Below are 230,686 nucleotides of genomic sequence, written 5' to 3' on the forward strand. Positions count from 1 at the left end.
AATAACCAATGTGGCTAAAATGGAACATTATGTCGATGTCTCACCTAAATTTGAACATAGTTTAAGTGTTTATATTGAAGGAATTGGTACTCGAGATTTAGAAAAAGACAGCACGGTGGGTTATGCCTTTGGCACGCAAAGTACCGGGGTGAAAAAAAAGGTTGAAAAAGGGATTACTAAAACACTAGTGAAGATTACAAAAGCAATCGATGGGAAAGAAGTGGTAATTGATAAACTGGAGATTGATGTTTTTGGCTTTAGTCGCGGCGCGGCGGCGGCGCGTTATTATATTTATCAAGCGGTGGTGGTTAAAAAGCTGTTACATCGGCTAAGAGCCGAAAGTTACCAAATTGCTACCGCTAATTTAAGTGTTGCCTTTGTGGGATTATACGATACGGTGGCCTCCGAAGGCTTGTCACATGCCAATGACACGCGTTCATTAAAGCTCGATGCCATTAGCCATGTGGCGGTAAAAAAGGTGATACATCTGGTGGCGGCCGATGAGCACCGCGCTAATTTTTCCCTCACCAATATAAAAAGTGCGGGTAGTCGCGGCAAAGAGATATTTTTGCCCGGCGTGCATTCGGATATTGGTGGCAGTTATGCCCCCAGCAGTGATGAAGTTGAATTAGAAATTAATCACGCATATAGTCACTCTGCGCTAGAGCAAGATCGCGCTCAACTCATTGATGAAGGCTGGTATTATCCCAATGAAATCGCTATCAGCTCGCCGCCCCAATATAATCTGTCACCAATGAGTTATCATCAAGGGATCCCGCCGCCGCCTGCTAAAAATAAGCTGCTGGTGACACGCCGCCACATCCGCCATGACTATGATAAAATTCCACTGCATATTATGGCCGAATTTGCTAAAGCAGCGGGCATGGTGTTTTTATCAAGTATACAAGAAGAGTCAATTCCCTCTCGTTTAATGCCTGTGTATGATTCGCTATTAAGTTATGCGCAAAATAATCATTCTTGCTTAAGTCACTGGTTTCAGCGGAATAATCCCGACTGGCTGCGCTGGCTGCGCCATGATTATTGTCATTATTCGGCACACTATACGCTGGTTGGCGGATTAATTGCGGCAAATAAGCCCAATATAAAAAGTAGTAAGCGAGGGCGAAAGATATATGCGGGTTAGGCAAGTGATAGCGTTAGGCATGACTTTATTGCTAAAAGAAAATCAACAACCGGCTTATGGAATCCGGTGTATTGGCTGGCTGGCGCGACATTACAGGCGTTGGGTGGGGGTTATTTTACTTATTTTAATGGGTTGTGGAGAAACACCAATGAAAAAAACAAAATTTGACTGGCTGGCCTCAGACAGCGGACCGGAAGGGTTTCCGATGCAAATTATTAAAGGAGACTTTGAACTGGTAGATGGCAGTTCGTTGTATATTCCAGATCGCCGTGTATTAAGAAGAGGCTGGGGCCCAGGTCAATCAACCCATGTGGTTGGTGCCGATTATAAAGCTTTGCCCACGCATGTGTCGGTGCGTTTTTACTCTTATACGGAAGATGCATTTTATCAGGGGCGCTTTGCGCTGCCCTATGATGAAATACTGGCTTATTTTCAAGCGGGTTTTTATAGTGTAAAAGGTCAGCGGCAAGAAACCTATAACGCAATTACTATGGGTGTGGCTCCTGGTGGTGAAGTCGCTGTATGGTTAGAAGGTGTCAATAAAATTACCCAGGTATTTTTTGGTCAGGCTGACAAGGTTAATTTGCCTTGGTCGGCACTGTCAAAAACGGATGAGAGTGGCCGTTTAGACTATATTAATAACATCATTGAGGAAACTACCAACGAAGCACAACGCGACTATTTAAAACACTATGGCGTTCCACTGGGTTTATGGTCACGTTATCAGCGACGTTATCATTGGCAGCCGCGTTTTATTACACCCAATCGAGTTCCCAAGTTAATTGATAGTATCCGTTATTTTAATGGTGAAAAGGACTATCTGTTTTATCCGTTATCGACAGAAATCGCCGAGCAAACGCGTGCGATTCCGGTGATGTTCAGTTATACATGGCTGCCGCCTTATGGCGAACCGGCATTGCACGAAGTGTTTTTGGAATCGAATGAAATTATTCCACTCTTTGAGCAACTACATGCGCAAGCACCTGCCACCGCCAATAATCCGATTTGGTTAAACATTACCATTGATGAGGCACCCGATGAGCGCCAGGTATTATTAAGCTTGCAGCATGGCGAGACGGTTTTACCCTTAAAGCAAGCAAAGGTACATCAGTATATTTCTAATGTATCACTAGATGATAAAGATTATTTTTATCAGGATAAGGAAAAGTAGCGGGATAATTCAATTGTGGTTTGGAAAAGGGAGCAAGGGTTAAAGGTTATTGCGATAATGGGATTACTGGCTTTTATGATGGGGTGTCGTGAAACACCAATGAAAAAAACAAAATTTAACTGGCTGGCCTCAGACAGCGGACCGGAAGGGTTTCCGATGCAAATTATTAAAGGAGACTTTGAACTGGTAGATGGTAGCTCATTGTTTATTCCCGATCGGCGAGTTTTATTTGGTGGTTGGGGGATGGGGGATTCTACTTATGTGGTTGGTGCCGATTATAAAGCTTTACCCACGCATGTGTCGGTGCGTTTTTACTCTTATACGGAAGATGCGTTTTATCAGGGGCGCTTTGCGCTGCCTTATGATGAAATACTGGCTTATTTTCAAGCGGGTTTTTATAGTTTAAAAGGTCAGCGACAAGAAACCTATCGAAAGATTAATTTAGGGGTTGCTCCTGGTGGAGAGGTTGCTGTTTGGTTACAGGGGGCTGATAAAATTACCCAGGTATTTTTTGGTCAGGCTGACAAGGTTGATTTGCCTTGGTCGGCACTGTCAAAAACGGATGAGAGTGGCCGTTTAGACTATATTAATAACATCATTGAGGAAACTACCAACGAAGCACAACGCGACTATTTAAAACACTATGGCGTTCCACTGGGTTTATGGTCACGTTATCAGCGACGTTATCATTGGCAGCCGCGTTTTATTACGCCCAATCGGGTCCCCAAGTTGATGAACTCGATTGAGTATTTTAATGGAGAAATGGATTATTTTTTCTACCCTTTATCGACAGAAATCGCCGAGCAAACGCGTGCGGTTCCGGTGACGTTTCGTTACACATGGATGCCGCCTTATGGCGAACCGGCATTGCACGAAGTGTTTTTGGAATCGAATGAAATTATTCCACTCTTTGAGCAACTACATGCGCAAGCACCTGCCACCGCCAATAATCCGATTTGGTTAAACATTACCATTGATGAGGCACCCGATGAGCGCCAGGTATTATTAAGCCTGCAACATGGCGAGACGGTTTTACCCTTAAAGCAAGCAAAGGTACATCAGTATATTTCTAATGCCTCATTAGATAAAAAAGATTATTTTTATCAGGATAAGGAAAAGTAGCGGGATAATTCAATTGTCGAGGTAATTCCCGTATGGTGTTCTCGATTCCTTTTCTGGAATTTTTTCTTGTTTAATATTTCTTTCACATATCATTTTCAAAAAATAAAAAAAGGAAAAAGTGATGGCAATTCAAAAAAAATGTATTGCGTTATTAACCGGTTTAACAGTACTTGGTGGAACCCTTGTTCAAGCAGATGACTTTGATTTAACCATAGCACTTGGTGAAGTTGAAGGAAACCAAAATAAATCGCGTGTTGAACCGGGAAGTTATCATCGCATTGATACTTACTTAACCAACAATGGTCCTGATGCTGCACCTGGTCGAATTTTGGTTACTGGTGAAGTATTACCCGAATGTCCGTATTTAGTTGGTTGGTATTTGTCAGAAGATGCGACCATCACAACCGATGATATTCAAATTGGTGGTTTTTGTCCCAATGGTTTGCAGGCTGGTCAAACACTGCGCTTTTGGGCAGATGTGTATGTGCCCGTTAACATTACCGGCGGCTTTTATTATTGGGGAGCAATTGTTGATTATAATCAAGCGGTGGTTGAAACGGATGAGTCAAATAATGCTGCGTTAGGCGATCAGGTTTTAGTGCGTTAACTAAATCTATTTTTTAATGATGAACAATAGCCAATATAAATTGCTATAAAGAAAAAAGCTCCTGCACGTTAAACCTGACAGGAGCAATATATCACTAAGCTGCATTTAAATAAAAATTAATTACTAGCGATTCCAACATCAAGTCGCTCAAACCAGTCGAGAAAAACCTGCACCATTTCTCCCTTAAAAATTGCACCGTGTTGTGGCGCCATAAGTTCGATATCTAACTTTCTGACTCGATTAATCCATTGATCCTTGGCTTTATTTGAAGGCATCCAGCGTCGATGAAAAAATTCCATGGTTGGAATATGCGCTTCAAAATCTTCAACAAAAAAGGGTGCATCGGGTTGGATTAATCCAGCACCAATATCGCCGCTCATTAGAATTTTGGCCTCTTTATCATAAACGTTAAAGTTGCCCGATGAATGCAAATAATGTGCGGGAATAAAGTCGAGTGTTATATTTCCTAAGGCCAACTCTCCACCTTCATCAGCAATTGGCTCATATTCAATATTGTTCATACCAAAGTGACGAATAAAAGACTCCCAGATCCAGGGAGAGTGGAGTTTAGTGTTTTTTAAACACTGATCCCAAAGCCCCAAAGAAGAAATAATATCGGGATCCTGATGAGAGGCAAAAATGGCTTTAATATTATCGAGTGTCGTATAGCGTAGTACTGAGGTTAACATTTGTGAGAATAGTTCAATACCGCCCGGATCAAGAATTACACTTTGATCATTATTCATAATCATATATTGGTTGGTATCAATAATTCTTTCGTCTTTGTCGGGGTCACGCCCAAAACAAAGCCACTGATGACTGCCTTTTTGGTAGAGTGAAATCGCTTTCATGCTGATTCCTTTTTTCGGTTTTCGATTATTGTCGTTTAAATGAAAAAACTTTTACTGAGTTTTATCCGCGCTAAATAAAATCCTGTCTACTTCAAAAAAGATTTTTACTACAAAGAAAGTTGCTCAACAGCAAATAAAAAGTGTCAATTTAGTATTGTAAATAAGCCAAATGTCTTCGCGCATTTTCTAAATGCTTGTTAATGCGTTGTCCTGCACTAGAAACCTTGTCGGCCACGGAGTTCAGTGAGTTTTGAAAGTCTTCGTGTGCACGCGAAGCTTCAACTCGAGAAACCACTGATACGACTTGTGTTGCTCGAAGCTCCATTTTGGTTTCATCAAGTCGATCAACCAGCTCGCGTAAGCCAGAACTGATACTTTTATCGAGCTCCGTACGCTTATGATTCACTTCGGAATAAATTGGCAACAACTGATTAACCTTATCCGCCGATGAATTACGTACGACATCAAGCCGCGAAATAAACCCTTGTGAACGAAACAGATCGGATGCAATTTTCGTTTGTGATATGGCAATAATATTGACTTTTCTAGCCGCATCGATAGTCAGTTTTGATAAGCCTTCAATAAAACGGGTAATTTCATTAAAGCCCGCAGCGGTTGAACCCGCTCTGACTGCAAGTGCCCTGGCATTTTTAGAGGTTATTGATAGTTCCTCGGCAATTGATTGGGCTCTAAATAATTCAGAAGCAACATGTGCAACCGAAATAAAGGTTTCGGCCGCTTTATTTGAACTCGCCATCTCTATCACCTATTGATTTTTATAAGATAATAAATAGGTGATTTATAGGGATTTTGCCAGTATGAATGTTTTAAAAGTGGATTTTAGTGATAAAACGCTGCTTCTGATATTTGAAATGAGATATTACGCCATTGAAACGCACACTTTTGTCGACCTTAAGTGATTCGCTTCAATGTAGTCACTTTCTTGATAAATAGCCAAGCGCCAAAATCTGGCCAAATAAGCTACTTGTTAGCCTTTTGCTTAAAGCGTTGTTCAGGTCTTTAGCTGAAATGATAAAAACGCAGGGTAGCATCCATATTTCATTGAATTAACCGCAAGATTTAAAGATAAACAGACATATTACCAGGAGTTCGATCAAGGCATCGACTTTGAACGCGCTATCCATTAATATACGCGGTTTTCTGAGAGGTTTGAACCTCTACTGGCGACCACTTCTGGTCAAAATATAACTGGGTCAGATAAATTTAGGAAATTACTTATGCGCAGCCATTATTGTCGCGAACTGCTATCGGTTACTGCTGGAGAATCGGTACAAATTGCAGGATGGGTCCATCGTCGCCGAGACTTGGGCGGGTTAATCTTTCTGCAAATTAGAGATCGTAGCGGAATTGTTCAAGTGGTGATTGAACCCGACCAAAAGGCGTTATTTGCTCAAGCAGAAGGTTTACGCAGTGAGTTTGTCGTTACTATTTGCGGAACACTGCGTAACCGACCGGAAAATATGGTCAACCGTGATATGGAAACTGGCACGATTGAAATTTTGGCGAGCGAATTAAATGTACTTAATACGGCTGCCACACCGCCCATTATGATTGACGAGCATGAAGAAGTCTCAGAAGAGCTGCGCCTGAAATATCGTTATTTGGATTTGCGTCGTCCAGAAATGCAACAAAAGCTGTTATTTCGCAATAAAATTGTAAAAAAACTGCGTGATTTTCTTGAAAATGAAAACTTTGTTGATATTGAAACCCCTATACTGACTAAAGCAACACCTGAAGGTGCGCGTGATTATTTAGTCCCTAGCCGTACCAATAAAGGCGCATTTTTTGCACTGCCTCAATCACCACAGCTTTTTAAACAGCTATTAATGATGAGCGGATTTGACCGCTATTATCAGGTTGTTCGTTGTTTTCGTGATGAAGACTTACGTGCCGATCGTCAGCCCGAATTTACCCAGCTAGATATTGAAACATCGTTTATGGACGAAGAAGCCATTATGGGATTGATGGAATCAATGATTCGGCAAATATTTAGTGAATGCCTCGATGTCGATTTGGGAGATTTTCCTCGCATGCCTTATGCCGAAGCAATGCGACGATTTGGTAGTGACAAACCTGATTTACGTGTAGCGATTGAACTGGTTGATGTTGCCGATTTACTCAAAACTGTCGAGTTTAAAGTCTTTTCGGGACCTGCCAATGACGAAAACGGACGAGTCGCAGTCATTTGCATACCGGGTGGAGCAGAGCTCAGTCGAAAACAGATTAGTGATTATGAAGCTTACGCTGGACGATATGGCGCTAAAGGTCTGGCGTGGATTAAAGTTAATGAACCAGGTAAAGGGCTTGAAGGTATTCAATCACCGGTTGGTAAGTTTTTAACTGATGAACTGGTGAACCAGATTATTGAACGCACTGCTGCAAATGCGGGTGATATATTACTATTTGGTGCCGATACTGCCAAAGTGGTCACCGATGCATTAGGCGCGCTCCGTTTGAAAGTTGCCGAAGATCGAGGCCTGGTAGCGCAGTGTTGGAAGCCTCTGTGGGTAGTTGACTTTCCCATGTTTGAAATGGAAAACGGTCAGTTACATGCATTACATCATCCATTTACTGCACCCAAAGAAAATGACGCTGAACGCTTGAGAGCTGAACCAACAAAAACACTTTCTCGGGCCTACGATATGGTGCTCAATGGCTGTGAAGTAGGTGGTGGCTCTGTACGTATTCATAACCAGTCAATTCAAGCGGCGGTATTTGACATTTTGGGTATTGAAAAGCAAGAAGCTGAAGAAAAATTTGGCTTTTTACTTGAAGCGCTTAAATTTGGCTGTCCTCCACATGGTGGAATTGCCTTCGGTCTGGACCGGCTGGTGATGTTAATGGTTGGCGCATCATCGATTCGCGATGTCATTGCGTTTCCTAAAACAACGACGGCAAGTTGTCCGTTAACATCGGCACCTTCGGTCGTTTCAAAGAGTCAGCTCGATGAGCTGTCGATTGCTTCTACAGCAAAAAATAAAGATTCAGAATAAACAACGAACTTAATCAAAGAATTAGCGTAATTAGAGATAACATATAGCGTAATTAACCATCGATTTATTGGAGTTTCACAATGGCAGGTCATAGTAAATGGGCGAACATAAAACACCGCAAAGCCGCACAAGATGCAAAGCGTGGCAAAATATTTACTAAAATAATTCGTGAAATTGTCGTTGCAGCCAAAACTGGCGGCCCTAACCCCGAAGATAATCCATCATTACGAGCGGTTATTGACAAAGCGTTAGGTGCAAATATGAAGCGCGACACTATTGATAAAGCGATTGCTCGCGGCGCAGGTAACAGCGATACCGATAACTATGAAAATCTGGTATACGAAGGCTATGGGCCTGGTGGTGTAGCGATTTTGGTTGATTGTTTGACCGATAATAAGAACCGTACGGTTGCAGAAGTTCGTCATGCGTTTACCAAGGCTGGCTGTGAACTAGGGACATCCGGATCGGTGGCTTATTTATTTGAGCGCAAAGGTCAGTTGGTATTTTCATCGGAAATTGAAGAGGACACTCTAATGGAAGAGGCTCTTGAAGCAGGAGCCGAAGACATTGTGACTCACGATGATGGTTCTTTTGAGGTGTTAACTGCTCCAGAAGAGTTTATGACGGTTAAAGATGCTTTGGTTGCCAGTTCGCTGGTGCCTGAACAAAGTGAAATTACCATGTTACCTTCAACCCAGACTGAACTTGATGTCGATACCGCAGTTAAAGTTATCAAGTTGATTGACCGACTTGAAGATTTAGATGATACGCAAAATGTCTATAGTAACGCTGATATCCCCTCTGAAGCTTATGAGCAGCTTGATTAAAAAATACCAGCGTTAGCTGGTATTTTTTTATTGCCTGTTATTGGTATTGCGTTTGTTAAATACGAGTTTTCAAGTTTGGGAAACAAAAATTTTTTTGCCGTGTGTGGCTAGTTAATCTATTTGTTAATTCAGTCTTTTTTTATTTTGACTATACTTAGATAAATTCCTCTGATTATTATTCGCTTATGCTATTTTTTGTTGATCAGTTTGATTTATCGGTCGAAGCATTTTCGACACCGGAAAAGCTGGCAAAACATGTTTTAAGTAAACTGGGTATTACCTATGAACTGGGTTCTGATCCTGTTAAGTTAGCACAAAAAAGTCTGGGTAATCGTGGCAAAGTTGTTGGTTATGTTGGTGCATTTAAAATGATTGCTGCCAGCGATGATAATAAAGCACAAGAGCTGGCAAACAAATTTAAGGAAGCGATTGAAAGGTTAAAAAAGTGAAAAGTTAAAAGTTAAAGGAATGAAAAGGGTAAGTTGTTTGATTAAAAATTTAAAAAATTAGAGCATTCGCTTATCTTTGCTCAGTTGGCGATTTGTAAAATGAAAAAGAAATTTGGCTGGTTATTGACTTCGGTAATATCCAATGATTTTTGGGGGGAATGAGATTATCGTTTCCTAATGTTAAGCTTGGAAATTGAAAAGAAAAATGAATGCCTGATAAAGAAGTTGAATAGCTCTTTCTTGTTGAAAATATTGCGCCTCCTTGGGTGAACCCAAGGAGACTAGGCCATTTTTTGGTTGTTTTGATGATCATTCTAACTTAACTGAACTCATAACAAAGTCGATAATTTGGATGGCTTCATTAAACCAGCGATATTGGGTTTCTTGAAAGTCACTAGACAATTTTGCTAAATTTATAATTAAATAATTATCATTTAGTGAAGTGATATGAAAATATATTGGATCAGAGTTATCAACACTAAAACTAACCCAGTTAACATTGTGAATGTTCTTCATTTTAAAATTATCAGGTATCTTTTTAGATTTTCTTTGAACCATTTCCGCTATTTCATCTTTGTAGTGTTCCGCGGGGTAACTGCCATTTTTAACATAGAAGTCATAACAGTGTTTCCTGATTTCTTCATTGATACCATTTTTACCTTCATATAAATCATAAATATATGCTTTTAAATAGGCTAGTACGCTTTGAGAATCGTTTATTTCAATGTTGTACTTTGGATCAATTTTTGAAACTTGCCATTCCATTCGAATATTACCAATAGGTTCAAACAAGCTTTTAAAGAAATTTCCCCAGTACCACCATGTATTTCTAGATATTCTAAATGCTTTAAAAAATTGTGTTGCACTCTTTTCACCTTCTTCCCAGTCAATAGATGCTAACTCAAGATTTTCTGGTGGTAAGATAAGGCTATATTCCCCTAAAACTGATTCAGGTAGTTGATAGCTCAAATTTATTCCTGACAAGCTCGTTGAATAAGAGCTTAATTTATCAAACTTTGCACCTCCTTGTGTTATACCTAGTATGCTAGGCCATTTTTTAGCTGTTTTTAAAATCAATATATTTTAACCTATAATTTGTATATCGTTTTTGTTCATGTAGTTTCTTACCCAAGAAGCTCTATTATTTTTGCCTGATTCTTTTAAATGCCGGTAGTAAGTCTGAATCCCCATAAACGGTAAAGTATGTGGACTAATACCAGAGTCGTTGCCAAATAAACTAGGAAGGAACCGTAAACTTCTATCAATAGATCCTAAGCTTAAATCATTCGCACCAGCAATATTTGGAACAAGATCAAAAGGGTTGCTATTATATCCATTTATCTTTAAGCCGACTTTATTAGCCCATTTTTGAGTTTCAATTAAGTTACTTCCAATTGAATGGAGAGAAGCTTGCTGATGTGATAGCTTATATTTGTTCTTTCATTAATTACTTTTAACGCTCTTAACAAGATTATTCCACCTTGACTGTGTGCAACCCACTTAATAGGAATTCCAACTTTAGCTGCTTTTACCATAATAGCTGATAAATGATTAGCATTTAAGCTAGTGAAAGATTTATCCCATCCACACTCCCACAAATCATGAATTGTATCTTCAGAAGGATTGTGCACTAAATAATAACTATCAAATTGGTGATTTTGATAAGCCCAATCTAAATGAACACCCATTAGCCACATAGCTTTTTTTAAACTATTATTCATCCCATTAACTGCAGCAAAATTTCCCGAAATATTTGTAACCGGCTCGACATGCTCAGTATTCCAACCTTCATGCAAAGATTCAAGCTCTTTGTAATGCAAATCCTTATGAATTCTCTTTGATTTATTAGCCCTTCTAACTAAATAAATGGCAGTTCTTTCTAATCTTGATGGATTTTTATGACCAAGATATTTTTCATCAACAACAAAATCATCAATCACCACCTTATTCCCCTCGGTCAACAAATACCGAATCTTATAATGATAATTGCCAAAACCATACTGACTTTTAATAAATCGAAGATAGGGAATATAACGATTTTTTCTAGATTTAGGGTTTTGCGGATTTTTAGATAATGCTTTACAGTCTTTCAGCACCATCATTCGGTCAAACTCATTTAAGGCACTTAAGGTATCTACTGCTTGTCGGGTAAATTTGATGTTATTGAGTTGTTGACCATATTGATTGGCGGTTTCAGTTAATTTTCGGTCAAGGCTAGAAAGGTGTTGCTTGGTTTGCTCCCAAGTCAGTGTTTGCCAAGCACGTTGTTGCGTGTCAGATGGATTAGAAACCATACGGTTGTAGCTCATTAACTTATTTCCTTTTCCTTGTTTATTTTTTGCTACAGTCTAACAGGTAGGTCTAGTGGGGCTATTAATAAATTGAGATATTGTTTGGTTTTTAATTATGATGTGATTTATTTCACAAATAAAAAACAGAGGGGGTATGGCGATAAATCTGATCACTTAATAGCATGAAAGTTTTATATATTATTGTGTTTTAATTAAATACTTTTGTGTTTCTAAGCTGCCTGTGCGGCAGTGAACATTGTTATCTGTGAGGGGCATATCAGAAGACTTTTCTAAGCTGCCTGTGCGGCAGTGAACTTTTAGGTTCTTGGGGCTTAGGTCTCGCTTTTTTTCTAAGCTGCCTGTGCGGCAGTGAACGCTGATGAGTTTGAAGACTTACCGAGCATGGATTTCTAAGCTGCCTGTGCGGCAGTGAACACTCGGCAAGTGGGCAACAACCTGGTTAACCATTTCTAAGCTGCCTGTGCGGCAGTGAACATGAACTATGTTGGTTGCTCGCCTGACGGTTTTTTCTAAGCTGCCTGTGCGGCAGTGAACTGCTTAAATCATAAATGTAAAAATGAGTCTCTTTTCTAAGCTGCCTGTGCGGCAGTGAACTAATATTAATGTTATATCAAGCAGGGTTTCAATTTCTAAGCTGCCTGTGCGGCAGTGAACCTTGCTCTGTTAAAGCTGTAGTTGTTTCTGTGTTTCTAAGCTGCCTGTGCGGCAGTGAACGTACAAGCAAGTTAAGCCAAACAGATATCAATTTTCTAAGCTGCCTGTGCGGCAGTGAACTTAAAAGTGAATTTTTTCGGCTCGTAATAAATTTTCTAAGCTGCCTGTGCGGCAGTGAACGAGGAGGGTAGCAAATGCCATTACCTGCAGTTTTTCTAAGCTGCCTGTGCGGCAGTGAACAGGGGCAATGGTCGAACCCAATCCGGTTTAAATTTCTAAGCTGCCTGTGCGGCAGTGAACAAAGCCCTCGGCCAATGATTGCAACAAGTGATTTTCTAAGCTGCCTGTGCGGCAGTGAACGCTAGAAAAAGGCTCTGAAGAGGTTTTAATTATTTCTAAGCTGCCTGTGCGGCAGTGAACGCTGATGAGTTAGCAATGATTGAAGCATACAAATTTCTAAGCTGCCTGTGCGGCAGTGAACTTCGCAGAGCTGAACTGATGACGAGAATAAGATTTCTAAGCTGCCTGTGCGGCAGTGAACTAGCAGTTGGTGATTGCTGAACTTTTGGTTTTTTTCTAAGCTGCCTGTGCGGCAGTGAACAAGGTAGGTTTTCTTCATTAACCCACAAGAAATTTCTAAGCTGCCTGTGCGGCAGTGAACACGCCATCATGCCCTTTCTGCTGTGCTGCCACTTTCTAAGCTGCCTGTGCGGCAGTGAACGGATAGTATGCGCCTGCTATTTCGTTACATTTTTTCTAAGCTGCCTGTGCGGCAGTGAACTAGTTTAGGGTTACTCAGTCTTTTTATTTTATTTTCTAAGCTGCCTGTGCGGCAGTGAACGAAATGTTTGCGGAGACTTAGCAGCATCAAATTTTCTAAGCTGCCTGTGCGGCAGTGAACATTGACAACAAGCACTATTCTGTTTTTTGCCATTTCTAAGCTGCCTGTGCGGCAGTGAACAAAAAAAGGCACTGAGCATTTAATACGCAATTTTTCTAAGCTGCCTGTGCGGCAGTGAACGTCTGAATAAAGGGGATTTATACAGCTTTGTTTTTCTAAGCTGCCTGTGCGGCAGTGAACTTATGCTCCAACTTTTAGCCAGCTACGCCGCTTTTCTAAGCTGCCTGTGCGGCAGTGAACTTTAATGGCGCTGTTAACTTAGACTCATCAACTTTCTAAGCTGCCTGTGCGGCAGTGAACCGGTCACTGTGAAACTTGGAGTGTTTCTACTTTTTCTAAGCTGCCTGTGCGGCAGTGAACTATCAACAATAGAGAAAATTGCGAGAACTTTTTTTCTAAGCTGCCTGTGCGGCAGTGAACAAGCAAATGTTTTACGACCTTTTTCAATGTTTTTTCTAAGCTGCCTGTGCGGCAGTGAACTACACAAAAAAATGAATAAGCTTAGCAAAATCAGTAGGATAGATGGATTTTTGTAAAAATACCAAATAAATTTGCTTGTTGCTAAGTGATTGATTTATATAGTAGCTTTTTAAAGAGCGAAAAAAAAGGTCAAAATAACCTTTGCGCCATTATAAAAGAGAACAGCAAAAAACAAATGATTAATTGCATAAAAATCATACTATGAGATAAGTGGAATACATTACGGTGAACAAAAATGCTAAGTGAATTTTTAGCTTTGCCATAACCAGGCTGCACCACGCACACCGCTGCTATCACCAAATTTTGCAGGCTTCAATTGGGTAAGCACCTCATCGTTAAAAATATGCGGCTGCCAATAGCGTGGAACTTGCTCATACAGACTTTTTATATTTGAAACTCCACCGCCTAAAACAATGACGGAGGGATCAAAAACATTAACCACTTGCGCTAAGGCAAACGCTAACTGCTTAAAATAAATCGTTAAGCATTTGTTGGCTAGTGAGTCACCTTGTTCTGCTTTTGCTGCTATGGCTGATGCGCTCAAATTGGTACCGCCTAATTCTCGAAAAGTAAAAGCTAACCCCGGACCTGATAAAAAAGTTTCAACACAGTTGGTTCGCCCACAATAACAAGCGCGTGACTGTTGTTGATTGATGGCGGGGGCGGGCATCAAATTGTGTCCCCACTCGCCCGCAATCTGGTTTACCCCTAAATGTAAGCGCCCATTAATCACCAGACCGCCGCCAACACCGGTTCCCAAAATAACACCAAATACACTGTCGGCATTGGTGCCAGCGCCATCGGTAGCTTCACTAAGGGCAAAGCAATTGGCATCGTTCGCTAAACGGATAGAGCGACCTAACATTTTTTGTAAATCTTGTTGCAGTGGTTTTCCATTCAAGCAGGTGGAATTGCAGTTTTTCATTAAGTGAGTTTGTTGTGATGGACTGCCGGGCGTGCCAATACCGATAGTGCCTTGACCACCTAACTGAGTTTCCAGCATGTGAATTAAACGAACAATTGATTGAAGCGTTAAAGCATAATTGTTTTGCGGAGTGTCGATACGCTTTTTAAAAAGCAGTTGTCCTTTTGCATCTAAAGCGACGATTTCAATTTTAGTACCGCCTAAGTCAATGCCAATGTGATAGGTTGTCTTTTTCATTTTATCTGGGCTAACGGGTTAGGGTTTATTCATTAACGGTAATTAACTGATTAAACGGTTAATGCGTTGCTTTAATAATCGTTGATTCGCCAATTGCAACCTCAGGACGTTTACGATCGACAGGCGTAACTTTTAAATCAAAACGAATTTTAGGCGTTAATGTTGATTGCCAATAATTGATGTCACTAAAACTTGAATCAAGCCATGGGGTTATTTCATCTTCTGTGAGCATGAGCGGAAACGATTTAGCATGAATATGGCTGAATTCAGCGATACTGGGCAAGGTTATAATTGAGCAGGAATAGTGAAGCGCGCTCGTTTTTTCATTTGAATTTTTATTGGCGCTTTCATTGAAGAGACTTGTTTGATGAGAAAAGCTGACTTCATTATTCGCCATATCTGAAAGCAAATCGAGTTGCTTTGGCGTTGCTTGAGTGATTGGCCAGGTTTTATATAAACCGCCAAATGCAATGGCAGTATCCAGTGGTTCTATTTTGTAGCGGTGGTTATTCCATTCATAAAAGCAACTAGCCGGAATGATACAGCGCTGAGTTTGAAAATCTTGCTTGCGGTTAGTTAATAGTTTTTCTTGGCGAGTGTTAAAGCTCTTATAGTTTTTATTGTAGGTGTAGCCGTTGGCGGTAGCCGATTGAAATAACCACCAGCTTGCTTGTACGCCAGTAACTTGCTCATTTGACATAATCGCAATTGGCACGGTCATGGTAGGTCGAATATCATATTCATTAATTAAATGAAAATCGATGTTAAGCGTTTTTAATAATGACTCAACAAATGGATTATCAAAAACTCTACCAATTGCGCCGCACATATTATGTCCTGTCTGTTATATCCTGTTTGATGATTACTGATTTAATATTGTTCAAATGTTGTTTAGCTGATTATATTGGCATTATCTAATGTCCAAGATAAATTAAAAAGTGTAGATTCACTATTTTTCTCTATTGTAACCGATTTATGTGAAGGATATAAATTAACTTGTAAAAATTATTGGTCTGTCGACTCTGCTTGTTATTAAAAATTTTCACAGTGGTTTTATTTGTTTTTAATTGAGTTTATGGGGATTTATGATATCTAAAAAAAGATAATTCGCATTTGGCTTCTATTGATTGATGAGAAGAGGGCGTCTACTATAAGATAAATACCAACTTATCAAGGAATGGTTATGACTACCAATAATTCTAATAATACTGATACAACAAATAATTCAAATGCTTCAAGTCAACCGCAGTTAACCAATACTAATCAGTCGGCTGAGCCTTTATCTGAATTGATGAAATCAACAGAAAAAGATGCGCTTTTAAATAATATTGATGAAAGCCAAAAATATTTTCAGTCAAAGTTTCTTATGCAGCCTCCGGTTATGCGGTCAGCATTTAGTGATCGACAAGCTTGGTTGATGGCAGAGCTTTCACGGCTATGTTATTTTCCTTTTGAAGGAGGTCATCAGATAGATAAATTTTTAGATATTGCCAAAACAATTGTCGATAATCCGGCACTATTTAATAAGTTAAAGTTGGTTGCTGATGCGGTTTTATGTGGACATCGAATTGGTGAACATGTCGCAAGAAATGCATTTGAAAAAATCTTGGTTGCTCACGGATTTAAACTGCTGGCAACTTTTAATGAAAATGAAACGCAGGCTTTTTTAGCAACTCGTGGTTTGGATGCTTATTTAATTTATCGGGGGACTGAAAGTTTTGGTGATGTGAAAGCCGATATATCGGCACGTTTAATTGATGTTGATTTACTTGGTATAAAAACACAGGTCCACCAGGGGTTCTGGAATCAGTTTATGGATGTTCATCCTAAGGTGATGCAGGCATTAGAGCAGGTAAAAAATTTAAAACTACATATCGGTGGGCATAGTTTGGGAGGGGCATTAGCACATATTGCCACACGTTTTTATGCCAGCGACACCGGGGGTAGCACTTATACTTTTGGTGCGCCAGCGGTTGGACTGCCGAGTTTTCAAGATCATATTAAAACACCAATTTATCGTATTGTGAATGCTCGTGACCCAGTGCCTTTGCTCCCTAATCCGGCAATGGTTCATGCATTAGGATTTATTTGGCATTATTTTTCGCGATTACTTGGTTTTATTGGGACTAAACGACAAAAAGCGGTTGCAGACTTATTACGCGACATGGCAAAAATGGATCAAATTGGTTACCCCAGCCGTATTATCTATGATAGCGGGCAACCAAAGTTGCGATACAGCTTTAGTGTTTATCAGCGCTTTATGTTGTGGTTAGATGAACCTTGGTTTAATTTTTCTTTAGAAAACCGTTTTATCAGCCATCATAAAATTTCTCATTACACTAAAGCATTAAGACAATGGGGCGAACATCGAGTCACTTTAAAATAGGCATAGAGCTTAAAATTTAAAACTTAGAACTTAGAACCTACTGTGAGCTTCTAAAAGTAATATTATACCGATAACGTTGAGCTGGATTATTGGGGTTGGCTTTGATTGTTTTAACCGCATGATACATCATGCGCGATTGACCACCCCAAACCATGACATCACCGTCATATAGATTGATTTCAACCGCCTTACCACTGCGCCGGTGACCAAATATTTGAAAGGTGGCGGGCAATCCAATCGAAACCGAGACGATGGGCTGGGTAAAGTCTCTTTCATTTTTATCTTGATGCGATCCCAGTTTCGAGCCAATTTTGTATTGATTGATTAAGCAAGCATCGGCCGAAAAATTATTAAAGCCCACTGCAGCAGCAGCACTATTTGCCAATTGATAAAAATAGTCAGGCATTGTTGGCCACGGATGGCCGGTTAAAGGATCGGTCTCGCTATAGCGATAACCTTGTTCATCAGACACCCATCCCCAGTCGCCACAGTTTGTTAGTGGAATATTGGTGTAGTGGCCGTTAGGTGTCGCCATTTTGCGAAAAGGGGCTTGTTTAATAATAGTCACGATGAGTTGGCGCAGCATTTTTGTTTGGGTAAAGCTGGGTAGCAAAAATGTTTGCGGATAGACTTCGGTCGTTGAACGCAATCCCGAAAATAAATCACTCATAATAAAAAATTTGCACCTGACATCTTATTTTTAAACTTTATCCTGATTTTAATCTTGGCTTTTGATAATAAGCCGTAAAACTTTTGTTGATTGTAGCAAAAAATAGGCCCGACTGAATATTAATGTCTATTTTGACCTTTGTTATTTTGTTTGAAAATTAACATGAATACAATCGCAAAAGTCAATGGCAATGTCGTTAGAATTAACGACTGAAATATTTTTGTCATAAATCCGTCAAACCTGCGTCATGTAAACCAGCGAAAATTTCTATTTTTGAGATGGGAAGGTTTTCCGCCTATGCCTGTCTAACTTGACCAACAACAGAGTAGATAAAATGAAGTACCTGAACAAACAAAAATTACTCATTCCTGCACTGGTTTCTGCCATTTTGGCTGCCGGCTGCGTTGATGATGGTAAAGATGGAACTGACGGCACTAATGGTAACAATGGCACTAACGGAAATGATGGCTTAAACAGCTTAATTGTCCAGACTAAACTGTCGGCTGGTCATAGCCAATGTTTCAAAGGTGGTGTTCAAGTTGATTCTGGCCTAGATGCTAATGGCAACAACATGTTAGAAGCCAGCGAAATTAGTCAGACAACTTTCATGTGTGCGCAAACACAATTAAATAATAGCCAAAACTTTGTTCGTGTTGCTTCATTTCCGGTCTGTCAACAGCTTGAAGTTGATTGTAATGTTGATGACGAAACTGCTGCTGAAATTGTCGCAGCCAACAGCGATGGTAGTATTTTAATTTATAGTGATAGCCCTGGCGAAAAATTAGGTTTTGTTGATATTAACAATCCTGAAAGCCCAGTTGGTCTGGGGACGCTCGATTTAGATGGCGAACCAACGTCAGTTGGCGTTAACGGTAACTTTGCGCTGGTAGCAATCAATACTTCGGCGGATTATATTGATGTGAGCGGTCAACTGGATGTGATTGACATTGCAACGCAAACCAAAGTGGCTTCACTTGATTTGGGAGGACAGCCTGATTCGGTAGCCATTAGCCCGGATGGCAACTATGCCGTTGTTGTGATTGAAAATGAGCGTGATGAAGATTTAGGTGACGGTGAACCTCCTCAAGCACCTGCCGGATATTTAGTAATTGTTAACACCAGTGATGCTGACCCAACTAAGTGGACAACCTCAAATGTAGAATTGACTGGCGTGGCTGATTTGTATGCTGACGACCCAGAGCCTGAATATGTTGATATCAATTCAGCTAATCAAGCGGTCGTTACTTTGCAAGAAAACAATCATATTGTCATTGTTGACCTGACTGATGGGAGTATCATCAATGATTTTTCTGCTGGCAGTGTTGATTTGACTCAAATTGATGCAACCGAAGGTAAACCGCTAAAAATTAGTCAAACAGAATCACAAGCCGATGTTGCTCGTGAACCTGATGGTGTTAGTTGGATTAATGACGATTATTTTGCTACCGCCGATGAAGGTGATTTAAATGGTGGTAGTCGTGGTTTTACCATCTTTAACAAGCAGGGTGAAGTGGTTTGGAATTCAGGGGTAACACTGGATCACATGGCCGCTCAATTTGGTCACTACCCCGATAAACGTTCTGGCAATAAAGGTAACGAACCTGAAAATGTTGAAATGGGAATTTATGGCAATGACCGTTACTTGTTCGTTAACTCAGAGCGTTCAAGTCTGGTTTTTGTTTATGATGTCGCCAATCCAAAAGCGCCTGTGTTTAAACAAGTATTACCTGCGGCTTCGGGTCCTGAAGGTGGATTAGCGATTCCTTCGCGTAACTTATTAGTGGTAGCCAGTGAAGTTGATGCTCGTGATGACAAATTGCGTTCAACACTCAATGTTTATCGCTATGATTATGCTGCCTCGGCTTATCCAACGATCGAATCGGTATATCGTAACGATAATACGCCAATTGCGTGGGGCGCTTTGTCTGGATTATCTTCTGATCCAATGATGGCCGGTCGCTTGTATGCAGTAGAAGATAGTTTTTATGCTTCGAACCGAATTTTTGCAATTGACGCCAATCAAACTCCGGCAAAATTAATTGAAGAAATTACAATTAAAGATACTAATGATGTGTTTGCTGCAACTAACGTTGTTGACTTGGCTGATAATACGGTTGATGCTGATGATGCGACCCGAGTTGATGTTTTTGATGAAGCTGATTTAGCCGCAATGATCAATGAAGACAAATCAATAAACATTGACCCCGAAGGTATTGCTAAATCGGCTGATGGTGGTTTCTGGGTAGCATCTGAAGGAAATGGCACAAAAGGAGATAGCTCACGTCCAATTAATTCATTGAATATGATTTTTAAAACCGATAAAAATGGTGTAATTGAACAAGTTGTGCGTTTACCTGAAAGTGTTAACGACTTGCAGTTACGTTTTGGTTTTGAAGGCGTGGCTGAATATGGTGATAACATCTATGTGGCATTTCAACGGGCATGGGGCGGCGAAGCTAATCCGCGTCTTGGTATTTATGACACAGTCAACGCAAGTTGGTCATTTGTTTTTTATCCGTTAGATACGGTTGAATCACAAAATGGTGGTTGGGTTGGTTTATCAGATATTACATCAGTTGGTGATGGCACATTCTTAATTGTTGAACGTGATAATCAAGGTGGACCTGATGCGGCGATTAAACGTATTTATCAGGTTAATCTGGCTGGTGTTGTTGGCGGATCAACGGTGAGCAAGACATTAGTCAAAGATTTAATGAACGATTTAAAAATGTCTGGTGGTCTGGTTGCTGAAAAAATTGAAGGTTCTGCATTAATGTCTAACGGCGATGTTTACATCGTAAATGACAATGACGGAATTGATGATAACAGCGGTGAGACACAGTTAATTAATCTCGGTAAAATTGTAAACTAGTCGGTTTCAACTAGTCTTTAACGAATATAAAATTCTATAAAGCTAATGTTAGATTGAGGCTCAATGTTGAGCCTCTTTTTTTTACCTGTTTTTTTGGGTGTCATTAGGCCAGCCGGCCAGCCTGGTAATCGGCAAATGCTTGATTAATCTGTTCTCGAGTATTCATTACAAAAGGGCCCGCTCTTTCCACTGGCTCATTTAAGGGTTGTGCTGAAATAAATAAAAAGCGACTCCCTGCATGAGTCGATTTTTTTGCTCGTACCGTTAACTTGTCACCTTCACCTAAAACTGCCATTTGTTTGGCTGATACTGGTTTTTGCTGTGCACCAACTAAAACTTCTCCTTCAATAACATAAATGAAACTGTTGTGATTTGCTGGCACTGGCCAATGGAAATCAAATGATTCTGTGAGATTTACATCCCAATAAAATGGTTTGACAAAATCATTTTTAACGGCTCCTTTAATACCTGATCCAGTGTCACCTGCGATAACTTTTATCGTACCAGTAGACTTGCCTGTATGTGGATTGTTGATAACTTCAAGTGGAATTTTATCTGCTGAAAATTCCTGATAATTGGGTGGCGTCATTTTTTGCTCGGCAGGTAAATTTACCCACAACTGAAAACCTGCTAACAGCCCTTCGGTTTGTTCAGGCATTTCAGAATGAATGATGCCCCTTCCAGCGGTCATCCATTGGACGCCGCCTGTCTCAATTACACCTGCTCGACCAGTACTATCTTTATGACGCATTTTTCCAGCCAACATATAAGTGACGGTTTCAAAACCACGATGTGGATGTGGAGGAAATCCACCAATATATTCTTGTGGCTGATCAGAGCCAAATGCATCAAACAATAAAAACGGATCAAGCTGATTTAAGTCAGGTGAACCAATAATGCGAGTCAATTGCACACCGTCGCCATCGGCTGCAGGTATTCCTTGAATAACGCGAACGACTTCTTTAGCCACCACTTCTGGTTTTGTTGTGTCTGAGTTTAGTTTTACAATTGTCATGATTTCACCTCGTTGGTAGCTAAAATTTCTTTTAACTGATGGGTTAGTTGACTTGGTTCACTAATATCCAGCGTGCTGCAATCGATGAGTGTTACATTATGAATGCCAACAAAACCTAACGCATGAGTTAAATAAGTGGAAGCATAATCCTGTTCACTGCCAATGGCTAAACCGCCAGAAGCCATAACCAGATAGGCTGGCCTATCATTCAGCAGACCACTGGGACCATTTTCAGTAAAATGAAATGTCAGTCTTGCTCTTACCACTAAATCTATCCAGGCTTTTAGCACTGCGGGAATGCTTAAGTTATAAACGGGGGCAGCGATTACAAGTTGTTCGGCTTGTTGTAATTCTGCTACTAATAAATCAGAAAAACTCAACACTCGATGATGATCGGCCTTGCGTTCTTCATAAGGGGTAAAGTTAGCTGATATCCACTGTTCGTCAATAAATGGTAGTCCCGTCGCCAGATCTCTGCGATGTAGATTGAGTTCGGGATGTTGGCATAATAATTCTCGAGACAGATACTCAGATACCACTCGAGTTACTGAATCTGTTTTCCGGCCACTAGAGTTAATATGTAAAATTGTTGAATGGCTCATGCTTGAAATCCTGATGAAAGTATTTGTTAACCATCATATCGTTAGTTGATAAAAAATAAATATTCATATTACGAAATTACTGTTCTTGAAATTAGAACAATACTATAATGATTTGCACTATAGATGAGTGACTCAGTGTTAGACGAGCACTGCAATGATAGTGGACCCATTGCCTCATTAGTTATTGCTTAGAGAGAACAAAATGAATCAATTTGAAGACATGCAAACCTTTGTCAGAATTGTAGAGTCTGGCAGTATTACCAAAGCAGCTGAGCAATTAAATACAGCAAAGTCTGCGGTTAGTAAAAGATTGGCTGCACTCGAAGAGCGATTAGGCGTTACGCTACTAAATCGAACCACTCGTCGTCTGAAACTGACTGATTCGGGCACGAGTTATTACCAGCAAAGTTTACGCATTTTAGATGATATTGCCGAGGTTGAGTCATCTTTGCGCAATGATAATTGCGCACTTTCGGGACGCATAAAAATTGCCGCGCCACTGTCTTTTGGTCTTAGTCATTTAGGGCGCGCCTTACTTGATTTTAATGAGCAAAACCCCGAAGTCATTTTGGACATTGATTTTAATGATCGCAAAATTGACCTCATTGAAGAAGGATTTGATTTGGCGATCAGAATAGGCGAGCTGACTGACTCTACACTGATTGCCAGACGCTTAACCAGTATTCATTTACTGGTATGTGCCAGCCCCGATTACCTCGCTCGTTATGGAAACCCAACTTCACCACAAGAGTTAAATAATGGTCATGTGAAATTGCAATACACTGGAGCAAAGGAATTGCTTTCATTCTCGATGATTAACGGAACCAAAATTAATATTAAATTACCCGCAGTCATGCATTCGAATAATGGAAAATTTTTATGTCAAACTGCAATTGAAGGAAAAGGAATCTTAATTTCACCCGATTTTATTTGTTATAAAGCAATAAAGTCTGGTCAACTGGTTCCCATTTTAACTGACTATTTTGATAATCCCGATATTGGCGCGCATGCGTTGTATCCGCAAAATCGACACTTGTCTAAGCGGGTGCGTAGTTTAGTAAATTACTTGCAACAACACTTTGGCGAAAAGCCTTATTGGCATATTGATTGTTGAGCGCGTTAACCGTCAATTCTTTTCGTAAGATTACTACAATGCAGTCAATAAAGAATTGATGGTTGTGTCGATTTTAACTTGGCTATTAAGCTGAGAATAACCAGTCGTTAATTCGAGATACAATTGCGTCGGGTTTTTTTGCCCAACTAAAGTGACTAACTCTCTCTAGTGACAAATCGGCCGGTGACAAATGAATACTGGTAACTGGCGCTTTAACCAATTTTGAAAATAAATTTTCAGTTGCGCGTTGTGGTGCTAATTTATCTCCCTCGAATGAGAAATTAAGAACGGGAATTTTTAACTCGGCTAATAAGTTTTCAAAATCAAATGGTGACTTTATATTTTTATAATGCCCGGTTAGACCGGTTGCACTCCAATCTAAAAATAATTGTTTGGCTTCATTTCCGGCAAACTTAAACCACGGACCAGGAAAGTAACCTTTTAAACGCACCACCGCTTTAGCTAAAATAAGTTGGCTGGCGATAAGGTATCGATGAGGAAAAGACCAGCCTCGATAATAATTTGAGCATGAAGCAATACAAATAAGTCCTGAAACATGATCATCTTTTAATTGGCTGCTGGCATATAAAGCTGAAAGAATACCGCCCAGACTATGGCCTGCTAATAGATAACGCGAAGCCGGAAAACGAATTTTAGCCGCATTAATAATACATGGAAAGTCATACTGAATAATATCAAAAATTCCAAAGTCATCACCTTGGGTAACATCAATGCCGGTACCGCCATTGCCACGTATACTGGCACATACTACATTGAGCCCTTGATTATTTAAATGTGCGATGAAAGTGGTGTAAAAACTGTTTTTAACGCCCATCGCCGGAAATAAAATCAGCGTTGGTGATTGCTGTGAGCGGTTTTTGGTTGCTGTAAAATACTTGAGTGGTAATGGGACATTATCTTCAGCATAAACTGTTTCAACTTCATAGGCGAGTCTGGGTTCTGATTGTTGTTTAGACATTATTAACCACCTGATAATGATGAATAGACATAACTCCACAAGAATAATCTGTCGATAATTCTTGTGGCATTTTTTCCTGATGATAGCTGTGCTTGGTGTTACCTTTTATTTCTTAAACTGTTGTTTCGTCAATACTGCTTTTTACTAAATAATCTTTAACAAGAATCTTTTCAACTATTGTTGCACTGATGCACGTAGTTGATCGTAGTCGATGCCTTGACTTTTATAAAATTCATAAAGCCTTGGGTGCATTATCTTTCGCCATAGTGGTGGAATGAAAGCGACTAATGCCATACCAAAATATGAACCTGGTAAGTGAGGATTGTCGCGATGAAAAATTAACGACTGATACGGAACTGCTGGTGCTTCGTGATGATCTCCATGACGTTGAGCATTTATCAACAGTGCGTTAATTAAAAATGAATTATGATCCCAGGCATGCATTCGTGTAGCTGGTTCATATTTACCATTTGGTAACTTTTGACGCAATAGCCCATAATGTGTTGTGTAGTTAACTGCTTCTAAAATAAATGCGCCAACTAACCCTTGAAAGAAAATGAATATTACACCTGAAATACCAAAATATAAATAAGCCGAAACTACAAACAGCGCACATAAAACTAACCAGCCTACCATTTCATTTAAAAGCCACCAAAGTGGGGCGCCTGTTTTTTTCTTACGATATGCAGCTAATGTCCAAGCGGTTGGAATACTGGTTAAATATACTGAAGCAATAAACTGGTAGGTTGTTTGATTGAATCGTGATGTACCGGGATCGTCGGCTGTACCTACATGTGGATGATGTTGTCTGGCATGACGAATTTTTACACCAGGATAAAGAATAACACTATATATTAAGCCACCCAAAAAGCGTCCAAATTTTTCGCGTCGGTGCATTAATTCATGTGCAATGTTAACCGCAAATATTGTACCTGCGGAACCTGTTGATAGAATCCAGCCAATTTGTCCAGCAGTTGAAAACTCTTCAAAGACACTACACGCCCAGATCACAGTAACAATTTGTACTAACGGTGAAAGGTAAATAATAAAATCATAAAATAAACCATGTTCGTGCCAGTCATGTGAGCCAGTTTCTTTATCTTCGCCGATCATTAAATCAAGTAAAGGAAAAAAGACAAAAGCAAATGCCACCAGTAAATAGGCCATGATATTGAGTAAGTCAAATTGCATACCAATAAGGTAGCTGGCATAAAGCATGGGGGCGGGTGCTAAAGCAAAAAAGAATGCGTACTTCTTGAATTGTTGAGACAATTCCTTCTTTGTGTGGGATGGGGTGTTCATTTTTTTCTCCCTACTAAAATTCAAAACAAGATGTTTTATTGTTGTTTAATGATTATGTTTAATGATTTTACTTGATGATATTGAGTTAAATGTTTTTAATCTGGTTTAGTTTGCTTTTTATTTTTATCGACTAACTCAATGTCAACTGAACTCTCATTGTTAAACGGCTCAATATTGTTGTAGCGTTTATTACTTATTACTTATTACTTATTACTTATTACTTATTAACTAACAACATAATTTAAATGCGATTCAAAAATAAAAATGTGCACAGGATTAGTGCATTAGTTTAAATCGGCTTATGTTGATTTTGTATTAAAATGCGATTAATTAAAAATTAAATTTTTCTGAGATGTGATGTATTTAAAATTATTATACTGACAATCGAATGAAATGAATATAGATAAAGTATTTAATTTCGAAGGTATTGATCGTTGTCAATACCTTCGAAAAATAGGGGTTACTCAATAAATTTTATTAAGAGTCTCAAGTTAATGAGCTATTGTATTTTATTTGCTAATTAATATTTTAAAAGTAAAAAATAATTAATTAGACTGTTTCAAGTTGTAATGAACGTAATACTCGTCGTGAGTAGTATTCAAAACCAGCTTGAGAACGTTTGTCATGTAGAATCCAGTCATGAGCTTCTTTTCCAAGCTCTGGTTCGATATCTTTGATCTCACCAGCACTTTGGGCAAGTAACTGTAAACGGGCTGCGCGCTCAATTTGAATTGCCAACATACATGACTCTTCAATTGATTTACCTGCGATAATTAAACCGTGGTGAGCAAGTAAAGCTGCTCGTTTATTTCCTAATACTTCAGCAATTATTTCCCCTTCTTCGTTGCCAACCGGAACACCAGGCCATTTATCCAAGAATGCAACATCATCATATAACATGCACGCATCCATGTGAGAAATTTTTAGTGGTATTTCCAACATTGATAACGCAGAAATATGAGGGGGATGACTGTGAATAATACACTGAACATCTGGGCGGGCACGATAAACCCAAGTATGAAAACGGTTTGCCGGATTAGGCATACCACTTCCTTCAAGCACCTCTAGATCCTGATTAACTTTGATCAGGTTTTCTGTGGTGATTTCATCGAAGCCGTGTCCAAATGGCTGTGTATAGTATTCTTCTTGATTTTCTGCTCTTGCAGTAATTTGTCCTGTTAAACCTGAGTCATGTCCATGAGCGAACAGGATCCGACAGGTTAAAGCCAATTTTTGTTGTTTACTACGTTCTGATATTACCAGTTTGTCTTTCATTTCAGACTGGCTTTTAGTCATCAACGATTGTTTATCCATTAGTAACGTATTGGTCATTATTATTTCCTATTGGATTTTGATTGAAGTAAGTTATTTAAGTTATGCGACTTCGGACTGAAACTCTTCTTCAATTGCGGTAAAGAAGTCTAATCTTGCCTGAATTAGAGCCTCTCCTGCTTTAAACATATTTTCTAACTGACCGCTCTCTTGTTCAGCAATTTCCCGCATAATATCGTTAAGAGTTTCTGCATGGCCATCGTCACATTCGATGTGTAGCAGGAAGAACTCGATTTGCTTGTTGTCAATTCCGTGACTTTGGAATCCTTTAACAATGCTGCTGTACAATGAAGGAACGACTGCTTCTGCACCTAAACATAAAGCGCCAAGGCCAAATGCTGGGTTAGGGTTTTTGCAGTATTCAAACATAGTATCGATTAATTTTTGAGTGCTATCATTGATTTTGTTGAAATCAAACTCAATTGAAAAGCTCTCTAGCATTTCACGATACATAACTGAATGAGGCTTAGGGCTACCTGGCTCAAGACCTAATTCTTCAAACAGGTTTTCTGCCAATTCCAAAACGTAATGGTTGTTTGGCAAGTTTGCCATCATAGCACAAAGGTAACGAGTAAAGAAGTTACTGTATAAACCTTGTTGTAACATGAAGGACTTCAGCTCATCTAAAGAAATTGAGCCATCTCTGCATCGAGCTAAAAAGGGATGTTCATCAAGATCAGCCGCTAGTTGTTTTATTTTGGACTCAAGTTGAACAGTAGTTGTGGTCATTTTTTTACTCCGTTGTAATTCCATTATCTCAAAATGAAATTTATTTTTGTCAAAAAAAGTTTAAATTGATGATCCGTTTTTTTCCTTGTTCTGAAATCAAAATCATCGGCACTATAATTAACACGATCAATATTTAAATTCAGTTACTTTTTATAAAAAATATAAAATTAGTATAGGGTTTTTCTTGTTTTGTGATTGAGTTGTCGCCGTGTTCCCTCTGTCTGAATTTGTAGTTTTAATTTTCCGCCAAAAGTTGAAGTTGGCGTCGAGCTTATATTGCGGAATTTGTTTGTTAAATTCAATTAAAAAATATTGAAATTCATATTCAAGGCTAAAAGAAATTGAGATATTTTTAAAAGTAATTTTATTTTTTTGCCATTGATTGTTAAATGTAGATAAATTGATTTTGACAAAAAATAAATTTATAACTGAAATGATAATTGGCTTTTGGCAGTATTTTAGTAGTAGTTTTGTGTTGTTTTAAGGTGTTCTTTGAGTTACTGGGGTGACCGCTTCTTTGGCAGAATAATATGATCTCATTGCTTTGGGTTTTTGATGAAGCGCTAATATGATTTTAGTCGTTGTCTTGGGTTGTTGCTTTTTTAAAAGTTATCAATCCATGGTAATTTATAATGTGATAATTCTACTGTGAAATGAACTTGTATGGAGTAAAGCTGGTTGGCATATTTTTTATTAATCTTTTCTTACAGATCTTACAGAATCAATTTAATCTTTATTCGATTCAATATTGCTTTTGTAAAAGTGATTAATAAAATAATCGCTGGCAGAAAAGATGTTTATAGAAAATGTAAGGATCTGTAATTGCGTTTTTGTTTTAAAGTCTTGGTTTGCTCTCTGAATTTAATTGTGTTGTCTGTTAAGGTGATGTTTTTAAAAGTTCTTTACCTAAAAGCATGGCTCGGTAACGTAGCAACAAATTCAAACCTCTGTTTTTATTTTAAAAAATGAGAAGTAATCGACTTGTTTTGTTGGGAATTATTCGATTAATATAATTTAACAGTTAAAGTAAAAATTGAAATGCGCAAAATTGTTCTGGTTGTTTAATGTGGTTGTTGATGTTGCTCGATTAAGCTCGCCGACTGTCATTAACCAGACATAATTTAGATTCATTCAGTGATCTAAATCAAAAGGGTGTAATTGAATACAACAACGATTAAATCATAAATCTTTTTTTTATAAATTAGATTTTACTTAAGAATTAATCGTTTTGAATTGTGGCTTTGTAAAGCTTTCAAGTGAGTGTAAATGAATACGAAATATAATAATAATCTACTGGTACGCTACACGACATCGGTTACTAATAATCCCAAACCTTATTTGATTTTACTGGCAATCGTCAGCTTGTTGGCTTGTGTTGGCATGTTGAGAGTCTTTATTAATGCCACCATATATTTTATTCCTAAAGACTACCCTTCACGTGTTACCGAGCAACAGGTTAAGCAAATCTTTGATGCTAGTGGCGAACAGGCCGTTGTTGCAATAGAAACTGCAAAGCAAGATGTTTTCAATTTATCCACATTAAAGACTATTGCCGATTTAACTTTAAAGTTCGAATCGATATCATTTGTTAAGGACGAAGATGCTGAATCATTACGTCGGTTACAAGTATCAGCCGATAATCAATCCATAATAAATGCTCTATTAAAAGATGGTTTAGACCAAAAAGATTATGGTCGGTTAAAGTTATTAGAGAATAAACTTGATGGCGATGCAAAGAATGCATTGCAGAAAATTATTTTAAACCTCAAGCCCGTAAAAAAAGTTCGTAGTCTGATGACTGCCGAAGATATTCGTGAAATTGATGACACACTTTATACTGGCAAGCTTTTAGAATCGGTCCCACAAAGTGATGATGATATCGTCGCACTAAAAAAAGCCGTACTGGATAATCCGCTTTATCGTGGTTTGTTGATTGCTTCTGGTGAACCAGTTAAGGCAACCTCCATCATGATTGAGCTAAATATTGCCGAAGATGATGCCCCATCGATGGTAAAGGCGCATGATGCCATTACTCAAATTATTAATTCTCAACAAACGGATGATCGACTCTACCTGGGCGGCGGCCCGATGTTAGCAGTGCAAATTGACCAATCTGTCCAAATGGATAATCTAAAGTATTTTCCCTTTGTAATCATTACAATATCGATTCTATTATTTGTATTTTTCCGTAGAAAGCAGGCGGTGTATTTACCCGTATCGATTGCAACTATCACTATTTTGTGGTCTATGGGGGCGATGGTTGGTGTTGGTATTTCAGTCAATATTATTACCTCAGTTTTGCCCGTATTTGTCATGACTATTGCGGTGGCTGATGCGGTTCATTATTTAAGTAAATATTATGAGCTGCGAGAGACAATGGATGCCAAGTCTGCCGTATTAGAAACTAACCAGCGCTTGTTAACACCTATGCTATTAACAAGTATTACGACAATTGCTGGATTTTTAGCCTTAGGTTATAGTTTGTTCAGTCAGGTACAGCACTTTAGTATTTTTACCGCGCTGGGCGTGTTATTCGCCTTTTTTATTACCATTACTTTACTACCTGCGCTGTTACCTAAGTTGGCCGCAAAAGAGCAGCCCGTAAATTCTGCCGATGAGCATTCTGCAAAAAATATACAGTGGCCGGTAACGTTGGGTAAAAAGTTTGATGCACTGGTGGCTAAATCAACGCTGACAATTTCAATTGTCGTATTATTAGTGATTGCAGGATTGGTGCCCTATATTTTTAATCTTCAGGCTGATAATCATAATATGGCGGCCTTTTCGGAAAATACTCGTTTACGTCAAGATGATAAAGTATTAAATCATTATTTCGGTGGTACTATTCCATTAAATATTTGGTTTAAAGGAGAGCAAGAAAATAGTATTGCAACGCCCGAAGCAATGGTTGCTATTGAAAAAATAAACCAACGACTATTACAACATGCTGAAGTGGGATACACCGCGACAACAGCCAACATGATTAAGCGATTACATCAAGTGTTTAATCCGGAACATCCCTATGCGATGCCTGATGAGCTTTCCTCTCAACTAATTGCTCAATACTTACTGCTTTTAGAAAATGGAGAAGGACAAGATATACGCATCACTTTAGATCAAGCACATAAAAATAGCCGTATATTTGTACTTGGACATACTGATCAAGCTTCTGTTTGGGAAGGTATTATCGAAGATACTCGTCAATATGCGAAAACTGTTTTACCTCAAGGAATTAGTATTCATTTTAGTGGTTTTGCTGATGTCATGGTTAAAAATACGCATGAAGTAGTTAATGGACAAATTATCAGTATAAGTATTGCTGTTGTTGTTATATTGTTCATTGTCACCTTGTTGTTTAAAAATCTGCTAATGGGCATGATTACTATCATTCCTCTGATTTTTACTTTGTTACTGAATTTTGCTGCTATGGTTTTTACCGGCGTTTTCCTCGACATTGGCACTTCATTAATTATTGCAATCGTATTTGGTGTTGGTGTAGATTACGCAATTCATTACTTGTCAATATTAGTGGATAAATGTCAGCAAGGCATTGACCCCGAAACAGCATTAAAAGAAACGGCAGCATTTATTTCTCGTCCTGTTATTATTAATTCTATTGTTGTTGCGTCGGGATTTCTTGCTCTGACTATGTCTGACTATGCAGTTGTAGCAAAGTTAGGACTGCTAGTTTCAAGTACAATTTTCTTTTGTGGTTTTTTTACCCTGTTACTTGCTCCTTTATTAATTCGAGTTTTTAAACCCGGACTGATTTATCGGGTGAGTAAAAAAAATCAACTGGCTTCTGAAACCAATTAATACGGGCTATTAGCAAATCACACTACACACTATATGCCTGCTGCGAAGTTTAATGTGCGTTCAATAATACAAAGATTTTATTGATTTGTATTCAAATTGTCATTTTAGCGCAGAAATTTACTGTTGTAATAGAGATACAAAAACTGAAATATCAAGAAAGTAAAAAGTAGTATAGAAAAGTACGATTTTTGTCGTATTTAAAGTCAAACAAATAAGAGGTTAGTGGAGCATGTACGCTGTAACCGAAGAAAAAAGTAAAAAGCCTTTAAAACCAAATAAAAAAGAAGTTGGGTTTCCAGCAATAATTAGTTCAATCGTTAATGCAACCCCGGGAAATCGATTAGAAGATGCAATAAATAATATTGTTTCGCTTGAAGGACGTCAGTCGATTGCCTTTGGTTTAAAAGCGCTCACTGAATTCGAATTTTATTTGTTTGAAAAGGCAGCTGGATTAGAAGTTTTTGCTGTTGATGAATTACAAGAGCGACTAGAGTGGAATAGTGGTAATAAAATCTTTGTAGGAATTTATGATTATGGGCGACCTTATATAGGTTATGCGACTGATAATCAAATCCCTGATAAAGCATTTTTACATATTGCCGGTGTTTGTCTGGTGCCTGAAAAGCTTAAAGAAGTGATTGAGCAATATGAACATCATACCGATAAAGCATTGGATGATGATATGTATGGTTTTCTAAATGCGTGTTCGCCCGATGAGCTGGAAGAAGTCGTCAATGTTGCTTTTCATGCTGTTGATCATGTCGATCCTGCAATTATTTTTGTTCATGATGATACGTTTACCAATTTTGGCAATTACAACAATATTCTTAATCGTAATGATCCTGCAAAGAGTGGATATGTATTTGGTGACTGGAATAAACGAGACTTATCCTCTTGGCATTACAATCAAACCGTTTATGCATTTGGGTATAACTGTTTAATTCGATCGGGCTATCGTGGAGAAGAGTTTAGTGGTAATCAGTTAACACTAAAAACATTAAATCAATTTTTAGATAAAAAAATAGAAGAGCTGGTCTTTATTAATAATGATATTGAGCTAACAGTTGAAAAGCCAAACACACTTATTGAAAAGGCTGACTTGGTTGGGCGTCTAAAAAAGCAAGTCAGAAAAGATTATTTTGCCTATCGTTTTGTTAACGGTCTTAACTTTAATAAAAAGCTCATGTATAGCGAGCGAAAAAGAAATATTTTATCGATTGCTGATGTTCCCCTAGAAATTGCTGAGTACTTAAAAGACAACTGCGAGACTGATATTGCACAATTTGATACGATCGATGCTTTATTTAATCATGCCGCAGAAAATCTGGTTGCGGCTGGAAATGAAGTTGATGCCTCGTTACAGGTAACTCCTGTAGAGCAATTACTTGAAGCTGTGGTACGTAGTGCAACTTATCATACACAGTCTGAAATAGGAATGACTCGCGGGCCAAGAAATTTACGCGAATGGGTCAGACTGCTAACACAAGGTAATTATGAGGAATTGAGCAATCAGCAAGGAACTGATTACTATTGTGCTGTTTGGGCAACCCCTGAAACAGAAGAGATTTTAGCTGGTCAAGGCAAGTTATCAAAAATTCTTTATGCCATTTCAGGTCGTATGTGCTTTAACAGTTGGCATTATACGCCTGGACATTTTCCAAAAGATAAAATACCTGAGGGGCGACATTATTATTATCCGCCGACCATGTCTGACACAGCTGTATGGTCTGATCAGCATCATGCGGGTCATACACTGGCTCGAGTGCGCTACAGTATTCGTTCTCCGGCAGGTTTAATACTGGATGATAAAAAGTATTATGGATTAGTTGATATGCGCGTAATGCGTACCGATAGCAAACCTTATTCTCATCAGGATTTAAGAATCGCTCGTCAATTTACTGCTTATTTACGTGCGATTTATCAAGGCGTCTATGCCAGCGCTCAACGACATGGTCGAGACGTTCCGGTTCAGGCTTTCAGTAAAAGGTGGTATGAAAATACTTACAGGACCGAATAATGAATCACTCTGAAAATTCCAGTAATCTGTTAAGTCGACAGCTCTCGGACAGGTTAACGAATCGTCAAATTCCGGTAGAGGTCAAGTGGCCACTTTCGGCGGTTCCGGCTGAACAACTGTTTCTGGTAGAAACACAGTCAGATAAAACGCTTCAATATGCGCAAATACTGTTACTTATTCAACAGTTTAATGCTTTGTTTTCAAAAAAATTACAACTACAGTCTAAATTGGGACAATTACTGTCAAAGACTTTTGTTCAAGACGCTGAACAATCGATACCACAGCATAAGTGTGTTATTTCGGTGTTAGTCAAAGATCGTTTTGAGTTGGCAATTATAACGTTACTAGGATTGTTTTCACCGGTAATTGTTAATTCGATTAACCCTGAGTTAAGAGCAGATGAAATTGAAACACTACTGACGCATGCTGAACCAACTTTAATTATCAGCGATGATGATATTGAATTTAATTATTCATCTTCGATTATGCGATTGTCTGCCAGCGAAATTTTTGAGCAGATTAAGCAAGTTGAAATAGCATCTGATGTGGTAAAAAAATCGGTTAAGATTAAAGGTGATTTACTGATTTATACATCAGGTACAACTGGCCAGCCAAAGGGTGTGCATTTATTGGCCGCGAACATACTGCATAATGTGCATACAGCCTGCAAGCATTTACCTTTTTTTGAAGGGATTTGCACCATGTCGATATTGCCACTGTTTCATACTTTTACCGTAATTAGTGACTTGCTAACGGCTTTTTACTGTGGGGGACGCTGTATTATTAATCCTGTGTTTAACATGCAAACGATAAAAGTGATTGCGGATAGCACTCATCAGTGGCAGGTTAATTCATTTAGTGCAGTGCCTGTCATTTTTGAAACGTTGAGCTTACTTAAAGCCGATTTGGCCGATGATATACAGTTTGTCGTCTCTGGTGCCGCGCCATTGACAGAAGCGGTTAGAAGTCATTATCAGCAGCAGTTTAAACATTATTTAATTCCTTGTTATGGCATGAGTGAAGCAGTTTGTTTTATTACGATTACGCCTTATCAGCAAATATTACCAGGCTCACCCGGCAAACCTGCCGGACTTAATTTGCAAATTTTAGATGATCAACAAAAGCCGGTTGCCATTAATCAGCGTGGTGAAATTGCCATTAAAGGTGGCTCTGTTATTCGCCAGTATTTTAAAGCCAATAGTGAACAACAAAAATTGTTTACCGATGATGGCTGGCTATTGACTGGTGATATTGGCTACTTAAATGAGCAAGGTTATCTAACGATTACCGGACGTAAGAAAAATATGGTGATTCGTGGTGGAGAAAAAGTTTATTTAGAAGATGTCGAAAGATGTCTGATGAAAGATAAACTAGTTCGTGATGTCAGTTCATTTTGTATAACCGATAAACGTGGCATTGATAAAGCTGTTATATTTGCTGTTGCACAAAGTGAGCAGATAACGCTTGAAATACTAAAATCGACAATTAAAAGTTCACTTGGGAATCATCATATACCTGAGCATATTGTTTTTGTTGATGAAATTCCTCGAACGCCTACAGGAAAACCCTACCGTAAACGGATGAATGAAATATTAGTGGAGCAAAATTTATTATGATATTTGACTGTCATGCACACGTTGCATCCAATAAAGTATTACCCGATCGCTTTTTTGATGGTTGGGTTGATAATATTGTTGCAGCGATGCCCGGTAAAGCAACTGACTTTCAGATTGCTGCTATTCAAAGAATGTTTCGTGAATTAAATGCCGATCACGACTGTTCTAAATTTGTTGCGGAAATGGATGATGCCGGAATTGATAAAGCAATTTTACTGATTATTGATTTCGGATTTGTGTATCAAGGGGAAGCTGATCCTATTGAAGATATTTATGCGATTCACCGAGACATCCATAAAAAGTATCCTGGACGATTTGAAATATTTACGGGTGTTGATCCACGGCGTGGGCGAGAGGGGGTTGACACTTTCGAAAAATCAGTTCGCGATTGGGGATTTAAAGGTTTGAAGCTTTACCCACCTTGTGGTTTTTCGCCAAGTGATGAAAGATTGTTTGATTATTATGAAGTTTGTTCAAAATATAATTTACCTGTACTGACGCATGTTGGACCGACAACACCTAATTTATCTTTTAAGCATACTGGACCGAACGAAATAGATGAAGCTGCTATGCGGTTTCCCAAAGTTAATTTTATTTTAGGTCACGCTGGTACGGTGAGGTTTGAAGAGGCAGCATTAATCGCTGAATTTAGACCCAATGTTTTTCTCGATATGTCGGGTTTTCAAACAGAACTGCGTCGAGACGGATTTGCTGACATTATGCGTTGGCATAAAAAGCGTGGATTAATTAGAAAGCTGCTATTTGGGACAGATTGGCCGATTCACCGTTTTTATGGCAGTCAAAAAAAATGGGTTGAAGCATTTGATGACTTGCGAGATAGCGATGTCATCAATCAACAGGAATATGAAAGTATCATGTATAAAAATACACAGGGGTTATTCGATGAATGAAGAACAACAGATTGTTGCGGGCATTATGTGTGAGCAAATGGAGCCACCCATTGCGGTTGAGCAATTAAATAGAGAAGCGACGTTAGCCGATTTAGGGCTGAACTCTTTGAAGTTTATGCTGGTGATTATTGAAATAGAGCATCGCTTGGAGAAGTCCATTTTTAAAGTAGAGCTAATGCCCGAACTAAAAACTGTTGGTGATGTGCTGGATTTAGTTGCTTAGTCACTATGGCGCTAAAAATTTAAAATTAAAAAAAGTGAATAAAGAATTTAGAAATTAAGGAAAAATTATGTCAACTATTGATTTAGCGACAAATGAACAACAAATTGCCGATACTTTTGAAGTTATGTTGGAACTTCGTCCTGGCTATACGCTAGATAGTTATTTGGCTCAAGTAAAAAAACAAATGGATATCGCTGATTATCAACTCGCTGCATTAACCCATGAAAATCAGGTTTGCTGTGTTGCAGGATTTAGAATAACTGAATCCTTAGCTTGGGGTAAGTTTATGTATGTTGATGATTTAGTTACCAGCAGCCAGGTTCGTTCTGCCAATTTTGGTAAGCAAATGATCGATTGGCTTATTCAACAAGCTGAATCACAAGGTTGTCGAGAATTTCATCTAGATTCAGGTGTACAGCGGCACGGTGCTCATCGCTTCTACTTACGTGAGCGAATGGACATTACCTGTTATCACTTTATGCGCAAACTAACGGATTAATGCAGTAAGGTTGGTATTGATAAATAAAGTTGGTCTTTATAAACGTGAGTAAACGGTAAGTTAAAAATTATATAAGACTATCAATTGCATAACTGGATTGACGCGTAATTCAATCCGATTTATTTAAAAAGCATTGATGGTCTTTGATGAATTGATGTTTACAAAAGATATTTACAAAAGACATTTACAAAAAATATTTACAAAAGAGATAACACCCATTAACAAACGATATCATTTTAGGGAAAATGTTATGAAAAGTATTCTGGTCACTGGCGCAACGGGGTTTATCGGTAGCCATTTTATCGTTGAATCACTGTTGCAAACTGATGCAGTAATTTATTGCTTGGCTCGCGATACCCGCATGGCAAAAGCTGCCGATCGTGTCAGCGATGCCATTTATGCGGCAGCTAAAAACAGTGATTATGCAATCGAACAATTTACTGCATTAATAGCGCAGCGGGTTGTCGTGTTAAATGGTGATGTTACCTGTAAAAATCTTGGATTGGACGATGACTTCATTCAAAAAGTTAAACTGGATGAAATCTGGCATTGTGCAGCATTACTTAAATTTAATAAGCGCCTGAAAAACGTTATTCACCATAATACGGTTGGTGGTGCTCGCGAAGTTGTTATGCTGGCACGCTACTGGCCAAATGTTACTTTGAACTATTTAAGCACCGCTTATGTGGCTGGTAATAAAACGGGCAGTATTCCGCAGGCACTCAGCGACGAAGCATTTTCGCCTAATAATGCCTATGAAGAAGCGAAACGTGAAGCAGAAAAGTTAATCGTTGAAGCCCACCAAAAATATGGTGTTAACTATCGTATATTTCGGCCTTCAATGGTTGTTGGCCACTCGAAAACATTTTGTGGTAAAACGGATACAGGATTTTATGGATTAATCACCATTGCTACTCGACTAGGTAATGAAGTTGAAAGCAAATTGAAAGGTTATTTTCATCGCTTCCCCATTAAGTTGCTGGCTGATGCAGCTATCGGAGTTAACTTAATTTATATTGATGATGTCATTAATATTATGCGAACGGTTGCTCAGAGTGATAGCATCAACCAAATTTATCATGTAGCAAACACTGAACAGGTTAAAGTTGATACCTTGCTAGATGCTATTTCAACCGTAACAAATATACCAATGGATATTTGTGCCGAATTAAAACAGCTAGGGCCCTTAGATAATCTGGTGCGCAAACAGGTTGGTGATTTTGAACAATATTTTAAACAAGAATATCGATTTGAAATGCAGGCTGAGTTTGCAACGGCGAGAGCTATCAGTAATGAAGATGTAATGGGATTGGCGCAGGCGTATTATGACCGCTTTGTTCGCGAGGACAAACGCAGTAGCTTGTTTGAGTCGGTACTGGATATCATGCAACCTAAGACTGTTGAAGCACCAGAAGGCACATTAAATTACTATGCAGGCGGTCAAGGTGACGAATATGTGATGATTATTAATGCTTACGGACAAAGTCTGCATTTTTGGAATGATGTTATTCGCACAATATTACCTTTTTATCGAGTGATTGTGTGGGAAATCCGGGGAACTTCGGTATTAGTGGGCGGAATGGATAATGTTTACTCGATTGAAGAGCATGTACAAGATGCGATTCAAATTCTGGATAATGAAAATATTGCAACAACACACGCGCTAGCTTGGTGTACCGGTCCTAAACTGGCAACCATATTAGCTTCGCGTTATCCTGAGCGTTTTAAATCATTGACCTTTGTTACGCCGTGTTTCAAAGGACAAAAAGGCTTTGAGCCAATGGATACCGATTATGAAGCCAATATGCTGCCTTTGTGTCGAGCCGTGGCAAGAGTACCGACCGCCGCTAAATCAATTATTAATTCTATGAGTTCTTTTTTGGCTGACGAAGAGCACGATTTGGATAAATATGAAGTCACCGATGAAAAATCACATGAAAATATTACCAGCGTATTAGGATTAATTGATAAAAACTTAAGACCCTTATTGTTTGCGCCCTTTGTAACTGAAAAAAGTATTCTAAATTACAGCAAGCAGCTAACTGATTTTTGGACACTGGATGTTTCGCAAGAAATTAATCAGGTTAATCAACCCGTCATGTTATTAACGGGTAGTGAAGATAACATTACTTCGCCTGAACTCGGTGTTAAAGTGGGTAAAACTTATCAAAATATTGTGGGCTTTCAAATTGATGGCGGAAGCCATTATATTCATGCCGATCAACACGCACTGGTTTCTGAATTAGTTTTAGACTTTTTGAAAAAAGGAACCCAGGTAGTGCCAATGAATGAAAGAATTGATATTACTATCAATGCAGATAGTAATCTAAATAACTCAGTCTCCAGCAATACAACTGCTGAAGAGTTTGCTTAAAAGGGAGCGAAAAAATGAATGCCTCAAATAATCTGCAAGCAGTCAATAAAGATTACATTCAACAAATTCAGTTTAGCAAAGCTACTGAGTTGTTTGAGTCTGAAAGTATTATTCATGTGATGCAACATCATGTTGAAAATCGAGGAGATAAAACTGCGTTTACTTTGTTATATAACGCCAATAAAGATGACTATGAATTAAGCTTCAATGATATCGATCGTCGAGCAAGGTCATTAGCGGTTACCCTTGGTAAAACGATTAACCCAGGCGATCGAGTAATTCTTGTTCAACCTGATAGTGAAGAGTTTATTGTTTCATTGCTGGGGTGTATTTATGCCAAAATTATTGCCGTTCCGGTTCCTCGTCCAGCATCGAACAAAGATTGGGGAAAAATAAAAACCATATTAGATGATTGTGAAGCTAAAGTCATTGCCTTGGCAAGTGAAGATGCTGAAATTGTTGAAAGCTGGTTAAGTGATCATTATCCGACAGGGCATGTGAGTGTATTAGCGACAGATAAAGTCGGAGATGAACATTGTGATGAATGGAAAATGCCGAGTGTCTCACGTGAGGATATTGCTTTTTTACAATACACCTCAGGATCGACCGGAAATCCCAAAGGCGTGATGATTACTCATGGTAATATTTTGCATAATGAAATGGTGATTCAGGATTTGACGCGTTGTGATGAAAACTCGGCACTAGTTTGTTGGTTGCCACTATTTCATGATATGGGGCTGGTCAGTTTTTTATTTTTAACAATTTACTCTGGTGCAAATTGTGTGCTAATGCCAACCGCAGCGTTTGTACGACAACCATTTCGCTGGTTAAAAGCAATCTCTGACTATCGCGCTTGTTATAGTGGTGGGCCAAATTTTGCTTATGACTTATTGAGTAAGCGTAAACCGAACCAAAAACAGCGTGAATCACTTGATTTGTCTTGTTGGACAGTTGCCGCAAATGGTTCAGAGCCGGTTAGAGCTGAAACGCTAGAAAATTTTTCGGCTGTTTATGAATCTTTAGGCTTTCCTGAAACAGCATTTTGTAATTGTTATGGTTCTGCAGAATGTACTTTGTATATATCATCTGGTGGACATGATAGTGCACCACTCATTGAAGCATTTGATGCTGATTACTTACAAAAGAATCAAATTAAATTGGCTGATGATATGGGCGAGTCTTCAAATAGTTCTATAAAACTGGTGAGCTGTGGGCAAGTTGTTAGCGGCCAGCGAGCGATTATTGTCGACACCGAAAAACAGCAAAAGTGTGCGGATGAGACAATTGGCGAAATCTGGCTGCAAGGTGAAAAGGTTAGCATTTCGCAAGGATATTGGGGAAAGAAAGACGCTACCGCTGAAACCTTTGAAGCCACTTTAGATGGAGAAAGTGGAACGTTTTTTAGAACCGGCGATTTGGGATTTATTCGTAATAATGAATTGTTTATTACTGGACGAGAAAAAGATTTAATTATTATTAGTGGAATGAATCACTACCCGCAAGATATCGAGCAAACCCTGGATAGTATTGGTGGACCTTTGCGGCCTGGTGGTGTTGCTGCGTTTTCAGTACCAACTGCAGCAGGAGAAGTATTGGTTATTGTTCAGGAAGTCAAAAATGCTAATTTGTCTCAGGAAGAAGCCGATGAAATTATTAGTCAGATTAAATTTGAAATTTTTAAGCACCATCAATTGCCGGTAAATGCTGTTTGCCTTATTCGTTCAAAAACAATTGATAAGACTTCGAGTGGTAAAATTCAACGTCGATTAACTCGTCAAAAATGGCTAGATAGACAGTTAGATGTGATATCGGAAATGACAGATGAAAAAGTGAATGCTGAATACGCTCAGCAATTTGAAAAGAATCTTGAAAAAAAACAAGATAGTGCCACGTCTGAATCAGACGCTAAGTCAGCAGCGGTTATCAGTGAATGGTTTATTAACTGGATTCAAACACAACTTAGTGTCTCACGCAATGCGATTGATCCTAAGAAGCCGTTTTCGGATTTTGGTATGGACTCAATGGATGCAACTGTTGCCGCTGAACAATTAACCCAGTGGCTAGGTGGTGCAAAAATTGAGCCTTCAATGTTTTGGGAGTTTCCTGATATTGAGTCGTTATCTAAGTTTCTTGCGGAAGATTCAAAATAATTAATGTGTTATTTAATTGAATGTCAGTGCCAATAAAGGGCGCTGATAAGCAGGGAACTACATAAAAATGAATAATCAAAAAAATAAACCTTGGCTCGACTATTATCCTGAAAAAGTTTCATCATTATTTGAGTTGGATGAGAAGAGTATTGTTGAACAGCTCGCTATAGTTGGTGATAAGCAAAAAAATAATATTGCTTATACTTATTTGGGGGAGGATATTACTTATGAGTATTTTATTCGCCGAGTTGATTTTTTATCACAGTATTTGGAAAAGATAGGTTTAGCCCAAGGCGAGAAGGTTTTTATTTGTTTGCCAAATATTCCAGCGTGTCCATCAATTATTTTTGCTGCTTTACAAATAGGGGCGACAATTATTTTATCAAATCCGCTATCCTCAGAAGACGAACACTTATATCAAGTTCAAGATTGTGGTGCCAAAATGGCTTTTGTGGTGGATGGATTACAACAACGTTTTGAGAAAATTGCACAAGAAACACAACTTGAACACCTGTTTTTTGCTGAAGTTGAGGCGTTGTTTTCAGAACAGTTAAGCAATGAAAATTTGTCTTCGCTACAGCAACCCGTATTAGAAAATAAAAAAGCATATTCATTTAACGATTTAAATGGCTGTTGTACGTTAGCAAGTGGTAAGTACAGCGGTAAAAACAAGTTGAGCCTTATTCGAGATTTGGTGGCGCTCGATAATATTGCGCTCATGCTTTATACCGGTGGTACAACAGGTAAGCCCAAAGCCGTGCAAATTTCTCATCGAAATATAGCGGCAAATGTTCAGCAAGCGCTTGCTTGGCTACCTCATTTAAGTGAAGCTGATAGGGGACTGGCACTATTTCCGTTTTTCTCTGGTGCAGGCTTTACTTCAATTTTGTGTATGTTGATGCAACTTGGCGCCAGTCTGGTCTTAATTGCCCGACCAACGCCTGAATCAATAATGCAGATACTGCAAACAGATAAAATTAGTATTTTTCCTGGTGTACCAACAATCTATAAAGCAATATTAAATGCCAATATTGACCCCCCCCATATATTGGATAATCTCAACTTTTGTGCCTCGGGCGCGGCGCCTTTACCTGCGGCAATTCGCGATGCGTGGAAGGCTAAAACAGGACAAGATATTGTTGAATTTTATGGCATGACAGAAGCAACGGCAATGATGTGCGGTAATCCTTATACCGGGGCAACTAAAGATGTGTGTGTGGGAATGCCTATTCCGGGGACCAATTGTAAAATAGTTGCTGCTGATGACTATCAACAAACTTTGGCCATAGGACAAATTGGTGAAATTTGTATTCAAGGGCCACAAGTTGCGGTGGGTTATTACAATCGTCCCAAAGCGACTTTGGAAACATTTATTGATGGTTGGTTATTGACTGGCGATTTGGGATATATGGATGCTGAAGGCTCTGTTTTTATTGTTGATCGAAAAAAAGAAATGATTATTTCTTCCGGATTTAATGTCTATCCACGTGAAATTGATGAAGTCTTAATTGCACATACCGATGTGGTAGACGTCGCAACGGTTGGCTTTAGTGATGATTATCGGGGGGAATCGATACGGGCTTATATCGTTGCCAAAAATCAACAATTAACCGCTGAAATACTAGAGCGATATTGTCGAGAAAAATTAGCCGTTTATAAAGTACCTAAGCAGTTTGTCTTTGTTGATTCGTTGCCGAAGAATCCTTTGGGTAAAGTGGTTAAACGTTTACTTCCGGCTGTTTAACTTTATCTCTTGTGGAAAGTAACTAACAATTAAAAAAACGATAAAAAGGAATACTTATGTTAACTGAAAATTATGCCGTCCGGGAAAACGAAAGCCTGTTTAAAGGTTATCCTCGTCAACCTCACCCGTTTATGTTGGGTAAGCAGGGTGAACATGAATTTCTTTTCCCGACTTATTTTTATAAGTCGCGATTAATGAGTGCTGGTTTTTTATGTGATTTCGATGTGGCAAAAAAAATGTTACCGCCAGGATTAAGACCACTAAAAGTTTTACCAGGAAAAGCGGTAGTTGGTTTTACCTGTTATCAACATGTACAAATTGCCGAAATGGAACCGTATAACGAAGCGGTAATTTCAATACCTTCTGTCAGGCAAAATGGTACAAAAATTCCTTTTTTACCTCTTTTAATGGAGGAGAAATTTCGTAGCTTTGGACATTATGTTTACCATATGCCAGTTAACTCTCAATTGAATCAGGCTCGCGGTGAATATATTTGGGGGTTACCTAAGGTTGTTGCCGAAGTCAATTTCTTATCGGAAAATGGCATGTCGATATGTGAAGTTAAACAGCATGAACAGCTTGTTTTTAGATTGCGTGTGCCTATGCAAGGTAAAGCAACCAAGTTTGATAGAGCTATGCAGGTGTTTTCTGTTTTAGATGAAAAGTTGCTTTCTACTGAGTCTCGGGTTAATGCCTTAATGCAAATTAACAAGTCGCCGTTTAAGCCTGATTTTGCCCAAGTTGAGTTGGGTGATCATATGGTTGCACAACGCATTGCAGAATTGGGTGAGCTTACACGCTGTATGGAATCACGATACACAGATGATTTGCGCAGCATATTAAGTTTGCCCAATACATTGGTATAGCTGACGAATTGAATAGTTACCATTTTCCTGTTGTAACTGACTTAATTTTACCGAGTTTATTATATTGATTTTTTACCAATAATTTAAACGCGGTGTTATTAACAAATGATATTAATATATTGAGTTTTAACTAGTGATTTTTAGCTAGAGATTTATAGCTAGAGATATGAATTAAACTGTCTTGGCTAAATATATTGCTAAGGCAGAGAGCCTATAACAATAAATTTATTGAGTGGAGAATAGCGATGGGTAAAAGCGCAAAAAGTTTGTTTGTTTTTAGTGTTTATTTATTATTGCTAGGAATAGCTTTAACAATATTGCCAAATCCAATTATTCAATTGTTTAACTTTCCTGCAACCTCTGAGCCTTGGATTCGAACAACTGGTATGTTGCTTATTATTATTACACCCTATTACTTTTATGCAATAAAACATAATTGGTTAGGTTTTTTTCAAGTGACCGTCTATACTCGCGCTTCGGTGATTTGTTTCTTTATTGTGTTTGTTAGTTTAGGTTGGGCAAGGCCAGAACTCATTTTGTTTAGCATTATTGATTTGGCCGGTGCGACTTGGACACAGTTATGTTTAAATGCTGAGCGAAAAAAAGTGTTTGCTTAGTGATTGGGCTTAAATAGAACTATCGCAAACACATTAACTTGAACAGAATTAGAACAGTTTGAAAGGAATATAAAATGCAGTGGCAATGTATCATTTGTGGGTTTATTTATGATGAAGAAGATGGTTATCCCGAAGATGGAATCTCTCCCGGCACCAACTGGGATGATGTTGCCGAAAACTGGTGTTGTCCAGATTGTGGCGCGGGAAAATCTGATTTTGAAATGGCTTAGCAAATATCGCAGTTTAATACTTGCAAATAATTAACTTTGTGTTTAACTAATAATATTGTGTTTTTATTTACTATCAGTTATTGCAAATACTGAATGTGAAAAACTTTTATGTATCTGACATTGCTTGATGTCGGTGCATCACATACCGAGTTATTCCAGCGTAACATAAGAGAGGGACCTCTTTCCTAAACGTTATTCAATATTTGAACCGATATTGAATAATTGATACTGAATAATTGATACTGAATAATTAAGGTACGACTAACCACTTTGTAAATAAGAAATAACTTGGTCCAACCATGATATTTTTATCTATTCAAGTGTTTTTCCAATCTTCTGGCGCTATCTGAATATTTCATCGATAATTAAATAATTTGTATTCTAAACTTATATGAGAGTATCGATTTTTATTCATTCAGTCGACTGAGTAATTTGACGACTAATCGATAAGTGAAGTTAATAAATGAAATCAATAAGTGCAGTCAAACAAAGCGTATTTGATGTCGTTTGAGAGAGACCTATGCAAGATATATATGTTGAAAGTTGGATAGACTTACAAAGAGTGCTGTATGATATACCGATGAATCAGAATAGCCATATGCGGCATCGTTCAGATTTTGCCTATCGTGGCGTTGCAGATCGAAGCTGGCGATTAGAAACCAGTTTATACCGATTAGGTGGTGATTTTACCAAAGTTGAAGGGCCGCTTTTGCGCAGCTTTAAAAAGTATGCGGATGCCGGAACGATTAAAGATGACTCTTTGTGGTCGTTACTGTCAATTGCACAGCACCACGGTTTACCTACGCGTGTACTTGACTGGACGGTTGCCCCTAAAGTTGCTGTGCATTTTGCGACTGTCGAGTATCAACATTTTGACAAGGATGCCGCTATTTGGCGATTAAATATTGCAGAGTCGCGCAAGGTTTTGCCTGATTTCTTACGCGATGTATTGCGGGAAGAACATGCTTTTTTATTTTCAGTTGAAATGCTCAATAAGCATATTGCAACACTCAAAGAGTTTGATACTATTCGCCCAGACGATCCGTTTGTGCTGTTTTTCGAACCACCATCTCTTGATGCCAGAATTATTAATCAATGGGCGTTATTAACAGCAATGCCTAATCCCAGTTTAACTTTGAGTGATTTTTTAGCTGCACATCCTTCTTTATATGACCGAGTCATTATTCCCAAAGAGCTGAAACAAGAAGTTCGAGATAAGCTTGACCAAGATAATGTTACAGAACGTATGCTTTTTCCTGGTTTAGATGGACTATCTCAATGGCTTAAGCGATATTATGGACCTATGTTTTAGTAAGCGAGTATTGAGATAAAAGTTGTCTCAATCAAGGGTTTTTTTGCAGACTGATTTGTCAGTCGATATTGATTAAAATAAATCATCTTCCTAGCGAGGTTAGTATGAAGTTTTCACAATATCCAAAACAGAATCTTGGCTTTTTCCCTACGCCAGTGAGTCATTTGGCTCGATTGAGTTGTGTTTTAGGTGGCCCCGAAATTTTAATGAAGCGTGATGATTTAACCGGATTAGCATTAGGTGGTAATAAAACTCGGAAACTGGAATATATTCTAGGAGATGCAATTGCAATTGGTTGCGATACCATCATCACTGCTGGTGCCAGTCAATCTAATCATTGCCGACAAACGGCCGCTGCCGCAGCAAGTTTAGGATTAGAATGTCATTTGATTTTAGGGGGCGAAGCACCCGCACAAATGAATGGTAATCTATTACTTGATAAGTTATTTAACGCCAATATCCACTGGGGAGGAAAACACCGCAAAGGTGAAGATATTCCGCATTTATTTGCACGGCTACAAGCAACTGGAAAACGCCCTTATGTAGTACCATATGGCGGCTCTAACGAGTTAGGTGCACTTGCATTTGTTAATGCATTGCAAGAATTAGCACAACAAATCGAAGATGACTCTGTCAGTCATATTGTATTTGCGTCGAGTTCAGGTGGTACTCATGGTGGCTTGATGGCCGGTCAATCTTTAACTCGAAAACGCTACCAATTGATTGGTATTAATATTGATAAAGACGAAAATGCAGAAAAACCTTTTCGTGAAGTCATTTGTGAAATAGCCAATCAAGCGGCAACAATTTGTCAAAGTCACGCTCTCTTTTCGGTTAACGATGTCATCTTGCTTGATGACTATGTGGGAAGTGGATATGGTGTGATGAATGATGCAGAAAGAGAAGCGATCGAACTGACGGCACGGTATGAAGGGATTTTACTTGACCCTGTATATACGGGGCGTGCGATGGCAGGATTGATTGATTTAATTCGGCAAAAGCAAATTGGTAAAAATGATAAAGTCTTATTTTGGCATACAGGTGGAGCACCAGCTTTATTTGCTTATGCAGAGCAATTAGGACAATCAAAATAAGTGTAAAGCAGGTCGCTTAATACGCTTTTGGTTAAAAGACAAAGTACAAAAAGCGTATCACTTTACTTAACAGAGGAAAATTAAGCGCTTAACTATTTTTCAGCAGCGATAATCGACACTTCAACCAACAATGAGTCTCTAGCCATTTTTGCTTCAACACAAGCTCGTGCTGGCGCGTGACCTTCGGGTACCCAGGCATCCCAAACTGCATTCATTTCAGCAAAGTAGTCCATGCTTTTAATATAAATCGTTGCAGATAAAATATGGTTTTTATCACTACCTGCTTTTTCTAGTAAACTTTCTACCTTATTTAGCATGGTCTGTGTTTGTTCTGTAATGCCTTTTTCAGCATCTTCACAAACTTGACCGCAAAGATAAATTGTTCCGTTGTGCTTAACAATGCGGCTCATACGAGCGCCTGTTTCAATTCGTTCAATCATTTGTATTCCTGATGAGTTAATCAATAGTTGTTATTTAATTGGTTTTTCGGCGGTAAGTCTATTTTTTATTAAGCTAATTAACTGTACCGCTGAGTATTTGGTGAGTGACCGGTGTGTTTAATCCGATTTTTTCTAGTCGACTTAAGTCAAATGCTGTTGTCTGCAAATGATTTCGCGCTTCTAAAATTCGATAAGGATTATTGACATAATAAAGTAGTCGCCAAGTGACCGCATGATCGCCATTATCGATAACACAGACCTTAGGTTGAGTATCTTTGTTAAGACCAATCTCTTGTTCAATAGCTTTAGTCCAGACTGATAACAAAAATGTTTCAACTTGTTCTGGTGATTGGTCATATCCTATTTTAAAGTCGAGATAATCTTTAAATCCTTTTTTTGAACTGTTAGATATAGTCTCAATAATTGCATTACGTAATTTGCTGTTTGAAATACTGATTTCGTGTTTTTGTACCAGATCTCGAATTTTGGTTTGTGTTAAGGTAATTTGAATAACAACGCCCAGAATATCAAATTGTTTAACACGAATTACTGCGCCGGCTTCGATGGAATCATTATAATGCATAATGAGTCCATTAATCATATCACCTAAAAAATACTCCCGCGCAGCAAATAGAATCAACAGTATTCCCCCTAAGACAGAGGTGGTTTGTAACCAGCTGTTCAAGTTCCAGATATTTATTATGATTAATAGCGCGATTGAACCAACTAAAATTAACCCAATCAGTCCAATAATTTCACTGGCGTAAGACTCACTATGATAAATTTCGCCATCAATTTCTTTATTTTTTCCAAAGCGTTTTATGATGCTGCTTTGCAAGTAATGATAAATAATGTAAGCGACCAGAATGGTTAATCCGGTTTGAGAAATCTGTTGAAGATGCGATATTTCGATTGAAAATACCAGTTCCACCAAACCTGTAACCGCGTAAATTAAGAATAAAACCAGATTAATCGCTCTAAGACCGGTCATTCGATGGTGGTTATTATTTCGGTTTTTGACTCTTTGATTTTTGTTCAGAATATATCCGGCAAATAAAAATACCAGCAAGTTCATACCAATAACTAAATAGTCGAGTAATGAAAAGGGGAGTGAAACCAGTGCTGAGGTTAAACTTTCAAACATGAGATTTCCTGGTAATTTTTTAATTTGCAGGGTTATTTTAAGTTGTTCTTAAAAATAATCAATTCAATTTGCTAAGTTGAATGATACCTTATTTAAGATGTAAACCGCTAATGGTTAGCAAATAATCATTTCTCCTGCTAAGCAGAAAGATTTCATGAACAAGGAATTAATTTAATCAGTATCTTTTGTGACTCTATGACCTGTTGATGATGTCATTTTAAATGCTCAATATTGCCATTAATTCTTGTTTGAGAGTTAAGTATACTCATTGGCGATTGTTTAGAAAACTGTTTGTTAGTTCTCTGCAATCTTATACAAAATTAATTTGAGAAATGTTGGCAAATAACAAAAATCGCTATGAGTCTGCCTTTAAAATATATTTTTAAAAATGTGTTTTCAGTGATGGTGTTAATGAATATTGTAATGACTTATTTTTCACAATAATGCTTGAGTCTCGGCGTTTTGCTTTTTATTAATGTTGTATCACTGTGGTAAATGTTTGGCTAAGTAAATTGGACTTATTTGCTGTAAACTTATACAAGGATACCTAAAAAATGAAAAAACAACCTAAACTAACATTACAACGTTACCAATGTTCATTGGCACGGCTTTTTCGGCTGGTGATTTTTAGTTTGTCAGTTATTTCCCTGCAAAGTATGGCTAGTGTGCCGTTTGAACTTGCATCAGCAGAATATGTCAATCAACCGCCGGAGGTGGATGCTGGCGAGGATATTGTCGTTGGTGTTTCCTGTTTTGTCGATCCCTATGAACTATCGTTAAATGGAAGTGTTTCTGATCCGGAGAATGATAAGGTATCAGTAATGTGGACCGTTGAGAATGGTCCAACGGATGTGGTTTTTACTAACCCTAATTCTGTGGCGACTAAAGCCATTTTAGACTCTTACTTAAACGGTCCATTTCAATTTAAACTGACTGCAACTGATGGTGAGCATTCGGTATCAGATTTAATCACTATTGAAATGCTGCCGACACCAGGAGCGCCGCCACAAGTTTCTGCCGGCGGCAATCATACGGTAATCGTTGATGAAGTATTCGATTTAAATGGACAAGTTTTTGTACCTTGTGAACCGCAAATAGAATGGACTGGCCCTGATGAAGCACAATTTACCAATCGAAGAGAGGCGAATACCCAAGTTACTTTTAGTGCACCAGGGGTTTATCGTCTTACTTTGAGGGAACATAAGTCGGGTGAATATGACATTGCAGAAATTACGGTTAATCCAAAACCGATTGAAGTAACGCCGTTAGAAAATGGCGTGTCGGTTATGGGGATATCTGCTGCCGCTGATGAACCATTATATTATTCGTTAGAAGTAACAGAAGGAGCCTTTGATGTCTGGTTTATGTTGTATGGTGGTTATGGAAATGCTGATTTATATGTTAAGCGAGATGAGCTGCCTGTAACGGATAACTATGACTGCCGGTCAGTACAAATCTATATGAACTATGAGTGGTGTCATATTCAAAGTGATTACTATTCGCCGCTGGTGCCTGGTATTTATCAAGTCATGGTTTATCCAAAAACAGCAATTCGTGATTGGATCTTAAGCCCGAATTCTTACTAATCCATTTTACTTGTTATTGATGTTGTCACTTTAATCATGCAATTCAGAGTCAGTAAGGGTTAACTGGCTTATTTTTGCATGATTTTGCATGACTCTGCCAACTGGCTCATTCGATTTAGTTGGCAGGTTCTAGCGTTTGGGCTCGCGACCCCATTTTGCCCCACCACCAAATGTGATAATCGTTTTCTGACATAAAATGAACTTTTTTAGATAGCATGACGTCTTTTAAATTAACAATAATAGATGTCTGTTATATTTATTTTGATATTGGCTTTTCTGATTAACTTTATTAAAAACCGGTAAAAGTGATTGATATACGAAGAGATTTAAACCAATCTCAAATAGTCGTTTACTTATTCAACACCGTTTTTTGTAAATAGGCGGTCTGTGATCAATATTTTGCTCTTTATTTCAGGGTATTTTAATAGTCACTATAATCAGAAATTGAATTTCTTAGTCAGCGAAAAATCAAGAAATAGAAAGTCAAAAGAAACAAAAAACGGTAATTAGAAAAAATAACAGTAATGATATGGTCCGATAAATGACGCATGATGCCAAGCAAAGTCTCACCCAAAATTTCAGTGAATTGACTAATTCAGTTAATAAAGCCGAGACCACTTATAGTTTTAAAACGCAAAGGCTTAAAAAGATTTATCTATCTGGTGAAACCCAGGTACAGGCATTGAGAGGGGTTGATATTGAAATACCCAGTGGAGAACTGGTCGTAATGCTCGGCCCCTCTGGCAGTGGCAAGTCAACTTTTTTAAATATTATTGGTGGATTAGATCAGGCATCTTCGGGTCATGTTTATTTTAAGGGAAAAGACCTGGCAACATTGACCAGTCGTGAATTGACTTATTATCGACGGGAAAATATTGGGTTTGTGTTTCAGGCCTATAATCTTGTTCCCAGTTTAACTGCGCTGGAAAATGTAGCGTTGGTTACTGAAATTTCACCAAACCCTATGGATCCACTTGAGGCTTTATCGATTGTTGGATTAAAAGAAAGAGCATGTCATTTTCCCTCGCAAATGTCTGGCGGAGAGCAACAGCGAGTGGCGATAGCGCGCGCATTGGCTAAACAACCTGAAGTGATGCTGTGTGATGAACCTACCGGAGCGCTTGATAGTGAAACAGGTATCGTAGTGTTAAAAGCGCTGATGGCCGTGAATGAAAAATATGCAACAACCTGCATAATTATTACCCACAATGCGTCAATTGCACAGCTTGCCCATCGAGTTATTCATTTTGCCGATGGAGAGGTGAGTAAAGTGGTGGTCAATCAACAACGAAAGCAACCTGATGATATTGATTGGTAGCTTTTAATATTTTATAGAGTCGATTTTATATGATTGGTGCACTTAACCAAAAATTACTCAGAGATATTTGGCATATTAAAGGTCAAGTGGCTGCGATTTCCTTGGTTATGGCCGCCGGAATCGCTGTATTTATTATCATGTTTGGTGTGTTAGATAGTTTAAAGTTAACACGAGATACCTACTACGATCGCTACCATTTTGCCGATGTATTTGCATCCCTTAAGCGTGCGCCAGAGGCGATAAAAACTCGAATACAAGAAATTCCCGGCGTTTCGGTTGCGGAAACTCGCGTTATATTTGGGGTAACGCTACAAATGTCACAAATGAGTGAACCTGCTAGTGGGCGCATTATTTCGTTACCTGATGGGCAGGCGCCGCTGCTAAATAAATTATATTTACGCGCCGGTAGAATGCTTCACCCTAATGAAAAAAATGCCATTTTGGTTGATGAAAGTTTTTTCAAAGCACACGAATTAAATCTTGGTGATTTTGTCGCCATGATTATGAATGGTCATCGCCGGCAGTTGAAAATTGTGGGCGTCGTGTTATCACCTGAATATGTTTACAGTATTGCGCCGGGAGCATTAATGCCTGATGGCAAGCGCTTTGGAGTATTTTGGATGAGTCGCCGATCACTTGAAGCAGCGGTGAATATGAAAGGCGCTTTTAATGATGTTGTGATTAAAACAGAGCGACATGCCAATCAGCAGGTATTAAAAAAATCTTTGGATACTATTCTTAAACCTTATGGTGGTTTAATTGCTTACGGTCGAGATGAACAACTGTCGAATTTTTTTGTAGAAAACGAACTCGCTCAACTAAACAGTATGGGAATGTTAGCTCCCATTATCTTTTTAAGTGTTGCCGCTTTTTTAATCAATGTCGTGATGTCTCGCCAAATTGCAACACAGCGTGAGCAGATTGGAATGCTTAAGGCTGTAGGTTATACCAACTGGGAAATTTCTCAGCATTATTTGAAAATGGTGTTGGTGGTGACTTCTTGTGGTTCATTATTGGGGCTTGCCTTGGGAGCATGGATGGGGGCAGGAATGATAAAAATGTATACCGAGTTTTTTCACTTTCCAATTTTGCAATACAGTTTCTCAGTGGAAGTGATGATTTTTGCTGTCTTTTTTTGTGTAATTGCTGCGGTTGTCGGCACTTTATTTGCAATTCGTGGAGCGGCAAATCTACCACCTGCGGAAGCCATGAGACCAGAGAGTCCCATGACATTTAAAGCAACAATTTTGGAAAAATTCGGCGTTGATCAAAATCTTTCGTTTTTAAGCCGGATTATTTTACGTCAACTGGAGAGAAGACCGGTGCGTGCACTATTTTCTGCAATAGGTATGGCATTGGCGTTGGCCATTTTAATCTTCAGTTTTTTTATGGAAGATTCGATGACTTATCTGGTTGATGTGCAGTATGAATTTAATCAGCGTGAAGATGTAAATTTATCATTTGTTGAAGCCAAGCCCCTCAATGCTATTGAAGAAATTCAAGCGATGCCAGGTGTTTTAGCTGTCGAACCATTGCGGCATGTTGCAGCATATTTTAAGTTTGGTCATTTTAAAAAGCGTGGTGCAATTACCGGGTTAATTCACTCGCCAGATCTGCGACGTATTGTTAATCAGCAGCTGGAGCCGGTTTTAATGCCGTCTAACGGATTAATCATTAATGAGAAGCTTGCACAAATACTTCATGTGAATGTAGGCGACTTACTCACGGTGGAAGTCTTGGAAGAGCGCCGTCCGGTGTTACAGATTCCGATTGTCGGTGTTACATCAGAATTTATTGGCATGGGTGTCTATATGGATTTATACGAATTAAATCGTTTGCTAGATTCTGCGCCTAAAATTACCGGTGTTTCGGTGATGGTCGATCCATTACATGGAGCTGTGTTATATAAAAAATTAAAAGAAATTCCCGCAATTATGGGATTAAACATTGTTTCGATATTACGGCAAATTTTTGATGATGTGATGGCTGAGAATTTATTAAAAATGGTCTCGACCAATATTCTATTTGCCAGCTTTATCAGTTTTGGTGTGATTTATAATACCGCTCGAATTGCACTTTCAGAACGTGGTCGTGAGCTTGCCAGTTTACGTGTGCTAGGGTTAACTCGTCGTGAGGTCGCTTATATTTTATTTGGCGAATTAGGCGTTATTACACTCGGCGCAATTCCACTTGGTATTTGGTTTGGTCAATTTTTATCAATGGGTATGACTACATCAATGGAAAGTGAGTTGTTTCGTATTCCATTTATTATTAACAACAGCACTTATGGTTATTCTGTCTTAATAACCTTGATTAGTGCAATTATTTCTTTTTATCTGGTTTGGCGACAAGTGGATCAAATCGATTTGGTTAGCGCGCAAAAAGGGGTTGAATAGTGGCAGTGAAAACAATAAAACGTCTGGTGAAAATTTTGTTGGCAATTGTTGTCGTTGGACTATTGGTATTTGCTTTTATACCTGAGCCAATGAAAGTGGATATTGCGACCGTAGAAAAGGGAGATTTATTAATTACACTTGAAGGCGAAGGTAAGACCCGAATTCATGACATTTATACGGTTTCAACACCGATCGATGGCAGAATCACGCGTATTGAAAGTGAGCCGGGTGATTTTGTTGAAGCGGGTAAAACGGTAATAGCTAATATGTATCCGGCAAATCCCCAGTTTTTGGATAAGCGCTCTGAAACTCAGGCGAAGGCCGATGTAGAAGGAGCCAGAGCAGCATTAAGTCTGGCTGATGCGCGCGTTAAACAGGCTAAAGCACAATTGGAATTTGATGAGTTGGATTATCAGCGTACAACAGAACTTTATGCGAAAAATAGTGTCTCTAAAGCTTCACTTGAACGCGCCGAGTTGCGTTTAAAAACTTTACGTGCCGAGTTGGAAACTGCTATTTCAAATAAAAATGTCATGCAGTCCAGATTAGAAGCGGCCAAAGCAAGATTGTTGCAACCCAAAGAAGATACATCGTCAGTGGATAAAAAATTGGCGAATAAAAAGTTGGCGAATAAAAAATCTTCAAACTCAGTTGAACCGGTTAATAATTGTCATATTTGCATTCATTCACCCGTGGATGGACGAGTGTTACGAATTTTACATAAAAGTGAAAGTATTATTCCTGTAGGCACCGCATTGGTTGAAATTGGCAATCCGCAAGATCTTGAAGTGAATATTGAAATGCTTTCGACTAACGCCGTAAAAGTAAAGCCAGGACATGATGCGCTAATTAAACGTTGGGGAGGCAATGAGGATATTAACGCTCGGGTCAGGGTTGTTGAGCCTTCTGGATTTACTAAAATTTCGGCGCTTGGTGTTGAAGAGCAGCGAGTCAATGTGATTTTAAATTTTACCGATCCCATTGAAAAATGGGCTGCGCTGGGGGATGCATTTCGGGTTGAAGCCGCAATTATTATTGATAAGGCGGTGGATGTTGTTAAAGTGCCTTTATCTGCTTTATTTCGTCAAAATGAAATTTGGTCAGTGTTTAAAGTGGTTGATGGTAGAGCGACATTGCAGAATGTAAAAGTAGGTAAACGTAATGAACAATTTGCTGAAATTATCGAAGGCTTGATGCCGGATGAAAAAATTATTATTCATCCAGGAAATAATATTGAGGATGGTGTATCTGTTATCGCCAGATAATTAGTTGTTATCGCTAGATTAGCGAGATTGATTCTGACAGAAAACGACGACTTAGTGCGGGTATAAAAATGTAAACAATAAGTAAACTTTTGCCTGTTAACATTTACTAAATGGTGTCTAATTCATTCAAGTTTTTTCTAATAAAATTGGTTCATCGATTAATTATATCTTTATTCAAATGCAGGTGAACACGATGAACTTTAATGAAAGTAAAACGAAAAAACGTCGAGTTGGTTCAATATCACTAATTTCTGCAGGCTTGCTGATGGGGGGCGGAGTGGTATTGACTACGCCATTTTTATCGAGCTACTTCTTTGATAGCTTTTTCGCTTCTAATACGCCTGTCGTGTTAAACAGTGCTGAACAGGTTCATTTACCTACGCTGGGGTCAAAAACACAATCGTCAATTGTTCCGTTTGTTCGACCTAAAATTCAGTTGGCAATTTTACTTGATACCAGTAATAGCATGGATGGATTAATTGATCAGACCCGTAATCAGATTTGGCAAGTTATCAATGAGTTTTCAAATGTTGCTAAAAATGGTGTTCAACCGGTTCTAGAAGTTGCACTGTTTGAATACGGTAATGATAATAACCCAAAAAGTTTAGGTTATGTACGCCAGATTAGTGGGTTTACACGAGAACTTGATCGTATCTCGGAAGGATTATTTTCATTAACAACCAGCGGTGGCAGTGAATACTGCGGTATGGCAATTAAAACTGCCGTGAACACATTACAATGGAGTCACTCCGCGCAAGATATTAAAACGATTTTTATTGCTGGAAATGAACCATTTAGCCAGGGACCGGTAAAATATCAACAAGCACTGACACTGGCAAATAAATATGGAATCACGGTAAATACTATTTTTGCTGGCGATCATCAAAGTGGTATTAGTATTGGTTGGCAAAGTGGCGCACTCGCTGCTGGTGGAGAATATATGAGTATTAATGCTGACATACCTATTGAACATATTGAAACACCTCATGATAAACAAATTGCGGTATTAAATGATCAGCTCAATGACACTTATATTCCTTTTGGACAAGAAGGTATAGCGGGATTACGCCGACAAAATGTGGAAGATAAAAAAAGTAGAAATATTTCGGCTGGACTACTAGCAAGTCGAGCGAAATCGAAAGCCTCAACATTTTATGATAATGCTCAATGGGATTTGGTTGATGCCGTGAGTAATGGCCAAGTTGCGGAACATGATTTAGCGGAAATGGAAGACGCGGGTTTACCAGAGCCCATGCGCGAAATGACCGCAACCGCGCGGCAGGAATATGTTGCAAAAAAAGCGGCAGAAAGAAAAGAAATTAAGCAAAAAATCGTTGAGTTTTCGACTAAGCGAGAGGCTTATCTGGCGCAACAAAAGTCAAATGCTGTACAGTCGTCGCAACCGGCGACTATGAGTGATGCGCTAGTCAAAGCGATTAAAAAGCAAGTAGCAGAGAAAAATTTTGAATTGACTCAAGAAGTGCAACAAAAGCCATTACAAAAAATTGATTCTCAGGTTAATGAGAAAACTCAGGTTACAAAGTCTCCAAATGCACAGCAAGCCTCGCAACAAATTGAAATGTCGCAGCCAACATTAATGGTTAAAAGTGAAGCAAAGTCGAGTCGGTGATATTTTTATTAGCTAAGTCGTATCAAGTTGATTTGATACGATTTATTTTGATAAGTAAATATTATCAATAAACAAGGTTGTTGTCGTTTTGGGACTATCTAAAAACAGACTGACAACGGCAACATGTTGCATTTCCATTGGACGCTTTTTAGGGGCATTGGCAATTTCTGTTAAGCTTTGCTGAAAATGAGTCCATCCGGGAGGTAACTGGAGGATTCGGTTAAAGCGATCACTATATTGATAATGGTTTTGTTGATGTAATTTGTCATAGACTTTTAAGGTCATTGAAACAGTTTGGTTTTGTGGGTTGTATATGCTCAAATTAAGTTGTTGGTAGTTTAACCAGTTACTGATAAAATGGCGGAGTGTGACATGCGGATATTTAGCGGGTAAAAATTCTACTTTCATTGATGATAAGCCTTGCGCTTTAAACTTTTGAGAAAGTGAAATATTCGCATCCTGTCTGTACCAACGATTCAATTCGTGAGTCGATTCAAATTGTGCGATATGTGGGAAAATCTTTTCAATTTCCCATTGATCATTTAACGCGCTGAGTAGTGGTAACAATCCCCAGATAGAAAGTAATAGACAAATACTGAACAAACCAAAATTAACTTTGAGCGGGTTGCTACGGCGTAAATAACTAAAACTTAAACCGATGTAACCGCCAATGATGTCGTTAACAATATCTTTTAGTTCAAAGTTACGTCCGACTAGTTGTTGAAGTAATTCGGTAATCAGTCCAAAAATACTGCAAAATAAAATAACAAATAAAAGTTGTTGTGGAATGTTAAGTCTATTATAACGCGCGTGATGGCTGATAAGATAAATCAGTCCGGCAAATAAAAATAAATGGCCTGACTCCCAGACTTCACGGTAAATACGGCTGGAATGCGCCGCGGGGTTACCAATAAAAAGTAGTCCCAATAAAATCAAGACAACTAATAGCAGCCATTTGTTTGTTGGTTTAATCACGTCAAATTAACTTATTATTTTATCTTTGCTCAGCCTATTGCAAGCCAAGCATTTTATCTTTCAGACGATTGTCTTAAATTTTATACCGATATCAATGTAAACTGATTTGCATTTGAATCGCGTTTAATAAAACCAATTATAAATTCAATCAGCGATAATTTCATAGCATCATAAACATAAATAATTAGTGCAAACTCAAATCCATTGGGTTAGTCCAGATCGAATAAAAACTTGCGCATTCGCCACATCCAAAGGCCAATATAGCCGGGAATTGCATAAAGTATGGCAATGAGTAGCGCTGTACTAAGTAAATAAAATAGCCACTGAATTTCCCAGTCACTTGATAGTATCAGTAAAATCAGGCAAACAAATGAGCATATTGTGCCAATTAACAGTCTTTTCAATTGGCTTTTAGGTGTTTTTGCCATCTGAATAAAATGCTTTTTTATGGCTGCGCTATTTAGCATACTCATGTTTATTGCAAGTCATTAGTACCAAAAGAAATTCTATCAGACAAAATGTCGCTAAAGAAATATCGCTAGACAAGTTATTTAGTCAATCAGAGATATATATTATTGAAACTGCCGGTAAAGTACCAGTAAGAAAGTTGTCATTTAGGTGCTAATATTGATTGAGCGACTAAATTTGTGAGGTAGTCAGCGCAATAAGCAGTGCGCTGACTGATACAGACTATTTAAATCAATGTGAATTGATAATTTGAAATTTGGAATAGAAAATTAATAATAAGGATTTTCACCCGTTTCGTGTTCTGTAATATCTTTAACGCCACTAACTTCCGGAATTTTTGCTAATAGCGTTTTTTCGATACCTTCTTTTAGCGTGACATCTGCCATGCCACACCCATGACAACCATCATGAAACTGTAAAACGACGATTCCTTCATCTGTAAATTCAGACATGGTAACTCGTCCACCGTGACTGGCTAATTGTGGGTTGATTTCAGCTTCAAGTATATATCTGATACGATCAATGGCTGGTGCATCATCTGGGACTTTACGAACTTTTGCATTTGGTGCGCGAAGTGTTAATTGTCCACCCATGTCATCGGTCTGAAAATCAATTTCAGCTTCTTCTAGGTAAGGTTCACTTTCTTCGTCGATATAAGCTGAAAATGCTTCAAATTCTAACTTGAGATCGTCTTTTTCAACCGCATCAGGTGGGCAGTAAGAGACACCACATTCTGCATGAGGTGAACCAGGATTCACAACAAAAACACGAATACCGGTTCCTTCATCCTGGGTTGCGAGCAGTTTTTGAAAATGTTGCTGCGCTGCGGGTGTTATATTAATCATAGATTTTTAATCGACTTAAATGCTTGATTGTGAAGTGTCGGCTATTTTAGCAGAATTCATTCAGTAAAAATCCATATACTTTATGTGGAGTTTAAAATTTTTTTGTCTAAGTCATAGATTGAATCTATTAATAATTGTCGGTTCGAAGTAGGATATTATTTCTCAATCACACTAAAACGTAACAATTGGTTTAAAAACTGTTGATATATAAAGTTTTTTTTCCTATTCTCGGGCATGTCAAAATGCATTGAATGAGTTTGCTTAACGGCTTAGAACGAGTGCCTTTTGACTGTCTTAATATAACTAATGAATAAAATTTAAATAAAACTGGCTGGTGCTGGCGGCAAAATTATCACTCAAGTGGCCAATCCCAGCGGATTCAAGGGGTGTTTACAGGGTGAAAAAGCTAATACGATTCAACTGGCGAAGCTATGGTTTGCTACTACTGAGTATTTTACAGATACAACAACTACAAGCAGTTGAACTGATTGACTATTTGCCCGATTCACCTACCTACAACCAGCAAATTCCTACGCCAGCAAAAATCCTCAACTTTGAAGTTGGTGAATGGCACGTACGGCCAGAGCAGATTTATCAATATATGCAACAGTTGGCGGCCAATTCCGATAGAGTCAAGCTCGAAGTGATCGGTTACACCCATGAAAAACGACCATTGATTCTCGTTTACATCTCTGCCCCCGAAAATATCGCGAGGCTAGCGCAAATTCGTCAACAGCATTTACAGCAACAAACGGATAATACTCCGTTGATTACATGGATGGGCTATAGCGTTCACGGTAATGAGGCAAGTGGCAGTAATGCCTCACTCTTATTGGCCTATCATCTGGCGAGCGCCAATGACAAACAAACTCTCGCACAATTGCGGGAGCAGGTTATCATTATTGACCCCATGTTAAACCCTGACGGTTTAGCCCGATTCGCACATTGGGTGAATTCAACTCAGAGCTACACCAAAAATTTGGACTCTCGCGATATTGAACATCACGAAGCCTGGCCCTCAGGCCGTACTAATCATTATTGGTTTGACTTAAATCGCGATTGGCTGTTGTTGCAACACCCTGAATCTCAAGCGCGAGTCGCCCAATTTCATCGCTGGCGTCCACAGATTTTGACTGACTTTCACGAAATGGGCACTGATAGTACCTATTTTTTTCAACCGGGAGAACACGCCAGACATAATCCACTGATTGCCGATAGTAATTATGTCATGACGCAAAAGATCGCCAACTACCATGCGAAAGCTCTAGATAAAATCGGTGCTTTATATTACTCGCGCGAAAGGTTTGATGACTTTTATTTTGGTAAAGGTTCTACCTATCCAGATGCTCATGGCAGTGTAGGTATCTTATTTGAACAGGCCAGTGCTCGTGGCCATTATCAACAGTCGGAATATGGTCCTTTAAGTTTTGCTAAAGCGATCCGTCATCATTTGGCAACTTCGTTTTCAACAATTGAAGCGGCGCAGGAAAATCGGCAAGCGTTAAAACAAATGCGTAAGCATTTTATCACTGAAACCAAAGCATTGGCTAAGGATGATAAAAATCGGGCAGTGGTTATTGCTTCACAAGATAAGTATCGTATGCACGAACTGCTGAATATTTTACAGCAACATCAAATACAGTATTATCCACTGGCTAAAAAAGTGTCGGTTAACAAACAAGCCTATTTACCCGACAATAGCTATATCATTCCATTGCAGCAACCTCAGTATCGTTTAATCACCTCGCTGTTTGAGTCGCGTAAATCCTTTAAAGATACTATATTTTATGATGTATCTAGTTGGAACTTTGGCTTGGCTTTTGATGTGGATTATGCCTTTGTTAGTCGTTCAGATTTCAGTCAGTCATTATTAGCAAATGCTTCTTCCACAAATCGACAAGACCTTGAAGGCCCAATTGAGATTAGCGATGAGGTGATTGCACTTGGTTTTGATTGGCGTGATTTCTCCAGTGTGCAAATGATTCAGTTATTACAGCAAAAAGGCCTGCGTCTGTTGTCGAGTATGCAAGAAGTTTCTTATCATCAGCCTAAACTTGCAAGTCAACAAAATACCCGTGGACAGGACAAAAGTCGACAAAATAAAGGACAGGCTGCCTCACTTGCGCCGGGGAGTGTGATTTTAACACTGAATGATCAATCTATATCTCGTGAAGAAGTTATCAATTGGGTAGTGGATGAGCTAGCAAAACGGACTTATCAGCCGAAACTAATTACTTCAGGGCTGGCGCTTCATGGCGTTGATTTAGGTAGCCCTGATATGCCAGTACTAAAGCCTGTCAAACCGTTATTGATTATTGGTGATGGCGTTTCTGGATATGATGCAGGTGAAGCCTGGCATTTTATTGATCAACGCTTAGGGTTGCCATTAACCCGAGTGACCAGCGCGCAATTGAAAGGCGTCACGCTCAGTAACTACACCCATTTGTTGTTGGTACATGGTCGCTATCAATTTAATGACACGACAAAGCAAAAGATTATTGATTGGATTCAGCAGGGAGGACATTTAATTGCGCATTCTGGTGGTGCTCGCTGGGCAACTGAACAGGGTTTGACTTCGAGTCAAGTCAAACCTTTTGAGGCGCAAGAGGAAACCGAAGTCAAAAGGGGAATTCCGTATGCTGAACGTCAGCATTATGAAGCTAAACACTATGTTGGTGGTGCGATAGCACAGGTTGAAATTGATACCACCCATCCTATTGGGTTTGGATTGGACAACTCACAAATTGCGATCTTTAAGCGGCGCACACAAGCATTTGAATTACCGAATGAGGCATTTTCTGCTATTGCCCGCTTTACTGATAAACCTCATGTGGCTGGTTATATGTCTGCAAAAGTAAGTGAGCATATTAAAGGACAAACCGCCATAATGGTGCAAAAGTTGGGGGCTGGAAATGTTATTTTATTCTCGGATAACCCATTGTTTCGCGGGATTTGGCTGGGTTCGAGTCGATTATTTGCTAACGCACTATTTTTTGCTCAGCATATTGATGCACCAGCGAAATCAGAACCAAAAACTAAACAAGCACCAAACAAGGTCGATGAGTCGATGGCTGACTAGTTTAAAAAGTCAGCCATTCATAATAACGAACCTATTAAGAAGACAGCGATGAGTAACATACCGAAATTATTTGAGTACCAGCCAGAGGAGCCTATCACCATTCCGGTGTTAGTCGGTGAAAAGCTTGTGTTAAGGCCCTGTGTTGCGGCTGACTTGCCTGCGGTGATGGCTTATCGTACCGATCCCGCCAATAGTCAGTATATTGGTAATGTTGATGATAAAGAGCGAGTTCAGCAAATTGTCGCACAGCATTCTTCTCCTTGGCGATTGGAGTCCGGACGTTGGAATGGCATAATTATGTGTGAAAAGTCAGTTAATGCTGCATCTGTGTCAGAGCTTGACTGGCAACAAACTAAGCTAGTCGTCTCTAATGAATCTACGGTCGACTCTACGCTGCATTTATATGGTGACTTGGTTGGTGAAATTGTATTTAGAATTGATGACTGGGAAAACCAACGAGCAGAAATTGGCTATCGCTTAAGCCCCAAATATACCGGTAATGGCTATTGTACTGAAGCCGTTAAACTGTTGGTTAGCTATTTATTTAAACATTTTGAACTGCATAAAGTGATCGCTCGTTGTGATCCAAGAAATATTGCTTCTTATCGAGTGATGGAAAAAGTCGGTATGGTCAGAGAGGCACATTTTCATCAGCATTTTTTAGTGCGAGGTGAATGGACGGATCAATTAGACTATAGTGTAATACGGGAAAACTGGCGATATTGAATCAAATGCAAAATAGGCATTGTGCATGAAATGTGGCTACAGAAATATGTGAACGGTTGGGTGAGTCATTAAAATCAAGTGCGTCACGACTTGATTTTAGTGTGAGTAGAAAATTAATATTGTCGTTCTGCTAAACAATACAAAATGGTTATTTAAGCGATTAAACTTAAATCTTAATAATATAATAATGACACGTTCTTAAAAATCGATTAAGTTTAATTTAAACCGCTTGGTTTATCATAAATGACAGGCTATAAGGATCAAATTATGAATAAAATGTTAATCTATCTTGGGTGTTTTATTGTGGCGCTTATTTTGAGCAGCGAGACAAATGCCAAGAGTTTAGCGGCCCTTGAAAAGTTATATAGTCTCGATAATGGATTTGTCAGTGTTATTCATGATAAAGGTGAAGATAAGCTTTATCTAAAGATAGAAAATATTGGTGAAGAGTTTATTTATCAAACCAGTCTGCCTAATGGATTAGGTTCAAATGATATTGGTCTCGATAGAGGTCAACTTGGCGATACGCGATTAGTGACATTTGAACGACATGGCAACAAAGTTTTTCTCAAGCAGATTCCCACTGCGTTTCGAGCAGTAACCGACAATGAACAAGAAGCCAGTGCTGTTGAAGAAGCATTTGCACCGGCAGTGCTCTGGGGATTTAAAATTGTTGATACTGGTAAAGGTTGGGTGCTGGTTGATGCGAGCGACTTTATTTTACAAGATATACATGGTGTAGGCCGAACCTTAGAGCGCCAGCAACAGGGGAGTGGATTTCGCGTTGATCCTTCTCGCTCGTCTGTTTATATGCCAAGAACAACTGCATTTCAGGATAATACTGAGCTAGAAGCGATTATCACATTGACCGGCAATAAACCGGGTAAATATTTAGCTCAAGTTGCTGCCGATCCTTATGCCATTACCTTAAAAATGCATCATAGCTTTATTCGCTTGCCAGACGCTGGTTATAAACCAAGAGCTTACCATCCACAAAGCGGGTATTGGTCAGTACAATTTATGGATTATGCTCAGCCTATCAACTCACACATTACACAGCGTTTTATCGCCAGACATCGACTGGAAAAGAAGAATCCGACGGCGAAAGTAAGTGAGCCAGTGAACCCCATTGTTTATTACCTTGATCCTGGTGTACCAGAGCCGGTTAAATCGGCATTGATTGATGGGGCAATGTGGTGGAATGAAGCCTTTACTGCAATCGGTTATAAAAACGCCTTTCAAGTAAAAATGCTACCTGATAATGCTGATCCAATGGATGTTCGATATAACGTTATTCAATGGGTGCATCGGGCAACTCGTGGCTGGTCATATGGGTCAAGCGTGGTGGATCCGCGAACGGGTGAAATCATTAAAGGACATGTGACGCTGGGATCTTTGCGTGTGCGTCAAGATTACTTAATTGCACAGGCGCTTATGGGGCCATTTACTAAAGATGAAGAAGACAAGGCCTTGCTCGATATGGCACTTGCCAGAATTCGTCAATTATCGGCACACGAAGTGGGTCACACCTTAGGCATTAAGCATAACTTTGCAGCCAGTAATTATGGCCGTGAATCGGTGATGGATTATCCGCACCCTCAATTTACTGTGAATGCTAATAAGGTTGGCGTACCAAATGCCTATGCGGTTGGTATGGGAAAATGGGATAAAGCGGTTATTGCTTATGGTTATCAGCAATTTGAAGCAGACAAAGAGCAACCGGGACTCGATAAAATTATTGCCGATAGTGAAAAAGCCGGATTATTATTTATTACTGATAGCGATGCGCGCAGTCCAGGTAGCCCTCATGCTTATGCCAGTTTATGGGATAACGGCAATGATGCAGTCGTAGAACTTGAAAATATGTATAAGGTGCGCGAAGTTGCGCTCAACAATTTTGGTGCGAGAAATCTTAAGTGGGGACGACCCTGGTCAGATTTACAGGAGATATTAGTACCGGCTTACTACTTTCATCGTTACCAGATTACAGCAGCCGCGAAATGGTTGGGTGGAATGAACTTTGATTATTCGGTTAAGCGCGGTAATCGACTCCCGCAATCGAGTATGGTTACTGGAGAGCAACAAAGCAAAGCGTTGCAATCAATATTAAAATCACTACAGCCGGAGTTTCTCAGTTTAAAACCAGAACTGGCCAATTTATTACTCCCTAAAGCGACTGGATTTCAACGTACTCGCGAATCAGTACAAGGAGAAACCGGCACGGCATTTGACCAAATCAGTTTGGCGGCGGCTTCGGCACAACACACTTTAAGCTTGATTTTACATCCACAGCGTTTGGCGCGTATTATTGAGCAAAGTGCTGTTGACGCAAATATTCCATCAATTGAAAGTATTGCTACTGAATTAAAGCAACAAGTAATTGAGCAAAACTACGATGGTATTCAATCTGCAATCCACCAAACCGTGGTTGACTTGATTTATTCAAATTACCTTAACCTGTTACATGATGACCGTGTTTCACGTCAGGTTCGAATGCAAATTTTTGGTGTATTACTGAAAGAAAAAGATTATTTATTACGTAAGCTGACAGCAGTGCGTAAAACCTCTAGTTACTATGGCTTTTATGCTTACCAGTCAAAACGGCTAGAAGAACTCTCTATTGATAAACAAAAAGATTTAATTGAGCTACCTAAAATGCCGCCCGGTGCACCAATTTAAAAGTATTGTTTATCTTGTGTTTAATTGATAAAAGAGTCACTTAATGTGGCTCTTTTTTTGGGTAGTAACATTTCATTCGGTCATTGATACGAATGATTTCTCTAATTTCAGTCATTTAAATACTGACTCGTTGATAAAAGTCGATTAATTGGTTAAATAAGCAAATGTAACAGTCAGTTATTTGTTTTTATAGAATATTATTATTTGCTATCACAGACGTTTTCTTCTACTAAAATTTTTATCATAGCAATAAATTTTAATCGTACAGGTATCGCTTTAGATTAATTCATTTTTAATTGAAAAAAGCGTGCATTTTTATGCAATCTGTTGGCATTAAAGCGACTAAAATTATCTAAAGTTTTTGATATTTTTGTCCGATAAACTTAAATCTAGGATAAAAAGTATTAACTAAAATGTGAATGCTATAACAGTTTTACATTTAAAAACTTAAAAAATACCGAGAGATTGCATCGTTATCTCTTTGTTAATTTTGGAAAAAAGGCTATCTGGTATGAAAAGCCAGATTCGCAAAACTACCGGTCTAAGGGTGAATCTTTACCTAAGATAGCGGGGTCGCCCAAAAATAATGTTTAAATAAATAACATCATTTTGGTCAATCGATTGCTTGTCTTTGTGTGGTAATAGAGACACCTGTTCAGGTTAAACTTATAACAGGACTTGTTTTTATGAAAAACAGATGTAGTCGGTTAACGTTCACCTCTTCATTGCTTCTTTTCATTGTATTGTGTTTTGGATTTTTCCAATCGTTACAGGCTGCTCAGTTAAGTGGAACAATTAAAGATCATCTTGGTAATCCTATTCCCAACGCTTATGTCAGTTTGTATAAGGTTGTTGGTGGAAATAATCAACTCGTTCAAGCGGCTACCCAGGTCGGAGAAACAGGCAGCTATTCATGGACAGTTGATAATGGAGATTACATCCTTTTTACCAACTTTTACGCGAGTGATACTAATTTAAATCATGCACCATATTCTGCAACTTTCATCTCGTCAGATTTTAATGTCGCTGGCGATTTGGTTAAGGATCAAGTTTTCAATTTTTTAATTCTTACCGGAAAAACTGTCGATGCGAATAATGTTCCTATTGCGGGGGTTGAAGTTAAAACTAATAAAGATTGGTCCGGACCAGAGCAGGGAACTCAGGGAAAACTCTCTCGGTATAGTGTCGTTGTTGATAATGGGAGCAGTATATCTGATGCCAATGGTGATTTTACACTGCTACTTTTTTCGACAGACAGTTGTATTGCATCTAATTACTATGCAGATAGTAATGACTGTCTTTATGATATGACATTTATACCGCCGCAAGATAGTGGTTTTAATCAAGCACTGCAAAGTGATTATTCAATTAATGCAAATCAAACGTTAACTCAAGTCCTAACCTTTGATGATCAAACTGCAACTCAAATTATCGATGGTCCACATATTCAAAATATTTCAGATAGCTCGGCAACAATCGTCTGGCAAACAGATGAACCAGCCACCAGTCGGGTGAGTATTGTTGGTGGAAGTGTGTTTAGCGACAATCAATTAACAACAGCGCATAGCGTCACATTAACTGGCTTATCGGCCAATACCGCATATTCGATTAATGTCACCTCTAGCGATGCTCAAGGGAATACTTCGGTGGTAAAGTCACGTTTATTTACCACCGCTGCTCAAGCTGATACAACTGCACCGCAATTTACCGTTATGCCTTATGCTGCCGTAATCGATAATGATCAAATACTCGTTACCTTTTGTGCAAACGAAGCCATTTTGGGAAAACTTACCGTCGATGGTGTAGATCAGTTTTTTAATAATGCTAGTCAATGTCAGCAAGTTAAAGTGGATAATTTAATGGCAGATACAAATTATCAAATGACTGTGAGTATCAATGATGTTGCCGGTAATGGTCCAACGGTCAGTAATACACTGCAGATCACCACAAATGCGGCGGCAGATTCAGATTTACCGGTATTTACCAATCAACCGATTGTAATTGATGTGACTGACGATAGTGCGATTATCGTATGGACAACCAATGAACCAGCAACCAGTAATTTAAGTTATTCTTACGGCCAAAACTATGGTGTATACACTGATGAACGACTGGTAACTTTTCACAATGTTTTATTAACCGGACTTAATCCAGGAACCACTTACTTATTAACGGCCTCATCGGTTGATGCAAAAAATAATGGTCCCAGTACTTCTGAAAGTATCCAGTTGACAACAGCTGCACTGCCCGATACTAGTGCGCCTTTAATTATTGGTCGTCCGCTGGCTGAAGAAATGACAAATAGTCGAGCCACTGTACGCTGGCAAACCGATGAGTCTTCGACCACGTTAATGCGTTTTGGTACAACACAAAATAATTTGGATCAGAATATTTCAATTTCGGGTATGACAACCGATCATCAATTAACTTTGTACAGCTTGGCCGCTCATACGACTTACTATTATCAAGTTGAATCACAAGACCTGTCTGGTAACTTAACCACAAGTAGTACGTTCTCTTTTACCACACAAGCAAATTTACCAACCAATCATCTACGAATTTTCTCTGGACCTGTGATTGAAAATATAACCGCCAATAGTATCACGGTTAGCTGGCGAACCGATGTAAAAGCCAATAGCCGAATGGTTTGTGAAGCGATCGGTGGTATCAAAGAAGTTAATAAGTTTGACTATGTTAAAAATCATCGACTGACATTAACTGGACTCACTTTAAATACAGGTTATCGTTGTGCGGTTTACTCGACAGATATTGCCGGTAATACCGCACTTGAAACCGTTGCAATACGAACGGAGAAAGTGATTGATGTAACGTTACCCGAATGCTTGCAAGCTCCACAAATTCAAGGTTATGCAACGTTTGCCAATTTGTCTTGGCAAGCAACTGAACCCGTTTATGCCACGATTAATTATCGACAAGTAGGAACTGATGAGTGGCGTCAGCGTGGTGAGAAAAATCCCGCGCAGTCAGGTACTATTATGTTAACGGATTTACTTGCTGATACAAGTTACGAACAACAAATCAGCTTAACGGACCTTGCTGGTAATAGAAATAGTTGTGTTCAAGCTGAATTTAATTCTGGCACGACAGATAATATTCCGTTGCCTGAATTTGATATTGTTCCTTACCTCAGTGATATTACTCAAAGCAGTGCGATTGTAAATTGGACTACACAAGATTTGGCCAGTGCGCAAGTACGTTATGGATTAGCCAACAATAATTTAAATTTAACCCGCTCAGTCAGCGAGTTTAAATTAGCTCATTCACTTAACCTTACCGATCTACAACCAGAGACAACCTATTATTTGGTGGTTGATGTATTTAATGTTTCCGCACAAATAAACAGTAGTCATGTTATCGATTTTACAACACTACCACTACCTGATATTGAGGTGTCATTACCCAAAATCATTGCTGGTCCATATGTAATTAATATTACGGATAGCACGGCTGTTATTGAGTGGGAAACGGATAAACCGGCAACATCGAAAGTAACAATTGGTGCAACAGAAGTTGCACAAAATGACTTGGTTACTCAACACAGTATCGTATTAAGTGGGTTAGCACCGAATACCGAATATAATGTTCAAGTTGATTCTGTCGATGAAAAAGGCAATGCATGTTTACCAGGTAACACTCGCTTTAAAACACTGGCAATCGCTGATACAAAATTGCCGCAATTTACCGAAGGTCCACAAATCAGTGCTATCGATTTTGATCAATTTAATGTGTCATTTTGTATGAATGAACCTGTTACCGGTAAAATTACAGTAAGCGGTGTTGACTTTATTTTAAGCAACAGCAGTAAGTGTCATCAATTGACAGTCAACGATAGAGAACCTGCGACAACCTATACGGTGACTTGCAGTGGTAGCGACCTGGCTGGCAATGGTCCGGTTATCAGTAAACCAGTCCAAGTGACAACACGTGAAGAAATTGATATTAATAGCCCGCTGATTTTATCGGGACCAATCGTCGTTGATATTACTCAAACCACCGCACTGGTAAAATGGACGAGCGATGAAGTTGCAGACAGTGGTGTCAGCTATTCGATTAAAACCGGTGGCCCTAAAAACCAGTTAACCGACAAACAGTTGGTGACTGAGCATGAAATTTTATTGACAGAGTTATTGCCAGAAACAACTTATCAATTAACCGTTTCATCTACAGATGCTGTTGGTAATAGTCCGGTTGTTTCTTCTCCAGTAGAATTTACTACACAGGCATTACCCGATAACCAAGCACCTAAAATTATAACTGGACCCAATGTTGAAAATATTACGCAAAACAGCGCTTTTATATTGTGGCAAACTGATGAGCCTGCGACTAGCGAAGTTTTGTTAGGTCTTATGGCAAACGAATTAAATCAAATATTTACTTCTAATGGATTAGATACAGCACATGGTGTGCCGGTTAGCGCACTTGAGCCTGACACACTGTACTATTTTATTGTTCGCTCAAGTGATAGTACTAACAATACGGTTGCCAGTAGTGTTCACTCTTTTAAAACTCTGGCAATAACGCAAACGCCTGATACGCTGTTAATTGTCGCGGGTCCCACAATTGAATCTATTTCGCAGGATGCGCTATCTATTAGCTGGCAGACCAATATTAATGCCGATAGTCATTTGCAATGTCAGGGTGATCGTCTTAATGATCAAACCAGCGCGACAGACTTTGCTACTAAGCATTTACTAACGCTGACAGAATTGCCTGCAATGACTAGTTTACGTTGTACGATTACTTCGACGGATTTGTCTGGTCAAAGCGTCAGTGCGCAATTGGTTTTGACCACGGATGATTTACCTGATACGACTGCGCCCAGTTGTTCTCGTCAGCCACAGATTTCAGGGTTTGGTGAAACTGCCGATTTGACCTGGCAGGCTGACGAAGTTGCCAGTGCTATTTTTGAATATCGAATTGTAGGTTCAAGTAGTTGGCAGCAATGCGGAGAAGTTAATCTGGTTACTCAAGGTGCACTTGTGATCAATGATTTGACACCGCAATCCAGCTATGAATATCAATTGACACTTACTGATCAAGCGGGGAACACAAATACATGCGAAGCTTCACAATTTGAGTCGGGGCAAGTTGCCGATATGGTTGAACCAACCATTAGTGTACAACCCACAATTAGTGAAATTGGAGAACATCAAGCTACCGTTAATTGGCAAACTGAAACTCTAACTTGGGCAAAAATTAATTACGGTTTAGATCGAAATTCACTGGATAAAAATGTTTCGGTGAGTGAGCTGGCGCCGAGTCATAGCCGAACGTTGACCGACCTGCTGGAAAGTTCTGTTTATTATGTTCAGGTTGAAATTTATAACCAACAAGGTGAACTGACACTCAGCGAAATGGTTAATTTTATGACCAATCATCCAGTGACCGATTTCGATGAAGACGGCATTATTAATGAACAAGATAGTTGTCCATTTTCGCCAGACAGTGAACAAACCGATAGTGATAATGATGGTCTGGGAGATGCCTGTGATACCACAGATAATACTGATCCAAATAATGAGAGTGATCCAGGAACAGAAGTCGTTGTTCCCCCTGTATCGACTGGCGTAAATTTACGCGGTATCGTTACTGGAGAAGGTGCGCCAATTGAAGGCGCACGGGTTGCCTTATTTAATTCACAGCAGCAATTGCTTGGTTCCACCTCTACCACCGCAGATGGTGCTTATATATTTCAATTTTTAACGGCGGGAAATTATTTCATTAGTGCAACTCCGCCCATAGCCAGTGGTTTTGCAGCAACACCGATCCAGCCGATTACCATTGCTGAGCGTGATGTGATTCATTGGATCAGTTTAATCGGTGATGCGCTCAAACTCTCTGGTTATTTAAAAGATGCGCAAGGTCGAGTCATTGATAATGTACAAGTGAGTCTGCATCGACAAACGACAGGTAATCAGGTCGGTAATCCGGTTACCACTAACAACGAAGGGTACTTTGAATTTCCGGTTGCCCCTGATCGATATAAAATTCGCCCTGTTATTGACATTTATAGTGAAGTAACTAATCGGGTAATACCAGCGTACCCCGTGCCGGATTTTGCGGCGGTTTATTATGCTAGCGAAAATATTCAAATGCAGACAGATACGCAACTTGATGTAACTGTGCCATTTGCCATTTTATCGGGTGAAACCCAAGATAGTGGCGGTAACCCGGTAGCCGGTGTTGCTTTAATGATTGAACATCAACAGCAAAGCGAAACATTTAACTACTATTTAAAAAACTATGGTCGCGCCGCAGGCAGTTATGCGAAATCAGATGAAAATGGCCGTTTCAGCTTTGCAATATTTACTAATCAGGTAACGGATATTATTTTAGTACCTCCCTCTGATAGAAGTGATTTGGCGGCAACGACGATTAGTCAATATTCCATGACAGCCGATAGCAGCGAAACTTTTACTCTGGTCAATGGGGTGATGTTAACCGGTATTCTGCGAGATAGTGTTGGCCGCATAATTGACAATGTCGCACTCACTTTACATGAGCAAGATTCTGATCAGCAAATTGGTCGAGCCGTTTACACCGACAGCAATGGCGCATATCAATTTAGTGTTGCTCCAGGCACCTACAAAATCAAACCGCAAATCAGTCCATTAGGTAATAATGTTGGACAACCTGTTTATCCGGTTCCTGATTTTGCAGCGGTATTATTTGCACAAGATAATATCGTTGTTACTGGTAACACGACGCAGGATATAAGCCTGCCTTTGGCCTGGCTAAATGCAAACGTACAAGATACAAATGGTAATCCGGTTGCTGATACACAGTTAAAAATTAGTCATATCTTACATGACAATGCGAGAAGCTATTATTTAGAAAGCGAAGGAAAATCACTGCAAACCCACGCCAAAACCGATAATAACGGACAACTGCGAGTAGCGTTGTTTATCGATCAACCTATGAATTTAACTTTTCAGCCGCCACTTAATAATCGTCAACTGGCAACAACGCAATATAAGCAGTACACGATAAGTGGTGATACTACTGATACTTTTGTATTGTCACCCGCATTTACTCTGTCAGGACAATTAACCGACAGTGACGGTAATGTGGTTGATAATACCTTGCTCAGCATTCACGATGAAGTGACCAACCAACCGGTCGATGTTGCGGTAATAACCGATACTGATGGCAACTTCACATTTAAAGTAGCAGCAGGGCATTATAAAATTCGTCCCTATTTAAAATGGCTGTCACCCGAGCAAATCAACCAAAATGGTGATGCTCGCCAAAATCCGCTTTATCCCGTTCCTGATTTTGCGGCGGTTTATTACTTACCTGATAATATTTCGCTATCGTCCGACAGCTCACTGAATATTCAATTACCGATGTCGTTGCTGACCGGCCGCACCCTAGATGCAAACGGCGTCGCGGTACCCGATGTTAAACTAAGAATTGATCATGCCTATGCTGAGAATAAAAAAAGTTACTATTTAGAAAATCAAGGTGACTTAGCAGACAGTCATGGTATATCGAATAACAATGGGAATTTTTCTTTTGCATTGTTTAATAATCAGCAAATCGATATTGCTGTACTGCCTCCTGATAATTCAGGATTTGCGATCACCAATATTTCGCATCAAATTGACCAACCTACCAGCGAACATATTTTTCTGATGCATCAGAATACGCCGCCTAAAATTATTAGTGGACCGATAATTACCAGAATTAGTGATCGTTCAGCTATTGTTGTTTGGGAAACGGATAAACCTGCGCGTGGTGTCGTTGAGGTTTCAAATGGATTGCGTTTTGAGTCAACTCGGTTAACCACTTATAACTGCATTGTGCTATGGGAACTGACGCCTGCAACAAACTATGATGTCACAGTGTATTCATTAGACAAAGATAATCAAACTTCGGATCAAGGAACAACTGATTTTACTACATTAACTAATCCGTATACGCAACCACCGTTGTTTGTCTCTGGGCCTGATGTCTCTCAAATTACCCAAACCTCATTTGAAATTTCATTTTGTGCAGATGGTCCAGTCGTTGGCACAATAACGGTTGATGGTGTGCCGTATACTCTCGATAATCTTGATGTTTGTCATCAGCTGTTGATTGAAAGTCGTGATCCTAATACGGCTTATGAAGTCAGTGTTGCAATAACTGATGAATTAAATAACGGGCCTACTGTTAGTGATCCATTTACGGTAACAACGTTACCAGTTCCAGATATTGAGCCGCCACAAATTTTGCTAATGCCAATTGTCATTAATATTTCTGACACTGAAGCGACTGTGTTATGGAATACTGACGAGCCTGCAACCAGCGGCGTTTCATATAATGATGGAGAGCAATATCATGTTGTTACCGAAGATACATTGGTAACCGAACATGTAATGCATTTAACTGATTTAACACCAAATACGACATATACCTTAACGGCCTCTTCAACTGATGCTGCGGGTAATGGGCCGACGTTAAGTGCGCCAATCAGTTTTACGACGTTAGCCAATGATGATACCGCCGCGCCGATAATTTTAGGTGTCCCGTTAATTCAAAATATTACTCATCAAAGTGTGGTGATTCGCTGGCAAACTGATGAGTCTGCAACGACTATGGCGTTAATAGGATTATCGCCTGATACGCTTAATCAAGTTGAAACCAAGAGCGGGCTGCGAACCTTGCATAATTTACCGATTACTGGATTACTATCAGATACGCTGTACTATTTTCAAGTGCAAACACAGGATGCGGCTGGTAATACTCTAAGCAGTGAAATATTTTCTTTCCGTACTAAAGTTGTTGGGCACCAAGGTGATCCGCACTTTATGCAACAACCACAAATTGAGCAATTAACCGATAGTAGTATAACCGTCAGTTGGGAAACCGATGTCAATGCTGACGGTCGACTGGTGTGTGTAAATAGTGCTGAAACTCGACAAGTCAGTCACCAAAAGCGAACCAAAGATCATTTATTAACCTTAACCGGATTAACCAGTAACACAGTATATGATTGTACCGCTTACTCGACGGATCAAAAGGGATATACCGCTAGTCAACCGTTAGATACGCAAATTCAGCCTGCAACTAATTTTTCTGCCAACGCTTTATTTAACAAGCAACAGCGAGCGTCGGGATTTATTTCTCGTTTAGTGACAGATAATTCGGCGCCAAATCTGATAGGTTCTCCAACGCTTCATGGGTACGGCGATTTAGCATCGGTGGTGTTAAACACTGATGAATTAACCGGTGTATTAATTTATTTTAGACAAGCAGGGCAAACTATCTGGCAACAAATGGGGACACTACAAACCAGTAAAACCCATTTTATTGTATTAAGTGGTTTAACGACAGCTACTTCCTATGAGTGGTACTATGAACTAGCCGACCTTGCAGGTAATCGAATGCAAAGTAGCTTGATGTCTTTTAATTCGGGCAGTCGCAGTAATCTCGTGCTACCACAATTTTCAATTGCTCCTAATTTAATTGAGGTAACTCAAAATGCTGCAACATTGAGTTGGCAAAGTAATGATTTTGTTTTTGCTCAAGTTAGTTACAGTACCAACGCAAATCAATTAGTTGAGCGTGAAGCAAAAGCCAATGCGCTCACTAATGCTACAGTGCGATTGGTTCGACTAAATTCGGCGACCAATTATTTTGCTCAGGTGACATTATTTAATATTGCTGGACAGCAAGTGTCGAGTGAGCTGATTCAATTGACGACATTAGCCGCTAATGACACGGTTGATAGTGATGGTGATGGCATGACGGATAGTTGGGAGGTCGAATATCAGCTCAATGCACAAGATGCCAGTGATGCTGCATTAGATAATGATAATGATGGACTCAGTAATTTGCAGGAGTTTACCGCAGGTACTGATCCTAATAATGCGGATACCGATGGTGATAGTGTGGTTGATAGTGAGGATGTTTTTCCGACAGATCCGACAGAGTGGCTCGATACCGACAATGATGGTATCGGAGATAATAGTGATCCGGGGGAGTTTAATGTTGAATTTGAAAGTTATCAGGTGAATGAGAACTCTGCGAGTGTCACGCTAAAAATAACACGTAGCGCGGGAGCGCATGGTAATGTCACTGTAGATTATTACTTGCAGGATGACTCGGCGACCGCCAATGTGGATTATCAATTTAAAACCGGACAGTTACAATTTGCTGATTTACAAACAGAACACTCTATTAGTTTGAATATTATTGATGACAATATCTATGAAGGCAACGAACGTTTCAATTTCATCTTAAATAATCCTAAGCAAAATAGTTCGGTAGGTGAAAAATCTGCTGCCCAAATTAATATTGTTGAAGATGATGCTATCCCTGTGGGTGGGCTACTATCGTTTTCTGCTGAAAGTTATTTGGTTAATGAAAATCAATCGTCTGTTACGATAACTGTAAATCGAACTCAAGGTGATGCAGGTGAAGTCAGTGTTGATTACTATACGCTTGATAGACTTGCGACTGCTAGTCAAGATTATCAAGCGGCTATTGGCACCTTAATATTTGCTGCAGGCGAAACTAGTAAAACGTTTATTGTACAACTGTTTGATGATGATTTGTATGAAGGACATGAGAACTTTGATGTTTATTTAGCACAGTTTAATGGTGCTAGTGCTGGTGATAACATTCGCACGCAAGTCAGAATTAGTGAAAATGATAGTGCACCTTTAGGTGGACAACTTGAGTTTGCCGAAGTGCACTATGAAAAACGAGAAGATGCAGGAATTGTCAATGTATTAGTACGGCGTATTAATGGCAGTGAAGGTGCTATTCAGGTTGACTGGCAAACCGAAAACGAATATGCAACGGCGGGCGATGATTTTAATGCGGCTAATGGAACACTTTATTTTGCTGATGGTGAAACCGAAAAATACATTAGCGTGGCGTTACGGGATGACTTGACATATGAAGGTGATGAGTTCTTTAGTATTTTACTCAGTAATCCGCAAGGCGATACCGTACTTACTGCCAACCGTAAATCGAGCATTGTGATTAAAGAAAATGAGCTACCGCCTATTGCTGGAAGTTTTTTATTGAGCGGTAGTGAGTTTTTTGTTAATGAAAATGCTGCAAGTTTTATGGTAACTGTTGCGCGTATCAATGGATCTACGGGCGCAGCGAGTGTTCGCTTGGTTGGTGAAAATATCTCTGCACTAGCCGGTATTGATTATGTTACCGTTGATCAGGTATTAAATTTTGCTGATGGTGAAACTATCCAAATGGTAACTGTTGAAGTGATTGATAACAGTGAGTTTAATAACAATAAGCGCTTCAATTTGCACTTGCAGGATGCTACTAATGACAGTGTGGTCATACATCCGAAAAAAGCAACGGTGAGCATTATGGAAAATGACGCCACGCCTGCTGCAGGTAATTTTCAATTGAGCGGAAACAATTATAGCGCACTAGAAAATACTAATAGTACGCCGATTACCATTAATCGTGTTAGCGGTAGTTATGGACAGGCGACGGTTATATTACAGTCGATTGCTGAAACGGCGCAAAGTGATATCGATTTTACCGCCTTAAATGAGCAGTTAATCTTTGCTAATGGTGAAACGACTAAAACGGTTAATGTAAATCTAATCGATGACAATAACTTTGAAGGTAATGAAACTTTTATATTGCAGTTAGTTGAACCGTCAGGTGCAAGCGTAATTGTTGATCCTGCTCAAGCAATATTCACCATTTTGGAAAATGAAGCCTCACCTCCCTCTGGTGAATTAAGTTTTATTCAAACTGGCGAACTCACCCTGTCAGAATCTGTTGGTCGCTTTAGTGTTACGGTACAGCGTAATAATGGTGACTATGGTGAATGTCGAGTTAGCGTAGCAATTTCACATGGAACAACCAATGCCAGTGATTTTTCTGGTGAACTATCAACTGAAATTGATTTTGCCAATGGTGAAACAACGCAGTCGATTAGTTTTTCCATTACTGATGATATCATTGATGAAAATAATGAGCGCTTTAATATTACCTTGGCGAGTGTGCAAAATTGTATGCTTGGTACAGTTAACCAGATTACAGCAATAATTACTGATAACGATGAAACGGCTGTTAGCGAACCGAATACCAGCGACTCCTCATCTGGTGGCGGTGGTGGTGCGATAAGTGGTTGGTTGATACTCTGGTTTTTATTCTCGATTTTAACCTTAAGATATTTTGAAGTTAGACAATATCGACGATACTAAAACATAAATTTAAAAGAGTTCAATGTCGTTAATATCTTCTTGTGGCGAATCTTCTTTTTGATTGAGTTTCTTGCGAGCCAACATACTTTTAACATGGTTAGATTGGTTTTGTATCATGGACTCCAAGGAATTCATAATCAAATCAAAAGAGGATTTTATATCATCAATGTTATCCCCATAATCAAGCATGGCGTGAACTGAATTTTCAATTGAATCCATTAAAAATTTTTCCTGGTCATCATCAAGTCCCATGTTTGGTAGTGCAGCATTTAAACCATACATTAATAATCGGGCAATCTCACTGGCTTCGTTTTGTCCTGCAATCAACGAACTAGTTAAATCGGTCAATGTCGATTTAATGGTATCAAAAGACTGGATCATATATTCTGTTTGTTTTTTTAATTGAATTTCTGACTCAATTTCATTAATTTTATTGTCGACACTGCTAATGATAAATGGAAGAAGATCTTTTAGTTGACCATAAAATTCTCGATTTTGCAGCGGCATATTTTTTATTAAAACAGAAATATTAGGGTAGTTAATTTGCGTGCGACAACCAAAATCAAAAAAGCGAGGTTGTTTAAGTAACAGTTTCATTAACTCTTTTTCTAATGGCTTAATATTATGCTTATGTGAGAAAAACTCATACACCTCTTGAAAGCGATACATGACACAATATTTCAACCCCATTAAAGAAAGAAATTCTCCCAAATGAATAAGTAATTCCTCAATATCGCCGATCTTTATGCATGAATCAACAAAGTGTATTGCTTGCCCCAATCCACTGTTATCAGTCAAAGCTTGCATAGCAGTCACTTCTGCTAACTCAACACGACCTTGCAGTGATTTTTCAAGGCGACGATGGCGTATTAAGATATCCATTTTGGCGAGCAACTCTTCTTTTGACCAAGGTTTTACCAAGTAGTCGTCTGCTCCACTTTCAAAACCTTGCAGGCGAGAGCGCAAATTAGATAATGAAGATAAAAAAATGATTGGTGTAGATTTGGTTTCATCAATTTGACGAAACTGATCGCAGGTTTCGTAACCATTTTGCCCCGGCATATCTACATCTAAAAGAATGATGTCAGGCATGTTTTCGACGGCTTTCTCTATCCCTTGAATGCCATTAGCTGCCTGTATTATTTCAAATTCTGGTGCTTTTAATGCTTGAGTTACGGCCTTGCGTGCAGTAGCGTCATCGTCAATTACCAATACTTTTACAGGGTCTTCGACTTCTGATACGGACATCGCGGATTCAAAATTTTCCTTTTTACATAACTGATATCAATATTAATAGACCATCCGTTATAAAATTGCGAACTCTAGTTAGTTGCACGAATGAATCTATTATTAATCTATAACGCAATTGAACGATAAAAATAAATTAACTTAATGTTTATTTGATACTAAAAAATCAATCTCAAATTTTAATATATGAATCCGCTATAAATGATTTTTTGTTTATACTTTTTATCTTTATAAATGCTTTATTTGTTATATGAATTTTAAGTTTATAGAATCAAATGAATTAATTGTTCAGACTTTCTCGACAAGCAAAGGATCGTTTTCTTTTTTTGCGTAAAATCCAATGTGCCTGTCTTCGTTCAAGGTGTTTTGCGATAAGAGTTAAATTATATTTATAATATTTTGAGATTTGCAAAAATCTGACATGTAAAAAAACTCACAAAATATAGCGATACCATATTATCGAATGATTAATGTCGGATACATTTTATCCCGCAAGAGGACTACGACAACCATAAGCTATTAGACAAGGATAACAGGATTTAGTGAATGATCTAATAGCACTCTTCATAGACAACCAATCTTCCAGGTTTAGCTAACTATTGCTTTAACACAAAGCGGCTTCGTTGTGCGTCATATATTTGATGGTGTGTTTTGCATTGAATAGTAAGTTTGAGTCGTAGCGACACCTTAAGCCGATAGGCCATCTAATCACAGGAAGATTAAAGTTGAATCATTGGTTTTCTTAATCACTTTTTTTGGTTAAGAAAAAAGAACATATTTAACTCAACCGTTTAAGGAAGTTAAGGAGCAAGCATGTCTCAATCACTATTGTTAATCCGCGCTTTATAAAACTCGGCCGATTAAAATTGCCAGTGGTCGAATGGTGACATTTAATCTATCAGGTTATCACATTGCCTTTAAAGATAGCATCATTAAAAATCCTGTTTCTTATAAAAACTTTGGACCTAATGTTAATATTTATTCTGACGCTGTGTTTGAGCGTTATTATTCCTTTCTTTACGCCAACCGTTGGTGAACAGAACGTTACATCGGAAAAAATAAAGAGGTAGGAAGTGTTAAAGTTATTGTTAGAACTTATTGGAGACCATATAAAGATTTAACACTCAATTTCACTAGAATTAATCAGTTTCTTGATGAAATAATTGAGCATAATTATAAATTAAAAATGAAAATCAAGCTTTATAAGGTAAAAAAAACACCACTAAAAGTGGTGTTTTTTAGTGAGATTAATAGGTATTAAAACTCATACTTCACGCCGACAGAATAAGTACGACCGATTGCATCATAAATATTTGATCCCATTTGCATACCAGGTAACTTTTGTGGTCCTTTATTACCTAGATTATTAATGCCTGCATAAATCTCTGCATTATCATTGATCAAGTATGCGCCACGTAAATTAATGTAGGTGACTGAGTCAATATGATTTTCAGGATAAAGTTTATCACCACTGTCAGATGGTAAGCCAATTCGGCTGCTGCCGATATAATTAAATATTAAACTGGCATTCCATTCTTCTTGACGATAAGTTGTTCCAAAGTAAGCACGGGTTTTGGGGCTACCTTGAACATTAACACCTTCGAGTATTTCATCAGGTTTTTTCTCATTCAATACTTGATCACGCTGGCCGTAGTAACTACCAACGAAATTGAATAATACCGAACCCGCGCTTAAATCGAGAGTGTAGTTCATCTCTAAATCAAATCCATTAGCGTTCAGTTTAGCAACATTCACTTGCTGATTAATCAATTTTGAAATCTCATGTGTTGTCGCATCACGTTCAAATAGTGCACAGAAAGGATTTTCAGCCATATCGGCAAAATCATAACAACTATTTAAAATTTCATTGTTGCTTGGCGTTGATATGGCGTTATCAATCACAATATCCCAATAGTCTAAACCAATCGAGAAGTTTGGCGATGGCGTAAATACAACACCTGCGCTACTGGTCGTTGATTCTTCGGCTTCTAGATCTGGATTACCCGAGGTGTAAGTTGGGGCTTCACCACCATCATGGAATGATACCCAGTCCGTTGGAATATTTTCTGATGCACAGTTAGCCTTACGTTGATCGGTGTTTGGACCGGAATTGATATAGGTTAATGAGCAAGGATCGTTAATTTTAACTGGGCCAATAATTAGTGGTTGAAATAACTCACCAATATTGGGCGCACGAATAGCCAACCCAGATGTAGCTCTGAATCGGAATTGGTCGTTGATTACCCAGTTAAGTCCAAGCTTATAGGCTGTTTGTCCACCAACCGTACTATAGTCTGAGTAACGTGCTGCTGCTTCAAGCGTTAATTCTTGCGCATATTTTGCGTCTGATAAAATGGGAATTAATATTTCACCAAAAACTTCTGAAACATCATATTCACCTGATTGACCAATTAACCCTCCGCCATAGTAGGTATTAAATAAAATACCTTTACCATTACTGTCTTCACGAGTTAAATCTTCATCGTGAGTCGTTTTACTTTCTTCTTTACGATACTCAAGACCCGCAACAAATTGAACGGTGCCAGCATCGAGATCGAACAAGTCGCCATTAATGCTAAAGTTTGCGACTGACTGAGTTAATTCACCGCGAGTGGCATTGTCATCATTTAACCAGGCTGCGGCTTCGGGTGATACCGATTTGTATCCAAATGGATTAATTGGCACACAACCGTTACTGGTATCAGCACACACAATATTGCCGCTACCATCTGTCACCGTGTTAATACCTTGGAAGAAACGATCAAGATAAGCAGAGTGTGTGCGTAATTCAACATCGGTTTGACCAAATTGCATACTGAAATCGTAATCAATCGTATCTGTTAACTGGCCCGATGAACCTAACACAATTTGAAAGCTATCAAATTTATTTTCGATGGTGTTATCAAAACCATTATATGCTTTATTGACAAGCACGCTGGTAATGCCCGCATCGTCCATTGCTGCAGTAATGTCAGGATATTGTGCGAGATAAGGGTTATCTCTTAATATTCGGGCTTGTGGTCCATAAAATCCATCAGACAATCCACCTTGATATTTACTGTTACCAACAGTTTGCGAATATTTTAATTGGGCAAATAATTCATGTCCGTCAGCATCATAATTGGTCACTATGCTGGTTAACATGCGTTCTGTTGGTACGCTTAAGTAGTCATAATCATGCGTTTTAAAAGAGTCGCCACCTTCACAAACAATCCCTTGACAATTTCCAACGATAAAGTCTCTGTTAGTGCCATCAGGATTAAATGTTTGGGTTGGTAATGCGCCAATATTCGTGGTATACCAGCCATACTGTGAAACGTAACCTTCACGGCTCAAAGGACTAAATCCCAGATCGTAACCAATACGCAACATGGGAACATTATACCCAGGCACATAACCTTCAGCATTAACCCAGCCAAGTTCAACATCAGACCAAGAGCGATCAATCGCCATAACGCCTTTGCGATCGGTGTAATCCAACGAGAACATAACATTGCCTTTGTCTTGGGCAAATGAAGTACCGGTTAAAAGACTGAGTGTAGAGGTTTCTCCATCGCCTTCAGCGGCTTCGCTGTATCTGACGTCGGCTTTAAAACCGTTATAAGATTTTTTTAAAATAAAGTTCACCACACCAGATACTGCGTCGGCCCCGTAAACTGCACCTGCTGCACCAGTGATGACTTCAACACGCTCGATCATTTGTACCGGAATACTGCCTACATCGACCGAAGTATTGCTGAGTGAACTACCAACATGACGACGTCCATCAACTAGTACCAGCGTTCTTTCTGTCCCCAGACCACGCAGGTTAGCCAGCTCAAGTCCTGCACTGGGATCGCCTGTTCCGCTTGAACCACTGCGTGCGCCAACACTGCCGGCAATAGCCGGTAAGCTATTTAAAATGTCGCCGGTATTCGTAAAACCTAATTGTTCAATCTGTGAAGCACTAACCACCGTTGTTGGTACTGGTGCCGCAGCCGTTGAACGTTGTAATCTTGAACCGGTAATTTGAATTACCTGTTGTTCAGATTCACTATTATCAACTTCTTCCGCGATTGCTGGTAAAGCTGATATGCTGGCTAATATAGCCAAGCTGATTTTTGAAAATTTAAAACTCATATTGTCCCCTACAAAGTGTTCATAGATAAGGTTGGTATCGCTTTTATTTATTGTTTTTTTAAAACGCTAATTCTAAAAAAGTAAAAATAAAAAAATAAAATTAAATTTTTATTGATGCTGATGTCAAACGAGAGCTTTATTAAGTTACATCCCAAAAGCAAATATCGAAGATACCTAGCGGATTTTTTTTAATCAAACTCAAATAACTGATGGATTGTTTGCAGAAATTAGAATAATTTTTGGGTATAAGAATTCAATGAAATTTCAACGTTAATCAAATTTTTTATCATGATTTTTCACATTGGGAAAATCATGTCAATCAAAAAAATGAATGTATTTTTAACAACAAAACAAATTTAAAGAAAATTATCTTGGCGATAAACTTGTCCGTTTAAATCTGAAAAAATTAAATTGCTTAAAATTATTGATCGTTCCAAGTACCTGATAAGTTACAAAAATCATGAAGGATATTAGTGACGCACAAAATATCTTTAATGTTGCTGGCGATAAATGTCTATGATGTGAAATCTGCAGTTATATTAGTTCAAGTATTTAAATCAACTGGACAAATGCGCTTGCTAGAAAATGACAAAGTAATACAACAGTTTCAAGTTGCTCTGGGTTCAAATTCTCAAGGACATAAACAACGAGAAGGCGATCAAAAAACACCCGAAGGTCGTTATATTTTAGATTATAAAAAAAGAAGATTCATCCGCAGTCGGAAGTAACTTCCAAATTCTTTTACTATTGATTTGGGTTATTTGTGTCCTCTCTGTATAACTGAAGTTGTTATTTCGATTTTTCTACGGTAAATGGTGTACTTCAGCTCAATCAAGCCGAAACTTTAATTACAGAAAGATTAAGTGATCAGATTAAAGTTTCTAGTTTAAGTCAATATGTTGCTGACGAAAAACGACAAAAAGCCATATTTGACTTTTCTACTAAACCGACACTAAAACATAACGATGAATTAACTTTACTGTTGGCGCCGGTAGATTTTTGCGCCATACATGATGTGATTGTTGAGTATCGTATTGATGGCGGTGACTGGTTAACCGTGAATAACTGGCGTTTAAATCTAAAGCAAAGTCAATTTTTGAATAATAGCGCACTGGTTGAGCTGCGCAGCAAAAACAAACAAGCTACAAAATTTCACAGTCAAAACAAGATTGATGGGATAAATCAGCTATATAAATATGATGTTAAATTTACTGTTCAAAGTGTCATTAAGGCAGGAGTGATTAATGTTTGGTTAGTGTTGTTTTTATTGCTAGGTACCACAGTGATTATTAGTTTGGCGTTTATGACCTACAAAAAAAGCCATAATAAGCCAGAGCAAGATAAGGGCGATTTTAAAATAAAAGAGTTGGCTTTACAGCAGCAAAGCTTTATCACTAAAGAAATAAGTTCAGAAACTTGTTTGTTTTATTTACATCTTCAATCCTATATAGCGTTTAATCCTGCATATAGCCAGGTTCGGTTGCAGGTTGGTCAGTTGGTTAAATTGTTAGCTGATATGACGAATGAGCTGGCCCAATATAGAAATTTGGAAAAAGAAATTGAAATAAGTGAAATAGTTAAAGATTATATTCATCAATATCTTGCTGAGTACTTACAAATCCTACCGCAAGATTCTTGGTTAGAAATTGAAGAGGTATCTTCAAGAGTATCTTGTGTGCTTATTGAGCATCATTTTGCTTTGGTTAATGTACTCTTTAGTTTGGTTAAGCTCGAATCATCAAGCATCGCCTTGAAAAAAATAAGTCCTCGTAAAGCACAACTTAGCTTTGTTTCTAAATATACACTAGATGAAGCGGTCGACGCTGTGGTTTTTTTCGAGCTTTTTAAAATACTAGCACGTTTGCTTGTTAATATTGGTAATGAAACGGGGGTTAGTAGCGAGTTTACTTTTTCAAATAAAATACTGAGTTGGAAAATAGCTTTTTCTGCTATACAACGGTGGCGGCATCATTTGACTGCGTCACCCAATAATGTCAGTCAGAAAAAGATTGAATTGACACCGCTTGATGAATCTAATAAGAACAATAGTAAATTAATATTTATTAACCTGACACAAAATCACTTTGCCAATAACGAATTGAAGAAGTTATTTGAGCTGTATGAGTTTAAGACGGTACTGGATTATCATCATGACAATCGGAAAAAGAAATATGAGTTATCACAATTTCCATTTGTTATCGCTGTTTTTGAAGTGACTCAGGAGAGCTGGCAAGAAATAGAAGTTATTGCAAATGCCTCAAAATTTCCAGTCATTGTTTGCTATACTCGGTTTGAAGCCGGTTTGAATTTAAGCAAGTTAGATAATGAACATGTATTATTATTAACATTATCACCAGACTCTTCCGTATTAAACGCCATCGTACAATTTAATTTTTTGCGTTACCGTTCAAAACAAAAAACTGAGAGTGTAACGAATTTAAACGCAGATGAATATTACCTATCTAATCAGCGGAGCCGCCATGAATGTAATTATCAAGAAAAGACTTTTGATAATGAGCGAGGAAATATAAGAACGGCTTCAATGGAAATGTTGCTGGTTCGACTTGATGATTATCTAGAGCAGCATTATGCAGATGAAACGTTGGATGTTGAAAAGATTGCATTTGCATTACAATTGAGCTCACGACAGTTGGGGCGAAAACTCAAGCAAAACCTAAATCTTACAACTGCAGAATATGTACGCCAATTTAGATTAAATCGTTCACTAGATTTACTGAGAGAAGGTTATTCAATAAATCAGGTATTTAAAATGACTGGTTTTTCTACAAGAAGTTATTTTTCAACTTGTTTTAAAAAATACTTTAAGGTGTCTCCCGCACAATTTAATTTGATTAAAAATAAAACGATGCTTTCTTAGTAGATAGAATTCAACTTAATTTGTGTGCCAATTTCATTTCATAAAAATTGTCGTTACATACAAAATAAAATCTAAAAAATATAAAGTCATCTGTTATTCTAATTTTTTCAAAAATTAGTTAATTGATTTTTTGTAGTCAAAAAGTGATTTGCCTGAATTGTTAATATTTACATTTTAAAAATGATAAAATTTAAATTGGTTTTCTAGATATTTTGTCGCAATTCTGAATATTTATAAAAATTTCGGACATGTTATCGCATTTCTTCATTGTTATTGTCACCTTGACTTGATTTTAACTGTGTGTGACTGAAAATTTGTATCAAATTGATAAAAATAGACACCGAGCGACATACTTTATGTTCGCTTTTTGTTAGCTAAAAAAATGATATAGAACAAACAATAACTTATTTGAGGAAAAATGAATGAGCACAAGTAATTTTAAACAGTGGAGAATTTTGCCTGCTGTTATTGGTGTTGCCGGAATCTTGGGATCTGGTGCACTATTGGCTAAAGCACCTTTGTACAATGCTGAGTCAGCGAATAAAATCCCTAATCGTTATATTGTTGTATTAAATGATAGTGGACTGACTTCTGCGGGTTCTGCTGCACAATATGTCACATCTTTTGCTAACAATGTACAAAAAAATCTTGGCGTAAAAGTACAACGTGAATATAAAGCGGCTTTTAAAGGTATCAGTATAAATGCAACGGAAGCGCAGGTAGAGCAACTTCGAAATAATCCCGATGTTGCTTTTGTTGAAGCTGACGAAATAGTGACTATTTCTGCTAGTCAGTACAATCCGCCTTCATGGGGATTAGATCGGATTGATCAACCCAATTTACCATTGAATGACACTTATAACTATTCTCAAGATGGAACAGGTGTACATGCCTATGTTCTAGACACTGGTATATATGCTTCACATCCTGACTTTTCAAATAGAATTGGTAATGGCGCTGACTATATTGACAATGACTCGACGCCTCAAGACTGCCACGGTCATGGAACTCATGTTGCAGGTACCGTTGCTGGAACCAGTTATGGTGTTGCAAAAAAAGCAACCATTCATGCAGTCAGAGTACTTGATTGTCAAGGCAGTGGTGCATGGTCAGCGATTGCTAGTGGCGTTGATTGGGTTGCACAAAATGCGCAACATCCAGCGGTTGCCAACATGAGTATTGGGGGCGGTTCATCACAAACTTTAGATACAGCGGTAAATAATCTGATTAGTGATGGTGTGGTAACGGTAGTCGCAGCAGGAAATAATGGTCAAAATGCCTGTAACTATTCACCTGCAAGAGTTGGTGCAGCGATTACTGTTGGTGCGACAACTGATGATGATTACCGTGTTGATCATTCGTGGGAATCAAACTATGGTAACTGCGTTGATATCTTTGCCCCAGGTGACAACATTGTTTCTGCATCACACACCGGTAGTGGTTCGCGTACCATGAGTGGTACTTCAATGGCATCACCTCATGTTGCCGGTGCCGCTGCACTATATTTACAATCGAATCAAAATTCTACCCCCTCACAAACCTGGAACGCGTTAAAAGCAGCAGCAACTGCTGACAAAATACCTAATCCTAATGGTTCGCCTAATTTATTGTTATATGTTGGTGGTGATGTACCACCACCCCCACCTTCTGGAGTACTAAAAAATGGTGAGCCGGTGACCAACTTGTCTGCCGCTAAAGGTGAAGTTCGCCAGTTCACGTTTGAAGTGCCTGCGAACTCCAGCAATATTGAAGTTGCAATTTCAGGTGGTTCAGGTGATGCCGACCTTTATGTTCGTAAGGACAGTTGGCCAACTAATAGCGAATATGATTGCCGCCCTTACAAAAATGGTAACAATGAAAGTTGTCCATTGAGTTCCGCGGGTAAATATTATATTAACGTTGTGGCCTACACTGCATTTTCATCAGTAACATTAACTGGTAACTATGATGGTTCGAATAACAACAACGTATTAGAAAACAACCAACCTCGTGATATTAGTGGCGACTTAGGTAGTAAAACCTATTTTGAATTCACTGTGCCTGCGGGTAGCACTGGCCAAATTAAAACTTATGGGGGTACTGGCGACTTAGATTTATACGTTAGCAAAGGAAGCGTACCTACAACCACTAGTTATGAATGCCGTCCTTATAATAATGGTAATACTGAAACCTGCAATTTAAATAGTGCCGGTACTTACCATATTATGCTACACGGATATTCAAGCTACTCTGGTGCTCAAATAGTTGGCGTGTACTAACTCAATATAAAAAATATTTTTTAGAGATGTTTAACTCATAAAATATTTGACAGCCTTCGGGCTGTCTTTTTTATATTGTTTTTTGCCAAAGAAATACAGCGAATCATAAAGTGAAAAGCGCAAGAATCGGGTCGATTACAACGCAGCGTATTGGATAAGATTAAAGTATTGAAATTGGTCAAACGAAAAGGTGTGACAATGAATATACTTGCCAACAAAACTGCAATCATTACGGGAGCAAGCTCTGGAATAGGACGAGCAATGGCCAAACTTTTTGCACAAAATGGTGCTAAAGTGGTAATTGGTGCGCGCAGAGAAAAAGTACTCTACCAATTGGCTCAGGAAATTACTCGCGAAGATGGTTAGGTTAGGCTGTTAGCTGGCGATGTTACTTCAGAGAGTTATGCTAAAGCATTGGTTGATTTAGCGCTATCAGCATTTGGGCATCTGGATATTGCTGTAAATAATGCCGGTACGTTAGGAAAAAGCGAAGCGGTAACTGATTTATCGATTGATGACTGGGAGCACACACTGCGTACTAATTTGACCAGTGGCTTTTTAGGTGCCAAATACCAAATTGCCGCAATGTTGCCACAAGGTGGTACGATTATATTTACTTCATCTTTTGTGGGTTACACGCTGGGAATGCCAAATATGGCGGCTTATGCTGCCAGCAAAGCCGGCGTAACTGGATTAACAAAAGCATTAGCAACCGAGTATGGCGCGCAGGGGATTCGTGTTAATGCATTGCTACCGGGAAGTGTCATCACGCCAATGGCAAAAGAATTTGGCGATAGTCCTGAAGTGATTCAGTTTGTTGAAAATATGCACGCATTGAAGCGTCGCGCAATACCGGTCGAAATTGCACGTGCGGCCGCGTTTTTAGCTTCTGACGCTGCCAGTTTTATCACTGGAACATCGATGCTGGTTGATGGCGGTGTTTCAATTTGTAAAACCTGATTTATTCTTGATTAACTTGCAAAAATTAAAGCGTAAATCGAAAAGCACAAAAAATTACAAAAAGAAAAAACAATTTAAATTGAAAATCGAAATTTTTATTGAACAACGTGTTAATAGTATGAATCAAAAGAAAATAGATTATTATCGGATAGAAAAAGCGATACATTATATTCGACAGCATTTTAGACAACAGCCCTCATTAGATGAAGTGGCTGCTGTCGTAAATGTCAGTGCGTTCCACTTTCAACGTATGTTTACGGAGTGGGCTGGCGTAAGTCCAAAAAAATTTATGCAATATATTAGCGTGGAGTATGCAAAAGATCTGCTTAAAGCTGATAATTCTAAGTTGCTCGATGTTGCTTATCAAACTGGATTATCGGGAACAGGGCGATTACATGATTTATTTGTTAACATTGAAGGCATGACGCCTGGCGAATATAAAAATGGTGGTGCTGACTTAGCAATTAATTATAGCTTTGCTGATAGTCCATTTGGGCAGTTGATTGTTGCTTCTACTGTAAAAGGAATTTGTCATATGTTTTTTGAAGAAGATCAGGATAGGGCCGTCCATGATTTGCGTTCGCGCTTTCCTAAAGCTTGTTTTTCTCAGGTAACAGATAAGCGACAGCAAAAAGCACTATCAATTTTTCAAGAAGATTGGCGTCAACTAAAAAATATTAAACTCCATTTAGCAGGAACACCGTTTCAACTTAAGGTATGGCAAAGCTTACTTAAAATTCCAATGGGGGCATTGGTCACTTATGGCGGTGTCGCCAAAAATATTAGCAATCCAACCGCATTTAGAGCTGTTGGTACTGCAATTGGTTGTAATCCGGTTGCTTTTTTAATTCCTTGTCATCGGGTTGTTCAAGCCAGCGGTAAAATGGGTGGCTATATGTGGGGAGAAAATAAAAAGTCAGCGATTATTGGCTGGGAAGCGGCTAAGTTAAAATACTCAACGAGCTAAAGCATAGCTAATACAATTGATTTTAAAAAAACAAGGTTATAATTGATATTGTTTCGGTAAGTATTTGTTAATTTCAAACCAGCTCGACAGACAAAACACTATCTCTTGTTTTTACGAAAAGGACAATAAGCTGTTTTCTTTTGAGCAATTTTATAATTAGAGTTGATTTATTTTCATAATGTATTGAGATGTATAAAAGGTCTGACATGTGAAAGAAATCACAAAATGTAGCGATACCACATTATCTAACGATTAATGTCGGATATATTTTATCCCGCAAGAGGACTACGACAACCATAAGCTATTAGACAAGGATAACAGGATTTAGTGAATGCTCTAATAGCACTCTTCATAGACAACCAATCTTCCAGGTTAAGCTAACGATTGCTTTAACACAAAGCGGCTTTGTTGTACGCCATGTATTTGATGGTGTGTTTTGCATTGAATAGTAAGTTTGAGCCGGGGAGACACCCTAAGCCGATAGGCTATCTAATCACAGGAAGATTAAAGTTGAATCATTGGTTTTCTTAATCACTTTTTTTGGTTAAGAAAAAAGAACATATTTAACTCAACCGTTTAAGGAAGTTAAGGAGCAAGCATGTCTCAATCACTATTGTTAATCCGCGCTTTATAAAACTCGGCCGATTAAAATTGCCAGTGGTCGAACGGTGACATTTAATCTGTCAGGTTATCACATTGCCTTTAAAGATAGAGTAATCGGAAGTACCAAAGTAGTTTCACATTTTGGTCAATATGATGTGAATGATGTGATCTATAATGAAAATACATCACAGTTTTTGGGGGTTACTGGACATGGAGATTTTATAGAATATAAATACTATCATAAAAAACTTGCACAGGCTTATGCCGATTTGCAGTATTCCTTTCCCCAAAGCGAAATAAATATTACTTCATATACCCGAGATTATAATAAAATGGTTGTTAATGTTTCGAGTATTCATAATCAGGATGAATTTTATTTCTATGATGCCAAGAAGTTTGAAATACAAAAAATAGCAGAAGCATTTCCTAAAGTTTCAGAAATTATAAAATCAATTGCAATTCAAAAAATTGAGTACAAAGCGCAAGATGGTACTTTAATTGACTCTTATTTTACAACTCCAGCAATAGCCAAAGGTAAGGAGAAACCACCGCTAATTGTATTACCGCATGGTGGGCCAAGGTCAAGAGATACAATAGCATTTGATTGGATGAGGCAATTTTATCTGGTAAACGGCTATGCTGTTTTTCAACCAAATTTTAGAGGGTCTACTGGACGCGGTAAAGAATTTCGGGACGCTGGTGATGGTGAATGGGGGCGACTAATGCAACAAGATGTTGATGATGGCGTTGACGAATTGATAAAGCAAGGATTAGTTGATGCCAATAGAATTTGTGTTGTTGGCGCTAGTTATGGTGGATATGTAGCGTTGTATGCAGCAACAACTAATTATAAGCGTTATCGATGTGCAGTCTCTGTTGCAGGTGTTAGTGATCTCGATGATTTGTTTTATCACGCCAAAGAGCAAAAGCAGTTTGTCGAGTATTGGGAAGATAGTTTAGGAAAGCGAACGGAACAAAGCACATTAAAAGCTTATTCTCCTTTGTTTTTGGTTACCGAGAATACTGCGCCAATTTTATTGCTGCATGGCACCGAAGATACAGTGGTTCCCATCTTTCAATCTACAAATATGTATAAGGCACTAAAGAAAGTGCTGCCAGAACAAAGTGAGTTAATTAAACTTGAAGGTGAAGATCATTGGTTTTCTTTGGGGAAATCCCGCAAAGTATTTTTACAAGAGTCATTGGCGTTTATTCAAAAGCATATTTAATAATAGTTGTCATTAAGGCTGTTTGGGGTAGAGCTTTTTCAATTTGGATTAATTGGTTTTTTTTGTTTTACGCCAAATATTGAGACGTAGTTGTTTTATTAAGTGCCTTATTGATTTTTTATTACGCCAATATTATCTCATATTGGTGTATATTTTTTCATAACGCTGTCATTTATTTGACCAGTATAATTAAAAAACATAACTTGCTAGAAAATCTATTTATCTATAAACAAAAAAACAGGATGAGATTTTATGTTTAAATATGCGATAAAAAATACCGCTTAGGCAATAAAATTCAGCTAACTTGCGATGTTCTTTCAATATTTAAGGAGACAACATTGACAGAAGAAACTAAGTTCTATGTTTAAATAAACAAATGTAACTGTTATCTAAAGCTGTGATATAACTTAATTTAAACTGACTTTCTTTTGCTGATTGAATTGTCCTTGTTTTTCTGTTGGTAGATAAGGAACTGTTACAGTAATAAACGTTCCTTTTGCTTTTCCTCTGCGGTTACTTCTTACTTTTAATCTTCCTTTGCGTTCGTAAATAATATTCTTTATCGTGGCAAAGCCTACGCCAAAGTTAAAGATATAATCGAAATACTTAATACCAATGCCGTCGTCTCGAACACATATGGTAATTTCTTTATTTTCACAGTTCACGCTCATTTGAATAAATTTAGCTTTCGCATGTTGAACACTATTTAATACCAGCGCATGAATAATATAGAGTAGAGAATTACGAGTATCCTGCGTGCAACGATCGCACAAAGATAATTGAAATTCAGTTTTAATGTTATTTCCTATTACCGCAACCTCTAGCCATACTAGGCTTTCTTTTAAACTAGAATTTGTAAGGGTTTTGATTGCGGTTATATTATCCAAAAATGCTTCAAATTCGACAATTGCATTTTCAATTACGCGTACAGCGTGATTAACGCCATGTTCACCAACTTGCTGTAACGCATTTTTTGCTTGAACTATTTGTGCATAAGTTGCTACCAGCTTTTGTTTTTCTTTTTGCTGACTGATTTTTTTAAATACTTTATTTCTCTGTCTATTAATTTTAAAAACTATAGCTAGCCCGAAGATTAAAATTATAAAAGACACCAATGTAGTTGTTAAAACGAAATGACTTGAGCGATACCAAGGTCCTATTACATTGAAAGACTTAATACTGCTTTCCTGCCATTGAATGCCATCATAAGAAGCTCTAATTTTTACATCATAAAACCCATTGTTGAGGTAAGAAAGCTGAATTTTACCATTATTCATGTCGATCCAATTGCTATTGTTTAATTGATATTGGTATCGAACAATATGCCCATTAATATAATCAAAACTGTTAGCAGAAATAGTAATAGTTTTAGTATAAAAAATATCAATTTCTGGAAATTGAGTAAAATGTGGTAAGTTGGTTGGTGTAGTGCTTAATGCATCTAGTGTAATCAGCTTATTTTTACTAGAGGCATAAATAAAGTTTTTATGAGCTGTTAAGCTATTAGCTATAAACATTTGTCCAGCAGAGTTCGGTACTAAAGTAAACTTATCTTTATTAAAACGATAAAGACCATCTGATGTAACGACAAATATTTCGTCAAAATGATTAAGGATAGAAGCAATATTTGATGGGCTCTTAATCGGCTCCCATATGTTTCCTGTTTTTTTTAATACACCACCTCCCCATGTCGTCACATAAATATTCCCGCGATGAGCAAATATATCTGTTAAATTATGTTGAGAAATATGAGAGACAGATATTTTGTTTTGAGTTTTTTCAACTAATCCGCCTGCACTCAAAAAATATACGACATCATCAATTTTTGAAACGCTTAAAACTTCTTTATTTGGTAATTCATTATTAACTATTTTAAAATCAACTGCTTCAAAATTTGGATCAAAACCAAACACACCTTTGCTTGTTGATATAATTAGAACAGTAGAAAATTCGGCTCGGATATATTTGACGGATAAAACATAACCATCATAGATTTTTGTTAAAGTGTTATTTTCTAATTTATATGCGCCCTCGGTAGTTGAAATAATTATGGGTTTATTTTTAATATAATGTATATCAGTTATTATCTTATCAAATTTTGGGAGCTGAGAGTTTATTTTAGTTAGCGGTTTTAAAAGACCTTTTTCAGACGAATATATTCCATGTTCAGTTCCCAGCCATAATTGATCTCCAACCATTTCAACTACATTATAGTTTGAAGGCTGGGGTAAGTTTAAAGAAATGGAGTTTGGATCTATAACTTCAAACTGGGTTTTGTCAGTAGACCATAGATTACCTTGTGTATCTTTAAATAAAAGTCGGCTTGTTTGATTAAGCTGATTGATAGAAGTTTTAGTTGTTGCTAAATTAATATTATTTATAATATCGATTTTATTATTGTGTGCGATAGCTATGGTGTTATTTAAGTATGGTGTTATTGCTGTGATTTCATTTTCAAATACTCTTTTTGCTAATTGAGTATTATCGTCTAAAGATAATAGCTTTAACGTATTATCTGTACTGTAGATTAATTGATGTTCTAATAAGGCTAAGTTCGCTTTCGTTGTTTGGAAAGAGTTAAGTAATAAAGAATTATCTTTTCCAATCTGGTAAAGCCCTCTATTTGTAATTGCAAAGTGTTGATAATTAATTGCTGCGATGTCTAGTACATTTGTTAAATGAAAGCTCTGTACTTGAAAGTCAGACAAGCTTATTAGAAAGAGTTTTTGATCAACTTTAGTCATAAGATGAGTTTTAGAAAGAACAAGTTTTGTAGCATTTAAATTACTGATTTTGTTTGCTACGTTATTTGTTAAATCATAAGCCCAAATACCATCTTTAAAATAAGCTACATAGAGTGTATTGTTATCTTCTCGATATACTGATGAATCACTCCATGTTGATGGAAGAGAGGAAACATCAGATAAATTTATATAGTTGTGACCATCAAACTGCACTATGCCTTTGTATGTAGAAAAATAGATATAATGATTATTATCTTCCGTTATCGAAGCAAAATACTTTGGCTTCTTAGCAAAAGCAGTAGAACCCAGTATTAGTAGAAAAAACGATATTAGTGCAGTTTTCATGTATATTACTTTCCCTGTTTTATTGAAAGTATTTAACCTTTTTTTAGTTTATTGACTGGACCCAGGGTGGCCTCTGGTCCCACATCCACCAAACATAGTTGGCATAACATTATTTGTACTAGTATATTTTGTTGATAAAGTGCTTTTTTTTTGTAGATTTTCAATATTGTTTGTTATATTAACTGAACCTTTCCAATCAAAATTGCTACCACCCATAGGAGTGACTATCAAAAACGTTGGTAGACGAGGATCGTCAATATTTACTTTATTTTGCCATGTCTTCATAACCATTTCGCCTGCTTCCTCTCCCCATAAATGGGTGTATGCTGCGGCTAGTAACTGTGCCCCCGCTAAACTGCTAACAATCATTGCTGTATTTTCATAATGCCCACCACAATCAAAACTCATATCAACATCTAAAAAATTATAATCCGGTAATAGTAGTGTTGCTTTTAGTGAAAAAATTCTCGCTCTATTTTCTTTTAACGGTTCCAAAGCCGTTGTGCTAAAGCTAAAAAAAATAACAAATAAAGAAAAAAAATAAACAATTTTAAATTTAGATAGCATTGCAAATACTCCACGTTATTTCCACATCACAACAGCAGCCTCGGCAATGGTTGTTACAATACTTTCACTAAAGTTGTTTTCAAATGCTGCTTTAGTTAAAGTTTGATGCAATCTTTTGTAAGCCTCAAAGTGTTGCTCAGGTGGTAATGAGTGATTAGTAAACACTCTATCCAAAATGCGAATAACAATATCATTAACTTGACTTACAACTATAGCAACTTGGACAGAACTTTCAGAGGGATCTTTACCTAAAAATATTTCATCAAGTGAAAGGTCTTGCGCGATGCAAGTTCTCACAATAGGTATTATAGGTAACGATTTTGTGCTACGCGCTGTAGCAACTCCGGAATCAGTCATTCCCATCGCTCGGGATAAAGCCCTGTCACTTTTTATATCAAGCTTATCCTTCATCCTTTTAAGGACAACTTCAAATTCAGCAGATATTTCATTATTCATTGTTATCAAGTTTAGCTAATTTTTTATTTTAATTAGTTTTTTAATTGTCTTGACACAATACTAATCGTTAAACTAATATTGGCTCATTATCGATGAGTATTTTGACCATAATTTAGTAAATGATTAAAATAATGACTGCAAGGCAACTAAATCCGGAATCACAGTTTACATGAAAAACTATATTATGAAATCAATCCAAAATAACTATTGGCAACAAAAAATCAGTCTTGTCAGGCAATTTTGTTTATCTATTTTTTGTAATATTGCTCCTTTGTATCAATTATTTGCATTAAAAAATATCTATTGGATTAAATCTTAAGTAGAAAAGAACAAAAATTGAGCGTCATTTTAAAATGTAATTTGTTCGATTGAAAGGGAATAAATTCAATTTTTTTTACCAGTTAAATAGCGAATAGAGATAATGATAAATACACCAGAAACTGTAAGTCATTCATTTAATAGTCAAACACCGCCAAATTGTGACATAAGAACTTTATTATTGAATTCAATTAATTCTGCAATTGATAAAGCAGGATTAACACGCGAAGATGTTGTTAAAAGGATGAATAAAACTCTTGGAGATAAGCCATTAATTACAATAAATCGATTTAATAAATGGCTTGCACCCAGTTCTGAGCGAGATTTCCCAATGATGTTTTTACCAGCACTTTGTTGGGCGGTTAGTAGTGTTAGCATTATTGATGTGCTATTAAGTCCAATCCAATTCAAGGCCGCCGATCCCCAAGGGCAAAATTTACAACTTGCAGCGCAGCACCTGAAATTAGCTAAGGAGCTGCGAGAAAAAGCTGAAGCATTAATGGCACTTAAATATTTATAAATCAATTTTGACTAAAAGGAGTTTGTATGTCACTGATTAAAAAATCTATTCATTTAAATTCGATTGGTGATCCCCCTAGAGTGAAGTGCGGCTTATGTGAAGTTGAGCATAAACCAGTTGTTTTAAACCTGACATCAGTTGAGTGGTTGCAAGCTGCGCATCAAATGGGCTGGCGCCAGGTTGAAACTCGTAACATTCTTTTTGAAATGTTATGCCGTGACTGTATTTTAGATTTAGAAAAAATAACGAGTATTGAAAACTAAAGATTAATATTAAAGTTAGTCTGTTGTAGTTATTTATTGGGCAGGGATTAGCCCTCTTTTTATCTATCTAATTTTGGAGGAGCTATATGTTTTTGGAAAGATACTATTATATAAAGCACATAGAAGTAGGCAAAAAGAGCTTAGAACTTGATATGTTCTCATATGTTCGCTTACTACACTCGCTTACGGGGAAAGTGAACATTAATGAGCTGAATAACCTAGAATTAACACAAGTATTTCTGAAGTTTCTTTGGCTAGGCTACAACCCACAACTGAAAGCAGTAAAGAATCAACTAACTTCGCGTACAGAAATTCAACTAAAGAAGCTTCGTCAGCTATGGTGCTTAATGTCGTTAGAGGGATACTGTAAAGATACTTCTGATAAAGGGTTATTTGATTGGGCAAAGCACCGAATAAATAACTTTGATCGCAATTTAAAAATTGATCATCTTGAATGGTTTCCTGATTGGATTATTAAAGGCTTATTGGAAGAGTTAGAAAGTCAATATAGATGTTATACAAAAACAGTTAACTAAGAAGCGTCTTTATAATGATATATAAAAAGAAAATGGAAGTACTACTTAATAAAGGAGCTAACCCTTTAGAGTTTTTGCTTTTTGCCAAAGATCTTGACCAGCATATCTATGATTTAGAGTTATGGATAAAATGTTTAAAATTGAAAGTTACAGAAGAAGACTTGCTTAGAGCTATAGATATTGGTTTGCCAAGTGAAACCAAGACGGCTTTAGATATTACGGATGATGAATATTGTATGTTGAAAAAAATCGCTTCAAAACGACGCATGTGTAATGAAGGTAAAATAGAAAGTAAGTTTAAATACAACTAGATCAGAAATTTACTGATCTAGTTGTAACATCAAGGAAGTGCGCCCTTGACTGTTTATAGTTTATGCTGGTTGAGTAATAAAAGTAAAGTTACTTTAGCTTGTTATTTGCTTTTCATCTTGATTTTTCACATAGATTATATATACGAATTAATTAAGCCATTTTTCGGCCATAAAGATTCAATTAATGGTGAGATTTTCACAGCTTTAAATTACTTGAACGATAAAATAATTACCTTATTCACAATATAAACTATGAAAAGGAGCTTCAATGCCCACTGATATCTTTGTTCTTTCAAATTACCACTCTTATAAAGGTGGTCAAAATCCAAATTTTGATAAAAGCTCTTCGATGTTACTAGACTTTAAACAAGGCAAATATTTAGCGATAGAATTCTGGAAAGCTCTAGTTGTAGATAAGATCAGAGCTATCACAGGCGAACCATTTTATATAGCAACAGTTCCTTCTAGCACAGCAGGAAAGTCTCATCCTGGATTTCAAGCATTAATTCCGAAACTTGCTCAAAGGCTTCCTATAATTAACAAAGACTATAATCTTATCAAGCGTAAATCAACTATTGATAAATTAGCAACAGGAGGAAACCGAAGTCTATCAACTCATATGTCGTCATTGAAAGTTCCACATATTTCTGTCGAAAAGGCTCCGGTAATTCTTCTGGATGATGTAACAACTTCTGGAAATAGTTTAAAAGCAGCAATAACATTATTATCTCATGCACGCTATAATGTAATCGCGGCAGTTATTTTAGGAAAAACAGTTGATTAACAAAATACATAAAATAGACATACACAGCAGCTTTTATCCCAAACATTTGGCAAAAATTATGAGTCCTCCTCAAGTTTTATGGAGTGCTGGAAATCTAGAGCTATTAGTTAATCCGGGCATCAGTATTGTAGGTACAAGAAATGCAAGCAAAGCGGGGTTAGTTATTGCAAAAAGATTAGCGGCATTTGTTAATAGCAAAGGTAAGGCGACGGTTTCTGGACTCGCACTAGGTATTGATACTGCTGTTCATATGGGTAGCGTTGAAATTGATAGCCCAACAATAGCCGTATTGGCTAGTGGTGTTGATATTATTACTCCAAGACAAAATATATCACTTAGCAGAAAAATATTAGAAACAGGAGGACTTATCGTAAGCGAGCAGCCTCCTGGTACTTTGGCAACTAAAGGTAACTATGTTCCTAGAAACAGAATTCAGGTAGGACTATCTTCCAGTTCTATAATTGTTGAGTCGTCAGTAAGAAGTGGAACGATGACTCATGCAAGGTTCTGCTTTGAAGAACGACACCCCCTTTTTGTGGTAATGCCCGAAGAGGGAAATCCTCTTCAATTAAACTTTTCTGGTCCTGAACTACTTGTTAATGAATTAGGTGCAATACCTTTATATTCGAAAAATGATTACAAGCTACTTATGAGTGACTAACACCTTTCGCCTACCTTAAAAATGTCAAACTTAGTTTATTAAATAAGTTATTACGCCAATATTATCTCATATTGGCGTATATCTTTTCATAACGCTGTCATTTATTTGCCCAGTATAATTAAAAAGCATAACTTGCTAGAAAATCTATTTATTAGTCGCGATAAAAATTAATTATTTTTACACTTTAGACATTCTTTCTGCTAATTTTAATTTCGCTTACACAAGCAAAATATATTTATCTATAAACAAAAAAAACAGGATGAAATTTTATGTTTAAATATGCGATAAAAAATACCGCTTTAGCCGCTGCTTTTTTGGCAGTATCTGCTGGCGGTTTACAAGCAGCAACTAACGAATTTTTAAATGGAAGTTTTGAAACAGGAGATTATACCGGTTGGCAATTAGATGAGTATAGCCCTAATGTTTCTGATTTTGGAACATGGGGGATCGTTCAAAATAATCAACAAGTTAATTATGGCGAACAACTATTTGATTACTTTGATCAGGTTTTTCTGCCTGCATTTTCGCCTTCACTACCTAAAACATTTAGTACGCCAGATGGTAATTATATGGCGGTTCAATTTCAGCTATCTGGACAAACTCATCGTCTCTATCAAGATGTTACATTGTCGCAGCGCGCTAAAAAACTGAGTTTTGATATGGAATACGCGAGCTTTTCCGATTTTGGTGATGACCAGAAAGTTGCTGTTCATATTCGTGATTTAAATGATAATATTTTAGAAACTCTATTTGTAACGGTTGAAGGTGCATCGCCTTATGCAACGCCGATGATTAATTATGCATTTGATATTACTGCCTATCGAGGACAAACAATTAGAGTTGATATTGAACTGGTTTGTTATCGCTTCTTCTTTGATTTAGCTTTAGATAATTTTAAAATTGAAAAATCTGCTGTACCGCCTGGTTGGGATAAAGGCTTGAAAAATGGTTGGGTAGGTGATATTCCGCCAGGACTAGAAACTTTACCTGAGGGTTTCTCTTTTGGTAAAAAAGAAGGCTGGGGTGATGAGTATAATCCTCAGTAATTAAATAGCCCTTTATTAAGCAATTTGAAGTTGGCCTCTGGCATTATTTAGAGGCTTTTTAATTTTGTTCAGGGAGAAATGGGCCGACAATAATTTTTTGCCTTAGTCCTTTGATAATAACGAGTATTTTAGAATTAGAGTTCGTTTGCAAAAAACTATTGATTTTTGCTTTTACAGTAAGCTTGTCATGGCTCGCATATCGACTTAAGGCGCAAAGGTTGGCAAAATATACTGTTGCAGTATGTTACGAATGCTACGATGTTCCACTTGACCCTCTTGATAGGCACTGCCTGTTAGTGCAACGACTAAATCTAATTGAGGAATGACAAAAATATATTGTCCTCCGAATCCATCAGCATAATAGCTCGAAAAAGTTTGGCCATTTACTGTAAATTTTGTCATCCACCAATGATAGCCGTAACCGACACTTCGATCTTCGCGCAAATCAACACGTTGCTGCGTTGATTGATTTATCCATTGTGCTGATATTATACGTTGGCCGTTCCAGATCCCTCCGCTAAGGTAGAGTTGACCGAGTTTCAACATATCTCGTGCTTTTAAATATAATGCGCTCCCTGTATTTAATTGACCATCTAAACGCCAAAAAGTGAAGTCAGTAATTTGCAATGGTGCTAACAAGTTTTGTTGCAAAAACTGCTCAACGCTTGAACCGCTGGCAATTTGCAGAAGCCTGCCAATCACATAAGAAACTCCGGTAGAATAGGCAAATTGTTCTCCGGGTTGTGTAGCCATTGGGCGATCTAAAACAAATTTTACCGGATCGCTGCTATTGTTCATGTGAGTGAGTATATTATCTTCTTGCAGATATAAAATATTCCATTCGTCCCAGTCGTAACCTGCGCGCATATTCAACCAGTTTTCTAATGTGATATTTTGTTTTTCCGTTGTCCAGTTATCAATAGGTTGTTTATGTGAAAAGTAATCATGTACTTTAACATCGACAGACGGAATGATATTTTGGTCGATAGCGATACCAACCAATGCTGAGGTGAAACTTTTGGTAACCGAATTTAATACGTGTAGTTCTATGTTTTTATTATTTGCCCAACCGTCAGCAAAATCCAGCTGATTACGAATACGGTGATCCAGAATTAAGTGTCCTTGATGAGCAATTGAAATGGAGTCAATATATAAAAAGCCATCATCTTTTTGTTGGATATGATTAATTAATTGATTGATCTTAGTTGGATCAAGGTTTAATTGACTGTAGTTGCTGATTGACCAACCATCATTGAGTTGTATTGGTGGTTGATACTCATATTGGGCAACCGGTGTATCTTTGTCGGATGAGTTACAACCAAGATTCGTTATTAGCAGGAGCGTTACAAATGTGGAATAGACTTTTGAAATACTTTTGGAGCTGAAGTTTTTTTTCATTTTAGTGAGTCAAATTAATTTGTCTGTATCGGTAGCTTGTCTGACAGGTGCTGTATATGAAAAGCGTTATGCGCTTCTAGGCAGAATATTTGCCCTGATATAAATGGCAAGATAAACCTTTGCTCAAAAAATGACAAGTAAAAAGCTGACTTTCGATAAACTTTGGTTGAAATTTAATAAGCAGGGCAAATTGTGACTGGTTTTTTGCACATTCTGCATTATTCACAGGCATTGGGCTATATAGCGTTTAACTAACATCAGCTTATTTAAAAGAAATGATTAAAAATATATGACTAAAAAATGTATCGCTGAATTATGAAAATGACGTTGTGTGCCACTCAACAAGTTAAAAATGACTTGAGTAGTGGCACCTGAATGAAATTGATAAGTTGTTATCGATTAATGAAATCGATTCACTTTAAGCTTGATATCAGACCAAACCAAATGATGATCTGATGAAATCACAGGATAACCGTCTCCAACCAGTCGTCGAGTTTCGGCGGTTGAGTCCGGCCAAAATACCCCACCACACAGTGATTGTATACGTCGTTTAGAAGGTAATACATAATCTACTCTCAAATTACCGGGAGCCGCAGGGTTAAAATCGCCAGTATCGAGTGCCGGGTGGCCCGTGTGTTCTAAATTAGCGGCGCCTTCTAATTGACTATCTTCAATTGCACCAAGGCTACCAGGGGTAAAGTGATTTTGAATAGACGAATGTTCCAGCAGTTGAGCGATCGCATTGTTGGTGCTATCGCCATCAAATGGATCGGCATTGTAATCGCCTAGAATAACAAACGCAGCGTTACCACGCAGGCCACCTCGTCGGCCATTATCGTCATAGATGTATTGGGATTGTTTAATACCGCTTATGTAATCAGCCCAGAAACGAATTTCGTCATGATTACGACGGCCATTTCTATCTTCAGGCCCGTCAAATACTGGTGGCGTTGGATGGGCCGCAAGAATATGTACGCGACGGCCTTTTACCCAAACTGGAATATCCCAGTGGCTTTTGCTGGATAAGCGAAATTCAGCCAGTTCGTCAGCCGAGTAATAATCCATTGGTTCATCACTCGAAGTATCATCGGGCAACAATGCGCCAGGCATATCTTTCCAAAGAAATTTTTGAAAGGTTCTCGCTCGGAAATGATCGATAGGGTATTTTGATAAAATAGCCATACCATATTGTCCTGGAAATGAGCCAAAACCAAATGCATCACCAGGTCCATCAGTGTTACCATCGTTATCCAGATCGAATCCTGATGGGATTCCGGTATTCGATTGGGCGGCAAAAACATAAGGATAATTGACGGGTTTTTGACCATTTTGGCTGACAGATAAGTAATTACTTTTAAACAAGTCAATCGCTGTATGATTAGCGTCATAATCGATTTCGTTGAGTAAAATGATATCTGGATTAACTCGCTGGATAATCTCTGCAACGGCACTGATTTGAGGATGGTCCGTAGTTTGTAAGTCGCTAATAAGTTGACCCGATTGATAGCGGTTAAGTGAAATATTAAAAGTTGCAACACGAATACTATTGATAGGCTTTAGCAATTCGCCGTCTAAATCTAGCGGGGTACACATGTTGGTTGAAACGGCACTGACAGTGGTTGTGGTGAGCACAGCCGCAGCGGCTAACCAAGCACGCAACAGGTTTGTTGTTTTTTTAAACATTATTTTTTCATTTATAGTTGAGGAATTAATGATTGAGATTATGCGGTGGTTTTATGAATATAATTTGAACAGAGAATTAAAATTTAATGACGAAATGTTGAATCTATGTTGAACTGCTAGCTAGTTAACAGAAAAATACTCATAGCCCAAAATTATGCATTGAGCCCAACGAGAATAAATTAATATGCTCGTTGAGTTTTATCTGTATCGCGAAAGGAAGGGAAAGCTTAAACAAAATAAAGCGGTGTTCAATGGGTTATCCAATACCAATAAACACTTAAAAAATTTTTAGCTTGAATTTATTTAACCGTTAAATAATAAATACTGAAAAGTCCCTCTTGATCTATCCAGTGTTTTTTACACGTTAAACCTGCTTTTTCTGCCAGGCGTGTAAAACGTTCAACCGAATATTTATAAGAGTTTTCAGTATGAATTTTTTCACCTTTGGTAAAACTAAATTGTTGTTGATTAATTTTAACCGATTGGGCTTTTTGGCTGACTAAGTGCATTTCGATACGTGATTGTGACGCATTAAAATAAGCGGTATGTGAAAATGCATCAAGATCAAAGTTGCCGCCTAATTCGTTATTAATTCGAGTAAGTAGGTTTTTATTAAATGCCGCTGTGACACCTTCGCTATCATTATAAGCCGCTTCCAGTCTTTCAACCGGTTTCACTAAATCAACACCAATTAATATAGCACCTTCATGTCCAACTAATTTGATTTGGTTACGCAAAAAGTTTTCGGCTTGTGGTGGTGTAAAATTGCCAATTGTTGAGCCTGGAAAAAATACAATGCGGTTAGACTGTTCAGCACCACCTTGCCAGTGAATCGCATCGGTAAAGTCACCTTGAATTGGTAATATTTTTACCTTGGGAAATTTATTTTTAATTTTCTGAGTACTGTAAAAAAGAAAGTCAGCAGAAATATCAATTGGTACGTAGGTTGAAGGTGATTTTAGCGCGTTTAATAAGTTTTGAATTTTAATGCCTGCACCTGCACCAGGTTCAATTATTACCGCTTCAGGACCGATTAAAGAGGATAGTTCAAATTTTATTTCGTCGAGTAATTGCAGTTCTGTGCGTGTAATATAGTATTCTTTCACATCACAAATTTTTTCAAATAATTGCGAACCATATTCATCATAAAAATATTTGCATGGTAATTTTTTCGGGGTTGTTGATAACCCTTCTATTACATCGTCGATAAACCCTGTTGGGGTTTCTGCCAAGTCTTTGACTTTTACATCCATTAGATTGTCTCCGCAAGTCGAATCCCGCTATATTGCCAGCAGGCGTCAGGATAAAAGAAATTTCGATAAGAACAACGTATATGTCCGGCGGGCGTGACAATCGAGCCTCCGCGCAAGACATACTGATTAACCATAAACTTTCCATTATATTCACCAATTGCGCCTGGCGGTGGTGTAAAACCTGGATATGCCGCGTAGCTACTGCTAGTCCATTGCCACAGTTGATTAAACAACTGCTGTAATTGATCGCCATGGTTTCGGGCGGCAACTTCCCACTCTTGCTCTGTTGGTAATCGTTTGTCGCACCAATTAGCAAAGGCGTTTGCTTCAAAGTAGCTGATGTGTTTGACAGGCTGATGTAGATTCAGTGGTACTAATCCGCTGAGTGTATATTCAAACCATTGGTTCTCTTTTTTCACCCAATAAAGCGGATGATTGATATTATTCGCATTAATTTTTTGCCAGGCTTCTGATAACCAGTGATCAGGTGTTTGATAACCATTATCTTCGATAAACGCCAAATATTCTGCATTTGAGACTAACTCGGTCGCAATACGAAATGCATTCACATAAAACTGATGCCGCGGCCCTTCATTGTCAAAATAAAAAGTTTCATTATTATGTCCAATACTAAAAAGTCCTGCATCTATCTCCAGCATTTGCTTATTTTTCGAGGGTGTCAGCGTTTCAATATAGTCGACCGAAGGATAAGTTGGATTAATTGACAATAAATGCTTTAAGTCGGTTAACATTAATTCTTGATGTTGTTGTTCGTGATTAATAAAAAGCAACACTAACTGTTCGAGTTGTTGATGAGTCAAGTTGATGACATGGGCATTCGGTGAAGTCAGTAGTGCAAGCATTTGCTCATCAATATATTTTCGATATTGAAAGATCGTAGATAAGTCTGGCCGAGTTAATAGCCCTCGTTGTGGGCGCGGAAACTGTTGACCAACAGCGTTATAATAAGAGTTAAACAAGTATTCATAATCTTTGTCGAATACTTGATAATTATTTTTATGAGGCTTGAGGATAAAAGTTTCAAATGCCCAGCTTGTGTGGGCTAAGTGCCATTTTAGTGGCGACGCATCAGGCATAGACTGTGCCTGAAGATCTTCTGCTGATAAATTCTGACAAATGGTGAGAGAGCTTTGGCGAGTCGACAAAAAAACATCTGTCAGCTCGCTAATATTTGACAGTGACGATATTAATTGCACTGTATCGGGTAATGATGGGGTAGACTCATTAGATTGAGTCTCATCAGCTATCGATTGTGTATTTTTCATTTTGTAATTAATTAAAGCTCAAGTTTACCGTCAAAAACTTTTGGTATATGCATTAGCATATGAGTAGATATTGTCTTTGCTTTTTGGTAAATACTAAATTATTTGGTAAATACCGTCTTTCGGTCATCATTAAATATTTAATACCAGTTTTAATATCAATTAAGCCGCAACGAGATAAAATAACAATGACATAATACTTTGATTCATAACTTCAATTCATAGTACTTCGATTCATAGTACTTCGATTCATAGTGCTTCGATTGTTATTAAGACTTAAGTTGATTATATTACTTAACACCTTAATAGGTAATATCTGTCATATACGGATTATTTTTAATTTAAGATTATTAGCAAAGTTTTTTTATACATATTGCTGCTGAAATTTTATGCAATACATTTATCTTAGTTTTGTTTATATCTTTTATTTAGGTATAAACTATTTAGATAAAAACTATTCTGGTATATAAATTATTCGGTTCTTAAACGATTTAATTAAAAACCTCGGACCTTTATTATCTGCTTCTTTTGAATTAAATATTTAAATTGACTTAATTGAAAGCTATCAATGGTGTTGATAATTAATTTTGAGCTTTTATTTGAGAACTCTTTTTTGTTGATACAATGCTGTACAAGATTACATGCTTTAAATCAAAATATCATCTTTAATTTCTGTTTATTTGAGATAAATTAATCAATTAATTCATTAAATCGCGGCGATTTTAGCGCTATTTCAACATTTTTTTGCTCAGTATTTACATTATGACAATTTAATAACAATAAACAACCAGTTATCATGCAACGTTTAATTTAGAATATTGATTAAAGTATTGTGAAATTAAACGCTGAATTTCTTTCATCATTTTGTTAACACCAACGATTTAATTCGTTTTATAAAACTTATCACCTACATTTTTGAGTTCGTTCAACTGGTTCGATAATGATTGATATTTCTTAGATGACAAAATATTTGTCAATCTAGTTGAAATTTATTGATGAAGTAAAAATATTATGCCATTTAATTATGGTAAATAAGTGATATTGCTAGTTTTAAAATAGACAAGAACGACAAAGCGACTTGCTCGGCAAATATTTTAATAGCAAATTCGTGCATTAATAATATTTCGTAAGTATTCAGCACAAATACTTAATAAAATATATTAGTGTAAGGAAAAAAGATTTTTTATCGAAATAAAATTACGTCGTTTCTTTTTGTCTCCCTCGCTTCTTTTCTTGTGTTTCTCGCCAAATCGACAATTAATTGACAGGTGGTTAAATAACCGTCAATAAATCAAAGATTGTATTTTAATTGTTCATATCATAACCTTAGCGCCTCAATCTCTTATGGAGATTGGTAGAGTTTAATTAAGAATTGATAGAGATAAAAAAAGCTATTTTTTTCAAAAAGTTAAGAGAGGATAGGCGAAATTGGTTGAATTATTGAATTTTAAATGTTGCATCAGGTAAAGCGTGTTGTTTAAGTATTACTTTATTCTATTGGTGAATTTGCTGGCGATATTTCAATTATCGGCAAATAGCCAGATTTACGATAAATTATATGGCGAGCTATTTGCGTTAGATGAGCTTGTTGTCGCCAAACCTGTTGAAGCACTTGAAAGATTGGACTTAATGGACAAAAAATTAGTCCAGTCTGATCCTCGACTGCACCTCTTCTGGCTGCTGCGCCAAGCTGAGGCCAGCAATTATTCATATCATTTTGAACAATTCGAAAGTAGTGTTTCTCAGGCAAAAGACTTGATTAATTTGTCTACGCCGAGTGAAATCGCCAATCGTATTAATTTTTTACAAGGTGTTATTTATCAGCGTAAAGGAGACTATCAGGCCGCTATCAAAATATTAACTGAAGTAGTGAATGCATTAGCTCATCATAAAAAACAGCGTTTATATGTACGCGCATTGATTGAACTTGCTTATACCCGCAGTTTGGCAGAGCAATTTGAAACCTCCCTGTTGGAGTTGCAACATGCGTTTGAGTTAGCGACTCAGATGGGGTCAGAATTGTTGCTGGGTATCACCTATGAGACGTATGGCGCATTATATGGCTACATGGATAAACGTGAAGATAGTATTATGGCTTATCAAAAAGCACATAAAATTTATTTGGCACTTAATTACCCCTATTATATAGGGGAAAGTGCTTTTGGTATTGCCACTACTTATCGTTATTGGGGAAAACCAGAAAAAGCGCTTGATTGGTATAAACGCTATATTGGTGCGGTTAATGGATTAAACAAAACCTATACTGAATTTTTTTATTTTTATGGCGTGGCCATGATCTTGGCTGAAGAAAATAACTGTGAAGCTGCATTACCAATGATTGAGTCGGCTTTAAATGTTGCTGAGTTTAAAGATTATCGAGCAGAACTTTTCAAGCAAAAAGCGCTGTGCAGCGCAAAGCGACAAAAGTTTGCTGACGCAAGTGAAGCGCTTAATCAAGCCAAGAAAATCTATCTGCAAATGCCGGCGCTAATTGGTACCAGTTGGGAGATTGAAGTTCAAAAGATTGAAGCGCAAGTTATGGCTTTAAGTGGGGATTATCAAAAAGCTTATGCATTATTAGAAAATTACTATCGACAATTGCTTGCGGTTAAACAAAATAATGTTTCTAATCGGCTGGAAAACCTACGCTTAAAAATAATGAATGAGCGAGAGCAACTTGAACTGATTAAATTAGAAAAACAATCGGCAATTCAACAGCTCAAACTAAATGAACAGCTACAGGAAATTAAGTTGCAAGAAACCTGGTTAATGATTTCTGTCGTTTTATTTATCATTATTGTTGGCATAGCCTGGTGGCAATATCAGGTTTCAAGAAAATTAAAGGCTTTAGCCATAACTGATGAGTTAACCGGACTGTCTAATCGCCGATTAATTTTTACAACCATTGATAGAATGTTAAAAAGTGGTGCTAAACGTAAAAGCAAAGCACGACTAGGGTTTAATAGCCATCAACCAGTTCATCATACCTTAATGTTAATTGATGTGGATGATTTGAAACCAATCAACGATGAATATGGTCATCAAGATGGTGACAAGGTTATTAAGATGGTGGCTGATGCTGGACGTCAGGTATTGCGTGATGGTGATGTCTTTGCACGTATTGGTGGTGATGAATATATGCTTTTTCTCACGCGCACAAATGAACAGCTTGAATTAGATATTGCTAAACGGATTATTGAGCAGGTTGGCTCAACAAAAATCACCACTGAGTCGGGAAATTGCATTTCTGTTTCTGTTAGCATTGGTGTGGTTTCAATTACCGATTTAGATGTTGATCCGGAAACCCTTTATGGACGAGTTGATAGTGCACTTTATCAGGCAAAATCTGCTGGTAGGAACTGTGTTAAACGATGGCAAAAAATAAAAACTTCATCTATCTAAAAAAAATTGTTAGTGATTAATATTGAAAAATATAAATAATAAAAATTTAAAGGGTTGTAAAAATTAATAAAGATAATCTAACAATAAGCTCAAAAATTAAATTAATTAAATGTAATTGAGATTTTTTTTATTTGATAAAGTGATAATCGCAATATGATGTCAAGTGTAAGAACAGTGATCCATGTCAATTTTTTTGAGCGTTAAAAAGATATAATCCTGCGCCGTTATTCATCGCCAAGTTCAAACTGTTTGTGTTATCGATTTAGGTTGAGTGTTTTTTAATTCTAATGGCTTGCTGGTTTGTTGGCTTGATGTTTCAATTTAGAGTGCGAATTTAGGCGTAAATGTTATATCCCAAGGTAAATCTTTAGATTAAAATTTAGAAAAAATGTTAAATAAAAAACTAAATTATAAATGTTGTTGAGTTTGAAATGTCGACTGATAATTCTATCTTGCTGAAAGAGCTGGCTGTGCAGGCTTTTTTACTTTACATTATTTTTACTGGGGTCGTTGCTCTGTTAGCACACGATCAGTTAATTATAAGTGCTAATAGCCAGGCATTAACGATATTTGAAGCACAATCTCAAGGTATAGCGTCATTAACATGGGAGCTTGATCACAACCCCTCAAAACCGCTTCAAGCGAATAAGGTGTTTGTGCTAAAAAAAAAGCAAGCGCACTTAGCATCTGAACAGGCTTATGCACTACTCGAACTCAAATCACAGCTTGCTCACAAACCTTACTAATTCTTTACTTTTACGTTCAAATCATTGTTACTTTATCCCAACTGAATTTTTATAAGTAAATACCAGTATTAAATAATTCAGTCTGGGATTGTTGAAGCAAACCAGCTTAAATAAAGAGTTATTTCGATTGTAATTTCCAACTCAGTGTTTTTCCGGCATAAAAGGGCACAATAGGGTTACCATTTGGTAAAATAATTTCTTCGGGGACTTGCCAGGACTCTTTCACTAAAGTGATGGTTTGTGTGTTACGAGGTAACTGATAAAAGTCTGCGCCATAAAAACTGGCAAAGGCTTCAAGTTTTTCAATCACACCTAGTTCTTCAAACACCTGTGCATAAAGTTCGATAGCACTCCAGGCACTATAACAGCCGGCGCAACCACATGCATTTTCTTTTCGATACTTTTCATGAGGTGCAGAGTCAGTACCTAAAAAGAATTTGCTATTACCTGAGGCAACTACTTCACGCAAAGCTTGTTGATGAGTGTTGCGCTTTAATACGGGTAAGCAGTAGTTATGCGGTCTAACACCACCAACCAGTAAGTCGTTTCGGTTAAGCAATAAGTGCTGAGGAGTAATGGTTGCAGCAACATGATTATCTTGCGCTTTGACAAACTCAACCGCATCTTCAGTGGTGATATGTTCGAGCACGATACGCAGTTGACTAAAATGACTAACAATTTTGTTGAGAATGGTATCGATAAATACTTTTTCACGATCAAAAATATCAATATGTGAGTCTGTCACCTCGCCATGAATCAGTAAGGGCATATCGGCATTTGTCATTGCTTCAAATACTGGAAACAAACGGTCAATTTGACTGACTGCGGCATCTGAATTCGTTGTCGCACCGGCAGGATATAACTTGGCCGCCGTTACTCCGGCAGCCTTGGCTGCTAGGATATCTTGTGGTGTCGTCTGATTAGTCAGATAAATTGTCATCAATGGAGTAAAACTATGTGCAAGATTTGCTGGAATCGCTTCATTTATACGTGCTTTATAAGCTGCCGCCATTTCGGCATTGACAACTGGTGGAACCAGATTCGGCATGACAATTGCCCGAGCAAAACATCTCGCGGTAGCCGCAACGGTTTCTGTCAGCATCTCACCGTCTCTTAGGTGTAAGTGCCAATCATCGGGTAGAGTGAGTGTAAGTTGGTTTGTCGTTGTTTGCTGCATGATTCTCTCTAATCAGTTAATTATGGTGGCTAATGGTGACACTCGCATCCTTGGTTCACCTCATTGACCGAGGACAGATTGTCTTCAGTGAGCCGTAATTAGTTAGGATAAAAAGTTGACTGCCTGATATCGGCAGTCAACTTAAAATCATTTAATGTCAGTATTTTTTACCCGTATTACCCGTTGTTTGAGTTTTTTTACGTTTAAATGCTGAGTGTGTTGATTTTTTATGACGAGACTTAAGCGTGCGGCTGTTTGCTGCCGGTACTAGTTGGTTTGGACCATCGCCAATTAACTCTTCGCGTTTTAACTCTTTTAACAACTTACGAATTGTGGGCCAGTTTTGCTCATCATGATAACGGAGTAAAGCTTTGTGCCGACGTCTTCTATCCAGATCTTTTTCGGTATAAACACTCTCACTTTTATAGGTGACTTTTTTTAGTGGGTTTTTCTCTGAGTGGTACATGGCGGTTGCCAGAGACATCGGTGACGGATAAAAATTTTGCACTTGATCCAGGCGGAAATCATGACGCTTTAACCACAATGCAAGATTGAGCATGTCGGTATCATCACAACCCGGATGTGCCGAAATAAAGTAGGGTATTAAATACTGCTCTTTACCGGCTTCTTTTGAATACTGCGTAAACATTTCGTTAAATTTGTTGTAGCTGTCCATACCCGGTTTCATCATCTTTTCGAGAGTATTTTTTTCACTGTGCTCGGGGGCAATTTTTAAATAACCACCAACGTGATGAGTAACCAGTTCCTTAACATATTCCGGATCTTCAACTGCCAAGTCATAACGTAGTCCAGATGCAATTGCAACCCGTTTGACTCCAGGAATCGCTCTGGCTTTACGATATAGCTGAGTTGTTTGTGAATGATCGGTAATCAGGTTTTTACAAACCGTGGGATAAACACAGGATAGTTTGCGGCAGTTGCGCTGTATTTCATCATCTTTGCAGTTCAGATGATACATGTTGGCGGTTGGGCCACCTAAATCTGAAACAGTGCCGGTAAAGCCTGGCACTTTATCACGCATATCTTCAATTTCTTTAACCACCGATTCTTGAGAGCGACTTTGTATAACCCGACCCTCGTGCTCTGTAATCGAACAAAAAGTGCATCCGCCAAAACATCCGCGCATAATATTCACAGAAAAGCGAATCATTTCATAGGCGGGAATCCGTGCGTTTTCATAAACCGGGTGAGGAACTCGTTCATATTCTAAATCAAACACGCCATCTATTTCGGTGGTTTCTAGTGGAATCGGGGGCGTATTTACCCAGACTTCTTTAGTACCATGTTTTTGAACAATGACATGAGCATTGTGTGGATTGGATTCTAAATGCAAAATCCGCGAAGCATGGGCATAGAGGGCGGCGTCTCGGCGAATTTTTTCAAATGATGGTAATCTGATTACGGTCGATTGTCGCTCCAGCTTTTGTTTACCCATTAGTGGCATAGGCACTATTTTAATCGGAATACTGGTATCGGCTTTGGCTTGGTTCTGTTTGCTTTGGCAGCTCTCTGACGCCGGATCATTATATTCATAAGGATTTGGCATTTGCGCAATATTGCCCGGCCAGTCAATCCGGGTTGAATCGACTTCTGTCCAGCCTTCGGGAATACTGTCGCGGACTATTGCGGTACCGGGTATGTCAGTTAACTCTTTGATAGAGCGGCCAATCGACATTTGATAAGCAATTTCAGCCATGGCTCTTTCGGCATTACCATAGAGCAAAATATCGGCCGCTGAATCAATCAATATGGAGCGGCGTACTTCGTCACTCCAATAATCATACTGTGCAATACGGCGTAAGCTGGCTTCAATTCCACCAATAACGGTTGGCGTGTCAGGATAGATTTCACGGCATTTTTGGGTATAAACAATAACCGCGCGATCAGGGCGTTTACCTGCTGCCGCGTGCGGGGTGTAGGCATCTTCACTGCGTAGTCGTTTATCGGCGGTGTAGCGGTTGATCATGGAATCCATATTGCCCGCGGTAATGCCAAAAAATAGGTTGGGTTTGCCTAGGGCTTTGAAGGCTTCGGGATCATTCCAGTCTGGTTGCGAAATAATGCCGACTCTAAATCCCTGAGATTCTAAAAATCGACCAATAACTGCCATACCAAAGCTAGGGTGATCTACGTAGGCATCGCCAGTGACAATAATGATATCGCAGCTATCCCAACCAAGTGCGTCCATTTCGGGCCGTGACATGGGTAAAAATTTGGCCCGGCCATAACATTCTGCCCAATATTTGGGATAAGAAAACAAATTTCGTTCAGCTTTTATCATCGATAAATTCAGGATTAGATAATTAGGGGCATATTCTCTCAAAAAATTAGGGATATTTCACTATTTGGTTGATTTTTAGGCAAACTAATCGACTCAAAGCTTGTTGGTATGAAGATAATTGGGGCGATTGAAAATACTTTGTCGCTAACTTATTGCGGGTAATAATTCTAATTTGGAGAGTGCTTGTCGATAAGGTGTGCTTTTCAAATGTTTGTGAATACCGCTACTTGTAAATATCAATGTTGGTTTGACACAGAGACTTGTTGACTGTGGATGATCTTTTGCAGTTAATCATTGCTTAATCATTATAAATACCGCTCGCCTAATAAAATGGGCGAGCGGAATATGGCTTTAATCCAAGTATTTTTAATCAAATACGAAGTAACTATTCATATTCGGTAAAAAGGGCATCAATCGTGGACTGAGCCAGCGGATGATAGCCTGCTCGCGCTTTTTGGTAGATGCTGACAGCAAATGGGCGTGTTTTTTCATCACTGATTAGCGCCTCGTAGAGTGGAACAATCAATTTACGACGTCCAATACTGATTAAGTAATTTTCAAGACGCTGATTAACCACATAATATTTTTTTTGCAGAGATAACAATAACCAGGCATGTGCAATTTCATTGTTGGTAGACAAGGTTAATTGATAAGTTTTATCGAGCAGAGCGAGCTGTTCTTTGCTGATTTCTTCAGGAAGATTGTTAATGAAATATAACCACTCATGGACGGTCCACTGTTTCGTTGGAATATCACTCAAAGCGGCGCGATTGCTAAGCCAGCTATCCATGTGTTGTTGCACTTTAGTAAACGTATCGGATTGGGCCAGTGGTGTAAACGTGGGGAGTCCGGGTTTAAATATCCAGGTTTTTACTTCTTCAATCGTCACTTTTCCTGGGTATTGAGAGATTAAATGTTTATCCAGATATGCAATAAAACCGCGAGTATCGATGCTTTGAAAAGCGTGATTGTCGAAATAGGCTTTTAAAAAGAGATCAAATTTTTCGCGACCAAAGCGTTGTTCTAAAAACCATAAAAACAGATGTCCTTTGGTATAGGGAATGCCCGAAAAAGCATCGTCTGGATCGCGCCCCTGCATCGCAATATGCAAAATTGTATCTGACTCATCTAGTTCTTCAACTTCCTGACGGAGTCCTTGTGAATCTAGTGTTCGCTCCATCATGGCGCGTTTTTTACCAAATACAGATTCCATAATGCGGTTTTCAACATAGCTGGTAAAACCTTCATTGAGCCACAAGTCTCGCCAAGTGGCGTTAGTAACCAAATTGCCCGACCAAGAGTGAGCCAGTTCATGAGCAATCAAATTCACTAAGCTTTTATCGCCGGCAATAACGGTTGGAGTAATAAATGAAAGTCGCGGATTTTCCATACCACCAAAAGGAAAAGAAGGCGGTAAAATTAATAAATCATATTGGTTCCAGCGGTATTCGCCATAGAGTTTTTCAGTAGCATCAATCATTGCCTGAGTGTCTTCAAATTCTTTAGCTGCAACATCGAGGTACTCTGGTTCGGAATAAATAGCCGTTTGCTTTGACATTGTCTTATGGTGAATGTTACCGGCGGCAATGGCGATTAAATAGGGGGGAATTGGTTGTGGCATGGTAAATTGATATATACCGTCATCATGCCATTGCGGATTATTATCTGCACTCATTACCGGCCTGAGGTGTTTGTCGGTGCGAATAGTTGCCGAATAGGATACTCGCATGGCCGGTGTATCTTGAATAGGCATCCAGCTACGGGCATGAATCGCTTGCGACTGACTGAACATAAATGGATGCTTTTTACCGGCAGTTTGTGCTGGTGACAACCATTGCAGTCCTGATGCTTCAGGTGTGGAATGATAATAAACTCTGATTTTAGTGGTCTGTGGTTTTAGCTTAATAACGAGCTGACTGCCTCTGAAATCTGTTTCTTTCGCTAAAGCAAATTCACCTTTATGCCATTGTTGATTGTCAAAATGCTCTACTTTTAAAATTGTTAAGTCGCGCGTATCGAGTTTTAGTTCAGTAACATCTGGCGCAAGGCGTTTTAGTGTGTGCTCAATGTAACCGCTTAGCTGCTTTTGTTTAAAGTCTACAGACAAATCCAAATGAACGTGAGTACTGATGATTTGTGTATAATTGGATTGAGTATGCCAGTCGAGATTATCATCTGCCTGAGTGACACAACTAAAAAGCGTTAGGCTCAGTAGTTGAATAATACGGGTAATTAAATGCATTGTGCGAATTGAAACCTTAAAAAACTGAATTTTTTAGAGTCTAACATAAGATAATTGGTATCGACGAGACTTTCGTAATTTTCAAGAAAAACAAGCTAAGGCCAATAAGAATGACGATTATTGTTATTTTATTTTTTTGGCTGACAGGGTTTTGCTATTTAACCAGATTGTTGCCAATAATCCGGCGGCTGAAATGCCGGCTAACAATAGAAAATAATGTTGAAAGCCACTTGCGCCAGGTGATGCATCAAGAATTCGACCTGTTAATGATGCAAAGAAAATATCCGGTGTAAAACCGATTAATGAAATTAAGCCTACTGCAGTACCTGTTGTGTTTTGTTTGATTCCCGAAGCTTCGACTAGTGCAAAATAGATCCCTCTTAGAGCGTAAACGGCAATAAAGGTAATGACAATATTAAACACAACAATATTTAAAGTCATCGAGTAGGGATGTAATAAACCAAGTAGTAAAAAACTCAATAGCGTGAGCGTAAAACATAGTGCTACTTGCTTGCCAATTTGCCATCGATCGGCAACTAAACCCGCCAATATGGCTGCGATTGGACGAGTATAGCTGGCCCAAGTAACAAGGTTGGCTGACTCGACCGCATTCATGTGTAATACCTGACTGGCAAATAAACCAAAATTATCGAGTGATTTAAAACCACAGTATGCACAGATAATTATCCAACCCTGCAACCAGACTCGACTATCTTGAGTGACCTCGATAAGATGCTTGACGTGGCTGGTAGCAGACTTTGCTGTTATAGACTGATTTGCTAATGGGGCAAAAGCCTGTTTTTCGGTCAGTGATTGTACGGATAAAAAATGATAAACCAACAAACCTGATAGTAATGTCAGTAAGCTATAAAACAAAATAATCTATTGTAATGCATGGCGAGCCGCAATTTGACTTTCTGAAAGCGAAATGGCTGATTGCCTTGTTGTGGCGGGAAGCAGCGCATCACTTAAAATGATGATTGCTATGCTGGCAGCAAGACTGGCAACCAGTCCTCGACCACCATCGAGTATGCCAAATGCCGTGCCTTGTAAATGATGACCGGCAATTGCCCACGTCTGCTTAATCATGGCTGACCAAAATAACAAAATGCTGGTGCATCCCCAGTATGCGAATAAAAAGTACAAACTGGATTTAGGGGGAATAGTGGCCAGATAAACGCCGCCAGCCGCGGTTGCTACCAGCGAATAAAACATTAACTTTTGTGGTGCAAAACGATCTGTCAATATGCCGCTCGGAAAATAACTAAGCATGGCTACAATACCATAGAGTGCGAAAATATCACCCAGCTCGGTATTGGATAATTCAAAGACTTGTAAAAATGTTGGCCTGAAGAAACGCGGGATATGAAAAGGTAACGAAAATATTAGCTCACCAGCAATAATAATAACCAGTAAAGTGGTGATTTTATGTTGAGTTATTGATTGAGTAAAACGCTTGATAGTGTTGTTTTGAATTAAATTGCTGATGCACAGTATGATTGCATAGCCTGCACAGGGGGGTAAAGTTGCATTCCCCAAAAGTATAGAATATTTCACTTAAGATTATTTCATGAGATCTGCAAAGTGAGAGTCAGCAGATGATAAAGCCCAAACAGCCAACCTAAAGTTGGCCATAAGGGCTTTGAGGAGGACTCGATTATTTAACTGATAAAAGTATCAATTGATTGAAAACGTTTAAAAGTTATATTGTAGTGCGACTCGATACTCTCTGCCAGGAATGGCTGCGCTGTATAAGCCTGCATTGCCAAACGGAAAGTTGTTCCATGTTTCGTCTTTTGGTAACCCTTCGTCAGTCAGGTTATTTAAGGTTAGCCCTAACGACATATTCTCTGTAACCTGGTTACCGACATAAAGATTGGTCAGGAATAATGCATCACTACGTCCTGAACCATCCCATTTAAACCCAGAACCATAGTACATGGTTGAAAGTGAAACATTCCAAGCATCATATACCCACTGAGTCTGTAATTTACCGCGGTTTCTGAGTAATCCGGTGTCTTGATTACGCCACTCAATGACCGGTGAAGCATCATCATATTGCGTTTGATAAGTATCCACATAGTTGTAATCAAAGGTGAAATTAAAGGTACCCATTTCTTCGGTTTCTAAGCGATAACGTGTTGCAAAATCTAAACCACGCGAACGGAAAAAGCCTTGGTTAATGTGACCTGCTCGTGAGGTTACCGGTGCGAGTTGACCATCATCATCACGTGCAACATGATCTAGGGCTGAAACACATTCTGGGCTATTGATATCGAGCTCTCTGCTTGGGTTATAAATATCAAATCCAAGGCGACAGCCTGCTTCAAGATCGATGTAATCAGTCATCGAAACACTGATAATACGGTTTTGTACTTCAATTTCATAGATGTCTAATTGAACAGTCCAATCATCAGTAACATCATAAATAACCCCGACGTTTGCAGTGTAACCTTCTTCCTCTTCTAGTGATAAATCACCACCAGTACCATGCTCGAAGCTGTTAATAGTGGTACAACCTACGCACGAAAAGTCCCAATTTGCGGCGCTGATCTCACTTGGATCGGTATAGTTGCCAGAATTGATTTTTTGTAGAATTTCTGCGTTAGCTGGATCGTTAATAGCAAGCCATGGATCTTGAACTTGTCCAACAAACTGCGTGCCGCGCTTACCAAATAAACGATGCATATCTGGCGCACGGAAATTGGTGGAATAAGATGCTCGAATTAATAACTCATCAACCGGACGATATTCTAGACCTAACATATAAGTTTGGGCTGAACCTGTTTGTGAATTATCGTCATAATCATCATAGCGTGTGGCTAACGAAACTGAGAGTTGATCAGTAAAAGGTAAGTTTGCTTCGATGCCCACACCAGTATGATCCCGTTTACCTTCTGTTGCTAGTCCAACAAACCAGTTGACTAATCCATCAGCAAATTCTTGAGGGGTATTTGTTAAAGAAATTTCCGATTGTGAAAATTCAACCACGGCTGCTACGCCAATCGCACCACCTGCCAGTTCACCAAACTCTCCGCTGACATCAAAAGAGATACTGGCATTTTCACTGCGTCCAAGCGTTTTTGAATCAACAAAAAATTGCTCAGCGCGATCACCTGGATTTTCATACATTCCTACATGACCAAATAGTGGTAAATACAAATCTTGCATTTCACTGGCATCCATGCGGAAAACTTCATAATTGCTGTATTGAATCCAGCGAGTCGATGGATCTACACTTTCTAATGGTGTTCCTGGATTACCAAATCCTAAATAAAGTCTTGCCCAGTTATTTTGGGTCAATACCGGATAAACTTCTTCTGAGTCATTTCGTGCGAAACTGGTATTTAAACCCCATTGCCAATTATCATTAAAGCTACCATCGAGACCAAACTGAAAAGAGAACATTTCTTCTTCGTATTCAATGTCGGGGTTATGATTTTCTGGATTGATTCGTTTGGCATACCATAAGTTGTTTAACCAGGTGGAGTTATCCCAATCAGGATTTCCATTGGCATCATAAGCGATATCCCAGACTTCTACATCTTGAGGTGTTGCTGACCAATAAATCGTATTTTGACGTTTTGTCTGGTTGTAAAAAAATGAAGCGCGGCCGCTGATATCGTTATCTAGTTCAAATGTAGAGGTTGCAAAAACACTGGCCACCTGACGCGGCTGAATCATTGACATTTCACCAATACGCTCATGTCCACAATAATCGCCATTGGGCTCTAACACCTGACCATCAGTCATCGCGCATTGTTCTGCTGTTGGGCGAATTTGTCCGTGCCACCAGCTCCAGATTTCAGTATCGTTACTGTAAAGTCCGCGTGCTGAATAAAGTTCTGGATTCGGAATATCTTCAATACCATCATATTCTTTTCGATCATTACCCGTAAAACCGCCGGTATCGGTATAGCTCGCACCTACGGTTATATTCCAGCCTTCACCGCTCCAACCTTTAACGCCATCAATGGCAAAACGATGCAAGTCTCCTTCAAAGGTATCACCGGCTGAAACATTTATCTGACTACCGTCGAAGTCACGCTTTAAAATAACATTGACAACACCTGTCATAGCGTCTGAACCATAAATGGCTGACGCTCCCGTTGATACCACTTCGATGCGTTCAATGGCAGCAATAGGGATCATGCCGAGGTTGACTACATTGTCCGAACCCAAATAAGCTTTTGGCGTAACCGGTAAACGCTGAAAGTCGAGTAGCACTAATGAACGGTTGCTGCCAAGGCCGCGCAAGTTAACGGTTTGCGTTCCGGCACTCCAGCCTAGGCTGCTTGATTCTGGTGATGAAAAACCTGAGTTAGCCGACAATGAATTGATCACATCGTAAGCTGTCGCATGACCTTGTGCGATCATATCTTCAGCCGAAATAATTGTTACAGGTGAAATCCCTTCCATTTGGTTGCGTTTAAGGCGCGATCCGGTAATGACAACTTTGTTGCCTTCACTTTCATCTTTGGCTTCCTCATCTTGAGCGAAAACCGTGGTGGGCGTTAGTGCAAGTGAAACTGCAATAACTGCCGCTTTGAGTCCGGCAACTTGTATTTTTTTAATTAACATATTTACCTCATTCTAGTAGTGGAGTCGGTCGTACAGATGCTCAATTGATGTATAAAAAATCCTGTTTAAATACCTTTTGAGCTTTATTATAAATTATTATTAAAGAATTATTGAGTGCTTCTTGTGCGTATATCAGATATATTCGAGTTTAGCATGGGATTTGATATAAGAAACCATAAATAAAAAATTGTTATATGAATGCGTAACGTTTGTGTAGCGCCAAAATGAGAGCTAGCGCTGAGCCTTTACTCGACTCAAGGATAGCGAAAGGTAATAAAAGTTTGAGAAAATATTAATGAGGAAACGAAATATCCTGATTATTATTGATTTAAGTAACTATTTATTAATACAAAGTGGTTAATTGCCTCGCTACAAGAGGGGAGACTAATAGATTTAAACCCCGTTTAGCGTTAGCAAGGGATTGTTTGAAAAATGTATCAAATTATGTCGTGACACTTTTATTGCTAAGCTTTTATTGCTGAGTTTTTATTGGCTAGCGACTAACTGCGAATCAGTTTAAGTCTAACCTCAAGAATAAAATTGATAAAGGGGCCGATTTAATACTCCAGTGCTTACAATATACATTTTATTCTCAAAAACTTTCATCACTCAGAATGTACGTCAAAACTGGTTTGTATTATAGGTGTTCTGCAGTACGCTTTTTACCATTTTTTTGCCTAGGGCAGTGAAGGGATAAAAAATAAATCGGGAAGCTTTTCATTAACTGTTGGCTGTATGCGGTCAGTCGCTTAACTTGGTATTGATGTTTTAAACATGAAGATTGGTTTAAATATATAAGGAAAGTTAAAACTGACATGGTGACTAAAAATGAAATAGTGATTAAAAATACTTCTATCATTGACTGCTTTAACATGGCTGCTTCCCGATTAAAAAGTTATAGCCCGACTCAAGACCTATGTTGTTGAAAACTGTTTAATGCGTTTTCTGCTTGCAATCTTGCCTGTGAAAACTGGTAATGGCTTGCCTGCAGATCTTTGTCAAAAGTGGTATCAGCATCGCTTCTTTCCATTTTTCCTGAGCAGGAGCGCGGGATAAAAACGTTGAGTGCTTGTATTAAAAAGAAACCACTTAAGCTTAAGAGCCAGCTATGCATCAGCAGATAAACGCTACAGGCAAAAGAAAAGCCAATAACAATCAATAATGCATCGAGTAGGAGCCCACTTAAGCTAAAATGATAATAAACTGAGCGAGCAAACCAGATAATAACTAGGCTGCTGCTTAATGCGGATAAAATTGCACCATCAATAATTAACAAACTGATAATAATCAATAAGTAGCTAAATAATAGACTAAATCGTCCTGTACTAAGGTGACTATACTTTAATAACAGTATCAGATAGGTGATGGTTGTTAATACCAGTAAACTGTGTGCAAAAAAATTATAAGTTAAATGCCAGTTGAGTTGATTAGCGAAATTTTCAGTTAAACTATAAATAGATAAGCGGGGTGTTGTAAAAAATGTTTGCAGCACAGTGTCGCTAAATAAAAAAATTGCTAGTTGAATGAGTAAAGTTGCGCCAAGACTGATGAGTAAGCCAATTTTTATTTGATGATAAAAAAACTGAAATTTATTTTGCATAAATGGCATCCCTTTAACAGGATTATGATTAAATTGGTTTTTTCTCATGAGCGTTCCCTCGCTTGCTTAGCTTCAATTAAAGCCATCGTTATTTCATCTTCGGTCACACTAAAGTGATAGGTATTTTTTTGGGTATAAGGTGCACCTGACTGGTAGTGTTGATTGTTGGTCAACCCAACAGCAATGAGTTGTTGTTGTAATTTTTCATATTGCGCTTCGTTTTCTTCAATGTTTTGCGCGGCTTGAATTTCTTGTTTTTTTAATATGTCTTGCTGTGTCAGTAAGAAATGATGTTGCTTTTGTAAAATAAGTTTGTTTTTAATTTGAACTTTGAGTAGCGCTTGTTGCTGTGTAGTAAAACACAAATCAATATTGCGTTCAATTTTCTCCTGCTCTGTCGCCAGTTGTGCTAGTTGGCTTTTGAGATGTACCAACGATTGTTGGGTTTGCGACAAGCAATATTGCTGTTTTTGCAATTCAGTTTGCATTTCTCTCATTGCCTGCTTTAATAAATCCTGCGGATCTTCAACCCAATCAAGGACTGCATGGATATCTGCTGAGAGTAATGTACCAATACGTTTAAATAATGCCATAAAGTGCTCTCCTGTTTTATCAAGTTATTGAGCGATATTTTAGGCAGAGAGATTCATTTGTAATAGACCAGATTGAGTAAACTTTGAGCATGCCGAATTTACAATAAATTTACCTGCAAATGATATGATTTGCTGATAGTATTTAACCAATGCTGTTAGCATTCATTTTACTCAAACTTGACTAGCTGAACTGAATTAGCTGAGCCGGAATTTTAAATTCAGCTTTTAGCATTTTTTTATCGTGTGTTAAATGACTTATAACTGTCTGCATTTCTCAGGCATGGTTTTCTAGCGCTGACTTAAATACCGAATAGGAACGATTGAGCATGGGACAAAAACAATCAATTCTTGTTGTTGAAGATGAATTAGCCATTCGCACCGGGCTGATTGACGTGTTGGTTTATCATGGCTATCAAGTGGATTTTGCCGAGGATGGAAAACAAGGGCTAGACAAGGCTCTAAATGGCCAGTTTGATTTAATTATATTAGATGTGATGCTGCCTTCAATGAATGGCTATGATATATGTCGTGAAATTCGTCAGCACAACAAAGCGCAACCGATAATTATGCTTACTGCAAAAAGTAGCGATGAAGATATTATTCTTGGACTGACTCTCGGCGCCGATGATTATGTGGCTAAACCTTTCTCTATTACACAACTGCTACTGCGAATTGAAGCGGTATTACGACGGTCAGGTAAAGTAAAACAAATAACGCCAGCAGGTTTAGTCATTCAACTAGATTCTCAGCGTCATCTCGATTTGCAAAATTTATCTGTTGAAATAAATAACGGTTCAGGCGCGCAAACCGTTAGCTTTACCAAACGTGAAATGCAGGTCATTGAGTATTTATATCATAATGCGACCCGCCCGGTTTCGCGTGAAGAACTGCTTGAACAGGTTTGGGGCTATGATCCACAACTGGCCATAGAAACACGAACTGTTGATATTCATATCGCAAAAATTCGCCGTAAAATTGAGCCTGACTCAAAAACACCTCAATTTTTGATTACCGTTAGAGGAGCCGGTTATAAATTAATTTTTCAATCGGTCAATTCGGTAGCTTGATCCATGTTTAGATTAAATCTAACAAAAGCACGAATTGTCTTTATTATCTTTTTTACTGCATTGGTTATACCGACCATAATATTAGGCTGGCAGGCCTATCAACAGTTTCGTTGGAAAGCATTTCACCAGTTTCAGCGAGAAGCACAATTACTGACTGGTAAAATTAGTCAATCACTACTTGGCGCAATAAAAAAGGAAGAACAACGTTCAGATATCGATTATGGTTTTTTAGTTTTGGCTGGCGATCCAAAAGCGGGTTTTGTACAACGATCTGAACTGTCAAAATTTCCGGTAGAGTCACAATTACCTGGTGTTATTGGCTATTTTCAGGTTGATGAAAATGGACGATTTTCAACACCCTTGTTACCTGATGATTTGAATAATGCTTATCGTTATGGCATTAGCGAAACTGAAAAACTGCAACGCTTGCAATTAGCTAATCAGTTACATCAGATTCTCTCGCAGAATCAATTGGTCAATACCAATGCGAATGTGGTTTCAGAATTAAATGCCAGCGAGCCGAATCGCCATTTATCGACCCAATCAACAATGGGACTTTCAGATTCAAGGCAAGCTGCCCCCATGCCATCGAGAGCGGCCGAGTCAATGGAATCTACTTTGCCGCAGTATGAGCCTGCGGCCGGAAAGCAGGAAGCAGAGCAAATTGAAATGAGTCTTGAAGAATCTGCAACAGAAGCGGATTTAGTTCACTTTACACCTCAAGCAGGAATAAAATATGATAAATTGCTGCCGTCATCTTCTCGTTCGCTTGATGCTAAGAAAGCCGAACAGAAAGTGATTCACACTCCTGAGGGGTTATCTAACTTCGATCAGCTTCAATCCGAATTATTACAAACACAACTTGCTGAAGATATTGGGCAGCCTGTTAAAAAAGAGTCCTTTAGCAAAAAGATACAGGCTAAAAAAGAAGCGCTAAAGTTGCAAAAAGCAGAATTAGCTGTGCGTGAATCGGCACAATCAATCGAGATAACGGGTAGCCGTGTAGAAAAAAATTATCAACTACAACCTCGGCAAAAAGAAAGTCGTCTACAATCAAGTAGTCTTCAACAAACTGATAACCAGACAAGTTATCAACAACATGACATTCATCAGGATTCTTTGGAGGAATTACAAGTAAATTTGTTCGAAAGTAAACTTGAACCTTATCGATTCAGTTTGCTTAGTGGTCGTCATTTTGTTTTATATCGTCAAGTTTGGCGTAATAACAAACGACTAGTTCAGGGCATGTTGCTTTCTGTTGATGACTTTTTAGCAGGAACAATTCGTCAACATTTTACTTTGTCGTTACTCGCCGAAGTCTCTTCGCTCAATATTATTTATGGTAAACAACTTATACAAACCTATCAAGGAAAGGAGATAACAAACTACTCTAAGCGGTTAACGACAAAAAGTTTAAACAGTAATGAACCATTACAAGGTGAAGTACTTTATCTTTCTGCCTTAAACGAGCCATTCAACCGGCTGACAATGGTGTTTAATGTAACGCGAATGCCCGTAGGTACAGGCGCTGGGTTTATTGTTGCTATTATCTTGATTTTGTTGTTTGTGATTACCTTGGGAACTTACTGGTTATATCATTTGGCGCTCAAACAAATTGCCTTAATTCAACAGCAGCAAAACTTTGTTTCTTCGGTAAGTCATGAGTTAAAAACCCCATTAACATCGATTCGTATGTGTGGAGAAATTCTACAACAAGGTTGGGCAAGTGATGAGAAAAAGAAAACTTATTATGAATATATTTTTAATGAGTCTGAAAGGCTTTCTCGTTTGATTGATAATGTTCTAACTTTATCTAAAACTCAAAAGCAATCTTCTTTATTGGAAACCAGTCCAGTAGAAGTTCGTGAATTAATTGATTTGATATTATCAAAAACTCATTCCCAAATTGAAGCAAATGCATTTGAACTGTCTGTTGATGTCGATGAGAAGGTTAAACAATATTCTGTAATGGTTGATAAAGATAGGTTTTTGCAGGTTATCATTAATCTGATTGATAATGCGATAAAGTATTCGGCTAAATCTGAACTTAAACGGATTGATATGCAATGCAATTTAGATGCCGATGAACAGTTGGTTTTTTCTATTAGAGATTATGGGCCTGGAATTGCCAAACAACATCTCAATAAAGTTTTTCAGTTGTTTTACCGAGCAACCGATGAGCTAACGCGAGAGAGTCAAGGTACAGGGATAGGATTAGCCTTGGTTAAAGAGTTAACAGAAAAAATGTCAATTAAGGTGAAGGTAAAAAATCGTGAGCCAGGGGTGTGCTTTTCCCTCATTTTTAATCAAGTCGTCAAAAGTAATCAAAATTAATGATTAGTTATTAGTTGCTCCTGCCTTATAATAAATGGTTCAAGTCATATTGGTGTTCTATTTTAATACACTATTTCAGTACTCGATTTAAGTATTTGTCGTTACGATAATTCGACGTCCAACTTACCTGCTGCAAGCTGTGTCGTTAATTAATACAAATTAATACAAAGCTATACAATTTTTAAAATGACACTGACCGATGAATTATTTATGGTGTAGTGATGCGACGACCAGCAATTTTATCAATTTAATAAGGAGTAAAATTTTGCTTAATAAACTCAGCTTAAGCAGTTTGATAGCGACTATATTAACTGCTTTTCTTTTAGGATGTGGTAGCAGTCAAGTTAAAAATATTGTTGAGCGCTGTGTGCCAGTCTCACAAATAAGTGATAATGACTATACTAAAAAATTAAAAAATGAATGTTATTCTGGTAGCGTTCTAATAGCAAAAGATGGTGTTGTTATCTTTGAAGGCGGTTTTGGGTTGTTAAATCGTGAAAAAAATATTAAGAACAAAACTGAAACCGTTTATCGTATTGCTTCATTAACTAAACAATTAACGGCTGCCGCCATTATGATTTTACATGAAAGGCAATTACTCGATATTGATGAGCCTATCGGTACATACTTGGCAGATTATCCCAATGGGGACGTAATAACTGCTCGACATTTATTAAATCATACTGCAGGAATTCCAAACTATGACAAGATTCCTGCGATTTATGAAAATGTCAATACTGATATGACACCAGAGGTTTTGGTTGGACACTTTAAAGATTTACCACTGGAGTTTACGCCTGGCAGCCAGTTTGCTTACAGTAATTCAGGCTATAGCCTGTTGGGGTTATTAATTGAAACGGTATATGGCACAACTTACGCGCAGGCGATGGAGCAACTGATTTTTAATCCATTGAGTATGTATCACTCTGGATATGGGCCCTCGGATATTGTTGCTGCCGATCAAGCTGTTGGTTATATGCAAAATGGAAAAAAGCCACGTCGTATCAGTATGACAATACCTTATTCGGCTGGTGCATTGATTTCCAGTGTTGATGATTTGCATCGATGGGAGCGCTCTTTTTATAGCAACGCTTTACTTAGCGAAGCGAGTAAGGCTGAAATTTTTAAACCCGCCATTAATGGCTATGGTTTTGGCTGGATGACTCGTCAAAACCCAACTACTCATGCGCATAGCGGAGGAATTGAAGGTTTTTCTTCTTTTATCAAACGTTATCCTGAAGAGGGCGTTGTTGTCATATTGCTCTCAAATGTTGGAGGGTTGGAGCTTGGAATATTAGCACATGAGCTTTATCAAATTTACAGAAGTTAATGGCGGGTGAACCGGGAATTTTTGTCTGGCGAAGCCATAAAAAAAGCATGTGATATTTAAAGGGAAAAGAGGCTGAAACTATCAGCCTCTTTATGAGTAAATTGGGCTAACTTACCTGTTTTCGTTATTTACTTTTATTATCAAAAAATAATTTAACTCGATCAATATAACCAACATCACGATTTGCCTGATCAGTGACCTTTAGCTTCCAGGTTCCATTTGAATTAGTAAAGCCAACATTCACATTATAAGTTTGATTGATATTATCAGCACTACCTCCCGTACGATCATGTAAGTTGTAAACGCTATTGTCAGGTGCAATTAAATCAATCACTAAATCGCCAATGTAAGTGTGGATAACCTCAAGTTCAACCATGACTGTTCCTGAACTACCAGAACGCGTGACTTCAATTTCACTGACTGCGCCAGTCGGGTTATTATCGGGAATATCAACGTTATTGGTATTTTCAAACCCATCAGTTGGAGTCGAAGTGGTAAAAGTACCTGTTAATGAAGCATTGCTATAGGCACTATAACCGCGAACTAATACATGATAAGCCCCTGCTTGAATATTGGTAATATCACAAGTTTCATCGTTGCCACCTTTATAAGGACGACATTCCCAATCAGAGGTTGTTGGTTTGCTGCCATATTTAACATACATATCGGCATCACCACTGCCCCCACTCATCACAAATTTCAGTGAGGTTGCACCGGCGGGAACTTCCATGAAGTAATAGTCTTCGTCATCTCTGGCACCGCTTAAGTTCGATCGGGTTTGGCCATTCAGTAATTCATTCTCGGTTGGCTCAACTGTATCGGTAATTTCAACAAAAATGGCAGATACTGCGCCCCAGGTATTGTTGGCATCTTTTGCTCGCACATAAATAATATGGCGACCGTAAGCAAGGTTATCGGTATTAATGCTACCAGTTACTGATTCAGTTTTATTGTTAAAGCTACCATCCTGAGCACTTAAAGGCAGTGCGGTTGCGCCAGATTGCCAAGGTGGAGTATCAACATAATATTCAGCAGCCGTAATATTTTGAGTGGATTCAGTTCCATTGGATGAATTGAATCGAGTGTCGGTTGTCGAAGCGGTTAAAGTAGCACTCTCACCTTGAGGTAAGTAAACAATATCTGCCGTGTTGTTGATTTTTACGCTGGTAATATCAGGGCCGCCTGGGGTGATATAAGGTAGACGGGCAACTTTAGCGGCATATACCAATGCCTCAAGGTTATCGGGCAAAATGGTATTTTGGTAAGTTGAACAACTTTGGAAAAAACTGGTGCCTAACTCAAATGTATAAGCCGCAACCCCTAACTCACCGTAACTAACATCGTCACTGGTACCGTCGGTAGGGTATAAACCAATTGATTGCTGTGGTGTATAGCCATTGAAATAGGCAAACTTTCGTCCGAGAGTTTGTAACTGTGTGCCATTGGGTGCCTGCTGATTCGTATGTCCCCAAGGCCAAAGCACCAGTTCACTATAACTGTGAATATCGATATGTATACCGCTGGTATCACTGGGAGCCGCGTCATTTTGGCCAGGGCCACGTCGATCGGGGAATATTGAGCGAACATAACTTTGCATGGCTTGAATTTCTGGCTCAGAGCCTGCCGATGGTCCGCGATATGTGTCTGAACATTGGTTGCCGCTTGAACCTTGTCCGTTGGTAATATTCCAAGCAAAAGTAAAGTTTCGGTTTAGATCGGCACCTCGAGAGTTTGAAGTTGAGCCGCAATAGTTCTGATTGGTATTTTTTCGCCAGGACAGCCCGCTTTCTGCTTTTTTTCGGCCATCAGGATTGGTGTGTAGCATTAAATGAATTTCATGGTGATCGAGTAACCAGGTTGCGTCAGCATTACTACCATATCCATCAACCAGCCAGTTAGCAAAAGCCAGTGATAGTGGTGCAGTGGTATATTCACGAGCGTGAATGGCTGAGTTAACAAATAAAATAGGTTTTTCACCACTGGTCGATTGATTGGTTAATTGCAAAACTTTAATATCGTAACCGCCAAGGTTTTGAGTTTTGCGCCATGAGTTACCCACATCAACAAATTTTGCCAGGTTACTGTGATTAGCGACGATGCTATCTGCCGAACTAAATGTTTCCTCGACCGTTTCATAACAAGGATAGTTAGGAATTGCTTGCGTTGTCGCATCACTGTTTAATGCGTGTTGAAACTGCTGCTGTAGTTTATCCAAACGGCTGTTTCGGCGTTGAATAAATTCGGTGGCGGGTTGAATTTTATATCCAAAGGTTTTGATCTTTTCAATTTCTTCACTGCTTAACTCCAAAATTAAATAACCATCTTCCCAATTGGTTTCGTGCAGTTGTGAATGAAAAGTAATTGTGGTTTTTCGAGCAATATCTTTACTAGGAAAGTAGGCACGATAAATATTAGTGACTTCTTTTTCCAGTGCGTATTGCTCAAACGTATCGGCCAATTTGGGCAAATCGGCAAATGCGGGCATCATACAGGTGCCTAGTACCATCGTAGTTAGTAGTCTTAGTTTATTTCGTGTTTTCATTATTGTTCTCCGCGAGAGTTGTTTGAATTGCGAAATCCAACATTCAGTAAAAGCTTTATTTTCTTAATGCAAAAAGGACCAATGCATAAAGCAAATAAAATAACTGAACAGGTTAATCGCGGAATCTATCATAGTGATTGCAGCAAAGAATGCACTGTGAAAATTCTCGCTTTTTTCAAAAAGAGATATATTGACGTGTTCATAAAAATAAAAAATAGCAAATTAATCATATGATGGAAGTAAAATATGATGTAATAATTTTGAAGGTTTTAGAGTCAATGAAATTGTTTTATAAGCAGTTTTTTGACTGATGAATTTAAATGTTAAAAATATTTACATCAACTTTTGATAAACAATTAAATACTTATAAATTTGGTGTAAAGTCTTAGTTTTATTTTAGAATTACGTTTTAAAAACAAGATTTTTAAATTATTGAATATGAATTTATGGTGTTGTGAAATTGTATTAATGATTGGTTAAAATTTTTGATGATTTAAAGCTGTTAAATATTCAAGCGCCAACGACTATTTGTCGAGCAACAGAGCATATTCAGGAGCAAATTGACTATATTCGGGTTTTGGAACAAAAGGGATTTACCTATCGTACTGCTGATGGTATTTATTTTGATACGGCTCGCTTGGATGATTACGGGTATCTTGCTCGACTGAATATCGATGGATTAAAAGCTGGCGTGCGGGTTGAAATGAAAGATAAAAGGAACATTACAGATTTTGCTTTATGGAAGTTTACTTTAGACACGCCACGACAAATGAATTGGGAAAGCCCTTGGGGGTTAGGCTTCCCTGGATGGCATATTGAATGTTCTGCGATGGCCAAAAAATATTTAGGTGATCGGTTTGATATTCATTTAGGCGGTGAAGATCATATTGCGGTACATCATGCAAATGAAATTGCCCAGTCGCAAGCTTGTGTTTCTACTAATATGGCTAACTTTTGGATGCATGGTTATTTTTTGCAAATTGATAATCAGCGCGTTGCCAAGTCAGGCCGGTCGTTATTGCTCAGTGAATTAATCGAACGCGGATTTGAACCGCTGGCTTATCGCTATTTAACCTTAACGGCCCATTATCGGAGTCGATTGAATTTTACTTGGGAGTCATTACTGGCTGCGAGTAAAGCACTAAATCGCTTGCGCGCTTTTTTCTCTGAAACTCTTGTGCCAGGTGAGGTTGACAAAATGTTTCAACGAGAATTTTTGCTTCGAGTCAATGATGATTTAAATACACCACAAGCGCTCGCATTGATTTGGCAAATGGTACAAAGTGAGATGCCAAAATCTACGATACAAGCTAATCTAAATTATGCCGAACAGTTACTTGGATTATCACTCAGTGTATCATCAAACATTAATGCTAACGAAAATTCAATGACGATTGACTCAAATCAATCAAGCAGTAATGAGTCGAATATTCCTGCAGTATTAATACAACTTGCAAAGGAACGAAATACGGCTCGATTATCGGGAGATTGGTCATTAGCCGATAATTTAAGAGTAAAAATTGAAGCACAAGGGTATACCATTGAAGATTTAGCTGATGGTTATCGTTTGAGACGAAAAAGGTGTTAGCCTCACTGTTTTAATAATAAAAAGTGTAAAGTAACGAGCGTTTTAAAATAAAATGAAAAATTCAAATAATTTGCATTCAATCTGTCTTAGAATTAAAACGTAGTTGAACAATTATTTGTTAATTAGCTAGACAGTCGATAACAATATAAATAAGGAGAAATGAATGATGATAAGTCGTACTGCTCGATTCCCACTACTATTTTTTTATGTGCTTTTTTTAATTTCTGGTTGCGCAATTCAATTAGCACCTAACTATGACAAGTCGCTTTATGATGGCATTACTCAAAGTAATAATGATATCTTAACGCTCGTGGCACAGGTTGCCGATGGCACTTCATCGAGCGATTTCAAACAGCGCGAGTCAACTTACAATTCACTCATTGGGCGGATAGATGCACTGGCTCTTCAGTCTAATGCTCGTCCGGTACCTGATAGTAAAGTTATTGATAAAGTAAATAATTATTTGACCTCTCGCGGGATAGCAACGGTGACCTCTAGCGAGATTCCCAGTGCTACGGCGCTCAAAGAAATATCGAAAAATTTAACCAAAATGAAACAGACTGACCAGACAAGAGGGTTAGGTAAAAGTGTGGTAGCGATTTTTAAAAATGCGTTCATTATTTCAATGGATCAAGCCTTAACTTATGAAGCATTTTTAGAGCGCTAAAATTACAGGAGAACAAATATGTCGCTTGATGTAAATCAACTTATTATTGATATTAAACAGGCTGCTTCGGGGGTAATTAATCAAGATGTTACCGTGTTGCGTGGTTTTTCAGAGCGCCAGGTAAAAGCTTTGGCAAAACAGGCTGAACTGATTGCCAAAGGTATTGCCGCTGGTGAAATTGATGATGACCTGAAAGACTTTTTTCTGGACTCACTGGAAGATATGGCGCTTAACTTTGCAAAAACACTGCGCGGATTGGTCATGGTAACGGTTGAGAAAGTTTGGAATGCCGTTGTGAATGTATTGTGGAGTGCGATTGGAACTGCCACAGGAATCAACCTGACTGCGCCCAGTCAATAGTTATCCAATTGGTAGAAGTGACCGTGCCAGATTGGATGACTCAAATCAGGCAGGGTCAACTATTGGATGACCTGTTGGCTTAAATAAAATAATCGATAAGGTTGAGCATTAAACCGATTGATATTATGAGCAATTGAGACAGTAAAAACTGTGTTACTGGCGGTATTATCTATTTCAGTTATATATTTTAAACTTATAACCACTATCGGCTATTAATTCTAATAGCCTTGATTTTTATCAATAAATTGAGATTTTAAAGCGAGCACGGTTTAGCATAATCGCGGCTTTTGACTATACTCAAATTTTAAAATACGAAAGAAAAATTGGGTGGTTGGGCCGGAATGTTGTCAACATTACTCAAGCCAGGACTGGCATTATTTAATCGAATTAGTCTGGCTAAAAAGTTTATTTTTATTTTTGTACTGTATTTATTTCCGGTTGGTTATATTACCAACTATACGCTTTCTAAACATCTCAACGCAATTGATACCATTCGTGCTGAAAAGCAAAGCTTAGACCATATTACCGGATTAAAAACGTTACTGGTTAAGCTGGTCAATTTACGTTCTATTGAAAGCTTGCAGCGCAGTGGTCAAAATCGGCAAAGCGAAATTACTCGACTACGTACCGAGATCGTACAGCAAATCCGCCTGTTACAGCAATCTGGGTGGTTTGATAGTCGACAAAAGAAATCGGCACGTGTGATTTCGTCACAATTTACGACATTATTAAATAGTTGGGAGCAGTTTAATAGCACATCCGACCAAGCCAGAATAAGAGATGGCAAAGCGTTAGATCAAGTTATCATACAAGTGACAACATTAATGAAACTGGTGTTAGAGCAAAGTCCTTTATTGACGGATAGCGCTTCATATACGGCATTTTTAATTCGGGCTTATATTTATGATTTGACAGAATTGACTAATAAGGTGGGTCAGGTACAAAGTGTGGGTAGCAGCGTAAGTGCCCAAGGTAAGTTTACCCAAGATTCCTTTATTCAATTGTCGAATTATGTCGCACAATTAAAAGCGGCTCATCTGGATTTAATGCATACGATGCAAGCGGCGCTTGATGAATTTAGTGGTAATAACCTCGTTGCTCAATCAGTGGCACAAGTTGACCAGATAACACAGCAATTTCTACAGCGTACCGAGCAAGACTTGCTTATCCCTGAAATAATGAGTATTCAACAGAATACTTTCTTTCTTTTGGGAGAAAGTGTGTTGCAAGCTGCTGAATCACTGTCAATACAAACGGCCAAAGCACTAACCCTTGCATTGGAAGCAAGAGAAAAGCAAGTGGTCGTTGAAGTTTGGATGAATATTATTTCATCACTATTATTGGTCGGTAGTGCTGTCTATTTATTTTTATGTTTTTATCGAAATATTCATACCACTATTTCTCAAATTCGTTATGCGGTAAATCAGGTTGCAGAAGGCGATCTTACCGTTAATGTTGATATCAACTCTAAAGATGAAATGAGTATTATTGCTTTGCACATTAATAAGATGATTCAAAATACCAATGCTCTGGTTTTAAAAGTTATCAACGCGACAAATGAACTTGTTGCTACTGCTGAAAGTAATAATCAATCGGCTGCGAAAACAAGCGATACGATGAACCAACAAAATGTTGAAATTGGACAAGTTGCCAGTGCGACTGAAAAAATGTCAGCTACAGTCAGAGATGTTGCACAGTCGGTAGAAGAAACCGCGCGCTCAACCACCAGTGCTGACATTGACTCTAAAGCGGGTTTTCAAATTGTTGAAAAGACCATCGGGTCAATCAGCGAGTTGGCTTCTGAGTTATCGAGTGCCTCAAGTTCAATTAATGAATTGCAAGCAAGTGTTGAAGGTATTGGTTCGGTACTTGATGTAATTCAGGGAATTGCCGATCAAACTAATTTACTGGCACTCAATGCTGCCATTGAAGCGGCTCGGGCCGGTGAAAGTGGTCGAGGGTTTGCCGTTGTGGCTGATGAAGTGCGATCTTTAGCCAGTAAAACCCAAGAGTCAACAGAAGAAATCCGACTAATGATTAGTAACTTGCAGTCTTCAGCATCTTTGTCAGTTAATGCCATGACTAGTGGCAATGAAAAAAGTAATGAAACGGTAGAGAATGCGAGAAATGCTGGTGATGCTTTGCAAAAAATTTCTCGTTCAGTTGGGCAGATTAGTCGGATGACCGAACAAATTGCGCTCGCTGCTGCCGAGCAGCAAGCAGTTGCTGAACAAATCAATCAAAGTATTATGCGCGTGAAAGATATTTCTGAAGTAACCAATGATGCAGCTTCCGATTCTGCTAAAAACAGTCAGCTCATCAATGAAGTGGCTGTCAATTTAAAAGCGCTAGTTGCACGCTTTAAAACGCGTTCGCAAGTGTAATAACAAGTTAATAAAAAAAAACACCTGAATCTTGCAAGATTCAGGTGCGTGATGATTTGAGTCTGTTATTGGGCACTATGATTAGAATATGTACCATGATTAGAATATGCACCATGATTAGAATGTGCTCTATGATTTAAATGCAGCTTATGCCGCTAAATGTTTCATGAACTATTCAAAGTTTTCACAAATTTTAATGGTTTGCTGATAAACATTCGCAATCCACTTATTTTCTTTGACAAATACCGCATCTTGATTAAGGGCACTGAATTTTTGGGGCAAGCCCTGTTGTTGAATGCTGGAAAGTGACAAGCCTTTCGTTTTCGCTTGATTGATATAGCACACCGATTGTTTGAGCAGTGATATTCGCTGTTTAAATTGACTCATCGTGAAAGTTTCTGCGGGTTGGGGGGATATAGATGAATGCCCGGGAATGACTAAGGTGTCGGCTGGAAACTGAGCTGTCATATAGTCAAGATTGTTAAAGTACCCATTAATATCGCCTATATTTTTATCAATTATCGGGTAGCCATGAGTAAATAGATAATCCCCAACATAAAGTGCTTGCTCCGCACTGAAATAAAAAACTAAATCACCAGTTGTATGACCCTTTAAATAAGGCAGTTTAATCAATTGAATAAGATTGTTATTGATTTTTAATGTCGTTTGCCGTGAGACAAGCTGAGTATTTTTCAGCATCTCAGTCTCTGTTTTGAGGTCTGCATATTGTTCAGCTGATAAAAACAATTGTGTTGCTGGTTGAATAAAATCAGCCAGCTGTTCGGTATGATCGCGATGCAAATGAGAGATGCTGATATGGGTTACATTGCTTGCATTCAACTCATCTAACTGTGCTTTGATTAATGCGGTCGTGTGATTAAAATTTGGATCAATTAGTAGCGTATCTGATTTATCATGATAGACAAGAGTGTTGGTGTTTCCTTTTGCAGTGTTAACACGAAACACCCATAATTGCGGCGAAATTTTTAGCCGATCAATGCTCGCTTTTGAATTTTCAGTGGCGCTTGCATGAATGGTTATCAAAAATAAACTAGTGGACAGTCCTATTGATAAGGCGTGCTTTAAAACTTGCTTGATATTAAAAATCATTCGCTGCTTCATTAGTGCTCTCTTATTTAGCATAAAGTAAAACTAAAAAGACCTGCTGATTGATTAATTTCTTTCATATGGCTTTAAATTCAATCTTTTTAAAAAGTCAAGAAAGCAGGTCAGAAGAAATTATTTTTTAAAGTATTGGTTAGTTTCTTTCAATCATTTGGTGAAAAAATTGGTTATTAAATAATTGAAACATGATTAAATAATTAGAAAGTTGATAGCTTTTGGTGAATTTCTATATGTTTTATGTCGATTTTTTTAACTTAAATAGTTGAGTATTTTACTAAGTTAAAATTCGAAATACTAATTTCACAAAATCTTATATTGTAATTTTCAATCTCTTCCTAAAAAAAAAATTCAAAACCATTTGAAGAATATGGTTTTTGGTTTAAACTGTTAACTAATAAGCTAGAGTTTAATTCATTACAACAACAAGGAACCGATAATTTGATTTTAGAAACATTGATCATTTTATTGGTAATTGGAAATCTTTGGTTGCTGCTCCAATTAATACCGCTAAAATGCCATTCATCAACTGATTGCTCACTGAATTTTTGTTCAATAGCAAGTCGTGCTACAACTAAACTTGTTAAAACAAAACTTTCAGCAGATAAGCCGTTGCACTCTGTTAATCATGATCCTGACGTAGTGTTACTAAAAAATGCGACCAATCATGCGCAGCTAACATTGGCGCAGTTTCGTCAGTATTTTAAAAAGTATCCGGAAAGTGCACTAGTCAAAATAGCTGTAATTAATGATACTCAGACGATAGATCGAATTGTTGCTCACGTTGTAAAAATTGAGCAAAATAGTTTAACGGTTTTAATTGTTAATTCACCAGAAGTTAATGAAGCCTTTTATGTTGGCACAATGCAATTTTCACTCACACAAGTCGAAGATTGGCAGGTGGTTGATAAACAAGGACACGTTTATGGGGCTTATATTCAAAAAGCTATGCACTCAATTGGTCAAAAGCGTGGTATCGAGTTACCTTCTAATTACCGATATTTATGTCCATGCAATTGCTGTTGTAATTCTCCGGTAAAACCAATTAGTTCCGTCTTTACTTGATTGATTAAATCATTAGACGCCATCACTCTGGCGAACGTTGGTCTTTATTTATCACTGTTAATTAATTTTTAATTGTTGTGTATGACTTAAGCAGAGTGTCACAGCTTGTTTCATCGATGTATCAGTCGCTTTTTAAAGGAATATGTTATGATTAGCAGACGCTACACAACAAACATGATTCTGGGATTACTAGTGGCCTCGGTCAGCTTAATTGATCGTCAACGGTTATAATGATTTCCAAAATAAAGGTAAATAAGTAACATACTGATATGTCAATTATTTTAGGTATAGATCCCGGTTCGAGAGTAACTGGTTTTGGCGTAATCCGTATTAAGGGAAAGTCACTGGAGTATGTTGCCAGCGGTTGTATACGGGTCAAAGAGGGGATATTGTCGGATAGGCTTAACCAGATATTTGATGGTATTGCTCAGGTAATCCAGCATTACAAACCCGATGAAGCCGCTATTGAGCAGGTTTTTCTGGCGAAAAATGCGGACTCGGCGTTAAAATTGGGGCAGGCGAGGGGAGCCGCAATGGTTGCTATGGCACAACATGCGCTTGTGGTTGCCGAATACTCTGCTCGCCAAATTAAACAGTCGGTTGTTGGGAAAGGGGCGGCTGATAAGTCTCAAGTGCAACACATGGTCGTCAATTTATTAGGCTTAAATGCAACGCCTCAATCGGATGCTGCTGATGGTTTAGCCGTGGCAATTTGTCATGGACATGCTTTGCAAAATGCTTTGTTTAAGGCGGGAGCAACCCGCGTTGTACGTGGGCGATTACGCTAATATTTTCTTCAATCATTTTATCCATTTATTTTATTGTTAAATTAAGCGAAAGATATGATAGGTCGATTAACCGGAATCATTTTAGAAAAACAGCCACCGTATTTGCTGATTGATGTAAACGGCGTAGGTTATGAGTGTCAGGCACCTATGAATACATTTTATCATTTACCGGAAGATTCTAATCATTCCGTCGTATTGCACACACATTTGGCAATTAGTGAAAATGCGCATACCTTATTTGCTTTTTTCAGTATGGAAGAGCGTAAGTTGTTTCGTGAATTGATTAAAGTAAATGGTGTGGGACCCAAGCTTGCATTGGCCATTTTATCGGCCATGAATGTGGTTGAGTTTGTGCATCATATTCATCAGGAAGAAGCTAGTACATTGGTAAAAATTCCAGGTGTTGGCAAAAAGACTGCCGAAAGATTGATTATTGAAATGAAAGATCGGTTAAAAGACTGGCAAGTTCCACAAGATAATCGCTCTGTTGCAACTTCGACACCAGATAGTTTTACTGCTGGCGGGCAGGCGAATATTCAAGAAGCAATCAGTGGCTTAGTGGCATTAGGTTATAAGCCCGCGGAAGCCAGTAAAGCTATCAGTCGGCTCGACGATGACTCGTTACCAGCCGCAACGCTGATTCGCCTGGCTTTAAAAAATATGATGTAGCTGTTTTTGTCTGGTAACTTAGATTGTTGATGTCTTTGCGCTTGCGGTTGTTTACGATAAATTAAATAGTAATAGTACCGAACATACGTTGTTAAAATCCTACAAAAGCTTACCAATATAGACAATTCATGTATTTGTTTCCTATCAAATATCCTGTAATATCTCTTGGAGATATTTGGGGTAGTTTTCCACTATTTTGAGAATCAAATGCTAATCGAGCAAATTTGCTGGGTTATCAGGTTAATTTATGATAGTGGACGTTATGACAAAGCTGTCGCAAATTCTGTTTTCAATTTCGTATAAGAGAACAATATAATGAAATTAATAAAATGCTCTATCAATTCTGGGATTGCTGTTTTATCACTGGTTTTTCTACTTGCATGTGGCAGTGGCGGTAGCAATCCAGCGCCCTCCGGTAATGAAACGCCTACTGCTGTTAATGACTCTGCCAATGTTGCATTTCAAGGTAGTGTGACGATTGATGTGATCGCCAATGACTCTGATGCTGATGGTGATAGCTTGTCAATTGCCAGTATTACTCAGCCATCAGTTGGTACGGCAACTATTGAAAATGGTCAGATTGTTTATCAGGCCGTTGATGTTGCTGGTAAAGTTACTTTTACTTATCAAGTTTCTGACGGTACCGCGACTAGTGAATCGGCTACCGTTACTGTGACTGTTGCAAATAATCAACTGCCAGTGGCACAAAATGATAGCGCAACGATGAACTTAAATGAGTCGTTATTGATTGATGTTTTAGCCAATGACAATGATAGTGAAATGCATGACTTGACAATTCAAATTGAGCCATCATCTATCGAGGCATTGCAGGGAGTGGCAACGATTGAAGTAGTAGAAGGAAAAGTATTATTTGAGCCATTGCAAAGTGGTGAACTGACTTTTGAATACCGATTATTTGATGGTTATGATGTGGGAGAAAAAGCCCACGTCACTGTGAATGTCAGTGCAATCGATTTGGTATTAAAAGGACGTTTAAATCCTTTGGTTGGTCAGATTAGTGTGTATGCCGATAATGTTGACTCTGAAAAAACCGTTACATCTGATGGGGTAACAGATGCACAAGGATATTATTCGCTAAATGTAACCATTGATAATTTACAGAGTTTTGTCAGTTTAAGAGCCGCTAAAGCTGGAGAGCGCTTATATTATTTGTCACATGTTGGTTCAGCAAAAAAACTACTTGCGCTCAAAGATAACGACAATCAAATTAGTGTGGCTGATTATCCATTGCTTGAACTTTCTGCTATTTCAACGGCGACCACTGCGCTGATGAATTTGAACAAGCAACCAACAGACTCAATGACCGATACTTTAATGGAAAGCTTGAGAGAGTCTGTCGATGGCAAGTTAATGATGTTTTTGGCTTCGATGATTCAACAATATATTGATGGTAATGTGGGATTACCTGAAGGAATTAACACTTTGCCAAGCTTGCTGCACAATGCTTCAAAAATTGAGGCGTTTAGCTTTAGTCAATCTGATACTGAACATGAGCCAACAATTAATTTATTGCTTGAGTGGCTGGCAGTTGATCGCGAGTATGCCTGGTCAAATGGACGACAACACTTATATGCAAAAAATGATATTTACGCCGACGGTAATATTTCACCAATTGTTTATGAAAAAAATGCCAATGGAACGTTGCGTCTAACGACTGAGTTATCAGTACTTTCCGCTCAGTTAAATTATCATCGCACGATTGAAGTGGATCATTTATTAAATTGGGAGTTAAGTGAGAATAATCATTTGAGAATTAGTACTAGTGCACAATCTGATATATTGTTGCCAGAGAACTTAGAGTATGTTGCCGCTTGTGATGGTTATTACAATACCTATTTAACATTAACTCATATCGAAATTATTCCGGTTTATACCGGTGAAAGTATTGTTCAGTTTATTGTAAAGTATTCTGGAGATAATACTGCTGGTGAAAGTTTCGAAATGCCCTGCATGGGACTTGATGACTATGAATGGTCGCAAGCACAGTTAGTGACATTACCCAAAGAAAATTTTTCAATAGATGAAATTATTCAAAATGGTCGAGTGGCATTACGAATAGGCAAGGTTAATTCATCAGATGGTTACTCAATGAGTGCCTCAATAGTCGGTTTAAATACAGACGGAACAAGTTATATTGAATATAACCAATATAGTGGTCAGTGGAATCAGAAAGATTCAGGCGAATTAGTATTAACTACGGATAATAGCACTCAAGTGGAATATTTTCCGATCGGAAAAGATCGTTCTGCGGTGAGATTTAGCGCATTAGAAACTGATAACGAAGGAAATCGCCGCTTATTTGCAGGACTCATGATGAATGTAGATAAACAGCTGTCTCTTGGTAGTATTGAAGGACGCTATGAAGTTTTAGGTAATCGTGATTATCAGCAAGGGAGCGCCTATTCTTTTCAAAATAATGGTCTTGGCCAACAGGAAACTCAATATCCCGGCAGTGAGTGGCAGAGAATACCATTGTTGGGTGCCGATCTGAGTTATTTTAAATGGCAGCCCGACAGTTCTGGTTTAGGTTTAACGGCCGAATATTTAGCCAGTAGCGTTGCCGAAAATACCTATGAAAATAGAGCTAAAACAGGATGTTTGCCTGATGATTTAGAGTGTAGTGTTTGGCGTCAACGCAGTTTTCGAATTGTTGCTGTCGAAGGTGAGGTAGTTTACGCATTAATGAATGGAAAGCAAAATTTTTCTCTGTTTGGTGTGACAGGAACCGACATGTATTGGGGATATTTAGGGATGTTCAAAAAGACAGACTTTGTATTGCCTGAATTGACTTACGATTAATATTATCAAGTTTGTTTAAGTTAGTTTTATTTATGCGCATTATTCTTCTTTGTTATTTGATAATGCGCATTGATTTTATTGTCAGTAACAACAAATAGCGTTTGCGGTTGGCCAAATATTGATTGGGTTTAATATTTAATTTTTAGTATTTAAATTGGCCGCATGGTGAACAAAGTGATCTCTCATAAAACTACTGATAAAGTAGTAACTATGATCATAGCCGGGATGAACTCTTAAGGTTACCGGTTGATTTTTTTCCTCACAAGCTTGAGTAAATAATTCGGGCTTCAATTGCTCAGCTAAAAAATTATCACTGCCTCCCTGATCAATTAAAATGGCATGAGAACTACGGTGTCCATTATTAATTAGCGCAGTGGCGTCATATTGCTGCCAGCTTGTCTGTTCACTTCCTAAGTAACCACTAAACGCCTTTTGTCCCCACGGGCATTGCATTGGTGCGACAATTGGTGAAAATGCAGAGATTGATTGATATTGTTCGGGGTTTCTTAAACCAATTGTTAAAGCGCCATGCCCACCCATTGAGTGGCCAAAAATACCACAGCGTTTATGATCAACTGGAAAGTGTTGTTCAATTAACGGTGGTAATTCTTTAACAATATAGTCGTACATCTGATATTGAGCAGACCAAGGGGGTTGGGTTGCGTTAACATAAAATCCGGCACCACTGCCAAAATCATAACTGTCATGTTCACCAGGTAGCTCACTCCCTCTTGGGCTGGTATCAGGGCAAACGACGATAAAACCAAACTCATTGGCAAATTGTTGAAAGCCTGCTTTCGTTGTGACATTTTCTTGGGTACAGGTCAGTCCCGATAAATAGTAAAGTACCGGGAGTTGCTTAGATGTACTATCGCCTTCTGCACCTTGGGTGTGTGGCACATAAACACTAAGCTCCATTTCGCAGCGGGTTGTGCTGGCATTGTGCCGATAAACCCCTTGAGTGCCACCAAAAGATTTTTGTTCACTGATGGTTTGCCAATTCATTTGCAATTTAATTTCCGGTTAGTTAAAAGATAAAGCCTGATCAAGGTTAATCAAAGATAACAACACTTCGAATACTTTCTCCAGAGTGCATTAAGTCAAATGCTTTATTAATATCAGAAAGCGGCATGGTGTGAGTAATTAAGTCGTCAATATTAATTTTTCCCTGCATGTACCACTCAACAATTTTAGGGACATCGGTTCTGCCTTTTGCTCCACCAAATGCTGAACCCCGCCAGACTCGCCCGGTTACTAATTGAAAGGGACGAGTTGATATTTCTTTGCCCGCACCGGCAACGCCAATAATCGTGCTTTCTCCCCAACCCTTGTGACAACACTCTAGTGCATCACGCATAACATCAACATTCCCGATACATTCAAATGAGTGATCGGCGCCGCCCTTAGTTAAATCAACTAAGTAAGGAACCAAGTCACCTTCGACTTCTTTCGGATTGACAAAGTGAGTCATACCAAACTTTTCAGCAATTGCCTGTTTGTCAGGATTGGTATCAACACCCACGATCATATTGGCGCCAACCATGCGCGCCCCTTGAATCACGTTTAATCCAATACCACCAAGGCCAAATACGATAACGTTATCACCTGGTTTGACTCTCGCTGTATTAATGACCGCTCCAATACCTGTGGTTACGCCACAACCGATGTAACAAACTTTATCGAATGGCGCGTCAGGATGAATTTTCGCCAAAGCGATTTCGGGAACAACGGTAAAGTTTGAAAAAGTTGAGGTGCCCATGTAGTGATACACTTTTTCACCATTGATTGAAAAACGACTTGTGCCATCTGGCATGAGTCCTTGTCCTTGGGTAACACGAATTGCCTGGCATAAATTGGTTTTGCCAGATAAGCAGTATTCGCATTGTCGGCATTCTGGCGTATAGAGCGGAATGACATGATCACCTGGCTTTAATGACGTCACGCCAGCACCGACTTCGCGCACAATTCCAGCACCTTCATGACCGAGTATTGCAGGAAAGATGCCTTCAGGATCTGCACCAGATAAAGTGAATTCATCAGTATGGCAGACACCAGTAGCCTTAATTTCCACCAGACATTCTCCGGCCCGAGGCTCTGATAATCGAACCGTTTCAATGCTTAATGGTTTGCCTGCTTCAAAGGCGACGGCGGCTTTAGTTTCCATAAGATGATCCTTATACCTGCTTGTTGATTTTGTTGGACGTGCGGCAGACCGCATTTCAGTTTCATTATTTTGCCCGATATTGTGCAGTTTCAGTGGGTTAATTGCAACAAATTGACCGAATATCCATTGCTGATAATAGGTACTTAAATAGCTATAGTTGCTTGGAGATTATTAGCAATATACGTCATTTAAATTGATTCTGAGATAAGGGTGGTTCTTGTAGGCTAATAATGAGAAAATAGCCGCCCAATTAAGCGCTCATAAAGAAATTATTCTGCGCCTCATTTGAATGATTTTTCGTTATGGGTGGCGACACAGGCAAAAAAACTGACAGGCAAATAGTGTAATGCGAGTTTTATCACAGGCTGTAAATTTTAATGGGCCAGCAGGAAATATACAGGGCGTTTTAGACACTGCTGAAACCAATTTAAGAAGTGATTATATTTCGGTTAACTGTCACCCCCACTCATTGCATGGTGGCAGTATGACTAACAAAGTTATTCATACCGTTTCACGCAGCTTTGCCGGATTTGGCATTCCCAGTTTACGCTTTAACTTTCGGGGAGTTGGGCAAAGTGAAGGCGAATATGATGAAGGTGTTGGCGAGCAGTCTGATCTTCAAGCGGCTGTCAATTGGATGCAAACCCAATATCCCGACGCTCAACTTTTACTCAGTGGTTTTTCTTTTGGATCGTTTGTGTCTGCTTTAGCGGCTCATCAGCTTGCCCCTGCCTTTTTATTAAGCGTTGCGCCACCGGTTATGCGATTCGATTTTTCAACATTCCAACAACCTGACTGTGATTGGCAGGTAATCATGGGTACAGCCGATGAACTCGTTGATTATGCAAGTGTAGAAACTTGGGTTAATTCGTTTGCTACTCCGCCTGGGTTGACACCAATGAACGATGCCAGCCATTTCTTTCATGGTCGTTTGGTTGAGTTAAGAGAAATTGTTGAAAACCTGGTGAAACCACATGTTATCTAATTGGCCGTAATCGTTTTAATGCATGACACTTCGATAAATCCATAACGACTAGCTAAATCCATGACCCCATTAGAAAAATATCAACAAGATATGGCTTCAGGCAATTATACGCCCGATGATGCCCAGGCACATGCTGTCATGTTACTGGATGATTTGTATTTTCGATTAGTGAGTCGCATGCAAAAGCGTGGAATCTGGCAGCAAATCAGTGCGCAATTTCGTAAAACTAAAACCCCAGAAAAAGGCTTATATTTTTGGGGTGGGGTTGGTCGTGGTAAAACTTATTTAATGGATATGTTTTACGACCAGCTACCAGTTGAAAATAAAATGCGATTGCATTTTCATCGCTTTATGCATCAGCTACATGAGCAGTTAAATCAACATAAAGGACAACGCGATCCGCTGCTGGTTATTGCCGACGACATAGCGACAAAAACACAGGTTATTTGTTTTGATGAATTTTTTGTCAGTGACATCACCGATGCCATGTTACTGGGTGGCTTGTTTCAAGCATTGTTTAATCGTGGTGTTACTTTAGTTGCTACCAGCAATATTCCGCCAGAGCGTTTATACTGGAATGGCTTACAACGCGATCGATTTTTACCGGCAATCAAACTTATTGAGCAATTTACAATGGTTGTTAATATTGACAGCGGTATTGATTATCGACTGCGTACGCTCGAACAGGCTGATATTTTTCACTACCCTCACGATCAACAGGCGTTTGCCAATCTGCATAGCAGCTTTAATTTGCTGGCAACTGAAGAAATGCCAGTCGGCTCTGAAATTGAAGTCGAACATCGTTTGATTAAAACAGTTCGCTGCGCGGCGGGGGTTGTGTGGTTTAATTTTAAAGAGATATGCGAAACGGCGCGAAGCCACAATGACTATATTGAATTATCTCGCTGTTATAATACTGTGATTGTCAGTGAAATTCCGCAAATGTCTGCCAAAGACGATTCGGCCGCGCGTAGGTTTATTAGTCTGGTCGATGAGTTTTATGAACGCCATGTAAAGCTGATGATGACGGCGGCCGTACCACTAGATGAGTTGTATCAAGGTAAACAGTTAGCGTTTGAATTTAAACGGACTTTAAGTCGGTTACAGGAAATGCAGTCAACTGAATATTTAGCCAAAGAGCATCTGGCATAATTTCGTTCTCTGTATTGATTTCTTGGTTGCAAGTTGTCTTGACGATAAAACTTCAGCTTGAGCACTTTCTATTGCGCTATGTCTACGTCTCACTCTATTGACTATTGAGCATATGTCTATGCGCTGCTAGAAAGCTTTGGCGTGTATGCTAAACCTTTATTTGAATAATCGTTCAGCTTGGCTTGTATGACTGATTTGGGCCTTTAATTAATATGATTATAAATCAAAGGCCTCAAGGCATGGAGCAAATTGCGAAATTAAGATGCCATGTCTTTCATTTTCTTTAATGGACGAATTTTTACCTGAACAGAAGCTGGTTTTGCTTTAAAAACAGTTTCTTCGCCAGTAAATGGGTTAATACCTTTTCGCGCTTTTGTGGCTTTTTTCTTAACGGTGACGATTTTCATCAGGCCCGGCAATACAAATTCTCCACAACCGCGTTTTGCAATATGGCGTTCAATCAAATCAGATAATCCGTCTAATACTGCGCCTACTTCCTTTTTATTTAAGTTAGTTGACTCGGCAAGTTCGTTTAGGATTTGAGTTTTGGTATATCGTTCTTTGATGGTTTTTGGTTTTTTTGCAGTAGCCATAACAGTTCCTGAAAAGTTAAAATTAAATGGTAAACAGATAAGTGAAAGCTGGATCAAAGCTTGATTATAGATGTATTACACTTAACTGTAGTGCTTTTTAACTTAGAAATAGCGCGAAATAAAGCATTATTTTTAAATTTTTATAATTGGACCGTTATTTTTAGAAGAAATATCCAACATTTAAGCTAAATTTGAAGCACCTCTTCGTTTTTAAGTAAAATTAGACTTGTATCATAGTCTTCATTTCTGTAAAATTCGCGCTCTTTTTTAATTGTATGATTAATTAGCAGGCATAAGCAAAGCCGTTGATTGGAGCTAATAATGAGAACTTTTAGTGCAAAACCAGAAACTGTCAAGCGTGATTGGTACGTGGTTGATGCTTCTGGCAAAACTCTTGGCCGTTTAGCCACAGAGATTGCTCGTCGCTTACGTGGCAAGCATAAAGCAGAATTTACCCCGCATGTTGATACCGGCGACTATATTGTTGTAGTTAACGCTGAAAAAATTGCTGTAACTGGTAATAAAGAAGCGGTTAAAACCTATTATCACCATACGGGTTATCCTGGCGGAATCAAAGGTATTACGCTAGATAAGTTAAGACAAAAAGCACCTGAGCGCATTTTACACAATGCGGTTAGCGGTATGATTCCAAAGAATCCACTTGGACGTGCCTGCTTACGTAAATTAAAGATTTTTGTTGGTCCTGAGCACACGCACCAAGCCCAACAACCTAAAGAACTAAATATTTAATTGGTGAATTATAATGTCAGATACTCAATATTATGGAACAGGTCGTCGTAAAAGCTCAACTGCTCGAGTTTTTCTTCGCCCAGGTAAAGGCGACGTTATTGTTAACCAAAAGCCTTTAGATGAATATTTTGGTCGTGAGACCTCTCGAATGGTTGTTCGTCAGCCACTTGAGTTGACTGAAACGGTTGAAAAATTTGATGCCTACATCACTGTTAAAGGTGGTGGTGACACTGGTCAAGCTGGTGCTATTCGTTTAGGCATTACTCGTGCTCTGATGGAATATGATGGCGAAATGCGTCCTACTTTACGTCGTGCTGGCTTCGTGACTCGTGATGCGAGAGAAGTTGAGCGTAAGAAAGTTGGTCTGCATAAAGCTCGTAAACGTCCTCAGTTCTCGAAACGTTAATATTCACAATGCTGTAGTTGTAGCATTGTTGGCTTTGCTTGAAAAAAGCGCTTTCTCTTTGAAGAAGGCGCTTTTTTTCGTGTTTGCCCGATTTTAAAAGATCATTTCTTTAGCATGAGATTCATTTCTTGCTAGTCATATCAACAATCGTCATTTGTTTTTTATAGCTTAAAACTATGAAAAATAAAATAAATACGTTGAATTTACCTGCCTGCGCTATTTTTATCTATATTTAATTAGGGGATTCCAGTACTTGGCGGGATTAGCCATAGGCTTTGTTGAAAATTCATAAGTGATGCGGTAATGCTGGTGTTCAGGGGTAGCTGTTAATGCTAACTGCCGTTTTACCGAACTGGCCTCACATAACATAACTAAATGTAAAATTGACTGTGCAGATTAACTCAATAAAATCCGGCTTTTTACAAATTCTGATTGCAATATGTCTGTTTGGATATTCTTTCTTATCAGTTGCGTCGACTCATTTTCCTGATCTAATCGGGTTGTCTTTGGAAGAGTTGTTAAAAATTAAGGTTAGTGTTGCTAATCGTCATCCCACTCCAGTTCGACAGGCCGCTTCATCGGTTACTATCTTTACCGCAGAGCAAATTCAATCATATGGATTGCAAACACTTGAAGAATTATTGGCATTAGTTCCAGGTGTGCAAATGAACCGCTCAGAAAATGGTGGTGGCGGATTTTCTGCCAGCTTTCGAGGTCGGCGAGCAGATAATGGTGCTAATCGAGATATTTTAGTACTCATTGATGGGGCTCGATTGAATGAACCTGTTGAAGGTGGTGCAATGGAGCAAGAGCGTCAAATTTCATTATTTAATGCACAACGGGTAGAGGTGATTCGAGGACCTGGCTCCACGTTATATGGCGCTAATGCTTTTTTGGGCGTCGTTAATATTATTACTAATAAAGAAGAAAATAAATTGACCCTTCAAGGGGGAAATTTATCTGCTAAAGGGGCTGCTTTTCAAACGCACTTTCATTGGAAAAAACTGCAAGTTGCACTTGCTGGCGAATACTATGCAGATAATGGCGATCACTTTCCTGCCTTTTACGAATTTTGGGGAGTTAAAGAAGATACGCAAGATCCAGCATTACGCAAAGATATTCAGCTTAATATTGACTATCAAAAAGCTTCGCTATTATTTCGGCGCAATGAGCGCGAGTATCGAGATTTTGTTTCCCAAGGTGCGCAGCTAAATGGCTTGCAAAAACAATTAAAAGAAAACCAACTGTTACGTTTAGCTTATTCATTCGAGTGGGACGACGTAGTTGATGAGAAAGAAAATCGGTTGAATATTTTTGCCGAAAGCCAATGGGGGGTATCAGACTATTTAACCGGATTATTTCCTGAGAACCCTCAACCACCAATTGACCCTGCTAGTGGACTTTATTGGACTGATGGTTCATTAGATGCGTTAGTGGGCGGTAATTATCGTGAAATTCGCCAACATCGAATTGGTATCGATGGTGTTGAATGGTTGAATCAACAGCATTTAATTAATTATGGTTTTAGCGTGCGCAAAGAATCTATCAGTCGTAACCCATTTCAGGGAAACTGGGATGCCCAGCGCTTATATACAACCGGCGAATATGTCCCGTCTCCTCCCGAACAATTTATTCAAAAGGGATTTTGGCTCAATGGTGAAAGGTATGATTTGTTTTCTCCGGAGTCGCGTCGAGTATGGGGGGCTTACCTGCAAGATAGTTGGCATGTTAATGATCAGGTTCAATTAACGGCCGGTGTACGACTGGATGATTACGAAGAGTTCAGCTCGAATTTAAGTTTTAGAGGAGGGGTGATTTACCAGTTTAATCAACATTACTGGAAGTTGCTTTTAGGCGAAGCTTTTCGTGCTCCAACTTTTATTGAATCAAAGGCTGGAATTGCTTCAGGCGGAATTGCCAATCCCGCACTGCGTCCTGAAAATGTGACAACCTCAGAGCTTATATGGGGGGTCGAGAAGGTCAACTGGAGTAGTCAAATCACATTATTTAAAAATCACTTTTCAGAAGTAGTTGTCCCTGTTTGGGTGGATGATATTGTGCCAGGAATTACGGCTTTTCAACCTCAAAATTTAGGTAGCGACAGTAATATGGGCATTGAGTTTGAATGGCGCTGGCAAGTGAATGAAAAATTCCAGCTAAATATTATTGGCGATCGATTAGTTGAGCGGCTCGATTCGTTTCAACCGGTTGCTGATAGTCGTTTGGCTGCCACCTTAATGTATGATTTGGATGCCTGGAAGTTTTCTGGTATCACTCGCTATGTGGGCAAAGTTTCTTCCCGATTGGCAGATAATGGACAGACTGCAATTAAGTTAAGTGATTATTGGTTAACTGACTTAACTACCCTGTGGCAGGTTAATTCCAACATGTTACTTTCCTTTGATTTAAGCAACCTGTTTGATGAAAAAACACAGCACTACACAGCACAGTCAGGACTCGAACAAGGATTACCTGGGAGAGGACGAGAGTTTTTGCTGAAAGCTGAATATCGTTTTTAACAGGTAGCTTGTCGATACTCAGCTTGCATCAGATGGTGTTGTTTGGGAATTAATTTAAGGCTTGTGCAATATCAGCCAACAGCTCGTCGATTTTCTCACATCCCGCACTTAAGCGAATAGTTGCCTCTGGAATATCATCGGCCCCCCAACGTTTGCGGCGTTCTGCCATTGTATGTATGCCACCAAAGCTGGTTGCATCATAGACGAACTGACAGCGCTCTAAAAAGGTTTCAGCCTGCGTGACACTGCCTAGTTCAAATGACATTAAACAGCCGAAATTCAGCATTTGCTGTTTGGCTAGTTGATGTGACGGATCGTTAGGTAAGCCAGGATAGCGTATCCATTTGACGGCTGAGTGAGCGGCCAAAAATTCGGCGATTGCTTGTGCGTTACGAGTCATTCGCTCCAATCGCATATCAAGGCTGGCTAATGAGCGATGAATTAACCAGGTTTCCATTGGGCCAGGAATATTTCCTGCTAGGGTGCGCCAGTTGCGGATCGACTCAATAATGTTCGTTTGCTGGCTGGCAACATGGCCGTAGAGCAAATCACTATGTCCATTTAACGCTTTAGTATCAGAATAAACGCTAATATCTGCTCCTAAAGCCAATGGCTGTTGTCCTAATGGTGTCATACAGGTGTTGTCTACTGCTAGTAAGCCGCCATGCTGATGTACCGCTTGTGCTAGCGCCGTAATATCGATAACTTCCAGTAAAGGATTGCTTGGAGTTTCAATTAAAACCAGCTTAACTTCTGAAAAATTTAGTGTTGGAATTTGTAATGTGGGGGCTTCAATAATTGTTACGCCAAATTTTTGTAAATACTGCTTGGCGTAAGCACGTGTTGGACCATAGCCATCACTGGGTATAACAATTTGATCGCCGTGAGATACAAGCGAGGTCAGTACGGCAGCAATTGCCGCCATGCCAGAAGGGAAAATGACAGTGTGAGCTTCTTCCAAACTACTAAGGGCATTTTCTAATGATTGCCAGGTTGGGTTGTTAAAGCGGCCATATTGATAAGGGGAATTTTCAGGCGCACCTGATAAATGAAAGGCACTGGCAAATACCGGTCCTTGATTAAATGCTTGGCCAACAACAGGTTTTTCGTCTGGTGCGTGGATTACGCGGCTGGTAAGTGAGATTTTATTTTTCATGGCATATTGTAACTCTGACTGATTGTAATCATTTTAGTTAACTTTTCTGCTGTAGGCTTTTCCGTTTTAGCGAGAAAATTTAAAAACGATGGTTTTATCGATATTGGGTTTTATAAAATTGGATTTTATAAATATTAAGCGTTGTTAAATAGTTGAGACAATAATTTTTGTTTGTATCGGATTAATGTGACTGCCTGAGATTGTTCAATAAAGTAAAAAGACAACTTATCATTAGGTTTTAATTGCCCAAGGATTGGTAAATCGACGCTGGCAACATTCGCTATTCGTGGATAGCCACCAATTGTTTGGGCGTCAACCCCAGCGATTATAGGATTCGCAGAAGGCGGAATTTGTATACTGCCGCATACCAGTCCACTGGAAATCACCTGTTGTTGTTTGTCGGGTAATATAGCTGTGGATAAGCCTGTTTCTTGCAGTCTGATCCCCATACGGTTTGAATCGGCTTGCACCTGATATTTTTTCTGGGTGAATTGCTCGAGAGTCGTTTGATCAAACCAGTGAGTTTCAACTGAATCCACACAACGTAAAAGATAGTTGCCAGAAAAACTCAAATGGAATGTTGGTGGTAGTTGTTTATCGGGTGGTTGGCGGTAGTTTTGCAGTTGAAGCTGACTATTGTCAGTTAACAGGCAGCCACCAAAGTGGGCGGTAAGATTGGTAGAGCTACTATCAAATAAGCGTTGCAAATTAAAGTCCGCAGCAATTGCCAGGTAAGCTCTGGCGCCTTCATTTAAACGACCAAACTCGAGTAGATCACCGGATTTAACTTTAATTGTTTCTTCATTAAATACCAGATTGCCATTGAGAAAAAGGTCGAACTCTGCGCCAACAATTGCAATGCTGGTGGCTTGAGTGAATTCGATAACAGGGCCTGTCAAGGTGATTTCAAGTACAGGATGATTCAATGGGTTACTAACCAGATAATTGGCAAGTTGCATCGCTGTACTATCCATTGCGCCGCTAACGGCAATGCCATTACACATTTGTGCGAAACGGCCGTTATCTTGGACGCTGGTTTGTAAGCCGGATTTTACGACATGAATACTCATGACTTAGCGCTCATGATTGAGAGACTTGAGAGCTAGATGCTTATTACATCTGCTTGCCGCGGTTTTTATGCACAAGCCTTGGTATTGAATTAATGATGCTGAATCATTTGAATTGAATGAGTCAGTCTTTGTTTGAGAGTGCATAAAAGGTTTCGCTGTTAATTGGAGTGAACTGAATGGTGTCTAATGGATGGGCAATAGCTGGAAATGGCCATTGTGCATCAAATAACGAAAGTGGTGTTCGCCCTATAATTTGCCAGCCCCCTGGTGTTGCTTGTGGATAAAGTCCGGTTTGTTGACCACCGATACCCACACTGCCTGGGGCTACTTGCTTTGCAGGTACCGATTTTCTGGGACAGTATAATGCTTTGTCTAATCCGCCTAAATATAGAAAGCCAGGAGAAAATCCCAGCATGTGTACTAGATATTTGGGCGCAGTATGGCATTTAATAATTTCTGCTGGCGACAAGCCAGTATGTTGACATACAAATTCTAAGTCGGGTGCGAAAAGAGCTTCATAACAGACTGGAATTGAAATACTCTTTTGCGCTGGCGAATCTGGCGGTAAAACCATGAGCTGTTCAATCATCGGATTGATCTGTTGCATGAGTTTATCTCGAGTGATCACTAATGGATTGAAGCAAACGGTTAAGCTTTGATAGGCTGGAATGATATTATTGACTGCATTGACTGAAAATTGTTTTTGCAGCTGCGTTTTCAACGTATTAATGAAGATAGACAGTGGCTCACTAATGGCTTGCTTGAAACAAAGCGTGACTGCCGAGTCTCCGTTATTTCGCCATTCGTATTGTTTTAATTCATCAGACTGATTCATTAAACCGTTACCCGTGTAATACATGTGTTAGAGTGTTTTTAATCCTGGCAACTCATATCTTTCGCAATTAACGCTGCATGTAATGCTTTAGCAAATTGCAGTGCATTAGGTGTATCACTATGTAAACACAAACTGTCCACATGAATATGGCAAGGTTGGTTGTCAATTGAGTGAATTGGTTGTTTTTTTGCAAATGATATGGCTTGGGTAATCGCATTTTGTGGTTCGTCATAAACGGCACCAGGTTGAGCGCGGGGAACCAGTTGTCCTTGGTTGGTATAAGCTCTATCGATAAAACCTTCACTAATAAAAGGCACCTCATGCCGGTTACAGGCATTACTCACTTCGCCATTGGCAAGACCAAGGATTTCTAAATTGGGAAAATGTTGTTTTACCATGAGTACATATTGTTCTGCGAGCGACGGGTTTTTTTCAATATCGTGGTACAGTGCGCCGTGTAATTTGATATGACTGAGTTTAGTCTCTGTTTTTGCGGCAATAAATATCAACTGTTCAACTTGCTCTATAATCATTTCACTTAACTGTGACCAGTCACATTCTAATGATAGGCGACCGAAATTTTCTCGATCGGCATAGCTGGGGTGAGCCCCAACTAATAATTGATGTTGTTTGGCATTTAGCAGCGATTGATGCATGGTTAAAGAATTTCCGGCGTGACCACCACAGGCAATATTGCATCTTGAAATATATGGCATTAATAACGCATCTTGCGCGCAATCTTCGATGTCTTCTCCTTCACCGAGATCGCAATTGATATCGATTATATCTAATTTTTGAGTCATGATTTAGGACGTCCTTAATAAGCGTATTTGGCGTAGGTCAAACTGATATTTAAAATAGAATTAATCAGACTAGATCATACCAAAAGCCAACATCAGACTGCGAGTACTGAGTATCAGTGTAATGATTAAAATAACAATGCCACAGAGGTTTTGCCACCAATTATTGCGATATGTAGAAAGTAAAGGTTGATTCATAATCCAAAGCAGATACCCGCAGATTATTGGTAGTAAAATTCCATTAGCAACTTGTGCAAACCAAATAATAGTTACTGGCTTAAAACCAGTACTCGCAATAACAACGCCAATGACTAAAATGCAAATCCAAATTACTTTGAACTTTATGGCGGCTAATTGCTTGGGCAAGCCTAATATGCCACAAAGCGCATAGGCGGCTGCTAGAGGCGCAGTTATCGCTGATGAAATACCGGCTGCAAAGAGTCCCAGAGCCATAAATATTTTTGCCCATTGTCCAAATAGTGGCTGCAACGCCGGGGATAAATCAGCAACCGAATTTAAGGTAATTTGTTGCCCGAAAAAAGCTGCAGCGCCCGTTGATAGAATTGCAATTGAAATCAAACCGCCAATCGGAATTGAAATAAACAAGTCTTTTCTGGCTTGTGGAAGTTGGTCTGAGTGCTGCCATTTTTGGCTGACGGTATCTGCATGTAAAAAAAGATTATAGGGGACGACTGTTGTACCAATCAGGGCAATGACCGTTAATGTAGCGCCAGTTGGAATTTGTGGGATGAGTAGCCCACTCATTAATTCACCTAAATCAGGTTTTGTCATTACAAAGGTTATCAAAAAGGCCAGACTCATAGTTCCTACCAAAAGAATCATAGCTCTTTCGATAATTCGATATTGGCCACGCCACATGATAAAAAATGCAATCACACCAATTACCAATGCCCACCAGTTAAAAGTACTTTTATTGGTGCTGCGGGGAGCATCGAATACCGCTGACAAACCAAGAGTCGCACCAGAAATGTTGCCTCCCTGATAGGCGCTGTTACCGATGACGATAGCAGCGATAACTAACACGGTGGTTATACCCCGAGAAAACGGATGCTGAAAAGTCTGCCTGAGATTTTCACCTAGCCCCTGGCCGGTAATCACACCAAGTCTGGCTGCCATCTCTTGCAGAATAATCGTCGCGATAACTGAAAACAATAATGCCCAAAGCAGGCTGTATCCAAAATTAGTCCCCGCTAGACTAGCTGTTATGACGGTGCCAGGGCCAATAAAAGCGGCTGTAATCAATATGGCGGGGCCAATGCGAGTTTTAGAAGACAATTGGTACAGCCTTATTTAAACGAATAAAATGGATTGCTACTTTTATCACACCCGTTTGGTATATGCTATTGCAAAAAATTCACTTAAGTGAGCGTGTTGGCTTTATTAATAGAAAAAGAAATATCGAACCGCAGGAAAATATTGGAGAGGAGAGGCTTTTGTTGTCTGAATTGAAAATAAATTCATTTAATTATCAATAATATACAAACAAAAATCTGCAATTCCTTGTAATATTTCAGCTTATTCATTATGATCTGGCCGCAAATCCTGTTTGTAGGGGTATTTGCGGGTTTTTCCATGCCTTCTATAAAGCTAGCAAATGTTCCGCCAAAGATAAACTATATTAAATAAAATTACTGGTCGATGGGGAGACTATCTGAATGAGTAATGATGCTGTAGATAACGGCAAACGTCGTTTCCTAACGATTGCAACGAGTGTTGTTGGCGCGGTAGGGGCCGGGTTTGTTGCGGTTCCTTTTGTCGGATCCTGGAATCCTAGCGCTAAAGCACAAGCGGCTGGCGCACCTGTAGAAGTTGCACTGGATAAACTGGAAGAAGGCCAGATGATTAAAGTCGAATGGCGTGGAAAACCAGTGTTTGTTGTCAAGCGGAGCCAAGGTGTAATTGAAGCACTTCAAGACAAAAAAGATGGTTTGAAAGATATTGATTCAACCAAATACCCAAAGCAACAACCTGAGTATGTCGATAAAATAAATCGTTCCATCCGACCTGACATCAGTGTTTTGGTGGGTATTTGTACTCATTTGGGTTGTGTGCCTCAATATTTAAAAGAGGGTGAAGTCGATTGGGGTGGCGGTTTCTTCTGTCCATGCCATGGTTCAAGGTTTGATTTGGCGGGGCGTGTTCATACGGGTGTACCTGCTGCTAAAAATCTCGAAGTTCCACCTTATTCCTATTTATCGGATGAGCGCATCATTATTGGTGTCGATCAGGAGGTTGCGTAATGACTAAAATGGCGCAATTTATGCAATGGGTCGATGACAGGTTTCCTGCGACAAAAGTCTGGAACGAACATCTGGCCGAATATTATGCTCCTAAAAATTTCAACTTCTGGTACTTTTTTGGCTCGTTAGCTTTATTAGTACTGGTCAACCAGATCCTGACCGGAATCTGGTTAACAATGAACTACAACCCTTCAGGTGAACATGCCTATGCTTCTGTTGAGTTCATTATGCGCGATGTTGATTGGGGTTGGTTGCTACGTTATATGCATTCAACCGGCGCATCAGCATTTTTCGTTGTCGTCTATCTGCATATGTTCCGTGGACTGATTTACGGTTCTTTCCGCAAGCCCCGCGAACTGGTGTGGCTGTTCGGTATGATTATTTTCGTATTGTTAATGGCTGAAGCATTCATGGGATATTTATTACCTTGGGGTAATATGTCTTATTGGGGAGCTCAGGTTATTATCAATCTTTTCAGTGCAGTGCCTTATGTTGGAGATGACTTAGCCGTATGGATTCGTGGTGATTTTATTATCTCAGGCGCAACGCTTAACCGATTCTTTGCTTTGCATGTGGTCGCTTTACCAATGGCCTTATTGTTGATGGTGTTTTTACATATTGTCGCATTGCATAAAGTGGGTTCTAACAATCCCGATGGAATTGAAATTAAAAAATATAAAGATGAAAATGGTATTCCACTTGATGGTATTCCTTTCCATCCTTATTACACAGTCAAAGATATCGTGGGTGTTGCTGGATTCTTATTCATTTTCTGTTTGATTATTTTCTTTGCACCAGAAATGAATGGTTTCTTCCTTGAGCCACCTAACTTTACGCCTGCTGATCCGTTAAAAACACCGGCTCATATTGCGCCTGTTTGGTATTTCACACCATTCTATTCGATATTGCGAGCAGTTCCCGATCAGCAATGGGGCGTTGTTGCCATGGCGGCATCACTCATTGTGTTGTTCTTTTTACCTTGGCTGGATCGCAGTAAAGTTAAATCTATTCGCTATAAACACTGGAGCTTCAAAGTTTGGTTGTTTATTTTTGTGATTGTGTTTTTCGTGTTGGGTTATTTAGGAATGGTTGGGCCAACACCTGGAAGAACACTAGCCGCTCAAATTTGTACCATATACTACTTTGCGTTTTTCCTACTTATGCCTTGGTGGAGTCAATGGGGAAAAACTAAGCCGGTTCCAGAAAGGGTGACACACTAATGAGAAAGCTACTAATTATATTAACAGCATGCTTGTCATTTTCTTTGTCAGCAGCGGAAGCAGGACTCACTTTGCCTAACGACGACATGCCAAAAATGTCAGGTGATCGTTTGAAGATCTCTATGCAACGTGGGATGCAGGTTTATGTCAATAACTGTTTAGGTTGTCATGCATTATCATTTCAACGTTATAACCGTGCAGCTAAAGATCTTGAAATCCCTGAAGATGTCATGATTGAAAATTTGATTTTTTCTGATAGCAAGGTTGGAGACTTAATCACTAACAACATGAAGACCAAAGCTGCTGCCAACTGGTTTGGTGCAGCGCCACCTGATTTATCAGTTGTTGCCAGAGCTCGAGGGACTAAATGGTTATATAATTATTTGAGAGCTTTTTATGTTGACGATTTGCGTCCATATGGCGTTAATAACTCGGTATTCAAAGATGTTGCAATGCCTCATGTTTTAGAAAATATGCAAGGGCTTCAGGCTAAAACGGAAATAGTGAAAGGCATTGAAAATGACATTAATTACGCTAAAGCTGATATGGCTGCTGCCAATCAGCAGCTCACGGAAGGTAAAGGCGATACTCATCAGCTCAAAAAGCAAATTGCAGATGCTGAGCGAGTCATTCACAAGGCTGAGGAAGAACTGGTAAAACTTTCTAAAAACAAAGCGTATTTTACCATTATCAAAGAGGGAGCGTTGACACCAGAAGAGTTTGATCAGGAAATGGTAGCACTGGTTAACTTTCTGGACTATGTTGGTGAACCTATCAAGCTGGAACGACAAAGACTGGGTGTATGGGTATTGTTATTCATTGCTCTATTTGGATTTGTTGCATACCTGCTGAAAAAAGAATATTGGAAAGACATTCATTAATTTGAATATTAATTCACCAATAGTTAAATTATAAAACCCGAATGAGTAGTGGGATTGTCTGCTACTCATTTTTTTAAATACGGAGAGTGTTTCATGGCAACAGTGGCCAAACGTTCGGTAATGACTCTTTATTCAGGGGCTGATGATGTTTACAGTCATCAAGTGCGCATTGTATTAGCGGAAAAAGGTGTAAATTTTGAATCGATAGAAGTAATCAGCAATCAACAACCACCTGAAGATTTAATTGATTTAAATCCGTATAACACCGTTCCAACATTAGTTGATCGTGAGTTAGTGTTATTTGAATCACCGATTATTATGGAATATTTGGATGAAAGATTTCCTCATCCACCTTTAATGCCTGTATACCCAGTCGCCAGAGCGCGTTCACGTTTAATGATGCATCGAGTTGAAAAAGACTGGTATAGTCTAATGAAATCGATATTAAATGGAAAAGAAAGAGAAGCTGAAAAATCACGCAAAGAGCTTACCGAAAGCTTACTGACACTGGCTCCAGTATTCAGCGAAACCCCTTACTTTTTAAGTGAAGAATTTTCATTGATTGATTGTTGTTTAGCTCCCCTGATGTGGCGTTTATCTGCAATGGGTATTACTTTGACTGGGCGTGGTTCAAAAGAAGTTTCACAATATATGGAGCTGTTATTTGAGCGTGATTCTTTTCAAGCTAGTTTGACTGATGCAGAACGCGAACTTCAAGACTAATTAACCTATTGAAGATACAACAAGTGAACTTTACTTCAAATAAACCTTATTTATTTCGAGCTATTTTAGAGTGGTTACTGGATAACGAGGCTACTCCTTATATATTGGTTGATGCGAATCAAGCCTATGTGGAAGTCCCGCATGAATATATCAAGGATGGCCAAATTGTGTTGAATATTAATCCCTCTGCAATTCAAAGCTGGCATTCAGACAATGAGGCTATCTCGTTCAGTGCACGTTTTGGTGGTGTAGCACGGCAGATTTATGTTCCAATGGATGCATTATTAGCTATTTACGCGCAAGAAAACGGTTTGGGAATGGCGTTTCCTGCACAAGATAATTCAGCTGAGGGACAAGCTTCATCACAAAAAAGTGCTGCTGAAACTGGTGGTAGTCGAGCAGAGAGAGAGTCTTTGTTAGAAGGTGTATCAGCAGAAAAAACGCTATCTGAAAGTGATTCAACTCAAGCAAAAAGCTCTAACCCTCAAAAGAAAGTGAGTCATTTAAAAGTTGTAAAGTAAGTTGCCTGTGACGAGTTGATACTCTTACTGAGAAAACGTGAGTATCTTTCTATATCGAGTTGCATTTCTAAAAAAAGTCTCTTTTTATAAGAGACTTTTTTTTCATAGACGAATTCATATACGCTTTTATATAAATTTATGATTTTTACTTTCTTCGAATAATTAGTTGGCCAGGCGACTACTAGTTAAGAAACTCAAATGCTTTGATGACTTTAGTGACACCATCAATATTTCGTGCAATATCTACCGCCTTTTCTGACTCTTCTCTGGTTACCAGTCCCATTAAAAAGACCTCACTATTTTCGGTAACAACCTTAATTTTTGATGCCTTAAAATCAGATGTAAAAAACATTGATGATTTGACTTTTGTTGTTAGGTATTCATCATTTCTTCGTGCGAAAAAAGAGATTGGTGCGGCAATTCTAACCTGATTAAGAATCTTTTTGTCCTTAGCTATTTTCTTTATTTCTTCGGTTGCTTTTTGTTTTAATTCGGCAGTTGGTGCTTGACCAACCATCAGAATAATATTGTTATAGCTGATAACATTAATATTGGTATTTTTCCAAAGCTCATCATTTTTAAAAATAGAGGTAAAAGATTTTATTTCTGTCTTTTCATCTTCTAATTGTGTTGAAACATCGCGTCTATCTTGTGAAGCGACTGCACCAGTGGCTGCACCAGTAACAATTAACGCACTACAACCACTCATTAAAAGACAAGCAAACAAAATTGTTACTATTAATAATGCTCTCATTTGTCTTCTCCAAATAAAGTGCTGTCGATAACATCACATAAACTATGTATGACGACCAAGTGGACTTCTTGGATGCGCGCGGTGCTGTTAGATGGTACCCTGATTTCTACATCATTATCGCCAATCAGGCCAGCCATTTCGCCACCATCTTTTCCGGTGCAACTGATGATTAGCATATCCTTGGCTAATGCTGCTCGCATTGCCTGTATCACATTTTGTGAATTTCCACTGGTAGAAAAGGCTAATAAGATATCGCCAGGTTGACCAAGTGCTTTGACCTGTTTTGAAAAAATTTCATCAAAACTGTAATCATTACCAATTGAAGTGAGCGTACTTGTGTCGGTTGTTAATGCAATGGCGGGTAAAGGTGGGCGCTCTCTTTCATAACGATTAAGCATTTCAGCTGAAAAGTGCTGAGCGTCACCCGCAGAACCGCCATTTCCACAAGTCAGGATTTTGCCACCATTTAATAAAGTAGAGACGATCATTTGACCTGCCTGTGCAATTTTTTCAGGAAGTACATCGGCTGCGGCGATTTTTGTCTGGATACTTTCGGTAAAATTGTTGCGTATTTTTTCGATCATTGATTTCGGCCTAGATTTAGTAATTCATTAAATTATGCAGTAAATGCATTTTCGATCCATTCATAGTGCAATGAAGGTAGATTACCTTGAATGGCAAAAACATCAAACCGACATGCTATTTTATTGGTTAATTTTTTTTGTTGCAAATAATGACTTGCTGTGAGTATTAGTCGTTTCTGTTTTTGAGGTGTGATACTGGCTAAAGCACCACCAAAGCGACTGTTTTTACGGTATCGAACTTCAATAAAGACTAATACATTGTTCTTTTTAGCAATGATATCAATCTCTCCGAGTTTGCAAGCATAATTGGTGGCGACAATCTGATAGCCCACTGATTCAATCTGGGTTTTTGCGTAAACCTCAAGAGAAAAACCCAGTGTACGTTTATCATCAGATTTTTGCATCTTTAGTTAAACTTATTCATCTTGGCCGGTTTCTTGATAAACTGTTAAGTTGCCTGCTTCGATGGGGGCTGGCGATTCATCTGTTGGTAAGGGATTAAGTTTTTGACTGTTCAGTTCACGAATTTCTCGCTCTTTAGTCACATGGGGGACGCCTCGATTAAATTGTGCCCAGGTTAATGCGCGATGTACTAACCCATTATCATCGACACCAAGTTCACCACCCAGACCGCTCCATTTATAGTCGGGAAATGCCTGTAAAATTGAAAGCTGTTTCAGTATGCTATAGCTGTCAAAGCCCAGCGAAAAATATTGGCCGCGACCATCAAGCGCCGATGGTAAAGTAGTTGCAAGCGCATCACGGCTTTCTTTAAATTGTGGTAATTCACTTAATAACAGTGGTATGACCGGAAATTCAATGCCATTGAGATCAATATCTGTTTGCGGATCCAGTTTTCCAGAATAGATGGATGACGTTGAAATTACTGGTAAGTCATGTGCAAAGTAGTAGTTTATAAAAGGTTTTATAGTGCGTCCTTCTGTAGGTGAGGCAAGCATAAAAATGAAGTCGGCATCTTTGCGGCGGCGCATTTCAAACTCAAGATTACGACCCAATAATTGCTGTAGTGCTCGTTTACGCTCGATACTGCTGTCTACACCCAATAAGCGTTGTACATTTTTCTTTAATTGGCTGGTTTCCCTATATTCCTGGATATAAACAACCTCGCCGCCCAAATCTTCAAATGTTTCTTGAAAAACCAGTCTTGCCCGATTGCCTGTGGCAGTCGCTGGCAAAATAGCCAATGCTTTACGAAAACCTTTTTCGTATGCATAACTGGCTGCTTGAATAGCTTCATCTTCAATCGGTAAACCAAATTGATAAATTTGGTTATGTGCATATTTTTGTTCTTCTAAACGATTTAGTGCCAAAATTGGAGTGTTAATTGTTTCTTGGTTGAGAATAGTCTCAATAGCTTCTTTAGTTAATGGACCGATAATAAAGTCTGCTCCATCGGCAACTGCATTATTGTATGGGGTTAAGGCCGATAACGAGTGGGCGGTGTCATAAAAGTTCAGCTGTGGCGCAGTTTGTGCATCTTCAACTTGATAATGAGCTGCTAAAATCCCGTCTTTTATCATCATACCGATATTGCCAAGTTTTCCACTCAATGGTAGTAACACCGCTATTTTGGCTGGGTTGAATGCTTCTGCAGCTTCTGCTTTTTGCAATATACGGGGCTGGTTGACCATAGACGGATGCAAAGGGTAGCGCATTTTCCATTGATTGATTTCGCTCAAGAGCTTTTCTGGATAATAGCCCCAGCGCTTATTAATATAAGCAATTTCCAGCCAGCCATTAACCCGCTGAGTGTTAAAATCTGAAATTAACGATTGTAAAAAATGAGTTTCCAGCTGATTTAAGGCTAACCAGATTTTTTCATTGTTAGCGGTTAGAGCTTCACTGGTATCGATAATATCGTCGAGCTCAATTCGTAATTTGGCAGCTTCAAAATAATTAAAGTTGGCTAAATAGGCATCAGATAAACTCTGAGCGTGTCGAATTTGCCACGCGACCGATTTTGCTTGAAGATTATAAACTGACTGAAGGTGTTTGAGTGCCTGCTCATTAGCGGTTAGCGCTAGCAGGGTTTCTCCATAATAAAGATTAAAGTCATCGAGTTGTAGTGGCGTGAGTTGTTGTTGATTAATATGAACCAGAATTTCCTGGGCTTTTTCATAGCGTCTTTCAAGTACAAGTAATCCTGCTGCTTGAATTAATAATGGCTGTTTTTCTTCGCCAGTGGCTTGTTGTGCTTGCTTTAACAACGACTCTAAACTTTGTGTTTTAACAGTGGCTGGACGGTTGACTGTCGGGTTCGTTCCGCACGCCTGTAAGAATATGAGCGCGATTATCACTCCAGTCAGACTGAATATTTTGTTGCTATGAGAGATAAAATTGATCATTATCTGTTAAAACTCCAAGCCTTTTGATTTATATCTGGATCGTAGAATGAATATTAACCACCCTTTAATTGACGACCAACATACTAATCAGGGAACCGCAAATATTCAACCCGGAGTCTTGTATGTTGTGGCGACGCCGATAGGGAATCTACAGGATATCAGCCAACGAATGTGCCAAATTCTAGCTGGTGTCAGTCAGATTGCCGCCGAAGACACCCGTCGAACCCGCCAATTATTATCGCATATTGGTGTTAATACGCCATGCTTTTCCTTGCACGAACATAATGAAAGACAAAAAATCGAGTTGATTGTTCAATTGCTTGAAAAGGGGGAATCTGTCGCTCTGGTTTCAGATGCAGGTACACCACTTATCAGTGACCCAGGTTACCCGCTAGTGAAAGCGTTGCGAGACAGACAATTGGTTGTTTCTCCTATCCCTGGACCATGTGCTTTTATTGCCGCTTTATCTGTTGCCGGATTGCCGACTGACCGATTTATTTTTGAAGGCTTTTTACCTGCTAAAAAGGGTGCTCGCCTTGCCCGATTAAAACATTATGCTGATGAAACCGCTACCCTGGTTTTTTATGAATCATCGCATCGAATTACTGAGAGTTTGCAAGATATGCTTGTGGCTTTTGAGGAGTCTCGTCAAGTGGTTATTGCTCGTGAGTTAACCAAAACTTTTGAAACCGTGTTATCGGGTTCAGTACAGTCATTAATTGATATCCTGGCGCAAGATAACAATCAAACAAAAGGCGAGTTTGTCGTTATGGTGCATGGTGCAAGTAAAGCTAATGCAGAAATCTCGCCCGAAGCAAAGACGCTGGCATTAAAGTTAGCCGAACACTTACCAATTAAACAAGCGGCGAAGATTACCGCAGAGGTTTATAGCGATAAGAAAAATGTTATTTATCAGTTTTTATTGGACAACCAAAAGTAAATTTACATCTAGTCTATCAAGTTGCGTTTCGTATCTTCAATCGTTAAACACATGATTTACACAGTTACATAGCACCGTATTGTCTAAGTTTAAGCACTATAAATACGATGTTATAAGTGCAATCTGCTAACAGGAAAAATTCAGAAAGGCAAAATCGGTTATCCGCAATAAGAAATAACCGATGGGAGGGGCCCGATTGAAATGGTAATTAATTCAAACTAAGTGCAACTCAAGCGGGGGCTCTGAATTAAGTGCCAGTTAATTTCAAAAGTGGCATCATCAATTGTTGGCTTACAAATAACTTATGCAAAAGATAAATCGGTCAGTGTCAAATTAGCGCTAAACATGACAGATATTAAAGTCAGGCTATTGCACGAGTTGCCAGGTTTTTGATGATCGATTGCAAATAACCAACATTATCGTGATAGCGGTTTAAATCTTTCGAGAACTTTGAATTGCACTGAATACCCTGATATGAACTGACTAAAAACCGAGCGGTTAAAGTTGGGTTAATATCGGGGGTTACGTTGCCTTGTTGAATGCCTTTACTCAATAAGTCGGCTATTAATTTTGTCCAATCTTCAAAAACATTGTTGATACGTGTTCGAAATCCTTCATCTTCATGGGACATTTCTTGTCCTAAATTTGTTAATGGACAGCCAATTTCCAGCTCATCTTGACTTAAATGCTTACGAGAAAATTCAAATGACTCTGCGATTACGTTAATTGGATCTCCCGAACTTTTTAATAGCTCTTGCCAGTGTCCTAAAAAAGTTTTATAAAATAACTCGTCAACAACGGCATAAGCTAATTCTTTTTTATTCGGAAAATGATGGTATAGTGCTCCTTTGGTTAAACCGGTCTTTTCCACAACTTCATCAACTCTCAGTCCTTTATAGCCATGACGATGTAATAATTTCGCAGCAACATTCAGTATAAGTTCACGAGTTTGTTGTGGGTTTTTTTTACGAACCATAATACTTCTCAGTTAATAAAAATTAATATTTCGATAATTATCTATAGACGTTCACTACAGATAAAAGTTTAAATCAGTTTTCACCAATTAAATTCATTCTATGCAATAGCGATAGATGTCGCAAGTAATATACTAAAAACGGAATATTTTATCATTAATAAAATGATGACATGTATTTTAATTGGTCATATTAACTAACAAAGTCTCCATTGTGCGATTAATCTAACCGTCAATGCGGTAGTAGAATTTTTTTGGTTTGCAGTTTTTACTTGTTTTAATTCTCATTGCTTTTGTGATAATCGGTTTTTATCAAAGTTATTTGGATTAACTCAGGAGCACTCAAGTCTCAGATAATACTGCTGAGAGATTGAGTCCTAATGTGGTGTTGCACAAATTAAATTGTCAAAAGTGTAAAATTACCAAAAGTGCTGTATTACCTATTGGGCTGTTCGTAACAATTATCACTGAGTAAACAAGTTTGCATTTAAAGCCTTTATTAAACTTGATGAATACAGTCCATAATATAAGCGTATGGAGTAAATACGAATTGTCTCTCTAAAATAAAATAGGCTTATTTGTCGAGCAAATATTTTTGTGAGTGTATAACCTATGTACTGCTAGATAATTAACCTTCATTACTGTCAATCGTTGAACCATGAGATCTGTTAATGATCGTAATGAAGGTTGTTGATAAATGCAGAAGCTTTGAAAAGCTTTATCACATTTGCGTCTTTTATCACTTGAATTTGAGGTCATGACTTAGTGTTATGTTCTCTCAAGAGTGCAAACAGACTAGTTGGGTGTGTCGCTGGCTAACTGAACCGGCACGTCAAGTCGAGCACTGACTTTTTGATAAGTTAACAGCAACGCTGGTAACAATAAAAAGTCGATGATGAGTGCGATTGAAATTGTCAAGGCAGTTAATATTCCCATGTCTGCATTTTGGCTAAATGCTGAAAAGCTCATGACAGTAAACCCCAGTACTAAAACAATAGTTGTAGTAACCAGCGCTTTTCCAACATTGGCGAAAGCATAGTGAATAGCTTCAGGTGTTGACATAGCTTTTTCTTTTTGTGCTCGTGTATATTTTGATAGAAAGTGAACGGTGTTATCCACCACTATACCCAATGTCATTCCAGCAACCATAGCCAATCCCATGCCAACTTGCGAAACTAAAATACCCCAAATTCCAAATGCAATAAAGGCTGGCGCTATGTTCGGGACTAAAGAAATGATACCCATTTTAATCGAACGCAAGGCAATCATTAATATAAATGAAATTATGACTAGTGCCGCACTTGCGCCAACTAGCATACTGAGGGTATTTCGTTCTCCTATGTGAGCAAACATCAGTGCAGGGCTGGCAATTGCAAATTCATAATCGGCAGCATTTCTATTTAACCACTGTGAGAGTTTGTTCTCGAGAATGATTGTTTCATTAGTCGATAAATTGCGGGTTGTAATGACGATGCGCGTAGCCGATTTTTTTACATTAATTTGATTATTCAGATCTAATCCAAAAGGCAAAGACATTTCATAGAGTAACAAATATTGTGCTGCTAACTCGCGATTTTGTGGTAAGCGATAAAACTCTTGCGCATCATTATGCATGTTTTTATTTAAGCGATTCATTGTGTCAGTGAATGTACTAACGTGTAAAACTTCGGGCAGCAACTTAGCCATACTGGCGAATTCTTCGGCTTTTTGTAAGAAGTCAGGCTCACTGACACCACCTTCCTGTCCGGATTCCAGTGATACTTCCAGTACATAAAGACCGGTTAAATTTTCTAATACAAAGTCAGTGTCATTTCTAAACTGAATGGATTTGTCAAAGTACTGAACCCATTCGTCATTTAATTCGTTTTTAGGTAAAAACGCTACGGTAATTAAGGTAAAAAGACTCAGCCCCCAAAGTAAAGGTTTGCGCTGGTTAATGACAAAGTCAGCAACACGCTCGAACTGATTATTTTGAACCTGGACATACTTTTTAGGCTTAAAAGTAAACATGATTGCCAGCGCTGGTAATATAGTAATGGAAAATATAAAGGCTGCACTTACGCCTAATGCGACAATGTTACCCAAGTCGTGAAAAGGTGGGACATCACTAAAGTTCATACTTAAAAAGCCAACAATTGTTGTTAGACTGGTTAAAAATACTGGTTGTAAATTAATCCTTATACTTTCTCTCATTGCACTGACTTTGTTGCTACCCAGATTTAATTGTTGCAAATAAGTCACTAAAATATGCACTGCATCAGCAACAGCCATGGTCATAATGATCGTTGGGGCTGTACTCGATGGTGGGGTAATTTTTATACCAAGCCAGCCAGTCATTCCCATGGCTGTTGCGATTGAAGCAATTATCATGATTAGTGTTGCTACTGTCATGCTAATGCTTCTAAGTGTGAACACCAATGCAATTAAAATAATAATAAACATTAGCGGCATAATGCTGGTCATGTCTTTTTGCGATGCAACCTGAAATGCTTGGTTTAACATGACTACCCCAGTAATGTAGACATCATGCTGAGGAAATTTTTCTAAAAAACGAGCTTTCAGATCATAGGCAAAGTTCGCAACTTCAGAATTTTCATCCAGATTTTTACCGGGTAGCTTAATGGTAATATTGACCGCAGTAACTCGACCATCTTGAGAAACAATGCGATTAACTAATAAGGGTTCACTTAAAGCAATTTGCTTTATTTTGTCCCGTTCTTCTTGATCTAGTGTCAATTCTTCAGCAACTAAATCAATCACCAGTAAGTCATCATCTTCTGCTTCGGTATGTTGAAAGTTGGTTACCGAATCAACACGAGTGGAGTAGGGGGTTTGCCAGGCTTCATGCGTTAACCACTGAATGGCGTTGAGGGTTTCGGATTGGAATACATCATTACTTTTCGGATGAATAGCAATCAAGACATTATCTGATTTGTCGTAAGTATTTTGCATTTTTTCATAAGCATTGAGCTGCTCGTTATGCTTGTCAAAAAATACTTGGTAATCAGTGGTAAATCCTAGTTGGTTGACACCGTAACTACATGTAAAAACGGTAATAATACCTATCGCCAATAGCAGCCAGCGATAACGGATAATAACATCAGCTAATCGTCCAGACATGGTTGATTCCTCACTCGTTTTAAGCTCTAATAATTGAAAAGCAGACTAATTGGTTTGTATTTTACAAACTACATGGTATGTTTGCAAATTAAAACTATCCAGTCTGTTTTGCTAAACCGTCATTTATAGATGTTTATAAATCGTGCGTTTTAATTAATGTGGTAAGTATTAAAAGCATTCAAATGAAACATAATCAGGTAGAAAAGAGTTAATTAAACTTGTCGGTGAGATACATTAATTTAACTGATATAAATTGAGTTGTATTGACATCTGCCTTTTAATATTTGTATTGACTAGCAATTCGACAAACTAAATATTGATGAGATACGGTTGCTAAATTGTCCATTGATATAAAAATTATTGCTTTAGAATCTTTCGTCATTTTTAAATGATTAATATTTTATAAATTAGTTTTAGCTCTATTAGAAAAGTTATTTTCTATACTATTTTCTTAATAAATATCAGAATTGTTGACTGAAAAAAGTCAGGTATTTAATAAATTTATGTATATATTCAATAAATAGGTTGATAAGTATAAAAAAAATGTTAGCTAGATATAGAGTGATTCCTTCGAGTTGGTTTGCGAGTAAACCTAAAATGACAAAACGCGTTAAAATCGAATTGTCTTTTATTTTTTTATTCAATTTATTAGCTTACTTTATCTTTTTAAAGATTGACGCTTTTGAAAGCGTTATTAGTATTGTAAATGATTATGAAGCGCTGGAATTGGACGAGCTGTTTATGGTCTTTATTACCTTAATTGTCTCTCTTATCTTTTTCGCAATTAATCGGCTGGATGAAATTGAACAGATCAAGCAAAAAGTCAAGCTGATTTCTAATTATGATCCGGTCACTCAATTACTCAATCGTCGTGCGATGGAAAAGCTTTTTGTCCGAGAGGTACGCAAGGCAAACCAACGAGGTGGTTGTTTTTCGGTTATTCTGATTGAACTTGATCAGTTTCGTGAAATTGGTATGTTACAAGGCGCATGTGCGGCGAATAATATGCTGCATGATGTTGTTAATACACTGCAAATTTATTTACGAACAAAAGATAAAATTGCGCGTTGGAAAGATAATTCACTGTTGATTTTATGCTCCGAAACAGAAACCCAAGAGGCTGTAGGTATGACATCTAAGTTACTTCAGTCTATTCGTCATATTAGTGTTGATAATTTCGGCTATGTAACCGCCAGTTTGGGCGTGACATCTTATCAACCTCAAGATAATTGGCAAACAATTATGGAGCGTATTCAAATTGGTCTTAATACGGCTAAAGATAATGGTAAAAATTGTTTTATTACCATGTGTGACTCGGTTTAAAAATAAGATTACTCGTTTGGATTAGAGAAGTTTGGATTATTAATAAATTGCTCGTCTGTTAAGCTATGTAAAAAGTTGAGTAGGTCTTGTTTGTCTTGATTGGTGAGCTCAAAGCCTTTTACAAATGGGCTTTTAAACTGGTTTTTTCGACCATCGCCTTGTTTTTCTTCTGCTGCAATATTTCTACCGCCAGCGGCATAAAAATCAATGACATCTGCCAGTGTCGATATACTTCCATCATGCATATAGGGTGCGCTTAGTGCAATGTTTCTTAAAGTCGGTGCTCTAAATCGACCATCGTCGTGTGCAATTGAGGTGATTTCAAAAAGTCCTTTGTCTAAATCTGGATACTGGTTGCGGTCTGCTACATTATATAATCCGGTATTATGAAAAGGACGTCTATCGAGTAATTGTTTTTCATGTGAGGTTGACTGAGTAAAGTTAAAGCCTCCATGACAGTGATGACATTCCAGCTTTTCTGAAAAAAACAAGTTCATGCCTCTTAGTTGTGATTCATTGAGGGCGTTGTCATCATTATCATAAGCATAGCGATCAAAGGGTGACTTAAATGAAATTAGACTTCTTACAAAACAAGCTAAAGCATAAGAAATATTTTTAAAGTTTATCGACTCATCACCAAAAGCTTGACTAAATAATTTTTGGTATTGGGGCGTATTAAATCGCTCAAGCACTTGTTTTTCACTACCGGTGATCCCTAACTCAATCGGCTGTTCACCAAACATTGGAATCAATACCTGACGTTCAATTGTGTCTAACCGATCATGTGCCCAGGTTAATGTCTTATTATAGGCGACATTGACCAATGCCAGTGAGTTTCGGCGATGTAAATGTCCTGTTGAGCCAATCGAAGTGATTCGGTTTTCGCTAAATGCGTATTCTTGTTGATGACAACTGGCGCAGGACTGTTGCTGATTAGCAGATAAATTTTTATCATAAAATAAAAAGCGACCTAGCTTAACTTTAGCATCACTCATTGGATTGTCTGCAGGTAATTGAGGTAGTGGAAATCCTTCTCTGAGTGACCATTGATAAGTTTGAGTTGCTGGTTGATGCCAGAGATAAAATTGATACATGGCAATACCAGCTATAATACAACAACCAATGAGGAAAATTATTTTTTTCATTGGGAAACACTAAATAGCTGTTGCTTGGCGTCAATTCCCAGGCGAGAAAATAGTTTTTGACATAATGCTGAGTGTTGCTCTGACTGGCAGGCGGGCTCATCAAGAAAGTCAATCGAGCGAATGAGTTGAAATAAGTCCACTTGAATGGTTTTGTCTGCTTGAAAATTTTCTAAGGTAATGTCGACAAGATTTGGATGTTTACATTGCGTCGATGGCGCGCGCATTGAACTTGCCGATTGGCATCCGGTAGAACCTAAATGAAAAATCCAATCTTGCTGCGAGGTTGTTAATTCTAGACGCATAAATTTGTGCCCCAATTGCCAGGTCCAAAACATATCGGGTTGATTGAGCGGACTGGGTTGAGTCATCGGGTTTTGATGGTTGAGATCGAAAGGTACGCCAAGAGAAAAGCGGATTTGTTTAATGCCAGTGGCAGGGACCGTACTTTGGAGTGTCACTTGCCAATTAAATGGCTGTGGGCAAACACCACCTAATAATGCCACACGTTCAGTTGAATTTTGGGTAGCGGCTGACGTAACAAACTTGGCTGAGTGCCATTGGTTGTCGGCCATTAAACTGACATCGCTGATATAAAATTGAAATTGGTTTATTTGCCAGAGTTTGTTGGTTTGCGTGATATGCGAATCGCAGGTCAATTCTTGCTGCTGGTATTTGGGTTTAAAGTTAACGATGAGTGTATTATTGAAAATATCGGCTTGATTGCAACTGACGAGTAACAAGACGCAGCAATATATTGTAGTAAGTCGCCAAGTAACAACATCCGTTGGTTTAACGGGAAAGTGTGAGCGTATGTATCTGAAAAATCGCGTGAAAATTACCATGATATTGTAATAAATAAATTAATTTTCCAGTTATATTTAGGGCGAACTAAATAGAGTTATAACGTTTTATTGTCATATCGTTAATCAATCTTTTTATTTAAATGTGCAGTTTTATTAACGATAAATTGACACGATAATTCAATATGGCTGTTATTGGAATAATTTGCCTTATAACCCGAAAATTGCTTACTATAAGCAGTCTATCCAAGTTATTTAACTGATATGTCATCATATCAGGAGCACGCCAATGCAACAATTAAAAAAGTTATCTGCCATTTGCGCTACTAAGCCCCACATATTTTTGTTAACTGGCATTACTGCCTTGTCTGTAGTGCTTGGGATATTTATCAGTTCACCGGTCAATGCCCACTCTGAGCCTGCCAAATCGCGTTTTGTTGCTAACCAAGGCCGTGATCAAGGTGAATGCGATAACCCGTTGCGACCTTGTAAAACGATTGCATATGCCGTTCAACAGGCCAATAAGGGCGATAAGGTTTTAGTGGCATCAGGAGAGTATCGGGTTCAAAGTAGCGAAGAGCTATTTTATCTAAAAAGTGAAATCGTACCGATTTTGGCTGGGTTTAACCGCTTTGATCATTTTCAAAGTCAAAGCCCCGATACTAATGCAACATTTTTACTTGGCGCCCCTAGTGAGTTGGCTGTCGAGTTACGTCAAAAGGGATTTCAGGTTATCAGCGACGGAAAAAGTCAAATAGCCGGTCAGCAGCTAAAACAAAAGCTGCAAGCTTATCATATGCTCAATACTCAGCAGGTTCAGGTTGACTGTAGTAATGGTCAAGCAAATGGGTTTGCTTGCCAAAATCTAGATTTAATCGCACATATTCCACTTGCCCAGTTTAGCAGTAATCCGGCGGCAGGTAATGATATCTGGGGGCATGTTGATCTTAACACCGGGCGAGAGTACGCTTTGATGGGAGTGGATACCGGAGTAACTGTTTTTGATATTACTCAACCAGACAAAGTGGTTGATGTTGGCTCTATTGCCGGGCGAAGAACTCAGTGGCGGGATATCAAAGTCTATCAATATTTCGATACACAGCTTAATAGTTGGCAAGCATATGCTTATGTGACTTCTGATAACTCTAACGACGGTGTACAAATTATTAATTTGAATCAGTTGCCAGAAAAGGTCAGTCTTGTTTTTAGTAATCATACTGTCGATGCAGCACATAACGTCTATATCAGTAATGTCGACTACGGTCTTAATATTAAACTAGATAACGCTGAGCCCTGGTTACAAATTGTTGGCGGCAGCAAAAATGGTGGACGTTTTAACAGTGGTGCATTTCAGTCATTTTCACTGAATAATCCCGAGTCTATCCAACTTAGTGCAAATCAATCAGGCTTTGGTGGATACACTCATGATGGTACATCAGTACTGATTGATGATGCGCGCAATACCAATGAGTGCAAAAATCAAATACAGAGTTGTACGGTATTTGTAGACTTCAATGAAAAAGAAATTATTTTGTGGAATGTTTCTAGCCCGGATAAAACACAAAAACTAGCGCAGATGGAGTATTCTGATGTCCCTAAGACTGCTCAATATGTCCATTCAGGTTGGGTAAGTGATAACAAACGCTATATTTTTGCTCACGATGAATTTGATGAAAGCAAAGGTAATTTAAACTCAACTATTCGAGTGTTTCAAATTGACTCACTCACCAATCCCGTTCAAGTCGGTCAATGGGCCGGGCCAACAAAAGCGATCGATCATAATGGTTTTGTTAAAGGCAATCGCTATTATTTTTCAAATTATGAGCGGGGACTAACAGTACTGGATATTTCTGAGCCTGCGAATCCTATTGAAGTAGGATTCTTTGATACTTTTCCACCTTCCAATAATGCTTCATTTAATGGCGCCTGGGGCGTTTATCCTTTTTTACCTTCAGGTGTAATATTGGTCAGTGACATTAATAGCGGACTGTATGTGTTGAGGGACAAAACACATCAACAAGTACAAGGTAATGTACGTTTTGAGCAAGCTGAAGTTGCCGTGCAGCAAGGTGAAAAGGCCGTTGTAGGGATTATTCGTGAAAATAATTCTACAGCAAGTACCAGCGCCAGTGTTGCTTATGAGATCATATCGGGGAGCGCCCAACAGCATGAAGATTTTACGCCACAAAAAGGGAGAGTCAGTTGGCAGGGAAATGCGTCAGGCCAACAGACTATCGAAATTGCGACGTTACCAGAGTTAAGCGCGCTTGAATATCTTGAGCAATTTTACGTGCGTTTATATGATCCTGATTCTGGGATGTCTGTAACCAGCCCTAGTTATTTGACTGTGAATTTAAGTGGTACAAAAAGTAATGGCGTGGTTGACTTTGCGGTTGCCGAATTATCGGTTGCAGAAAATATGGGTAACGCTGCTGTTGAGGTTGAACGAGTTGGTGGGAGCGCGGGCGAAGCGAGTGTTGTGTATACATTGATTGCTGATACGGCAACAGAAACGCAAGATTTTGTCGCTGCAAACGGTATTCTTAGCTGGCAAGACGGGGAAATGGGCCGCAAATCTATTACCGTTGAGCTGGTCAATGACACTGAAAGTGAAGCGCTTGAGCAATTTCGTATCGAGCTTTCTGAAAACAGTGGTGCCGGATTAGGCAATCGTACATCAATGGTTGTGCAAATTCTTGATGATGAATCAAACACCGCACCCGAGGTTAGCCTGGGGGAGGATTTTGAAGTGAATACGCGCCAAATGATTAATTTGAGCGCCTCGGTGAATGATAACGAAGATCATCAAGTCACTTATTTATGGCGACAGATTGCTGGTGAAAGTGTTCTACAAGAATCTTCGCAAGAAAACATCTCATTTATAGCCCCACAAGCAGCAGGTCAAATTGAAATACAACTCGAAGTTACCGATATGCTGGGAGCAACTACTAGTGATTCGGTGATCATTACAGTTGTTGCTGGTGTTAACGAACCCGATGATACACCTGCCCAAAATAAAAGTGGCGGTGGTGGGATTGGTCGCTTTATAGTTATCCTATTGTTGCTGATCGGACTTCGCAATAAAATTTTTGTAACCCGAATAAACTAAGTGTCACCGCATCATTTAATTGGTAGAATGCGCTTGGGTTGACTGGGCAATCGCTGTCAGTTTTTAATTGATGGAGGAAAGTCCGGACTTCGCAGAGCAGAGTGCCAGGTAACGCCTGGGGGGCGAAAGCCTACGGAAAGTGCCGCAGAAAATATACCGCCTGCTTATGCAGGTAAGGGTGAAAAGGTGTCGGTAAGAGCGCACCGCGCTGGTGGTAACATCAGTGGCAGGGTAAACCCCACTCGAAGCAAGGCCAAATAGGGTTCCTGTAGAATTTTATTCTCAAGGTGTGGCTCGCACTGGAACCGGGTAGGCCGCATGAGCATAGTGGTGACGCTGTGCCTAGATGAATGATTGTCTTAAACAGAATCCGGCTTATAGGTCGACCCAATTTATTTCTACGATAACTGACTGTGTTTGGGTGACAACAACTCGGTTTGCAATTTACTGACGAGGTATAGTTAATAAACTGTCGTGTATTCGCGTCACTTTCGGTTATTACTACATAGCTAATCCAAATATCCAATTATCCAATTATCCAAATATTCAGGTATCAAATCTCATATTTCAAGGTATTTGGATTATATTTTGTTCTAATAATCCCAGCAAAAAATTAATAAAATCACCAAAGGCGCGAAAAATTCTGGTATTGTCATAATCGTTTAAAAATTAGCGTCTAGGATTAAAATAATCACATGTTTTGAGACTATGGATAAATTGAGAAGCGTTATTCATGATCGTTTTACTTAACAATTTAACTTGTCATAAAAACCAGCCGAAACACCCGCACCAAAAATAACATCGCTAATTTTATACCTTGTACAGTTATTCATCATAAATATGAACCAACTTAAAGTAATACTTTAAGTTTGATATATAAGTCGATGAATTGTTTTCTTATTCGAATTCTGACTAAAATTTAAATCTTTTAAAATACGCTAAGTCTTTGTGAAATAAGCAATATTTCTCATATTTTATAGGGTTTTTCCTTGACAAAAGTGGCTCATCGTACCTATAGTGCACAAATGTGGAGAAAAGTGTAACTATGTGCAATTATGTGGTTCATCTGATCAATGAACCTTCGCTTGCAGGGCAAATTAAGTGTTTCGTGGAGCCAATTCAATAAATTTAGACTCAAAAGGTCGTATTGCGATACCTTCAAAGTATCGCGACGGCATCGTTGAGTCTTGTGAATCTCACATGATAATCACTTGCGATCCCTACGATAGCTGCCTGTTGATATTCCCGTTGGCCCACTGGGAAGCAACAGAAGCCGATTTACAGTCTCTCTCCAATTCAAAACCACTCCACAGACGTTTAAAACGAATTATGCTGGCACACGCAACAGAAGTCGATATGGATTCTAATGGTCGTCTACTGATTCCGGGTGTTCTGCGAGAAAGAGCCAATTTAACCAAAGAAGTCATGTTAATTGGCCAAGGAAAAACATTCCAGTTATGGGATGAAACTGCTTGGAATCGATTGACAGAAGAAGACTTAGCAGAACTGTCAAGTGATGAACTGGATTCAGACCAACTACCAGACCTTTATTACTGATGATACTCGAACAAAATGAACATAGTACGGTCTTGTTGAATGAGGCTGTTGATGGTTTGAATATTCAGCCAGATGGTATCTATGTGGATGGTACTTTTGGGCGTGGTGGGCATAGTGGATTAATTTTGCAGCGACTAGGTCCTCATGGAAAACTCATTGCCATTGATCGAGATCCACAAGCGAAAGAAAGTGCGAAGCAGTTTGCTGACGATAGTCGGTTTGAATTTTTTAATCAGAATTTCGCCATGATTGAGTCGATTTTAGAACAACATGATGAAGTAAAAAAGGTAGATGGCATATTGCTGGATCTTGGTGTTTCTTCACCGCAATTGGATCAAGCAGAAAGAGGATTCAGTTTTCTGCGAGATGGCCCGCTGGATATGCGTATGAATCCTGACAAAGGACCTTCTGCCACACAGTGGTTGGCAGAAGCTGATGTTGATGAAATTCGTTGGGTTTTAAAAGAATACGGTGAAGAAAAGTTTGCAACACGTATTGCCAGAGCAATTGTTGAGCAGCGAGATCATCAAATGATTGATACGACATTTAAGTTAGTAAAAATAATTACCGAGGCGAGTCCGGTAAAAGATAAATTTAAACATCCGGCAACACGTAGTTTTCAGGCAATTCGAATTTTTATTAATGATGAGTTGAATGAATTGGAAAAAGTATTAGCACTTACACCAAAGTGTTTGCGCCAAGGTGGCAGAGCATCAATTATCAGCTTTCATTCACTTGAAGATCGCCTGGTTAAACGATTTTTTCGGCAACAGGCTAAAGGACAAAATATTCCAAAGCATTTGCCGGTAATGGATGCTGATATTAATCGAACATTTAAACTGGTGGGCAAAGCAATAAAAGCCAGCGACCAGGAAATACAAATAAACCCTCGTTCAAGGAGTGCTGTACTGAGAGTTGCAGAAAAAATAGTGAAATAGTTTGACAGAATGAAAAAGCAAAACCAGAAAAATAAGACGAATGATGAAACACCGTCTCTATTGAAAATGTTGTTAACAGATGTACTGATAGGACATTGGTTTATTAGTTTACTGGCGATTGCGTTTATTGCTTTTTCAATGGTTTTAGCAAGTACAAGCCATAAAACCCGGCGACTAACGGCAGAATGGCAGAAGTTGAGACAGGAGCATCAGGAACAACAAATACTCTGGGAATCACTGCGCTTGGAAATGACAACATTAACCGAAGCTGACAGAATTTCCAATTTGGCAAAGAAAGAATTAGGTATGGTTGAAGTGACGACGAAAAATGAAAAGGTAATATCGCTATGAAACAAGCGAGAAGACCTAACTCAATTCCCACAGGAACAGCACGCTATTATGTATTAATGGTGTTATTGTCCTGTGCGTTCATTGGTCTTTTCATTCGTGCCGCTTATTTACAGGTTGATAAAGCTGAAGATCTTATTGGTAAAGCAGATTCTCGTAGTGTACGAGATAAAGAAATCGTCACTCATCGAGGGCTGATTTATGATCGTAATGGTGTAGAACTGGCGGTGAGTGTGCCGGTGAAATCTGTTTGGATTGATGTCACCGAAATCATGAAAAAGTCACCCACGCTGGCCGAAGAAGATTGGAATCGATTAGCGGTAATTGCCAAGAAGACCCCTAAAGAATTTAAGCAATGGATTGTTGAACGAAAAGGGCGCCAGTTTGCCTGGGTTGCACGTCATTTAGATCCCAAAATGGCGAGTATAGTAAAAACGCTTCAATTACCTGGTGTTTATTTAAGAGATGAGTTTCGACGCTATTATCCGTCAGCAGAAATTACTGCACATTTAATTGGTTTTACTGATGTAGATGATAAAGGTCGAGAAGGTTTAGAGCGTGCCTATGATGATTTACTTCGCGGTAAATCAGGAAAAGAAAAAGTTCGCCTTGATTTGCAGCGCCGGGTAATTGAACAGCAGGAAGTCATTGCTCAAGCAGAAAAGGGTGAAAATTTATATTTAAGTATTGATAGTCGAATTCAAACTATTGCTTATAAAGCATTAAAGACCGCAGTACTAAAACACCGTGCGCGCTCGGGTGCATTAGTGATGATAGATGTTGATTCCGGGGAAGTACTTGCTTTGCTTAGCCAGCCATCATACAACCCTAACAGGTTTGATTCGAGGCATTCAAAGTTAACACGCAATTCTGCCTTTGTGGATAGCTTCGAGCCAGGTTCAACGGCTAAACCTCTGACGGTTGTCAGTGCACTTGAATCTGGGGTTGTTAATGTGCATTCAAAAATAAATACCTCACCTGGTCGAATTCGACTGAATGGTTATTGGGTAAAAGATGGCGGAAAAAATTATGGTGTACTTGATGTTGGTGGCGTGATTCAAAAATCAAGCAATGTAGGCGTGACCAAGTTAGCACGCATGATGAATGATGAAGAATTTTTAAGCACGTTTTATCAGGTTGGGTTTGGTGTAGATACTGCCAGTGGTTTTCCTGGTGAAAGTGCTGGACGAATGAACTTTAGAAATAACTGGAGTGATATTGAAAAGGCAAATGTGTCGTTTGGTTATGGTTTTATGGTAACACCTGTTCAATTAGCACAAGCTTATGCAGTGCTGGGGGCATATGGCGTAAAACGGCCTTTATCATTAATTAAACGTGATTTGATTCCGCAAGGAACACAGGTTATTTCAAAGCAAGTCAGCCGCCAGGTTGTCAACATGATGGAGACCGTTGTTGGTGAAGGTGGAACAGGTAAAAAGGCACAGGTTTATGGGTATCGAATTGCGGGCAAAACGGGAACTGCCAGAAAAGCAGAAGCTGGTTCTTATGGTGATCAATATGCCGTATTTTTTGCGGGTATAGCTCCGGTTTCTAACCCCAAAATTGCGATGGTTGTGTTTGTTAATGAACCTAATAGCGAAGAGTATTATGCGGGTGATGTTGCTGCACCAGTATTCGCGAAAGTGGCAGAAGAGTCACTGCGATTACTGAATGTTAAACCCGATCAGGTAGAAACTGTTGCGGTTAACCAGATTGCCAAGAGGCAAAATAATGGCTGAAATCACATTAAAGACAATTTTACATCAAGTGGTAGATGTTCGTGTTGTTAGCGAAATGCTTAATCAACCCGTTGGACCATTGGTGTTAGATAGTCGTCAAATCAAACCTGGAGACACTTTTGTTGCAATTGCCGGGTTTGAATTAGATGGTAGAAACTTTATTCAAAATGCATTTGCTAATGAAGCCGCTTTAGTTGTTGCAGAAGCTAAAGATAATGAACTGTTGGGTGATGCTATTTTAAATGATGAGCGAATTGTCTGGATAAAAGATCTACGTAAACAACTCAGTTTAATTGCCAGTAACTATTTCGATGAACCATCACGTTTTTTAAAAACTATTGGAGTAACGGGAACAAATGGCAAAACTAGTTGCAGTTACTTAATTGCTAAAACTCTGCAAAACCTACACTTTGAGTGTTTTTTACTCGGAACGCTTGGCGTAGGGCAAAGTTATAATTTAATTGAAAGCAATAATACAACTGTTGATGCAATTACGATCCAAAAAGTTTTGGCTGATGCGGTTAATTCGGGCGCTCAGTTTGCATCGATGGAAGTATCATCGCATGGGCTCGATCAAGATAGAGCGGCGGCTGTTATTTTTGATACTGCTGTATTTACCAATTTAACGCATGATCATCTTGATTATCATCAGACAATGGAAAACTATGGTGCAGCAAAAAGAAAATTATTTTTAAGTGCTGAACTAAAAAATGCAGTGTTAAATATGGATGATAGATTTGGACGCAAACTAGCCAAAGATGAAGCAATTTCTGCTATTAAATGGTTGGTGACTACTAAACTGCCGACCTCTGGTTCCAATTTAAATCGTTGGGTCTGGGCTGAAGAAGTTGCCTATTCAATTGATGGAATACGAGCAAAAGTTTATACCCCTTGGGGAAGTGGCGTGATGGAATCTCCACTAATTGGTCAGTTTAATTTATCTAATCTGTTATTGGTTATTGCTACCTTAGGCGGTGTATTAAAAGATTTAAATCCTATATTGCTAGCATTAAAAAATGTAAATTCTGCGCCAGGACGAATGGATAAGTTTGGTAATAATAATACGCCATTAGTTGTTGTTGACTATGCGCATACTCCAGATGCACTAGAGCAATCTTTGATTGCCTTGAGAGAGCACAGTGTCGGTTTAATTTGGTGTGTGTTTGGGTGTGGCGGGGATCGTGATAGTAGTAAAAGACCACTTATGGCAAGAGTAGCCGAGAAGCTGGCCAATCGGGTAATTGTCACGGCAGATAATCCACGTACCGAATCGCAAGAGAAAATTAGTCAGCAAATTATTGACGGATTTCGTAAACCAGAAAAAGTTGTTTTTATTAATGATCGTCAGCAAGCTATAGAAACTGCCGTTGCTAAAGCAAAGCCCGGTGATGCAGTATTAATTGCAGGTAAAGGACACGAAGACTACCAAATTATTGGTAAAGAAAAATTACATTTAAGTGATTTGGAAATTGTAAAACAAGCTATTGAGGCCTATCCAAGTTGATTAAAGCAAACTTATCAAACATTGCTGCTTTTCTAAATGCTGAACTTATCGGTAGCGATTTGGCTGTCGATAAAGTGTTTACTGATAGTCGCCAAAATTGTCCTGGAGGAGTTTTTGTGGCCTTAAAGGGGCCGAATTTTGATGCGCATCAATTTATTGAGCAAGCAATTGAACAAGGTGCGGTTGCGGTTATTGTTGAACATCCAGTGACAGAACCGGTGTCGCAAATTGTTGTGAAAGATTGTAAACAGGCATTAGGCGATTTAGCGCGTTTTAATCGGAATAACTTAAAAGCTCGATTTGCTGCGATTACAGGAAGTAGTGGTAAAACGACAGTGAAGGAAATGCTAGCGGCTATTTTACAAAATATTGGCGCAACTTATGCGACTAGAGGCAACCTGAATAATGACATTGGCGCGCCAATTACTTTATTGGAAATGAATCAACAACATCAATTTGGTGTAATTGAACTGGGAGCAAATCGGGCAGGAGAAATTGCCTATACAGCCTCGATTACTAAACCAGATGTTGCGGTTATCAATAATATTTCTCCGGCACATATAGAAGGATTTGGTGATCTCAATGGTGTTGCTCGGGCTAAAAGTGAAATCTATTCGGCACTAGGTTCAAGTGGTATTGCCATTGTTAATCAGGACGATCACTTTGCCAGTTTTTTGAAAAAAAACATAGACTGTAATTTACTGACCTTTGGCATACACCAAAACGCGGATGTGATGGCAGAAAATATCAGACTAAACTATGAGCTATGTCCGCAATTTGAATTAGTATTTGAAGGAAATCGTCAAACAGTACGCTTACCGCTGATTGGTGAACATAATGTTTACAATGCTCTGGCGGCAGCCGCTTGTGCGATTGGTTTGGGTATTCAATTACAAGATATTGCGACAGGATTGGCACAGACTCAAATGGTTCAAGGGCGGTTAAATGTTTTTCATAGCGATAATGAAGTGACCGTTATTGATGACAGCTACAATGCAAATCTTGAATCAATGAAAGCGGCAATTCGATTATTGGCAAATTATCCAGGACATAAAATTCTGGTGATAGGTGATATGGCGGAGCTAGGTGATTTGAAAGAGCAATGTCATGAAGAAATCGGGCTTGCTGCCAATGAGGCAAATATTAGTCAACTGTACTCAATAGGTGAATTAACTATGTTAACTCACAATGTGTTTAAAGGAGATAAATATCACTTTAATCATCAACAGGATCTCATACAACAATTAAAACAAGAGGCGAATCCCGGTGTGACTATTTTGGTGAAAGGTTCACGAAGTATGCAAATGGAAAAAGTTGTTTTAGCACTAAAGGAACAATTTGAGCTGCAAAGCTTCGCTTCCAATAAAGAGGGGCAATAACAATGTTACTTTGGTTGGCTGAATATTTAGAACAATTTCACTCCGGATTTAACCTTTTTGGTTATTTAACAATCCGCAGTATTTTGGGGGCATTAACTTCTTTATTGATTTGTTTACTACTTGGGCCTCTGATGATTCGAAAATTAGCGGTTAAACAGATTGGTCAAACTGTCAGAGATGATGGACCACAATCTCATTTAAGTAAGGCGGGCACACCGACGATGGGTGGTGCCCTGATATTGATTGGCATAACCATTTCAACTTTATTATGGTCGAATCTGGATAACCGCTATGTTTGGGTTGTGTTACTGACCACCTTGGGTTTTGGACTCGTTGGATGGGTTGATGATTATCGAAAACTGGTATTTAAAGATCCCAAAGGGTTAGCATCTCGTTGGAAATATTTTTGGCAATCTGTTGTAGGGTTAACCGCGGCTATTTATTTGTATTTGACAGTACAGGTTGATGCAGAAACTATTTTAATTATTCCATTTTTTAAAAATGTCGCGATTAACTTGGGCCTCTTTTACATTTTGTTGACTTACTTTGTCATCGTGGGAACCAGTAATGCGGTGAATTTGACTGACGGATTGGATGGATTAGCGATATTACCAACGGTATTAGTTGCTGGAGCATTGGGCATCATCGCTTATCTTGCAGGTAACATTAATTTTTCAAATTATTTGGCAATTCCTTATATTCCGAGTTCTGGTGAGCTGGTTATTTTTTGTGGGGCAATCTGTGGCGCCGGTTTAGGATTTTTATGGTTTAACACTTATCCTGCACAAGTCTTTATGGGGGATGTTGGTGCTCTTGGTTTAGGTGCTGCATTGGGTACCGTCGCTGTAATTGTTCGTCAGGAATTGGTTTTGTTCATTATGGGCGGTATTTTTGTTATGGAAACTATTTCGGTGATTTTACAGGTTGCTTCATTTAAATTGACTGGACGTCGAATTTTCAATATGGCTCCCTTGCATCATCATTATGAACTCAAAGGATGGCCAGAGCCACGTGTGATTGTGCGATTTTGGATTATTTCTGTGGTGCTGGTTTTAGTAGGATTGGCAACACTTAAAATTCGTTAGAACGATTAAGATAAACAATTATTAGAACTGAATTAGAAAGATTGAAATGATAAATAATGCGTATCAAAATTTAACCTGTGTATTTGGATTAGGCCAATCCGGGTTATCGGCTGCGCGTTATTTTCAGCGAATTGGCGAAGCTTTTTTCGTTGTTGATACTCGAGAAAGCCCCGCAGGTGCTAATTTAGTTAACACAATGAACCTATGTCAGGGAGTTATTTTAGGTGAAATTGCTGAACACTTATTAATGCAAGCCAAGCAAATTATTTTAAGTCCAGGCATTTCACCGAAGATACCTCTCATCGTTTCTGCTAAAAATGCTGGAGTTGAAGTCTTTGGTGATGTCGATATTTTTATGCGGCAGACTAAAGGCAAAGTTATTGCAATTACCGGCTCAAATGGCAAAAGCACAGTCACTGATTTAACATGCCGATTACTGCAAGCTGGTGGTTATCGTGCCGAGATAGGCGGAAATTTTGGTATTCCCGTATTGGATTATTTGCCAGAAGATAAAGCAGATATTTATGTTTTAGAACTATCAAGTTTTCAACTGGATACTACTCGTTATATTGCACCTGATGTTGCAGTAGTACTTAATGTAACGGAAGACCATATGGATCGATATAGCCAATTCGACGAATATCAACAATCCAAATTACGTGTATTACCAAACGCCAAGTATCGATTAGTTAATTTAGACGACAAAAATACCTGGCCGATAGATGTGAATATTGATAGTTCATTCAGTCTATATAATAAAGATGCAAAATATTATTTAGAAAAAGATGAGTTTCCAAAAAATGAATCAATAGCATATCAATCTGAAAGCCATGTAGTGAATCAGTTCTCGAATCTTAAATTGTGTCGCCAGGGACAGCAGTTAATTCATAGTGATGCGCTAGCAATTACGGGTAAACACAACTGGATGAATATTCTGGCATCTATTGCTTTAATTGATGGCTTGGGAATAGAAATTTCAGAGCCGATGTTAGCTGCGTTAAAACATTATCGTGGATTGGCTCATCGCTTTCAATGGGCAGCAAACGAATCACAAATTGACTGGATTAATGACTCGAAAGCTACCAATGTTGGTGCGACTCTGGCTGCAATTAATGCGGTTGAACAACAACTATATTCATCCGTTATTTTAATTGCTGGTGGGGATGCGAAAGGTGCTGATCTAAGTGAGCTGAAATCTGTCATCGAAGAAAAAATATCCGTCGTAATAGTATTGGGTAAAGATGCAGCGTTATTTGTTTCCTTGATTAAAAAGATACCGGTTATTCAAGTTGCCGACATGTTCGAAGCGGTCGCTCAGGCTAGAACATTGGTTGCACAAAAAAATAGCGAAATGAAGATAAACTTGAATCAAAGCACTGAAATGAAAAAAGCTTTGGTGCTATTATCTCCCGCTTGTGCCAGCTTGGACATGTTTAATAATTTTGAACATCGTGGTGAAATATTTTGCCAGGCGATTCGGGAGAGTGTGTGATGCATAAGGATATGATCTGGTATGACAAAACGCTCTTGATTACTGTATTGCTCTTGGTTGCAATAGGCATGATAAGTGTAACTTCAAGTTCCTTATATTATGCTGAAAACACAATGAATGGCAATGCTAACTATTTCGTTATTCGGCATTTGATCTATTTAGCGATATCTTTTTTGGGTGTTTGTATTGTGCTGACGCAACCTATCGAAAGATGGCAAAAATATGGACCCTACTTATTAATTTTAGGGTTAATTTTACTAGTGGCCGTTTTATTTATAGGAAAGACTGTAAATGGTAGTCAACGCTGGTTAGCTATTGGTCCGTTAACTTTTCAAGTTTCAGAAGCAATGAAGTTGATAGCAGTCGTTTATTTAGCGGGTTACCTCGTACGTCGTACAGATGAAATACAAACACAAATTAGAGGTTTTTTAAAACCTTTATTAGTACTTGCGTTAATAACCGGACTTTTGTTGTTGGAACCAGATTTTGGTGCGTCGGTTGTGATTTTAGCAACATCATTAGCCATGCTTTTTTTAGGTGGTGCAAAGTTGTGGCAATTTATTGGGCTATCAGGTGCGGTTGCCTCTATTCTGGGGTTAATTGCTATTAGTCAACCTTATCGACTTGAACGCCTGATGACTTTTTTAAATCCGTGGGCCGATCCATTTGGTAGTGGATACCAGTTGACTCAGTCATTGATTGCATTCGGACGTGGCAGTATTTGGGGACAAGGATTAGGTAATAGCTTGCAAAAGTTATCTTATTTACCTGAGGCGCATACCGATTTTATTTTTGCGGTTCTGGCCGAGGAAATGGGATTAGTTGGGGTGGTCTTGGTACTGTCATTGTTTTTTATTTTCTTTTATCGAAGTATGAAAATAGGACGAGAAGCCATTTCACTTGAACAACCTTATGCGGGTTACTTGGCATATGGGATAGGCTTTTGGTTAACTTTTCAGGCATTGATTAATATGGGGGTTACTAGTGGAGCATTGCCCACAAAAGGATTAACTTTGCCATTTATCAGTTATGGCGGAAACAGTTTAATTTTTTGTGGTGCAGCGGTTGCAATATTGCTCCGAATTGATTTTGAAAATCGATTATTAAAATCAGGGATGGTTGCCAAACCTCGAGTCAAAGTACAAGCGGAGGATAGTTATGCCACAGCATAAAAATCTTGCGCTGATTATGGCTGGCGGAACTGGAGGACATATTTTCCCTGGATTGGCCGTTGCAAGTGAATTGACTGCACGGGGCTGGCAAGTTGAATGGCTGGGTTCAGTTGGTGGGATGGAAGAAAAAATTATTAACCAGCAAGAGATACCTTTACATTTAATACAGGTTAAAGGGTTACGTGGAAAAGGTTTGATGGGATGGTTTAAAGCACCATTTAGTTTGACCAAGGCAATTTATCAGGCCGTCCAAGTGATTAAAAAGCAAAAGCCAAATATTATTATTGGTTTTGGTGGTTTTGCTGCGGGGCCTGGTGGAATTGCTGCATTTTTGGCCAGAGTACCATTAGTTATTCACGAACAAAATGCAATTGCCGGAATGACAAATCGAATTTTAGCGAAGTTTTCGCAACGTGTGTTTCAGGGATTTCCTGATGCATTTTTAGCAAAACATAAGGTTATAACCGTTGGCAATCCAGTGCGCAAAGAAATAAAAGCGATTCGAACAAATGGTGAGCTGACGCCAATACAAGATAAGCGATTAAAAATTTTAATCGTTGGCGGAAGTCGTGGGGCGTTAGCGCTTAATCGATGTGTACCAAAAATATTGGCCGAACTTATCAATCAAAAAGTAGTGATTGTTAAACATCAAGTTGGTGCAGAACGAGTGAATGAAACTTTACAGTTTTATCAACAAGCCAATATTCATGAGCCAGGTTACTTTGAATTATTTGAATTTATTGATGATATGGCAGCTGCTTTGTATTGGGCTGATTTAGTAATTTGCAGAGCAGGTGCTTCTACCGTTGCTGAAGTTGCAGTTGCTGGAAAATGTGCGATATTCATTCCGTTTCCTTATGCGGTTGATGATCATCAAACGGCAAATGCCAATTGGTTGGTGAATCATCAGGCGGCAATGTGCATTAGTGAAAGTGAATTGATGAATGATGAAAGTGTATATCGAATTACACAGTTAATTGAAAATCCCGAGAAAATACAACAAATGGCCAGTAAAGCTAAACAAATTGCTTATACCAGTGCAGCGGAGCAAATGGCTGATTATTGTGACAAATTAAAGGTTAAAGCAGCATGAATAATATTGAAAGACGAAATAACAACTCAGGCGTTATTGATATTCCTGAAATGCGTCGTATTCGATGTATTCATTTTGTTGGGATTGGTGGTGCTGGGATGTGTGGTATTGCCGAAGTTTTGCTTAATCAGGGATATTCAGTAACCGGTTCCGATCCGGTACAGACGCATGTTACAGAAAGACTTTTGCAATTGGGGGCTGAAATTTTTCACCAGCACACGGCTAATAATGTATTGGGGGCCGATGTGGTGGTTGCCAGTACGGCGATTCCACAAGATAACCCTGAACTTGAAGCCGCTCGTTCGCGCCGTATTCCAATTGTACCGCGTGCAGAAATGTTGGCAGAGTTAATGAGATTTCGACATGGCGTTGCGATTGCCGGAACTCACGGCAAAACCACCACAACCAGTTTATTAGCAACTATTTTTGGTGATGCTGGGTTGGATCCCACTTTTGTTATTGGTGGCTTGCTTAATCGATTAGGCGCTAATGCACGTTTAGGTAAAAGCCGTTATTTTATTGCTGAAGCTGATGAAAGTGATGCGTCATTTTTACATTTGCAACCCATGGTTTCGGTAGTTACCAATATTGATAAAGATCATATGGATACCTACTCCGGTGATTTTGAAAAAGTCAAACAGACTTTTATCGAGTTTATTCATAATTTGCCTTTTTATGGTTTAGCGGTTTTATGTGGCGATGATGAAGGAGTAAAAGAAATCATTCCTTCGCTAATGCGACCCTATGTCACTTATGGATTTTCAGATGGTGTTGATTATCAAGCGATTGAGTTTCGTCAGGAAGGACGAGTTAGTTTTTACAAAATTAAGCGTAAAGGTAAGCCTGGGCTGATAGAAATTAAATTGAATATGCCTGGCAAACATAATGTACTGAACTCATTAGCTGCATTTGCTGTTGCCAATGAAGATGGTGTGCGTGCGCCAGCGTTGGTTAAGTCGCTACAAAGTTTTGGTGGCATTGGAAGACGGTTTGAGTATTGTGGTGAATTTACTACTAATGCGGGTGCGATTCAGTTAGTTGATGATTACGGTCATCATCCTACCGAAGTGATGGCAACCATAAAAGCGGTGAGAAATGGATGGCCGGAAAAACGTTTGGTCATGGTGTTTCAACCACATCGATATACGCGAACACGAGATCTATTTGAAGACTTCGCTACCGTATTATCAAAAGTTGATGTCTTGCTGATGTTAGATGTTTATGCTGCTGGTGAAACACCAATTGCGGGTGCTGATAGTCGCTCATTGTGTCGCTCAATTAGACAACGTAGTCAAATAGATCCGATTTTTATTGAGAGTCAGGAAGATTTAAAAGAAGCATTGTCCAGAATGTTACAAGATGGTGACTTATTAGTGACTCAAGGAGCCGGCAATATTGGCAGTATTGCCAAACAATGGTCAATTGAACAGCTACAATTTGTAAATGATTACATAAAGTTGGAAAAATAATTTTTAGTTAATCGGTTAAATGATTTTAAGGAAATATAGGAATGACTGAACAAGTGCTAACAATGCGTCAACCAGAAGAATACGGCAAAGTTGCTGTTGTTTTTGGTGGTAGCTCGGCTGAGCGAGCAATATCATTGTTATCTGGAAGTGCGGTATTCGAGGCGTTGACTGACGCGGGAGTGGATTGCATTAAACTTGATCCTGCTGAGCAGTCCTTAGCATTATTAAAGTCAGAGTCGGTTGACCGAGTATTTTTGGCATTGCATGGACCAAATGGTGAAGATGGTGTGATTCAAGGTTATTTAAAAACGCTTGATATTCCTTTTACTGGTTCAAATGTTTCCAGTTCAGCAATCACCATGAATAAGTTGTACACCAAACAAATTTGGCAGCAATCCAATTTGCCTACGGCAGGTTATCGTGTTGTCAAAAGAAATCCGCCGTTTACAGAAAAAGAAGCTCGTATGTTGTTTGCTAAGCAGGGGCCTGTGTTATTTGTGAAACCGGCGAATGAAGGCTCTAGCGTGGGAATGTCTAAGGTGCGCACACCTGAAGAATTAGTTAGTGCCGTTTCATTAGCGCATCAATATGATGATATTGCGCTGGTAGAAAATTTTATATCAGGTAAAGAATATACCGTTGCTATTTTGGGTAATAGAGCATTACCGAGTATTTGTATGCAAACGCCAAGAGAATTTTACGATTATATTGCAAAGTACGAATCGACAACTACACAGTACTTTTGTCCTAGTGGTTTGAGTGAGGAGGATGAACTAAAAATTCGTCATTTAGCATTGAATGCGTTTGATGCTGTTGGCTGTTCGGGATGGGGTAGAGTTGATTTTATTCGAGAAGGCGACAAGGGGGATTTCTTCTTGTTAGAAATTAATACGATACCAGGAATGACAAAGTCATCACTTGTTCCTAAGGCTGCACAAGCCGCAGGTATGAATTTTCAACAACTGGTTTTGGCGATTTTAGACACCAGCTTTGAAATGGAAGAGTAAATTAAATGTCAAAAATGGCGGTTAGAAAAAAATCTAAATCACCTCAACGGTTTTCTTTTAAACCGGTTGCGGTTGACTGGCCAAAAATTAAACTGGTTGGCGCTATAACCGGAATACTTGCTATTGTGGGAATTATCGGTCAAATGATTAAAGCCAGCTATCATTTGTGGCCAATAGAAAAAGTGATTATTCAAGGCGATTTTACTTATATGCAACAGAGTAATCTTGTTGCATTGGTTAATGAGTTACCTGAAAAAGGCATGCTCTTTGTTGATTTGAATTATTTACAAGCGCAGGCACAACAAATTGATTGGATTAAACGAGTTGAAGTACAAAAAATTTGGCCTGAAACATTAGTTTTTCATGTTGAAGAGCATATGCCTGTTGCGCGATTTAATCAGCGCGTTTTGACACAACATGGTGAAATAATAAATATTGCTAAAGGTGATTTTCGATTTGAGCATTTTCCGCAAGTGGCGATAGCCAGTGAAGTTGATAAACAAAATTATTACCCAATGATTTGGCGAGAGTTTAAAACCTATAAAAAACAATTTGAGTTAATTGAGCTTGAGCTTTTGGGTGTGACAATTGATCAAGCAAGTAATTGGCATATGCAATTTGTTGAAGGTATAAATTTAAACTTGGGGCGCAAAGATCGAAAAGCCAGAGTGACGCGCTTAGTCAATGTTTACTCGGCGATTGTTGATAAAGAAAAAATTAAATCGATTGATTTAAGATACCATAACGGTTTAGCCGTTGAGTGGTTTGAAAATCAATCCAAAGAGAATATAAAAGGTTAATTCTTTTACGAAAGAAAAGTGAGCCAATACATTATGTCAAAAACCTTAGAAAAAAAATTGATTGTCGGATTAGACATTGGCACATCTAAAGTTGTAGCAATAGTCGGTGAGATTGGTGCTGAAGGTCGTACCGATATTATTGGTATTGGTAGCCATCCATCGACAGGATTGAAAAAAGGAGTTGTGGTAAATATTGAGTCTACAGTGCAGTCGATTCAGCGCGCAGTTGAAGAAGCAGAATTAATGGCAGGTTGTCAAATTCATTCGGTTTTTGCAGGAATTGCTGGAAGTCATATTCGCAGTCTGAACTCTCACGGCATTGTGGCTATTCGGGATAGTGAAGTGAATGCTGGTGATGTTGAGCGAGTAATTGATGCCGCCAAAGCGGTTGCGATTCCGGCTGACCAGCGCATCTTACACATTTTGCCACAAGAATTTATCATTGATAATCAAGAAGGAATTCGTGAACCAGTAGGAATGTCTGGGGTGAGACTTGAAGCAAAGGTTCATATGGTGACTGGCGCGGTGAGTGCTGCGCAAAATATAGTGAAATGTATTCGTCGTTGTGGCTTGGAAGTTGATGACATTATTTTAGAGCAATTAGCATCATCATATTCAGTGTTAACTGATGATGAAAAAGAACTTGGTGTGTGTATTGTTGATATTGGCGGTGGTACAACGGATATCGCTATTTTTACTGAAGGTGCTATTCGTCATACAGCGGTAATTCCCATTGCCGGTGATCAGGTAACCAACGATATTGCCGTTGCATTGAGAACGCCAACCCAACACGCAGAAGATATTAAAATTAAGTATGCCTGTGCATTACGGCAGTTAACTTCTTTGGAAGATACCATTGAAGTGCCCGGTGTAGGAGAGCGAAATGCGCGCAAAATGTCGCGTCAAACTTTGGCTGAAGTTGTTGAGCCTCGTTATGAAGAATTGTTTTCTTTAGTACAGGCAGAACTTCGTCGCAGTGGTTTTGAAGAAATTATTCCAGCAGGCATTGTATTGACTGGTGGCTCATCAAAAATGGAAGGTTTAATTGAGTTAGCCGAAGAAGTTTTTCACATGCCTGTCAGACTGGGACTACCGCAAGGAGTACATGGTCTGGTTGATGTGGTACGCAATCCCATTCATGCTACCGGCGTCGGATTGTTGTTATACGGACAACAACAAAATATTCAACGCAATAGTTTTGATGAACGCTCATCAGGTTTGAATGGTTTAATGAAACGAATGAAACAGTGGTTTAGCGGATTTTAACTAGACCGGAAAGATTTGAAGATGTTGATTGTTAATGGTTAACAAAACGAAGGGGAAAAAATATGACTAATATGTTTGAGTTGGTTGATAACTGTCGTGAAAATGCGGTTATTAAAGTGATTGGTGTGGGCGGCGGCGGCGGTAATGCTGTCGAACATATGTTAAAAGCTAACGTTGATGGTGTTGAGTTTATTTGTGCTAACACTGATGCGCAGGCTTTAAATCGTTCAACGGCTCGTACGACGATTCAATTGGGCAGTTCGATTACTAAAGGACTTGGGGCTGGCGCGAATCCCGATGTTGGGCGTCAGGCTGCTATTGAAGATCGTGAGCGTATTGCCGAAATTATGGCTGATACAGATATGGTCTTTATTACTGCTGGTATGGGCGGCGGTACAGGAACTGGCGCAGCGCCGGTAATTGCTGAAATTGCGAAAGAGCTTGGCGTGTTAACCGTTGCTGTTGTCACCAAACCATTTTTCTTTGAAATGAAAAAGCGGATGCAGGTTGCTGAAAGTGGTATAGAAGAGCTACGTCAACATGTTGATTCGTTGATAATTGTACCTAATGATAAAGTATTAAATGTCATGAAAGGCAAAAAGCTTACTGAGGCTTTCAAAGCTGCAAACGATGTATTGCATGGTGCCGTACAAGGAATTGCAGAATTAATGACTTGTCCGGGTTTAATTAATGTGGATTTTGCTGATGTTAGAACAGTGATGTCAGAAAAAGGTACTTCGATGATGGGGAATGGTATCGGTACCGGAGAAGATCGTGCGCGAAGAGCGGCTGAGCTTGCGGTTTCGAGTCCATTACTTGAAGATGTTGATTTAGCTGGAGCGAAGGGAATTCTGGTTAATATTACATCTGGCGAAGATATGAGCATTGATGAGTTCTCTGATGTGGGTAGTGTTATCCAGGAATTTGCTGCTGATGATGCAACTGTGGTTATTGGTACTGCCATTGATCCTGAACTAAATGACGAAATCCGAGTCACTGTAGTAGCTACGGGTATTGGTACACAGGTTGCTAAACAAGCGCCACAGGTTAAAGTTGACAATACACGTAAGGCAGATGGAAGTAATAATTATCCAGAATTGGACAGACCAACAATATTGCGCCAACAGGCGGCGCAACCTAAACAAGCTGTCGGCAGTGATATGGACTACCTGGATATACCCGCATTTTTAAGAAAGCAGGCTGACTGATTCTTAAGCTTAATGAAAATTATTATTGCTTTGAATCTGATTAGTTAATATTGTTTGCCGCATTACTAGAAGTTTTGATTATCGGTTTCAATCAGACCACCAATTAAGAGGTTCCCCTTCAGCCTCTGATTGGTGGGATAAACATTTTATTAATTTTTTGACTGAATAATTGTTCACTTATCAGCCAAAAGTGACAGGAAGATGAAGAATAGATACCAAAATTCGTAAATTTTTACGATTAAGGTCAACTTTTAGGCTAATTTTCGTATTACGTGGTATTACTTTATGCTAATATGCGGCAACTTTTAAATATACTCATCCGATGAGTTTAAAAAGTATATAGCTGAAATTAATGATTTTTTCATTAAATGTGATTGGTCATTAAAAATAATGGCTTGTAACGTCGATAACTAATTGGAGAACAATTCAATTATGATTAAACAGCGAACGTTAAAAACTGCGATCAGAGCGACAGGTGTAGGCTTACACACTGGCGATAAAGTTTATTTAACATTACGTCCAGCGCCTGTTGATTCTGGCATTATTTTTCGTCGAGTTGATTTGGATCCTGTGGTTGAAATTTGTGCAGCACCAGAAAATGTTGGTGATACCACTTTATCCACATGTTTAGTCAAGGATGGAGTAAGAATTTCAACAGTAGAACATTTGTTGGCTGCGATGGCCGGATTAGGTATCGACAATGCCTATATCGATGTTTCTGCGCCAGAAGTGCCTATTATGGACGGCAGTGCCGGACCATTTGTCTTTTTAATTCAATCTGCCGGTGTCGAAGAGCAAAACAAAGCCAAAAAATTTATTCGAATTAAAAAGCGGGTTGAAGTGGTCGAAGGCGATAAAAAAGCCATTTTTGAGCCATTTGACGGCTTTAAAGTGTCATTTGGAATTGATTTTGACCACCCTGTTTTTTCGACCAGTTCTCAGTATTCCGAAATTGATTTCTCCGCAACTTCATTTGTTAAAGAGGTTAGTCGAGCAAGAACATTTGGTTTTATGAATGATATTGAATACTTGCGTTCTAAAAACCTGGTGCAAGGTGGTAGCATGGATAACGCAATTGTTTTAGATGAGTACCGTGTGTTAAATGAAGATGGTCTTCGCTACGATGATGAATTTGTTAAACACAAAATTTTGGATGCTATAGGCGATTTATATTTACTGGGTAACAGCTTAGTTGGTGCATTTATCGGTATAAAGTCTGGTCATGCGTTAAATAATAAGCTACTTCGTACCTTGGTTGCTGACAGTGAAGCTTGGGAAGTTGTCACTTTTGAAGATGCAGATGCCGCCCCCATTTCGTATATTATGAAACCTGGCTTAGCTGTATAATCAAGTTAATCTATTGACTTTAAAAGAAAAAAGCTGGATGTTCCGGCTTTTTTCTTTTGTTAAGTTTATATTTTCTACATTGGCTTATTGTTAAGTAATTGAAAAATATTAACAATTCAATATTTAAATCTCATAATCGCTAAAGAACTATTTAGGTTGGACGATAACCTCAATATTAGCCAAGCCGAAATAACCATTTTTTCGAAAATATTCTAATAAATCAGTAACTTGAAAACGTAGTTTGTTGGCCCATGCGGGACTGGAAGCGGCAATAACCAATGTGTTTTGGCGAATATTGACAACACGGCAATGCTTTTTAAGAGTTGCATTAAGTTTATGTTCTAAGGTATTGTTCAGCGTCTTAATTTTTGCCAGTTTGTCTAAAAGTGGTTTAATTTCTCCGCTAGGCGTTGAAATCAACTTATCAACTTGATGGGTAGGTTTACGATTCATATATTGAGTATTTAGGTAATAATAGACCGATGTTGGTTATATCTTCGAGATATAAATATTTGAGAATTTGGAGAAATTCGATTATTAATATGAATTGTAAGGACAATTAACGTGAGATTGCAATCTTTTGCTTCTCGAAAAACTTACAATTTAAGTCATCAATTAAAGAGTTTGCCATGAGTATTACGATACTACAGCGATCGCAGCGTGGAATGCGAAGCATTAAGTTACGAAATCGCTATTTGTATACTATTTTTAGCTTTATTTTTGTTCTGCCACTAGTCGCCGGAGTGAGTGGTTACTTTTATGCAATTAAGCGTTCTGAAATGGCAAAAGTTGAACAGGTTACCATTGATAATTGGAAATTAGAACTGGAAAACCAATGGCGTGAGTTGGAAATGGCTAAGCAGTCATCACAGCAGCAATTAAACGCTCTCACCGCAAAAATGGGTATGATGCAAGCGCACATCAGGCGGCTTGATGCTGCTGGAGAGCGGATTGTCAGTATTTCTGGTCTTGATGCGAAAGAATTTAACTTCAGTGATGCTCCTGCAATGGGAGGACCCGAAAAAGCTTCTGGTGGCGAAACACAAGATATTCCACAGCTTTTAGCTTCTTTAAATGAAATCGATCAACAGCTTGACTCTCGAGAGCAGCAGTTAAGTGTTTTAGAGTCGTTGTTACTAGATAAGCATATGGGCGTTGAGCGCTATATTTCTGGGAGACCTATCAAAAAAGGATGGATGTCTTCTTTTTATGGTGAGCGAAGTGATCCGTTTACGGGTAAACCAGCTTGGCACAGCGGTATTGATTTTGCCGGAAAAGAAAATGATGATATTTATGCTACTGCGGCAGGTGTTGTTTCTTGGGTGGGGGACCGTTATGGCTATGGGCTGTTGGTTGAAATCAATCATGGTGATGGTCTTATTACTCGATACGCACATAATAAAAAAACACTAGTTAAAAAAGGTGATGTAGTCACCAAAGGGCAGATTATTTCTAAAATGGGAAATTCTGGTCGCTCAACGGGGGCTCATGTTCATTACGAAGTGTTAAAAAATGGGAAGAGTGTCAATCCTTTACCATATGTTAATCGCCGAGCGAAAAGCTAGAGCCTACTAATCCGTTACGTCTTTTTTAGCCAATTTAATTATATAATTTGGTTATTTAAGATTGACTCTAAGGGAAACTTGTATTATTTTTGCACTTATGAACGCAAATACTGTAAACACAAATTCTGGTTTAAACCTCCTCCTCATCTAGGACGGGGTGATTTTCTATGTTTTCAAAACCCCGTAGCTTAAAAACTACGGGGTTTTTTTATGAATAAATAAATTGGTTTAATAATTGATGAACAACTACCTGAACAATGCGCTCCTCCTCTCTCTCTTACTCTTAATCAAGAGGCGGCGGGCTATTGTTTGTTAAAAGGTTTAAAAAACCGAAAAACTAAGAAACCCGCCAATCAAGCGGGTTTTTTTTTGTTTATAAAAAGGTAAATTGATGATGAAGCGAGATCCAAATCAAATTTTAATTTTTGATACAACTTTACGGGATGGTGAGCAATCGCCTGGTGCAAGCATGACGATTGATGAAAAAGTAAAGATGGCTCATCAATTAAATCGTCTGGGCGTGAATATCATTGAAGCGGGATTTCCAGTGATATCGCAAGGAGACTTTGATGCGGTTTCCAGGATTGCTGAAGCTGTCAAAGGACCAACAATTTGTGCTTTGGCAAGGTGTGTTGAAAAAGATATCATGGCCGCAGTTGAAGCTTTAAAATCGGCTGAAAATAAACGGATCCATGTGTTTATTGCAACAAGTCCAATTCATATGAAACACAAATTAAGAATGGAGCCACAAGACGTCATTGAGCGGGCAGTTGAATCAATTAAGTTAGCCAAAAAATATTTTGATGATATTGAATTTTCGGCAGAAGATGCCACGCGCAGTGAGTCTGACTTTTTGGTTAAAATTTTCTCAGCAGTTATTGAGGCAGGTGCAACAACAATTAATGTACCCGATACCGTTGGTTATACCATGCCCGACGAATATGCTCGATTAATTGACAAATTGAATCGCGAAGTGAAAGGAATTGACGATGTTGTTATTAGTGTACATTGTCATAACGATTTAGGTGTTGCTACAGCAAATAGTCTGGCGGCGATTCAAAAAGGAGCGCGTCAGGTGGAGTGCACTATCAATGGTATTGGTGAGCGTTCGGGAAATGCTGCTTTGGAAGAAGTGGTGATGAGCTTGAGAACACGTAAAGATTTATATGACCAATTTACGACGATTGAAACAACTCAATTACTGAATTCAAGTAAAATGGTCGCTGAAATTACTGGTATCAATGTGCAGTACAATAAAGCTATCGTTGGGAAAAATGCTTTTGCTCACGAAGCTGGAATCCATCAGCATGGCGTCATTGCTCATCGCGAAACTTATGAAATTATGCGTCCCGAAGATATCGGATTTACCGGGAACGACATGGTAATCGGCAAACATAGTGGACGGCATGCAATCAAGCAGTGGTTAGATAACAATAAAATCAACTTAACCGAAGAGCAAATTTCTGATTTATCTTCTCAAGTAAAAGCATTTTCTGATACAAGAAAACATATTTCTGATGCTGATATTTTTAAAATATTGGAACAAACCAATATGCATTATGCAAAAGTTTAACATTAAGGAACTTACCTAATGGCAAAAACATTATTTGACAAAGTATGGGATAAGCACATAGTTACTGCTGAAAGTAACGATACGCCCGCGATTATTTATATTGATACTCACTTTATTCATGAAGTTACTTCTCCTCAGGCTTTTGATATGTTGCGTGAGAGAAATCTAACCGTGAGAAGACCTGATAGAACCTTTGCTACCATGGATCACTCTACGCCAACAACACCTCGCGGTGCTGATGGCGAATATCAATTCAATGGTGAAAAAGAAAAGCACCAAGTTAAGCAACTTAAAATAAACTGTGAAACTTTTGGCATTTCATTATTTGAATTAGGTGATGAGCGTCAGGGAATTGTCCATGTTATTGGTCCCGAACAAGGAATTACCCAACCGGGAATGACAATTGTATGTGGTGATAGCCATACCAGTACTCATGGGGCATTTGGTGCATTGGCTTTTGGTATTGGTACGAGTGAAGTCGGATATACGTTTGCAACGCAATGTTTACCACAAAGAAAACCTAAAACGATGGGTATTCGAGTCGACGGAAAATTGAGTGAGCATGTTTCGGCAAAGGATTTGATTTTGGCAATTATTGCAAAAATTGGCATTGGTGGTGCTACTGGCCATGTGATTGAATATTTTGGTGAATGTATTCGTGCGATGGATATGGAAGAAAGAATGACTATTTGCAATATGTCAATTGAAGCCGGTGCAAGAGCGGGTATGATTGCACCGGATGAAAAAACTTTTACTTATTTAAAAGGTAAACCCTACGCGCCTAAAGAGGCTTTTTGGGAAGATGCGGTAAATGACTGGTCACAGCTATTTACTGACGAAAATGCTCAATACGATCAGTTGGTTGTGATTCAGGGAGAGGAAGTTAAACCAATGATTACTTATGGTACTAACCCCGAAATGGCAATACCGATTAATGGTACAATCCCAAGTTCTGCACCAAAACATGCTCTGGATTACATGGGATTTGAAGCTAACCAACCGATGTTAGATAAAAATGTAGATGTGGTTTTTATTGGTAGTTGCACAAATTCTCGTATTACTGACTTACGGGCTGCAGCAAAAATTTTCAAAGGGAAAAAGGTTGCTTCGCACGTACGCGCTTTAATTGTTCCAGGTTCTCATCAGGTTAAACGTCAGGCAGAAGAAGAAGGGCTTGATAATATTTTTATTCAAGCCGGAGCTGAATGGCGCGAACCCGGATGCTCTATGTGTCTTGGAATGAACGGCGATATTATTCAACCTGGACAAATTTGTGTCAGTACCAGCAATCGTAATTTTGAAGGTCGTCAGGGAAAAGGTGGGCGAACATTACTGGCTAGTCCTGCAACTGCGGCGGCGGCGGCAGTAACTGGAAAAATTATTGATGCAACACAAATTAAGGAGACTAACTAATGCAAGCGATTAAATATATTGAAGGGGTTGCAGCAGTTATTGAAAACAATAATATTGATACTGATCAGATAATTCCTGCTGAGCATCTAAAAATTACAAATAAGAATGGATTAGGTGAACATTTATTTTCTAATTGGCGATATAACCCAGAAAACCAGGAAAATAAAAATTTTGTTTTAAATAAGCAAGAAACTAGAAACAGCAAAATATTAATTGCTGGCGATAATTTTGGATGTGGTTCATCTCGCGAACATGCGCCTTGGGCATTATTAGATTTTGGTATTCAGGTGATCATTAGTTCTTCAATTGCCGATATATTCAGAAATAATTCAATAAAAAATGGTTTGTTGCCTATCGTTATTGATAAATCTTCACATGAATTTTTATTGCAACAAAACGCTAAAATAATTGTTGTTAATATTGAGAAACAGCAAATTGAAGTTGAAGGTAAAACAATTGATTTTGAACTGGAGCCTTTTGTACGATATTGCTTTTTAAATGGTATGGATCAATTAGATTTTATTTTAAGTCAGCAAAATAAGATTACAGAGTATGAACAGCAGCAAAAGAGGTATGCATAGTGAGTATAAATATTGTTTGTTTACCCGGTGATGGAATTGGTCCTGAAGTAACCGAATCTGTAATCAGTGTACTGAACGCGGTAGCTGATAAGTTTAAACTAGAAATTAATATCGATCAGCAATTAATTGGTGGCGCTGCGATTGACGCAACAGGCGATCCACTACCAGCAAAAACTGTGAGTGCTTGTCAAAATGCCGATGCTGTTTTTCTTGGTGCGATAGGTGGACCTAAATGGGATGATCCAAATGCCAAGGTCAGACCTGAACAAGGATTATTAAGATTGCGCAGCGCAATGGGCGTTTTCTCAAATATCAGGCCACTAACGGTATTTCCAGAACTGGTTGATGCTTCACCGTTAAAACCAAAAGTTCTAGAGGGTGTTGATTTTATCGTTGTACGAGAACTCACTGGTGGTATTTATTTTGGCGATAAACATCGAGGCGAAAACTTTGCGACTGACGAATGTCGTTACAGTGTTGAAGAGATTGAGCGTATTACTAAAGTTGCCTGTGAATTAGCGATGCAACGTGGCAAAAAAATTACTTCAGTAGATAAAGCAAATGTTTTGGAAACTTCAAGACTTTGGCGTGAAGTTGTTACAAAGCTTGTTAGTCAAAACTATCCTGAAATTAAATTAGAACATCAATTGGTTGATTCATGTGCGATGAAAATGATTCAAAACCCAGCACATTTTGATGTCGTTTTAACCGAAAATATGTTTGGCGATATCTTGTCTGATGAAGCAAGTGTGTTAGCTGGTTCTATGGGGTTGTTAGCGTCTTCTTCAATCGGTGAAGGGAGCGGGCTGTTTGAACCGATTCATGGCTCAGCGCCCGATATAGCCGGTCAGGGTATCGCTAACCCTTACGCTTCGATACTAAGCGCTGCAATGATGCTACGCTGGTTAAATTATTTAGCGGAAGCAGATGCTATCGAAACCGCAGTAAAATCATCAATCGCTAGTGGTATTTTAACGCGCGATTTAAAAAGTGAAAGCGAAATAAAAACACATCAAGTTACTCACGCAGTCATCCAAAATTTATAGTCAAAAGAAAAGTTACGGGTTTGAATTTGTTTTACGTATATTGAATGCAAATCTCAAACTCGTAATATTAAACCCTCAAAAATTTAGTATTACTTCACAGGAAATTTTTCTATTTTTTGTTAAGTTTTATTTTTTGAACCTGATTAAAGAATTGCTCTTCAAAAATTTATAATGCTTAATGTATAATTGCATGGTAGTATTTTGCGACATTAAGTCCTTTGGAAAATCCTCTGGATTTACTGTCGTAAACAAGTAATCTCCGTGAGAGTTACATTGCACCCTAAAAGGGAGAATTAGGTCGCACTATTGCTTTTTGAGATTTATTGCTTTGCATTCCCAAGCGATGATTTAATAAATCCATAATATGAATGTGCTCTAATATACTAATTGACGCTCTGGCTAATTAGTGTAGTGTGCGAAAATCAATTTTCTACTATTATGGTTAATTGATTTATGGATTTATTTCTTACTCCAAATAATCCGCATTGGAATGCCAGATTATTAGGTTCATTCTAAACACTTGGAATTATGTAGTCAGGGGTGTACAACGTGTTAGGCTTTATAAATAATTTTTTTAAAAACAGACCTGATAAAGAACTCAAAGTTAGTCCTCAGGTTCCTGAGAGACCAAAGAGTGATCAGTTTTCGATTGGTTATGATCCTAATCTAATTGATGAGCTTGAAGGTACTCACGTACATTTGGTCAATCTATTTGGGCGAATATGGTCCGAGTTTGAACAAACCAATTACGGAAAAGTAGCAACTTTAATTAACCAGTTCAAAGCTGACTTTCAAGCGCACTTATTGACAGAGAATGTCAAATTTTATGTGTATCTTGAACAAGCTTTAGCGGACGATAAACATAATTTAAAAATAGTTAAAGAATTTCGGACGGACATGAATGAAATTGCTAATGCTGCCATTAAATTCTGTAGGACTTACCAAGGAAAGTTTACACCAGAAATGGTGCAGAATTTTAAATCTGACTATACGAATATCGGAGAAATCGTTACTCGTCGGGTCAGCCTTGAAGAAAAGTCATTGTATATCCTATACAGACCTCGCTAACTTAAAAATAAAAAGAGGGTGAAATAAGTGAGCAGTTACTTAGGAAACCCTATCGAAAAAGTAGAGAGTGAATTCGGGAAACAATTGCCTATTGTGATAATAGGTAACGGTCCCGTTGGGATACGCGCTGCGAATCTTATTCTTGAAAGTACACCTAATCAAGAGGTGATTATTTTTGGAGAAGAAAAAAGCAGGCCATACAATCGCGTTCAGCTTTCATTGTTTTTAGCTGGCAAAGTTACCGAGAATCAATTAGAAAACCCGGTTTCTGCTAGCGAAAGTGAACGTGTTACCGAGTTTTTAGGTCATCGAGTTGTCAACGTTGATCGAGAGCGCAAATCTGTCACTGATGATCGTGGCAATATTATTCACTATTCAAAATTGATTTTGGCATTGGGGGCAAGTCCTCTAGTTCCTAAAATTGAAAATACCCATCTAAAAGGTGTTCATCAATTTCGTACTATTGACGGAACCAATGAACTCTTACGAAGCAAAAAAGAATGTAAAAACATTTATGTTATTGGTAGTGGCCCGCTAGGGCTTGAAGCTGCATTTGGAATGAAGCAGCCAAATAACAATGTCACGCTACAAGTTCGAAGTCATTTACTCGGGGATTACCTGAATGATGATGCACAAGAAGTATTGATTGATTACATTGCTGCATCAGGCATTAAACTTTCTGTTCAAAAACCTGTTAAAAGAATTATTGGTGAGCAACATATTGAAGCTGTAGAACTTGAAAATGGTGAAATAGTCCCCTGTGATTGTTTAATTTTTTGTACCGGAATTTCGCCGAATAAACAGCTTGCAGAAAAAATTGGTCTTGAAACCCGACGCGGTATTATTGTTGATCAATACACACGCACTAGTGATGAGTCTATTTATGCTATTGGTGATTGCTGTGAATTCAGAGATAGAACATTTGGGGTCGTTTCTCCTGGGTTTAAACAAGCAAAATCCTGTGTTGAACATATTCTTGGCCATTTACATGAGTTCGAAGAAGATCTGCCACATGTTCAGGTCAAATTTAACAACTATACGACTGCCTATTATGGTGAACTCGATGTAGAAGATGGTGAGTATTATAGTTATACCAATCGACTAAAAGGCATTTATCGAAAACTGATTTTAAAAGAAGGACGCTTAGTCGGTGTAATTCTGATTGGAAATTGGGAAGAAGAAAGTGAAATAAAAATTGCGGTTAATGAAAATCGAAAGTTTCGCAATAAAGCTTTGCTTAAATTTGAAGAAACCGGTTTGCTCATTAATAAGCCACAAGAAATCCAAGTTAAAAATTTACCGGATAGTTATGTCGTTTGTCTTTGTTCAAATGTGACCATCGGCGAACTAAATGCGGCAATTAAGTCTGGATGTCGCACCATTGAAGCATTAGGTGAAAAGACCAAAGCGGGTACTGTTTGTGGTTCTTGTAAGCCGATGCTTGCACAGTTGCTTGATAAGCCTGTACCAAATTTGGTCATGCGCCATCAAGGAAAATTATTTGTTACTTCAGTAATTTCTGTTTGTTTAATCCTTCTCACGATATTATTTGAACCATTAGCTGCAGTTGATACTGTTCAAATTAAATGGCACATCGAAAAGTTATGGTTTGATAATTTCTGGAAACAAGTCAGTGGCTACACACTATTGGGATTGTGTTTAATTGCAACTGCACTTGCATTAAGAAAGCGTCTGAAAAATTTTAATTTTGGCCATGTTGATACCTGGCGATATGTTCACTCTGTTGTAGGTGTTATTGCTTTGTTAATACTTATGATACATACCGGTGTCAGAATGGGGGAAAATTTAAATTTTACGTTGATGACTGTTTTCTTAGGGGCGACAATGACTGGTGCACTGGTTGGCGTATTTATGTCTAAAAACCATCATTGGAGCGATCACAAATTACGTCAACATCGTTACTGGTGGTCTAGAGTGCATTACACATTGCTTTGGGCATTGTTACCACTATTAATATTCCACATAATATCCGTTTATTACTTTTAAAAAAAAGCATGACAACTAACAATAAAAAGAAAATTGGTATATTACCAATCGGTCTAGGCTTGACTGTAATAATTACCGCGCTACTGACTTTTAACCTGTTAAAAGGGGATAAGTCATTTTATTTGGCCGGTGAGACAACCCATGGTCATTATCAAATCGAACTTCAGTGCGAATCATGTCATAGCTCTGCCTTTTCTGGTGAAAAAGAGATGCAACAAGCTTGTGAGTCGTGCCATGCTGAAGAGCTTGAAAAAGTCAATGATAGCCATCCTCGTTCGGTGTTTGATGATCCACGTAATGCAGAGTTACTCGAGCAGCTTGATGCAACTCAATGTGTAACTTGCCATCGTGAACATAAACCAGAAATCACACGTAACTATGGTGTTACCTTGGCTGAAGATTTTTGTTTTCATTGTCATCAAGATGTTGGAGAAAACAGACCAAGTCATAAAGATTTTGAATTTCAAACCTGTGCGTCATCAGGATGTCATAACTTTCACGACAATAGCATGCTTTACGAAAAATTTATTGGAAAACATCTTGATGAACCTGCCAACAAGAAAAAACAAATTAATCCAGAGCGAACTGAATTAAAACGTTGGCTAAAGAAAAATAAACATAAAAAGTTACCACCAGCAGCAGAGCCTGATATTCAATCCCTCTATGAAAACGGTAAGGAAATTTCAGCTGAAGCCATGCAAGTTGCAACCGATAGTTGGCACAAAAGTGTTCATGCAAATGTTGAGGCAAACTGTAGTAGTTGTCATACAAAACAAGATGAAAAAAATAACTGGCAAGTTAGTGTTGAATCAATGGAAAAACAATGTGGAAGCTGTCACAAAAAACAACATGAGAGCTTCATTGAAGGTAAACATGGTATGCGACTGGGCCAAGATTTAACTAGAATGTCTACTGCTAATGCAAGACTAGAAATGAAACATGGCGAGGATAAATTGCTTAGTTGTGCTAGTTGCCATAATCCTCATGACTTAAATATTCAAAAAGCTGCAGTGGATTCTTGTCTAGGTTGCCATCAAGATGAGCACTCGCTAAATTTTGAAAAATCAAAACATTTTATGTTATGGCAAAATGAGCAACTCGGAAATGGCCGTAGAGGTAGTGGGGTTTCTTGCGCAACCTGTCATTTACCTCGTGTTAAAAAAGGAAGAAAGGTCACTGTAGAACATAACCAAAATTTGAATTTACGACCTAATACTAAAATGTTACGCACAGTGTGTATGAACTGCCATGGGATGGAGTTTTCGGTATCTTCTTTAGCTGATGAAGAATTAATAAAAAATAATTTCAGTCATGCACCGAAATTAGACCATGAATCATTTGAACTCGTTAAACAACGAATATTGCAAAAAACACAATTAAATCAAAAATCAGGAGAAAAAAATGAAGGTTAGTTCTAGAACTAAATTGTTGGCTGGCGCAAGTTTGTTAACAGCTCTTACATTTACACCCGTTGCTTATGCCGAAGATGCGAGCGTGAGTGTTAGAAAAATGGCTGACGCAATCTTTTCAGTTATCGAAGCTGATCGAGCTGTTTACACTCAAAAAGTTGTTCATAGACTTCAAAATGAAGAAGAAGTTATAACAGCTGAAGAAAAGTGGAAAGAAGAAAGCGCACTGCCACTACCTGCGCAAATGTTAAGAATGGGGGCAGAGCGTGTTGCTGAAAAACGTTCTGGATTTACTTATGCATTATTGTCTTCATGGGCAATTAATAAGCAAAACTCACCAAAAACAGATTTGGAAAAGAAAGCACTTAAAACTATCGAGCAATCAAAACAAAACTTTTATGGTGTTGAGACTTTAGGCAAGAAAAAGTATTACACCGCGGTTTATCCTGACATTGCTGTTTCTAAAGCTTGTGTTGATTGTCATAACGATCACTTAGATAGCCCAAGAAAAGATTTTAAAATTGGCGAAACAATGGGGGGATTGGTTATTCGTATTCCATTAGACGAATAATTTATCTTTCCTAATTTCAGGTAACAAATTAAGTGTTTGTTACCTGAAGTTGTTATATTTATGTTCCAGCTAAAAGTTGAATTCAAAGAACAATAATAAAATCCTATAAGCTACCATATAAAATTGAACCGTTTGTAAATAAGTCATCCTGGTAAGTATTTAGCTAGTTAAGTTTGCAGGTGAATCTTATTGTTGAATATCGCGTAAAAAAACTAATTCATTTTCAGTACTTGACTGCTTGTCAAAGTAGTAGCCCGATTCATTAAAGTCTTTTAAACCTTCAACCTTATCAATTTTGTTTTGAATAATATATCGAGTCATCAATCCTCTGGCTTTTTTAGCGAAAAAGCTGATGATTTTATATTGGCTATTTTTTAAATCTTTAAAAATAGGAGTGACTACATCGACTTTGAGTTTTTTGGGTTGCGTCGCTTTAAAGTATTCATTCGAAGCAAGATTAATTAATATGGGGGAAGCCTGCTTTTGCAATTCTTTTTCTAAATATTGGTTTAATTGACTATCCCAAAATGCATAAAGATCTTTGCCTGCACTATTTGAGAATTTAGTTCCCATTTCAAGACGATAAGGCTGAATGAGATCTAAAGGACGTAGCACACCATATAGGCCTGATAAAATCCTCAAGTGCTTTTGTGCATATTTAAAGTCTTCGCTGGTTAAAGTATCGGCATCTAATCCCTGATAAACATCTCCACGAAAAGCTAATATTGCTTGCCGCGCATTTTCACTGGTAAAAGGGGGAGAAAAACCTTGAAACCTTTCGTAATTCAGTGCCGCCAATTTATCGCTTAACTTCATCAAGGTAGCAATATCCTGTGGAGCCAGCTTTATTAATTGCTTAATCAATGTTTCCGATTGTGCCAAAAATAATGGTTGAGATTTTTGCTTGGTCGCTAGTGGGGATTCGAAGTCTAGACTCTTGGCTGGAGATATAACGGTTATCATAAGATCTTTTTAGTAGATAATAGAAGAGCTCGTATCCTATCAAAATTAATAATAATAATAAAATTTTTGCAGTTTGCTTATGATTAGTTTGACTGGTGAGTTTTGATGTATCATAGGCTTGGGTTATCGATTGACTTCAGTGCGCTTTTGGATTTATCGCGTAATGATGTCATTGTCAAACGACTTTAGTTAAAGCGGGAGTATAAAAATGTCTGGATTAGTCTGTTTCAGTCATGGTAAGGACAGTAGTCCTCAAGCGACTAAAATTAATGCTTTAAGCGTTGTTGCTCAACGTCATGGCTGGCGTACAATGAGTGTAGATTACCGAGGGATTGATTCACCTGAGGAACGGGTCAATAAACTCAAAACTCAGCTTAGTGCCCCGTCGAAACCCTTGGTTCTGGTCGGATCAAGTATGGGGTCTTATGTTAGCCTAGTCGCTGCAAAATCACTAAACCCAGTGGGACTTTTCTTAATGGCTCCTGCCGTTAATATGCCCGGATATGACTTGCATGGAGGGCCACCAGAAAACTGTCGTGTACAAATATTTCACGGCTGGCATGACGACATTGTGACGGTGGATAGGGTACTAAAGTTTGCTCAAGCGCACCAGATAGAAACGTTGTTATTGAATGATAACCATCGATTACAATCATCGCTGCCTCAATTAGAAAAGTTTTTTGCGATATTTTTAGATGAAATCAGGCAAAATATTGGTTAAATCATCAATAAATTAACTAGAATAGTGGCAGATATTATTAACCGCTATATCGATTGACCATGAGAATGGTTTAAAAAAGTTGTAATTCGATTTATAGTATGGCGTTATAGATGGCTAGACGTAAATTGGAGAATGTATGCCACTAGTGGCTTTTACCGACTTGCCTACATTTCAACGACTGTTGCAAGAGAAACATGATGTACTTTCTGTTGAAAAGGCTAAACATCAAGACATTCGAGAGTTGCACATTGGACTGCTAAATATGATGCCAGATGCTTCTCTTCAAGCAACTGAACGTCAATTTATGCGTCTAGTTGGCGACTGCAACCAAATTGTACAGATTTATGTGCACTTGTTCAGTTTACCCTCGATTAAACGCTCTGCTGAAGCTCAGGACTGGATTGATCGCTATTATGAAGATTTTGATAGTATCAAAGCACATGGATTAGATGCGCTGATTATTTCGGGCGCAAATCCGGCTGCTCAGAGTCTGCAAGAGGAGTCTTTTTGGCCTTGTCTGACCAAAGTGATTGATTGGGCAAAAGATAACGTTACTTCCACCTTGTGTGCCTGTCTGGCGACACATGCAGTCGTTCAATATTTGTATGATATTCAGCGTCAACCACTTTGTGATAAACAGTGGGGGGTGTATGTTCATCGGATTACTAAAATCGATCACCCGCTGACCCGACACATGAATACGCGCTTCGATGTACCCCATTCGCGTTATAATCAAATTACACGAGAACAACTATCCGCAAAAGGGTTAATCACCTTGGCTGAGAGTGAGCAAGCTGGCGTTCACTTGGCAACCAGTCCAGATGGTATTCGATTAGTTTTTTTCCAGGGCCATCCAGAGTATGATAATTTTAGTTTGTTAAAAGAGTATAAGCGTGAGGTTGATCGCTGGTTTAATCAGCAGCGTGAAGATTATCCGCCGTTTCCAGAAAATTATTTTGAGCCCGAACTAATTGGTTTTCTCAATGAATATCAGCTCAAGCTTGAGTCTGCCAAAGCTGATGGGCTGGAAATCCCAACATGGCCAGAAGAATGGTTAATTGAGCGTTTAGACAATACTTGGCGTGATACGGCTCTGTCTACGTTTAACAACTGGCTGGGCATCGTTTATCAATTAACAGATATGACGCTCAATAGGCCATTCATGAAAGGTATTGATCCAAAAAATCCTTTACGGTTTTTATAGATTTATTCATCTGCAATTGATGTCAATGCTTAAAGTTTATTAATAATTAACTTTTAAGTAATCTATTTGAATCATTGTTGTTGCTTGTTTTTGCTCAGAAAGCTTGTCGCTGAATGTAGTTTGATCTAACCTATTAAGATAAAAGTCTTACAGATAAGCTTTGATATTATCGATGTAAGCTAAGAAATGCTAAGTTCTGAGTAAGTTTTAAACTTAATACTAGACTCGAATTTTAAACCAAGCGACATTCTATCTGAGGGGTAATAATGGATAAACAGCAGATGCTGGATATACTGGTTGAGTTGAAGAATGAACTTGATTCAAATCAAATTACTGATTCTTATCAACGTCAAAAAACCGAAGCACTTATTGATGAAATCAATCGTCAAATGACACAGCCTACTACAGATATGACTGGAGATAAGTATTTGGTGGAAAAGCTAAAGTCAGAAATTGAAACTATTCAGGTACATCATCCGCAATTGACAGACTTAATTGGGCGTTTGTCTGATTTATTAGCAAGAATGGGCATCTAATATCACTGCGAATAAACGTTAGTTGTAAATTATCGGTACAAAATGACAGTTTATTAAAAAGTACGATTTAAAAGAATGTCATAGGCAATGCTAAAATTTAAAAGCCGTATTTAAAGTACTAGATTTTATTGACTAAAAAATTAAAGTTTAAATACTTTAAGTGAGCTATTTAAAAATTGAACTATTAAAAGTTATTTTTTTAGCGTTAAACTGTTATAGATAGGTTGTTTGGCGGTTGATTTAAATTACCTTGCTAACAATAAAATTCGAACAAATTCACAAAATTATCGAATATTCCTATCTAATATAGTATCTCACTTGAGTGATATGTCATTTTTACTTACAATCCTCGTCAGACATTTCTCACACAATAATAGCTGAATGTCGTAGTTATTTTATTAGGTGGTCGGTGTAATATGCGCGCACTGGTATAACAACTAATAACAATTTTACTGGTTTTGAGTATGATTATGAGAAAAGACGATCTTTCGACAAAAGAATACAAGCGCACCGATAGAATTTATCAGAAAGATTCAAACTGGTATTTTTCAATTAGACAAGGGGCTGTATTTGGGCCTTACGAAAGCCGTAAAAATGCACAAAAAAGTTTAGAAAGTTTTGTTTCAATTCTAAAGGCTCAGCAATGATCATTTAAGAAAAGACGGTACACTATTTACTTAAATTATTGAGCTAATACGAAACAAATAAAATAGCTAGTTAGTGTGGTATCTGGATTAGCTTTCGAACCATCAAAACCTCCAAAAGAATCTTCGAAAAAGGCGAATCAAAAATAAAGGCTGAAAGCTGCTTGTTTGATATAATTTGTGAAACGAAATAATATAAAGCAACGCTTGTGAGATCACTCATCTAATAAAGTTGTTACTCTGCTAACTGTTAGTTTTTAATTGAACAAAATATTGCCTGTCTTTCTTGCGTTAGCTTATTCATTAACTACTGTTTGTCGGATAATTTTAAAAAGCGCTTTACCTCTGCGTAGCTTGCTTTATCAAACCAGTCTTCTGGTGCCTTATTGGCTAAAATGGCTTTTTTATTTTCGTTGATGATTTTTTCTGCAGCCGTAATTTTATACTGATTAATATAAATATTAATGAGCTGTACCGCTCCTTTTAACGTATTAATATGGTCAATACCCTGGAGTTGTTTATAACCCGAATATGCTCTAATTTGATAAGCTTCGGCTTGTTCCAGCTGTTGTTGTTTTTCGAATTCACTGGCAATGTTATAGAGTGTTGTCAGCGTATAGTGATTAATTTCACCAAAAATTTCTCGTTGGATCTTGTAGTTTTCTTTGTACAGCGATAAAGCTTGTTAATGATTTGGTGAAAGGCTGTAAATCTGGATCTGGGATAAGCAAGTTAAACAATAAGCACGATGAAACTAAGCAATAGAACGATTCACTGAAGCATTTAACTAAATATTCTTTTTTAGCTTGCAATACCGAACTGTTTGAATCAGGTGAGTCTTATCAGTTGATAATATTGTGCTCAACCTTAAAATTATGTCGGTTGCCTCTAGACAGTATGCAACAGTCTCCCTAAGATAGCGTTTTTTAGCGGTATCAATTTGAGGGAGTCACTATGAGTTCTACATCCGTATCCAAGGTTGAGTGCCCAGAATGCGGTCACACCTTTGATGTCAATGAAGTTCTATCTCATCAGTTAGAAGAAAAGTTACGCCGTCAATACGAAAACAAGTCTGCACAGGATAAACTGCTGATTGAGCAACAACAGCGTACTTTAGCTTCAGAGAGACAACAGTTAATAGAAGAAAAAGCACAACAAGCCGAACAAGTTGCCAATACAGTTGCTCAACAGGTCAAAGAAAAAACCACCTTATTACGTAAGTCGATTGCACAAGAACTAGAGGCTGAGCGTACCGAACAATTTAAACTGTTACAACAAGAGCTCAATGATAAGTCTGAGCAACTTAAACAGTTAAGCCGTACTCAAATTGAACTAGAACGAATCAAGCGAGAAAAAAGCGAGCTGAAAGAAAGTATTGAAGCCGAAGCTGAACTCAAGTTAACCCGTCAGCTCGCTGCTGAAAAGCAGCGTATTCAACAAGCGGAAGCTGATAAAAACTCATTATATCTTGCAGAAAAAGAGAAAATAATTGAGCAGTTGAAAAATCAGCTGGATATCGCTAAACGAAAAGCCGAGCAAGGATCTACTCAATTACAAGGGGAAGTTCAAGAGCTTGCAATCGAAGAGTGGCTTAATGAACAGTTCCCGCTAGATACCATTGAAGAGATTAAAAAAGGTGCCCGAGGTGCTGACTGCTTGCAAATTGTCAACACACGAAACCGAACGCGATGCGGTGTGATTTATTATGAGAGTAAACGAACGCAGAGTTTTCAACCTGGCTGGATTGAAAAATTTAAACAAGATATTCGGGATCAAGGTGCTGACATTGGGGTATTGGTCACTCAGGCTATGCCCGCCGATCTTGACAGATTAGGATTAAAAGAGGGAATTTGGATTTGCTCTTTTGAAGAATTTAAAGGTCTTAGTCTGGTATTACGAGATTCGATTATTCGAACTAGTCGAGCCATTGCTACGCAGGAAAATAAAGGTGAAAAAATGGTCATGTTATATGATTATTTAACTGGCAATGAATTTCGAATGCAAGTTGAAGCCATTGTTGAAGGGTTTTCTCAAATGCAGGAAGATTTAAATAAAGAAAAACGTGCGATGATGTCAATTTGGAAAAAGCGCGAAAAGCAAATTGAAAAGGTACTGTTTAACACTGCCAACATGTACAGCTCGATTCATGGCATTGCTGGTAATGTGATTAAAGCGCTTCCATCGCTAGATTTACCTGAAGAGAATTAATCAACGGTAGAGCGACTTTCTATTTCCAACTTATTAATTAACAACATTTAATATCAGTGGAATACCTGGCCAAACTTGTAAATAAATATCGACACGCCAACCTTGAGTTAGATTATCGAGCTGATTGATTTTGCCCAGGTTTGAATTGGAGTCGAGTTGAATGGTCACTTTATGAGACTCCTTTGAAGGAACTGAAAAACCATTTAAATCAACCGTCGCAATAGTCAACGCGTTTTGTTCAATTTGAATTTGACTTTGTTCAATAACAATATCATAGGCGGTTGGATTGTTTATCTCAATATCAAAGCTAAGTTGACTGAAGGCTTGTCCGCCGAGCAATTGAGAGAATGAAGGCAATTTATAATCAATAGAAGACCAGTCAATAGCATATTCTGCTTTTAGCAATTGGCTTTTATGGTGCAAGCTGCGAATTAACTGACCATGCAAAAACAGGCTGGTCATTAAAATAACGGCCAAAGCCGTATACCCAATTCGACTGGTTTTTGCTGATACCGGCGGTGTTGTACGCATAACTGGTAATAGATGACTCGCCAAATGTGTACCTGCTGGGATTGCTAAAGTTAAGAATATAAGGTTGACTAAAAACAAAATTCCCGCCACTTCTATTAGTGTCAGAGTGTCAAAATTGAAAATAATTTTGCTAGTAATCAAGCCTGGCAAACTAAAAATAAGCCCGAATAAAATTAATAGAAGGGGTTTGTTAAATAGCGCTTTTAAAATAACTGCATAGGTAATTCGATGCCTTTGTAGTGTAGGAGAGATAATATCCAGACTAAAAGAATAGAATAAAAATAAATAACTTAATGTTATGGCGGTGGCTTTCGCCCAAATGTAAGGGTAGTAGCCAATCCATAAAATGACAGATTGTGCTGCTATATAAAGCAAAAATAAGCGAGTTTCTTCGACTGCTTGATAAGATAAAGGAAACTCCTGGCTCGGACCATTAGGATATTTAGCATCTTTTTCAAATGCGGCAGAAAATTTCTCTTTTATCGGAAAAAGAAAAACCGAAGCGACCACTAATGAGCCAGATAAAATTAAGTTGCCGAGTACAGTTTTTGTTTGCTTTTCATAAAAAAAATTGACCAATTGTTCAGATATGCTATGCCAGGAGTCAGGAAAAAAATAGTCAAGTATTAAGTTTTTTATAGTGATCTCATGACTTAATAGCGTCCAGATAAATAATGAAAAAACTAATACTCCACTACAAAAGTAAATTACCATCCAATTAATGGTACTGCGTTTTATAGACTTAAGACTGGTGGGCGCTCCGTAGAGGGTCTCAATTAGCTGTTGTGAAATTTTCATTTTTATCTATCTGATTTATCTTTGATTCTTAATCTTTGTACGTTATATCTATACGTGTACTCATTAAATTTAAGCTGCTTAACGAAAGACGCTAAAACTGTTTAAATAGTTGGATGGTATATCATAAAAATACAATTTTCTGGAAGTACTTCATCATTAGGTGGCAAAGTCCGTTGGAATCCCAGCTTTTGATAAAGCTGTAGCGCGGCTAAATTATCTTTATAAACCAACAAAGAACGAGTGAAAGCTGGGTTAGTTTTGGTCAGTAACCGTGTGACAAGCTGGTGACCAATACCTTGACCACGGTATTTTGGGTTAACCACAATTCGGCCTAAATGTTGATTGCCAAAGCGACTTAATATTTGCCCAAATCCTTTTAACTGACCTTTTTCATCGACCAGTGCATAGTCTTGAGATTGGGTATCATTAATGTCTTCAATTAATTGGGATAATATCAGCGGATAATGAACTTTTGGGCCTGCCCAAGCTCTTGTTGCTGCTTCGGTGTTAAACCAAACTAATAGCTGAGCAATCTGGCTTTGGTTTGCCAATATAAGTTGTAAGTGTTGGGGAAAATGATTCACTTGTATTTTATATAACCTATATTGTTTAATTCGTTGCTTATTGCTATTTGCTTAGAAATTATAAATTATCCCCACCAACGTTAAACTAAATGTCGTTGCTGACGTTGCGAACGTCGTTGAAATGTCATGGTTTGTTCTGTTGGCTGATAGGTTAAGCGCATTAATGAAAATGCGCCTTTTAGTTTGGAGTTTACATAGTCTGCTTCAATTTGCTGAATGACTGCCGCGTAGCGCTCGGGAAATAAAACATCGATTGCTTGAGCGACCAGTTCAAACAATCGCTTTAAATTGATTTGATGAGTTTGCCCGGTTTGCTCATAAATCCAGTCGGTGATTTGCATAAACTCTTCGAATGGGTTGTCTTTTAGCAAGTGCGGTAGGGTATTTTTAAATCGACCAGAATTGCCAATCATATCCCAATAGCGAGAAAATCGATTCACTTTTTGCATAGTAACAAAGTCGACTGAACGATTGCTCAGAATATTAAATGGTGGCAGCGGATTAAAACGCAAGTCGTGTGATTCGGTATGACGAATTATCGGACTGCCCTTAAGTCGCTTCAATATGCCCATTTGAATCTCATGCGGACCGCACTCATACAGCTCGTTAAAACTTTGACTAAAGGTTGCCAAAGTTTCTCCGGGTAAACCAAAAATTAAGTCAGCATGAATATGTGCGGTTGTATTTTCTTTTAACCAAATCAAATTATTTTTTGATTTGGGATTGTCTTGTTTGCGGCTGATTAAGGTTTGCACCTCATCATTAAAAGTTTGGATACCCACTTCAAATTGTAAAGTGCCAGGGGGAAATTTAACCAGAACCTCTTTAAGTTTATCGGGCAAATGATCGGGAATAACTTCGAAGTGAAGGAACAAATCATCATCCATTCTATCGAGGAAAAAATTCATAATTTCAAGTGTCGTTTTAATTTTCAAGTTGAATGTTCGGTCGACAAATTTGAAATGACGAGCACCGCGTTGGTATAGTTGATCCATTTGCTGCATAAACAGTGGTAGGTCAAAGGGGTAAGCGGTTTTGTCTAATGATGATAAGCAAAACTCACATTTGAATGGACAGCCACGGGACGCTTCGACATAGAGTAAACGGTTTTTTAGATCTTCCTCATTGTAAAATTCATAAGGTAGTTTTAAATCTTTTAATGCGAGTGGTTTTGAACGTAAGACCTTTTGTTCTGGTGCTTCGCCTGCTAAAATTTCTTTACACAGGCGATAAAAACTTAAATCCGCAGGACCTGTCAGCACATAATCGGCAAACTGCAAAATAGACTGTGTTTCAACTTCATAACTGACCTCTGGACCGCCCAGTACAACTATCACATCAGGCGCAATCGTTTTTAACTGGCTAATGACTGCTGCTGTTTCGGTTGTGTTCCAAATATAAACGCCAAAGCCAACTATTTTAGGTTTATCTTGCAAAATGTCTTCGACAATATCAATTGCCCGAGTTTTTATAGTGAACTCTTTAATCTGTGTGTCTAATTTTAGCTCTTCTAAATTGGCATAAAGATAGCGTAATCCAAGACTGGCATGAATGTATTTTGCATTAAGGGTCGTCAGTGTAATGATTGACATATTAAACCAAATAAAAATTGATAAAGAAAACGAAACGATTAGTTGTTTGATAATACCTGCTGTTACTCAAATTAAACAGTAAAATTCGTTAATCTTCGACTTTTACACCCCAAAGATCGTGTTCGTCAGAATGAATAATTTGAACCCAGACTTTATCGCCTGGCTCAACTTCAAATTCATCAGTCAGGTGCACAACGCCATCAATTTCCGGTGCGTCGGCATAGGTACGGCCGATGGCACCGTCACTGGTCACTTCGTCAATAATCACCTGATATTCGTTACCAATTTTTTGGGTTAACTTGTGTGCGCTGATTTCTGCCTGAACGGTCATAAACCTTTCGAGTCGCTCTTCTTTTACTGTTTCGGGGACTGGATCGGGTAATTCATTGGCTTTCGCTCCTTCTACTGGTGAATATTTGAAACAGCCAACTCTATCTAATTGTGCTTCGCGTAAAAAGTCGAGTAACTCTTCGAATTCTGCTTCAGTCTCACCTGGAAAACCAACAATAAATGTTGAGCGAATTATGAGTTCAGGACAAATTTCTCGCCAACGATGGATTCTCTCTAACGTTTTATCAATGTTGCCAGGACGTTTCATTAACTTCAAAATCCGTGGGCTCGCGTGCTGAAAAGGTATGTCGAGATAAGGTAAAATTTTCCCTTCGGCCATCAGAGGAACGATGTCATCCACATGAGGGTAAGGGTAGACATAATGCAGTCTCACCCAAACACCCATATTGCCTAGCTGCTCACATAAGTCATAAAGCCGAGTTTGAATGGTTTGGTCTTGCCAGATTACCTGTCGATATTTTGTATCAACACCGTAGGCTGAAGTATCTTGCGAAATAACGAGTAACTCTTTGACTCCAGCATTAACCAGGCGTTTAGCTTCGTTAAGTACATCACTAATAATTCGAGAATCTAAATCGCCACGCATTGAGGGTATTATGCAAAAAGTACAACGGTGGTTGCATCCTTCTGAAATTTTTAAATAGGCAAAATGTTTAGGCGTGAGTTTGATGCCATGATCAGGAATTAGATGTAAAAAGGGATTATGCTCTGGTTTAGCAACATGTTGATGTACCTGCGCAAGCACTTCTTCATAAGCATGTGGTCCAGTGATACCTAATACACTAGGATGAATTTCTCGAATTTCATCTTCTTTAACGCCAAGGCAGCCAGTTACCAGTACCTTGCCATTTTCAGAGAGTGCTTCACCAATTGTATCTAATGACTCCTGGACGGCGCTGTCGATAAATCCACAGGTATTGACGATTACCAGTTTCGCATCATGATAAGTAGAAACAATTTCGTAACCTTCATTTTTCAATTGAGTAAGAATTCTTTCTGAATCAACCAGATTCTTGGGACAACCAAGGCTAATGAAGCCAATTCGTGCCGCAGAAGATTGTGAAGAAACCTTTGAATTATCAATAACATGTTGGCTGGTGTTAGCCTGCAATACTTTAGCTGGTATTTGTAATGTTGTTGTTTGTTTTGGATCAAATCTTTTTACGCTCATGAAGACCTACTGGTTAAATATGCTTTGGTTTCGATTCGAGGTTATTGCTTTGTTTTAAGCGGGCGGATTATACCTGAATCAGCAATGAAAAACAGGTTAAATTTTGTGCTATTTCAATGAGGTAAAGAATGGAGCTTCTCTCGATAATTCCAAACTTTCAGTTTTTATATGGAGCACAGGGTCAATGAAGGCCGCACCAAGTCAAACTGATTGAGAATGAGTTACTCTCAAGTTAGATAGATTCACTTTGTTGAAGAAGAATATTATCAATTACTATTTGTTACTCTGAATTAGCTTGTACATCATTCGTCTTTGCAATAAACGAATTGTTCGACTATTGAGGGGATAATATGAGGACTTATTTTAATAAATATTGATCGAAAAAATGCGTAAAATAGCCGCCCCATCTAATGATTCGTCTAATTTATTATTATCGATTTTTTATCAGCTGAAAAAATAAAAATTATTACAGAGTCTTTAATATAAATAGTTTTTCAATGCTGCTTTTAATTTTATTTTTCATTTGTAGTTAAAGTTTACATTAGATTTTGATTTGACTTTGTCTTTCTCTGATTTTTTTATTTTATGTTAAAAATAAATATCTTATTTCTGATGTTAAGAGAGGGAATGATTAGTTTCAATTAAAATTTTTATAATAGAGATATAAAAATACATTCATCAAGATGAACAAGGCATAAACGATATTGCTAAGTGTGAATTAGTTCTAAAAATGACATCAACTTCGCGAATTCAACCCATAAGTGCAATTTTTAAATAAGTGGCACAAATTGATTATTAAATATCTGGTTTGGTGTTAAATAGTTTCTTGTCTTTCTTGGTCGATTATTTAAATTTTCTATAGCCGCTTTTACTTGATGCCAGGTCACTTTTTTTAAAGTCAGTTTTTTTTGGAAAAAACTGCCTAATCAAACCATTCGTATTTTCATTAATTGGTCTCTCCCAAGAGGCATAGGGATGAGCAAAATAGGTTTCTGCTTCTAATATTCGACCCACTTTTTCATGTTCTACAAATTCAGAGCCATTATCAAAAGTTAGTGTCAGTACGTTATCTTGATAAGGCTTTAAAAGGCGAATAATTGCTGCACTAACAACACTTGCTTTTCGACTAAAAACACGAGAACATAAGGTATACAAGGAGGCTCTATCGACTAGTGTCACTAAGACACTTTTTCTATCACGACCAATAATCGTATCACACTCCCAATCACCTATTCTAGACTTCTTCTCTACCACAGCTGGACGCTCTGTAATGTTCACACGGTTAGAAATTTTAATGGCTCTAGCACCTGAGCCATAAGCTTTTTGATAGTTTTTTGCCCCTTGCCTGAGAAATGGTTTAAGCGATTGATGACGCTGTTTATCTGTATAAATATAACGATAAATAGTTTCATGACTAATCGAAATATTATGATGTATTTTAAGATACCCGCTTACTTGCTCCGGACTCAGATAACAGCGGATAAGTCGCTTAATTAAAAAACTTTTGGACTTATCCAACTTTCTATGTTTTGTTTTAGCCAAGCGTATCTTTCGATTTCTAAGGATTTACAAAGCCCAGTGGTAAGTATAAATCTTACAATTTTGATACTTATTGCGTTTAATTTCTCGACAAATAGTGGATGGGTGTCTACCGAGTGTTTCTGCTACTTTTTTCTGTGTACTCCCATTTCTTAGTTCATTCCAGATATAAAACCTTTCCTCTTTGGTTAAGTGATGATAGTGTTTCATGGCAATTCCTCTGTTGTGGGTTCATTGATTCGCAAAACAATTGTAACCACTTTTTTAGCAACTTAGGAATTGCACTTATCATATGAATTCGCGTTTTTATCAAACATTTAAATATGAGATTGATTGAGAGTTATCTCTAATTAATATTTGTGAGCTTTAAGTAATTAAAAAACTTATAAACAGAATAAGAATAATTGCTTTTAGCATTTTACATTTAGAACGTGATGGTTGGGATTATCTTGAGTTATATGGCTAAAGGTTCTCATCATAAAAATAATATTAAATCACTTTTCGTGGAGAAAACAATGAAACTATTGAATAAAAAGACTTTGGGCAAAGTCTGTCATATAGGCTGTTTAGTGCTAACCGGTTTGTTTGCACAAACGATGAATGCAGGGAGTGGTGCTGCCTGGAGTTATTCTGGTGAAACTGGACCCGAGCATTGGGGCGATTTATCGCCTGCATATGCCAAGTGCAAAACTGGCCGTGAACAATCACCCGTTGACTTAAATGCGGCATGGATAGATGATGAAAATGAACTCACTTTAAAGTCTCGCTTTAAGCCTGTGCCTCTAACTGTCGTTAATAACGGTCACACCGTTCAAGTGAATATTGATAACGAGAGTTACACAAAAACGGAGAGAGGCCGCCAGCGTTTGTTACAGTTTCACTTTCACTCTTTGAGTGAACACACAATTAATGGTCAATCTTTTCCATTAGAAGCGCATTTTGTACATATTGATGATGATGGTGTTTTAAGTGTTTTAGGGGTGTTGTTTTCATTGGGTGATGAAAACGAAACTTTAAAAAGTATTCTTGCTATTGCACCAAAACATAAAGGTGAAGCAACAGCTAAAGGTGTTGAACTAAATCCAAAACGACTACTGGGCAGCTCCGAAACTGAATCTTATTATCGATTACAAGGTTCACTCACTACTCCCCCATGTTCAGAAGAGGTGAATTGGTACGTTTCGACAGAAATACAACAACTTTCAAGTTCACAGTTTAAACAGTTTCAAAAGTTGTTTCATGGTGGCAATGCCAGACCGGTTCAGCCTTTATTTGAACGCCAAGCAGTTTTGAGAATGGATGATTAATAAGTAATACAAGTTTTTGAAAAAAGCCAACGCTATGTTGGCTTTTTTTAATTGAATAAAACTTGAATTGGATTGGTTATAAAGATAAATCTTTCAATTAACTATTGAATGGTAAAATATTAAACAAGATCTTCGAAAGTACGCTGTTTTCACAATAATATTAGTTAATTTAAAAATAAACGGCTTTACTTTATTAAGTGAAGAATGTGAAGTTGTTCGCGGTTATTTTTATTTAAATGTCATTTCTTTTAGTAATAGTCAACTATGTCAAATTAAACCAAACCAAACCAAACCATTATATCTAATAAGGGTATTATTTGTTATTTTGGTTAACAACAAGACAAAAAACGACCCGCGAATAAAAAGTATTCAATGTAAACAAATGGCTGGCGAACTTTTTAATCATTGAGTAACTATGTGTCATAGAGCATTTATATGTCATAAATGGAGTAGCTTGTGTCATAAGTGTGAAGTGATTCTAAATTTTAATTTAAATTATAAAATACATTTTCTGACAAGAATATGAAATTCAATAAAATTGATTAAATAATGATTTCTTTTGCTTGATAAAATATTTTTTTGGTAATTTGATTTCAGTTATTTGCCATAAATTTATTAGTGGCATTAGTTTTTTTTATTCGTAGATTATTTATTAGTTTTTTTAATAAATACAACCAATAATTTTTTTGGTTAAGACTAAATTGTTAATAAAAGTTTCTTATTGATTTTGAATTATCGATAAGGAGTCAGTGTTTATGGTGTGTGTTTTCTTTTATAGCGATTTAATATAGTTTTTATTTGTTTTTTTAACTGAAAAAAGGTTGCAATTTATATCTGGTTCATTATGATGCGCTCGACTTTAAGTTATTTGTTTCAACTAATTGCTTTACTGAAAATAATTTGGCAGGAAAAGCATATTTTTAAATTGATGTAAAAGGAAAACTAATGAAGATTAAAAGTTTAATCGTTGCTCTTGGTATGTTCTCTGGAACAGTTTTAGCCGATGGTTACCAATGGCAAGTAGATGGAGATTATTTAACTGCTGATGATGCTGATGCGTATATGATTCAAGGTCGTTATCACTTTGACTCTGTTAGCATTAATAACACAGCTTGGGCTGAAGCAGCATTCACTGGACGTAACAGTAATGTTGGTCTGGGATATTCTGATTTCGATGGTGATTTCAGCGTTACTAGTGTTTTCGGTGAGTACATGGGCGAAAATAACCTGTACGCATCTTTAGGTTATGCTGACAGCGATATTTCTGGTGCAGACTCAGTTATCACTGGTGAAATTGGTTATTTCTTCGCGAAAAACTGGTTGGTTGCAATTGGTACTGATGATTCTGACGCTTCTCCAGTAACATTACGCACTAAATATGTTGGTGAATTAAGCAACAACCGTTTCTTTAATGTTGAAGCCAGCTATGATGATGAAAGTGAAGATTTATTGGTTGAAGGTGATTATTACTGGTCTCCACAATCAAGCGTAGGTTTAGCATTATCTGATGCTGAAGGTTACGATTTTGGTGTTCGTTTCCAGCACTTTTTCAACCCAAGCATTTCACTACGTTTAAGCTACCAAGCGCTTGACGGTGATGATGTTACCGGTATTGGCTTTACTGCAAGATTCTAATTGCTATTAGTCACAAAGCCTCAATGAATATTGGGGCTTTGATCGTCTTCCTTGTTGTCTAATAATCAATTCTTTTCAATCGCTTAACATTTTACGTTAAATAACAATTATTTTGTCCTTCAATAATTATTCACGCACATATAGAATAACCATTTCAGTTATTTCAAATTATCTAAACGCTAGTAGCTTGCTAAGCTGCGGCCGATTAGTCTTATCAAGCTCAAATGAACAATCTGCTCAAATGAATAATCTGCTCAAATGATGAACAGTTTGGTTGTTTAGTCGTCATGAGGTAGGGAACGTATCGTCATGGGATAGCAGTCGTATAAAGGTTTACCTGCTAATTATCCTAAATTACAATATTCTTTAATCAATAAGCGATGAGAATAATCAATACTGATTGCTTGATTATTTGATGCAATTAATCAGGTTAATGAGGCGTTATTAGTTTTGCAATTGCCAAAATCAACTATCATTGGTTGAGGTATCCAATATTAATCAATCATTATTTTGACGAACCCAAGCTAAATAGGTGTATATCCTGATGTTTTGTCCAAAATGTAAAAATAAATCGTTAAAACCGACCAAATTAGATGATGGTTTATCAGCTGCAGGTTGCCTGCATTGCCATGGGGCTCTGGTTTCTCTGTTGTATTATCGCGATTGGGCGGAGCGCCATAACGGTATCATTACCGAGGCACCATCAACTGTTGGCTTACTCAAAGGTATGCAGAGTGAAGATTCAATGGGGGCTGTGGGCTGCCCTAAATGTAATCGCTTAATGCAAAAGTATCGTATTTCGGGATGTACTAATAATCGTTTAGATTGGTGCACTACCTGTGATGAAGTCTGGCTTGATGGCGGCGAATGGGAGCTTATTAAAGCACTGGAATTGGGGCAGGAAATTCCGATGGTATTAACTGAGCAATGGCAGAAAAAGGTGAGAGCGCAAGTTTCTGAAGAAAACCGTCGAGAAAGATTTGCTAAGATTTTAACAGCAGCCGATTTGCAAAAAGCCGATGAGTTTAGAGATTGGTTGAAAGATCATGCACAAAAAGAAGATATTTTATTTTATGTTAACCACCAGTGAATGACTTTGAAAGTGAGTAACCCTAATGTCTGATGAAGACTACTCTAGTGATCGTCTATTTGAGTTTTTACGAGAATCTACTATTCGCGGATTACTCAATCCTGCGGTTGCCAAAAGCCGATTAAACGCATGCGAGCAATTATTTGTTGAACTGCAAGATGATGAGAAGAATGATATTCGCTTGATTGATGTCGATACATTGTGTTCACGACTACATAAAATTCAAAACAGTAGTATTCGGCCTGAAGTACTTGAGTTATACAATCAACGAGTTAAAGCGGCACTGACCGACTATTTGTCTTGGCTTAAAAAACCAGCCTGCTTTTATTCGATTGGTGGTGATTCAATTCGTAAAGATAAGCGTTATGAACCGTCGGCTAAAGAAGTATCTCTTGAACAACAAGCACTCGAAGAAATTACACTAACCACCAGCAGTCAACCGAATGATATTATTAGTGTACCGCTGAGAGAAGATCGCACGGTCTATATTAAAAACTTGCCGCTAGATCTCTCACTTGATGAGGCAATGAAAATTGCGCGAGTGATAAAAGCATTGGCAATTAATAATAACGAGCAAGTGGAGTAATTTATGCAAGCGAGTCGCATGTTATTAATTGCACCTATGATGCTGTTTGGCCTGGCTGGAATCGGATTTTATTTATACTTTATTTATCCCGGTATTTCTGGTCCTTTCCATGATAATCTGGTGCCAGAATTAATTGGTTTTTGTTTAGAAGGTTTTTTTCTGGTTGGTTTGTTGTCATTAATTCAGCGCAATCGCGAACGTGCGAGGAAAAAAGATTTATGGCTAAGTTTGCGTGGTTCGTTACGAGGCATCTTGTCGAATCTTGATATTGCATTTTTGTCTCCTAATTCCGAACCAGCAGACTCTTTAGTGCTAGAGCAAGATACTAAAGTTGTCGCTCATTTTATGCGGGAATTAAAAGATAACCGACTCAATTTGCGAAGCATGGTGGCACTCAAACAAGAAGGTATTAAAACCCTTTCACTTGCTCAAGATATGATTCCTGTTGCCGCACAACTGAGTGCCGCACACATGCGTTGGTGGATTGCTATTGTTGACAATATGCGTCAGTTAGCAAAAGCACAGACCCGTGAAAAAATTGAAGAAAGCGTCTTTTTATTATTAGAAAATATCGACGAATTTGATCGGCTGCGTTATTGATGAGTTTGTTTTATTTTAAATTTTACTATTATGCTCATGCTTATTGGCCGTATTTGCATGAGAGCACGTTTGAGATTTGAAGTAATTGTAAAGTAATCCGCCCAGCGAAATGCCCACACCTGCGCCAATTGATAATCCGACAGGAATATTACCAAAGGCAACCCCTAATGAAATTCCCAGTCCTACTCCTATTGATAAACCCGCACTTAACATTAATATAGGCAGGTGTTTACTTTGTTTAGACTGTGTTCGGGATTGCATGGTTGATTCCCCTTTAAATGAATAAAAAATTGCGTTGGCTGTGGTTTAACGTACTCGGTTGCTATTTATTTCAATATTTGTGCTATCTGTTTACAGGATAAAGTCGTATAGAGTGTAAAACGGCTAAAAGCGATTAAAAATGAAATTTTTTATACCTGCCAATAGAGATAGTCGGTAATGGCTTATGCTTTGTTAAATATTGGCTGCTGTATAAGCGTTAAGAATGGCATTTTTTAGCGGATTAGGCAATTTTTCATATTCCCAGGCATGATTATCAAACTTGGTGTCTAAATCGGTATAACGGTCACTACCATTGATTGAATTGTATATGACGAGCAAAGTACAGATTGTAAATTCGCGTTCGTGATTTTTTTGGAGCCAATTTGATCCTAACTCATAAACCTCTGCCGGATACCAGGATTGCTCAGCATTCGCTAGACAATTTTGCATAAATATAACCTGACGTAATGCAAGATAATGCCTTTCACTGTCACAGCAATAATCAAGATTTGCAATGAATCTGAGCTCGCTTTCTGATATTGATTGAATAAGTTTGACCATAAAAGACGCTTTGCATGGGTTGATTAATCTAATTTTAAAATTAATCATCAAGTTGTTTTTCGGTTTAGTCGTTTTTCCATTTAGCTATTTTTTAACTGTTTGATCATAGCTTTTAAGGTCTACTTATACCACCCAAAATAATCATTTTGAGATAGTCACCATAGACTGATGCGTATCAACGCCTCCTTTTGACTATACTTTTATTATAACAAGAATACTAAACACAAATAATTGAAAAGCTTCAACTTTACCGTGGCTTTAAAAAACCAAAAAACATAACCAGGAATTATCGCTATGTATGATATTGCTATTCTGGCAATTATTTGGCTCAGTGTCTTAGTGGCATCTTTTCTCGCACATAAAACCCGACTTACGCCGGTATTATGGTATTTGTTTTGCGGTGCAATACTCGTTAATCTAGGCGCGTTACCGCAAGAAATGCCCATTTTTATTACCGACTTTGCCGAGCTAGGCATTATTATTATTATGTTTGCATTGGGTTTTGAAGAGGACACTAATAATTTTTTAAATAGTATGAAGCGTAGTTGGGGAATCGCATTATTTGGCGCTGTTGTACCTTTTGCAGTCGCTTATTTTTCTGCGTACTATTTTTGGCAAAACAACAACATTGCGTTGCTTTGTGGATTGGCAATGACGGCAACGGCCGTTTCCTTGACCATGGTTTCACTCAAAAGTGAAGGGCTTAGTAAAACTCCTGCCGCTACTGGGATTATGACTTCAGCGGTTTTAGACGATATTGCATCACTAGCTTTTGTCGCAATATTGGTACCAATTGCAACCGGTGAAGCAACCGTTTCATTAGATGGTATTCTATTGATAATCGGTAAAGCTGTTGCGTTTTTTGTGTTAGTCACCATTATTGGAGGGTGGTTGTTTCCAACCAACCCCGAGTCAACTATTATTAACAAACTTCCTATTATTGGAAAAATCGGACTGCGCCATATTTTGGCGATGGGGAAGGGCGAATATACGATTTTAGCGTTACTATTAATTGCGGTATTGGTTGGATTGTTAGCTCATGAATTTGGGTTTCATCCTGCGGTTGGTGCGTATATGGCCGGACTGATTATCAAAAAAGAGTATTTCGACTTTCATCAGGAAAAAGAAATCGATTTTTATCTTCATGCCCGTGGAATCATTGATAACGTTGCATTTTCTTGGATTGGCCCTGTTTTCTTCGTTGCATTAGGTACGAAATTAATATTTGATGCTGATCTTTTTGTCTCCGTATTACCCGAGTCTTTAATTCTATTTGCGGGTTTATTTGTCGGACAAATTACTTCAGCCGCACTTGCTGCAAAATATACAGGGGGATTTGACTGGTCTTCGAGTCTGATGATTGGCTTTGGTATGTTAGGGCGAGCGGAATTGGCATTTGTTGTGATAAATATAGCCTTCGTACAGCACCAAATACTCTCTGTCGAAGCTTTTTATACGCTGATGCTAACTACATTTCTTTTGAACTGTTCTGTACCATTAACGATTCGTTGGTGGAAAAGTAAATTTCAAGTGCTTATTTGAAACACAATTATTTGTAGAAGCGAATACATTAAAACTGATGAATTGTAATTTTAGTTAACGAGTGCTCAAAAATTTTTAGTCTTCATTGCTAACGTGCCTGATAAAAAAAGCCCAGTATCAACCAGGCTTTTAAATCAAACATTTCTATAGGGAAAAATTAAAAATTATTTTAATGATTCAACACCCATATTAAATAAAGTAAATCCAAAAATGTCGGCATATTGTTCAATTGATTTTGAAATTGGTGTACCTGCGCCATGACCCGCATTGGTTTCAATTCGAATCAGCGTTGGTGCGTTGCCTGACTGTTTAGCTTGCAATTCAGCGGCAAATTTAAATGAATGAGCTGGAACTACTCGGTCATCGTGGTCACCGGTGGTAATTAGCGTTGCTGGATATTGAGTATTTTCTTTCACATTATGCAGTGGAGAATAACTCATTAAGTAGTCAAACATCTCTTTACTTTGATCGGCTGTACCATAATCATAAGCCCAACCCGCACCAGCGGTAAATTCATGATAACGCAGCATATCTAATACGCCAACCGCAGGCAGTGCAACTTTCATTAAATCTGGTCGTTGCGTCATTACAGCACCAACTAATAATCCGCCATTTGAACCGCCGCGAACAGCTAAATAATCACTAGAAGTATACTTTTCGTTAATCAGGTATTCTGCAGCAGCAATAAAGTCGTCAAACACATTTTGCTTTTGTAGCTGAGTTCCTGCCTTGTGCCACTTTTTACCGTATTCACCACCGCCACGAATATTCGGAACCGCATAGACACCGCCATATTCCATCCATACCGCGTTAGGGATACTAAACGAAGGCGTTAAACTAACATTGAAACCGCCATAGCCATATAGAATAGTTGGATTTTTGCCGTTGAGTTTAATACCTTTTTTATGAGTAATTAACATCGGTACTTTAGTACCATCTTTTGATGTATAGAATACTTGCTTAGATACAAAATCATCACTATTAAACTGTGCGCCCGACTTACGATAAACACTCGACTCACCTTTGTTCACATCATACTGAAAAATTGTCGATGGTGTTTTGTAATTAGTAAAAGAATAATAAAGGACTTTATCATCTTTTTTACCACTTGGTGCGCTAGCTGTTCCTGCATCTGGAAGGGTAATTTCACGAATCTTTTTACCAGAGTAGTCATACTGATAAATTTTTGAAATAGCATCAACCATGTAGCGTGCAAAGAAGTAACCGCCACCAGTCGATGGGCTTAATACATTTTCTGATTCTGCAATAAAGTCTTGCCAATTTTCAGGAATAGGATTGCTAGCATCGACGGTAACAATTTTTTGATTAGGCGCATCTTTATTGGTAACGATGTATAACTTGTTTTCAACATTTTCAATGACATATGCATCTGATATTTGATTATCTAATATTGTAACCAGAGGTGCTTTTTCTTTGGTTAAGTCTTGAATATAAAGTGCATTACCAGAAGTTGAGTTAGCCGTTGAAATAACCAGAAAGCGATCATCTTCGGTAACTCGTCCGCTGACATATCGGTTCTTTTGTTCTGCTATTGAACCATAAATAACCTGATCATCTTGCTGAGCTTCACCTAATTTATGGTAGTAGAGTTTATGTTGATCGGTTTTAGCAGATAATTCACTGCCATCGGGTTTATCATAGCTCGAATAATAGAACCCTTCATTACCTTTCCAAGATATTGCCGAGAACTTAATATCTTTAAGCGGTGGCTCAAGCATCGTTTTACTTTTCACATCAATAATAATAATTTTACGCCAGTCACTGCCGCCTTCTGAAATGGAGTAGGCCGCAATATTTCCATTCTTTGAAAAGCTTAATTGAGCGAGTGAAGTGGTACCATCTTCGCTAAATTTATTAGGATCAAGAAATATCTCAACATCTTGGCTTCCATCCTTTTGACGATAAACAACATATTGATTTTGTAAGCCATCATTTTTATAAAAATAAGTGTATTCACCTTCTTTAAAAGGGGAACCAACTTTTTCATAATTCCATAATGTTTCCAGACGCTTTTTGATAGTGTCGCGATAAGGAATATTATTTAAATAGTCAAATGTCACTTCGTTTTGTGCTTTGACCCATTCGCCGGTTTCCAGACTGCGATCGTCTTCTAGCCAACGATAAGGATCGGCAACTTTTTGATCAAAATATTGATCAACGGTGTCACTTTGTTTGGTTTTTGGATAAGCCACTTTTTTAATTTGATTATCGGTTGCGGGTTTAACTTGAGCTGTTTGGGTGTCTGCTTGTGGTACTGGTGATTCTTGAGAACAAGAAAACAATAACCCCGAGAAGAGTAAAATGCCAGTAATAGGCATTATTGAAGTATTATTATTTTTCATCGTTTTTCTCTAAAATTGTTGAAGAATACTGCATGATGCATAGTGATTCGGGTCAGTCTATCAAATATATTCATTAGCTGCCTAGCCAATAAATAACAGAATTGTAAAAATTTGATTAATTCAAATCAGCGCAGATCTCGACTTTTGTTGCAATAATTAGTGAATTTAATCGAATTTTTGTTTTCAGTTATCAAGTGAAACTAAACAACAAATGACCTTTTAGGCTACCCCATCACAAATATGAATGCACGGGTATCTATACCCGAAAATCGGCGATTCATACAGTTAATCTGTTTATTTAGGTGGATCACTCTTGATCAGAGAAAATATCGTAAATAGATGAAATAGATTAAATCTATCAATTTTGTTTTTTTATTGTTTGGGGCTGTATTTTCAAACAAGTTAGCCTGTCATTTTTATTGCACATGGCACTAGCCTGATTGGCTTTTTAACAGGTAATTAAAAAAATAGTGGCTGACACCTTTAAATGATATAAATTTATTATATGTTTTTGAGAGTCATCTATACTCAATGAGGTAGTATTTTGTAAATACAATTCAAGTTTATGGGTTAGGCAGGTAACCGTTCCTTAAGTGCGAACCAATACTGTAAATAAAATATATTAATGACATTACTAATAATTAAGGTCAATAGAGCTTGGTAACAGGGGGAAATGATTAGCACGCTGTGGTTTTTTCATAGTCGACAAACATTAACTCGAACAACATCTGGGCTTTTGGCTGTTTTGTTGATTTTGAGTCTGTTGTTTTTTTGTTGCGAAAAACTATCGGCAAAAGTTGCAGAAAATATTTTTACCACTTCTCAAAAAAAAGTAGATAGCCAACATGAATTTAATCATGGCAGAGTGAGAGAGTTAAGAGTAAAACAACTGCCTAAAAACATAAAACTTCCTTCTGCTTTTGTTAATGACATCGAAGTGCTAAGCGATGGGACTATGCTGTTTAGTACAAATGCCGGAGTAAAAATATTTACTGGCTATGAGTATATTCCTTTATTACCCGAAAGTCATGAAAATGCCAGCGTGCTTAACGGCACTGTTTACCAATCGATGGAGGACTCCAAAGGGAATATTTGGTTTGCTACTGATAATGGATTGTATTTTTTAAAGCGTGATGGCAGGCATCTGTTTTCATTTCGTCATGAATCTGAAAATGAAAATAGTCTGGCTAATGATAATGTACGAAAAATTTTTGAGGATTCTCATGGGAGCATTTGGTTTGCTTCACTCATTGGCATAACGCGTTACTCTCCGAAAACTAACACATTCAAACGTTATCTTTATCGACCAGATGGAGAGAAAAAAACTTATATCCGTAATTCTCACTCGTTAATTGAACTCCAGGGAAGACTTTGGATTGGCAGTGTTTCCGGGTTGTATTATATTGATTTGAATTCGCTGGATATTCACGCGATTCAAGGTGATGTATTTGAAAAGTATGTCACTTCGGTGATTGCCATTAATGATCATAAACTATGGCTAGCGGTTGATACTGTAGGAATTTTTCAATTTGATATAAATACTCAAGCAATTGAAAAATATAACAATCAGCAAGATTCGAAAATAAAGCTACGTTCTAATTTTATCTGGCATCTCTACCAAGATAAAGAAGGAAAAATTTGGATTGGTTATTGGAACGATGCTATACAAGTTGTTGATTTAGATAAAAAGCAAGTTTTTGAAATTAATCATTATGCCAATGATATTTCTAGCTTACCTAGTCCAGCAATCCGTGTTGTTACAGAAGATAGCGATGGTATTTTTTGGATCGGTACTGCCGGTGGCGTTGCTTTTTTTGATCCTGGAACTTATGCCATAGAGTCATTGCGTCATATTCCTGGTAGAGAAAATACCATAAATAACTCTTCGGTTCTTAATGTATTTTATCAAAACAATATCGTATGGATGGGAACTGAGCGCGGACTGGAAAAGTATAATCGCATAACGAGTGAGTTGACTCATTATTATCAAGATAAAACTGTTGCTGAAGATCAAGCCAAAGGTGCAATCTGGAAAATTGTACCCGTTGGTGATGATCACTTATTGATAGGTCGTGATTTTGGGCTTGATTTATTTAATATTCATAATGGTCATGTCAAGTATGTGAATGATTTTCGTGTTCGCTCAGGCAAAGTTGTCAATGCGGGCTTTTTTGATATACAGCCTTCAGATAACGGCTGGTTTTATTTATCTAGTAACGCTTCTACAATTCATCGATATCATCCATTAACTAATGAAAGAGAACTCATATTTGATTCTTTAGACTCTCCTTTAACGCTGGATGTTGAGTATTTTCTTGCGGTGAGAGAAATTGAGAAAGATCGATACTGGATAGGTAGTACTAGTGGATTGTTTTTAATTGATAAGAAAAA

General features: G+C 38.4%; 171 protein-coding genes, 1 other RNA gene, 2 pseudogenes, 1 CRISPR repeat array and 1 riboswitch (1 of these 176 cut by a window edge). Of the genes and pseudogenes, 110 read left to right on the forward strand and 64 right to left on the reverse strand.

Translation table 11 applies throughout. The features are described 5' to 3' along the window. From ABVT42_RS02150 to ABVT42_RS02165, 4 genes are all read left to right on the forward strand, one after another. Nucleotides 1-1,144, forward strand: a 1,144-nt coding sequence (locus tag ABVT42_RS02150) for a T6SS phospholipase effector Tle1-like catalytic domain-containing protein (protein WP_367023391.1), incomplete at its 5' end; no start/stop codon positions are given. Next, nucleotides 1,134-2,315, forward strand: coding sequence for a DUF2931 family protein (locus ABVT42_RS02155; RefSeq protein WP_367023392.1), 1,182 nt, complete (start codon nucleotides 1,134-1,136; stop codon nucleotides 2,313-2,315). The genes ABVT42_RS02150 and ABVT42_RS02155, both read left to right, overlap by 11 nt. Nucleotides 2,316-2,330: 15 nt before the next feature. Next, nucleotides 2,331-3,437, forward strand: a complete 1,107-nt coding sequence (locus ABVT42_RS02160; protein WP_367023393.1) for a DUF2931 family protein — start codon at nucleotides 2,331-2,333, stop codon at nucleotides 3,435-3,437. A gap of 121 nt (nucleotides 3,438-3,558) precedes the next feature. Next, nucleotides 3,559-4,044 (forward strand): hypothetical protein, encoded by a 486-nt coding sequence (locus ABVT42_RS02165; protein ID WP_353873461.1) that lies wholly within the window; start codon nucleotides 3,559-3,561, stop codon nucleotides 4,042-4,044. 116 nt (nucleotides 4,045-4,160) lie between these two features. Here ABVT42_RS02165 and ABVT42_RS02170 read toward each other — a convergent pair whose 3' ends face one another. Continuing rightward, nucleotides 4,161-4,895 (reverse strand): oxygen-binding di-iron domain-containing protein, encoded by a 735-nt coding sequence (locus tag ABVT42_RS02170; RefSeq protein ID WP_353873462.1) that lies wholly within the window; start codon nucleotides 4,893-4,895, stop codon nucleotides 4,161-4,163. A 148-nt stretch (nucleotides 4,896-5,043) separates the two neighbouring features. Further along, nucleotides 5,044-5,652: a hypothetical protein gene (locus ABVT42_RS02175; RefSeq protein ID WP_353873463.1), complete on the reverse strand. Its 609-nt coding sequence runs from the start codon at nucleotides 5,650-5,652 to the stop codon at nucleotides 5,044-5,046. A 481-nt stretch (nucleotides 5,653-6,133) separates the two neighbouring features. Here ABVT42_RS02175 and aspS point away from each other — a divergent pair, with 481 nt between their 5' ends. From aspS to ABVT42_RS02190, 3 genes are all read left to right on the forward strand, one after another. Further along, a complete protein-coding gene (gene aspS / locus ABVT42_RS02180) occupies nucleotides 6,134-7,909 on the forward strand; it encodes an aspartate--tRNA ligase (RefSeq protein WP_353873464.1) in 1,776 nt (591 codons plus the stop codon). 80 nt (nucleotides 7,910-7,989) lie between these two features. Beyond that, entirely contained in the window at nucleotides 7,990-8,736 is a 747-nt protein-coding gene (locus tag ABVT42_RS02185; RefSeq protein ID WP_353873465.1) for a YebC/PmpR family DNA-binding transcriptional regulator, read from the forward strand. A gap of 185 nt (nucleotides 8,737-8,921) precedes the next feature. Beyond that, the gene (locus ABVT42_RS02190) at nucleotides 8,922-9,185 is read left to right on the forward strand and encodes a hypothetical protein (protein ID WP_353873466.1); all 264 of its coding nucleotides are present in this window, start codon (nucleotides 8,922-8,924) and stop codon (nucleotides 9,183-9,185) included. A gap of 309 nt (nucleotides 9,186-9,494) precedes the next feature. Here ABVT42_RS02190 and ABVT42_RS02195 read toward each other — a convergent pair whose 3' ends face one another. From ABVT42_RS02195 to ABVT42_RS02210, 4 genes are all read right to left on the reverse strand, one after another. Further along, nucleotides 9,495-10,262 carry a hypothetical protein gene (locus tag ABVT42_RS02195; protein ID WP_353873467.1) on the reverse strand — a complete coding sequence of 256 codons (768 nt, stop codon included), beginning with the start codon at nucleotides 10,260-10,262 and terminating at the stop codon, nucleotides 9,495-9,497. Nucleotides 10,263-10,564: 302 nt separating this feature from the next. Continuing rightward, nucleotides 10,565-11,494: a hypothetical protein gene (locus ABVT42_RS02200; protein WP_353873468.1), complete on the reverse strand. Its 930-nt coding sequence runs from the start codon at nucleotides 11,492-11,494 to the stop codon at nucleotides 10,565-10,567. A gap of 209 nt (nucleotides 11,495-11,703) precedes the next feature. After that, a CRISPR array of direct repeats spans nucleotides 11,704-13,532; the repeat unit is 28 nt; unit sequence TTTCTAAGCTGCCTGTGCGGCAGTGAAC. A 250-nt stretch (nucleotides 13,533-13,782) separates the two neighbouring features. After that, entirely contained in the window at nucleotides 13,783-14,694 is a 912-nt protein-coding gene (locus ABVT42_RS02205; protein WP_353873469.1) for an ROK family protein, read from the reverse strand. Nucleotides 14,695-14,752: 58 nt separating this feature from the next. Continuing rightward, entirely contained in the window at nucleotides 14,753-15,523 is a 771-nt protein-coding gene (locus ABVT42_RS02210; protein ID WP_353873471.1) for an SOS response-associated peptidase family protein, read from the reverse strand. Between the two features lie 354 nt (nucleotides 15,524-15,877). On the opposite strand from ABVT42_RS02210, the gene ABVT42_RS02215 reads away from it, so the two are divergent. Then, nucleotides 15,878-17,080: a lipase family protein gene (locus ABVT42_RS02215; RefSeq protein ID WP_353873472.1), complete on the forward strand. Its 1,203-nt coding sequence runs from the start codon at nucleotides 15,878-15,880 to the stop codon at nucleotides 17,078-17,080. 37 nt (nucleotides 17,081-17,117) lie between these two features. Here the strand turns inward: ABVT42_RS02215 and ABVT42_RS02220 are convergent, their stop codons facing one another. Further along, complete coding sequence (locus tag ABVT42_RS02220) at nucleotides 17,118-17,750, reverse strand: alpha-ketoglutarate-dependent dioxygenase AlkB (RefSeq protein WP_353873473.1); 633 nt, start codon at nucleotides 17,748-17,750, stop codon at nucleotides 17,118-17,120. Between the two features lie 334 nt (nucleotides 17,751-18,084). Between ABVT42_RS02220 and ABVT42_RS02225 the strand changes: the two genes are divergently transcribed. Next, nucleotides 18,085-20,622, forward strand: coding sequence for an esterase-like activity of phytase family protein (locus ABVT42_RS02225; RefSeq protein WP_353873474.1), 2,538 nt, complete (start codon nucleotides 18,085-18,087; stop codon nucleotides 20,620-20,622). Nucleotides 20,623-20,725: 103 nt separating this feature from the next. Here ABVT42_RS02225 and ABVT42_RS02230 read toward each other — a convergent pair whose 3' ends face one another. Continuing rightward, nucleotides 20,726-21,637, reverse strand: a complete 912-nt coding sequence (locus ABVT42_RS02230; RefSeq protein ID WP_353873475.1) for a pirin family protein — start codon at nucleotides 21,635-21,637, stop codon at nucleotides 20,726-20,728. Beyond that, nucleotides 21,634-22,239: an FMN-dependent NADH-azoreductase gene (locus tag ABVT42_RS02235; RefSeq protein ID WP_353873476.1), complete on the reverse strand. Its 606-nt coding sequence runs from the start codon at nucleotides 22,237-22,239 to the stop codon at nucleotides 21,634-21,636. Before ABVT42_RS02235 ends, ABVT42_RS02230 begins: the two co-directional genes overlap by 4 nt. Nucleotides 22,240-22,441: 202 nt before the next feature. On the opposite strand from ABVT42_RS02235, the gene ABVT42_RS02240 reads away from it, so the two are divergent. Then, nucleotides 22,442-23,353, forward strand: a complete 912-nt coding sequence (locus ABVT42_RS02240) for a LysR family transcriptional regulator (RefSeq protein WP_353873477.1) — start codon at nucleotides 22,442-22,444, stop codon at nucleotides 23,351-23,353. A gap of 85 nt (nucleotides 23,354-23,438) precedes the next feature. Here the strand turns inward: ABVT42_RS02240 and ABVT42_RS02245 are convergent, their stop codons facing one another. The 4 genes from ABVT42_RS02245 to ABVT42_RS02260 all read right to left on the reverse strand — a co-directional run bounded on the left by ABVT42_RS02245 (nucleotide 23,439) and on the right by ABVT42_RS02260 (nucleotide 27,695). Next, complete coding sequence (locus ABVT42_RS02245; protein WP_353873478.1) at nucleotides 23,439-24,332, reverse strand: alpha/beta hydrolase family protein; 894 nt, start codon at nucleotides 24,330-24,332, stop codon at nucleotides 23,439-23,441. A 174-nt stretch (nucleotides 24,333-24,506) separates the two neighbouring features. After that, a complete protein-coding gene (locus ABVT42_RS02250; protein ID WP_353873479.1) occupies nucleotides 24,507-25,634 on the reverse strand; it encodes an alkane 1-monooxygenase in 1,128 nt (375 codons plus the stop codon). A 549-nt stretch (nucleotides 25,635-26,183) separates the two neighbouring features. Next, entirely contained in the window at nucleotides 26,184-26,966 is a 783-nt protein-coding gene (locus ABVT42_RS02255) for an aldolase (RefSeq protein WP_353873480.1), read from the reverse strand. Between the two features lie 42 nt (nucleotides 26,967-27,008). Further along, on the reverse strand, nucleotides 27,009-27,695 hold the full coding sequence (locus ABVT42_RS02260) for a TenA family transcriptional regulator (protein WP_353873481.1): 687 nt from the start codon (nucleotides 27,693-27,695) through the stop codon (nucleotides 27,009-27,011). A 1,266-nt stretch (nucleotides 27,696-28,961) separates the two neighbouring features. On the opposite strand from ABVT42_RS02260, the gene ABVT42_RS02265 reads away from it, so the two are divergent. The 14 genes from ABVT42_RS02265 (at nucleotide 28,962) to ABVT42_RS02330 (ending at nucleotide 47,164) form a co-directional block, all read left to right on the forward strand. Then, nucleotides 28,962-31,511, forward strand: coding sequence for an efflux RND transporter permease subunit (locus ABVT42_RS02265; protein ID WP_353873482.1), 2,550 nt, complete (start codon nucleotides 28,962-28,964; stop codon nucleotides 31,509-31,511). Nucleotides 31,512-31,740: 229 nt separating this feature from the next. After that, nucleotides 31,741-33,528, forward strand: a complete 1,788-nt coding sequence (locus ABVT42_RS02270; RefSeq protein WP_353873483.1) for a hypothetical protein — start codon at nucleotides 31,741-31,743, stop codon at nucleotides 33,526-33,528. After that, the gene (locus ABVT42_RS02275; RefSeq protein WP_353873484.1) at nucleotides 33,528-35,144 is read left to right on the forward strand and encodes a class I adenylate-forming enzyme family protein; all 1,617 of its coding nucleotides are present in this window, start codon (nucleotides 33,528-33,530) and stop codon (nucleotides 35,142-35,144) included. Before ABVT42_RS02270 ends, ABVT42_RS02275 begins: the two co-directional genes overlap by 1 nt. After that, entirely contained in the window at nucleotides 35,141-36,055 is a 915-nt protein-coding gene (locus tag ABVT42_RS02280) for an amidohydrolase family protein (protein WP_353873485.1), read from the forward strand. The genes ABVT42_RS02275 and ABVT42_RS02280 overlap by 4 nt, the downstream gene beginning before the upstream one ends. After that, a complete protein-coding gene (locus ABVT42_RS02285) occupies nucleotides 36,048-36,278 on the forward strand; it encodes an acyl carrier protein (protein ID WP_353873486.1) in 231 nt (76 codons plus the stop codon). Before ABVT42_RS02280 ends, ABVT42_RS02285 begins: the two co-directional genes overlap by 8 nt. A gap of 67 nt (nucleotides 36,279-36,345) precedes the next feature. Continuing rightward, a complete protein-coding gene (locus ABVT42_RS02290) occupies nucleotides 36,346-36,777 on the forward strand; it encodes a GNAT family N-acetyltransferase (RefSeq protein ID WP_353873487.1) in 432 nt (143 codons plus the stop codon). A 250-nt stretch (nucleotides 36,778-37,027) separates the two neighbouring features. After that, nucleotides 37,028-39,151, forward strand: a complete 2,124-nt coding sequence (locus ABVT42_RS02295) for an alpha/beta fold hydrolase (RefSeq protein WP_353873489.1) — start codon at nucleotides 37,028-37,030, stop codon at nucleotides 39,149-39,151. A gap of 14 nt (nucleotides 39,152-39,165) precedes the next feature. After that, nucleotides 39,166-41,301 carry an AMP-binding protein gene (locus ABVT42_RS02300; RefSeq protein WP_353873491.1) on the forward strand — a complete coding sequence of 712 codons (2,136 nt, stop codon included), beginning with the start codon at nucleotides 39,166-39,168 and terminating at the stop codon, nucleotides 41,299-41,301. A gap of 67 nt (nucleotides 41,302-41,368) precedes the next feature. After that, nucleotides 41,369-43,045: an AMP-binding protein gene (locus tag ABVT42_RS02305; protein WP_353873492.1), complete on the forward strand. Its 1,677-nt coding sequence runs from the start codon at nucleotides 41,369-41,371 to the stop codon at nucleotides 43,043-43,045. A 56-nt stretch (nucleotides 43,046-43,101) separates the two neighbouring features. Further along, the gene (locus ABVT42_RS02310; RefSeq protein WP_353873493.1) at nucleotides 43,102-43,911 is read left to right on the forward strand and encodes an acetoacetate decarboxylase family protein; all 810 of its coding nucleotides are present in this window, start codon (nucleotides 43,102-43,104) and stop codon (nucleotides 43,909-43,911) included. Nucleotides 43,912-44,156: 245 nt separating this feature from the next. Beyond that, complete coding sequence (locus ABVT42_RS02315; protein ID WP_353873494.1) at nucleotides 44,157-44,528, forward strand: hypothetical protein; 372 nt, start codon at nucleotides 44,157-44,159, stop codon at nucleotides 44,526-44,528. A gap of 74 nt (nucleotides 44,529-44,602) precedes the next feature. Then, on the forward strand, nucleotides 44,603-44,758 hold the full coding sequence (locus tag ABVT42_RS02320) for a rubredoxin (RefSeq protein WP_353873495.1): 156 nt from the start codon (nucleotides 44,603-44,605) through the stop codon (nucleotides 44,756-44,758). A 520-nt stretch (nucleotides 44,759-45,278) separates the two neighbouring features. Next, nucleotides 45,279-46,070, forward strand: a complete 792-nt coding sequence (locus ABVT42_RS02325) for an FRG domain-containing protein (protein ID WP_353873496.1) — start codon at nucleotides 45,279-45,281, stop codon at nucleotides 46,068-46,070. A 104-nt stretch (nucleotides 46,071-46,174) separates the two neighbouring features. Beyond that, a complete protein-coding gene (locus ABVT42_RS02330) occupies nucleotides 46,175-47,164 on the forward strand; it encodes a D-cysteine desulfhydrase family protein (RefSeq protein WP_353873497.1) in 990 nt (329 codons plus the stop codon). 92 nt (nucleotides 47,165-47,256) lie between these two features. On the opposite strand, the gene ABVT42_RS02335 is transcribed toward ABVT42_RS02330, so the two are convergent. Together ABVT42_RS02335 and ABVT42_RS02340 are read right to left on the reverse strand one after the other, a co-directional pair. Then, nucleotides 47,257-47,604 (reverse strand): RidA family protein, encoded by a 348-nt coding sequence (locus ABVT42_RS02335; RefSeq protein WP_353873498.1) that lies wholly within the window; start codon nucleotides 47,602-47,604, stop codon nucleotides 47,257-47,259. A 73-nt stretch (nucleotides 47,605-47,677) separates the two neighbouring features. Beyond that, nucleotides 47,678-48,748, reverse strand: coding sequence for a mechanosensitive ion channel domain-containing protein (locus tag ABVT42_RS02340; RefSeq protein ID WP_353873499.1), 1,071 nt, complete (start codon nucleotides 48,746-48,748; stop codon nucleotides 47,678-47,680). A gap of 554 nt (nucleotides 48,749-49,302) precedes the next feature. Between ABVT42_RS02340 and ABVT42_RS02345 the strand changes: the two genes are divergently transcribed. From ABVT42_RS02345 to ABVT42_RS02365, 5 genes are all read left to right on the forward strand, one after another. Then, nucleotides 49,303-50,334 (forward strand): PPC domain-containing protein, encoded by a 1,032-nt coding sequence (locus tag ABVT42_RS02345; RefSeq protein WP_353873500.1) that lies wholly within the window; start codon nucleotides 49,303-49,305, stop codon nucleotides 50,332-50,334. A 541-nt stretch (nucleotides 50,335-50,875) separates the two neighbouring features. Next, on the forward strand, nucleotides 50,876-51,652 hold the full coding sequence (locus ABVT42_RS02350; RefSeq protein ID WP_353873501.1) for an ABC transporter ATP-binding protein: 777 nt from the start codon (nucleotides 50,876-50,878) through the stop codon (nucleotides 51,650-51,652). Between the two features lie 29 nt (nucleotides 51,653-51,681). Then, on the forward strand, nucleotides 51,682-54,048 hold the full coding sequence (locus ABVT42_RS02355) for an ABC transporter permease (RefSeq protein ID WP_353873502.1): 2,367 nt from the start codon (nucleotides 51,682-51,684) through the stop codon (nucleotides 54,046-54,048). Continuing rightward, nucleotides 54,048-55,313, forward strand: coding sequence for an efflux RND transporter periplasmic adaptor subunit (locus ABVT42_RS02360; RefSeq protein WP_353873503.1), 1,266 nt, complete (start codon nucleotides 54,048-54,050; stop codon nucleotides 55,311-55,313). The genes ABVT42_RS02355 and ABVT42_RS02360 overlap by 1 nt, the downstream gene beginning before the upstream one ends. A gap of 193 nt (nucleotides 55,314-55,506) precedes the next feature. Continuing rightward, the gene (locus ABVT42_RS02365; protein ID WP_353873504.1) at nucleotides 55,507-56,943 is read left to right on the forward strand and encodes a vWA domain-containing protein; all 1,437 of its coding nucleotides are present in this window, start codon (nucleotides 55,507-55,509) and stop codon (nucleotides 56,941-56,943) included. Between the two features lie 42 nt (nucleotides 56,944-56,985). Here ABVT42_RS02365 and ABVT42_RS02370 read toward each other — a convergent pair whose 3' ends face one another. From ABVT42_RS02370 to nfuA, 3 genes are all read right to left on the reverse strand, one after another. After that, on the reverse strand, nucleotides 56,986-57,918 hold the full coding sequence (locus ABVT42_RS02370; protein ID WP_353873505.1) for a VanZ family protein: 933 nt from the start codon (nucleotides 57,916-57,918) through the stop codon (nucleotides 56,986-56,988). A gap of 209 nt (nucleotides 57,919-58,127) precedes the next feature. Further along, complete coding sequence (locus tag ABVT42_RS02375; RefSeq protein WP_353873506.1) at nucleotides 58,128-58,391, reverse strand: hypothetical protein; 264 nt, start codon at nucleotides 58,389-58,391, stop codon at nucleotides 58,128-58,130. 264 nt (nucleotides 58,392-58,655) lie between these two features. Continuing rightward, nucleotides 58,656-59,231: a Fe-S biogenesis protein NfuA gene (gene nfuA / locus ABVT42_RS02380; protein WP_353873507.1), complete on the reverse strand. Its 576-nt coding sequence runs from the start codon at nucleotides 59,229-59,231 to the stop codon at nucleotides 58,656-58,658. A 397-nt stretch (nucleotides 59,232-59,628) separates the two neighbouring features. On the opposite strand from nfuA, the gene ABVT42_RS02385 reads away from it, so the two are divergent. From ABVT42_RS02385 to ABVT42_RS02400, 4 genes are all read left to right on the forward strand, one after another. Further along, the gene (locus tag ABVT42_RS02385; protein ID WP_353873508.1) at nucleotides 59,629-62,310 is read left to right on the forward strand and encodes a M14 metallopeptidase family protein; all 2,682 of its coding nucleotides are present in this window, start codon (nucleotides 59,629-59,631) and stop codon (nucleotides 62,308-62,310) included. 48 nt (nucleotides 62,311-62,358) lie between these two features. Continuing rightward, nucleotides 62,359-63,036, forward strand: a complete 678-nt coding sequence (locus ABVT42_RS02390; protein WP_353873509.1) for a GNAT family N-acetyltransferase — start codon at nucleotides 62,359-62,361, stop codon at nucleotides 63,034-63,036. Nucleotides 63,037-63,303: 267 nt separating this feature from the next. Next, nucleotides 63,304-65,715 (forward strand): zinc-dependent metalloprotease, encoded by a 2,412-nt coding sequence (locus ABVT42_RS02395; RefSeq protein ID WP_353873510.1) that lies wholly within the window; start codon nucleotides 63,304-63,306, stop codon nucleotides 65,713-65,715. A 490-nt stretch (nucleotides 65,716-66,205) separates the two neighbouring features. Next, nucleotides 66,206-66,296: riboswitch (cyclic di-GMP riboswitch) on the forward strand. A 105-nt stretch (nucleotides 66,297-66,401) separates the two neighbouring features. Next, nucleotides 66,402-77,912 (forward strand): Calx-beta domain-containing protein, encoded by an 11,511-nt coding sequence (locus ABVT42_RS02400; protein WP_353873511.1) that lies wholly within the window; start codon nucleotides 66,402-66,404, stop codon nucleotides 77,910-77,912. A 9-nt stretch (nucleotides 77,913-77,921) separates the two neighbouring features. Here ABVT42_RS02400 and ABVT42_RS02405 read toward each other — a convergent pair whose 3' ends face one another. Further along, the gene (locus ABVT42_RS02405) at nucleotides 77,922-79,160 is read right to left on the reverse strand and encodes a response regulator (protein ID WP_353873512.1); all 1,239 of its coding nucleotides are present in this window, start codon (nucleotides 79,158-79,160) and stop codon (nucleotides 77,922-77,924) included. Nucleotides 79,161-80,417: 1,257 nt separating this feature from the next. Beyond that, nucleotides 80,418-83,279, reverse strand: a complete 2,862-nt coding sequence (locus ABVT42_RS02410) for a TonB-dependent receptor plug domain-containing protein (RefSeq protein WP_353897932.1) — start codon at nucleotides 83,277-83,279, stop codon at nucleotides 80,418-80,420. Nucleotides 83,280-83,752: 473 nt separating this feature from the next. Between ABVT42_RS02410 and ABVT42_RS02415 the strand changes: the two genes are divergently transcribed. The 6 genes and pseudogenes from ABVT42_RS02415 (at nucleotide 83,753) to ABVT42_RS02440 (ending at nucleotide 92,174) form a co-directional block, all read left to right on the forward strand. Further along, nucleotides 83,753-84,007, forward strand: a complete 255-nt coding sequence (locus ABVT42_RS02415; protein WP_353897933.1) for a L,D-transpeptidase family protein — start codon at nucleotides 83,753-83,755, stop codon at nucleotides 84,005-84,007. Nucleotides 84,008-84,261: 254 nt separating this feature from the next. Continuing rightward, nucleotides 84,262-86,157: a helix-turn-helix domain-containing protein gene (locus tag ABVT42_RS02420; protein ID WP_353897934.1), complete on the forward strand. Its 1,896-nt coding sequence runs from the start codon at nucleotides 84,262-84,264 to the stop codon at nucleotides 86,155-86,157. Nucleotides 86,158-86,579: 422 nt separating this feature from the next. Next, on the forward strand, nucleotides 86,580-88,415 hold the full coding sequence (locus ABVT42_RS02425; protein WP_353897935.1) for a S8 family peptidase: 1,836 nt from the start codon (nucleotides 86,580-86,582) through the stop codon (nucleotides 88,413-88,415). Nucleotides 88,416-88,613: 198 nt separating this feature from the next. Then, nucleotides 88,614-89,375 (forward strand): annotated as a pseudogene (locus tag ABVT42_RS02430) (SDR family oxidoreductase). 118 nt (nucleotides 89,376-89,493) lie between these two features. Further along, a complete protein-coding gene (locus ABVT42_RS02435) occupies nucleotides 89,494-90,342 on the forward strand; it encodes a bifunctional helix-turn-helix domain-containing protein/methylated-DNA--[protein]-cysteine S-methyltransferase (RefSeq protein WP_367023407.1) in 849 nt (282 codons plus the stop codon). Nucleotides 90,343-91,010: 668 nt separating this feature from the next. Next, nucleotides 91,011-92,174: an alpha/beta hydrolase family protein gene (locus ABVT42_RS02440; RefSeq protein ID WP_353873513.1), complete on the forward strand. Its 1,164-nt coding sequence runs from the start codon at nucleotides 91,011-91,013 to the stop codon at nucleotides 92,172-92,174. Nucleotides 92,175-92,581: 407 nt separating this feature from the next. Here the strand turns inward: ABVT42_RS02440 and ABVT42_RS02445 are convergent, their stop codons facing one another. The 3 genes from ABVT42_RS02445 to ABVT42_RS02455 are packed head-to-tail and all read right to left on the reverse strand — an operon-like array spanning nucleotide 92,582 to nucleotide 96,286. After that, nucleotides 92,582-95,263 carry an ATP-binding protein gene (locus ABVT42_RS02445; protein WP_353873515.1) on the reverse strand — a complete coding sequence of 894 codons (2,682 nt, stop codon included), beginning with the start codon at nucleotides 95,261-95,263 and terminating at the stop codon, nucleotides 92,582-92,584. 48 nt (nucleotides 95,264-95,311) lie between these two features. Further along, the gene (locus ABVT42_RS02450) at nucleotides 95,312-95,830 is read right to left on the reverse strand and encodes a hypothetical protein (protein WP_353873516.1); all 519 of its coding nucleotides are present in this window, start codon (nucleotides 95,828-95,830) and stop codon (nucleotides 95,312-95,314) included. 15 nt (nucleotides 95,831-95,845) lie between these two features. Then, nucleotides 95,846-96,286 carry a hypothetical protein gene (locus ABVT42_RS02455; protein WP_353873517.1) on the reverse strand — a complete coding sequence of 147 codons (441 nt, stop codon included), beginning with the start codon at nucleotides 96,284-96,286 and terminating at the stop codon, nucleotides 95,846-95,848. Between the two features lie 499 nt (nucleotides 96,287-96,785). Here ABVT42_RS02455 and ABVT42_RS02460 point away from each other — a divergent pair, with 499 nt between their 5' ends. The 7 genes from ABVT42_RS02460 to ABVT42_RS02490 all read left to right on the forward strand — a co-directional run bounded on the left by ABVT42_RS02460 (nucleotide 96,786) and on the right by ABVT42_RS02490 (nucleotide 100,725). Further along, complete coding sequence (locus ABVT42_RS02460) at nucleotides 96,786-97,124, forward strand: hypothetical protein (RefSeq protein ID WP_353873518.1); 339 nt, start codon at nucleotides 96,786-96,788, stop codon at nucleotides 97,122-97,124. Between the two features lie 26 nt (nucleotides 97,125-97,150). After that, nucleotides 97,151-97,387 carry a hypothetical protein gene (locus ABVT42_RS02465; protein ID WP_353873519.1) on the forward strand — a complete coding sequence of 79 codons (237 nt, stop codon included), beginning with the start codon at nucleotides 97,151-97,153 and terminating at the stop codon, nucleotides 97,385-97,387. A gap of 86 nt (nucleotides 97,388-97,473) precedes the next feature. Next, on the forward strand, nucleotides 97,474-97,923 hold the full coding sequence (locus ABVT42_RS02470; RefSeq protein WP_353873520.1) for a phage protein GemA/Gp16 family protein: 450 nt from the start codon (nucleotides 97,474-97,476) through the stop codon (nucleotides 97,921-97,923). Nucleotides 97,924-97,937: 14 nt separating this feature from the next. Further along, nucleotides 97,938-98,234, forward strand: a complete 297-nt coding sequence (locus ABVT42_RS02475; RefSeq protein ID WP_353873521.1) for a hypothetical protein — start codon at nucleotides 97,938-97,940, stop codon at nucleotides 98,232-98,234. 268 nt (nucleotides 98,235-98,502) lie between these two features. Beyond that, nucleotides 98,503-99,018, forward strand: a complete 516-nt coding sequence (locus ABVT42_RS02480; protein ID WP_353873522.1) for a phosphoribosyltransferase — start codon at nucleotides 98,503-98,505, stop codon at nucleotides 99,016-99,018. Beyond that, nucleotides 99,011-99,679 carry a DNA-processing protein DprA gene (locus tag ABVT42_RS02485; RefSeq protein WP_353873523.1) on the forward strand — a complete coding sequence of 223 codons (669 nt, stop codon included), beginning with the start codon at nucleotides 99,011-99,013 and terminating at the stop codon, nucleotides 99,677-99,679. The genes ABVT42_RS02480 and ABVT42_RS02485 overlap by 8 nt, the downstream gene beginning before the upstream one ends. A gap of 269 nt (nucleotides 99,680-99,948) precedes the next feature. Beyond that, nucleotides 99,949-100,725, forward strand: coding sequence for a hypothetical protein (locus ABVT42_RS02490; protein ID WP_353873524.1), 777 nt, complete (start codon nucleotides 99,949-99,951; stop codon nucleotides 100,723-100,725). 204 nt (nucleotides 100,726-100,929) lie between these two features. Here the strand turns inward: ABVT42_RS02490 and ABVT42_RS02495 are convergent, their stop codons facing one another. The 4 genes from ABVT42_RS02495 to egtB all read right to left on the reverse strand — a co-directional run bounded on the left by ABVT42_RS02495 (nucleotide 100,930) and on the right by egtB (nucleotide 106,345). Next, entirely contained in the window at nucleotides 100,930-102,123 is a 1,194-nt protein-coding gene (locus tag ABVT42_RS02495; protein ID WP_353873525.1) for a serine hydrolase domain-containing protein, read from the reverse strand. 399 nt (nucleotides 102,124-102,522) lie between these two features. Continuing rightward, nucleotides 102,523-103,806, reverse strand: coding sequence for an endonuclease/exonuclease/phosphatase family protein (locus ABVT42_RS02500; protein ID WP_353873526.1), 1,284 nt, complete (start codon nucleotides 103,804-103,806; stop codon nucleotides 102,523-102,525). Nucleotides 103,807-104,105: 299 nt separating this feature from the next. Then, a complete protein-coding gene (gene egtD, locus ABVT42_RS02505; protein ID WP_353873527.1) occupies nucleotides 104,106-105,059 on the reverse strand; it encodes an L-histidine N(alpha)-methyltransferase in 954 nt (317 codons plus the stop codon). Further along, nucleotides 105,059-106,345, reverse strand: a complete 1,287-nt coding sequence (egtB, locus tag ABVT42_RS02510; protein ID WP_353873528.1) for an ergothioneine biosynthesis protein EgtB — start codon at nucleotides 106,343-106,345, stop codon at nucleotides 105,059-105,061. The genes egtD and egtB overlap by 1 nt, the downstream gene beginning before the upstream one ends. Before the next feature lie 1,470 nt (nucleotides 106,346-107,815). Between egtB and ABVT42_RS02515 the strand changes: the two genes are divergently transcribed. Then, nucleotides 107,816-109,744 carry a tetratricopeptide repeat-containing diguanylate cyclase gene (locus tag ABVT42_RS02515; protein WP_367023411.1) on the forward strand — a complete coding sequence of 643 codons (1,929 nt, stop codon included), beginning with the start codon at nucleotides 107,816-107,818 and terminating at the stop codon, nucleotides 109,742-109,744. Nucleotides 109,745-110,175: 431 nt separating this feature from the next. Then, the gene (locus tag ABVT42_RS02520; RefSeq protein ID WP_353873530.1) at nucleotides 110,176-110,490 is read left to right on the forward strand and encodes a hypothetical protein; all 315 of its coding nucleotides are present in this window, start codon (nucleotides 110,176-110,178) and stop codon (nucleotides 110,488-110,490) included. Nucleotides 110,491-110,608: 118 nt separating this feature from the next. On the opposite strand, the gene pyrC is transcribed toward ABVT42_RS02520, so the two are convergent. The 8 genes from pyrC to ABVT42_RS02560 form a co-directional block, all read right to left on the reverse strand. Further along, complete coding sequence (gene pyrC / locus ABVT42_RS02525; RefSeq protein ID WP_353873531.1) at nucleotides 110,609-111,667, reverse strand: dihydroorotase; 1,059 nt, start codon at nucleotides 111,665-111,667, stop codon at nucleotides 110,609-110,611. 157 nt (nucleotides 111,668-111,824) lie between these two features. Beyond that, nucleotides 111,825-113,969 (reverse strand): YgiQ family radical SAM protein, encoded by a 2,145-nt coding sequence (locus ABVT42_RS02530; RefSeq protein WP_353873532.1) that lies wholly within the window; start codon nucleotides 113,967-113,969, stop codon nucleotides 111,825-111,827. A gap of 385 nt (nucleotides 113,970-114,354) precedes the next feature. Then, entirely contained in the window at nucleotides 114,355-116,211 is a 1,857-nt protein-coding gene (locus tag ABVT42_RS02535; protein WP_353873533.1) for a M1 family metallopeptidase, read from the reverse strand. Between the two features lie 123 nt (nucleotides 116,212-116,334). Continuing rightward, nucleotides 116,335-117,087: an MFS transporter gene (locus ABVT42_RS02540; RefSeq protein ID WP_353873534.1), complete on the reverse strand. Its 753-nt coding sequence runs from the start codon at nucleotides 117,085-117,087 to the stop codon at nucleotides 116,335-116,337. 6 nt (nucleotides 117,088-117,093) lie between these two features. Continuing rightward, the gene (locus ABVT42_RS02545) at nucleotides 117,094-117,768 is read right to left on the reverse strand and encodes an MFS transporter (protein WP_353873535.1); all 675 of its coding nucleotides are present in this window, start codon (nucleotides 117,766-117,768) and stop codon (nucleotides 117,094-117,096) included. A 138-nt stretch (nucleotides 117,769-117,906) separates the two neighbouring features. Continuing rightward, nucleotides 117,907-120,792, reverse strand: coding sequence for a TonB-dependent receptor plug domain-containing protein (locus ABVT42_RS02550; protein ID WP_353873536.1), 2,886 nt, complete (start codon nucleotides 120,790-120,792; stop codon nucleotides 117,907-117,909). A 907-nt stretch (nucleotides 120,793-121,699) separates the two neighbouring features. Further along, nucleotides 121,700-122,440, reverse strand: coding sequence for a hypothetical protein (locus ABVT42_RS02555; RefSeq protein ID WP_353873537.1), 741 nt, complete (start codon nucleotides 122,438-122,440; stop codon nucleotides 121,700-121,702). Beyond that, entirely contained in the window at nucleotides 122,437-122,985 is a 549-nt protein-coding gene (locus ABVT42_RS02560) for a PspA/IM30 family protein (RefSeq protein ID WP_353873538.1), read from the reverse strand. The genes ABVT42_RS02555 and ABVT42_RS02560 overlap by 4 nt, the downstream gene beginning before the upstream one ends. A gap of 326 nt (nucleotides 122,986-123,311) precedes the next feature. Between ABVT42_RS02560 and ABVT42_RS02565 the strand changes: the two genes are divergently transcribed. The 3 genes from ABVT42_RS02565 (at nucleotide 123,312) to ABVT42_RS02575 (ending at nucleotide 127,716) form a co-directional block, all read left to right on the forward strand. After that, nucleotides 123,312-124,052 carry a response regulator transcription factor gene (locus ABVT42_RS02565; protein WP_353873539.1) on the forward strand — a complete coding sequence of 247 codons (741 nt, stop codon included), beginning with the start codon at nucleotides 123,312-123,314 and terminating at the stop codon, nucleotides 124,050-124,052. A 3-nt stretch (nucleotides 124,053-124,055) separates the two neighbouring features. Next, nucleotides 124,056-126,386, forward strand: a complete 2,331-nt coding sequence (locus ABVT42_RS02570; protein WP_353873540.1) for a sensor histidine kinase — start codon at nucleotides 124,056-124,058, stop codon at nucleotides 126,384-126,386. 265 nt (nucleotides 126,387-126,651) lie between these two features. Then, a complete protein-coding gene (locus tag ABVT42_RS02575; RefSeq protein ID WP_353873541.1) occupies nucleotides 126,652-127,716 on the forward strand; it encodes a serine hydrolase domain-containing protein in 1,065 nt (354 codons plus the stop codon). 124 nt (nucleotides 127,717-127,840) lie between these two features. Here ABVT42_RS02575 and ABVT42_RS02580 read toward each other — a convergent pair whose 3' ends face one another. After that, nucleotides 127,841-130,258, reverse strand: coding sequence for a M14 family zinc carboxypeptidase (locus ABVT42_RS02580; protein WP_353873542.1), 2,418 nt, complete (start codon nucleotides 130,256-130,258; stop codon nucleotides 127,841-127,843). 472 nt (nucleotides 130,259-130,730) lie between these two features. On the opposite strand from ABVT42_RS02580, the gene ABVT42_RS02585 reads away from it, so the two are divergent. From ABVT42_RS02585 to ABVT42_RS02600, 4 genes are all read left to right on the forward strand, one after another. Continuing rightward, nucleotides 130,731-131,846, forward strand: a complete 1,116-nt coding sequence (locus tag ABVT42_RS02585; protein WP_353873543.1) for a cysteine--tRNA ligase — start codon at nucleotides 130,731-130,733, stop codon at nucleotides 131,844-131,846. 163 nt (nucleotides 131,847-132,009) lie between these two features. Continuing rightward, nucleotides 132,010-132,513 (forward strand): hypothetical protein, encoded by a 504-nt coding sequence (locus ABVT42_RS02590; RefSeq protein ID WP_353873544.1) that lies wholly within the window; start codon nucleotides 132,010-132,012, stop codon nucleotides 132,511-132,513. An 18-nt stretch (nucleotides 132,514-132,531) separates the two neighbouring features. Continuing rightward, on the forward strand, nucleotides 132,532-132,873 hold the full coding sequence (locus ABVT42_RS02595; RefSeq protein WP_353873545.1) for a hypothetical protein: 342 nt from the start codon (nucleotides 132,532-132,534) through the stop codon (nucleotides 132,871-132,873). A 323-nt stretch (nucleotides 132,874-133,196) separates the two neighbouring features. Continuing rightward, nucleotides 133,197-135,257: a methyl-accepting chemotaxis protein gene (locus tag ABVT42_RS02600; protein WP_353873546.1), complete on the forward strand. Its 2,061-nt coding sequence runs from the start codon at nucleotides 133,197-133,199 to the stop codon at nucleotides 135,255-135,257. A gap of 171 nt (nucleotides 135,258-135,428) precedes the next feature. Here the strand turns inward: ABVT42_RS02600 and ABVT42_RS02605 are convergent, their stop codons facing one another. Beyond that, nucleotides 135,429-136,379 carry an MBL fold metallo-hydrolase gene (locus ABVT42_RS02605; RefSeq protein WP_353873547.1) on the reverse strand — a complete coding sequence of 317 codons (951 nt, stop codon included), beginning with the start codon at nucleotides 136,377-136,379 and terminating at the stop codon, nucleotides 135,429-135,431. 612 nt (nucleotides 136,380-136,991) lie between these two features. Between ABVT42_RS02605 and ABVT42_RS02610 the strand changes: the two genes are divergently transcribed. From ABVT42_RS02610 to ABVT42_RS02625, 4 genes are all read left to right on the forward strand, one after another. Further along, entirely contained in the window at nucleotides 136,992-137,444 is a 453-nt protein-coding gene (locus ABVT42_RS02610; protein WP_353873548.1) for a DUF2314 domain-containing protein, read from the forward strand. Between the two features lie 269 nt (nucleotides 137,445-137,713). After that, entirely contained in the window at nucleotides 137,714-138,232 is a 519-nt protein-coding gene (gene ruvC, locus ABVT42_RS02615) for a crossover junction endodeoxyribonuclease RuvC (RefSeq protein WP_353873549.1), read from the forward strand. 54 nt (nucleotides 138,233-138,286) lie between these two features. Next, nucleotides 138,287-138,901 carry a Holliday junction branch migration protein RuvA gene (gene ruvA, locus ABVT42_RS02620; RefSeq protein ID WP_353873550.1) on the forward strand — a complete coding sequence of 205 codons (615 nt, stop codon included), beginning with the start codon at nucleotides 138,287-138,289 and terminating at the stop codon, nucleotides 138,899-138,901. 315 nt (nucleotides 138,902-139,216) lie between these two features. Beyond that, nucleotides 139,217-141,721 (forward strand): cadherin-like domain-containing protein, encoded by a 2,505-nt coding sequence (locus ABVT42_RS02625; protein WP_353873551.1) that lies wholly within the window; start codon nucleotides 139,217-139,219, stop codon nucleotides 141,719-141,721. Between the two features lie 135 nt (nucleotides 141,722-141,856). Here ABVT42_RS02625 and fghA read toward each other — a convergent pair whose 3' ends face one another. Then, complete coding sequence (fghA, locus tag ABVT42_RS02630; protein WP_353873552.1) at nucleotides 141,857-142,726, reverse strand: S-formylglutathione hydrolase; 870 nt, start codon at nucleotides 142,724-142,726, stop codon at nucleotides 141,857-141,859. Between the two features lie 46 nt (nucleotides 142,727-142,772). Next, a complete protein-coding gene (locus tag ABVT42_RS02635) occupies nucleotides 142,773-143,885 on the reverse strand; it encodes an S-(hydroxymethyl)glutathione dehydrogenase/class III alcohol dehydrogenase (RefSeq protein ID WP_353873553.1) in 1,113 nt (370 codons plus the stop codon). 346 nt (nucleotides 143,886-144,231) lie between these two features. Here ABVT42_RS02635 and ABVT42_RS02640 point away from each other — a divergent pair, with 346 nt between their 5' ends. Further along, nucleotides 144,232-144,870 carry an alpha/beta hydrolase gene (locus ABVT42_RS02640; RefSeq protein WP_353873554.1) on the forward strand — a complete coding sequence of 213 codons (639 nt, stop codon included), beginning with the start codon at nucleotides 144,232-144,234 and terminating at the stop codon, nucleotides 144,868-144,870. Nucleotides 144,871-144,930: 60 nt separating this feature from the next. Continuing rightward, a complete protein-coding gene (zapE, locus tag ABVT42_RS02645; RefSeq protein WP_353873555.1) occupies nucleotides 144,931-146,022 on the forward strand; it encodes a cell division protein ZapE in 1,092 nt (363 codons plus the stop codon). Between the two features lie 257 nt (nucleotides 146,023-146,279). Here zapE and ABVT42_RS02650 read toward each other — a convergent pair whose 3' ends face one another. Beyond that, nucleotides 146,280-146,615 (reverse strand): HU family DNA-binding protein, encoded by a 336-nt coding sequence (locus ABVT42_RS02650; RefSeq protein WP_353873556.1) that lies wholly within the window; start codon nucleotides 146,613-146,615, stop codon nucleotides 146,280-146,282. Between the two features lie 321 nt (nucleotides 146,616-146,936). On the opposite strand from ABVT42_RS02650, the gene rplM reads away from it, so the two are divergent. The 3 genes from rplM to ABVT42_RS02665 all read left to right on the forward strand — a co-directional run bounded on the left by rplM (nucleotide 146,937) and on the right by ABVT42_RS02665 (nucleotide 150,290). After that, nucleotides 146,937-147,365 (forward strand): 50S ribosomal protein L13, encoded by a 429-nt coding sequence (gene rplM / locus ABVT42_RS02655; protein ID WP_353873557.1) that lies wholly within the window; start codon nucleotides 146,937-146,939, stop codon nucleotides 147,363-147,365. Nucleotides 147,366-147,378: 13 nt separating this feature from the next. Next, nucleotides 147,379-147,771 (forward strand): 30S ribosomal protein S9, encoded by a 393-nt coding sequence (gene rpsI, locus ABVT42_RS02660; RefSeq protein ID WP_353873558.1) that lies wholly within the window; start codon nucleotides 147,379-147,381, stop codon nucleotides 147,769-147,771. Between the two features lie 389 nt (nucleotides 147,772-148,160). Next, nucleotides 148,161-150,290, forward strand: a complete 2,130-nt coding sequence (locus tag ABVT42_RS02665) for a TonB-dependent receptor plug domain-containing protein (protein WP_353873559.1) — start codon at nucleotides 148,161-148,163, stop codon at nucleotides 150,288-150,290. Nucleotides 150,291-150,339: 49 nt separating this feature from the next. Here the strand turns inward: ABVT42_RS02665 and ABVT42_RS02670 are convergent, their stop codons facing one another. From ABVT42_RS02670 to ABVT42_RS02690, 5 genes are all read right to left on the reverse strand, one after another. Further along, nucleotides 150,340-151,446, reverse strand: a complete 1,107-nt coding sequence (locus ABVT42_RS02670; protein WP_353873560.1) for a cystathionine gamma-lyase — start codon at nucleotides 151,444-151,446, stop codon at nucleotides 150,340-150,342. Between the two features lie 134 nt (nucleotides 151,447-151,580). Next, nucleotides 151,581-152,516, reverse strand: a complete 936-nt coding sequence (locus tag ABVT42_RS02675; protein ID WP_353873561.1) for a 5-oxoprolinase subunit C family protein — start codon at nucleotides 152,514-152,516, stop codon at nucleotides 151,581-151,583. A 121-nt stretch (nucleotides 152,517-152,637) separates the two neighbouring features. Beyond that, a complete protein-coding gene (gene pxpB, locus ABVT42_RS02680) occupies nucleotides 152,638-153,351 on the reverse strand; it encodes a 5-oxoprolinase subunit PxpB (protein ID WP_353873562.1) in 714 nt (237 codons plus the stop codon). Between the two features lie 38 nt (nucleotides 153,352-153,389). Then, nucleotides 153,390-154,154 carry a 5-oxoprolinase subunit PxpA gene (gene pxpA / locus ABVT42_RS02685; RefSeq protein WP_353873563.1) on the reverse strand — a complete coding sequence of 255 codons (765 nt, stop codon included), beginning with the start codon at nucleotides 154,152-154,154 and terminating at the stop codon, nucleotides 153,390-153,392. A 69-nt stretch (nucleotides 154,155-154,223) separates the two neighbouring features. Continuing rightward, a complete protein-coding gene (locus tag ABVT42_RS02690) occupies nucleotides 154,224-155,447 on the reverse strand; it encodes an Nramp family divalent metal transporter (protein WP_353873564.1) in 1,224 nt (407 codons plus the stop codon). 380 nt (nucleotides 155,448-155,827) lie between these two features. Between ABVT42_RS02690 and petA the strand changes: the two genes are divergently transcribed. The 5 genes from petA to ABVT42_RS02715 all read left to right on the forward strand — a co-directional run bounded on the left by petA (nucleotide 155,828) and on the right by ABVT42_RS02715 (nucleotide 159,757). Further along, on the forward strand, nucleotides 155,828-156,412 hold the full coding sequence (gene petA / locus ABVT42_RS02695) for a ubiquinol-cytochrome c reductase iron-sulfur subunit (RefSeq protein ID WP_353873565.1): 585 nt from the start codon (nucleotides 155,828-155,830) through the stop codon (nucleotides 156,410-156,412). An 8-nt stretch (nucleotides 156,413-156,420) separates the two neighbouring features. Continuing rightward, nucleotides 156,421-157,632: a cytochrome b gene (locus ABVT42_RS02700; protein WP_353873711.1), complete on the forward strand. Its 1,212-nt coding sequence runs from the start codon at nucleotides 156,421-156,423 to the stop codon at nucleotides 157,630-157,632. Continuing rightward, the gene (locus ABVT42_RS02705; protein ID WP_353873566.1) at nucleotides 157,632-158,513 is read left to right on the forward strand and encodes a cytochrome c1; all 882 of its coding nucleotides are present in this window, start codon (nucleotides 157,632-157,634) and stop codon (nucleotides 158,511-158,513) included. The genes ABVT42_RS02700 and ABVT42_RS02705 overlap by 1 nt, the downstream gene beginning before the upstream one ends. A gap of 93 nt (nucleotides 158,514-158,606) precedes the next feature. Continuing rightward, the gene (gene sspA, locus ABVT42_RS02710) at nucleotides 158,607-159,236 is read left to right on the forward strand and encodes a stringent starvation protein SspA (RefSeq protein ID WP_353873567.1); all 630 of its coding nucleotides are present in this window, start codon (nucleotides 158,607-158,609) and stop codon (nucleotides 159,234-159,236) included. Nucleotides 159,237-159,259: 23 nt separating this feature from the next. Then, nucleotides 159,260-159,757, forward strand: coding sequence for a ClpXP protease specificity-enhancing factor (locus ABVT42_RS02715; protein WP_353873568.1), 498 nt, complete (start codon nucleotides 159,260-159,262; stop codon nucleotides 159,755-159,757). Nucleotides 159,758-159,938: 181 nt separating this feature from the next. Here the strand turns inward: ABVT42_RS02715 and ABVT42_RS02720 are convergent, their stop codons facing one another. The 4 genes from ABVT42_RS02720 to ABVT42_RS02735 are packed head-to-tail and all read right to left on the reverse strand — an operon-like array spanning nucleotide 159,939 to nucleotide 163,461. After that, nucleotides 159,939-160,511, reverse strand: coding sequence for a BON domain-containing protein (locus tag ABVT42_RS02720; RefSeq protein WP_353873569.1), 573 nt, complete (start codon nucleotides 160,509-160,511; stop codon nucleotides 159,939-159,941). Then, the gene (locus tag ABVT42_RS02725; RefSeq protein ID WP_353873570.1) at nucleotides 160,508-161,095 is read right to left on the reverse strand and encodes a phosphoheptose isomerase; all 588 of its coding nucleotides are present in this window, start codon (nucleotides 161,093-161,095) and stop codon (nucleotides 160,508-160,510) included. The genes ABVT42_RS02720 and ABVT42_RS02725 overlap by 4 nt, the downstream gene beginning before the upstream one ends. 32 nt (nucleotides 161,096-161,127) lie before the next feature. Next, entirely contained in the window at nucleotides 161,128-161,499 is a 372-nt protein-coding gene (locus ABVT42_RS02730; RefSeq protein ID WP_353873571.1) for a YraN family protein, read from the reverse strand. Between the two features lie 12 nt (nucleotides 161,500-161,511). Continuing rightward, a complete protein-coding gene (locus ABVT42_RS02735; RefSeq protein ID WP_353873572.1) occupies nucleotides 161,512-163,461 on the reverse strand; it encodes a penicillin-binding protein activator in 1,950 nt (649 codons plus the stop codon). A gap of 46 nt (nucleotides 163,462-163,507) precedes the next feature. Between ABVT42_RS02735 and rsmI the strand changes: the two genes are divergently transcribed. Then, on the forward strand, nucleotides 163,508-164,401 hold the full coding sequence (gene rsmI, locus ABVT42_RS02740; protein ID WP_353873573.1) for a 16S rRNA (cytidine(1402)-2'-O)-methyltransferase: 894 nt from the start codon (nucleotides 163,508-163,510) through the stop codon (nucleotides 164,399-164,401). A 361-nt stretch (nucleotides 164,402-164,762) separates the two neighbouring features. On the opposite strand, the gene ABVT42_RS02745 is transcribed toward rsmI, so the two are convergent. Next, nucleotides 164,763-165,377 carry a TetR family transcriptional regulator C-terminal domain-containing protein gene (locus tag ABVT42_RS02745; protein ID WP_353873574.1) on the reverse strand — a complete coding sequence of 205 codons (615 nt, stop codon included), beginning with the start codon at nucleotides 165,375-165,377 and terminating at the stop codon, nucleotides 164,763-164,765. A gap of 792 nt (nucleotides 165,378-166,169) precedes the next feature. After that, a complete protein-coding gene (locus tag ABVT42_RS02750; protein WP_353873575.1) occupies nucleotides 166,170-168,494 on the reverse strand; it encodes an efflux RND transporter permease subunit in 2,325 nt (774 codons plus the stop codon). Between the two features lie 597 nt (nucleotides 168,495-169,091). Here ABVT42_RS02750 and ABVT42_RS02755 point away from each other — a divergent pair. After that, the gene (locus ABVT42_RS02755; protein ID WP_353873576.1) at nucleotides 169,092-169,817 is read left to right on the forward strand and encodes a GGDEF domain-containing protein; all 726 of its coding nucleotides are present in this window, start codon (nucleotides 169,092-169,094) and stop codon (nucleotides 169,815-169,817) included. 8 nt (nucleotides 169,818-169,825) lie between these two features. On the opposite strand, the gene ABVT42_RS02760 is transcribed toward ABVT42_RS02755, so the two are convergent. Continuing rightward, nucleotides 169,826-170,962 (reverse strand): MbnH family di-heme enzyme, encoded by a 1,137-nt coding sequence (locus ABVT42_RS02760; RefSeq protein WP_353873577.1) that lies wholly within the window; start codon nucleotides 170,960-170,962, stop codon nucleotides 169,826-169,828. After that, a complete protein-coding gene (locus ABVT42_RS02765; protein ID WP_353873578.1) occupies nucleotides 170,959-171,702 on the reverse strand; it encodes an MbnP family copper-binding protein in 744 nt (247 codons plus the stop codon). Before ABVT42_RS02765 ends, ABVT42_RS02760 begins: the two co-directional genes overlap by 4 nt. A 349-nt stretch (nucleotides 171,703-172,051) precedes the next feature. On the opposite strand from ABVT42_RS02765, the gene ABVT42_RS02770 reads away from it, so the two are divergent. The 18 genes from ABVT42_RS02770 (at nucleotide 172,052) to lpxC (ending at nucleotide 194,275) form a co-directional block, all read left to right on the forward strand. Continuing rightward, entirely contained in the window at nucleotides 172,052-174,871 is a 2,820-nt protein-coding gene (locus ABVT42_RS02770) for a choice-of-anchor B family protein (RefSeq protein WP_353873579.1), read from the forward strand. 34 nt (nucleotides 174,872-174,905) lie between these two features. Then, nucleotides 174,906-175,265, forward strand: an RNA gene (gene rnpB, locus ABVT42_RS02775) — RNase P RNA component class A. A gap of 707 nt (nucleotides 175,266-175,972) precedes the next feature. After that, nucleotides 175,973-176,428, forward strand: a complete 456-nt coding sequence (gene mraZ, locus ABVT42_RS02780; protein WP_353873580.1) for a division/cell wall cluster transcriptional repressor MraZ — start codon at nucleotides 175,973-175,975, stop codon at nucleotides 176,426-176,428. Further along, nucleotides 176,428-177,366, forward strand: coding sequence for a 16S rRNA (cytosine(1402)-N(4))-methyltransferase RsmH (rsmH, locus tag ABVT42_RS02785; protein ID WP_353873581.1), 939 nt, complete (start codon nucleotides 176,428-176,430; stop codon nucleotides 177,364-177,366). The genes mraZ and rsmH overlap by 1 nt, the downstream gene beginning before the upstream one ends. A 9-nt stretch (nucleotides 177,367-177,375) precedes the next feature. Continuing rightward, nucleotides 177,376-177,717, forward strand: a complete 342-nt coding sequence (ftsL, locus tag ABVT42_RS02790) for a cell division protein FtsL (protein WP_353873582.1) — start codon at nucleotides 177,376-177,378, stop codon at nucleotides 177,715-177,717. Beyond that, nucleotides 177,714-179,453 carry a peptidoglycan D,D-transpeptidase FtsI family protein gene (locus tag ABVT42_RS02795; RefSeq protein WP_353873583.1) on the forward strand — a complete coding sequence of 580 codons (1,740 nt, stop codon included), beginning with the start codon at nucleotides 177,714-177,716 and terminating at the stop codon, nucleotides 179,451-179,453. The genes ftsL and ABVT42_RS02795 overlap by 4 nt, the downstream gene beginning before the upstream one ends. Further along, the gene (locus ABVT42_RS02800; protein ID WP_353873584.1) at nucleotides 179,446-180,957 is read left to right on the forward strand and encodes a UDP-N-acetylmuramoyl-L-alanyl-D-glutamate--2,6-diaminopimelate ligase; all 1,512 of its coding nucleotides are present in this window, start codon (nucleotides 179,446-179,448) and stop codon (nucleotides 180,955-180,957) included. Before ABVT42_RS02795 ends, ABVT42_RS02800 begins: the two co-directional genes overlap by 8 nt. After that, nucleotides 180,954-182,336 (forward strand): UDP-N-acetylmuramoyl-tripeptide--D-alanyl-D-alanine ligase, encoded by a 1,383-nt coding sequence (locus ABVT42_RS02805; RefSeq protein WP_353873585.1) that lies wholly within the window; start codon nucleotides 180,954-180,956, stop codon nucleotides 182,334-182,336. Before ABVT42_RS02800 ends, ABVT42_RS02805 begins: the two co-directional genes overlap by 4 nt. Before the next feature lie 2 nt (nucleotides 182,337-182,338). Continuing rightward, nucleotides 182,339-183,421, forward strand: coding sequence for a phospho-N-acetylmuramoyl-pentapeptide-transferase (gene mraY, locus ABVT42_RS02810; RefSeq protein WP_353873586.1), 1,083 nt, complete (start codon nucleotides 182,339-182,341; stop codon nucleotides 183,419-183,421). Nucleotides 183,422-183,467: 46 nt separating this feature from the next. Continuing rightward, complete coding sequence (murD, locus tag ABVT42_RS02815) at nucleotides 183,468-184,913, forward strand: UDP-N-acetylmuramoyl-L-alanine--D-glutamate ligase (RefSeq protein WP_353873587.1); 1,446 nt, start codon at nucleotides 183,468-183,470, stop codon at nucleotides 184,911-184,913. Next, on the forward strand, nucleotides 184,913-186,085 hold the full coding sequence (gene ftsW, locus ABVT42_RS02820) for a putative lipid II flippase FtsW (RefSeq protein WP_353873588.1): 1,173 nt from the start codon (nucleotides 184,913-184,915) through the stop codon (nucleotides 186,083-186,085). The genes murD and ftsW overlap by 1 nt, the downstream gene beginning before the upstream one ends. Continuing rightward, complete coding sequence (murG, locus tag ABVT42_RS02825) at nucleotides 186,072-187,178, forward strand: undecaprenyldiphospho-muramoylpentapeptide beta-N-acetylglucosaminyltransferase (RefSeq protein ID WP_353873589.1); 1,107 nt, start codon at nucleotides 186,072-186,074, stop codon at nucleotides 187,176-187,178. Before ftsW ends, murG begins: the two co-directional genes overlap by 14 nt. Continuing rightward, nucleotides 187,175-188,647, forward strand: a complete 1,473-nt coding sequence (gene murC / locus ABVT42_RS02830; RefSeq protein ID WP_353873590.1) for a UDP-N-acetylmuramate--L-alanine ligase — start codon at nucleotides 187,175-187,177, stop codon at nucleotides 188,645-188,647. Before murG ends, murC begins: the two co-directional genes overlap by 4 nt. 41 nt (nucleotides 188,648-188,688) lie before the next feature. Beyond that, nucleotides 188,689-189,654, forward strand: coding sequence for a D-alanine--D-alanine ligase (locus ABVT42_RS02835; protein ID WP_353873591.1), 966 nt, complete (start codon nucleotides 188,689-188,691; stop codon nucleotides 189,652-189,654). A gap of 5 nt (nucleotides 189,655-189,659) precedes the next feature. Further along, nucleotides 189,660-190,454 (forward strand): cell division protein FtsQ/DivIB, encoded by a 795-nt coding sequence (locus ABVT42_RS02840; protein ID WP_353873592.1) that lies wholly within the window; start codon nucleotides 189,660-189,662, stop codon nucleotides 190,452-190,454. A 33-nt stretch (nucleotides 190,455-190,487) separates the two neighbouring features. Then, nucleotides 190,488-191,720 (forward strand): cell division protein FtsA, encoded by a 1,233-nt coding sequence (gene ftsA / locus ABVT42_RS02845; RefSeq protein ID WP_353873593.1) that lies wholly within the window; start codon nucleotides 190,488-190,490, stop codon nucleotides 191,718-191,720. 71 nt (nucleotides 191,721-191,791) lie between these two features. Continuing rightward, a complete protein-coding gene (gene ftsZ, locus ABVT42_RS02850; RefSeq protein ID WP_353873712.1) occupies nucleotides 191,792-192,928 on the forward strand; it encodes a cell division protein FtsZ in 1,137 nt (378 codons plus the stop codon). 432 nt (nucleotides 192,929-193,360) lie between these two features. Then, entirely contained in the window at nucleotides 193,361-194,275 is a 915-nt protein-coding gene (gene lpxC / locus ABVT42_RS02855) for a UDP-3-O-acyl-N-acetylglucosamine deacetylase (RefSeq protein ID WP_353873594.1), read from the forward strand. A 147-nt stretch (nucleotides 194,276-194,422) separates the two neighbouring features. Here lpxC and ABVT42_RS02860 read toward each other — a convergent pair whose 3' ends face one another. Beyond that, complete coding sequence (locus tag ABVT42_RS02860; RefSeq protein ID WP_353873595.1) at nucleotides 194,423-194,728, reverse strand: DciA family protein; 306 nt, start codon at nucleotides 194,726-194,728, stop codon at nucleotides 194,423-194,425. 176 nt (nucleotides 194,729-194,904) lie between these two features. Here ABVT42_RS02860 and ABVT42_RS02865 point away from each other — a divergent pair, with 176 nt between their 5' ends. The 9 genes from ABVT42_RS02865 (at nucleotide 194,905) to ABVT42_RS02905 (ending at nucleotide 205,508) form a co-directional block, all read left to right on the forward strand. Beyond that, nucleotides 194,905-195,840 (forward strand): M23 family metallopeptidase, encoded by a 936-nt coding sequence (locus ABVT42_RS02865; protein WP_353873596.1) that lies wholly within the window; start codon nucleotides 194,905-194,907, stop codon nucleotides 195,838-195,840. Between the two features lie 391 nt (nucleotides 195,841-196,231). Then, complete coding sequence (locus ABVT42_RS02870) at nucleotides 196,232-197,413, forward strand: 2-isopropylmalate synthase (RefSeq protein WP_353873597.1); 1,182 nt, start codon at nucleotides 196,232-196,234, stop codon at nucleotides 197,411-197,413. A gap of 18 nt (nucleotides 197,414-197,431) precedes the next feature. Next, nucleotides 197,432-198,826, forward strand: coding sequence for a 3-isopropylmalate dehydratase large subunit (leuC, locus tag ABVT42_RS02875; protein ID WP_353873598.1), 1,395 nt, complete (start codon nucleotides 197,432-197,434; stop codon nucleotides 198,824-198,826). Continuing rightward, nucleotides 198,826-199,407 (forward strand): 3-isopropylmalate dehydratase small subunit, encoded by a 582-nt coding sequence (gene leuD / locus ABVT42_RS02880; protein ID WP_353873599.1) that lies wholly within the window; start codon nucleotides 198,826-198,828, stop codon nucleotides 199,405-199,407. The genes leuC and leuD overlap by 1 nt, the downstream gene beginning before the upstream one ends. Next, nucleotides 199,407-200,453 carry a 3-isopropylmalate dehydrogenase gene (leuB, locus tag ABVT42_RS02885; RefSeq protein WP_353873600.1) on the forward strand — a complete coding sequence of 349 codons (1,047 nt, stop codon included), beginning with the start codon at nucleotides 199,407-199,409 and terminating at the stop codon, nucleotides 200,451-200,453. Before leuD ends, leuB begins: the two co-directional genes overlap by 1 nt. 549 nt (nucleotides 200,454-201,002) lie before the next feature. Beyond that, nucleotides 201,003-201,521 carry a hemerythrin domain-containing protein gene (locus ABVT42_RS02890; protein WP_353873601.1) on the forward strand — a complete coding sequence of 173 codons (519 nt, stop codon included), beginning with the start codon at nucleotides 201,003-201,005 and terminating at the stop codon, nucleotides 201,519-201,521. 27 nt (nucleotides 201,522-201,548) lie between these two features. Next, entirely contained in the window at nucleotides 201,549-203,528 is a 1,980-nt protein-coding gene (locus ABVT42_RS02895) for an FAD-dependent oxidoreductase (RefSeq protein ID WP_353873602.1), read from the forward strand. Between the two features lie 8 nt (nucleotides 203,529-203,536). After that, nucleotides 203,537-204,940 (forward strand): cytochrome c3 family protein, encoded by a 1,404-nt coding sequence (locus tag ABVT42_RS02900; RefSeq protein WP_353873603.1) that lies wholly within the window; start codon nucleotides 203,537-203,539, stop codon nucleotides 204,938-204,940. Beyond that, nucleotides 204,930-205,508 carry a Tll0287-like domain-containing protein gene (locus tag ABVT42_RS02905; RefSeq protein WP_353873604.1) on the forward strand — a complete coding sequence of 193 codons (579 nt, stop codon included), beginning with the start codon at nucleotides 204,930-204,932 and terminating at the stop codon, nucleotides 205,506-205,508. Before ABVT42_RS02900 ends, ABVT42_RS02905 begins: the two co-directional genes overlap by 11 nt. Before the next feature lie 186 nt (nucleotides 205,509-205,694). Here ABVT42_RS02905 and yaaA read toward each other — a convergent pair whose 3' ends face one another. Continuing rightward, nucleotides 205,695-206,471 (reverse strand): peroxide stress protein YaaA, encoded by a 777-nt coding sequence (gene yaaA, locus ABVT42_RS02910; protein WP_353873605.1) that lies wholly within the window; start codon nucleotides 206,469-206,471, stop codon nucleotides 205,695-205,697. Nucleotides 206,472-206,679: 208 nt separating this feature from the next. Here yaaA and ABVT42_RS02915 point away from each other — a divergent pair, with 208 nt between their 5' ends. The 4 genes from ABVT42_RS02915 to ABVT42_RS02930 all read left to right on the forward strand — a co-directional run bounded on the left by ABVT42_RS02915 (nucleotide 206,680) and on the right by ABVT42_RS02930 (nucleotide 209,579). Further along, entirely contained in the window at nucleotides 206,680-207,192 is a 513-nt protein-coding gene (locus tag ABVT42_RS02915) for a YqiA/YcfP family alpha/beta fold hydrolase (RefSeq protein ID WP_353873606.1), read from the forward strand. 136 nt (nucleotides 207,193-207,328) lie between these two features. Further along, nucleotides 207,329-208,396 carry a homoserine O-succinyltransferase MetA gene (metA, locus tag ABVT42_RS02920; protein ID WP_353873607.1) on the forward strand — a complete coding sequence of 356 codons (1,068 nt, stop codon included), beginning with the start codon at nucleotides 207,329-207,331 and terminating at the stop codon, nucleotides 208,394-208,396. Between the two features lie 266 nt (nucleotides 208,397-208,662). After that, the gene (locus ABVT42_RS02925) at nucleotides 208,663-208,932 is read left to right on the forward strand and encodes a DUF4404 family protein (RefSeq protein ID WP_353873608.1); all 270 of its coding nucleotides are present in this window, start codon (nucleotides 208,663-208,665) and stop codon (nucleotides 208,930-208,932) included. Nucleotides 208,933-209,402: 470 nt separating this feature from the next. Continuing rightward, entirely contained in the window at nucleotides 209,403-209,579 is a 177-nt protein-coding gene (locus ABVT42_RS02930) for a DUF6316 family protein (protein ID WP_367023425.1), read from the forward strand. Nucleotides 209,580-209,883: 304 nt separating this feature from the next. Here ABVT42_RS02930 and ABVT42_RS02935 read toward each other — a convergent pair whose 3' ends face one another. Beyond that, nucleotides 209,884-210,249 (reverse strand): tetratricopeptide repeat protein, encoded by a 366-nt coding sequence (locus ABVT42_RS02935; RefSeq protein WP_353873713.1) that lies wholly within the window; start codon nucleotides 210,247-210,249, stop codon nucleotides 209,884-209,886. Nucleotides 210,250-210,530: 281 nt separating this feature from the next. Here ABVT42_RS02935 and ABVT42_RS02940 point away from each other — a divergent pair, with 281 nt between their 5' ends. Then, a complete protein-coding gene (locus tag ABVT42_RS02940) occupies nucleotides 210,531-211,784 on the forward strand; it encodes a DUF2130 domain-containing protein (protein ID WP_353873610.1) in 1,254 nt (417 codons plus the stop codon). 33 nt (nucleotides 211,785-211,817) lie between these two features. Here the strand turns inward: ABVT42_RS02940 and ABVT42_RS02945 are convergent, their stop codons facing one another. The 5 genes and pseudogenes from ABVT42_RS02945 to ABVT42_RS02965 all read right to left on the reverse strand — a co-directional run bounded on the left by ABVT42_RS02945 (nucleotide 211,818) and on the right by ABVT42_RS02965 (nucleotide 218,560). Then, nucleotides 211,818-213,113 carry a hypothetical protein gene (locus ABVT42_RS02945; protein WP_353873611.1) on the reverse strand — a complete coding sequence of 432 codons (1,296 nt, stop codon included), beginning with the start codon at nucleotides 213,111-213,113 and terminating at the stop codon, nucleotides 211,818-211,820. A gap of 101 nt (nucleotides 213,114-213,214) precedes the next feature. After that, the gene (locus ABVT42_RS02950; RefSeq protein ID WP_353873612.1) at nucleotides 213,215-213,697 is read right to left on the reverse strand and encodes a GNAT family N-acetyltransferase; all 483 of its coding nucleotides are present in this window, start codon (nucleotides 213,695-213,697) and stop codon (nucleotides 213,215-213,217) included. 80 nt (nucleotides 213,698-213,777) lie between these two features. Then, entirely contained in the window at nucleotides 213,778-215,289 is a 1,512-nt protein-coding gene (locus ABVT42_RS02955; RefSeq protein ID WP_353873613.1) for a B12-binding domain-containing radical SAM protein, read from the reverse strand. An 88-nt stretch (nucleotides 215,290-215,377) separates the two neighbouring features. Then, the gene (gene rimO / locus ABVT42_RS02960) at nucleotides 215,378-216,811 is read right to left on the reverse strand and encodes a 30S ribosomal protein S12 methylthiotransferase RimO (RefSeq protein ID WP_353873615.1); all 1,434 of its coding nucleotides are present in this window, start codon (nucleotides 216,809-216,811) and stop codon (nucleotides 215,378-215,380) included. Nucleotides 216,812-217,581: 770 nt separating this feature from the next. Beyond that, nucleotides 217,582-218,560: pseudogene (locus ABVT42_RS02965) on the reverse strand (IS30 family transposase). 305 nt (nucleotides 218,561-218,865) lie between these two features. Between ABVT42_RS02965 and ABVT42_RS02970 the strand changes: the two are divergent. The 5 genes from ABVT42_RS02970 (at nucleotide 218,866) to ABVT42_RS02990 (ending at nucleotide 223,568) form a co-directional block, all read left to right on the forward strand. Next, nucleotides 218,866-219,657, forward strand: coding sequence for a carbonic anhydrase (locus ABVT42_RS02970; protein WP_353873616.1), 792 nt, complete (start codon nucleotides 218,866-218,868; stop codon nucleotides 219,655-219,657). 945 nt (nucleotides 219,658-220,602) lie between these two features. Then, nucleotides 220,603-221,292 carry a putative porin gene (locus ABVT42_RS02975; RefSeq protein WP_353873617.1) on the forward strand — a complete coding sequence of 230 codons (690 nt, stop codon included), beginning with the start codon at nucleotides 220,603-220,605 and terminating at the stop codon, nucleotides 221,290-221,292. Between the two features lie 544 nt (nucleotides 221,293-221,836). Further along, the gene (locus ABVT42_RS02980; RefSeq protein WP_353873618.1) at nucleotides 221,837-222,382 is read left to right on the forward strand and encodes a TFIIB-type zinc ribbon-containing protein; all 546 of its coding nucleotides are present in this window, start codon (nucleotides 221,837-221,839) and stop codon (nucleotides 222,380-222,382) included. Between the two features lie 25 nt (nucleotides 222,383-222,407). Then, nucleotides 222,408-222,968: a hypothetical protein gene (locus tag ABVT42_RS02985; RefSeq protein ID WP_353873619.1), complete on the forward strand. Its 561-nt coding sequence runs from the start codon at nucleotides 222,408-222,410 to the stop codon at nucleotides 222,966-222,968. A 3-nt stretch (nucleotides 222,969-222,971) separates the two neighbouring features. Next, the gene (locus ABVT42_RS02990; protein WP_353873620.1) at nucleotides 222,972-223,568 is read left to right on the forward strand and encodes a hypothetical protein; all 597 of its coding nucleotides are present in this window, start codon (nucleotides 222,972-222,974) and stop codon (nucleotides 223,566-223,568) included. A gap of 15 nt (nucleotides 223,569-223,583) precedes the next feature. Here the strand turns inward: ABVT42_RS02990 and ABVT42_RS02995 are convergent, their stop codons facing one another. After that, nucleotides 223,584-223,829, reverse strand: a complete 246-nt coding sequence (locus tag ABVT42_RS02995) for a hypothetical protein (RefSeq protein ID WP_353873621.1) — start codon at nucleotides 223,827-223,829, stop codon at nucleotides 223,584-223,586. A 192-nt stretch (nucleotides 223,830-224,021) separates the two neighbouring features. After that, complete coding sequence (locus tag ABVT42_RS03000; protein WP_353873622.1) at nucleotides 224,022-224,279, reverse strand: hypothetical protein; 258 nt, start codon at nucleotides 224,277-224,279, stop codon at nucleotides 224,022-224,024. A 405-nt stretch (nucleotides 224,280-224,684) separates the two neighbouring features. On the opposite strand from ABVT42_RS03000, the gene ABVT42_RS03005 reads away from it, so the two are divergent. Beyond that, complete coding sequence (locus ABVT42_RS03005; protein ID WP_353873623.1) at nucleotides 224,685-225,932, forward strand: cation:proton antiporter; 1,248 nt, start codon at nucleotides 224,685-224,687, stop codon at nucleotides 225,930-225,932. Between the two features lie 164 nt (nucleotides 225,933-226,096). Here ABVT42_RS03005 and ABVT42_RS03010 read toward each other — a convergent pair whose 3' ends face one another. Then, a complete protein-coding gene (locus tag ABVT42_RS03010; RefSeq protein WP_353873624.1) occupies nucleotides 226,097-228,295 on the reverse strand; it encodes a prolyl oligopeptidase family serine peptidase in 2,199 nt (732 codons plus the stop codon). 673 nt (nucleotides 228,296-228,968) lie between these two features. Between ABVT42_RS03010 and ABVT42_RS03015 the strand changes: the two genes are divergently transcribed. Further along, nucleotides 228,969-230,686, forward strand: partial view of an EAL domain-containing protein gene (locus ABVT42_RS03015; RefSeq protein WP_353873625.1) — the 5' end (the start) only. The gene runs 2,539 nt beyond the window's last position; 1,718 of the gene's 4,257 nt are visible here — the first part of the coding sequence; the start codon lies at nucleotides 228,969-228,971; its stop codon lies beyond the right edge, outside the window.

The organism is Aliikangiella maris (assembly GCF_040719265.1).
Lineage (GTDB): Bacteria > Pseudomonadota > Gammaproteobacteria > Enterobacterales > Kangiellaceae > Aliikangiella > Aliikangiella maris.

Bases quoted from the DNA above. Each gene is read 5' to 3' on its own strand.
- ABVT42_RS02155 (WP_367023392.1), top strand. From the start codon at position 1,134: ATGCGGGTTAGGCAAGTGATAGCGTTAGGCATGACTTTATTGCTAAAA.
- ABVT42_RS02165 (WP_353873461.1), top strand. From the start codon at position 3,559: ATGGCAATTCAAAAAAAATGTATTGCGTTATTAACCGGTTTAACAGTA.
- ABVT42_RS02170 (WP_353873462.1), bottom strand. From the start codon at position 4,895: ATGAAAGCGATTTCACTCTACCAAAAAGGCAGTCATCAGTGGCTTTGT.
- ABVT42_RS02175 (WP_353873463.1), bottom strand. From the start codon at position 5,652: ATGGCGAGTTCAAATAAAGCGGCCGAAACCTTTATTTCGGTTGCACAT.
- aspS (WP_353873464.1), top strand. From the start codon at position 6,134: ATGCGCAGCCATTATTGTCGCGAACTGCTATCGGTTACTGCTGGAGAA.
- ABVT42_RS02185 (WP_353873465.1), top strand. From the start codon at position 7,990: ATGGCAGGTCATAGTAAATGGGCGAACATAAAACACCGCAAAGCCGCA.
- ABVT42_RS02190 (WP_353873466.1), top strand. From the start codon at position 8,922: ATGCTATTTTTTGTTGATCAGTTTGATTTATCGGTCGAAGCATTTTCG.
- ABVT42_RS02200 (WP_353873468.1), bottom strand. From the start codon at position 11,494: ATGAGCTACAACCGTATGGTTTCTAATCCATCTGACACGCAACAACGT.
- ABVT42_RS02205 (WP_353873469.1), bottom strand. From the start codon at position 14,694: ATGAAAAAGACAACCTATCACATTGGCATTGACTTAGGCGGTACTAAA.
- ABVT42_RS02210 (WP_353873471.1), bottom strand. From the start codon at position 15,523: ATGTGCGGCGCAATTGGTAGAGTTTTTGATAATCCATTTGTTGAGTCA.
- ABVT42_RS02215 (WP_353873472.1), top strand. From the start codon at position 15,878: ATGACTACCAATAATTCTAATAATACTGATACAACAAATAATTCAAAT.
- ABVT42_RS02220 (WP_353873473.1), bottom strand. From the start codon at position 17,750: ATGAGTGATTTATTTTCGGGATTGCGTTCAACGACCGAAGTCTATCCG.
- ABVT42_RS02225 (WP_353873474.1), top strand. From the start codon at position 18,085: ATGAAGTACCTGAACAAACAAAAATTACTCATTCCTGCACTGGTTTCT.
- ABVT42_RS02230 (WP_353873475.1), bottom strand. From the start codon at position 21,637: ATGACAATTGTAAAACTAAACTCAGACACAACAAAACCAGAAGTGGTG.
- ABVT42_RS02235 (WP_353873476.1), bottom strand. From the start codon at position 22,239: ATGAGCCATTCAACAATTTTACATATTAACTCTAGTGGCCGGAAAACA.
- ABVT42_RS02240 (WP_353873477.1), top strand. From the start codon at position 22,442: ATGAATCAATTTGAAGACATGCAAACCTTTGTCAGAATTGTAGAGTCT.
- ABVT42_RS02245 (WP_353873478.1), bottom strand. From the start codon at position 24,332: ATGTCTAAACAACAATCAGAACCCAGACTCGCCTATGAAGTTGAAACA.
- ABVT42_RS02250 (WP_353873479.1), bottom strand. From the start codon at position 25,634: ATGAACACCCCATCCCACACAAAGAAGGAATTGTCTCAACAATTCAAG.
- ABVT42_RS02255 (WP_353873480.1), bottom strand. From the start codon at position 26,966: ATGACCAATACGTTACTAATGGATAAACAATCGTTGATGACTAAAAGC.
- ABVT42_RS02260 (WP_353873481.1), bottom strand. From the start codon at position 27,695: ATGACCACAACTACTGTTCAACTTGAGTCCAAAATAAAACAACTAGCG.
- ABVT42_RS02265 (WP_353873482.1), top strand. From the start codon at position 28,962: ATGAATACGAAATATAATAATAATCTACTGGTACGCTACACGACATCG.
- ABVT42_RS02270 (WP_353873483.1), top strand. From the start codon at position 31,741: ATGTACGCTGTAACCGAAGAAAAAAGTAAAAAGCCTTTAAAACCAAAT.
- ABVT42_RS02275 (WP_353873484.1), top strand. From the start codon at position 33,528: ATGAATCACTCTGAAAATTCCAGTAATCTGTTAAGTCGACAGCTCTCG.
- ABVT42_RS02280 (WP_353873485.1), top strand. From the start codon at position 35,141: ATGATATTTGACTGTCATGCACACGTTGCATCCAATAAAGTATTACCC.
- ABVT42_RS02285 (WP_353873486.1), top strand. From the start codon at position 36,048: ATGAATGAAGAACAACAGATTGTTGCGGGCATTATGTGTGAGCAAATG.
- ABVT42_RS02290 (WP_353873487.1), top strand. From the start codon at position 36,346: ATGTCAACTATTGATTTAGCGACAAATGAACAACAAATTGCCGATACT.
- ABVT42_RS02295 (WP_353873489.1), top strand. From the start codon at position 37,028: ATGAAAAGTATTCTGGTCACTGGCGCAACGGGGTTTATCGGTAGCCAT.
- ABVT42_RS02300 (WP_353873491.1), top strand. From the start codon at position 39,166: ATGAATGCCTCAAATAATCTGCAAGCAGTCAATAAAGATTACATTCAA.
- ABVT42_RS02305 (WP_353873492.1), top strand. From the start codon at position 41,369: ATGAATAATCAAAAAAATAAACCTTGGCTCGACTATTATCCTGAAAAA.
- ABVT42_RS02310 (WP_353873493.1), top strand. From the start codon at position 43,102: ATGTTAACTGAAAATTATGCCGTCCGGGAAAACGAAAGCCTGTTTAAA.
- ABVT42_RS02315 (WP_353873494.1), top strand. From the start codon at position 44,157: ATGGGTAAAAGCGCAAAAAGTTTGTTTGTTTTTAGTGTTTATTTATTA.
- ABVT42_RS02320 (WP_353873495.1), top strand. From the start codon at position 44,603: ATGCAGTGGCAATGTATCATTTGTGGGTTTATTTATGATGAAGAAGAT.
- ABVT42_RS02325 (WP_353873496.1), top strand. From the start codon at position 45,279: ATGCAAGATATATATGTTGAAAGTTGGATAGACTTACAAAGAGTGCTG.
- ABVT42_RS02330 (WP_353873497.1), top strand. From the start codon at position 46,175: ATGAAGTTTTCACAATATCCAAAACAGAATCTTGGCTTTTTCCCTACG.
- ABVT42_RS02335 (WP_353873498.1), bottom strand. From the start codon at position 47,604: ATGATTGAACGAATTGAAACAGGCGCTCGTATGAGCCGCATTGTTAAG.
- ABVT42_RS02340 (WP_353873499.1), bottom strand. From the start codon at position 48,748: ATGTTTGAAAGTTTAACCTCAGCACTGGTTTCACTCCCCTTTTCATTA.
- ABVT42_RS02345 (WP_353873500.1), top strand. From the start codon at position 49,303: ATGAAAAAACAACCTAAACTAACATTACAACGTTACCAATGTTCATTG.
- ABVT42_RS02350 (WP_353873501.1), top strand. From the start codon at position 50,876: ATGACGCATGATGCCAAGCAAAGTCTCACCCAAAATTTCAGTGAATTG.
- ABVT42_RS02355 (WP_353873502.1), top strand. From the start codon at position 51,682: ATGATTGGTGCACTTAACCAAAAATTACTCAGAGATATTTGGCATATT.
- ABVT42_RS02365 (WP_353873504.1), top strand. From the start codon at position 55,507: ATGAACTTTAATGAAAGTAAAACGAAAAAACGTCGAGTTGGTTCAATA.
- ABVT42_RS02375 (WP_353873506.1), bottom strand. From the start codon at position 58,391: ATGAGTATGCTAAATAGCGCAGCCATAAAAAAGCATTTTATTCAGATG.
- nfuA (WP_353873507.1), bottom strand. From the start codon at position 59,231: ATGATTAATATAACACCCGCAGCGCAGCAACATTTTCAAAAACTGCTC.
- ABVT42_RS02390 (WP_353873509.1), top strand. From the start codon at position 62,359: ATGAGTAACATACCGAAATTATTTGAGTACCAGCCAGAGGAGCCTATC.
- ABVT42_RS02395 (WP_353873510.1), top strand. From the start codon at position 63,304: ATGAATAAAATGTTAATCTATCTTGGGTGTTTTATTGTGGCGCTTATT.
- ABVT42_RS02400 (WP_353873511.1), top strand. From the start codon at position 66,402: ATGAAAAACAGATGTAGTCGGTTAACGTTCACCTCTTCATTGCTTCTT.
- ABVT42_RS02405 (WP_353873512.1), bottom strand. From the start codon at position 79,160: ATGTCCGTATCAGAAGTCGAAGACCCTGTAAAAGTATTGGTAATTGAC.
- ABVT42_RS02410 (WP_353897932.1), bottom strand. From the start codon at position 83,279: ATGAGTTTTAAATTTTCAAAAATCAGCTTGGCTATATTAGCCAGCATA.
- ABVT42_RS02425 (WP_353897935.1), top strand. From the start codon at position 86,580: ATGAGCACAAGTAATTTTAAACAGTGGAGAATTTTGCCTGCTGTTATT.
- ABVT42_RS02435 (WP_367023407.1), top strand. From the start codon at position 89,494: ATGAATCAAAAGAAAATAGATTATTATCGGATAGAAAAAGCGATACAT.
- ABVT42_RS02445 (WP_353873515.1), bottom strand. From the start codon at position 95,263: ATGAAAACTGCACTAATATCGTTTTTTCTACTAATACTGGGTTCTACT.
- ABVT42_RS02450 (WP_353873516.1), bottom strand. From the start codon at position 95,830: ATGCTATCTAAATTTAAAATTGTTTATTTTTTTTCTTTATTTGTTATT.
- ABVT42_RS02455 (WP_353873517.1), bottom strand. From the start codon at position 96,286: ATGAATAATGAAATATCTGCTGAATTTGAAGTTGTCCTTAAAAGGATG.
- ABVT42_RS02465 (WP_353873519.1), top strand. From the start codon at position 97,151: ATGTCACTGATTAAAAAATCTATTCATTTAAATTCGATTGGTGATCCC.
- ABVT42_RS02470 (WP_353873520.1), top strand. From the start codon at position 97,474: ATGTTTTTGGAAAGATACTATTATATAAAGCACATAGAAGTAGGCAAA.
- ABVT42_RS02475 (WP_353873521.1), top strand. From the start codon at position 97,938: ATGATATATAAAAAGAAAATGGAAGTACTACTTAATAAAGGAGCTAAC.
- ABVT42_RS02480 (WP_353873522.1), top strand. From the start codon at position 98,503: ATGCCCACTGATATCTTTGTTCTTTCAAATTACCACTCTTATAAAGGT.
- ABVT42_RS02490 (WP_353873524.1), top strand. From the start codon at position 99,949: ATGTTTAAATATGCGATAAAAAATACCGCTTTAGCCGCTGCTTTTTTG.
- ABVT42_RS02495 (WP_353873525.1), bottom strand. From the start codon at position 102,123: ATGAAAAAAAACTTCAGCTCCAAAAGTATTTCAAAAGTCTATTCCACA.
- ABVT42_RS02500 (WP_353873526.1), bottom strand. From the start codon at position 103,806: ATGTTTAAAAAAACAACAAACCTGTTGCGTGCTTGGTTAGCCGCTGCG.
- egtD (WP_353873527.1), bottom strand. From the start codon at position 105,059: ATGGATGTAAAAGTCAAAGACTTGGCAGAAACCCCAACAGGGTTTATC.
- egtB (WP_353873528.1), bottom strand. From the start codon at position 106,345: ATGAAAAATACACAATCGATAGCTGATGAGACTCAATCTAATGAGTCT.
- ABVT42_RS02520 (WP_353873530.1), top strand. From the start codon at position 110,176: ATGTCGACTGATAATTCTATCTTGCTGAAAGAGCTGGCTGTGCAGGCT.
- pyrC (WP_353873531.1), bottom strand. From the start codon at position 111,667: ATGCAGCAAACAACGACAAACCAACTTACACTCACTCTACCCGATGAT.
- ABVT42_RS02530 (WP_353873532.1), bottom strand. From the start codon at position 113,969: ATGATAAAAGCTGAACGAAATTTGTTTTCTTATCCCAAATATTGGGCA.
- ABVT42_RS02535 (WP_353873533.1), bottom strand. From the start codon at position 116,211: ATGCATTTAATTACCCGTATTATTCAACTACTGAGCCTAACGCTTTTT.
- ABVT42_RS02550 (WP_353873536.1), bottom strand. From the start codon at position 120,792: ATGTTAATTAAAAAAATACAAGTTGCCGGACTCAAAGCGGCAGTTATT.
- ABVT42_RS02555 (WP_353873537.1), bottom strand. From the start codon at position 122,440: ATGAGAAAAAACCAATTTAATCATAATCCTGTTAAAGGGATGCCATTT.
- ABVT42_RS02560 (WP_353873538.1), bottom strand. From the start codon at position 122,985: ATGGCATTATTTAAACGTATTGGTACATTACTCTCAGCAGATATCCAT.
- ABVT42_RS02565 (WP_353873539.1), top strand. From the start codon at position 123,312: ATGGGACAAAAACAATCAATTCTTGTTGTTGAAGATGAATTAGCCATT.
- ABVT42_RS02570 (WP_353873540.1), top strand. From the start codon at position 124,056: ATGTTTAGATTAAATCTAACAAAAGCACGAATTGTCTTTATTATCTTT.
- ABVT42_RS02580 (WP_353873542.1), bottom strand. From the start codon at position 130,258: ATGAAAACACGAAATAAACTAAGACTACTAACTACGATGGTACTAGGC.
- ABVT42_RS02590 (WP_353873544.1), top strand. From the start codon at position 132,010: ATGATGATAAGTCGTACTGCTCGATTCCCACTACTATTTTTTTATGTG.
- ABVT42_RS02595 (WP_353873545.1), top strand. From the start codon at position 132,532: ATGTCGCTTGATGTAAATCAACTTATTATTGATATTAAACAGGCTGCT.
- ABVT42_RS02605 (WP_353873547.1), bottom strand. From the start codon at position 136,379: ATGAAGCAGCGAATGATTTTTAATATCAAGCAAGTTTTAAAGCACGCC.
- ruvC (WP_353873549.1), top strand. From the start codon at position 137,714: ATGTCAATTATTTTAGGTATAGATCCCGGTTCGAGAGTAACTGGTTTT.
- ruvA (WP_353873550.1), top strand. From the start codon at position 138,287: ATGATAGGTCGATTAACCGGAATCATTTTAGAAAAACAGCCACCGTAT.
- ABVT42_RS02625 (WP_353873551.1), top strand. From the start codon at position 139,217: ATGAAATTAATAAAATGCTCTATCAATTCTGGGATTGCTGTTTTATCA.
- fghA (WP_353873552.1), bottom strand. From the start codon at position 142,726: ATGAATTGGCAAACCATCAGTGAACAAAAATCTTTTGGTGGCACTCAA.
- ABVT42_RS02635 (WP_353873553.1), bottom strand. From the start codon at position 143,885: ATGGAAACTAAAGCCGCCGTCGCCTTTGAAGCAGGCAAACCATTAAGC.
- ABVT42_RS02640 (WP_353873554.1), top strand. From the start codon at position 144,232: ATGCGAGTTTTATCACAGGCTGTAAATTTTAATGGGCCAGCAGGAAAT.
- zapE (WP_353873555.1), top strand. From the start codon at position 144,931: ATGACCCCATTAGAAAAATATCAACAAGATATGGCTTCAGGCAATTAT.
- ABVT42_RS02650 (WP_353873556.1), bottom strand. From the start codon at position 146,615: ATGGCTACTGCAAAAAAACCAAAAACCATCAAAGAACGATATACCAAA.
- rplM (WP_353873557.1), top strand. From the start codon at position 146,937: ATGAGAACTTTTAGTGCAAAACCAGAAACTGTCAAGCGTGATTGGTAC.
- rpsI (WP_353873558.1), top strand. From the start codon at position 147,379: ATGTCAGATACTCAATATTATGGAACAGGTCGTCGTAAAAGCTCAACT.
- ABVT42_RS02670 (WP_353873560.1), bottom strand. From the start codon at position 151,446: ATGAAAAATAAAATCTCACTTACCAGCCGCGTAATCCACGCACCAGAC.
- ABVT42_RS02675 (WP_353873561.1), bottom strand. From the start codon at position 152,516: ATGAGTATTCATGTCGTAAAATCCGGCTTACAAACCAGCGTCCAAGAT.
- pxpB (WP_353873562.1), bottom strand. From the start codon at position 153,351: ATGAATCAGTCTGATGAATTAAAACAATACGAATGGCGAAATAACGGA.
- pxpA (WP_353873563.1), bottom strand. From the start codon at position 154,154: ATGACTCAAAAATTAGATATAATCGATATCAATTGCGATCTCGGTGAA.
- petA (WP_353873565.1), top strand. From the start codon at position 155,828: ATGAGTAATGATGCTGTAGATAACGGCAAACGTCGTTTCCTAACGATT.
- ABVT42_RS02700 (WP_353873711.1), top strand. From the start codon at position 156,421: ATGGCGCAATTTATGCAATGGGTCGATGACAGGTTTCCTGCGACAAAA.
- ABVT42_RS02705 (WP_353873566.1), top strand. From the start codon at position 157,632: ATGAGAAAGCTACTAATTATATTAACAGCATGCTTGTCATTTTCTTTG.
- sspA (WP_353873567.1), top strand. From the start codon at position 158,607: ATGGCAACAGTGGCCAAACGTTCGGTAATGACTCTTTATTCAGGGGCT.
- ABVT42_RS02720 (WP_353873569.1), bottom strand. From the start codon at position 160,511: ATGAGAGCATTATTAATAGTAACAATTTTGTTTGCTTGTCTTTTAATG.
- ABVT42_RS02725 (WP_353873570.1), bottom strand. From the start codon at position 161,095: ATGATCGAAAAAATACGCAACAATTTTACCGAAAGTATCCAGACAAAA.
- ABVT42_RS02730 (WP_353873571.1), bottom strand. From the start codon at position 161,499: ATGCAAAAATCTGATGATAAACGTACACTGGGTTTTTCTCTTGAGGTT.
- ABVT42_RS02735 (WP_353873572.1), bottom strand. From the start codon at position 163,461: ATGATCAATTTTATCTCTCATAGCAACAAAATATTCAGTCTGACTGGA.
- rsmI (WP_353873573.1), top strand. From the start codon at position 163,508: ATGAATATTAACCACCCTTTAATTGACGACCAACATACTAATCAGGGA.
- ABVT42_RS02745 (WP_353873574.1), bottom strand. From the start codon at position 165,377: ATGGTTCGTAAAAAAAACCCACAACAAACTCGTGAACTTATACTGAAT.
- ABVT42_RS02750 (WP_353873575.1), bottom strand. From the start codon at position 168,494: ATGTCTGGACGATTAGCTGATGTTATTATCCGTTATCGCTGGCTGCTA.
- ABVT42_RS02755 (WP_353873576.1), top strand. From the start codon at position 169,092: ATGACAAAACGCGTTAAAATCGAATTGTCTTTTATTTTTTTATTCAAT.
- ABVT42_RS02760 (WP_353873577.1), bottom strand. From the start codon at position 170,962: ATGAAAAAAATAATTTTCCTCATTGGTTGTTGTATTATAGCTGGTATT.
- ABVT42_RS02770 (WP_353873579.1), top strand. From the start codon at position 172,052: ATGCAACAATTAAAAAAGTTATCTGCCATTTGCGCTACTAAGCCCCAC.
- rsmH (WP_353873581.1), top strand. From the start codon at position 176,428: ATGATACTCGAACAAAATGAACATAGTACGGTCTTGTTGAATGAGGCT.
- ftsL (WP_353873582.1), top strand. From the start codon at position 177,376: ATGAAAAAGCAAAACCAGAAAAATAAGACGAATGATGAAACACCGTCT.
- ABVT42_RS02795 (WP_353873583.1), top strand. From the start codon at position 177,714: ATGAAACAAGCGAGAAGACCTAACTCAATTCCCACAGGAACAGCACGC.
- ABVT42_RS02800 (WP_353873584.1), top strand. From the start codon at position 179,446: ATGGCTGAAATCACATTAAAGACAATTTTACATCAAGTGGTAGATGTT.
- mraY (WP_353873586.1), top strand. From the start codon at position 182,339: ATGTTACTTTGGTTGGCTGAATATTTAGAACAATTTCACTCCGGATTT.
- murD (WP_353873587.1), top strand. From the start codon at position 183,468: ATGATAAATAATGCGTATCAAAATTTAACCTGTGTATTTGGATTAGGC.
- ftsW (WP_353873588.1), top strand. From the start codon at position 184,913: ATGCATAAGGATATGATCTGGTATGACAAAACGCTCTTGATTACTGTA.
- murG (WP_353873589.1), top strand. From the start codon at position 186,072: ATGCCACAGCATAAAAATCTTGCGCTGATTATGGCTGGCGGAACTGGA.
- murC (WP_353873590.1), top strand. From the start codon at position 187,175: ATGAATAATATTGAAAGACGAAATAACAACTCAGGCGTTATTGATATT.
- ABVT42_RS02835 (WP_353873591.1), top strand. From the start codon at position 188,689: ATGACTGAACAAGTGCTAACAATGCGTCAACCAGAAGAATACGGCAAA.
- ABVT42_RS02840 (WP_353873592.1), top strand. From the start codon at position 189,660: ATGTCAAAAATGGCGGTTAGAAAAAAATCTAAATCACCTCAACGGTTT.
- ftsA (WP_353873593.1), top strand. From the start codon at position 190,488: ATGTCAAAAACCTTAGAAAAAAAATTGATTGTCGGATTAGACATTGGC.
- ftsZ (WP_353873712.1), top strand. From the start codon at position 191,792: ATGTTTGAGTTGGTTGATAACTGTCGTGAAAATGCGGTTATTAAAGTG.
- lpxC (WP_353873594.1), top strand. From the start codon at position 193,361: ATGATTAAACAGCGAACGTTAAAAACTGCGATCAGAGCGACAGGTGTA.
- ABVT42_RS02860 (WP_353873595.1), bottom strand. From the start codon at position 194,728: ATGAATCGTAAACCTACCCATCAAGTTGATAAGTTGATTTCAACGCCT.
- ABVT42_RS02865 (WP_353873596.1), top strand. From the start codon at position 194,905: ATGAGTATTACGATACTACAGCGATCGCAGCGTGGAATGCGAAGCATT.
- ABVT42_RS02870 (WP_353873597.1), top strand. From the start codon at position 196,232: ATGATGAAGCGAGATCCAAATCAAATTTTAATTTTTGATACAACTTTA.
- leuC (WP_353873598.1), top strand. From the start codon at position 197,432: ATGGCAAAAACATTATTTGACAAAGTATGGGATAAGCACATAGTTACT.
- leuD (WP_353873599.1), top strand. From the start codon at position 198,826: ATGCAAGCGATTAAATATATTGAAGGGGTTGCAGCAGTTATTGAAAAC.
- ABVT42_RS02900 (WP_353873603.1), top strand. From the start codon at position 203,537: ATGACAACTAACAATAAAAAGAAAATTGGTATATTACCAATCGGTCTA.
- ABVT42_RS02905 (WP_353873604.1), top strand. From the start codon at position 204,930: ATGAAGGTTAGTTCTAGAACTAAATTGTTGGCTGGCGCAAGTTTGTTA.
- yaaA (WP_353873605.1), bottom strand. From the start codon at position 206,471: ATGATAACCGTTATATCTCCAGCCAAGAGTCTAGACTTCGAATCCCCA.
- ABVT42_RS02915 (WP_353873606.1), top strand. From the start codon at position 206,680: ATGTCTGGATTAGTCTGTTTCAGTCATGGTAAGGACAGTAGTCCTCAA.
- metA (WP_353873607.1), top strand. From the start codon at position 207,329: ATGCCACTAGTGGCTTTTACCGACTTGCCTACATTTCAACGACTGTTG.
- ABVT42_RS02925 (WP_353873608.1), top strand. From the start codon at position 208,663: ATGGATAAACAGCAGATGCTGGATATACTGGTTGAGTTGAAGAATGAA.
- ABVT42_RS02930 (WP_367023425.1), top strand. From the start codon at position 209,403: ATGAGAAAAGACGATCTTTCGACAAAAGAATACAAGCGCACCGATAGA.
- ABVT42_RS02940 (WP_353873610.1), top strand. From the start codon at position 210,531: ATGAGTTCTACATCCGTATCCAAGGTTGAGTGCCCAGAATGCGGTCAC.
- ABVT42_RS02945 (WP_353873611.1), bottom strand. From the start codon at position 213,113: ATGAAAATTTCACAACAGCTAATTGAGACCCTCTACGGAGCGCCCACC.
- ABVT42_RS02955 (WP_353873613.1), bottom strand. From the start codon at position 215,289: ATGTCAATCATTACACTGACGACCCTTAATGCAAAATACATTCATGCC.
- rimO (WP_353873615.1), bottom strand. From the start codon at position 216,811: ATGAGCGTAAAAAGATTTGATCCAAAACAAACAACAACATTACAAATA.
- ABVT42_RS02970 (WP_353873616.1), top strand. From the start codon at position 218,866: ATGAAACTATTGAATAAAAAGACTTTGGGCAAAGTCTGTCATATAGGC.
- ABVT42_RS02975 (WP_353873617.1), top strand. From the start codon at position 220,603: ATGAAGATTAAAAGTTTAATCGTTGCTCTTGGTATGTTCTCTGGAACA.
- ABVT42_RS02980 (WP_353873618.1), top strand. From the start codon at position 221,837: ATGTTTTGTCCAAAATGTAAAAATAAATCGTTAAAACCGACCAAATTA.
- ABVT42_RS02985 (WP_353873619.1), top strand. From the start codon at position 222,408: ATGTCTGATGAAGACTACTCTAGTGATCGTCTATTTGAGTTTTTACGA.
- ABVT42_RS02990 (WP_353873620.1), top strand. From the start codon at position 222,972: ATGCAAGCGAGTCGCATGTTATTAATTGCACCTATGATGCTGTTTGGC.
- ABVT42_RS02995 (WP_353873621.1), bottom strand. From the start codon at position 223,829: ATGCAATCCCGAACACAGTCTAAACAAAGTAAACACCTGCCTATATTA.
- ABVT42_RS03000 (WP_353873622.1), bottom strand. From the start codon at position 224,279: ATGCAAAATTGTCTAGCGAATGCTGAGCAATCCTGGTATCCGGCAGAG.
- ABVT42_RS03005 (WP_353873623.1), top strand. From the start codon at position 224,685: ATGTATGATATTGCTATTCTGGCAATTATTTGGCTCAGTGTCTTAGTG.
- ABVT42_RS03010 (WP_353873624.1), bottom strand. From the start codon at position 228,295: ATGAAAAATAATAATACTTCAATAATGCCTATTACTGGCATTTTACTC.